This window comes from Sorangium sp. So ce375 (genome assembly GCF_051473855.1).
Classification (GTDB): domain Bacteria; phylum Myxococcota_A; class Polyangia; order Polyangiales; family Polyangiaceae; genus Sorangium.
The window spans coordinates 2,651,126-2,881,811 of the sequence record NZ_CP150335.1 but is presented as its reverse complement, the minus strand read 5'-3'; the positions used below and the strand labels follow the sequence as shown (position 1 = coordinate 2,881,811).

Here is a 230,686-nt window from a genome sequence, read left to right as displayed (position 1 = left end):
CGGCCCCCGTGCGCCTCGGCGATGCGCTTGCACAGCGCCAGGCCGAGGCCGAGCGAGCCGCGCTCGGCGCCGCTCTCGCCGCCCGGCGCCCGCTCGCGCCGGAAGAACGGCTCGAAGATGCGCGTCTCCTCCCCGTCCACGAACCCGGGCCCGCGATCCTCGACCTCGAAGACGACGCCGCGCGCGCCGCTGGGACGGACCCTCAGCCGCTCGGCCCCGCCCGCGTGCGCGCGCGCGTTCTCCAGCAGGTTGGCGAGGGCGCGCGCCAGCAGCGTCGCGTCCGCCTGGAACGCCGGCGTCCCCTCGACGACCTCCAGCAGCGTCGGGTCCAGCCCGGCGCGCTCCAGCGCGCGGATCCCGGCCTCGGCCGGGTCGATGCGGGCCACGGTGAGGGCCGCGAAATCGAGGCGCGAGCTGGCAAGGAGGTCGCCGACGAGCGCGTCGATCTCCATGACCTCGCGGTCGAGGTCGTCGAGCACGGAGGCGCTCGGTCCGCTGCCCTCGCGGGCCATCTCCGTGAGCAGGCGGATGCGGGCGAGCGGCGTGCGGAGCTCGTGCGACACGGCGGCGAGGAGCTCTCTCTGATCGGCGATCTGGCGCTCGATGCGCGCGGCCATGTCGTTGACCGCCTCGGCGACGATGCCGACCTCGCCCTGCTGCCCGCGGCAGTCGAGCCGGACGCGGCTCGACAGCTTGCCGACGCCGATCTCGTGGGCGACGTGGGCCAGATCGACGAGCGGGCGCGCCAGACGGCGCGCGATGAGGCCCGAGGCCCCCCACATGACGATGGCCACCGCGAGCAGCGGCAGGGCGAACCGGAGCGACGCGCCGGAGCGGCCGCGCGCGGGACAGAGGAGCACGGTGCCGAGCGGCCGCCCGTCGTAGCGGACCGGGGCGACCAGGGTCTGCGCCCGGCAGGGCTGGCCGTACCGCGCGAGCCGCCGCCCGGTCGCGTCGACGAGCTCCAGATCGATCTCGAGATCCTCGGCGAACGCGCGGGCGAGGGCGTCGCGCGCCGCGGGATCGTCCCATACCCGCTCGAACTCGTGGGCCACGAACGACTGGGCGCGGGCGTGCTCGCGCCGCCAGCCGGAGTTGCCGACGCGGTCGATGGCCCCGATCGTCGCGACCGCGGCGAGCGCGGTGATCAGGATGGTCGCGCCGAACCACATGAAGATCCGGCGGTGCAGCCGCGCGCTCAGGAAGCGGCCGATCGAGACCTTGCGCCCGTTCTCGTAGAGCCAGGAGCGGTACCTCCTCACGCGCGGTCCTTGGCGAGCACGTAGCCGACGCCGCGCACCGTCTTGATGAGCCTCGGCGACCTGGGGTCGTCGGCGAGCTTCTGCCGCAGGTGCGAGATGTGCACGTCGACCGTCCGCCCGCCGACGTTGACGTCGCCGCGGCCGGCCTCCTCGAGGAGCGCCTCGCGGGCGACGACGCGGCCGGCGCGCCGCGCGAGGGCGACGAGGATGTCGAACTCGATGCCGGTGAGATCCGTGGGCTTGCCCGAGACGGTGACGACGCGCCCGGGCACGTCGATGGCGATGTCGCCGGCCACGATCCGCTCGCCGGCGGCGTCGGGCGTCGCGCGCCGGAGCACCGCGCGGAGGCGCGCGAGCAGCTCGCGCGGGCTGAAGGGCTTCGCGATGTAGTCGTCGGCGCCGATCTCGAGGCCGACCACGCGATCGGCCTCGTCGCCGCGGGCGGTGAGCATGAGGATCGGCATCGAGCTCTTCTGCCGGATGCGGCGCACCACCTCGATGCCGTCCATGCCCGGCATCATCACGTCGAGCAGGACGGCGTCGAAGGTGCCCGCGGCGAGCGCCAGCAGGCCGCGCGCGCCGTCGCACGCGACGGTCACCGTGAACCCGTTCTGCTCGAGGTAGCTCGCGAGCAAGGCGTGGAGCCGTGTGTCGTCGTCGATGAGCAGGAGCCGCAGCGCCATGGAAGGATCCGGGAGCAAGGAGCGGCGGCGTCCGGCCGCCGCTCCCTCATGTATAGCTCAGGGGCCCGCGCCGGTGTCGGCGTCGGCCGCCGCGGGCGCGTGGACCGCGCGCGCGGCGCTCCGCGACCAGGAGCGCTCGGCCTCCCGCGCGGCGTCCACGCAGATGGACGCGACGTGGCGCTGGAAGGCGTCGCGGCGGGCCTCCGCCCGGCAGCGCAGCGAGGAGAAGCCGGAGGCGTAACCGGCGACGGTGCCGAGCGCGAGCAGCACGATGGTGATCTGGCGTCTCATCATGGTCTCATCGCCTCCTTCACGCCCACCGGCCGTGGGTCCTGTAGGGATCGTCGCCGCGCCACCCGGCCCTGCCGGACCACATGTCGCGGAACGCGGCCGGCCCGATCTCGATGAGGTCGGCGAGCTGCTCGCGCTGCCGGTCCTCGAGCACGGCGTGGACCTTCCCGAGCGCGCCGACCGCGGCCCTGCGCAGCGACTCGATGGCCGTGTCGTGCCGCGCGAAGAGCTCGCCGAGGCGCGTCTCGTCGAAGCTCGGGCTCCGCATCGCCGCCGCGACGTCCGCGCGCGTGCTGCGGATCTCGCTCCGCTGCGCCTCTGCGGCGGAGCGGAGCTCGTCGATGGCCGAGACGATGACCTTCTCCTGCGTCGGCGTGGTGCCGAGCCGGTCGAAGAGGAAGGACAGGAAGAAGCGACGGCGGAAGCCGTGCCCCCCGAAGCCGCGCCGCCCGAAGAAGCGCGGCCCGGCGCCCCAGTGCGCCCCGCAATCATACCGGCCGCCGCGTTTCAGCGTCATGACCAGGCCGATCAGGCAGGCCGTTCCAACCACGAATCCCAACATGATGAGTACCCTCCGTGAGCGTCTCCGCCGTCGATCCGTGCACGGGGCATGTGCGCGCGGCCTCGGTTCGTCCGAACGCGGGCGCGGCCCCGGGCCGCGAACACCGGAGCCGCAGACGCGCGGCTCCGGGACACCTCGAAGCTGCGCAGCGCGTGTGAAGGATGTTCAGGAGCGTCTGTAAAGAAACATGAAACCCGCCGCGGGCAGCGCGGCGCTGCGCCATGACGGAGCGGCGCGCCCACCTGGTGTGGAGCGGCGCGCCACCCGTTCGGGGACGGCGCTTCGCGCTCCGGCGGCTCTACCTCACCGACTCGACGTCACCGATGTCGTCCAGGTCGTCCTTGGGTTTCCCGTCGCCCGAGGTCGCCCACGGATTCGTGCGCTCGCTCTCGGGTACGCCGCCGCCTCCGTCGCCATCCTCCGCTTCTTCGAGGTCGTCGAGCGGCTCGACCTTGGCCCCGGCCGGCGAGGCGCCCGGCGCGGGCGGCGTCGACGCGCGCGGCGCCGGGGGCGCGGGCGGCGTCGATGCGCGCACCGCCGGAGGCGCGGGCGGCGTCGATGCGCGCACCGCCGGAGGGGGCGGCGTCGATGCGCGCGCCGACGAGGTGCCAGGGTCGCTCGGGAGCCTGCTGCGCGCCGGCTCACCCCCCTGCGGCGAGACAGCGGCCGCGACGGCGCCCGCCGGTGCGGGCGGCCTCGCGGCGATCGCGCTCGGCGGCGTGATGTTGCCGGCGGCCTTGGGCCCCGCGGGGGCGCCGGCCGGCGGGCTGCTCACCGACGCAGCGAGGCCTCCCGGCGGCGAGACGGCCGCCCCGGAGGGCGCGCCGCCGGACGCGCCGGAGGCCGGCGCGGACACGGGCCCGCCGCCGGACGACACAGGGGCCGGCGCCGAGACGGGTGCGCCCTGCGCCGAGGCCACCGGCTTCGACACGGGAGCACCGCCGGACGCGCCGGGAGCGGAGCCGCCCGGCGTCGAGGCGGGCGCCGCCACGCCGCCCGGCGGCGCGGCAGCGGGCGAACCGGCGCGGCCGGACGACAGCGCCACCGGCGCCGCCGCCTTCGGCGTGGCGGCCCGCGGCGCGTCGAAGCGCATCGCCTTCTGCGCGAGCTGCACCACGGGGAGGATGTCGCGCGGCGGGATGTTCGCGGCGATGACGTCCGGCCCGGCGATCGCGAGCTCGCCGTCGGCGTGGAACGGCACGCCCGGGCGCTCGCGCTCCTGCTTGAGCCGCGCGTTGTCGATGGCGACGCGGATCTCGAGCGGGATGCGGGTCTGCCACAGCCGACCGTCGATCGCCGTGCGCACGTCCCACGGCGTCAGGATCGGCGTCCTGCCGATGCCCTCGAACGGGCTCCGGTCCGCGAGCAGCGCCTTGAGCAGCCAGGCGACGATCTCCTGGTTCTGCGGCGTGTCCTGATCCCACGGCATCGACTCCCGGAAGAACTGCCAGTAGCCGCCGGCCGGGCCGTACACCGCGAGATCGCGCGGATCGAACGCGTCCTCGAACGCGCGCGGGGTGATGTCGCCCTCGTCGATGACGGAGTCGATGAGCGCGCCCTGGAAGTCCGGCGCCTTGCGGCGGGCGGCCTTCGGCGAGAGGCCGGTGAGGGACGTCGTGATCTGCTGGCGCACGTCGCTCCGCTCGCGGAACCAGCTCATCCGCTCCACCGCGCCGAACTGCTCGCGCAGCTTGGCCGGCGTCCACCACGGCAGATCGAGCTCGCGCAGCCGCGCGATCAGCTCGGCCACGAGCTGCAGCGCCGGCTCGCTCGCGAGGTGTACGCGCGCCTCTCTCCTCAGCGTCTCGTCGTCCTTGCTATCGGGATCCCGGTGCTGCAGCGATCGCTCCGCCATCGTTCCTCCGTGCTCCCCCGGCCGCCTTGCTCAATACCAGAACCGGATCCGCGGCGGCCAGCCGGCCCGCGCGCGACGCCGACGAGCGATCGGGTCGGCGCGGGCCGACGCGGTCCGCGCGCTCGACGCGACACGGCGCGCGCCTCCAGCGGACCGCCAGGATGTCGTTCTGCAACACCACGCGAACAGCACCGCCGCGTGGCCGAGGCCAGCGCCCGGGACCACCCGACCACGGCGCGCGCCGCCTTGGGCCTCGGCGCTGCGTCGATCCGGGCTAGGCTCTCGCGGCCATGGAAGACGGGGGAGTGAGCGCGCGCGAGCGCGCCGCGCGACGGGTTGAGCGGTGGGAGCGCGCCGGGCGCGGGCTCTCGCCGTGGGCGCGGCGCGTCGCGTGGGCCGCCGCCGAGGCGATGCTCTGCGACGAGGGCGAGCGCGGGGAGCTCGCCCCGCCGGGCGTCGAGGTGTGCGAGCGCGCCGTCGCGGCGCTGGATCTCTCGCTCGGGCAGGCCAGCCCCGAGACGCGGCGCGGCTTCACGCTGATGGCCCTCTGCCTCGAGCTCTTGCCGCCCTTCGTGATCGGCGCCTTCGGCCGGATGAGCCGGCTCTCGCTCGGCCGGCGGCTCGCGTACCTGGAGGCGCTCGAGTCGAGCCGCTCCGGGCTCCTCGCGATGCTGCTCCTCGCCTTCAAGGTGCCGATGTGCATCGCCGCGTTCGAGGAAGGCGCGGAGCTCGCGATGACGGGCTTCGACCGCGACAGCACCGCGGCGCGGCGCAGGCTGCCCGCGCTCGGCGAAAGGGGCGGCGCGTGAGCCGCGACATCACGTCGAGCGAGCCGATCGTCAGCGGGCGCGACCTGCCGGTGGGGTTCGACGAGCCGTGCGACGTCGTCGTGGTCGGCTCCGGCGCCGGCGGCGCGGTGGTCGCGGCGCTGCTCGCCGAGGCGGGCCGGCGCGTGATCGTGCTGGAGGAGGGGCCCCACTACCGCCCCGACGACTACCAGCGCTGGAGGCCCAGCGAGTCGGTGCGGCGGCTGTTCCGCGAGGCCGGCCTGTTCACGGCGTTCGGCGTGGGCCAGACGCCGATGATCTCGCTCACCCTCGGGCGCGCCGTCGGCGGATCGTCGGTGGTGACCGGCGGGGTCTGCTTCCGCATTCCAGGCAACGTCCACGCGCGGTGGACGCGCGACCTCGGCCTCGACGAGCTCTCGGAGCGCGACCTCGAGGCGGCGTACGAGAGCGTCGAGCAGCGGCTACAGGTCCGCGAGGTCCCCGAGGCCCTGCGCTCAGCCTCGACGGCGCGGCTCGTCGAGGGGGCGAGGCGGCTCGGCATCCCGATGCGCCCGCTCCGCCGCAACACCGGCGATGCGTGCGAGGGCAACGGCCGGTGCAACTTCACCTGCCCCGCCGGGGCGAAGCGCTCGGTCGACGTCGCCTACCTGCCGTCGGCCACCGCGCGCGGCGCGCGCGTGGTCGCCGACGCGCTGGTCGAGCGGATCACGGTGGAGCGCGGGCGCGCCGTCGGCGTCGAGGGGCGGCTGCTCGGCGGCGAGCCGGGGGCCCCACCGCGCCGGTTCCGGGTGCGCGCGAAGGTCGTGGTCGCCGCGTGCGGCACGCTGCACACGCCGCTGCTCCTCCGCACGGCGGGCGCGTTCGAGGCGAGCTCCGGGCTCGGCGACGGCGTGACGCTGCACCCCGCGGTGCGCGTGGTCGCGCGGTTCGACGACGCGCTGAACGGCTGGGACGGCGCGCTCCAGAGCGTCTACTCCGATCACTTCGACGCCGAGGGGATCAAGCTCGTCGGCGTCTACTCGGCGGTGAACGTGCTCGCGGCGGGCCTGCCCGGCGTCGGGCCCGCGCTGCGGCGGCGGGCCTCCGCGCTCTCGCGCTGCGCCGTCTTCGGCGCCATGATCCACGACGAGGGCGGCGGCCGCGTCCGCCCCGGCCCTGGCCGGGAGCCGCTCGTCTCGTACGCGATGGCGCCGCGGGACCTCGCGCGGCTCCGCCGGTCCATCACGATCCTCAGCGAGATGGCGCTCGCCGCCGGCGCGCGCGAGGTCTACACCGCGCTGCTCGGCGCTCCGCCGATCACGTCGATGGACGCGGCGCGGGCGGCCGAGCGCGCCCCCATCGACGCGCGGCGCATCGAGTGCATGGCGTTCCACCCGCTCGGGAGCGCGCGGGTGGCGAACGATCCGCGCCGCGGCATCGTCGATCAGAGCGGCGAGTGCTTCGCGCTGCCGGGGCTCTTCGTCGCCGACGGCTCCATCCTCCCCACGAGCATCGGCGTGAACTCGCAGGTGCCGATCATGGCGATGGCGACGCGCATCGCGTGGCGGATGGCCGAGCGCTTCCCGCGGCTCGCGGCGGCGAGCGCCACGTAGGCGGGCGCGGCGCGGTGCTACAACGTCGGCCGACGCCGACAGCCGAGGTTCCAGGATGCAAGCGACGATCGATCTCCGCTCCGACACCGTGACCCGACCGACCGCGGCCATGCGCGCCGCCATGGCGGCGGCCGAGGTCGGCGACGACGTGTACCGGGAGGACCCCACCGTGCGCGCGCTCGAGGAGCGGATCGCGGAGCTGACGGGCAAGGAGGCCGCGCTGTTCGTGCCGAGCGGGACGATGGGCAACCAGATCGCGCTCCTCTGCCACACGCAGCGCGGCGACGAGGTGATCGCGGGCGAGGGCGCGCACTGCGCGTTCTACGAGAGCGGCGCCGCGCCCGCCTGGAGCGGCGTGCAGTTCGTCTTCGCCGGGCGCGGCGGCCTGTTCAAGGCGGCCGACGTCGAGGACGCGATCAAGCCGCCGCAGTACTACCTCCCGCGCACGCGCGTCGTCGCGATCGAGAACACCCACAACCGCGCCGGCGGCCGCGTCTTCCCGCAGGAGGACGTGCTCGCGATCGCGTCGGTCGCGCGCGCGCACGGGCTCGCGCTGCACCTCGACGGGGCGCGCCTCTGGAACGCGGCGATCGCGGCCGGCCGGAGCCCCGCCGAGCTCGCCGCCCCGTTCGACACCGTGAGCGTCTGCTTCTCGAAGGGCCTCGGCGCGCCGGTCGGCTCCGCGCTCTGCGGCAGCGCCGACGTGGTGCGCGCGGCGCTGCGCTTCCGGAAGATGCTCGGCGGCGGCATGCGGCAGGCCGGCGTGCTCGCGGCCGCCGCCCTCTACGCGCTCGCGCACCACCAGGGCCGCATCGCCGAGGACCACGAGGCCGCGCGCGCCATCGCGCGGGCGATGCGCCGCGCGACGGCGCCGTCCGCGACGAGCGCGCCATCCACGACGAGCGCGACGATCGAGGAGCCCGAGACGAACATCCTCTACGTCGAGACGCCCGGCATCCCGGCCGAGCGGCTCGTCGAGGCCGCGCGGCGGCGCGGCGTGCTCGTGGGGGCGACGGGCCGGAGCGCCGTGCGCGCCGTGACCCACCTCGACCTCGCGCGGGAGCAGGTCGCCCACGCGGCGAGCGCCCTCGCCGAGGCGCTCGCCGAGGTGCTGGCGCTGCCGCGCGATCGCGGCGCCGAGGGCGCGCGCCCGTGAGCCGCCGCCCCGCGAACGCCTCCGCGCCGGCGCTCGCCCTCGCGATCGCGGCGCTGCTCGGCCCCGCGTGCGCGCCGGCGCGCGGCGACGCCTACCTCTCCGCGATGGCCGCCGGCGAGCGCGCCTACCACGCGGGGCGCTACCGCGAGGCGGCCGGCTCGTTCGACGACGCCGCGTCGCGCGCGCTGCGCGTGAAGGACCGCGACGAGGCGCGGCTCATGCAGGCGCGCTCCTTCGAGCGCGCCGAGTCGTGGGGCGAGGCGCGCGCGTCGTACGAGCGGCTGCTCGCCGACTCGCCGCGCGGGCCGCGCTCGGAGCGCGCGGAGTTCGAGCTCGCCGATCTCGCGATCGAGCACGGGGACGCGGAGGCGGGCTACGCGATGCTGCTCGCGGCGACGCGGCGTCACCCGTCGCACGGGCTCGCGCGCAACGCGCTGAAGCGGCTCATCCAGCGCGAAGAGGAGTGCGCCGGCGCGGCGGGCGCGCTCGCGTGGCTGCGGCAGCAAGGCCCCGCGCTCCGCGGGACGGAGCTCGATCAGGACGTCGCCTACCACACGGCGCTCCTCCTCGAGCGGACCGGCGATCGCGAGGGCGCGCTGCGCACGCTCGTCGCTACCGCGCGCGCGCACCCGTACCCGGTCGGCAGCCTGACCGACGACGCCCTGTTCCACGCGGCGGAGCTCGCGGCTTCCCTCGGGCGCCCCAAGGAGGCCATCGGCTACCTGAGGGAGCTGCTCGCGGCGCGCGAGCCGGCCGTCACCGGCAGCTACGACCGCGAGAAGTTCGACGACGCGCAGCTCGAGATCGCGCGCCTCTACCGCGACGCGCTGGGCGATCGCGCGGCGGCGCGCCGCGAGCTGCACAAGCTCTACACGGACTACCCCGCTTCGATCCTGCGCGACGACGCGCTCTGGGCAGAGGCGAAGCTGTGGCGCGAGGACGGCCGGAGCGAGGAGGCGTGCGCTACCGCGGCCCGGATCGTCCGGGAGCTCCCCGAGTCACGCTACGCGCGCTGCGCGCGCGCGATATGCCCTTCGCTCCCGGCGGCGCCGCGCCCGTGCGCGGACTACATCCTCCGCGAGCTCGACGGCGGGAAGGATCCCTGACGCGGGGGCACCGCGCGGCGCATCGCCGCGGCGGTGGGCCGACCGCGCTCAGTCGTCCTCGTCCTCGGGCTCCAGCTCGGCGTCGTCGTCGTCGTCGCCGTCCTCGTCCTCATCGAGGTCGCCGTCGTCCTCGTCGGCCTCGTCGAGCTCGTCGTCGTCCTCGCGCGGCTCGTACTTCAGATCGATGCCGATGTCGCCGAGCTGGGTCTCGAGGAGCTCGAAGAGCTCGTCTACGTCGTCGCCCCCCCACTCGTCGAGCACGTCGGTCAAGAACTCAAAAAAATCACCGCTGTCCAGACGACGCTCGATCTCTTCGACCTGCTCCTCCGAGAACGCCTCGAGGACGTCCTCGCGCAGCGCTTCGGTGTCGCCTTCCTCAACGGCATCCGCCGCAGAGAGGCGGATCTGCTTTACGGCACGCTTGTCGAGGTGAATCTCCATGAAGGTGGCTTCGTTTAGGCGACCCTCGCAGCTGCCGTCAAGCGGCGTATTGTGTCGAGCTTCAAGAGACCGCTCGCCTCCCCCTTCCGTCGCGTCTTTTCCTGGAGCGCGGCGGGGGGCGTGGAGGGTGCGCGGCGGGGCGCGCAGAGAAGCCGCGGCTGGACGCGGGGCACGGAGATGCCTCCCTCAGGCGGCCGCGCGCGCCCAGGTCGGCGCCGGCGCGCCCGCGCATCGCCGAGGAGCGTTGCCGGCGGCAGATCTCTCGCGTATCTCAATCAACTCGTGCGTTTGCGATCTCCGCCCGGCGCGCTCTCGGCCGCGACCATCACGGCCGGCGCACTGCTGTCCTTGACAGCGTCGGCCGCGCCTCCCCAGCGCCAGGCCGAGGGCACCGCCGCCGGCGGCCGGACGGCTGAAGCTCCGAGCGAAGGAGCCGAGGACGCCAGCGCCACGCCCGCCGGGGGCGCTCTGCTGGATGTGGCAGGGGACGAGGCCCGCGCGGATCCGCCGCCGGCTGCTGTCAAGCCGCGCGTCGAGCTCGCCGCGCGACCGCCGCCGCTGCACGTCGAGTACGTGCAGTACGGCGTCGGCCTCGTGGCGGAGATCAGCCTCGATCCCGGCGCTGTCTGCCCGCGCTCGGGGCCCATCTACGCGTGCATCCTGGGCAGCGGAGGCGGGCTCGCGATCCGCGGCGGCTACCGCTCGCCGGGCCCCTGGTACTTCGGCGGCGCCTACCAGTTCACAAAGATGGACTCGAGCAACCTCTACCGGCTTGGAATCTTCCAGCAGCTGCGGGCCGAGATGAGGTACCTGCCGGACATCGGCTACCGGGCGGCCCCGTACTTTTCCGCCGGGATCGGCGGCGTCGCCTATGGGAACGAGTGGGGCGTCGAGACGGGCGGCGCGCTCATCTTCGGCGGCGTCGGCGTCGAGCTGGAGGTCTCTCGCCGCGCGGTGCTCGGTGTGAGCTGCGTGTACCGGCCGGTGCTGCTCGCCGGCTGGCGGGACACGGCCAACTACGACCGGGCCACCGGCATCGCGCAGTTCGTCGGCATCGAGCTCCTGCTCGAGGTGCGGACCGAGGTCGGTCGGCGCTGAGCCGCCCCCTTGTCCGCTCGAGAGAACGCACCGGCTACTTGACTCGACCGTCGCTCCGCGGTCCCCTCGGCAGCGTGATCTGTGATGTGTGCGGCCGCGACAACGCTGGCGATCTGACGTTCTGTCAGGATTGCGGCCGACGGCTCAAGGCTCGAGAGGCGCGGGTAGCTCCGCCGACGCCGCCGAGCGGCTTGCCACAGGTGTCGCTCCCGGCCCTGCCGGTGCCCGCGCAAGCCGAGACGCCGCCGGCGAACGACGCCCGCACGGCCGCCCGCGCGCCGGGGGTTCGCGGCGCGCCGGGGCGCCTTCGCCCGGAGGCGCCCGTGTTCTCCTTCAGCCCGCTCGGCGGGGCGAGGACGGAACCCGCGATGCCGGCGGTGCACGGCCGCGCGGAGACCACGTCCCGCCCGGCGCGCGAGGGCGCCGCGACGCCGGCTGCTGGCGCGCTGGACAGCGCGATCCAGATGGTGCCAGCCCTGCAAGCGCCGAGGGGCGCGGAGCGGGCCGACGCGCCCGCGACGCCGTCGATCACCGACGCGCTCCTCGGGCTCTCCTGCGCGAACTGCAACGGCGAGAACCCTCCGGGCTACCGCTTCTGCGTGACCTGTGGCGCGCCGCTGAACAGGCGAGACAGCGCGGCGCCGGCGGGCGCTCCGCAGCCAGCGAGCCAGGTGTCGAGGCGCGCCGGGGGACAGCGCACCGAGCCGGGCGCCGCGCTGTCCCCCGGGGCGCCGTACATGGCGCCCCCGCCGCACGAGGAGACCGGAGCGACCGCGCGAGGCCTCCACGATGCCGCGCACCGGCACGCGCCGCAGGCGGAGGCCGCGCCCCCGCCTGCGACGCGCGACGAGCGCCCCGGAGCCGGAGATGCACAGCAACGGGGCTCCGGCGCGCCGGCCAGGCCTGCTGCGCCCCCGCTGCCGCCGGTCGCCTTGCCGCCGGCGCGGCTGCCTCCCCCCGCGGCCGGCGGGAGCAGCGCCGACAAGATCGTCGGCTCACCGGTGGTCGATATCGCCTCGTCGCAGAGGGCGCCCGTGCCGCCGGTCGAGTGCGCGCGCTGTCACGGCCAGTGCCTGGCGGGCACGAGGTTCTGCAAATATTGCGGCGCGCCGCTCGAGGGCGAGCGGCCCGTCTCCGAGCGGCCGCCCAGGGCCGCCGCCGACCGCCCGCAGCCAGGGCCCGCGCTCGCCCCGGACGCCGGGCGCGACCCGCAGCGGCCCCTGCAGGCAGAGCCCGCCGGGCCGATCTCGGCGGAGGCGGGCAGCGCTCCGCCGCCCTCCCAGCTGCCGCTCGCGCCGCTGCGCGCGTCCCTCTCGGCTCGCCCGCCGGCGTGGGTTCCGGCTGACACCCGGCCGACCCGGGCGCCCGAAGGCAAGCTCATCGTGATCGTCGAAGACGGCACCGAGGGGAAGAGCTTCCCCCTCTCGGGCCCGCAGATCGACATCGGCCGCAGCGAGGGGGATATCCTCCTCGAGGACGACCTGTACGTCTCGCCGCGGCACGCGCGGATCGTTCCGCAGGAGGGCTCCTGGGTTCTCCGTGACCTGGGCAGCGTCAACCGCATCTACCTGCGCATCAGGAAGACGCACGCCCTCAGAGATGGCGACTTGCTCCTCCTGGGCCTCGAGGTGTTACAGTTTCAGACCGTGAACGACGGGGAGCGAGGCCTCGGCCATGCCATCCAGCATGGAACGTTGCTGTTTGGCTCGCCCGCCATCCACCGCCGGGCGAGACTATGCCAGCGGACGGTGGAGGGCGTGACGCGGGACGTGTACCACCTCTACCGGGATGAGACGGTGATCGGACGGGAGACGGGAGACATCGTATTCACGGCCGATCCGTTCCTCTCGCGACGCCACGCCGCCATCCGGAGGAACCCGGCCACCGGGGAGTTCACGCTCAGCGACCTGGACTCGTCGAACGGGACCTACGTCGCCATCCGCGAGGACGTCAGCCTCCTCGATCGCGATTTCGTGCGCATCGGGCAGCACCTGTTCCGCGTGGATCTCTCCCGATGAGCGACCAGACCGTCCGCGAAACGCCGACCGAGGCGCTTGAAGTCGAGGGGCTCCCCAGCGCGGCGTCGGCAGGAACCGACTCGAGCCACCACGCGGGCAAGGCCCCTCATGATCCCCCGCACGGCGCCGCGTCGCTCGAGTCCGGCAAGGCGGGGTCTGTGGAAGCAGGCAAGCCCGTGAACTGGAAGCCCCCGCCGCCCAAGACGCGTCCGGCCACGAACGCCGCGCAGAAGGCTGGCATCGCCGTGAAGCCCGTGAAAGCTCCCAGCACGTCGCGCCCGGAGAAGGTCGGGAGGAAGCTCCCTCCGCCGCCGCGGGTGCGGCTCACCGCGGGCGGGTCTCGCGAGGAGGACTCGGATGGAAGCACGACGCGGTCGGACGACCCCGGGGACGCGATGACGCCCGATTCGCCGTCGGCCTCCACGCTGGTGCAGGTCTCCTTCGCGGCCGCGTCGTACGACGGAGCGTTCGACGAGACCCCGGCCGCGGAGGCCGCCCACGGCGACGGCGCGACCGGGCGCTTCGCGGGCGAGGCGCCGGGGGGCGGCGAGCCGGACGAGGGCGCGCAGCACCCGGACGGCATGGACGGCGCAGCGACGCCGCCGGACGAGCCGCGTCGCCCCGAGGTCGTGCTGCGGCTGTTCGGCCGGACCGACGTGGGCCAGGTCCGCGAACACAACGAGGACAACTTCATCGTCGCGGATCTCACGAATGCGAGCCGCGGCCTGATGGAGATGGACCGCTACCAGGTCGTCGGCGAGCGGGGCGCCCTGCTCGGCGTGTGCGACGGCATGGGCGGCGCCGCGGCCGGCGAGGTCGCGAGCCAGCTCGCGGTCGACATCATCTACCAGCGGATGAGCGCCGCCGGGCCCCCGCAGAACCACGACGAGCTCGCGGCGCGGCTGGTGCAGTCGATCGAGGCGGCGGGCCTCAGGATCTTCAGCGAAGCGAAGCTCGATCGGACCCGGCGGGGGATGGGGACCACCTCGACCATCGCCGCGCTCATGGACGATCACCTGTTCCTCGGCCAGGTCGGCGACAGCCGCGCGTACGTCCTTCGCGGCGATCGGCTCGTGCAGGTGACGCGCGATCAGTCGCTCGTGAACCAGCTCATCGAGGCGGGCCAGCTCACCGAGGAGGAGGCCGAGACCTTCGAGCACAACAACATCATCCTCCAGGCGCTCGGCACCGCGGACTCGGTGCAGGTCGACCTCACCTTCGTGGAGCTCAGGCGAGGCGACACGCTGATGCTCTGCTCGGACGGGCTCTCGGGCATGGTGCGGAACGAGGAGATCCGCGAGGTGCTGCGGACCGTCGACGATCCGATCGAGGCCTGCAAGGTGCTGACGGATCGGGCCAACCAGGCCGGCGGGCACGACAACATCACGGTGGTGGTCGCGAAGTTCGACGGCGACGGGCTCGCCCTGCCGGAGCTCGAGGACATCGAGGACCTCCGCTACCAGAAGTACGCGCTGCCCGAGCACCTCCTGGCCCAGAACGCCGCCGCGTCCGAGCCGGCGCGCAAGGTGAAGGAGCTCGACGAGAAGAAGATCTCGCAGCGCCCCCCCTCGCCGAAGTCGTGGCTCGGCAACGCCGACAGCGATCTGGACGACGACGGGGACGACTACGACCACGTCGCCTCGCCCCTGCCTGCCGACGACGCGCTGGACGAGCGCAACGCCCGCGCGCCCGTCCAGGGCGACGAGCCGATCATGATCCCGACCGATGGCGCGCCGCAGTGGCTGGTGATCTTGATGATCGTGAGCGCCGTCGCGTGCGTTACCATCGCCGGCTATTACCTGCTTCGTTAGGGTGCGCGCAGCGCACGTGCGCGCGCCCCCCACCGCGATGCTGCGCAGCAACGACAAGCGTGGACGGCAGACTCCGGCCACTCCGCAGGAAGAGTGGCCCCCCGGGCGCCCGGACGCGGACGGTCGCGTCGACGTCGAGACCGCGCAGCGCATCGTCCGAGATGCCGTCGTGCAGGCGATGCGGCGCGAGGAGAAGGCGGTCGCGCTCGTGCGCGCCAAGGCGGACGAGGCGAAGCGCAAGGTGTCGCGCCACAACCTGCTCCTCGGGCTGGGCGTCGCCGCCGCGCTCGTCGCCGTGGGGGTGGCTTTCGTGGTCGCGTACCGGTCCCGCCAGGCGGCCGACGCGCTGGCGCGCGAGGTCGGCCTCGGGATCGCGCCCGCGGCGGGCCCGTCGGGCGCGATCCCGGAGCAGGTGCTCTCGGGGCGCGCCATCTTCGAGCAGAACAGGCTGGCGCTCTACGTGATGGGCTACAAGGTGGACAACCGCATCGGCGGTTGCTGCTCGGCGTTCGCCATCGCGCCCGACCTGCTCGCGACGAACGCCCATTGCGTCCGCGACTGCCGCGCCCTCGGCGGCACCTCGATCGTCACGCAGAACGACTCGATGGGGAAGATCCGCTTCCCGATCGTCGCGATGTCGGCGCACCCGGCGTACAAGCCCGGGCAGGCGGGCGCCGGCTCACCCGACGTCGCCCTGCTCCGGATCGGCGGCAAGGCGCCGCACACGGTGAAGCTCGCGAACGACGCCGAGCTGCGGGCCATCGGGCCTGGCGACGACGCCTACGTCATCGGCTTCCCCGGCCGCCTGATGGACCCGCTGAGCCCCTCGGCGACGTTCCTGCAGGGCCGCATCGGGCGCGTGACCGGCATCGACGAGGAGGCGACGACGCCCGACCGAGCCGTCCTGATCCAGCACGACGCCGTCACGCGCGGGGGCAACAGCGGGAGCCCCATCTTCAACCAGTACGGGCACGTCATCGGCATCCACGCGGCGCACATCGACGACGAGGACGACGTCACGATCGACGGCCGCAAGGCGACGGTGACGCAGAGCTCGCCGTTCCGGATCGGGATGCGGATCGATCTGCTGCAGGGGGTCCCCGCGCCGTGATGCTGCGCGTCGTACACACCTTCGGGCGCCACGCCGGATCCGTGGAGCTCCATGACAGGCGCGCGGTGCGCTTCGGTCGAGCGCCCGACAACGACGTCGTCTTCGACCCGAACCACGATCGCGACGCGAGCAGCCACCACGCCGAGGCGCGCCTCGAGGCGGCGGGCTGGGTGCTCTACGATCTCGACAGCCGCAACGGGACCTACGCGGGCGGGCAGCGGATCAAGCGGCACCCGATCGCGTCGGGCGACGAGATCACGTTCGGCACGAAGGGCCCGCGGGTGCGGCTAGAGCTCGTGGAGCGCCGCGCGTCGGGCGCGCCGCCGGCGCACGCGGCGGCGCCTCCCCCCCCTACCGCCGCGGCTTATCCTGCGCCGGCGACGGGCCATCCCGCGCCCGCTGCGTACCCCGCGCCCACTGCGGGCTACGCCGCGCCCGCTGCGTATCCGGCGCCTGCCGCGTATCCGGCACCCGCCGCGTATCCGGCGCCCGCTGCGTACCCCGCGCCCGCCGCGTACCCCGCGCCTGCTGCGTACCCCGCGCCCGCCGCGTACCCCGCGCCTGCTGCGGCCCACCCCGGACACGTCGCGCTCGCGCCGCCGGCCGGAGCTCGGCGGGTCGGCGAGCGGACGATCGCCATGATGATCTCCTCGGCCGTCGCGGCTGCCACGGGGCGCGCGAAGCCTCGCGGCACCGTCGAGATCAACGCCATGCTCCACAAGGAGGTGCGCGCCGCGACGGCCGGCCAGCGTCGCACGACCTACGTCCTCGCCGCGCTCCTCGTGGTCGCGCTCGCCAGCCTCGCCGGGCTCATCGTCTACAACCGATCCTCCCACGACGAGATCACCCAGCTCCGGGAGGAGCTCGCGCGCCTCTCGCCGGAAGACCCGCGGCGCAAGGAGATCGAGCGTCGCCTCGGCACGCTTCACCCCTCGAACGCCAACTTCGGGCGTAACCTCCACGACCGTTCGAGGAAGGGCATCTTCATGCTCACCGCGGGGCGCGAGGGGATCTGCACGGCGTTCGCGGTGCGGCCCTCCGTCCTCGTGACGAACGCCCACTGCATCTCCGCGGCCAAGCGCCGCGGCGGCGCCATCGCGGCGCTCGAGAACGAGGGCCGGGGCCAGGTAAGCTTCGCCGTGACCAGCATGCGGACGCACCCGCAGTACCGCGACAGCGCGGATCAGCTCACCCCGGACATCGGCACCGTGTCGATCGCGGGGCGCGCAGCCGCCGTGCTGGAGCTCGCGACCCGGGAAGAGCTCGCCGCGGCCGGCGCGGGCGACGACGTCTACCTGATCGGCTTCCCGGAGCGGCTCACGGACACCGCGAACCCCGTCGCCACGTTCCTCGCCGCCAACATCGGCCGGATCACCGGCGCGAACGGGCGGCCCGCGGCCGCGGCGGAGTCCTGGCTCATCCAGCACGACGCCCGCAGCACGAGCGGCATGAACGGGAGCCCCATCTTCAACGGTCAGGGCAAGGTCATCGGCGTCGACGCCGGCGGCTACCTCGAGGGCAACGACGAGACGATCTCTGGCCAGAAGATGGAGGTGGTAAAGGCCTCCCCCTACAAGTTCGGGATGCGCATCGACCTGCTCGACGCCATCCTGCGCTGATTTCCGGCCGAGAGAGATGCTCCGCCACGCGCTCCGCAGGCTCCTCTGGACGCTGCCCACCCTCGTCGGCGTCTCGGTGCTGACCTTCTTCGTGCTCTCTTTCGTCCCGGATCCGACCGACGACCCGCTCCTCGCCAGCGCGCTCTCCAGCGCGGAGCTCGCGCGGCTCCGCCGGGAGCGCTTCCTCGATCTCCCGCGCTTCATCAACCTGGAGCCGCGCGACGTGCGCCTGCGCGCCCTCGCGGCGGCGCAGGCCATCGCGGCCGGAGGCGACGACGCGGGCGCCGCCGCCGACGAGCTGCGGCGCCTCGGCGGCGCCGCGCTGCCGCACATCCTGCCGCTCGACGCGCTCGCGCCCGAGCCGCGCACCCGCGTCGCGCTCGCGCTCGCGCCCGTCGCGGCGCGCATGGGCCTGCCGCGGGCCGACGACGCCGCGGACCCGGCGCACGCGGTCGCCTTCTGGACGCGCTTCTGGGACGACCGCGGCATCGAGTTCCGGGCCGCGTCGGTCCGGAGCGCGGTGCGGCGCCTGGTCCGCTACGGCTCCGTGTCGCGCGCCGCCGAGCTGCTGGAGCTCGACACGTTCGCCCTGCAGCCGGTGATCGCCGCGCTCCAGCCGCCGCGCGACGCGGCGACGCTCGATCAGGCGCGCGCCCTCGTCGACGTCGCGGCCCACATCGCGGAGATCGACGACCGGATCGGCCCGGGCGACGACCTCGCGGAGGCGCGCGCGTGCGTCACGCGGTGGAAGTCCTTCTGGAACGTGTACCGCAGCGACTTCGAGGTGTTCACCGGCCCTACGCGGCTCGCGGCGACGGTGCTCGAGACCCGCTACGGCAAGTGGGCGCTCGGCGCCGTCACCCACCGGCTCGGCGTCGCGGCGACCGGAGAGCCGGTGCTCGACGAGCTCGCGCGGCGCGCGCCCGTCACCCTCGCGCTCGTCTTCGGGGCGATCGCCCTGGCCTACGCGGTGTCGGTCCCGCTCGGCGCGCTGAGCGCGGCCTCGCGCGGCCGGCGGAGCGACTCCGTGATCGCGGCCGCCGTGCTCACCGCCGCCGTCCTCCCGACCGCCGTCGTGGCCGTGGCCGCCGTGCTCCTCTCGGGCGGCGCGCGGTCCTTGCTCCTGCCGACGTGCATCATCGCGCTCTCGCTCGTCGCCGCGCCGACGCGGCAGCAGCGCGCCGCGCTGGTCGCGGTGCTCACGCAGGATTTCATCCGGGCCGCGCGCGCCCGCGGCGCCGGCACCGCGCGCGCCATCGCCGTCCACGGGCTGCGCAACGCGGTGCTCCCGGTCGTGACGCTCGCCGTGCTGGAGCCGCCGATGGCGCTCGGCGGCGCCTTCGTCGTCGAGCGCGTCTTCGAGCTCCACGGGCTCGGCGAGCTCACGCTCCTCGCCGTGCAGGCGCGCGACGTGAGCTGGCTCATGGCCATCTCGATCGGCGCCGCGGCCATCGCCGCGCTCGGCGTGATCGCGACCGATCTCGCCTATGTGCTCGTCGATCCGCGGCTCGGCCCGGCGGTGCTCTCGCGGAGGAGCGAGGCGTGACCCACGCGGCCGCGTTCCTCCGCCGGATGGTGGGCAGCAAGCGCGTCGCCATCGGCGCCGTGCTGCTCGGCGTCCTCGCCCTGCTCGCCATCTTCGCCGAGCTCCTCGCCGCCCCCGCGCCCATCGCCTGCTTCGGGCCGGACGGCGCGGAGATCCTGCCCGCGGTCACCGAGGGCACCACGCTCGAGTCGCTCACCGAGGCCGAGCTCAGGGTGCGCTTCGAGGGCTTCGCCATCTGGCCGCCCATCCGCTACGGCCCGGAGCAGCGCACCGACGCCGGCCCGAACGCGTCGCCCTCCCTCGACCACCCGCTCGGCACGGACTTCGAGAGCCGCGATCTCGCCGCGCGGCTGATCTACGGCGCGCGCACGGCGCTCGGCCTGTCGCTGAGCGCCGTGCTCGTCGGCATGTTCCTCGGCGTCGTGCTCGGCGGGCTCGCGGGCACGCTGCGCGGCTTCTGGAACGACGGCCTCGTCCGCCTCGTCGAGACGGTCGACACCTTCCCGGCGATCCTCGTCGTGGCCATCGTGCGGGCGATCGAGCGCGAGCCCTCCGCGCTGTCGCTGGTGCTCGCCGTCGCCTTCGTCCGCTGGGCGGAGATCGCGCGCCTCGTGCGCGCCGAGGTGCTTCGCGCGTCGAGCGAGGAGTACGTGATGGCCGCGCACGCGCTCGGCAGCACCCGGCTGCGCGTCTTCTACCGGCACATCCTGCCGAACGCGCTCGGCCCCGCGATCGTGAGCTCCGTGCTCGGCGTGGCGTCCGTGGTCCTGCTCGAGGCGGCCATCTCGTTCCTCGGGATGGGCGCGCCCGCGCGCGTGGCCTCGTGGGGGGAGACGCTTGGCCAGGCGGCGCGACACCCGAGCGAGATCCGGCTGCTCCTGCTCCCTGGCGTGCTGCTCCTGGCGACGGTCGGCGGCTCTTACCTCATCGCCGACGCGCTGCGCGACGCGATCGACGCGCGCACCGTGCGCGCGCGCGTCCCGCGCTGAGGGCACGAGGCGCGGCGGCCGCGCGTCCGCGGTCAGCCGCCGGTCGCGCAGCGCCGTTGCGCGCCGAAATTGCGCTCAAATGGCCGTCATCTCCGCGATCTCGGCGGCGGGGGCTTCGCGCCGCTCGATCTCGCAGGGAAGGCCCGCTATGAATTCGCCCGCCATGGCCGTTCCCGAGATCAACGAGCAGGAGTTCGAGCGCGAGGTGCTCCGCAGCGAGTTGCCCGTGCTCATCGATTTCACCGCCACCTGGTGCGGGCCGTGCAAGACGGTCGCGCCGGAGGTCGACGCCCTCGCGCGCGAGCTCGAAGGCAAGGCCAAGGTGGTCAAGGTCGACATCGACCGGTCGAAGCGCATCGCAACGACGCTGCGCATCCAGGCCGTCCCGACGTTCATGGTTTTTCACCGAGGCCGTCCTGTGGCCGCCGAGCAGGGCGTCCTCAACCGAAAGCAGCTCCGCGAGCTGCTCGATCCGTTCCTCCCGCGCGCCGAGGGCGCCATCCGGGCGCCCGAGCTGGCGCAGCTGATCCGTGAGGGTCAAGTCGTCCCCGTGGACACGCGCGAGGCGCCCGCCTACGGCCGCGCGCACATCCCGGGCGCGGTGCACATCCCGATCGAGGAGATCGAGGGCCGGCTCGCCGAGCTCCACATGCTGGCGGGCGCGCCGGTGCTCTACTGCCGCTCCGGCGACAAGTCGAAGGACGTGGCCGCGAAGCTCGCCGAGGAGGGCGTCCCCGTCGCGTTCCTCGAGGGCGGCTTCCTCTCGTGGGAGGCCGAGGCGCTGCCGATCGAGCGCCCCGACTGACCGCTGCCGCAGGGTGACGCTGCGCCGCGCGGCGAGCGCGGCTCCTCGCGGCGCCGCCTGCACGGCGCCGCTTCATCCGCCGCGGCCAGCGGCGTCAGCCCTTGGCGGCCGCGAGCGCCGCCGAGACGACCTCGCGCACCGGCACGCCGTGCGTCCTCGCCGCCGCGGCGCAGTCGTCGAACTCCGGCTTGATCTGCGGCGGCCCGAACGGCCCCTCGCTGATCTTCACGCGGATGGCTCCGTACGCCGTCTTCACCGTGGTGATCCGGCGCGGCCGCTCGGTGCGCGCGACAGGGATCTTCCGGAGCCCGATGCTCGTCGTCTCGCGGAGCAGCGCCGTCGCGACCGCGTCGGCCTGGGGGGCGGCTGCGAGCGCCGCGATCGTCAGGGCGGGGCGCCCCTTCTTCATCGTGATCGGCACCGCCCAGGCGTCGAGCGCGCCCGCCGCGAACAGCGCCTCGATCGCGTGCCCTGCCACCTCGCCCGTCAGGTCGTCGACGTTCGCCTCGACGATCACGTGCGATGCGCTGCCGAGGCTCTCCTCGCCCCCGGCGCGCGTCCCGAGCACGACCCGCAGCAGGTTGGGGCGGTCCGGCAGCTCGCGCTGGCCGGCGCCGAAGCCGATCCGGTCGGGAGCGAACGTCGGCCAGCGCTCGAACCGGGTCGCCAGCGTGGCGATGATGGCCGCGCCGGTGGGCGTGACCAGCTCGGCGTCGAGCTCGACGCCGTAGGTCGGGACGCCGCGGAGGCACGCGACCGCGGCGGGCGGCGGCAGCGGGAGGATCCCGTGCCGCGCCTTCACGAACCCGCGCCCCATGGGCAGCGGCGATCCGACGACCTCCGCCCCGATGTGCACGATCGCCGCGGCGGCGCCCACGATGTCGACGATCGCGTCGACGGCGCCGACCTCGTGGAAGTGCACGTCTTCCAGGCGGATCCGGTGCACGGCGGCCTCCGCCTCGCCGAGGCGCCGGAAGATCCGGCGCGCCAGCGCGGCGATCGGCGGATCGAGCGGCGCTGCGGCGAGCATCGCGTCGATGGATCCGTAGGTGCGCTCCGGCTGCGGGGCCTCGACGTGAACATCGAACGAGGTGGCCACGATGCCGCTCCGGTGGGCGTGCCCGCGGTGCAGGTGGAATCCATCGAGCGGCAGCGCGGCGACGGCGCGCTCGATCACGAGGAGCGGCACCCCGAGATCGAGCAGCGCGGCGATGGTCATGTCGCCCGCGATCCCGCTGAACGCGTCGAAGAACAGCACCTTGCCCGCGCCCGCGCCTTCCTCCAGGAGCGGCGCGCGCGGATGGTCGTGCCCGTGCGCGTGTTCGCCGCCGTGCCCGTGGTGGTGCTCGTCACCGTGCCCGTGCCCGTCGTGGTGCTCGTCACCGTGCGCGTGATCGTGGTGGTGATGGCCTCCGTGCCCGTGGTGGTGCTCGTCACCGTGCCCGTGGTGGTGCTCGTCACCGTGCGCGTGATCGTGGTGGTGATGGCCTCCGTGCCCGTGGTGGTGCTCGTCACCGTGCCCGTGGTGATGGTCTCCGTGCGCATCCCCGTGCGCATGGTCGTGATCGTGCCCGTGTCCCATCTCTCGCCTTCTCCGTTCCCCCGGGCGCCTTCGCGTCGCGTCGCGTCGCGTCCGCCCCGCGCTACTCCTTCGGCAACATGCGATGCACCACCATCGCCGCGCCGAAGCCGCTGTCGATGTTCACCACGGCGACGCCGGAGGCACACGACGTGAGCATGCAGAAGAGCGCGGTGAAGCCGCTCAGGGCAGCCCCATAGCCGACCGACGTCGGGACCGCGACGACCGGCGCCGCCACCAGCCCGCCGACCACGCTCGGCAGCGCGCCCTCCATGCCCGCGACCACGATCACGGCGGACGCCTTGCGCAGCTCCTCGACGCGATGGAGGAAGCGGTGCAGCCCCGCGACCCCCACGTCGTACAGCCGCTTGGCTTCGAGGCCCACCGCCCGCAGCGTCTCGACGGCCTCCTCGGCGACCGGCAGATCGCTCGTGCCCGCGGTCACGACGGCGACCGGCCCAGCGGCGCGCCTGGGCGCCGGCGCGACCTCGATGCTGCCTGTCCGCGCGAGGGGCACATAGCGGAACGCAGGCAAGAGCGCCGAGACCGCCGCGCCCTTCGCGGCGTCGACCCGGGTCACGAGCACGTTCTGCCCTGCCCCCGAGATCTCCCCGGCGATCAGGGCGATCTGCTCGGGCGTCTTCCCTTCACCGAAGATCACCTCGGGGACGCCCTGCCTGAGCGCGCGGTGGTGATCGACGGTCGCGACGCCCAGGTCCCGGAAAGGCAGCCCTCGGAGGGCATCGAGCGCCTCCTCGACGGCAAGCTCGCCGGCCTGAACGCGCTCAAGCATCTCCCGGACGAGGCGCGGCTCCATGTGCGCAGCCGCTTAGCGCGACGGCGTCTCCAGAGCAAACGTTCCGCCCCGCCTGTCCTGCCGCACAGGGAATCGCCCTGGCGGGGCCGATCGAGCCGTCCTGGTCAGGAAATGGTCCAGGCACTTTGCGCAGGAGGGCCCGACAGGACTACTTTCGGCGCCGCGTGCCCGCCTTCGTCGCTCCCCTCGTCGGCTTTGCTCTCGGTGCGCTGCTCGCCTGGTTCAGCGCTGCAGCGCCTCACCGCCTGGGCGCGCTGCGCGCGGCGGAGCCTCGGCTCACGCCGGGCGCGCGCGATCGGCCGCTCGCGCTCGTCACGTTGTTCGCCTTCCTCGTCTTCGCGCCGGTCTGCGCCTACTTCCTCGTGTTCGCCCCCGACTGGAGCTTCGCGTACCTCGTCGACACCCGCCGCATCCCGTCCGCGGTCGACCTCGTGCTCATCCTCGTCGATGCCGCCTCGGTGCTCGCCGGCTTCGCCGCCGCGCATCGCTTCGCGGGGAGCGCTGGCGGCAGGTGGACCGCGCAGCGCTCGGTCCGCGCGCTCGCCGTCCTCGCCGGCGCGCCGCTGTCGATCGCCCTGCTCGCCCTGCTCGCCCTGTCGCGGCGCCTCGCGCTCGACGGCTCCTACCGGCAGGTCGAGGGCGACTTCGGCGTCCACCCGGTCGCCGGCGGTCCGCTCGGCTATGCGCTCCTCTGGATGCACAGCATGCTCGCCGCTGGCTTCGCGGCCACCGTGAGCGCCCTGCTCCGGCGCGAGCCGGCGAGCGGCGGGCCGAAGGCCGAGCCCTCGCCCCGCGCTCGCCCCCGTGCCGTCCCGAGCGAGCCAGCGCCGGAGGTCGTTCCGCCCCTGCCCGCCTCGACACGCCCTCAGCGGCGTCTCGGCGTGGGCAACGGCGGGCGCTCCAACCGGCCGGGCTGAGACGCGTCCCGTGCGCGCGGGTGCGCGCGGTGGAGGGAGGAGGAGGAGGACGAGGTGCCGTCACCGCGTTGACGGAGACAGCGCGCTCCACCACCCTGTCGCCCCATGTCCGAACGAGCCCGCGTGGAGCAGCAGGTCGAGGAACTGATGGCGCTCGCCGAGCAGGTGGTGACGCGCGCCAGGAAAGGCGGCGCCGACGTCGCGGAGGCGATCGCTCGCTCCGGCTCCGAGCTCACCACCAAGGTGCGCCTCGGCGAGCCCGAGCTCGTCGAGGAGGCGGTCCACAAGGGCCTCGGCATGCGGATCATCAAGAAGCAGCGCGTCGCGCTGACCTCGACGTCCGACCTCACGCCCCGCGGCATCGATCGCTTCGTGGCGGACGCGCTGGAGCTCGCCGACATCTCCCAGGAGGACGCGTTCGCCGGCCCCGCCGATCCGGAGCTCATCGCCAAGGGGCCCCTCCCCGCGCTCGATCTCTACGATCCCTCCGGCGGGGAGATCACGGCCGCACAGGCGATCGAGATCGCGCGCCGGGGCGAGCAGGCAGCGCGCGACGCCGACCCGCGGATCACGAACAGCGAGGGCGCCACGTTCTCGCGGAGCGCGGGCGCCTTCGCCCTCGTCCTGTCCGGCGGGTTCCGCGGCGGCTTCGCCGGCTCGTACGCGCAGCTCGTGGTCTCCCCGATCGCCGACGACAGCGGCGACAAGAAGCGCCGCGGCTTCTACTTCACCGGCCGGCGCCACCTCGCGGACCTGGACGCCCCGGACGCCGTGGGCCGCGAGGCGGCGCGCCGGACGCTGCGCAAGCTCGGCGCCCGCAAGGTGGCGACCTGCGAGGCGCCCGTCGTCTTCGACCCGGACGCCGCCCGCTCGATGATCGGGTTGCTCGGCTCCTGCATCATGGGCAGCTCGATCTGGCGCAAGTCGAGCTACCTCGTGGGCCGTGAGGGGACGCGCATCGCGAGCGATCTCATCACGATCGTCGACGACCCGCTGATCCCGCGCGCGCCCGGGTCGCGCCCGTTCGACGGCGAGGGCCTCCTCGCACGGCGCAACGTCGTGGTCGAGCAAGGCGTCCTGAAGACCTACCTCTGCGACAGCTACAGCGGCCGGAAGCTCAAGCGCCCGCCGACCGCCAGCGCCTCACGCGGCGCAGGCGGCGGCGTTGGTCCGTCCACATCAAATTTCATGCTCCGGCCCACCTCCACACCGGCGGCGGAGATCGTGCGTTCCACGTCGCGAGGGCTGTACGTCACCGAGATGATGGGCTTCGGCTTCAACGCCGTGACCGGCGACTTCTCCCGGGGTGCGTCGGGCTTCTGGATCGAGAACGGCGAGCTGGCTTATCCCGTGAGCGAGGTGACCATCTCCCTGAACCTCGACGAGCTCTTGCAGCGGATCGACGCCGTCGGCGACGACCTGGATCTCCGGACGTCGACGTCCTCTCCGACGTTCAGGGTCTCCTCCATGACCATCGCTGGAAGCTGAAGCGTCTCCCGAGGAGGCGTCGCTTCCTCGATCTCGTCATTTTCCGCGAGGCTCCGAAGCGGACTCAGCAGTGGGATTGCGAGCGACCCATCAACCGGCCCCGGGTTGTGCTGGGGAGGGGGTCTGACCTCAGCGGTTCGCTCTGCAGTGCTGCGGCTTCTGGCGGAGCTCTCCTTGGGCGTGCCCGGCCGCCCTAGCCTAGCCTCTTCTCTTGGGCGTAGGACGGCCGGGGCCCTGCTCAGCGCGAGGACCCGCCTGCTGCGAGGCTCCGCGGCGGCTCTTCCGATGCCGGGCCGCTCGCCGCCTGGAGCGGCGTCGCGGCCTGCGCGGCCGCTTCGGGCACGAGGAAGCCCTTCAGCTGCTGCGCGTCGTTGCGGCCGATACGGCCGACGAACGACGGCAGGCTGATCGGCTCATCCGACAAAGCGACGAACGTCCCCTGTGAGTTCGCTCGGTGGAGCGCCTCGAAGAGGGAGGTGACGTCCACGTCGCTGGACACCGCCCGCACGTCGACGATGTACACGTCCGCAGGGTCAGCCCCCGCGAAGATCAGCGCGTCATACGGGTGGCTGGCGTGCCGGATGGGCACGCCTTCCCCGAGGGCTCGCGCCACGTGGGCCATCGTATCCTTGGTACCGATGGCCATCATCGACTTGGAGGTCGCCTTGGCGAGCTCCCGGGGCACCGAATAGCCCCATGCACGGAGGAACTCGGCCACGTCCGCAGCCTTGAAGCGCAAGTGTCTCCCAGGCGTACGGAAATGGGCAATCCTCCCTCGATCTACCCAGTTATGGATTGTCTTCAAGTCGACCTCGCACAAGGCTGCGAGGTCCGATGCCGTCAACAGCTTTTCACGAACACCAGCCATCGCCGAACTCCACGCGAAAGGCACCTGCCGCACAGCTCGCGTTCACAGCGCGGCAGCGTCTCCTCAGGTGGCGGCCCCCCCACCCGTCTGTCTACTCGATTGAAACCTAGCTCTCACAGACGGGTCCGTCACCCGCTTTGCTCGAATTTTCTCGGCCCCATGGCGAGTTCGCCCCGCGCGGAGGCAAACTCCCCATCCTTCAGGGGATCTCCTGGTTCATTATGTTCACGCGACCGGGCGTCGGCCAGTTGCTAGCGAAGGAGCCAGCCGAGCCATCTGGAGCGTGCGGCGCGACGCGGGCCAGGCTCATCCCCGGCTTTGGCTCGGGCGCGGCGGGCGACCTGGACAAGACTACACCTCCTCGATCCTTCAATTTGAGCGGTTCTCCCGAGTTCGACAGCCCGTGGCTGCCAAGTTTTGGGACGCGAAGAAGAAGCGTTTCGGGAGGAGGCGGAGGGTCGAGCTCATCATCAACGACGTAGTCCTCGTTGACGACCAGAGCGTACGCGCCGGGCATGAGGGGAATGGAGGGCAATTCCGTCTCGCCACCCACATCGGCGAGCACAACCCCTGTGAGGTCAGCGGGGACGTCACCGTCGTTGTAGAGCTCGACCCACTCCTGCCCTGGCTCTGGCCCGAGGGGGTTCGCCATCACCTCGTTGATGATCACATGGGGCATGGGCGCGAGGGTCATGGCTGAGAACGTCCGGCGCTCCACGATCCCCGCGTTGTCGATGGTGGCAATGGCGAGCTCGACAGGGCTCAGGGGCGGCAGGGGAGCGAGGACGAACGGCTCGCCCGACGGCATCGCGAGGACCTCGTCGAGCCCCGCGCCTGCGATGGCCCAGAGCAGCGGCGCATCCGCCGAACGGACCTGGATCCGATCGTCGGCGACCCGAGCGCAGCCGGGCCCGAGCGCGAGCTCGTCCGGAGCGCACACAGCTGCAACGGCTGGGAGGGGCTCCGATTCCAGCACAAACGGACGTGGGTCGAGGCTCACGGCCGCCGGCTCGCCTGGGAGCGCGACAGGGGGCCCCACGAGCCGCACGCCGTCGGCTCCGCGCGGTGTGGCGGCAGCGGGCTCCCCTTCGAAGCGCAGGCAGCGTGCGCCGATGTCGTCGACGGCGCCGCGGCGCAGCTCGCCCGTCGGTCCGTCCGGCGCGAGCGTCGCCGCGGTGACCATCTCGGGAAAGGGGATGTCGCCGCACCACACACCCAGGCGGAGGGTCGCGCCGGCCTCGGGCGGCGGCCAGAGCCGGGGGAGCACGGGCGGCGAGCCCTCCGCCGCGATCTGGATGTGGTGCGCGAACACAGGGCTGCCGCTCGCGATGGCATAGGTCTCCCCGGGCGCGAGCGGGGCGAGCGGCGCCACGGTCAGCGAGAGGTCTTCGGGGGGCGTCCCGTTCAGCCAGGCGATCGAGGGGACGATGCGCTCCGAGAGCGCCGTCGACAGCTCGCCTTGCTCTATCTGACGGAGGTGTGCCGCGCCGATCTTGCCGCGGATGACGAGCGCACGCGCGGGATCGACGCTCCCGGCAGAGGCGCCCGGGAGGAGCACACGCAGCCGCAGCACTGGAGGCGCGGCGTGCAGCGGCGCGGCGGGTTCTATCTGGAGCTCGGGGCCCGCGTCGGTGGGGCCGGCGACCTCGGCGTGCTCTTCGTCATCGTCCTCATCGAGGTGCGGGGGGACGACGAGCTCGGGCGCGCAGGACAGGGGAGAGGCCGCGAGCGGCGCGAGCGCGAGGGGCAGGGCGCGGAGGGCACAGGGAGCCCACGAGGGGCGAGTCGGGCGACGATGGGTCATGACGCGGAGTTCGGCAGGAGCGCGCTGCCGGTTGCTCGACGTCGCTTTCTTTTTTCGAGGCCGCTACCCTCGCCTCGCATGGCCCCCGAGGACATCAAGAAGCTCCGGCAGGAGCTCGGCTGCACGGCCCGCGAGCTCGCCGGAGCGCTGGGCATCGAGCAGGAGACGGTGCTCGCATGGGAGCACGGAGAGCTCTTTCCCACGAAGCGCTTCGTCGGAATGATGGAGGAGCTGCGACGCAAAGGTCCGGAGGCGATCCCCCGCAAGAAGAAGAGGCAGGCGACTACCTCGCCGCTCCAGCTGCTCGCCGATCCCGATCTCTGGAGGCTCTTCCGCAAGCTCCTCGCCCACCCCGAGCTGAGGAGCGCCGCATCGAAGCTGGCCGAGGCCTATCCGGATCCGACGGACGCTCCACCGCCCTGAGCGACGGAGTGACGCGCTGGACGTTCAGACGAGAGAGAACGTTCAGTCCTCGTCGTCTTCGTCCTCATCGTCTTCGTCCTCGTCGTCGTCCTCGTCGTCCTCGTCGTCCTCGTCGTCCTCGTCGTCCTCGTCGTCCTCGTCGTCCTCGTCCTCGTCGTCTTCGTCCTCGTCTTCACTCTCTTCGTCGCCTTCGTCTTCGCCCTCTTCGTCCTCGTCCTCGTCCTCGTCGTCCTCGTCGTCCTCGTCTGCGTCCTCGTCGTCTTCGTCGCGCAGTTCATTGGCGACCTCGTTGTCGTGCCGGAAAGCGTCCTTCTCGCCAGACGCTGCATCCGCTCCCACAACAGAGCTCTCCTCAGGCACTTCGTCTTCCATTGCTTCCATCGCGACATCTCCCTCCCGCGGCGCACCAGGCGACGCGCTGACGTCTTCCGGTAGATTCTCGCCCGAGCTCGCGACACTCGTCCGGATCGATCCTTCCGCGCCGGCGAAGCTCTCCTGTCCTGAGGTTACCGCAACCGTCTCGGGCGGCTCCTCGCCGAGCTCGCGCTCGTAGGCACGGCGCGACTCCTCGGTCAGCTCGGTGAACTCGCGCAGGGTGGGCAGCTCGCCGAGCGCCTTCAGGCCGAAGAACTCGAGGAACTGCGCCGTCGTGCCGTACAGCATCGGGCGCCCGGGCTCGTCCTTCTTGCCCAGGATCCTCACGAGGTCGCGCTCCAGGAGCGACTTGAGCGCCGCGCCGGAATCCACGCCGCGGATCTCGTCGATCTCGGGCCGCGTGATCGGTTGCCGGTACGCAACGATCGCGAGCGTCTCGGTCTGGGCGCGGGACATCTTGACCGGCTTTTGCTCGGTCACCTCGCGAACGAAGGGCGCAAATGCGGGGCTCGTTCGAAAGACGTACCCTCCGGCGACCTCGTCCAGGCGGAACCCCCGCCCCTCGTACTCGCCGGCGAGCTCGGACAGCAACTCTCGCACGACGCGGTGCTCCGCGTTCGCCGAACGGGCGAGGTCGCGGGCTGGCACCGGTCGCTCCGCCACGAAGATGAGCGCCTCAAGAACCCCCTTCAGGTGCTTGCGCGCAACCGCGGAGAGCCCCGACGCAGGCGTGCCCGTCACGCTTCGGGCGGGAACCTGGGCGCGGCGCGCCGGGTGTCCTAGCTGAGCCCATGCGGCGGCGCGGAGCCGCGCGACCACGTCGTGCCGCGCTCCCTTGGGCGCGCGCGGCTCCTTCTTCGCTCCCCGCGGCCGCTTCGTTCCGCCGAGCCATGCGTGCGCCGCCGCCCTCAGCCGCGCCGGCGTCCCCTGACCGCCCGCCCTCGCCGGCGTGCCCTGCCCCGGCGTCCTCGGCGCGCGCGGCTCCTTCTTCGCTCCCCGCGGCCGCTTCGTTCCGCCGAGCCATGCGTGCGCCGCCGCCCTCAGCCGCGCCGGCGTGCCCTGACCGCCCGCCCTCGACGGCGTGCCCTGCCCCGGCGTCCTCGGCGCGCGCGGCTCCTTCTTCGCTCCCCGCGGCCGCTTCGTTGCGCCGAGCCATGCGTACGCCGCCGCCCTCAGCCGCGCCGGCGTCCCCTGACCGCCCGCCCTCGCCGGCGCTCCCTGCCCCGGCGTCCTCGGCGCGCGGGGCTCTTTCTTGGCTGCCCGCGGCCGCTTCGTTGCACCGAGCCATGCGTACGCCGCCGCCCTCAGCCGCGCGGAATCGCTCTGTCCCGTCGCCTTCGCCACGCGTCGCCGCTTCGCCGCGGCATCAGCCACCGTCACGGCCATTCCCTGCGTCCACCTCATCCACCTCAGTCGACGGCGCCGCGATATCCGCCGAGGCCGGCACGTCGCTCGGGCCCGCGGCCGCGTCGGGCGCCGCCTGGTCCAAGGCGGGGCCAGCGTCCGCTTCGAGCGCAGGCTCGGTCCCTGCGATGTCTTGCGTTCGGCCTGCTTCCTCTGCTGGCTCGGTCTCCGACGCTGCCGGTTCACCGATCATCGCCTCGGCTGGCTCGGCCACGTCCGGCGGCGGTTCGCTGCTCGACGCCTCCGCAGCGTCCGCGAGCTCCGGTTCCACCAGCTCGCTGCTCACCGCCTCCGCCGGCTCGATCGGCTCCGGGCTCGCCGCGTCGTCGCTCGAATCCTCCGCAACGTCCGCGAGCTCCGGTTCCACCGGCTCTCCGCTCACCGCCTCCGCCGGCTCGACCAGCTCCGGGCTCACCGCGTCGTCGCTCGAATCCTCCGCAGCGTCTGCGATCTCCGGTTCTCCCGGCTCTCCGCTTGCCGCCTCCGCCGGCTCGACCAGCTCCGGGCTCACCGCGTCGTCGCTCGATTCCTCCGCAACGTCCGCGAGCTCCGGTTCCACCAGCTCGCTGCTCACCGCCTCCGACGGCTCGACCAGCTCCGGGCTCGCCGCGTCATCGCTCGAATCCTCCGCAACGTCCGCGAGCTCCGGTTCCACCGGCTCTCCGCTCACCGCCTCCGCCGGCTCGACCAGCTCCGGGCTCGCCGCATCGTCGCTCGAATCCTCCGCAGCGTCTGCGATCTCCGGTTCTCCCGGCTCTCCGCTTGCCGCCTCCGCCGGCTCGACCAGCTCCGGGCTCGCTGCATCGTCGCTCGATTCCTCCGCAACGTCCGCGAGCTCCGATTCCACCGGCCCGCTGCTCTCCGCCTCCGCCGGCTCGATCGGCTCCGGGCTCACCGCGTCGTCGCTCGATTCCTCCGCAACGTCCGCGAGCTCCGGTTCCACCGGCCCGCTGCTCTCCGCCTCCGCCAGCTCGATCAGCTCCGGGCTCGCCGCGTCGCTGCTCGCGCTCTCCGCCTCCTCCACGAGCTCCGATTCCACCGGCCCGCTGCTCTCCGCCTCCGCCGGCTCGATCAGCTCCGGGCTCGCCGCGTCGCCGCTCGCGCTCTCCTCAACGTCCGCGAGCTCCGGCCACGCCGCCTCTCCGCCTCCCTCCTCAGCGGCCTCCGCAACCCTGCGCTCACCGGGAGCAGGCGAAGCTCCTGTCCGTTCGCTCCCGGCCGCCTCGAACGGCTCCGCCGCGGGCGCTCCGTCCCCGGGATCGAACGCCTCCGGCTGCACGCCGTCCGACACCGAGAGCTCGATGTGGATCGGCGCCAGCGGGTCCGTCTGGTGGACCCGGATGAGACGCAGCTTGCACATCTCGAGCACGGCCAAAAACGTGATGACGACCTCGAAGCGCGGGATCACACCCCCCTTCGAGACGCTGTCGAGCAGCAGATCCTCGAACCGCATCGCTCGCCGCACCGAGAGCTTCTCCGTGAGCTCTACGATGCGATCCGTGATGCTGATGCGATCGAAGACGACCTCGTGATCAATCTGGACGTTCGTCCGCTTCAGCACCCGCTCGAAGGCGTCCAGAAGGCTGAAGATGGCCGTCTGCGCGAACGGAGCCGGCCCCTTCGGCACCTCGCTCTCGCTCATGCCGCGCGTGAACACGTCGCGCCCGAGCGTCCCGCGGTCGGCCAGCTCGGCCGCGGCGACCTTGTACTTCTGGTACTCCAGGAGTCGCCGGACGAGCTCCGCCCGCGGATCCTCCTCCTCGCCCGGCATCCCGTCGTCGTCCTGCCCCGCAGGCACGCTCGGCAGCAGCATCTTCGACTTGATGTGCGTCAACGTCGCCGCCATCACGAGGTACTCGCTCGCGAGATCGATCGACAGCGAGCGCATGATCCTCAGGTACTCGAGGTACTTTTCCGTGACAAAGCTCACGGGGATGTCGAGGATGTCGAGCTCGTGCTGCTGAATGAGGTGCAGCAGCAGGTCGAGAGGCCCCTCGAACGTGGGAAGCGTGACGACGTACTCGCCCTCGCGCGGCCCTGCGTCGGCCGCATCCCGGGCCGGCGATGCGACCTCCCGGGCGGGCGAGGCCGCCTCCCGGGCGGGCGAGGCGGCGGCCTGGCGCGCGGCGGGCGCAGGGGCGGCGCCCGCGTTGCCGCGCCCTTTGCCGTTGCGCGCCCGTGCTGCACCCGCCTTGGAACCGCTCACGCCGCGACCGTAGTCGCAAGGCGCCGGTCGGTCCACGCCCGAGCGCCCCCGGCCGCCCCGACGCGCCGAAACGCCGCTCCGTCCGAGAATTTATGGCGAGAGCGGTGCTAGGATCAGCGCCGTCGATGGAGCCGTCCCCCGCGAAGAGCTGCCCCTCGTGCGGCGAGCGCTACGACGCGGGCGTGCTCTATTGCCCGCGCGACGGGACCCCGCTCGCGAGCTCGCGCAAGAGCCCGACGTTCGGCGCCGCCGAGCGCGACCCGTACGTGGGCATCACGCTCGGCGGGCAGATCCAGATCCGCCACCTCATCGGCATCGGCTCGATGGGCCGCGTTTACCGCGCTTTCCAGGCCGGGATCGAGCGCGACGTGGCCGTGAAGATCCTCCACCGCGAGCTCAGCAGCAACGCCGAGCTCGTGAGCCGCTTCCACCGCGAGGCCAAGATCGCGAGCCGGCTCGTCCACCCGAACGTCGTCCAGGTGCTCATGACCGGGAGCGTCCCCGCCGCGGCCGACCCCCGGATCGGCGGGGAGCTCTACCTCGTCATGGAGCACCTCGACGGCATCTCGCTGCTCTCCGCGCTCGCCGCTGCAGGGGCAGGCGGCGAGAGCGAGGCGCTGCCGCTCCCGAGGGCGCTCCACATCGCCCTCCAGGTGTGCGACGCGGTCGGCGAGGCGCACGCGCAGGGCATCGTTCACCGCGATCTCAAGCCCGAGAACATCATGCTCGTCCGCCGCGGCGAGGACCCGGATTACGTGAAGGTGCTCGACTTCGGCATCGCCCGCCTCGACTGGGCCGACAAAGCGATGACCACCCAGGCGGGGCTCATCTTCGGCACCGCCAAGTACATCTCCCCCGAGGGAGCCGAGGGGCAGCGGGTCGGTCCGCCGGCGGACGTCTACTCCATCGCGACGATGCTGTACCAGTGCCTCGCGGGGCGCGCCCCGTTCGAGGGCGACTCGCCCGTCGCGCTGCTGGTCCAGCACACGCACGCCCCGCCGACGGACCTGCGCAGCATCGCGCGCTCCAGCTACGTGCCCGCGCCCATCGCGCAGATCGTGATGCAGAACCTCGCCAAGAAGCCCTCGGAGCGCGCCCCGGACGCGCGCGCTCTCGGACGCGATCTCGCCCTCGCCGTGCGAGCGAGCGGCCTCGACCCCGATGAGATCGCCGCCCAGCCCGGGCTCCTGCGCGCCAGCGCGGTCATGAAGCTGGCCTCGAAGTCGCGCACGAAATCGCTCGATCTCTCCCCCGCGCTCGCCGCTCAGATCGGCGGCATCGCCGCGCCGACGCTCGAGAGCGCCCACATCGGCGACCTCGAACCGCGCCTCCCTGGGGGCGAGGCAGCACGCTACAGCGACCCCGCGTCGCACCGCCGCGAGGAGGAGCGCGCCTCCTCCAGCGGCGCGGAGCGCACCTCGTCGCCGAGATCGAGCGGCGTCGAGCGCTCTTCCTTCAGCGGCGTCGAGCGCTCCTCCGCCAGCTTCGGCGGCGTCGAGCGCTCTTCCTTCAGCGGCGTCGAGCGCCCTTCCTTCAGCGGCGTCGAGCGCTCCTCCGCCAGCTTCGGCGGCTCGGCGCCCTCCTGGACCACGCCGCTCGCCGCGCCGGCCCCGGCCGAGCGGCCTTCGAGCGGCGCGCACCTCGAGGATGCGGCGGACGGGCCGGCGAGCTCGTCGATCGGCCTCGACCCGCTGCGCGACGCTGCGCCCGTACCGTCGACCATGCAGGGCGTCGAGTCCGCGGCGCGGCCGCTCCCACGCCGCGCGATGATCGCCCGCGCGACCGCGCTCCTCGCGTGCGCGAGCGCGGTGGGGTTCGTCGTGTTCCTCGGCGGGCGGCACCTCGGCGCCTTCGGCGGGCCGGCCGAGCGCGACACCCTCGAGGGGCACATCGAGCGCGCGCGCGCCTGCATGGGCAGGCACGCCTGGGACACGCCGCCCCGCGAGAACGTCAAGGAGATCGTCTCGCAGGCGCTCGCGCGGTGGCCGGGAGACGCGCGGCTCGCCGAGCTCCGCCGCGAGTCGTCCGAGCGCATCGTCGCCGACGCGCTCGGGCGGAAGTACGCCGGCGACAAGACCGGCGCGATCCGGCTGGCGAAGCTCGCGCTCGAGCTGCACCCGGCGCTCACCACCGCCCAGCACCTCGTCGCCGAGCTCTCGGGCGGCCCGCAGACCACCGCCCCGACGCCGCCCCCCGAGGTCGCTCCGCAGAGCGCGGGGCCGACCGCAGGCCCCGACCGCCGGCCTGCGCCCCGCCGATCCACGCCGACCGAGGTCCGCGGCGCGCCCCCGGGTCAGCCGGCGGCCCCCGTCCCCCGGGGCGCGCCGGCCCCGCAGCCGACGCCGGGGGGCGCGGGCTCGCCCGAGAGCCCAGGCGCCGGCTCGCCGCCGGCCAGCGCCGCACCTGCGCCGGTCCTGCCCCCCTCGCCCCCGCCGCTGCCCACGGACGCCGCCTCGCCGCTCCCCGCGTCGACGGGTCCATGGCTATAATCCAGAGAAGGTGAGTCCAGGCGGCCGGTACCCGACGTTGCAAGCGCCCGCCAACGTCCGCGCCGGGCAGGGCGCTCGGGCAGCGCCGGCGCGCCATGACAGCGCGCGATCGGCGCGCGCGCGCGGCGCCGCGTGCGCCGCCGCGCTCGCCGCGCTCCTGCTCTCCGCCCCCGGCCGCGCCGACGAGAGCAGGGCGGCCCGCCGCGCCGTCGCCGCGCGCGAGCGCGGCTTCCCCTACACCATGGTGGAGGTGAGCAGCGGCGTGATGACGCTCCCAGGCGCCGACGTCTGCCCCGTCTCGCCGTCTCCGAGCGCCTGCGAGCAGGGCGAGACGAGCGTCTCCCTCGGCATCCACAACCTCTACCGCTGGCGCGACATCGGCTTCGGCGCAGGCATCTTCTGGGCGGCGACGCTGACCTCCGACGCCGCGCGCGGCGCGCGCAGCCTCGGGCGCGATCACGCGCGCAGCTACTTCATGCTCGATGGGCTGTTTCGCTATTACGCCTTCCGAATCCGCAAATCGGAGTGGTGGGCCGGCGCGACGATCGGCGGCGTCGTCGTCAACGACTCGTGGTCGGTCGATGCCGATCGCAACCCGTACTCGGACACGGCGTACGTCGGGCCCAGGGCGGCGACGATCGGCACCGAGGGGGTCGCCGCGGGGCTCGCGTTCGGCGGCGACTGGGCCTTCGCCGACAACTGGAGCGTCGGGAGCCACATCCGCTACTCGAGCTGGTTCCTCCCGGAGCAGCGCAAGGTCTCTCCCACCGGCGATCGCGCCTCGCTCTCCGAGCGCGTCGACATGTTCAACATCGGCGTCCTGATCGCGTACCGCCTGGCGCTCTGACGCCGCGTGAAGCGCCGCCAGCGGCGCCTCACGCTCTGACGCGGCGGTCGGGCTCAGCGGGCGGCAGTTGACGCGACATCGCCAGGTCGGTACGCCTGCCCAGCCGTTCTCATCCTGCGAGGAGCCCCCGATGCCGCTGAATCTCTCGAAGGTCGGCTACACGACCCAGCCCAGCGCGTTCACCTTCAACTGGAAGACCCTGGCCACCTACGCGCTCGGCATCGGCGCGAAGCGCGAGGAGCTCGAGTACCTCTACGAGGGCACGCCGGGGGGCATGAAGGTCTACCCCACGTTCGGCGTCATCCCGTCCCAGGGGAGCGTGTTCGAGGCGCTCGAGGTGGCCGGGGCCGAGCTGGCGCTCATCGTCCACGGCGGGCAGACGCTCCGGGTGCACCGCCCGCTCCCGACGAGCGGGACCCTGTACACGACCGCCACCCTGACGGCCATCTACGACCTCAAGAAATTCGCGCAGGTGATCGTCGAGACGAAGACGACGCTGAACGATGAGCCGCTCTTCGACACGGTGTGGTCGATCATCGTGCGCGGCGTCGGCGGCTTCGGCGGGCCGCGCCCGCCGCACGCCGAGTCGGAGGCCCCCGTGCCGAAGGATCGCGAGCCCGACTGGGTGGTCGAGCAAGCGACGACGCCCGAGCAGGCGCTGCTCTACCGGCTCTCGGGCGACGACAACCCGCTGCACGCCGATCCGGAAGTCGCGGCGAAGGCGAACTTCGCGCAAGGCCCCATCCTGCACGGCCTCTGCACGTACGGCTTCGCGGCGCGCGCGATCATTCAGAAGGCGGCGGGCGGCGACGCGAGCCGGCTGCGGGCGTACGGCGCGCAGTTCCGCAAGCCGGTGTGGCCGGGCGACACCCTCATCACGCGGGGCTACGCGCTGGAAGGCGGCAAGGTCGCGGTGGTCACCTCTGTCAAGGATCGCCCCGATCCGGTGCTCACGAGCGCGTGGGCGGAGATCGGCTAACGGCCGGCGTGGTCGCGTGCTAAGGGCCGAGGCCCGGATCAGGGAAGCGCTATGAGCAAGACGACTGCGAAGGACAGGGCCAAGGACGACGAGGACCTCGACGACGAGGGCGGGTCGACCGACGAAGGCAACGACGACGGCGAGGAGGAGGCGAAGGCCACGGCGGCCCACGGCCGCGGCCGAGGCCACGCGCACGACGACGACGACGCGGAGGACGACGGCTCCGAGCCGGAAGATCAGTACTGGTGGGCGCCGCACGCCGTGCTCAGCGCGCTCGTGCTGATCGGGCTCCTCGGCTTCTTCGGCATGTTCAACAAGACGCCGCTCGCCCGCCTCGCGGCCCCGGTCGCCCCGGAGCCCGACGAGCACGCGCACGCCACCGCCGCCGAGCCGACGCCCGCTCCGCCGCAGCCCCGCCCGGCGGCGCAGGCGCCCAGGGAGATGTTCGGCGCGAAGCACCTGCTCGTCATGTACAAGGGGAGCCGCCGCGCGCCCCCGACCATCGAGCGCACGAAGGAAGAGGCGAAGATCCGCGCGAGCGAGGCCCAGGAGAAGGCCAAGTCCGACCCGAGCAAGTTCGCGGACATCGTGAAGGAGTACTCGGACGAGCCGGGCGCGGACAAGCGCGGCGGCGACCTCGGCAAGTTCCCGAAGGGCGCGATGGTCCCGGAGTTCCAGGCGGGCCTCGAGAAGATCAAGGTCGGCGAGGTGAGCGGCCTCGTCGAGACGCCGTTCGGCTTCCACGTCATCCTCCGCACGCAGTGAGCGCACGGCGCCGCCCGGCCCGCGGCGCTGCAGCGTCGCGGGCCCCGCGGGCGGCTCGCCCCCCTCCCGCCGCGCTCAGCGCGCCGGCGCGGTGACGAGCTTCTTCAGCCGCGACGTCTTCTCTTCTTTGGTCAGCGTCAGCTTGGCGTGCTCGTCGGCGGTCATGCCGTTGCGGAGCACGCGGGCCTCGTCGCCGATGCCGTAGACGGTCTTGTCGGCGCGGGCGAACACCCACTCGGTCGCGGGGCCCTCGCCTTCCTTGTTCATGACGCGCACCGAGCCGTCGCCGATGCCCTTCTCCCTGGCCGCGCCAGGCAGCTTTGCCAGCGTCGACAGCACGTCCTTGGCCTGGTCGACGTCGTCGCGCACGAGCGCGACCACCCTGTAGCGCTTGTCGACCTCCTTGTAGTAGCCGAACGCGCCGGGCCCAGCGCCATCCACCCCGAGCACGTCCTTGGTCTCGTAGCGGATGCCGAGCTGGATCATGTTGTCCTTGGGCAGCGCCCCCGCTGCAGGCGGCAGCGACGGCTCGCCGGGCAGCTTCGCGCCCATCTCCTTCACGAGCCCAGGCAGGACCTTCTCGCTCGACGACTTGAGCGCCGCCTCGGCCAGCGCCTCGTCGTTGTACGTGATCTCCGCGAGGTACTGCCCGCGCCAGAGGTAGGCGTTCCCGACGCCCATCGCGGCCGCGCCGCCGCCCTCGATCTCGCGCGGCGTCGCCTCGTCGGCGGGGTCGCCGTCGCCCACGGTGCGCTTCGTGAACATCCCGTAAGCCCCCTCCGTGGATCCGAACTTCGAGAGGTGGACGTCGACGGTCGCGGAGCCGCCGGCGCCGCTCACGTACCGCGCCTCGACCACCCGCCGCACGCCGAATCCCTTGTAGATCTCGCACTCCCCGTCGAACATGTCGCAGATGCTGTCGAGCGGCAGGGGCGCCGATTCCCCGAACGTCTTCTCCGCGCCGTTCGGGTCGAGGCAGAACCCGGCCGTCGTGCGCGGGAAGAACGGCGCGCTCGCCGCGTCGCCGATCGTCCCCCCACCGCCAGCGCAGGCCGCCGGCTTCGCGGCCGGCGGAGGCGGCGGCGGCGCGCCGAGCGGCTCTTCCTTCTTGCTGCAGCCCGAAGACAGCGCGGCCGCGAGCGCGCCGGCGAGCAGCGCGCGGGAGCGCCAGGGCCTCCCGGAGCACGCGCTGTACGCGCGAGTCGCAGCAGACGCGCTGTGGTCAAACGGGACGCTCGGCGAACACCTTTCGGGCGGAAATCGCATGGCTCGTTCGCCTTGCACCTTTTTTCATAGCGCCGCAATCGTTAGCGCCCGCGGAGGATCGCTTTGAGAGATTCGCCATGAAGTTCGATGACTTAGCGATCCCCATCGAGGGCATGCGGCTTGCCTTTGCCGGGCCTTTGGTGCGTCCTCACTCCTGTTCGCGACCTCCTCCCCGTGATTCCGATCGACCGCGGGCCTGCGCTCCGGGACCGCGCGCGCCGCGCCGGCGACGTGGAGACGCGCGCGGCTTCACGCTCCTGGAGCTGCTCGCCGTGGTGATCCTCATCGGCATCCTGGCCGCCGCGGCGTCGCCGAGCTTCGTGAGCGGCATGCGCGATCGCCGCGTGAACCGGACCGCGATGGAGATCAGCGGCATCTACCGGCTCGCGCGTTACCAGGCGATCGGGCGCGGGACGGCGGTCCTCGTCCGGTGGACCGCCTCGACAGGCGAGCTCCAGGTGCGGCAGGCGCTCGTGCAGGACGCCGCCGGCTCGCTGATTTCGAGGAGCTGCCTCAGCGTCGCCGACTGGATGGATCCGGCCGAGACCGAGCCTGTCACGATGCTCCGCACCGCCGGCATCGAGCTGGCGGCGGTGGAGCTGCGCGATCCCACCGCGCCCGACGGCGTGGTGCGCGACAACGCCGACGTCTGCTTCACGCCGCGGGGGCGGACGTTCGTCCGCTACGACCCAGGCGCGGGGCTCGCGCCGCTGCTCGGCGCGCTCCGGGTGAACGTGACGAACACCAGGACCGGCCTCCTGCGCTCGGTCTTCGTCCCGCCGAACGGCGTCGCGAGGCTCGGGCTGTGAGCGCGGCGCGTGCGAAGAGGGCGGCGAGCCGCGGCTACACGCTCATCGAGGTCATGGCGGCGCTCGGCGTGCTCGCGATCGGCGCCACCGGGGTGCTCGCGCTTCAGAAGGCGACGCTCATCAGCAACACGAACGCGCGCAACCTCGCGATCGCCAACAGCATCGCCATGACCTGGGCAGAGCGGCTGCGGGTCGACGCGCTCCAGTGGAACGATCCCATGCGGGTGCCCGACATCGCCAGCGACACGGCTTGGCTCGCGCTCAGCACCACCGCCCCGTTCACGAGGGTAACCCCCACGCAAATCCCGGCGCTCGGTGCGCCGAGCGCCGACGTGGTCGGAGCCGACATCTACGCGGGCGACACGTCGGCGTCCGCGTTCTGCACGCACGTCCGCTTCAGCCAGTTCACCAACTCCGCGTCGGGCACGCTGCTCTGGGGCAGCCTGATCCGCGCCGAGATCCGCGTCATCTGGGAGCGCAACGGGAACCCGATCAACTGCGGGATCGCCCCGGCCACCGTCGACGCACAACCCGAGCGCTTCGGCGCGGTCTACCTGACGACAGGCCTGCTCCGGAACACAAGCGAGGACCGGCGATGACGACGAGCCGACGCACCACCCCTCCGCGAGCGCGCGCTTCAGGACAGCGAGGCTTCACGCTCGTGGAGCTGCTCATCGCGATGGCGGCCGGCCTCGTCGTGTCGCTGGCGGCCTTCATGCTCTCGAAGAACGCGACGCGCTTCTTCCAGAACGAGGCGAGGGCCTCCGCCTCGCACCTCGCCGCGACGATCGGGCTGAACCGGCTCGCCGCGGATCTGCAGCGCGCCGCCTATCTCTCGTCGCCCAACATCCTCCTGGACCCGCAGGTCTGCCAGGTCCCGGCCGCGCCGATCGGCCTGAGGCGCCTCGCCGGCATCTCGATCCTGCGCGCAGGGTCGGAGTTCCTCCATGGGACGGAGCTCAGCCAGAGCATGGCCAACGACCTGCACCCTGACTCCATCATCATCGGCGGCAGCTTGAACAGCACCGAGCTGTTCGAGTTCAGGAAGATCAGCGATGAGACGGGCGACTGGGTCGTCGAGCTCAACCCGAACAGCGCCGCCGTGCAGCGCACGCTCGCGCGCGCGCAGGGCGGCGGGCAGAGCCTGACCCAGATCTTCGCTCCCAGCCGGTTCCTGCGCATCATGGTCCGCGGTCAGGAGAAGTTCCTGTACGGCGTCATCGAGAGCGCCAATGTGATCGGCGCTCCGCCCACCACGATCGCCGTCACGCTGAAGGGTGTTCCCGGCCTGCCGAAGCTGGAGGGGCTCGCTGATTGCGGCGTGACCCCCGGCGGCGCCACCGGCGACGGAGGATGGGTGAGCGTCGTCTCCCGCGTCCGCTACGACATCCGGAGCCTCGTCGGCAAGGCGACGGCCTACGCCCCCCTCGTGAAGCCCGTCACGCCGGAGCTCACCGGCGACAACGGCCGCACCGAGCTCGTGCGGGTCGAGCTCGATGAGGAGGATCAAGAGATCGACGACACGCTCGAGGTCGTCGCGGAGTACGCCGTCGATCTGAAGTTCGGGATCTCCGTCGCGCAGGAGAGCGCCGTGCCTGGAGTGACCGATCCGCAGATCACACGGTTTCCGATCATGTTGACCGACAACGCGGCCGTGTACACGAACGCGGCCGCGAACGACCAATCAGGGGCCGTGCCGGAGCGCGTGCGGTCGGTCCAGGTGCGGCTCTCGACCCGCACCCGGGCTCCCGATCGCGACGTCCCCCTCCCCTTCCCCGTGGGCCCCGATGGCCGCAGGCTCAGGTTCCTGATCCCCGGCATCAACGCCAGCGCCAACACCTACGGAAACACGGCGCCTGCCGGAGCGCCGCCGGTCTATGCCCGGATGCGCACGCTCTACGCCGACATCGCGCTCCCCAACCAGGCCTACGTCAAATGGTGAACGCAAGCATCGCCCGGTCCCGCCGGCGCTCCCGCGAGCGGGGCGCCGCCGTCTTCATCGTCGTGCTGGTCATCACGATGCTCACCGCCATCGGCCTGTTCGCGGCGCACGCCGCCACGCTGTCGACCATCGCCAGCGGCCACGAGCGCCGGATGACGCAGACGCACTACCTCACCGAGTACGCGATGCAGCTCGCGATCGCCGAGATCGAGGAGAAGGGCGGCCTGGAGATGATCCCGAGATCGACGAGCTGCTCGGTCGCCACCAACGAGTGCTGGCCGCTCCTGCCGCACACGTTCGGCGCCGCAGAACCGCTCCTGGAGCCGCCAGTTCTTGGGACGCCGGAGACGCCCGGGAGCCTTGGTCGCACCAACGTCCAGTGGATCGCCAAGGTGGAGATCACTGATAAGATAAAGCCCGCAATAGGAAACCGCGCCGGCAGCGACATGGGCGGCCCGAACCCGGTGAGCGTCGATTACTGCACGGTCACCATGAGCGCGCGGCTCATCGCCTGGCCCGGCGGCTCGGCCATCGCCACGGCGGGAAGCCAGGAATCGATGTCGGTGGTCGCCGATATCCTCTGCTCGAAGTGACGAACCGGAGCGCACGATGCGAAACCTGACGAAGGTCCTTGTCACCATGGGCTCCGCAGCGGCGGTCGGCCTCATCGCGGCACGCGCGCGCGCGCAGGCCATGGATGTGGAGCCGCCGCTGCCCAACGTGCTCTTGCTGGTCGACACGTCGGGCTCGATGGAGAAGACGGTTGCGGGCGGGGAGCCGGACTGCAATCCCGGCACTCCCCCCGCCTCCGAGGACCTGAAGAGCCGCTGGACGAAGCTCGTCGAGTCGCTGACGGGCCCGATCCAGGACTTCAGCTGCGTCGCGCAGCCGCGCACAGGCGCGTTCGTCACCGAGTTCAGCGTCGGGGGAGTGCCGCCCTACGACAGGAACTACTACATCCCGTTCCATCGCATGATCTCCGGTCACTGCACGCACGGCCCGGGGGCGACCTACGATCAGGTGGGAAAGCATCGCTGGGACAGCGCGGCCCCTTGCACGACGGATTTTGCGCAGCTCGATACCGGCCTGCTCGACGTCTACATGGACCGGATCCGGTTCTCGCTCATGACGTTCGACACGCTGCCCGACGCGGGCACCGGGCTCCTCTCCGGCGTGCCCGATCCCTCGGGCGGCATGGCGGGGATGTGGAGCTACTTCCTCGGGTTCCAGAGCGGCGCAGGATACCCGGCGCGGGGCAACCCGCCGGCGTGCGCTGCCGCGGACATGGAGGTCGGCGCCAGGAACCCGGCCGCGCCGCTCTGGGAAGGGCCGCTCATCCCCTTCCCGTCGTACACGGCGGACATCACCGAGGTCCGCGGGGTGAACCTGGATATCCAGAAAGCGCTCCTCGCGACGCGCCCTTACGGTGCCACGCCGCTCGCCGGGATGCTGTCCGACGCGCGCGACTACATCTTCAACGAGATCTCGACGTGGGAGGGCAAGCCGCTCGGGCCGCGCGACGATCCGTACATCACCGGCGGCTGCCGCAAGACCTCGATCGTGCTCATCTCCGACGGCGAGCCGAACCTCGACCTGCGCCCGACCTGCGCGCAGGGCGCCGGCCCCGGCCCCGAAGGGACGGGCTGTCCCTACGAGGAGCCGCAGGTCATCGCCCACTCGCTCAACAGCCACCTCAACCCGAACCGGCGCGTGGAGACCTATACCGTCGGGTTCGGCCTCTCCGCGGAGGCGGGCATCGACTGCACGACGCTCTCCTCGGTCGACTTCCTGGCCGGGGGGCGCTGCGTCGGCGCGTCCGGCGCGCTCAAGGCGTGCTGCACGCTGTCGCGCATCGCCATCGAGGGCGGGACCGACCGCGGCTATTTCCCGAACGACGCCACCCAGCTCTCCGAGGTGATGTCGCGGATCTTCGCGCACATCGCCGCGAACTCGACGAGCCGCACCCTCCCCGTCTTCGCCAACGCGACCGCGACCCACACCGGCAGCACCGCCGAGGGGGTTGCGTACCAGTTCGCCTCGTCGTTCAGCCCGCCGCCGGACGGCTCGCTCTGGACCGGCAACCTCGAGCGCAAGCGCTTCGTCTGCGAGACCGTGAACGGCGTCATGACGACGCAGCTGAAGGACGTCGACCCGGAGAAGGGCGACGACTTCGCGGCCAACGTCAACTCCGGCGCCCTCACACGGGCGCGGCAGTTCTTCACGGTGATCGGCGATCTCGACACCACCGCGCAGCGCATCTGGTCGAGGCGGAGCATCCGCCCCGACGACGTCGCCACGGACGGGCTGGGCAACTACAAGGGCACGATGACCGCGCTCGCGGAGGGGTCGATCTTCGCGGGTGGGCTCGCCAGCGCGTCCCGCGCGCTCGACCTCGATCCCAGCGGGGCCGTCCCGCCGCAGTGCTCGGGCGGGCTGCAGACGACCGACGCCGCGACCTGCGCCCGGCGCCTCATCGAGTGGGAGGTCGGCGAGGCGATGCCCCCGGGCATCGCCTCCCGTAACGGCAACGAGCTCGGCAGCATCTATCACTCCACGCCGGTCGTCGTGGGACCGCCGAACGACTACATCCCCGACGAGTCCTACCGGGCCTTCGCGGAGGACCCCGATCAGGCGAGCCGGCCGCTCGTGCTCTACACGGCGACGACCGACGGGCAGCTGCACGCCTTCCAGGTGGCCGCGGCGAGCGCGACCGACGATCTCAAGGTCGACAAGGTCGAGAACAACGAGCTCTGGTCGTTCCTGCCGCCCCACGTGCTCCCCCGGCTGCTCGCGACGTTCAATCAGCAATCGCTGCTGCTCGACGGCGCGCCCGTCGTGAAGAACGTCGTCTTCGAGCGCACGTCGGCGCAGGTGAGCAACGCCAACGCGACCTGGAACACCGTGCTGCTCGCCGGCGGCGGCGCGGGCGGCAGCTTCTACTACGCGCTCGACGTGACGGACCCGCATCACCCGCAATTCCTCTGGCAGCTCTCCACGGACGACGCCGGCAATCCGCTGTTCGGTGACACGACGCCGACGCCGGCGATCGGCATGGTCGAGATGCTGGACGAAGGCGCGATCAAGGAGATCGCGGTCGCCATCCTGCCCGGCGGCTCTGCCCCGCTCGACACCAGTCAGAGCGCGTGCAACCGGCAGAACCCGACGCCCTCGCTCTTCCATCCGACGGGCACCCTGGCGGTCCGCGACTCGGTCCGGTGCTGGGGCAGCGCGGGCACCGGCGGCCCCGTCGGCCCGTCGCGCTCGCTCACGATCGTCCGGCTCGACACGGGAGAGATCATCCGCACGTTCCGGGGCCGCCTCGACGAGGCCCCGGGCGGGCTCGGCTCGCGGCGCAAGGTGGTCGACTTCGACTCTCCGATCACCGGCGTCCCCGTGCCGTTCCCGGCGGGGGTCGGCGAGGTCGCCGAGCGCATCTATGTCGGCGACGCCGACGGGACGCTCTGGCGCGTCAGCCTGTCGAGCACGAACCCGGACGAATGGACCGTGGACCTGGCCTGGGACGCGTACTCGTTCCAGAGCGACACGGCGGCGAGCAGCCAGCCGATCCAGACGACGCCGATCGTGAGCACCGATCCGCTCGGCAACAAGGTCATCCTGTTCTCCACCGGCGATCAGGAGACGTTCACGGCGGGCGGCACCATCGAGACGCGGGTCTGGTCGATCACCGAGCGCCCGTACAACAGCAGCCTCCGCTTCAGCGAGAACTGGGTCATCCCGTTCACGGGCGGCAAGCGCGTGACCGGGCCCATCTCCCTCTTCAACGGCTGCGCGTACTTCGCGACGTTCACGCCCGTCGCGCCCGGCACCTACACGTGCGCGGACGGGGCCGGCTCGATCTGGGGCGTCGACTACCTGATCGGCGCGGCGGGGACGCCGGCCGCGTACCCCCACGCCTGCCTCGTCGTCGATCCGCTCGCGGGTCCCCAGCACGAGGAGGAGCAGCCGCCGGGCACGATCGTCTTCGGCGTGGCGGTGACCCAGAAGCCGACCTGCACGGAGACGGATACCTTCGAGGATCAGTTCTTCGGCACGCAAACGATCGTCCGGCAGTCCAGCCCGCCGGAGTACCAGCTCGTGTTCCACACCGGCGCCGCGGGCCAGGCGGACGCCCAGGGGGCGACGACGCGAACGAGCACGAGGACGCTGCAGCGGCCGCGCAAGGTCGTTAAGATCGACTCGTGGGCCACCCTCATCGAATGACGCGAGCCGGCCTGTCGCGCGCGCTCGCCGCGCTCGTCGCGTGCGCTTCGGCCGCGCCCGCCTGCCGCGGCGACGCCGGCGCGCCGGCGCCGGCGCCGCCGCCGAGCGAGGCCGCGGCGCCGAAGCCGCCGGTCGACCAGGCGCTTCCGGGCGAGCTCGCCGAGGGGGTCGAGCAGGCGTTCGGCCTGCCCATCCCGCGGCGCATGAAGGTGCGCGCGCGATTCTCCGATGCCGTCTTCGCCGTCGGGGAAATCCCGGCCGAGCGGGTGGCGAACTACGTGCGCACGCGCGTCCTCGCCGGAAACGTCGAGACCGGGCCCGCGAAGACGATCTTCTCGCGCGCCACCGTGAAGAGCGCGCCAGAGCGGGTGATCCGGATCGAGGTCGTCTCGCGCGCGCACCTCTCGGAGCTCGTCGTCCGCGACGAGACCCGGCCGCCTCCGGAGCAGGGCCTGTCCGTCGAGGAACGCTGGCGTCGCAGCGGGCTCACGCCGGACGGCAAGGTGCTCGATCCCACCCACCTCGAGTGAGCGCGGCGGCGGCGGCGGCCTCGACCTCCCGCGCCGCGGAGGCCGCCGCGCCAGTCGACATCTCCGACCTTTCGAAGTAGATCGCGGCCGTGTCGACCAAGCCGCTCCCCACCGCTCCGCTCCGAAGGACGCCGCTCTACGACGAGCACATCAAGCTCGGCGGCCGCATGGTCCCGTTCGCCGGCTGGGAGATGCCGGTCCAGTACAGGGGCGTCACCGAAGAGCACAAGGCGGTGCGCTCCGCCGCCGGGCTTTTCGACGTCTCGCACATGGGCGAGATGATCCTCAGCGGCGAGCACTCCGGACAGGTGGTCGACTACCTCGTCACGAACGACGTGAAGAAGCTGGAGGACGGCCACGCGCTGTACACGTGCGCGTGCAACGACGCCGGCACGATCCTCGACGACCTCATCGTTTACCGGATCGACGCGCGGCAGTGGCTCATCGTCTGCAACGCGTCGAACCGCGACAAGATCGCCGCCCACGTCCGGGCCGCGGCGCAGGGCCACTGCAGCTTCGAGGACGCGTCGGATCGCACGGCGATGATGGCGCTCCAGGGGCCGAAGGCGCTCGACATCGTCGCGCTCGCGGGCGGCGACGGACCTGCGCTGCGCGAGCTCGCGCCGTTCCACTTCCGCGACGCGACGCTCGCCAACGTGCGCTGCACCGTGGCCCGCACCGGCTACACCGGCGAGGACGGCATCGAGATCTTCTGCTCGCCGTCCGACGCGCAGCGGCTCTGGCGCGCGCTCGTCGAGCTCGGCAGTCCGCTCGGCCTCGAGGCGACGGGCCTCGGCGCGCGCGACACGCTCCGCCTGGAGGCGCGCCTGTCGCTGTACGGCAACGACATCGACGAGAGCACGAACCCCATCGAGGCGGGCCTCGGCTGGGTGGTGAAGCTCGACAAGGGCGATTTCGTGGGGCGCGCCGCGCTCCAGCGCGTCAAGGCGGAGGGCCCCGCGCGCAAGCTGATCGGCTTCGAGATGGTGGGCCGCGGCATCGCGCGCCACGGCTACCCGCTGCTCGACCCGAGCGGCGCGAAGGTCGGCGTCTGCACGAGCGGCAGCCCCGGGCCGACCGTCGGCAAGAACATCGGGCTCGGCTACCTGCCGGCGCCGATGGCGGCGGTCGGGACCGCGTTCCAGGTCGACTGCCGCGGGCGCTCGGTCGAGGCGGTCGTGGTCAAGACCCCGTTCTACAAGCGGGCCTGACCCGCGCCGAGAGCGCCGCGGCGCCTCGATCCGAGCGGCCGCGCGCGGCGACCAGAGATCCAGGTTGGCAAAGGGAGAAGAAGTCACATGGCGAGCGACAATGTCCGAACGGACCGGCGGTACACGAAGGACCACGAGTGGGCCAAGCAGGAGAACGACCACGTCGTGATCGGGATCACCGCCTTCGCAGTCGATCAGCTCGGCGACATCACGCTGGTCAACCTCGACGTGAAGGCGGGCGACACGATCACCGCGGGCACGGCGTTCGGCACGATCGAGAGCGTCAAGACGCTGAGCGATCTGTTCGCGCCGGTGAGCGGCAAGGTCCAGCGCGTGAACGCCGATCTCGAGAACCGCCCCGAGCTCGTCAACGAGGACTGCTACGGCAAGGCGTGGATGATCGAGGTCGTGCCCTCGGATCAGGGCGAGCTCGGCACGCTCATGGATCCCGACGCGTACAGCGAGCTCCTGAAGACCGCGGCGCACTGACCGCCGCGCCCCTCCGCACTCCGCACCCCCCTTCCCGCTGCACAAGACAATGCGCTACCTGCCCCACACGCCCGAGGAAATCAGCGAGATGCTGCAGGCCGTAGGCCTGTCGTCGCTCGAGGAGCTCTACAGCGCGATCCCGGAGGAGGCGCGCCTCACGCGCCCGCTCTCGATGGAGCCTTCCCTCGACGAGAGCTCGCTCATGAGGCACCTCGAGGAGCTCGCCCAGAAGAACCGCGCCGGGCGCATGCTCTCGTTCCTGGGAGCCGGCGCCTACGAGCACCACTTCCCGCCGGCCGCCGATCAGCTCCTGCTCCGCAGCGAGTTCTACACGGCCTACACGCCGTACCAGCCCGAGGTCTCCCAGGGCACGCTCCAGGTCATCTTCGAGTTCCAGACGATCGTGAGCGAGATCCTCGGGCTGCCGATCGCCAACGCGTCGATGTACGACGGCGCGAGCGCGCTCGCGGAGGCCGTGCTGATGGCCCGCCGGCTGACGGGGCGCGAGCGCACGATCCTGTCCGGGGGCGTGCACCCCGACTACGTCGGCACGGTCGAGACGTACGTGCACGGCATCGGGACCGGCAAGGCGTCGCTGGTCGGGGTCGACGTCGGCCGAGACGGCACGGCGGACGTCGACGCGCTGACGCGGGCGATCGACGAGACGACCGCCTGCGTGGTCGTCGGCTATCCGAATTTCTTCGGCGTCGTGGGCGACATCCGGAAGGTCGCCGAGGCGTGCCACCAGAAGGGCGCGCTGCTGATCACGGTCACCCTGGATCCGTACGCGCTCGCGCTGCTCGAGTCGCCGGGGGCGCTCGGCGCCGACATCGCTGTGGCGGAGGGCCAGCCGCTCGGCCTGCCGCCGCAGTACGGCGGCCCCAACGTCGGGCTGTTCGCGTGCCGGAACGACCGCAAGTACCTCCAGCAGGTGCCCGGCCGGCTCGTCGGCGAGACGGTCGACAAACAGGGGACCCGCGGGTACGTGCTGACGCTCGCGACGCGCGAGCAGCACATCCGCCGCGAGCGCGCGACGAGCAACATCTGCACGAACAGCGGCCTCTGCGCGACGGCGGTCACGATGCGGATGTGCATGCTCGGCAAGCGCGGGTTCGTGGAGGCGGCGAAGCAGTGCCTCGCGAAGGCCGAGCACCTGAAGCGGGAGATCGCGCGGCTCGCCGGGTACTCGCTGCCGATGTCGGCGCCGACGTTCCACGAGTTCGTCGTGAAGGTCCGCGGCGGGGACGCGGGGAAGCTCACGCGGGCGCTGGCCGAGCAGGGGATCATCGCGGGGCTCGATCTCGGGCGGATCGACGCGCGGCGGCGGGACGAGCTGCTCATCGCCGTGACCGAGCGGCACAGCCGCGCGGACCTCGATCGGCTGGTCCACGGCCTCGCGGGCTTCACGCCCTGAAGCGGCGGTAGCGCGGAGGGGGCCGAGATGCCGGCCCCCTGGCGCTTCTCTGCGGCGGACGGGTCAGCGGGAGGCGACGTCCCGGCTTTGCTGCGCGGGGAGCGGGTTCGGCCACAGCGGCAGGAGCGACTGCCGGTAGACGGTGAGGCGCAGGAGGTCGATGCCCGCGATGGCGGCGAACGCCATGGCATCGTCCGTCCCGTAGCTCCCCTGGAACGAGAGGCTGATGCCGAGCGGCGCCCCGAGCGTGAGCGCGCCGGCGACGCCTGTGGAACCCGCACCCCAGAAGCGGCGATAGCCGCCCGCGTCGAGGGCAAAGCCCAGCTGGCCGGCCTGAAAGCCGCGCGTCGCGACCCGGGCGAGCAGCGCGAGATCGATGCCGCTGTCGAGGATCGGCGTCGCGCGCATCAGTCCGCCGACGATGACGGGCGCGTCGGGCGTGGTCCCGACGCCGACGTCGAGCGACAGCGCGCCGTCGAAGACGAAGTCGTCTTTCCCCTGCTTCCAGCCGACCGCGCCGGCGCCCACGAAGGTCCACGCGGAGGCGTCCGCGCGCGACGGCGATGACCAGGCGAGCGGGGCGATCAAGGCCCCGAGGGCGACGAGGCAGGCGATGGGCGAGCGCACGCGAGCGAGCTACCACGAAGCGCCGAGCGGCGATAGGTCAGCGCGCGCCGCCTCGCCGCTCGACGATGCGCCGCGCCACGAGCGCCGCCACCTCGGGGTCGAAGAGGAGCGTGTTGTGCCCCCGCCCCTCCATCACCCGCACCTCGCCGCCCGGCAGCGCGTGCGCGATGGGCGAGCGGACCAGCGTGTCGGCCCCGGCGACGATCGACAGGTGCGGGGTGCTCGACCGCGCCGTCCCGAGGAGGACGCGCCGGAGGAGCGGGCTCGACGCGTCGAGATCGCGCGCGCCCCCGAAGCCGAGCAGCGCGGCCCGCGGGATGCCGCCGAACGGGCTCGCCATGGAGATGGTCTGCACGATCCGCGGATCGCCGACCTCCTGCGCGAAGAAGCGGCACACGATGCCGCCCATGCTGTGGCCGACGAGGTGCAAGCGCACCCCGTCCGGCAACGCGGCGACGAGCGCCGCGAGGCGCGCCGACAGCGCCTCGACAGAAGGCCCCGGCGCGTAGGACATCGTCGCCGTGTGGACCGACCACGGCGGCGCGGCGCGCGCCGGGTCCGTCCGACCGAGCGCACGCGAGGCGCTCGACATGGCCGCGTGGCGCTCGATCGCCGTGCGCAACGGCCGGAGGACACCGGCAGACGCGAAGAGCCCGTGGAGGATGATCACGACCTCGTCGCCGTCGCGCGCCCCGTCCGGGATCACCGGCGCGAGGGTGTCGTACGGCAGGAGGACCGCCTGCCTCGCGAACGAGGCCACCTCCCTGCCAGCTGTCGCCGCGAAGGCCGACGCACGGAACCACCTCGCCACGTGGTGGCTCTTACCATGGATCCATCGCGCGACGTCCTCGTGGCGCGCGACGCGCTGTGTCGCGGGCGCGCCACGAGGACGCCGCGCGGGCGGCGAGGAGGCCGATCACGGCCGCAGCAGCCAGACATGGAAGCTGCGGAATGCCCCCCGGAGCGCGCGGATCCGGACCAGGTCCCCCGCCGCGACGTCGCGCAGCGGCACCCGGATCTCGGACCAGCGATCCAGAGGCCGCTCTGGCACCTCGACGCGGGCCTCGCCCGCGGCGCGCTCGACCGAAACGCCGATCGCGATCGGACCGCCCCCGTCGGTGCGCAGCGCGAGCTCGGCAGGCCCGCGGGCGATCGCGGCGGCGGAGCCGATCGCGAACGACTGCTCGCGCCCCTCGGGGATGATCCTGCCGGCGTCGAACCGCGGCGCCCCGCGGCCGTCGCTCCCGTCCCGCAGCACGGCGCCGACGACCCAGCCGCCGCGCGGCGACGGGAACACGTAGCCGTGCGCCCGCTCGTCGACGAGGTCGGCGACGTCCACCTCGTCGACGGCCCCGTCGCGGCGCTCCCCCGGCGGGGCGAGCGCCGACCAGTCCGCCTCGTAGATCACCTTCTCGTCCGCGGCGCACATCACGTTGTCCTCGATCTTCACCGCGTCGACGCGCCGGCCGAAGACGTCCGCGAGCCCGCCCCACCACGAGGGGTACAGGGCGAACACGTCAGGCCGGTCGGCGGCGTCGAGCCGCTCGATGAGCTCGACCACGGCGGGCACCCCGTGCACCGAGGCCCGCGCGAACGGCATCCCCCGGTAGCCGCCGAGCCCGAGCCCGTCGATAGCAGGGATCCCCGACAGGTACGGGATCGCGCCCGCGTCGCCGAGCAGCACCCGCCGCGGCGCTCGGTGTTGGCGCGCGCGCGCGGCGAGGCGCCGCGCGACCTCGACCTGCTGCCCGGCGATGTTGGCCGAGGAGCGGGCGAAGTTGTCGATCTGCCGCGCGAACCACGCGGAGGGCGCGGCGAGGGCCGCGAGCGCGAGCGCGGCGGCGACGCCCGCCGCGAGCCGCCCCCGCCGCGCGAGCGCCTCGGTCCCGAGGGCCGCCGCGACGAGCAGCATCGCGAGCGCGGGGGCGGCGTAGCGGAGGTTCTGGTAGCGCGCCGTCGCGTTGAGCGCGACGAGGAGCAGCGAGCCGTAGGCGCCGATCAAGAGCGGCACGGCGAGGCGCCGCGAGCGGCGGTCGAGCGCAGCGATCGCGCCGAGCAGCGGTAAGACGAAGGCGTAGGGCGGGCCGCCGAGCGCGCTCTCCAGCGCCTGCACCCGCAGCGCGGCGAGGTTCTTGACCACCTCCACCGCCTTCTCGATCGGCGTCGGGTACGGGTTCGACAGGATGAGCTTGCGCACGGCCCCGGCGGCGCTCCACTCCCCCGTGAGCGCGCGGTTCGCGGCGGCCTGCGCGCCGAGGAGCAGCGCCGTCGGCAGAGACGCGCGCGCGAGCGACGCCGCCGCGCCGAGCGAGCCCGCCGCGTGGGCCACGGCGACCGCGAGCGGCGCCGCGAGCGCGATGGCCTCGGGCCGCGTCGCGACGAGCAGCGCGGCGAGGAGCCCCGCCCGGAGCTGCTCGGCCGGACGCTGCGCCGGCGGGGCGAGCTCGGCGCGCCGCACCGCGACGAGCGCGCGGCCCATCACCGCGCCGAGCAGCGCGACCTCCATCCCGGAGAACCAGCTCCAGTCGAGCAGCGGCACGGCCACGACGAAGAGCGGCGCGACCCAGGCGACCCAGCGGGAGCAGCTAGCGCCGGGCCCGCCGCGCGGATCGAGGAGCCGCCGGAGCGACCGGCAGAGGTCGAGCAGCGCGGCGCACGCGAGGAGCGCGGCGAAGAGGCCGAGCCACGCGCCGCGGAAGCCGAGCAGGTACCCGGGCGCGAGGGCGAGCGGGTACGTCAGGCTCGTCCCGCCCGAGGAGTAGCCGTTGCCCGGGATCCACGAGAACGGGTGGCCCAGGGCCGCGGCGCGGGCGAACCCGAAGTGGATGTAGACGTCGTCGAGGGGCGCCGGCCAGACGCCGCCCGTCCTCGCGAGCGCGGGCCCGTAGAACGCCGCGGCGGCGCCGAGCACCGGGATCGCGGCGCTCGCGTGCCACAAGAGCAGCTGGATCCGCGGCGGGCGCCTCACGGCCCGGCGGGTACCACGAAGGAGCCCAGGACGGCGCGCCGATTCTGGCTAGACTGCGGGCCATGGTGCTCAGAGCCGTGGTGGACGAATCGATCGACGCCGCCTACTGGGAGGCCGTGGAAGAGGCGGCCGAGCTCCTGCAAGAGGAGCAGGTCCAGGAGGCGCTCGTCGCGCTGCGCGACGTGATCAAGGCCTCCCCGTCGAACCCGTACGCGTACAACCTCCTCGGGCACGCGCTCTACGAGCTCGGCCAGCTCGAGCCGGCGCGCGACGCCTACCGCGCCGCCGTGCGGCTCGCGCCGAGCTTCCTCGGGGCGCGGGTTGCCCTGTCGCACGCGCTCCGTCGCCTCGGCGACGCGGACGGCGCGATCGCGCAGGCGAAGGAGGCGCTCCGCCGGTTCCCGAAGGACGGTGAGGCGATGCACGCCATGGGGCTGGCGCACGCGGCCCGCGGCAACCGCGCGCTCGCGCGAAAGCACCTCCAGGGCTTCCTGGACGCGGGCCCCGAGGTCGAGGCGGCGATGGAGGTGCGGCAGATCCTCGAGATGCTCGGCGTCGGGAACGACGACGAGCCGCTCCAGTTCGAGTAGCCTTCCCCGGCGCACGCGCGCGGCGCGCCGGAGGAAGGAACTCGATGGTGACCACCCCGCACTTCGATCTCATCATCATCGGCACGGGGCCGGGCGGCGAAGGCGCCGCCATGACGGCCGCGAAGCACGGCAAGTCGGTCGCGGCGATCGAGCGCTACACGCGGGTCGGCGGGGGCTGCACCCACTGGGGGACGATCCCCAGCAAGGCGCTGCGCCGCGCGATCTACCACATGAACCTGATCAACCAGAGCCCCATCTACAAGCGGATGGATGTGGTTCCGGAGTACCCGTTCGCCGAGCTCCTCGCGACCGCGAACCACGTCATCGACGAGCAGGTCGACCTGCGCGAGAGCTTCTACGACCGGAACGGCGTCCCGCTCATCCCGGGGCAGGCCAGGTTCGTCGATCCGCACACGGTCGAGGTGGAGGGCGACGGGGGCCAGCGCCGGCGGTTCACGGCCGACAGCTTCATCATCGCGACCGGCTCGCGCCCGTACCGGCCGGCCGACATCGACTTCAGCCACCCGCGCATCTTCGACAGCGACACGCTGCTGCGGATGGATCACACCCCCCGGAGCATCACGATCTTCGGGGCGGGCGTCATCGGCTGCGAGTACGCGTCGATGCTGCGCAACATGCAGGTCGCCGTGAACCTCGTGAACACGCGCTCGAACCTCCTCGAGTTCCTCGACGACGAGATCACCGACGCGCTCGGGTACCACTTCTGCGACAAGGGGATCCGCGTCCTGAACGGCGAGGAGCACGAGAAGGTCGAGGCCACGAAGGAGGGCGTCGTGGTCTCCCTGAAGAGCGGGAAGAGGCTCCGGAGCGACGTCTTCCTATGGGCCAACGGGAGGTCGGGCAACACGGCCGATGTCGGCCTGGAGAGCGTCGGCATCACGCCGAACAAGCGCGGTCAGCTCGAGGTGAGCGAGACCTTCCAGACGAGCCAGCCGCACATCTACGCGGTCGGCGACGTGGTCGGCTTCCCGGCGCTCGCGAGCGCGAGCTACGACCAGGGCCGGTACGCGGCCAGCCACATCTGCGGCCAAGCCGACGACAAGCTGGTCCGGGACATCCCCACGGGCATCTACACGACGCCGGAGATCTCGTCGCTGGGCAAGAGCGAGCGGGAGCTCACGGCGGAGAAGGTGCCCTACGAGGTGGGGAAGTCGACGTTCAAGACGCTCGCGCGCGCGCAGATCACGGGCCAGCAGGTCGGGATGCTGAAGCTGATCTTCCACCGCGAGACGCTCGCGCTGCTCGGGATCCACTGCTTCGGCGAGAACGCCGCGGAGATCATCCACATCGGGCAGGCGATCATGTCGCAGCCTGCGCCGCACAACACGATCCGGTACTTCGTGAACACGACGTTCAACTACCCCACCATGGCCGAGGCCTACCGCGTCGCTGCGCTCGACGGGCTGGGGCGCGTGTTCTGAGGGCGCGGCTCTCGAGCGCACCCAGGCTCTCCCGTAGCGGCGCCCGGCGAGGCCGAGGCGCTCATCAGGACCGTCCAGCGGGGCGGCGCCGCGAGGGCGATCGGCGCGGCGGTTGCCAGCGCGCCGCGCGGCGGTGATACTCCCCGGAGGAGCACGCTGTCATGGCCGCCGCTGCACCCCTCCTCGCCCTCTCTGCCGGCGCCGCCGTCGCGGACGGCTCGGAAGACCAGCTCTTCGTCGTTCATGACGTCTCGTGGGAGGAGTACGAGGCCATCCTGGCCGCCCTCGGGGACCGGGCTGGCGTGCGGGTGACGTACTGCGAGGGAGTGCTGGAGCTGATGAGCCCGGGCGGACCGCACGAAGGGCGGAAGACAATCCTGGCCCGCCTCATCGAGGCCTACGCCGAGGAAGCGGAGCTGCCGCTCAGCGGGTACGGCAGCATGACCGTCCGCAAGCGGCTCGCCCAGCGGGGCGCAGAGCCGGATGAGTGCTACGTGCTCGGGACGGTCGAGGACGGGGGGATCCCGGAGCTCGCGATCGAGATCATCGAGAAGAGCGGGACGATCGACAAGCTCTCCGTCTACGCGGGGCTCGGCGTGCCCGAGGTCTGGTTCCTGAGGAAGGGGAAGCTCTCCATCCACCTCCTCGGCCCGGATGGCTACGCCGAGGGGAAGCGAAGTCAGTTCTTGCCGGGGCTCGACCTCGCGGCGCTGACGGAGTTCATGGTGCGCAAGGGGGACCAGACGACGGTGGTGCGCGCGTGGCGAGCGATGCTCCGGGAGCGGGGCAGACCGTGAGCGCGGCCCGCTGAACGGCGGCGCGCCGCCTCGTCCCCTACGCCCCGCCCCTCGCCCGCGCCGCGCACGCCGCCGCGATCGCCTCCGCCCCCGCCTCTCGCGCCGCGATCTCGCACGCGCGCCACGCCGCGAGCCGCTCCGGCGCCGCGGCGCCGCGCGGCGCGGCCGCGACCCGCGCCTCGACCGAGCGCGCGAAGGCGTCGAGCGCCGCCTCGTCCCCGCGCTCCGACAGGAGCACGCCCAGCGTGAGGGCCGCATGCGCGACCTGCCGCTCCGCCCCCGGGTACATCTCCTCCGCGAGCGCCTCGACGAGCGCCGGGAGATCGCGGCGCGCCGCGGCCTCGCGCGCCTTCACCTCGGGCGCCGCGGCCTCGGCCCCCGCGACGCCGAGGCGCCGCTCCAGGTAGCCGACCACCGAGCGGGCGAGGCGCTGGAACGAGGCGAGCCCGTCCGTCGGCACCTCGAGGACGCCGCCGCGGGCGCGCGCGCCCGCGACGTCGAGGTCGAGCACGATCACGAGATCCTCCCGCTCCCCGATGACGAGGAGGTCGTGCGCCCAGTCGAGCGAGCGCTCCTCCACGAGCCACGCCGTCGCCCGCGCGACGTCGCCGCGCGGCAGGATCAGCGTGCCGTCCGGAAGCGCGACGCCGTCCGCCGCCGCGTAGAGCGCAGCGAGATCCGGCGGCTCGGCCAGCGCGAGGGGCCACGCGCCCGCGCCGGCCGCCGGAGGCCGCGCCTCCACGCCGGCGCAGGCGAGCAGCGCGGCGACGCGCGACGCGAGAGGGCCAGCCGCGCTCACGGCGCCGGCACCCGCCCGCAGGGAGCGTCCGCGAGGTTCCGGAGGAAGCCGTGCGCCTGCGCGGCCGCCGCGGGCACGTCGAAGATCACGAAGTGACCGTCGCTCCCCTCGGGGACCGGCCACTGCGCGAGCACGCCCGAGGCGCGGCCGCCGGCGAGGTTGCCGGCGAGCCCGCCCGGCGGCACCTCGACCGGCGCAGGGCCGCCGAAGCCGTACTCCCGGATCGGACGCTGCGCAGGCAGCTGCAGCGGCAAGCCCATCGCCAGGGCGTGCATCTCGATGCCGCGAGGCGGCGCGTACGTGTCGCCGCTGCCATCCGGGTTGATGCCCTCGGTCATGTAGATGCTCTTCGGCGCGAAGCCGTCGCGGGGCGCGACGAGCAGGCGCGCAGCGTAGTGGATCGGATCGACAACGTCGACGATCGACTGCGCGAGCGAGATCGCTGGGTGGAACTCGTTCACCTCGCCCTCCTCCTCGCCCATCAGCCCGAGGAAGACCGACTTGACGAGCGCCGCGACGTTCGGCGGAGGGTTCGTTTTCTCGAGCAGGGTGACCGAGATGACGGCCGACGCCCCGGAGAGCACCCCGCCCCGCGCCGAGTCGTCCGCCGCGAGGTAGAGCGGGCCGTTGAGCCCGCCCTGGGAGTGCCCGAAGAACAAGATCTTCGACGGGTCGAGCCGGATCTCCTCCCCCGTGCTGGACACGGCGGCGGGCACCGCCATCCGTGACTCGGTGAAGAGGCGCGCCCGCTGTACCTCGTCGAGCGCCGACTGGCGCGCGTTGGTCCGCGCCGCGGCCACGTTCTGCACGTTGTAGAACAGGAGCGCGGCCTGCGCCGGATCCTGCGGCGCCTCCGGGCGCGTGCCGTGGAAGATCTGGTCGACGCCCATGACCGCGAGGCACCGTCGCGCGAGCTCCTGGCCGGTGCCGCTGCGAACGTAGGAGCGGTAGTCGCCGCCGGTGCCGTGGGCGAAGAGCACGATGGGGTAGCCGGCCTCGGGCATGGGACAGCGGCTCGCGGCGGGGATCGTGAGCGAGAAGCGCAGATCGAAAAAGCGGGAGATCACCGGCTCGCCGGCCTTGGTCTCGAAGCCGCCGCCGTCGTCGTGGCTCAGGTACGGCGCCCGGCCGATCTGGTAGCTCGGCGACGGGCCGTACACGCCGACGTACTCGTCCCACGTCTGCTGGTGGCCCAGGAGCCGCCACTGCTCGGGCCGCGCCTCCGGCGGCGGGACGCTCGCGAGCAGGTGGTCACGCAGCGCGAAGAGCTCCGCGGTCGGGTCGGAGGTGGTGAACACCGTGAGGTGGACGATGCGCTCCCGGTCGACGCCCGCGGCCTCGATCTCGTCCACCGCCGGAGCGAGCGCCTCCCGTTCGGCGTCGGCCGCGGCGCTGGCGCGCTCGATCCCGAGCGCCTGGCGCAGCTCCGGGCTCGCCTCCACCGTGCCGCCGCCCTCGCCGCGCACCGCGTCCGTGACGACGAGCGCGTACCGGGTCCGCGGCCGGAGCGGGAAGCCCATCACGGGCATGAAGGCGAGGGTGTTCGCGGGCCAGTAGACGCCAGCCTCACGCCGGAAATAGACCGAGATCGGGCGCCGCTCGCCGCGCGCCGGCGAGCCTGGATCCACGTCGATGAGCTGCACCGTCCCGAGGGGGCTCATGGCGATGGCGGGCGTCGACGGGAGCGAGGCGACGTCGATCGGGCCAGCGAACCGCAGGAACCCGGCCGCCGCCGGAGAGAAGCCGTCGAGGACCGCGTCCATGTCGCCGATGTACTCGTCGAGGATCCTGAGTCGGCGCGGGTTGGGGTAGCCGTCGAGCCGCGCCGCGCCGCCCTCGCGGCGCAGATCGCTCGGCCACGGCGCGTCGAAGAACCGCTCCTCACGGAGGTCGCCGTGCTGCGCAGGCGAGACCCAGATCGACGAGACGCTCGATCCCGCATCGCCGCACCCGAGCGCCGCGACGAGCGACGATGCGGCGGCCGTCACCACAGCGAAGGAGGGACGCATGAGGGGATGGTGGCGCACGCGCTCGTCGAGATCGACGGTCCGAGCGCGCGCAGAAGCAGACAAACCAGCGCGACGAGGCGCGATGTGCGCGGCGCTTCGTCGCGAACGCGCTCGCTTCGTCGCTGACACGCGCGAGGCGGAGCGCACGGCGCAGCGCGCCCGCTCTGGTCGTATTCCAAGTTCTCTGCGTCGTTACGTTCCAAACGACGAACAGCAGATGCCGCGCGCGGCGACGCGCGGCCAGCCGACGAACGCAAACGAGCGAGGCGAGCGAGGCGAGCGAGGAAACCGACGCCGAGCCGCGAGATGGCCGACGCCGACGCCCGCGAGCGGGCGCCGCGGCGCGCTCCGTCGAGGGTGACTTCGGGTTGTGCTTCATATATATATGATTTAGGTGCTCCGGATGTCCCTGGAAGGCAGGATCGCGCTCGTCACGGGTGGGGGTCGCGGCATAGGTCGGGCGATCGCCGAGCGGCTCGCGCAGGACGGAGCGCGCGTCGCCGTCGCAGGCCGCACGCAGGCCGAGATCGAGGAGACGGCTGCGGCCATCGGCGGCGTCGCCGTCCGGCTCGACGTCGGCGACCGCGAGGGGGCGCCGTCGGCGCTCGCCGAGCTCGAAGGCCGGCTCGGCCACATCGACGTGCTCGTCAACAACGCGGGGGTCGCCGAGAGCGCGCCGTTCGACAGGACCAGCGACGCGCTCTGGGACCGCATGCTCGCGGTCAACGTGACCGGCGCCTTCGTGCTCTGCCGCGCGCTGATCCCGAAGATGATCGCGCGCGGGTTCGGGCGCGTCGTCAACGTCGCCTCGACCGCCGGGCTCGCCGGGTGCGCCTACTCGACCGCGTACTGCGCGTCGAAGCACGCCATGGTCGGGATGAGCCGCGCCATCGCGCTCGAGATCGCCCGGACGCCGGTGACCATCAACTGCGTCTGCCCCGGGTGGGTGAACACGAGGATGGCGGACGAGGCGATCGCCCGCATCGCCGAGAAGACCGGGCGAGGCGAGGACGCCGCGCGGCGGTCGCTCGAGGCGATGTCGCCTCAGGGCCGGATGGTCGAGCCCGACGAGGTCGCGCTCGTCGTGTCGATGCTCTGCAGCGACGAGGCGCGCAGCATCCACGGCCAGGCGATCCCGGTCGACGGGGGGCAGGTGATGCGGTGAAGGGCCATCTCGAGATCGTGCAGCCCGCCGGGTGGCCGGCGCCCCGAGGCTACGCCAACGGCGTCGTCACGCGCGGCAGGACGCTGCACATCGCGGGGCAGATCGGGTGGGACGCCGCCTCGGGGCAGCTCCTTAGCGACGATCTGGCCGAGCAGTTCGCGCAGGCGCTCGACAACGTGCTCGCGGTCGTCGCGGCCGCCGGCGGGGAGCCGGCCGACGTCGCGCGCATGACCGTCTACGTGACCGATCTCGAGGCGTACCGGAGCTCGCTCCGCGCGATCGGCGCCGCGTGGCGAGCGCGGTTCGGAAAGCACTTCCCGGCGATGGCGCTCGTCGGCGTCGCGGGGCTCGTCGAGCGGCGCGCGCTCGTGGAGATCGAGGCGGTCGCGGCGCTCGACACGCCCGTCGGGAGCGAGGGCGGCCCGTGAGGCGCGGGGCGCCGGCGAGGCGGCCGCTCGCCGCAGTCCCCCCGCCGGAGAGCGCGCGCGGCGACCAGGCGGCCGTGCGCGCCTGGGTCCGCATCCTCGCGGTCCACAAGCGCGCGCTCGCGGCCATCCGCGAGGACCTGGAGCACGAGATGACCCTCCCGCGCTTCGACCTCCTCGCGAACCTCGTGCGCAGCGACGGGCAGACGCTCGCGTCGCTCTCCCGCAGCATGCTCGTCACGGCCGGCAACCTCACAGGGCTCGTCGACCGCGCGGCGCGCGACGGCATGGTCGAGCGGCGGGCCGACCCGGACGACCGCCGCGCGTGGCGGGTGCACCTGACCGCCAAGGGGCAGCGCGCGTTCCGCGACGCCGAGCGGCGCCACGCCGCGCGCGTCGCGAAGGTGTTCTCCGGGCTGAGCCCGGCCGAGCTCTCCACCCTCACGCGGCTGCTCGACAAGCTGCGCACAACGCTCCGCGAGCCGGACATGCCCGTCCCGTCGCGCCCCGGCAGCGCCCGCGCGCACGCCGAGCGCAGCGCGCGCAGCCCCCCGCGGCGCACGCGGACGAAGCCCTGACCGAGCGAGGCTCGCCTCCGACGCGCGCCGAACCCAGGAGATCCCCATGACCCTCACGCCCCGCTCCTTCCAGCTCGAGATCAGCCGCGGCGTCGCCGAGCTCACGCTGAGCCGCCCCGACCGGCTGAACGCGCTCACCTTCGAGGTCTACGGCGAGCTCACGGCCACGTTCCGCTCGCTCGAGCGCTCGGCCGCGCGCGCGGTCGTGCTCACCGGAGCGGGGCGCGGCTTCTGTTCGGGCGGCGACGTCGAGGGGATCATCGCCGAGCTCTTCGCGCGCGACGCGCGGGGGCTGCTCGAGTTCACCCGCGTCACCGGCGCGCTGATCCAGAGCATCTGCGAGCTCCGGCGCCCCGTCATCGCCGCCGTCAACGGGGTCGCCGTCGGCGCGGGCGCGGTGATCGCCGCCGCCTGCGACCTGCGCATCGCCGCGGCGAGCGCCCGCTTCGGGTTCATCTTCCCCAAGGTCGGCCTTTCCGGCGCCGACATGGGCGCCTCGTACCTCCTGCCGCGCCTCGTCGGCCACGGGCGCGCCGCCGAGCTGCTCTTCTTCGGCGATCTCATCGGCGCCGACGAGGCGCTCCGCATCGGCCTCGTGAACCGCGTCGTCCCCGACGGCGACGCGCTCGGCGTGGCGCGCGAGTGGGCCGAGCGCCTCGCGCGCGGGCCGGCGTTCGCGCACGCCATCACCAAGCAGATGCTCGAGAGCGAGCGCACGATGCCCCTCGCCGCCGCGATCGAGGCCGAGGCGCAGGCGCAGGCCCTCTGCATGGCGCACCCCGACTTCCGCGAGGCCCACGAGGCGAACAGGGCGAAGCGCCCGCCGCGCTTCGAGGGCGCCGATCTGGGCGACACGCCGGCGACGCCCGCCGACGCGGACGGGCCCCCCACCCCCCGGTCCGCCGGCCAGGAGACGCCCCGCGCATGAGCAGGCTCGCGCTCTCCTCGGACGAACTCCCGCTCTTCTTCGAGGAGCGCCACGCCGCGCTCGCCGCGCGGCTGACGCCCGAGGCGCTCGCGCAGCTCGCGCGGCTCGCTGAAGCGCGCGACGCCGCCGCCGTGGCGCGCTGCCTGGGCGAGCCGCTCGGGCTCTACGCGCACCTCGTCCCCGAGGCGCTCGGCGGCGCGCCGAGCGGCCGCGGCCTCCCCGCGGACGCGACCGCGATCGACGTGCGGTCGCTGGTCCTCATCCGCGAGGCGCTCGGCCAGGTCGCCCCGCTCGCCGACGCGATCTTCGCGGTGCAGGGGCTCGGCTCGTACCCGATCGTGCTGGCCGGCAGCGACGCGCAGCGCCGCGCGATCTTGCCCGGCGTGCTCTCTGGTCGGCGCATCGGGGCCTTCGCGCTGACCGAGCCCGAGGCAGGCAGCGACGTCGCCTCGCTGAGGACCGAGGCCCGCCGCGACGGCGACGGGTGGATCCTCGACGGCGAGAAGGTGCTGATCTCGAACGTGCCGCTCGCGCACCACCTCGTGGTCTTCGCCCGCACCGGCGCGCCGCCGCGCGACGGCGGGCGCGCCGAAATCACGGCGTTCCTCGTCGACAGCGGCGCGGAAGGCGTCGCCTCGGAGCCGCTCCCCATGTCGGTCCCGCACCCGATCGGCCGGCTCCGCTTCGAGGGCTGCCGCGTGCCGGACAGCGCGCGGCTCGGCGAGGTCGGCGGCGGCTTCAAGCTCGCGATGCGGACGCTCGACACCTTCCGGATCTCGGTCGGCGCGGCGGCGAACGGGATGGCGGCGCGCGCGCTCCGCGAGGCGATCGCGCACGTCACCCGCAGGAGGCAGTTCGGGGCGCCCCTGTCCGAGCAGCAGATGGTGCGCGCCTACCTCGCCGAGATGGCGACCGAGCTCGACGCGGCCCGCCTGCTCGTCGCCCGCGCGGCCCACAAGCGCGACACGGCGCCGGAGAAGGCGGCCGGCGCGCCGGCGCGCGTCTCGACCGAGGCGGCCATGGCGAAGATGTTCGCCACCGAGGCGGCGCAGCGGATCATCGACCGCGCGGTCCAGCTCCACGGCGGCATGGGGGTCATCGAGGGGACCGAGGTCGAGCGCCTGTACCGCGAGATCAGGCCGCTGCGCATCTACGAGGGGACGACGGAGATCCAGAAGCTCATCATCGCGAAGGGGATCCTCGAGCGCGCCGCCGCGGAGCTCCCGGCCGACGAGCCCGGTCGCGACGGGGCGCGGTAGCGATGTGGAAGCCGCCGGAGAGGATCCGCCACGCGCTCCCCCGCGAGGAGCCCCCGACAGCGGGCGAGGCGGCGCGCGCGCGCCTCTTCTCGCCGCTCCGCCTCGCCTCGGGCCTCGAGCTCGCCGAGCGCTCGTGGGTGCCGGCGATGGTCCCGTGGCGCGCCACGGAGGACGGCGTCGTCACGCAAGACGTGCTCGACTGGTACGGCCGCTTCGCCGACGGCCAGCCCGGCGCCCTCGTGGTCGAGGCGACCGGGATCCGCGACGTGCCGAGCGGGCCGCTGCTCCGCGTCGGACACGATCGGTTCGTCCCCGGGCTCCAAGAGCTCGTCCGGACGGTCCGCGCGCGGAGCGCCGGCCGGACGCGCATCTTCCTCCAGCTCATCGACTTCCTCCGCATCCGCAGGCGCCCGCCGAAGGACAGGTTCCTGCGGGAGTTTTTGGAGATCACCGTCGCGCACCGGCGCGCCCTCTCCGAGGCGCTCGGGGAGCCGCCGCTCCGGGACGCGCCGGAGCGCGAGGTGCGCGAGAGGCTGCTCGCGCTCGACGACGAGCGGCTCGAGGCCGTGCTCGCGCCCCGCGAGCTCGAGGCGCTGCGCTTCGGCGAGCGGGAGCGCGTCACCGACGTCGAGCTCCCGCACATCCGCGACCTTCCGAGCGCGCTGCCGGGCCTCTTCGCCGCGGCCGCCGTGAGGGCGCGCGAGGCGGGCTTCGACGGGGTCGAGCTCCACTACGCGCACGCCTACACGATGGCCTCGTTCCTGTCCGCGCTGAACACCCGCTCGGACGGCTACGGGGGCGACCGCGAGCGCCGCGCCCGCCTCCCGCTCGAGGTCTACGCGGCGGTGCGCGCCGCCGTGTCCTCCCGCTTCACCGTGGGCTGCCGCTTCCTCTGCGATGACGTCATCGCGGGGGGCAACCGGGTCGACGACGCGGCGTTCTTCGCGCTCGCGTTCGCGCGCGCCGGCATGGACTTCCTCTCGCTGTCGACCGGCGGCAAGTTCGAGGACGCGAAGCAGCCCAAGGTCGGCGAGGCCGCGTACCCCTACACCGGCCCGAGCGGGTACGAGTGCATGCCGACCGCGCTCTCGGACGCGGCGGGGCCGTTCGGGCGGCAGGTGCCGAAGCAGGCGCAGATCCGGCGCGCCTTGCGCGAGGCCGGCCTCGGCACGCCGGTCGTCGTGGCGGGGGGGATCTGCACGTTCGCCCAGGCCGAGGCGATCCTCGCGCGCGGCGAGGCCGATCTCATCGGCGCGGCGCGGCAGACGCTGGCGGATCCCGACTGGTTCCTGAAGGTGCGGCTCGGGCGCGGCGGCGAGGTCCGCCGCTGCATCTATTCCAATTACTGCGAGGCGCTCGATCAGCGCCACCGACCCGTGACGTGCCAGCTCTGGGATCGCGAGGGGCTCGACGAGCCGGGTGTCGCGACCACCGGGGGAGGGAAGCGGCGGCTCACGGCGCCGCGATGGAGGCGAGAGGAGGCGTGATGATGACCGCACCGACGTTCCCCGAAGAGTTCAACCTCGCCGATTACTTCCTGTTCGATCGGCTGCGCGAGGGCCTGGGCGACAAGGTCGCGCTGCTCTTCGGCGATCAGCGGCACACCTACGCCGGTGTCGCCGAGAAGGTCCGGATGCTCCGGGCGCACCTCGCCGTCGAGGGCGTCGCGCTCGAGCAGCGGGTGCTCATCGTCCTTCACGACTCGCCCGCGTACGTCTGGGCCTTCTTCGCAGCGCTGAGCCACGGCGCGGTCGTGGCGATGGGCAACCCCGAGGCGCCCGCGGCCGACCTCGCGCACCTCGTCGAGTACACGCGGGCCGCGGCGGTCGTCACGATCCCGCGCGTGGCCGAGGCGATCCAGGGCGCGCTCGCGGCCGCGGACGTGCGGACCCTCGTGCTGGTGCCCGAGGTCGAGACCGGCGGCGATCTCGAGGCCGAGCTCCCGGTCTCGCCGGCCCTCGAGGCGCTGAAGGGCACCTCGCTCTGCGGCGCCCTCGCGCAAGGACGCGCGGCGCTCGCGGCGAAGCGCACCCCGACGGGCCCCCGCCCCACCCGGCGCGACGACATCGCCATCTGGCTGTTCACGTCCGGCTCGACCGGCCGGAGCAAGGCGGCCATGCACACGCACCGCGACTTCGCGTTCAACACCGAGCGCTACGCCAAGGCGACCGTCGGCTACCGCCAGGACGACGTCACGGTCTCGGTGCCGCGCCTCTTCTTCGGCTACGCCACGGGCACCAACCTGTTGTTCCCCTTCGCCCTCGGGGCGACGTCCGGCCTCTTCGTCGAGCGCCCGACGCCCGAGTCGCTCGCCCGGTACATCGAGCGCTACCGCCCGACGGTCGTCACAAACGTCCCGACGATGATGGGCAAGCTGCTCGATCACGACGACGCCCGCGCGGCGCGCGGCGAGCCGCGCCTCGACCTCTCCAGCGTCCGCTTCCACCTGTCCGCGGGCGAGGCGCTGCCGCCGGCGCTCCTCGAGCGCTTCCGCGCGCGGTTCCACGCCGACGTCTATGACGGCATCGGCTCCGCGGAGATGTTCCACATCTACTGCACGAACCGCCCTGGCGACGTGCGCCCAGGGTCGCTCGGCCGCGTCGTGGAGGGGTACACGATCAAGATCCTCCCCTCGGACGCTGCCGGGCCGGGCGCGCCAGAGCTCCCGCCCGGCGAGACCGGCGTCATGTGGGTGAAGGGCGACTCGGTCGCGCTCGGCTACTTCCAGGATCGCGACAAGAGCTGGAGCACCTTCCACGGCCACTGGTGCCGCACCGGCGATCTCTTCCGCATCGATGCCGAGGGCTACCTCTGGTTCAGCGGGCGCGCCGACGAGCTGCTCAAGGTGGGCGGCGTCTGGGTCGCGCCGGTCGAGGTGGAGGAGTGCCTCACCGAGCACCCGGCCGTCAGCCTCGCCGCCGTGATCGGCGCCGAGGAAGCTGGCCTCGTGAAGCCGAAGGCGTTCATCGTGGTCCGCGACGACGCGCGCGGCCGCGTGGCCACCGACGAGGGGAGGGCCGAGCTCGCCCGGGAGCTCAAGGACTTCGTGAAGGACCGGCTGAGCAAGCACAAGTACCCGCGCTGGGTCGCCTTCGTCGATGACGTCCCCAGGAACGACCGCGGCAAGGTCGACCGCAAGGCGCTCCGGCAGCGCGAGGCCGCCGGGGAGAACCCGGCGGGCCTGTAGCCATGCGGGCCGCGCCGCGCCTCGCAGAGCTCACGACGGAGGAGCTCGCCGCGCTCCTGTCGGCCGGCGCGCCGTGCGTCGCGCTGGTGCCCGTCGGGTCGGTCGAGCCTCACGGCCCGCACCTGCCGCTCGGCACGGACACGCTCATCGGCGAGGCGGCGGCCGAGCAGGCCGGCCGCCGGCTGTGGGAGCGCGGCGTCGCGGCGCTCCTCGCCCCGCCCGTCGGCTACGGCGTGACCGACTTCGCGGCGGGCTTCGCCGGCGCGATCTCGATCCCGGCGCCCGCGCTCACCGCCTTTCTGCGCGCCGTGGCCGAGGCCTACCTGTCGGCCGGCCTCGCGCACGTCTGCTTCATCAACAACCACCTCGAGCCGGACCACGACCGCGCCGTGCGCGCCGCCATCAGCGATCTGCCGCCGGGCCGCGCCTCCGTCGCGTGTCCGCTCGCGCGCCGCTGGGCGCGGACGCTCTCCGCGGAGTTCCGGAGCGGCGCCTGCCATGCGGGCCGTTACGAGACATCGCTCGTCCTCGCCGCGGCCTCCGCGCTCGTCCGGAGCGACATCGCCCGCGCCCTGCCGGACCTCGGCCTGAGCCTGTCGGAGGGGATCAAGGCAGGGCTGAAGAGCTTCCGCGCGCTGGGCATGGACGCCGCCTACACGGGCTCTCCGCGCGAAGCGTCCGAGGACGAAGGCCGCGCGTTGCTCGAGCTCCTCGCGACGATGATCGTCACCGAGGTCGAAGAAGGCCTCTCCGGCGCTGCCAGCCACGAGCCCGCGCCAGGAAAGCGCGACGGGTAGGTCGACAGGAGCTCGGGTAGCCAAAGGCAGACCTCTCTGCTCCGGTGCCATCCGTTCATGCACGGCTGAACTGCAGAATCCGCCATCTACCGGGACGAGCGCAGCGAGCTGAGGCGGAACGCTGGGACGCGGCGACGCCTGGACGACGGGATGCGCGAGCGGATGCTCGAACGCGCGACGCGCGACGCGCAACGTAAAACGTGAGCTGCATCGCAAAGACGTCCCACGGCGCTCGACAATCACCAAGGACTCGAGTGATAATGTTTAGTTTTGTTCAGACACCATAAGCAACATCAACAGATTTTTGACAACAAACCTCGATTCGTAATTGACGTATTCAAATCCAAGCCGTAAAACGGTATCGTTTTCCTCGCGCGCTGTTTGACGCCAGAACGATCCGACGGCTGACCTGATAAAGGTGATGCTTGACGGCGCGCATGTAGATGGTGGTTTTGGCGGGGGCGCTCTCTGGCGTTCCTGCGCGACGGCATCACACGCGGCCTCGCGGGCGGAGCTGGCCCGACGACGCGGATCGGAGAGCATCATGAGGAATCGAACGTTCATGAGAGGGTCTCGGCATCTGCTCCTAGCCTCTTTGGCGGCCGCCTCCGGCGCGGCGCTCGCCGGGTGCGTCGGCGCACCGGACGAAGGTGGCGAGCTGCTCGGTGAGGCGCAGCAGGCCGCGACGGTCTGTGTGACTCTCCAGCGCACCGGGACGACGGGCGTGGTCAGGGATGCCGTCATCAATTCGCTCTACCCGAAGTACACGCCCACCGGGGCCGACATGTACGCCGGTGAGAGCTCCGGCGCCCTGCTGCGTGGGCTGATCGCGTTCGATCTCTCGTCGATCCCTGCCGACGCCACCATCGTCTCGGCGGATCTCTCCCTCAACATGGGCGCCTCGGTCCCCGAGGTGATGCGCGCGCACCTGGTCACGAAGGCCTGGGACGAGAACACCGTGACGTGGGAGTCGCACTCGAGCGCCTTTGATCCCACGGTCCTGGGGACCCTCACGGCGAGCACGGGATACACCTACGTTTACCACACGCTCAGCCTTACCAGCACCGTGCAGAGCTGGGTGAATGGCAGCGTCACGAACAACGGCGTGTTCTTCGAGCAAACCGCGAATCGCACTCACATCAGAACGAGCGAGGCCGCGGCGGAGCGACGGCCGTATCTCCGCGTCTGCTACGATAGCGCCACGGGGGGCTCGGTCGCGGCGTCGAGCAGCTCCAGCGCCTCGACGACCTCCAGCTCTTCGACGACCTCCAGCGCCTCGACGACCTCCAGCGCCTCGACGACCTCCAGCGCCTCGACGACCACGACCACGACGTCGAGCTCCGCCGGCACGGGTGGCGCAGGCGGTGCTGGCGGAGCCGGCGGCGCAGGTGGCGCGGGCGGAGCCGGCGGCGGGGGCGGCGGCGGCGTGCCTGGCCTGCCGATCAGCTGCAACAGCAACACGCCAGGCGCAGGCGCCAATTGCGGCGTCGAGGGGAACGACAGCTGCTGCTCGACCCTCCCGGTCGAGGGCGGCACGTTCAACCGGCTCAACAACTCGGGCCTGCCGGCGACGGTCAGCAGCTTCTACCTCGACAAGTACACGGTCACGGTGGGGCGCTTCCGGAAGTTCATCGAGCAGACCGGCGGCCCGACGCAGGCCAATCCGCCGGCCGCCGGCGCGGGCGCACACCCGAAGATCGCGAACAGCGGCTGGGACCCGTCGTGGAACGCTCAGCTCACGGCCGACACGAACGCGCTCAAGTCGGCGCTCATCTGCGATCCTTATGGCTGGCCGACCTGGACGCCCACCGCGGATGGCGGCAAAGAGAAGAAGCCGATCGTCTGCGCGACGTGGTACGAGCTGTTCGCGTTCTGCGCGTGGGACGGCGGCCGACTGCCGACCCAGGCGGAGATGAACTACGCCTCTGCCGGCGGCAGCGAGCAGCGCCTCTTCCCGTGGGGCGGCACGGGCGTCGACAGCATCATCGGCGTCAACGCGGACGGCTCCTCGGATGTCACACGGTATGCCTCCTGGTGCTGCCAGGGCGACGGCACGGTCGCGGGTGATGGGACGAACCGCTGCCTGGGTGAGCCGTACCCGAGCAACTATCCCTGCGCGCACTCGGATATCACGGACGTCGGCAAGTTCCCTGCCGGCGCCGGGCGCTGGGGGCAGCTCGATCTGGCCGGCAACGCGTACAAGGCCACCCGTGACGGTTCGGATGTCTATCAGCTGCTGACGCCCTGCAACGATTGCTCGCGGCTCGACAACAGCTCGAACGCGCGCTTCATGCACGGCGGCAGCTTCCTGGCCGCCGGGTACAAGCAGACGACGACCTTTCAGGTTTCCTACGGGGGCAACCAGCGACGCTACTACATCAGCGCCATGTGCGCGCGCGACCTCCCCACGCCGTGACGTCGACCCAACCGGAGGACCGGCGAGGCGACCGCGCGCCGCTCGGGTGAAGCCGGCTGGCGCGGGTCAGCCGCGCACCTCCGGCCGAGGCGCCCGCCGGCCCTGCCGGGCCTCCAGGCGGGCGCCTCCTGCCGGCGAGACGCTCGCTCTCGTGCCCCGCTGCACGCCTGAACCCTCTTGAACTTGGCCCTCGCCCGCGCCTCCTGATACGCGCGCTCCATGCGCGTGAGAGGCGTCCTCCTCCTGCCGGCGATGGCGCTCGCGACGCTGAGCGTCAGCTGCCCGCGCCCTGCCTCCGAGCCAGCCGCGACGTCCCCGGCCCCCGCGCCCGCCTCCGCCGTGACCGCGCCGCTCGCCGAAGCCGCGCCCGCCGTCGCTCCCCCGGCGCCCTCCGCCGCCAGCGCGGAGGACGCCGCGCCGCCCAGCGCGGGCGACGCGGTGGCGCCGGGCGCCCTCGCCGCGGCGCCGGGCGGCGACCCGCTCGCCTTGCCGGCGCTGCCGCCGGAGCTCGTCGATGACGGCTCCGACAAGCTGCCCGAGATCGATCCGCCCCCGGCCACCACACCGACGGTGGCCGAGGAGGAGGTCCACGAGCTCGCGAGCATCGCCAGGGAGACGTGGGTCTTCGCCGAGCCGCGCTGGACCAGCCGGCGCATCGGGTACCTGCGCGCCGGTGCCGTGGTCGCGCGCCGACCGGAGCCGTCCGGCAGGACGTCCTGCGCCGACGGCTGGTACCGCATCGAGCCGAACGGGTACGTCTGCATCGGCGCCAGCGCGACGCTCAACATTCACGACCTTGCGGTCGAGGCATCGTCTCGCCGCCCGGTCCGTCGGTTCGCTTCGCCTGCCTTGCCGGCCATTCGCGGCGAGGCCGCGTCTGCCACGGCGCAGCCGGGCGAGACCGCACTTGCCGCAACGCAGCCGGGCGAGACCGCACTTGCCGCAACGCAGCCGGGCGAGACCGCACTTGCCGCAACGCAGCCGGGCGAGACCGCGCTTGCCGCAACGCAGCCGGGCGAGACCGCGCTTGCCGCGGCGCAGCCAAGCGACGCGACATCGCTGCTCGGCGGCCTGCCCTACACGTACGTGATGTCTCGCTCTCCCACCCCGCCGCTCTACGCGCGCCTGCCCGACGAGAACGAGCAGCGCGGCGCCGAGCCCGACCTCGTCGCGCACCTGCTCCGCGCCGCGACCGCCGCGCGTGCGCCGGACTTCGTCGCGCCTCCACCTCCGGACGCGACCCCCTCGGTCCTGCTCTACGGGCGGCCGGCGCCCGGGCTCGCCGGCGATCGCCGCTCTCCCGACACGCTCGTCCTGGGCCGCGCCCGGACGCGCTCCGGCTTCGCCCTGCTCTCGACCTTCGATCACGACGGACGCCGCTTCGGCCTGACCACCGACCTCGCCGTCCTGCCGCTCGACCGCACCCGCGTCATCCGTCCGAGCGCCTTCGTCGGGCTGGCGCTCCCGGAGGGCGTCACCTTGCCCGTGGCCTTCGCCAAGCGCCGCCACGCTGCGCGCCTCGTCCCGGGCGAGCGCGGCGGCGTCACCCGCGCCCCGCTCCGCTTCCGCGAGGCGATCCCGCTGTCCGGCGCCTCGAAGCGCGTCGGCGGGATCGACCACCTCGTGGCGCGGGACGGCTCGCTCGTCCGCGCCGACGACGTCGTGCGCGTCGACCCGCTCCCCAGGACCCCCGCGTGGGCGGTGCGCGGACGGAAGTGGATCGACGTCTCCATCGACAAGCAGAGCCTCGTCGCCTACGAGGGCGCCCGCCCGGTCTACGTGACCCTCGTCTCGACAGGGGCCGACGGCCTCGGTGACCCCAAGACGACGCGCTCTACCATCCAGGGGCTGTTTCGGATCCACACAAAGCACGTCACGGTGACGATGGACGGCGACGAGGAGGACGAGGATCCGTTCGACTTCCGCGACGTGCCTTTCGTCCAGTACTTCACCGAGGGCTTCGCGTTCCACGCCGCCTACTGGCACGACGATTTCGGCACCGCGCGCAGCCACGGTTGCGTGAACCTCTCGCCGCTCGACGCCGCCTGGCTGTTCGAGTGGACGACCCCCGAGGTGCCGGCCGACTGGCACGGCGCGCTCTCGCTACGGAAGGGCACGCTCGTCTCCATCCGCCCGTGAGCCGGCGGCCCGCCGGCGCTGCCCCTTCCGCGCCGCGCGAAGGCACGCTACACGCTCGCTCCATGGCCACCCAGGAGCCCCTCTCGCTCGATCAGCTCATGGCGATCGATCCGCTGCTCTCCGAGGAAGAGCGCATGATCCGCGATGCCGTCCGCCGCTTCGTGCGCGAGCGGTACCTGCCGCGCGGCGCGGACCTGTTCGCGCGCGAGGAGTTCGCGACCGACCTGATCCCCGAGATCGCCGCGCTCGGCCTGCTCGGGGGCTCGCTGACCGGCTACGGCTGCGCCGGAATGAACTCGGTCGCATACGGCCTCGCGCTGCAGGAGCTCGAATATGGCGACAGCGGCCTGCGCAGCTTCGTGAGCGTCCAGGGCTCGCTGGCGATGTATCCGATCTGGAAGTACGGCTCCGAGGCGCAGAAGCAGCGCTGGCTGCCCAAGATGGCGGCCGCCGAGCTGATCGGGTGCTTCGGCCTGACGGAGCCCGACAGCGGGTCGGATCCGAGCTCGATGAAGACCCGCGCCCGGAAGGACGGGAGCTCATACGTGCTGACGGGCACGAAGATGTGGATCACGAGCGCTCCGATCGCGGACCTCTGCGTCGTGTGGGCCAAGGTCGATGACGGAGGTGCCGAGTCGATCCGCGGCTTCGTCGTGGAGCGCGGGATGAAGGGGCTGGAGACGCCGCTCATCCACGGCAAGATGAGCCTGCGCGCGAGCCCGACCGGGGAGATCGTGCTGAGCGAGGTGCGCGTGCCCGAGGAGAACGTGCTGCCGGGCGTGGTCGGCCTGAAGGGCCCGCTCGGCTGCCTGACGCAGGCGCGCTTCGGCATCGCGTGGGGCGCGCTGGGCGCCGCGCGCGCCTGCTACGAGACGGCGGTCTCCTACGCGCGCGAGCGCGTCCAGTTCGGCCAGCCGATCGCGTCGCGGCAGCTCATCCAGTCGGAGCTCGTCGAGATGGCGACGGAGATCGCGAAGGGGCAGCTCATGGCGCTGCACTTCGGGCGGCTGAAGGACGCGGGCGGGATCAGCCCGGTGCAGGTCTCGCTGTGCAAGCGGAACAACGTGGGCTGGGCCCTCAAGATCGCGCGCACCGCGCGCAGCGTGCTCGGCGCGAACGGGATCCTCCTCGATTACCCCGTCATCCGGCACATGCTCAACCTGGAGAGCGTGTACACGTACGAGGGCACCGACGAGGTGCATTGCTTGATCCTCGGGAACGCGATCACGGGGCACAACGCGTTCTGAGGGGACGTCGGCGGGGGGTCAAAGAGGACTGACGACCGAGCACGCCAGGAGAAGCGAGAAAAGAGAGCCGAGGACACCTCTCCTATTGGCTCTTCTCTTCCCCTGTTGGCGTGCGAGGCGCGTGACCGCTCGACTCCCTGTCTCTCTCCGGCAGTGACAGGCGCCTATCCCGTCTTCCCCGCCGCCTTCCGCTTCAGCCCCACAAGGAAGATCTCCACGCTGCTCGCCCGCGTCCCCTCGGGCCGGATGCTCCGGACCTCCTCGCAGAGGTTCCGCAGCGCGTCCCGCGCCTTCACGAAGTCCTCGCTCATGAAGATCTTGCCGACGAACGCGCCGCCCGGCGCGAGCAGCGCCTCGGCCACGGCCACGGCGCGCATGAACAGCTCGTAGCTCCGGGCCTGATCGGCGATCTTGCTGCCGCTCGTCGCGGGCGCCATGTCCGACAGCACCACGTCGTACGGCGCGAACTGCGCGAGCGCCTCGTTCGTGAGCGACAGCGCGTCGCCCTGCACCACCGTCGCCTGCGGGCCGAACGCCGCCGTGATCGGCGACAGATCCACCGCGAGCAGCTTGCCCCCCGCGCCGATCCGCTGCGCCGCGTACATCGACCACGAGCCGGGCGCGGCGCCCAGGTCGAGAACACGCTGGCCGGGGCGGAGCAGCCGCACCCGCCGGTCGATCTCCTCGAGCTTGAAGACGCTGCGCGCAGGATAGCCCTGCGCCTTGGCCGCCTTCGTGAAGGCGTCAGGGCGCTTGTACGGGTTCTTCGGCTTCTGCGACACGGAGGGACTACCGTCTGCCTCCACCGGCGGGGCGCTCGCTCACGGAGCGGCCCCGCCAGCGGCCGGGATCAGCCGCCCTTCTTCTTGCCGGTCGGCTGCTGCACCGGCACGATCCCCTTGCCGCCGCGCTTCTTCACGGCGCCGCGGATCGTCACAAGCTGGTTCTTCGGGCCGGGGACCGGACCCTCGATGAGGATCAGGTTGTCCTCGGGGAGCAGCTTCGCGATCTTGAGGTTGAGCGCGCTCACCGTCTCGTCGCCGTAGTGGCCGGGCATCTTCAGGCCGGGCAGCGTGCGGCCGGGGGTCATGTTCGTACCGATCGAGCCGCCGTGGCGGAAGTACTCGTGCGTGCCGTGCGAGCTGACCGCGCCGGCGAAGCTCCACCGGCGGATGACGCCGCTGAAGCCGCGGCCGCGCGAGCGGCCCTGCGCGTCCACCCGCTGGCCCACCTCGAAGATCTCGTCGACCTTGAGCGTGCTCCCGACCTCGTACTTCGCCGCGTGCTCCGGGCTGCAGCGCAGCTCGCGCACGATCCGCTTCGGCGTCTGCCCCGACTTCTTGAACGCGCCGGCGACCGGCTTCGTCGTGTGCTTCTCCGCCCGCTCGCCCAGGCCGAGGATGAGGGCGCTGTAGCCGTCCTTCTCGAGCGTGCGCTTGCCGATGACGACGCAGCCCGCCTGCACGACCGTGCAGCGCAGGACCTCGCCCGTCTCGCTGAAGATCTGCGTCATGCCGATCTTCTTGCCGATGATGCCGGGATGCTGATTCATGATGTGATCGCCTTACTCGCTCCGTCTGGGGTGGCTGGGACAGGCTCCGCGCGGCGTGCCGCGAGAGCGATCCCCTCGGCGCGCCTCGTCACGAGCCGGTTCGGAGCGAAGAACCGGGGCGGCTTCCCGCCGGGCACGTTGGGGGGCGCAGAGCTTACTCACGGGGACCTCGAAGGGAAGCGAAAAGCAGCACCGTTCTTGTAATTCATACCACATAACATCGCACAACAACGCGTCGCGTCAGGACACATCGGGTCGCGTCGGCTCGCGTCGGCTCGCGTCGGCTCACGTCGGCTCACGTCTGGTTGCGTGGGCTTGCGCCGGCTCGCGTCCGGTCGCGTCTGTCGCGATCACGCCACGTCGCGCCCGTCGAGGTTGCTCGGACATTGTCCTTCTGGGCTGACATTTCCTGTCTCTCCCCGGCATCGCGGTTCGGGACAGCGGGCCTCACATTGTGCTGCTGGAGGTCATGGATGACAGACATCATCGCTCACGGTGAGCCGCGCGGCGTCGAGCGCCTCATGGATCGTTACTGGCTTCTGCTTCAGGGCGGAGCGCTCGGCGCCGCTGAGGAGAGCGCGAGCGCGGCCCGGACCCAGGTCGTCCGCGATGGCGAGTTCGTCGTGGTGAGCCTCGAGGCGACGGCGCTCGGCTGGCCCGAGGGGACGCTGCTCTTCAGGTTCAGGTCGGAGGTGGCCCCCTGCGCCGAGTGCGTGGAGCGCGCGGCCGCGCTCGCGCGCCACCGGACGAACGGCATGCTCGGCACGAGCGACGTCCACGAGATGCTCCGCTTCGCCATCGCCCGCTGCGCCGCGTCGGGCATCGACCTCGCCCACGCCGGCGCGCCGGCGGTGCGCCCGGGCGACGAGCCGGACAGCGCCGGGGAGCCCTCCTCGGGGCGGCGCCGCGCGGCGCGGGACGCGGGCGGCGGCGCGAAGCGCTACGACGCCGAGCTCTGGCTCATGCTCTGACCGGGCGCGCGCCGCGCGTGCGCGGCGACGACGGGCGCGGCCGCGTCACGAGCCGACCACGTTGATTGTCGCCTTGACCATCGCCATCCAGCACTGAAGCACCATCTTCCCCTCCTTCTGCGGGGTGACGGCCACCTCGACCGGCGTGTTCAGCGGCAGGTCCTTCTCGATCTTCAGATCGGGAATCGCGATCGCCTTCAGACACTCGCTCTTCGTCGTCCGCGTGAACCGCAGCACCACGGGCTCTCCCTTCTTCAGCTCGATCGTCGACGGGGAGAAGCCGCTGTCGTTCACGGCGATGTCGACGCGCTTGACGTTCGCCGGCGCGGCGAGCTCGGCGGCCGCCACCGACGGCACCTCCTCGGCGGGCTTGCTGCAGGCGAGCGATGACAGGGAGAGGGCAAGCGCGGCGACGAGGAGCTGGAGACTCATGGTCAGCGCGTTCTTACCCGGCGCAAATGGCGCGTCAAGCCGCCCTCCTGCCGTCCGCCCCGGGCGAGGGGCCCGGGGACGGTCACGCGCAGAGGCGCGCGGCCGGTCGGCCCGTCAACCGGCGCGGCCCGAGAGGATGTGCAGAATCGAGGAGAAGAGGTTGATGAAGTTGAGGTAGAGGTCGAGCGCGCCGCCTACGGGGTCCTCTTCGCTCGAGCGGAGCAGGCGCGACGTGTTGTAGAGGACGTATCCCCCGAACACGAGCACGGACACGCTGGAGATCGCGAGGCCGAGGAGCGTGCTCCCGAGCAGGGCGTTGAGCAGCATCGCGCCGAGCACGACCATCGCGCCCATCACCAGCCCGCTGGCGAGGAACGACAGGTCCTCCTTCGAGAGGAAGACACCCAGCGTGAGGCTCCCGAACGTGAGGACCGTCAGGATGAAGGCGTCCCGCACCGGGGCCGACGACAGGGTGCCGCCGAGGCCCGCCGACGCGGAGGCCATGTAGAGCGCAGGCGCCGTGGTGACGCCGAGGACGGCCGCCATCCCGAAGAGCGCGATGACGTTGACCCCGGGGATGTTGCGCAGCGCGCGGGCGCCGAACATCACGCCGAACACGACGCCCATCGAGAGGATCGGGTGAGCCGCGAAGAGCTCGACGAGCGGCGGCATCGCGCTCACCCGAGCCCCCTCCTCCACGTCCGGCGCCCCGATGTACAGCGCGCACATGGCGCCCAGGGCGGAGACGACGAGGCTCGCCGTGAAGAGCCCGTAGACCTTCTTGAGAAAGTCGATCCGCAGCGCCATCGTCGGGCTGGCCGATACGCTCGCCCCGAGGGGACTCGCCTGGCGTGAGTTCATTTGCTGCGCTCCTCCTTCAGGGCGATTCGCCGCGGCTGCACGAGCCCCTAGTCGTGCACCATTCATCAGGGACGTGCAACACCGTCACGGCGAAGGCCGCGGGCGTCTGCTGCTCGCGAAAAATCACGCTCCAGCGGCACCGCGCGAGGCGAGGCGCGGCGCGGCCGGCGGGGCATGAACGGCCCGCCTCGGGCCCGAGAAGGACCTCGTCGCCCGAGGGGCCGCCGCGGGGGCGTCTGGCCCGGAACGCCTTCAGCAGTCGCATTGCTTTCGCGCCACGAGCGCCTCGGCGATGGCGTCTAGGAATGGATCAGCGACGGGCCCGCCGGTCGTCGAGGCGATGCGGCTCGCCATGGCGGTCGCCGCCCCCTGGGCGATGCGCGCGATGGCGCCATCGACCTCGCCTCCAGGCACGAGGTGCGGCCTTCCGGCGGCGAGGGGGCCCTTCGCCGCAGCGAGGACGCGATCCATCATGGCGATCGCCGCGGCCTGGGCGATGCGCGCGACGCTCCCCTCGAGGGCGGCCGTCCCGGCGGCCGGAGCGCCGGATGGCGTGCTTTCCCTCGCCGCCGCGAGGATGCGATCCGCCATGGCCGTGGCCGCGTCCTCCGCGAGGTGGACGAGCACGGTATCCATCTTGGCGCTCGCGAGGATCGACGGGGCGTCGGCGATGCGGCCGCTCGCGGCGGAGAGGATCTGGTCCTTCATGGCCAGGGCCGCTTCCTGGGCGACACGCGGGAGATCGCGCTCGCCTGACGACGTTGTCCCGGTCGCGCTGGTCCCAGGCCCGGGGTCCGCGCCGCTTGCCAGACGCGGCGCGCTCGTGGCTGGCAGCGGAGGAGGCCCCGCCGTCGTGTCCAGGTGAGCCGGCGCCGGAGGACCCGCGACGACCGCCGCCTGGCCAGGGCCCTCGCTCGGCACGGGCGACTCGGGCGCCTGTCCTTGCACCGGGGTGAACGAGCCATACGTGACGGCCGTGAAGAGGTCCTTCATGACCTCCTTCTTCACGACCATCGGGAAAGACCGGCCCCACGAGTAAACAGGCACCGTGTAGTGCGCGCCTGTCTCCGTGATCGGGCCGGTGATCACCACCTGATGCGCACCAGAGTCGCCGACTTGCTCCATCGGCGCCGCGTCCGAGGCGCGATCGCTCGACTTGCCTGCTTCGTACTTCTGCGCCTCGGCGTACAGCGCCTTCCAGTCCTGGACCGTGGCGAACGCGAACGGCGCGCCCTCGGCCCCGTTGAACACCTCGTTCACGCGGGTGATGTCGTAATCGCCATCACCCGTCATGATCGTCGGCGCCGCGCCGAACGCCCGGCGCAGGATCGTCGCCACCGAGTTGGCCGACGTCAGCAGATCGCCCTTTGTCTTGGCCACGCCCGCGGGCGCCTCGCCGTCTGCCTTCTTGTCGCGGTAGCTCGCGTGGTCCTCGGCGGCCTTCTGCACGTCGGCCGCGTACTGCGTGGGGGCGAGCTCCCGCAGCACCCGGCCGAGGCTCCGCGCGAGCACGTAATCGAGCGTGCGCGGGTCGCGCATCGCGCTGGAGGCGGCTGCGTCGCCGCGCCGGTTCACGATCTTCTTCACCGCGTTCGACAGCAGCTTCGTCGTGCCCTCCGGCGCCTTGCCGCTCACGTCGAGGACCGTGTCGCCCTGCTGGTCGAGCAGCTTGTCCGTGAACACGGCCTCCGCCATCCGCGTGAAGCCGGCGAAGTCGCTCTTCAGCAGCGCGTACACGATGCCGTGCAGCGCGCACGTCGCGAACTCGTGCTGCGACAGCGACTCGGGGTTGTCGATGAGCTCGCCCATCCTCTGGACCAGCGCGCCGTCCATGCCCCGCGACCGCATCAGCTCGCTCAGCAGGCTCGCCGCCTCTTGCCTGTCGTCGCCCGTGGCCGGACGCGACCAGCTCGCCCGCGCCGCCTTCAGCGCTTCGAGCACGACCTCCGTCGGCCGCGCGGGGCTGCCCGTCATCACCGGCGCGACCTTCACGAGCTCCGCGGTCGCGCTCTTCCCGCTGCTGACATCGCCCGTCGCGCCGGAGCTCTCGCCGGCGAGATCGCCTGTGCGGCCGGCGCGAGCGGGCCGCGGCATCGTGTTGCTGCCGCGCCTGCCGCCCTTGACGAACGAGGTGACGAGGTGCGCTCTCCCGTCGCGCCCCACCCGCACCACCGCCTTCGTCGACCGCTTCCAGAACACGAAGTTGACGGCGCCGCTCTCGTCCGTCGTGCGCTCGACAGCGTCGTGTTCAAGGATGGTGTCACGCGCCGACTGCAGATAGCGCTGCACGTCCTGCGCCGTCGCCCTGCCCTGCTGGCCGGACGGCGTGAAGTCGGCGACGTGCTTGGCCACGTGATACGCGGCCGCGCTCTCGGACGCAAAACCCAGCTTGTCGACCGTCTCCTTCTCCGACAGCGAGCCCACCACGCCTTTGGCCCGGTCGAGCATCGCATGGGACACCGCGCCGGCGCCCTTCACCACCTGCTGCACCCGCTCCCATTGCGCCTCCACGCGCCCAGGATCGTCGAGCCCGGTGGTCAGGTAGAACTCGAAGCGCTCCACGAACCCGTTGAAGTCCTCGGCGTCCTTCAGCGCGAACCGGGCCGCCGGGACGCGCCGCTCCATCGGCACGTCGCTGGCGGCCAGATCGTACACGCGGAGGAGCGCCTCGTGCTTGATCGCGCCCCTCCCATCGCTGAACAGCGGGTGAGACGCGGGGTTCTTGACGCCGGAGTCCTTCAGGAACTGCTCCACCTGGTCCAGCTGCGGCTTGAAACGGAGCCGCTGCTGGCCGCGGTGCGACCCTGAAAGATCCAGGATCGCCTGGTCCCTGGGCGACCAGGGCATCCCGTCCATCAGGTTCTTCACCAGCATGAGCAGCTTGTTGAACTGCCCTGCGTCGTGCAGCTCGCGAAGCCGCTCCGGGTGCAGCTTCACCTGTCCGCCGAGATCCCAGAGCTCCCCGGCCCTCGAGAGCGGGATGCCGGCCTCCTGGATGCTCTTGCTGGCGAGCTCCTGGAAGCGCCTGGGGCTGTCTGCGCTGTCGAGCCCCTCGTCGAACCGCCACGGCTGCGGCCCGGTGTACTCGCCGCCGTCGAGCTCCGGCAGGCCTGGCTGGCCCGTCTCCGAGAAGCCGTTCTTCTTCTTCACCCAGTCGGGTCGGCCGTCCTTCCTGGGTCGCCACCGGTACACGTGGTAGTGCGGCGCCGAGTGACCGATCATGTTGTGGTCGCTCAGGTCCACATCGATGATGACGCGCTCGTCCGCCTTGCCGGGTTCCTTGGCCGTCGCGTGGACTCGGTACTGGTAGATGCGCCCAGTGTCGATATCCACCTTCATCTCAGGCCCAGACGACGGATCCCACGACGCCTCGTCCCTCGGCGTCCGGCGCTGCCGCGGCAGGATATCCCGGCCAAACGCCTCGCCCCGATCATCGAAGCGCCCGGCCACGTCGTCCGGCAACAGCTGCCGGATCGCCTCGCGCGGGAAGCCGAGCACCTCCATCACCTCGATCAGATGCTCCGGCGACTCGACGCCGGTCTTGTGCAAGAACAGCGACTTCTCCGCCAGCGGCGCCGGGTGCTCCTTCATCGCCGACACGATCGACACCGCGTTCTCCCGCACCGCGTCGAGGATCTCCGGCTCCAGCTCGTAACCCCGCTGGTAGAACTTGAGCACGCGCCCCAGCACCCAAGGCTCGTCGCTCAGGTAATCCACCACCGCTTCCTGCCGCTCCTCGATCGACGCAGGCGGGCCCGGATCGGCCACGAAGCGCAGCCGGCCCGTCAAGAGGTCCTCGATGCCGCCGTCCAGCGGATCGAAGACATAGCCCTTTTCGTTCATGTAGAGCGCGTTCATGCGGAAATCCCGCTTCAGCGCGTCCGCCTCCACGTCGAGCGGCCCCGGCGCGGTCCCCTCCTCACCGGTGCTGATGTCCAGCACGTTCTCGTCGCCGCCGAACTTCAGCAGCCGCTGCTTTGGCACCGTATTGATGCCCAGCGCGCCGAACGCCGCCTCCTTGCGCAGCGCGCGCTCCAGCAGCGACAGCGGCATGTTCGTCTTCAGATCGACGTCCCGCTGCGTCTTGTCGAGCATCGGATCGCGCACCGCGCCCCCGACGATGTACACGTCGTAGCCGGACCTGCGAATGAACGCGATCACGTCGCGCACCCGGTGCTCGCCGCCGAGCCGCATATCGAGCAGCTCCGCGTCGGACGTGTCCCCGGGGTCGGGCGCATTCCGCTCCGCCGTGCCACGCGCGGGCGTCGGCGCGTTCTCGATCACGTGCGCTGCCAGCTCGCGCCCCACCAGCTTCGGGCTGAAATAGCCCTCGTCAGTGTTCGACTCCACGAGCTCGGAGAGGCTCATCCCGCCGCGGCCGTCGGGATTGATGCCCCCGAATCGCAGCAGCGGGCGCAAGATGCCCTGATCGTTCGTCGCGAAGTGCGGCACCGCGCTCGCCGTCCGCGCCGAGAAGAAGGCGTCCGCGAGCATGCTGCGATCCGCGCTGCCCTTCCCCTCGCCCACCGATCTCTGCTCGAGCTCCTCGAACCCCTTCTCGTAATCCCCCTTGCGACCCCGAGCGCCTCGGTCGAGCGGCACGCCGAGCCAGGGGATCGACTCCCCGTCCGACGTGACGAAATCTTTTCCGATGACGTCGTATTGATACGTCTCGCCGACGCCCACGTTCGCCAGGCGCAGATCCTTGATGTCGTGCTCTCGGATCAGCTCCTCGATCTGCGCGCGCGCCGTGCGTTTGTTGTGCGGCAGCTGGTCAGGCGGCTCGAGAAGCGCGTCGACAAGGTTGGAGTCGACAACCAGCGAGCTCGAGGTCAGCGGCGGAAACAGCGCCGGATTCTCCATCCGCCCCGCGTGCTCCACCAGCCGCTCGATCAACGCCCGGATCCCGCCGAGCTTGCCCTTGCTCATCGCCAGATCGAGCATCCCGGCGAACGCGTGCTCTCCGAGCGCGCCGCGCAGCGCCTCGGCCTCGGCGCCCGTCAGCCAGCGCCCCTTTCGCCCCCTCTCGATCACCTTGCGCGGCGACTCGTGGTCGCGCGGCGGCGGCGGAGGCGGCGGCAGCGGCGGATTGCGCAGCGCCGTCAGCGCCTCCCTGTTGCCCCGCAGCGAGTCGAGCGCGCCCAGCTCGGCCGCGGCGTCGAACGCGACCTCGCGCAGCTGCTTGTACGGCCTCAGCGCTCGCTCCAACGCTTGCACCAGCACCGCGCCCTTCAGCGTGCTCGCCGGAGGGAGCGCCGCCGTCAGCGTCTTCGCGTAGAGCTCCGCGTTCTTCGACTGGTTCGCGAGCACGCTCGTGAGCAGGCGCCCCACGTCCTCGTCGTCCGCGTTCTCGACCAGCGCGTCCGACAGCGCCCTGTAACCCGGGTCATCCCATATCCACGATGGAATGGCCATCTCCGCTTCGCTCGTGCGCTGGCGCGGCGGCGCTGCGCCCTCGCCGTCGCTGTCGCTGCTCAGCTCCATCCCGCCGAAGGCGTCCAGCAGGTGGTCCCCTCCGGCGTCGCCGCTCGTCGCCGTCCGCCCTGGGCTGGACCGCCCTCCCGGAGCGGCCTCTCCGTCGCTGCTCGCTGTCGTCGAGGAGTCGTCGCTGTCGCTCTCGGACCCGTCCGACGCCGTACGCTCCGCGCCCCGCTGCTCCGCCGACGGCGATCTCTGCCTCGATCCGAGGCTGCCCTCCGTGTCGGATGACGCCGAGGTGCCCTCCTCGCTCTCGCTGCTGCTCCCGTCGCCGCCGATCGTCCAGCGGCCTCGGTCGCGCTCGAACGCACCCAGCACCAGCGTGAAGTGCCCCTCGAGGTGAGGCGCCAGATCGACGCTCGGATCCTCCAGCAAGCTTGGATTGAACGTCAGCCACTTCTCGAGGATCTCATTGGCCAGCGCGGAGGCCGCATCACGCGACATCAGCGGCAGCGCCTCACGGATCTGCGCCGGGATCCCCGGGCCGCCCTCGTCGTCGAACAGCCGTCGGATCGCCGCCTGGTGCTCCTTGTGCGGGACGAGCCGCGCCACGATCTCGCGCAGCGCCGGGCGCGCCGTCCTCACCATGCCGGCGGGGAGGTTGGCCACGCCCGCGTCGGGCCCGAGCGGCGCGTCCGCCGGCTTGGTAAGGGCCTCCGCCGCGGGCGCTTGCGCCGGCACGTAGGTCCCCACCGTGAAGGCCGCAAACAGCTCCGGCATCACATCCTTCTTCACCTGGATGGAGAAGGACCGCCCCCACGACTGGATCGGCACGATGTACGAGTCGCCGTCCTCCGTGATCTCCCCGTCGATCGTGACCTGGTGCGGGCTCGTCCCGTCGACCTTGTCGATCACGCCGGCTCGCGCAGCGTCGTGAGGGCTCGTCGTGCCGGGCTCGTATTTCTGCGCCTCCTTCCACAGCGCATCGCCGTCGAGGACCGTGGCAAACGCGAACGGCGCGCGATCCGCCTGCCTCAGCACCTCATTGACCCGCGCCACGTGGTCGCCGTCCTCCCCGGCGACAAGCACCGTCGCGTCCGCGCCCAGGGGCTTGCTCACGATCGTCGCCGCCGAGTTCGCCGAGAGCAGCAGGTCGCCCTGCTTCTTGGCCGGGCCGCCTTGCCCGGACGACTCAGTAGCTCTGGCGTCGTCGCCCTTCGCGCGATATCCGGGCTTCGCCTGCTCGGTCGTCGCCTCGTCCTTCTTGTACTGCTCGAGGTCGTGCAGCCTCAAGAGCTTGCCCAGGCTCCGCCCCAGCAGGTGGTCCAGGATGTGTCGGTCGAGCGACGCCGTGGCGTCCTTGTCGCCGGCCAGCTGCGTGCGCTTGGCTCCGGCCGTCTTCAGGCCGTTGAACAGCAGCTTGTTGTGACCGGGGTCTCCCGCCTGCGGAAGCCCTCCTCTCATCACGCGCCGGGCCATGTCCTGCACCTCGGCCTTCGCCCCATCTGCCGCGCTCTTCGACGCGTCGCGCGTCAGGTCCACCGGCGCGCTCGCGAAGCGCCCAAGCTGCCTCCCCGTGAACACCGCCGCGACCAGGTGCGAGAACGTCTCGAGATCGCTCTTCAGCAGCGAGTACAGGATCCCCTGCGGCACACACGTGCTGAAGACGGATTGCGACACCGACGCGGGGTTCGTGATCATCTCCCCGAGCCGCTTCACGATGCTCGGGTTGACCCCCTGCGACCGCAGCACATCCTCCAGGAGCGATTTGGCCTCACTCCTGTTCTCCTCCGTCGCCGGGTGGCCCCACGTGCTGCTGCGCTCCCTCAGCTTGTCGATCAGGCCAGAGAGCGCGCTCTCATCGGCCAGCTGGCCGGCGTCGATTTCGGCAGCGTCCGAGGGCACCCCGGACTCCTCGATCGCGCCGAGAGCGCTCGATTCGAAGGCCGGAGGGCTGAACGCCATGGTGGCGTCCTTCACACCGGCCTTGGGCGCGGGCGCCCCGCGGGAGGCCTCGGGCGATCGGGACGCGTCGGAAGGCGCGCCGCCCCGCGGGATAGCGAACAATCGCTCGAGCAGCCCCTTCTCGATACCGATGTGGTCGGCCTTGTCGAGCACCTGGGACGGGGTGGCCCCCATCCCGTCGATCATGTAGGCGACCTCCTCGGGAGTCAGCTGGTCGCTGTCAAGGAGATCCCGGAGTACCTTGTTGATGATGCCGAGGTCGCCAGGATTGGCCGGCTCGAGATAGAACTCGCCCTCCCCCTCGACCTCGTATTTCTTCATCCTGAACTTGATCCACCGGCGGATCTGCGATGGATCGTGCCTGAGCTTCGCCTCCAGCGCCTCGTCGCTGACGCTCGTCCAGCGGAGCTTCCGGTCCTTCAGGTCGTCGAGGCCCTTGCCTGTGGGATCGACGACCTGCTTCGTCCTGGGATCGTAATAGAGGCTGTTGATCGTGAAATCGCGAGAGCTCAGGTCCTCCTTGAGATCGAACGACTGCTGGCCGGGCCCCGGCCCGTGCAGGCTCGCGACGTCGAGCCCAGAGTCCACCTGCCGCTCGATCTGCGCGAGGCCCCAGTACGGCAGCACGCTCGCCTGGGGCAGGCCGCCCTTGCGCGCGCTGTCGCCCAGCTTCTGGTGGTGCATCGCCGCGAAGACGTCCATGGCCGGCATGGTCGTCGACAGGTCGATGTCGGTCGGCTTCTTGAGCTTACCCACCACGTCGCGCACCGCGCCGCCCACGATGGTGGCGATGAAGCCCGACCGCTCGATCATGTCGACGTAACGGCGGACGGGGAAGTGCTTGATCTCGGTGATCTCGGGCGCAAGCCCGAAGTCGAGCAGCTCCTCGAGGCGCCCGCCGATGCCGTCGTCGGCGAACTTCTTTTGCACATCCGCCACCGGGACGCCGCCCATCGACGGCGGCGGGGGCTGTTTCTTGTCCAAGACGATGTCGTACCCGTCGAACGACAGCTCCTGCTCTGCGGGGCTCGTCTCGGGGCCGGTCCGCACCCTGAGCTGCCCGTCGTGGGTATAGCCCAGCACCGACGCCGGCTTGCGCTCGCCGCTGGAGCCGCGGGGCCGGTACGTCAGCGTCATGCCGGCGTAGAGCTTCTGCTCGCCCGGGGCCGTCTCCCGCGACTCGGCGAGGCGCATCAGCTCCGTCTCCGACAGCTGCCGCGGCAGCTTCACCGCCTCGACCGGCCTGACGTTCACCGTCCCCTGCCCCAGCGTGACGGTGAGGCCCTCCGGCCCGAAGAAGCTCGTGTAGCTCTGCTTGCGCTTGCGAGCCTCCATGTCCCGCCCAGCGTGCATGCCCAGCGCGTCCAGCAGCGCCGACGATCCCGTCGCGAGGACGGGCGTCGCCCCGGTCTTTTGCGCGGCGAAGAAGACGTCGGCGAGCTCCGCCAGGTCGCTGCGGCGCGCGTTCCTGATCCGGAGGTCGTACACGGCCTTCAGGACCTCGGCGTACGCGGGGCTCGCGCGGTCCTCCGCGGTCACCGGCAGGACCGGGACAGGGACGCTCTTCCCCGTCGATCCGTCGCCCACCGGCTGCGCCCCGTCCTGGTCGTGCTCGCCTGATGCGCGGGAGAGCTCCTCCTGCGAATCGAGGCCGAACAACAGATGCTCCTTGTCGGGGCCGTTGACGCGGCCGTAACCGAGCGTGCTCGCCAGCACTCTCCGCGGCTCGCCGCCACGGGGCCCGCGCAGCGCCTGCAGCTGGTCCGCCTGCGACTTCTCGCCAGGCCGGCGCGGGAAGCGCTTGAGCGCGGCGGCGCCCGGCTCACGGCCGGCCAGCGCGGTGCGGTTCATCGTCCGCGCCAGGTTGGCGTCGACGACGAGCACCCCGTCCACCGAGCCGGTGGCCCGCTGCTGCTCCTCGAGCTGCTCCCGGTTCGCGACGAGCCGCTCCACGAAGAGCTCGAGCCGGCCGGGGCTCGTCCGGTTCTCGAAGAGGGCGCCGGCAAAGGCGGCGGGGCCGACGAGCTCGACGGCTTGCTCCGCCCGCTCGGGCCCGATCCTATCGACCGCGTCGATGACGTTGCCGAGCGCTCCCTTGAAGGGACGGAGATCCTCGACAAGACCGGAGAACACAGGACCGCCGAGCAGCTCGTGGAGGTGCTCGACGCCGGTCGGGTTCTTTGTCTCCTGGCCGATCCGCTCGATATCCGCTCTCGACGGCTCGCCCGGGAGCTCGAGCGGCGTGTCGGCCAGGAGGGTGCGCTTCGACTCTTCCTTGACGAGGCCGTAGACCCACTTCGGGTCGGCCTTCAGCCGCTCTCTCAGCTCGGCGACCGAGAACGAGCTGCCCGCGAGGACGACCTCGCCGCCTGGGTCGGAGCGCTCGATCGAGGCGCGCGGCTGGCGCCGCCGGAGGTGGTCTATCACCTGCTCATCCGACCACCCGTCGATGAGCTTCGCCCGCTCGCGCTCGGCCTCGCCGATGGAGTCCCAGCTACGCAGCATCGTGCGCAGATCGTCGAGCTCTTGCAGGAGAAAGCCGTACGCCCCGAGCTGCTTCTGCATGTGAAGCTCGAGGTCGATTCGCACCTCGTCGGAGACAGGCCAGGCCCGGTGAGCGTCGCGAACCAACGTCACCAGGTCGAGCGCGGCCGTGAGCGCGCGGAGGTTGTCGTCGCGCGCCTCCGAGCCCGGACCATCCGGGTCATGATGGAAGGGGATGACGGGCTTGAGCTGCTTCTGCATCTCGATCGCCCGGGCGCGCGCGCGCGCGCTGCCGCTCCCGTCGTCGGTCTCGATCGGCTCGACCACGTCGCGTATCGCGGCGATCACGGCCTCGGTCTGCTCGAGCGACATCGGCGGCAGATCTCGGCCGTCGTCGTCGTCGAGCCAGCCGTCCAGCCAGTCGGTCAGCTCCTGGTGGAGCAGCCTGAGCAGCGCGCCGTGCTCCGTGTCCGCCTTGATCTCGATCTGGTTGAGGTTCGGCACCGCGCCGCCCGTGGGCCGGCCGCGGCCGCTCATCTTCATCCACCGCTGGGCCTTCTGCCGCATCGAGCTGAGCTCGAAGTACACCGTCGGCATCCCGAGCAACGCCGGCAGCTCGAGCGCTCCGCTGATCATGCCCGCGGCCATCGCCCGGTTGTGCTCGCGGAGCTGGTCCAGGAAATAGGCCTGCTCGACGAACGAGAGATTGAGGTCCTTCCAGTACTCGATCAGCTGACGGCCGCTCCGGATCCTGCGCTCGACCGACGGCCCCGGCGAGTCAGGCTGGTCACCGAGGATGACCGGCGTGCGTCCTTTGAAATCGTCCTCGACCATCACGACCATCTGGTCGAGCAGGTTGGGATTCGTATCGAGCCCGATGTTCTTGGGTCCGTGGATAAAGCCCGTCTTGCGGTTCCACAGCAGCATGATGGGGTCGTCGCCGAACTGCTTCTGCCGGTACGCTTCGATCTCCTTTTTGCGATCGGGCGAGATGGCGTCGAACATGGCGGTGAGCTGCTTCTTCGCCTTGTAGCGGTCCTCGCGGAACGCCTTCTGGACCACGCTCGTGGCGTGACCGGGGACCCGCAGCGTGGCGTCAGGCTCCGTCCCATCTTTCGGGAACGCGGCTTTGCGCACCTCAGCGTACGCGGCGCGCGCGCCTTTCTCTCTCGCATCCACCTGCTTGATGCGATCGGGCGCGATCCCGGCGGCGCGGTAGAACTGCTCGATGCGATCGGCGTTCTTCTTCATCCGAGCGCGCTCGATCGCCTCGGTCGTCCCGGAGCGCTCGTAGATCTCGTTCAACGAGCGGCCCTCGAGCTTCGCGTGCTCCTTGGACGTGTTGACGTAGTGGGAATCGTCCCAGAGGATCTCGACAGAGAGGTTCGGGTCGAGGCGAAGCGCCGCCGTGATGATGTACATGTCGCCGGTCATGTACGCGGCCTGGACGATCGTGCGAGGGCCGTTGTAGGCGTCGTCCTTATCGCTCGCCGGATCGTCTGGCTCGGAGCTGGTGTCTGACGTGTCGGACGCGGCGACACCTGTGACAGACGCCGGCATGCCGGCGGGGAGATCGGCCACGCCCGCGTCGGGCCCGAGCGGCGCGTCCGCCGGCTTGGTAAGGGCCTCCGCCGCGGGCGCTTGCGCCGGCACGTAGGTCCCCACCGTGAAGGCCGCAAACAGCTCCGGCATCACGTCCTTCTTCACCTGGATGGAGAAGGACCGCCCCCACGACTGGATCGGCACGATGTACGAGTCGCCGTCCTCGGTGATCTCCCCGTCGATCGTGACCTGGTGCGGGCTTGTCCCGTCGACCTTGTCGATCACGCCGGCTCGCGCAGCGTCGTGAGGGCTCGTCGTGCCGGGCTCGTATTTCTGCGCCTCCTTCCACAGCGCCTCTCCGTCGAGGACCGTGGCAAACGCGAACGGCGCGCGATCCGCCTGCCTCAGCACCTCATTGACCCGCGCCACGTGGTCGCCGTCCTCCCCGGCGACAAGCACCGTCGCGTCCGCGCCCAGGGGCTTGCTCACGATCGTCGCCACCGAGTTCGCCGAGAGCAGCAGGTCGCCCTGCTTCTTGACCGGGCCGCCTTGCCCGGACGACTCAGTAGCTCTGGCGCCGTCGCCCTTCGCGCGATATCCGGGCTTCGCCTGCTCGGTCGTCGCCTCGTCCTTCTTGTACTGCTCGAGGTCGTGCAGCCTCAAGAGCTTGCCCAGGCTCCGCCCCAGCAGGTGGTCCAGGACGTGTCGGTCGAGCGACGCCGTGGCGTCCTTGTCGCCGGCCAGCTGCGTGCGCTTGGCTCCGGCCGTCTTCAGGCCGTTGAACAGCAGCTTGTTGTGACCGGGGTCTCCCGCCTGCGGAAGCCCTCCTCTCATCACGCGCCGGGCCATGTCCTGCACCTCGGCCTTCGCCCCATCTGCCGCGCTCTTCGACGCGTCGCGCGTCAGGTCCACCGGCGCGCTCGCGAAGCGCCCAAGCTGCCTCCCCGTGAACACCGCCGCGACCAGGTGCGAGAACGTCTCGAGATCGCTCTTCAGCAGCGAGTACAGGATCCCCTGCGGCACACACGTGCTGAAGACGGATTGCGACACCGACGCGGGGTTCATGATCATCTCCCCGAGCCGCTTCACGATGCTCGGGTTGACCCCCTGCGACCGCAGCAGATCCTCCAGGAGCGATTTGGCCTCACTCCTGTTCTCCTCCGTCGCCGGGTGGCCCCACGTGCTGCTGCGCTCCCTCAGCTTGTCGATCAGGTCGGAGAGCGCGCCCTCATCGACCAGCTGGCCGGCGTCGACCTTGGCGGCGTCCGAGGGCGCACCGGCCGCGTCGAGCGCGCCGAGCGCGTCGAGCACGCTCGATTCGAAGGCCGGAGGGCTGAACGCCATGGTGGCGTCCTTCACACCGGCCTTGGGCGCGGGCGCCCCGCTGGAGGCCTCGGACGATCGGGACGCGTCGGAAGGCGCGCCGCCCCGCGGGATGGCGAACAATCGCTCGAGCAGCCCCTTCTCGATACCGATGTGCTCGGCCTTGTCGAGCACCTGGGATGGGCTGGCCCCCATCCCGTCGATCATGTAGGCGACGTCCTCGGGCGTCAGCTGGTCGCTGTCGAGGAGGTCCCGGAGCACATCGTTGATGGTCTTGAGATCGTCACGATTGGCCGGCTCGAGGTAACGCTCGCCCCCCTCCGCGTCCTTGTACTTCTTCATCCGGAACTTGATCCACCGCCGGATCTGCGGTGGATCGTGCCTGAGCTTCTTCTCCAGCGCCTCGCCGCTGCCGCTCGTCCAGCGGAGCTTGAAGTCCTTCAGATCGTCGAGGCCCTTGCCCGTGGGATCGAGGACCTGCTTCGTCTTGGGATCGTAATAGAGGCTGTTGATCGTGAAGTCGCGAGAGCTCAGGTCCTCCTTGAGATCGAACGACTGCTGGCCGGGCCCCGGTCCGTGCAGGCTCGCGACGTCGAGCCCGGAGTCCACTTGCCGCTCGATCTGCGCGAGGCCCCAGTACGGCAGCACGCTCGCCTGGGGCAGGCCGTCCTTGCGCGCGCTGTCGCCCAGCTTGTGCTGGTGCATCGCCGTGAAGACGTCCATGGCCGGCATGGTCGTCGACAGATCGATGTCGGTCGGGTCCTTGAGCTTGCCCACCACGTCGCGCACCGCGCCGCCCACGATGGTGGAGATGAAGCCCGACCGATCGATCATGTCGACGTAACGGCGGACAGGGATGTGCTCGATCCCGGGGATCTCGGGCGCAAGCTCGAAGTCGAGCAGCTTCTCCAGGCGGGCGCCGATCTCCGGGTCGCCAAACATCTCTTGCACATCCGCGACCGGGACGCCGTTCATCGACGGCGGCGGGGGCTGTTCCTTGTCCAAGACGATGTCGTAGCCGTCGAACGACAGCACCTGCTCCACAGGGCTCGTGGCAGGGCCGGTCCGCACCCTGATCTGCCCGTCGTGGGTATAGCCCAGCACCGACGCCGGCTCGGGCTCGTCGCCGGAGCCGTGGCGCCGGTAAGTCAGCGTCATACCGGCGTAGAGCTTCTGCTCGCCCGGGGCCGTCTTCCGCGTCTCGGCGAGGCGCATCATCTCCGTCTCCGGCAGCTCCCGCGGCAGCTTCACCGCCTCGACCGGCCTGACGTTCACCGTCCCCTGCCCCAGCGTGACGGTGAGGCCGTCCGGCCCGAAGAAGCTCGTGTAGCCCTGCCCGCGCTTGCGAGCCGCCATGTCCCGCCCAGCGTGCATGCCCAGCGCGTCCAGCAACGCCGGCGATCCCGTCGCGAAGACCGGCGTCGACCGGGTCTTCTGCGCGGCAAAGAAGACGTCGGCGAGCTCCGCCAGGTCGCTGCGGCGCGCGTTCCTGATCCGGAGGTCGTACACGGCCTTCAGGACCTCGGCGTACGCGGGGCTCGCGCGGTCCTCCGCGGTCACCGGCAGGACAGGGACAGGCACGCTCTTCCCCGTCTTGGAAGGGCCATCGCTCGTCTTCTGCTGCTTCTTCTGCTCCTGCGCCCCAAGCTTGCCGCCCGCGAGCTCGCCCGACGCGCTGGAGAGCTCGCTCTCCGCGTCGAGCCCGAACAACAGGTGTCTCCTGTCAGGACCGTTGACGCGGCTGTAACCGAGCGTGCTCGCCAGCACCTCCCGCGCGGGCCCGCCGCCGCGCGCGCGCAGCGTCTTCAGCTGGCCCGCCTGCGACTGCTCGCCAGGCCGGCGCGGGAAGCGCTGGAGCTCCTTGGCGCCCGGCTCACGGCCGGCCAGCGCGGCGCGATTCACCGTCCGCGCCAGGCGGGCGTCGACGATGAGCGCTCCGTCGAGCGATCGGGTGTTCCGCTGCTGCTCCTCGATCTGCTCCCGGTTCTCGACGAGCCGCTCCACGAAGAGCTCGAGCCGGCCGGGGCTCGTCCGGTTCTCGAAGAGGGCGCCGGCGAAAGCGGCGGGGCCGACGAGCTCGACGGCTTGCTTCGCCCGCTCGGGCCCGATCGCATCGACCGCGTCGATGACGCTGCCGAGCGCCCCGTCGAAGGGACGCAGATCCTCGACCAGACCGGAGAACACAGGACCGCCGAGCAGCTCGTGGAGGTGCTCCACGCCGGTCGGGTTCTTTGTCTCCTGGCCGATCCGCTCGATATCCGCTCTCGACGGCTCGCCCGGGAGCTGGAGCGGCTCGTCGGCCAGGAGGGTGCGCTCCGACTCTTGCTTGACCAGGCGATAGACCCACTTCGGGTCGGCCTTCAGCCGCTCTCTCAGCTCGGCGATCGGCATCGAACGGCCCGCCAGGGTGACGTCGCCGCCTGGGTCGGAGCGCACGATCGAGGCGCGCGGCTGGCGCCGCCGGAGGTGGTCTATCACCTGCTCATCCGACCACCCGTCGATGAGCTTCGCTCGCTCTTGCTCGGCCCCGCCGATGGAGTCCCAGGTACGCAGGAGCGTGCGCAGATCGTCGAGCTCTTGCTGGAGAAAGCCATAAGACCCCAGATGCTCGCGCCTGTGGCGCGCGAGGTCGCCCCGCACCTCCTTGGAGACGCTCCCGGCCCGGTAAACACGGCGCACCCTCGCCAGCCTCTCGAGCGCCTGGGCGAGCTCTTCGCGCTCCACCGCTGCATCGCTCGACGACGGATCATCCGGGTCGTGATAGAACGGAGCGACGGCCGTCTTCCGCGCCTTGACGATCGGATCGCTCAGGGGGATCGTGTCGTACGCTTCGCTGTCGACGTTGAACACGGTCGGCTGAGCCACGCCGCGTATCGCGTCGATCTCCTTCTCGGTTTCCTCGGGCGACATCGACTTCCGAGCTACGTCTTCGCCAGTGTCGTCCAGCCACTCTTCCAGCTCCTTGTAGGCCAACCTCAGCAGCGCGCCATGCTCCGTGTCGGCCTTGATCTCGATCTGGTTGAGGTTCGGTATCGCGCCGCCCGTGGGCCGGCCGAGGCCGCTCATCTTCGTCCACCGCTGGCCCTTCTGCCGCATCGAGCTGAGCTCGAAGTACACCGTCGGCATCCCGAGCAACGCCGGCAGCTCGAGCGCTCCGCTGATCATGCCCGCGGCCATCGCCCGGTTCTGCTCGCGGAGCTGGTCGAGGAAATAGGCCTGCTCCACGAGCGAGAGGCCGAGCTTGTTCCAGTACTCGATCAGCTGAGGCGCCTCGATGATGCGCTTGGCCGACGGCCCCGGATCTTGGGGTTGATCGCCGATGATGACCGGCAAGCGACCATTGAAATCTTCCTCGATCATCTCGATCATCTGATCGAGCAGGTTGGGATTCGTATCGAGGCCGATGTTCTTGCGACCGTGGGTCCAGCCTGTCGCGCGGTTCCACACCAGCATGATGTTGCTGTCGCCGAAGAAATCCTTCCGGTACCCGTCGATCTTCCCCCGGCGCTCTTCCGAGATCCCCTCGAACATGCCGGCGAGCTTCTGCCTGGCACCGTAGCGATCTTTGCGGAACTCCCTCTGGACCACGCTCGTGGCGTAACCGGGGACCCGCAGCACGGGGTCGGGCGCCGTCCCACCTTTCGGGAACGCGGCGTCGCGCACCTCAGCGTACGCGGCGCGCGCGCCTTTCTCGGTCACATCCACCAGCTCGATGCGATTGGGATCGATCCCGGCTTCGATGTAGAACGCCCTGATGCGATCGGCGTTCTTCTTCATGCGCGCCCGCTCGGCATCGGGTGTCGTCTTGGCGCGCTCGTAGATCTCGTCCACCGAGCGGCCCTCGGTCTCCGCGCGCTCCTCGATCGTGCGGAGGTAGTGTGAGTTATCCCAGAGGATGCGGATCGAGAGGTCCGGGTCGAGGCGCAGCGCCGCCGAGATGATGTACATGTCGCCGGTCATGTACGCGGCCTGGACGATCGTGCGAGGGCCGGTCGCGGCGTCGTCCTCGTCGCTCATCGGATCGTCCGGCTCGGAGCTGGTGTCTGACGTGTCGGATGCGGCGACTGCGGTGGCAGGCGCCGGCATGCCGGCGGGGAGATCGGCCACGCCCGCGTCGGGCTCGAGCGGCGCGTCACTCTGGTCGGCGAGGGCCTCCGCCGCGGGCGCTTGCGCCGGCACGTAGGTCCCCACCGTGAAGGCCACAAACAGCTCCGGCATCACGTCCTTCTTCACCTGGATGGAGAAGGACCGCCCCCACGACTGGATCGGCACGATGTACGAGTCGCCGTCCTCGGTGATCTCCCCGTCGATCGTGACCTGGTGCGGGCTCACCTCGCCGACCTTGTCGATCACGCCGGCTCGCGCAGGATCGTGAGGGCTCGTCGTACCGGGCTCGTATTTCTGCGCCTCCTTCCACAGCGCATCGCCGTCGAGGACCGTGGCAAACGCGAACGGCGCGCGATCCGTCTGCCTCAGCACCTCGTTGACCCGCGCCACGTGGTCGCCGTCCTCCCCGGCGACAAGCACCGTCGCGTCCGCGCCCAGGGGCTTGGTGACGATCGTCGCCACCGAGTTCGCCGAGAGCAGCAGGTCGCCCTGCTTCTTGGACGGGCCGCCTTGCCCGGACGACTCGCTGGCCGACTTGCCGTCGCCCTTCGCGCGATACCCGGGCTTTGCCTGCTCGGTCGTCGCCTCGTCCTTCTTGTACTGCTCGAGGTCGTGCAGCCTCAAGAGCTTGCCCAGGCTCCGCCCCAGCAGGTGGTCCAGGATGTGTCGGTCGAGCGACGCCGTGGCGTCCTTGTCGCCGGCCAGCTGCGTGCGCTTGGCTCCGGCCGTCTTCAGGCCGTTGAACAGCAGCTTGTTGTGACCGGGGTCTCCCGCCTGCGGAAGCCCTCCTGTCATCACGCGCCGGGCCATGTCCTGCACCTCGGCCCTCGCCCCATCTGCCGCGCTCTTCGACGCGTCGCGCGTCAGGTCCACCGGCGCGCTCGCGAAGCGCCCAAGCTGCCTCCCCGTGAACACCGCCGCGACCAGGTGCGAGAACGTCTCGAGATCGCTCTTCAGCAGCGAGTACAGGATTCCCTGCGGCACGCACGTGCTAAAGACGGATTGCGACACCGACGCGGGGTTCATGATCATCTCCCCGAGCCGCTTCACGATGCTCGGGTTGACCCCCTGCGACCGCAGCAGATCCTCCAGGAGCGATTTGGCCTCACTCCTGTTCTCCTCCGTCGCCGGGTGACCCCACGCGCTGCTGCGCTCCTTCAGCTTGTCGATCAGGTCGGAGAGCGCGCCCTCATCGGCCAGCTGGCCGGCATCGATTTCGGCAGCATCCGAGGGCGCGCCGGACGCATCGAGCACGCCGGACGCATCGAGCGCGCCCGGAGCGCTTGATTCGAAGGCCGGAGGGTTGAACGCCATGGTGGCGTCCTTCACACCGGCGTTGGGCGCGGGCGCCCCGCTGGAGGCCTCGGGCGATCGGGACGCGTCGGAAGGCGCGCCGCCCCGCGGGATGGCGAACAATCGCTCGAGCAGCCCCTTCTCGATACCGATGTGGTCGGCCTTGTCGAGCACCTGGGACGGGCTGGCCCCCATCCCGTCGATCATGTAGGCGACGTCCTCGGGCGTCAGCTGGTCGCTGTCGAGGAGGTCCCGGAGCACATCGTTGATGGTCTTGAGATCGTCACGATTGGCCGGCTCGAGGTAACGCTCGCGCCCCTCCGCGTCCTTGTACTTCTTCATCCGGAACTTGATCCACCGCCGGATCTGCGGTGGATCGTGCCTGAGCTTCTTCTCCAGCGCCTCGCCGCTGCCGCTCGTCCAGCGGAGCTTGAAGTCCTTCAGATCGTCGAGGCCCTTGCCCGTGGGATCGAGGACCTGCTTCGTCTTGGGATCGTAATAGAGGCTGTTGATCGTGAAGTCGCGAGAGCTCAGGTCCTCCGCGAGGTCAAAAGATTGCTGGCCGGGCCCCGGCCCGTGCAGGCTCGCGACGTCCAGCCCGGAGTCCACTTGCCGCTCGATCTGCGCGAGGCCCCAGTACGGCAGCACGCTCGCCTGGGGCAGGCCGTCCTTGCGCGCGCTGTCGCCCAGCTTCTGGTGGTGCATCGCCGTGAAGACGTCCATGGCCGGCATGGTCGTCGACAGATCGATGTCGGTCGGGTCCTTGAGCTTGCCCACCACGTCGCGCACCGCGCCGCCCACGATGGTGGAGACGAAGCCCGACCGATCGATCATGTCGACGTAACGGCGGACAGGGATGTGCTCGATCCCGGGGATCTCGGGCGCAAGCTCGAAGTCGAGCAGCTTCTCCAGGCGGGCGCCGATCTCCGGGTCGCCGAACATCGCCTGCACTTCTTCCATCGGAACGCCCTCGACCCGCGGCGGCGGGGGCTGTTCCTCGTCGAGGACGATGTCGAACTCGTCGGACGAGAGCACCTGCTCCACAGGGCTCGTGGCAGGGCCGGTCCGCACCCTGAGCCCCCCGGTGTTGTTGTAGCCCAGCACCGAGGCCGGCTTGGGCTCGCCGCTGGAGTTGCGGGGCCGGTACGTCAGCGTCATGCCGGCGTAGAGCTTCTGCTCGCCCGGGGCCGTCTGCCGCGTCTCGGCGAGGCGCATCATCTCCGTCTCCGGCAGCTCCCGCGGCAGCTTCACCGCCTCGACCGGCCTGACGTTGACCGTCCCCTGCCCCAGCGTGACGGTGAGGCCGTCCGGCCCGAAGAAGCTCGTGTAGCCCTGCCCGCGCCCGCGAGCCGCCATGTCCCGCCCAGCGTGCATGCCGAGGGCGTCCAGCAGCGCCGGCGATCCCGTCGCGAAGACCGGCGTCGACCCGGTCTTCTGCGCGGCGAAGAAGACGTCGGCGAGCTCGGCCAGGTCGCCGCGGCGCGCGTTCCTGATCCGGAGGTCGTACACGGCCTTCAGGACCTCGGCGTACGCGGGGCTCGCGCGGTCCTCCGCGGTCACCGGCAGGACGGGGACAGGCACGCTCTTCCCCGTCTTGGAAGGGCCGTCGCTCGTCTTCTGCTCCTGCGCCCCGGGCTTGCCGCCCGCGAGCTCGCCCGACGCGCCGGAGAGCTCGCTCTCCGCGTCGAGCCCGAACAACAGGTGTCTCTTGTCAGGACCGTTGACGCGGCCATAACCGAGCGTGCTCGCCAGCACCTCCCGCGCGGGCCCGCCGCCGCGCGCGCGCAGCGTCTTCAGCTGGCCCGCCTGCGATTGCTCGCCAGGCCGGCGCGGGAAGCGCTGGAGCTCCTTGGCGCCCGGCTCACGGCCGGCCAGCGCGGCGCGGTTCACCGTCCGCGCCAGGCGGGCGTCGACGATGAGCGCCCCGTCGAGCGATCGGGTGTTCCGCTGCTGCTCCTCGATCTGCTCCCGGTTCTCGACGAGCCGCTCCACGAAGAGCTCGAGCCGGCCGGGGCTCGTCCGGTTCTCGAAGAGGACGCCGGCGAAGGCGGCGGGGCCGACGAGCTCGACGGCTTGCTCCGCCCGCTCGAGCCCGATCGTAGCGACCGCGTCGATGACGTTGCCGAGCGCCCCGTCGAAGGGGCCCAGATCCTCGGCCAGACCGGAGAACACCGGACCGCCGAGCAGATCGTAAAGGCTCCTGAGGCCGGTCGGGTCGCCGGTCTCCTCGACGAGCCGCGTGATCTCCGCTCTCGACGGCTCGCGCGGGGGCTGGAGCGGCTCGTCGGCCAGGAGGGTGCGCTCCGACTCTTGCTTGACGAGGCGATAGACCCACTTGGGGTCGGCCTTCAGCCGCTCCCTCAGCTCGGCGATCGGCATCGAACGGCCCGCCAGGGTCACGTCGCCGTCTGGGCCGGAGCGCTCGATCGAGGCGCGCGGCTGGCGCCGCCGGAGGTGGTCTATCACCTGCTCATCCGACCACCCGTCGATGAGCTTCGCCCGCTCTTGCTCGGCCTCGCCGATGGAGTCCCAGGTATGCAGGAGCGTGCGTAGATCGTCCAGCTCTCGCGGGAGGAAGCCGTAAGCCCCCAGCAGCTCGCCGACGTGACGATCGAGGTCGGCTCGGACCTCGTCGGAGACAGGCCAGGCCCGGTGAGCGCCGCGCACCGACGCCAGCAGATCGAGCCCCTTCTTGAGCTCCTCGAGGTTGTCGTCGCGCAGCTTCGAGCCCGGCCCATCCGGGTCGTGATGGAACGGGACGACGGGCTTGTTACGGCGCTCGATGGCCAGCTCGGTCGCGCGGCCGTCGTCGCTCCCAGCGTCGATCTCGATCGGGCCGACCGCGTCGCGTATCGCGTCGATCACGGCCTGGGTGTCTTGGAGCGACATGGGCGGCTGATCTCCGCTGTCGTCGTCCAGCCAGCCGTCCAGCCAGTCGGTCAGCTCCTGGTAGAGCAGCCTGAGCAGCGCGCCGTGCTCCGTGTCGGCCTTGATCTCGATCTGGTTGAGGTTCGGCACCGCGCCGCCCGCCGGCCGGCCGCGGCCGCTCATCTTCATCCACCGCTGGCCCTTCTGCCGCATCGAGCTGAGCTCGAAGTACACGGTCGGCATCCCGAGCAGCGCCGGCAGCTCGAGCGCTCCGCTGATCATGCCCGCGGCCATCGCCCGGTTCTGCTCGCGGAGCTGGTCGAGGAAATAGGCCTGCTCCACGAACGAGAGGTTGAGCTCTTTCCAGTACTCGATCAGCTGACGGCCGCTCTGGGTCCTGCGCTCGACAGACGGCCCCGGCGAGTCGGGCGGGTCACCGATGATGACCGGCTGGCGCCCTCCGAAATCCTCCTCGACCATCACGACCATCTGGTCGAGCAGGTTGGGGTTCATATCGAGGCCGATGTTCTTGGGCCCGTGGATAAAGCCCGTCTTGCGGTTCCACAGCAGCATGATGGTGTCGTCGCCGAAGAGGCCCCGCCGATACGAATCGATCTGCGCTTTGCGCTCGGGCGAGATGGCGTCGAACATGCCGGTGAGCTGCTTCTTCGCCTTGTAGCGATCCTCGCGGAACGCCTTCTGGACCACGCTCGTGGCGTAACCGGGGACCCGCAGCACGGGGTCGGGCGCCGTCCCATCGTCCGGAAACGCGGCTTTGCGCACGTCAGCGTACGCGGCGCGCGCGCCCTTCTCTGTCGCATCCACCTGCTCGATGCGATGGGGCTCGATCCCGGCTTCGAGGTAGAATTGCTGGATGCGATCGGCGTTCTTCTTCATGCGCGCCCGCTCGATCGCCTCGGTCGTCTTGGCGCTCTCGTAGATCTCCGACAGCGAGCGGCCCTCGAGCTCCGCGCGCTCCTTGGACGTGCCGACGTAGTGGGAATCGTCCCAGAGGATGCGGACCGAGAGGTTCGGGTCGAGCCGCAGCGCCGCCGCGATGATGTACATGTCGCCGGTCATGTACGCGGCCTGGACGAGCGTGCGAGGGCCGGTCGTGGCGTCGTCGTCGTCGCTGTTCGGATCATCCGGCTCGGAGCTATCGTCCGACGCCTCGGAGGGGGCCTTCACCACGTTCCCGGAGCGCGGCAGCCCGCTGCCGGACGCCTCATTGGCCGGCGCTCCCGACGAGGTGGAGGTGCTCGACGGCTGCGCCGTCGCGCCGCCGCCGTTGCCGAATCCTGCGGTGAGGCTCGCCAGATCGACGGGCCTCCGCTTCCCCGCGGACTCGGCGGCTGCGGTGACAGCAGCGGTGGCGGGCGCGACCACCGCGGCGATGGCCGCGATCGCTGCCGGAGACGTCACCTCGGTGCCGCTGTGCTCGCCGAACAGCACAGTGTCGCCGATCTTCACCTCGAGCGGGCGACCCTCGCCTTCCTTCAGCACCGTGCCGCTGCTCACGGCGACGACGTGCCCCTCGTCCGGCTTCTCCGCGGCGTTGTCGGGGATGATGATGCCCCCCGTGGTCGTCGTCTCGCTCTCGGCCCGCTCGAGGATGATCCTATCCTCCAGCTGCCCGATTTTCTGGCCGGACTCTGCCTTGGCATCCTGGCCGGACGCTGCCTCGGTCTTGTTGCTGTCGGCCTCGTCGAGGAGCTGAGCGCCGTCCTCCGTGGCGGGCTCGGTCGATTCCGTGCCGTCGTCCTCCGCCAGCTCTCCCCGGGAACGCGGCGCATTGCTGCGGTCGCCGCTCTTGGCGGGCCGCGGCAGGCCGCCGTCCTTTGTCGGCTCGGCGCCGCGGTGCAGCTCCTCCGGTGTCTTGCTGAGGAGCTCGGGAGACTTGATGTCACCTCTCTTCGAGGGCGCCGTCTTGGCGGCCTCCGTGACGGGCGCGGTGGGCGGTGAGCCGGTTTTCTCCGAAGACGCTGACTCGATGGCTTTCTTGGCGAGATCGGGTGTTGCCTTCGCGATGTCCTCGATCGCGGTACCGCTTTGGTTGTTGGGCGCGAGCCCCGGGGAGACCGGCGAAGGCGCCGTAGTAGGCCGCGGTGATGACGCGACCGGCTTCGGCGACGACGCGACCGGCTTCGGCGACACCTCGCCCGGCTGCGGCGACGACGCGACCGGCTTCGGCGACACCTCGCCCGGCTGCGGCGACGACGCGACCGGCTTCGGCGACACTTCGCCCGGCTGCGGCGACGGCGCGACCGGCTTCGGCTGCGACACCACCGGCTCCAGCGGCGACGTGACCGGCTTCGGCGACACCTCGCCCGGCTGCGGCTGCGGCACCACCGGCTTCGGCTGCGACACCACCGGCTCCAGCGGCGACGCGATCGGCTGCTGCGGCGACGCGACCGGCTGCTGCGGCGGCGTTACCGGCCGCGGCGGCGACGCGACCGGCTTCGGCTGCGACACCACCGGCTCCAGCGGCGACGTGACCGGCCGCGGCGGCGACGTGACCGGCCGCGGCGGCGACGCGACCGGCTGCGGCAACGGCGTTACCGGCCGCAGCGGCGACGCGACCGGCTGCGGCGACGACGCGACCGGCTGCGGCGACGCCGTTACCGGCTGCGGCGACGACACGCTCGGCCGCGGCGGCGACGCAACCGGCCGCGGCGGCGACGCGCTCGGCTGCGGCGACGACGCGCTCGGCTGCGGCGACGGCGTTACTGGCCGCGGCGACGACACACTCGGCCGCGGCGACGGCGCCGGGCTCGCCGATCCTCCCCCATTGCCGGATGACGTGCTCCCGAATGCGCCGCCCACCTGGCGCGGCGGCGGCGACGGCTGCCGTGAACCGCCCCCCGACGTGACGGGCGGCGGCGCCGGCGCCTGCCCGGACGCGCCGCTCGAAGCCCTCGTGTTGATCGATGTCCTGCTGACCGGATCCCACGCGGGCTCCGCGCTCGCGGTCTGAGCAGGAGCCGGGCCCGCGGCGCTGGACGAAGCAGCGCCGCCGACCGGGCGCCCCGTGCTCTCGGTGGGATGTGAAAAATTACCAGAGCTCTTGTCAGAGGTCCGCGAGAACGACCGAACACGCCGCATCGCCAATGGTTGCCTCGAAAAACGTGCGTTGCCAAGCGTTGCCAAGCGCCGGCGCTCCCGCCGGGCAGAACCCGGTCAGAAACCGGAGCGACGCGGCGCCCCCGGGCCCAGCCGTTCGACGCCGCGCCACGCCGCGCTACCGAGGTGCGCGGCGCGACGCCGCAGGTTGTCTCGCGCGGCGCCCTCGTGTACGAAAGGACAGCGTCCGATCACCACGGCGCCCCGCAGGACCAGGAGGACGAGGTCTCATGAACGTCACGACGATCGCCGTTGCCGATGTCGAGCCCGCGACGGCGCCGTTGCCCGGATTCGATAGCGAGGCCGCGGTGCAGAGCCTGCTGGTCTCGCCGATCGAGGCCTCCTACCGCCACCGCTTGCCGCTCGTGGGGCGCACGGACCTCCACCCGCTCGTCCAGGCCGCCTATACCGCCTTCACCCAGCGCTATCCCCTCGTGCTCTCGCCCGACGTGGTCTGGCTCTGCCTGGCGCGCGGCTTCACGTTCCACCTCGCCGCGAACGACGAGCACCGGCGCCGCTTCCTCCCCGACGATCACGAGTTCGAGATCGTCGTCGATCGCCCGGACTTCACCCTCGGCGAGGTGAACCCGTGGCCAGCCTTGTTTCCGGACTTTTCCAGCCAGGTTTCGGCGCGGGTCGGCTCGCTGCGGGACCTCGTGACTTCCAATTTCTCCACCACGGGGCCGGTCGAGCGGGTGTCGTCGGAGCTCACGGTCGCGACCCCGCTCGCGCCGCACTACGAGTGGGAGCCGCCGTTCCCGGGCGATATGGTGTTCCCGCAGCGCGGGATCCCGCGCGTGTACCTGCTCGGCACGTCCGACGACTGGCGCTGGGTGCGCCAGCGCGTGGCGATGCTCGGCTCCGTCGGGCAAGATCGCTGGACCCGCGCGCTCCTGCCCGTGCTCGACCAGATCGCCGCCTCGGCCGAGGGGCGCGCCGACACGATGTTCTGGCGCGCGTTCTTCAGGTACGAGAACGCGGCCGACGAGCTGACCGGGTGGATCCACGTGCTGTTTCCCTACCTGCGCGCCTGGCCCAACGACTACTTCGCCCCGAATCCCTATCTCGATACCTGGCACGAGCGATGGCTAGCGGCGGAGGCCCGGAGCGACGCGCTCGGGGGCCTCGGGAACCCGCAGGGTCCCGGGCTCGCCGAGCTGCCGCCGGGCCTGACCAGCGCCCAGCTGCGCTTCATCGACGGGAGCAGGCAGGAGCACTCCATGGATTTCATCAGCGGCCTCATCGGCGTCTCGCAGGACCCGCACTCCCTCGCGCTCCTCCCGGAGTTCGTCTGGGCCATCGCGCGTCAAGCCCCCGAGTCGGCGGAGCAGCGCCCCGCCGAGGCCTCTTGAGCCACGCGGCCCCGTGAGCCGCGCGCTCCAGCGGGACGACCGCGGCGAGCGGTTCGGCGTGGACGGGCGGCTCCCCCTGACATAGGATTGTGACGTCCGCCGCACGGCGACGCCATGCGTCGTCCATCACGCTCGGAGGCTCCAGTGCCCGAAGGCAAGTTCGCTCTACTCGAAGTACCGGATCTGAACGGCGGACAGCCTTCCTATCTGCGCCTCGGGACCGCCGCGCCGCTCGGCGAGAGCGCGGGTGACGATCTCGCCGAGCGGATTCAGACGTTCACCGACGACGACCGCAAGCGGGACGGCTCGCCCGATTTCGTGCCTGTGGGCGAGCGAAAGGCCGAGACCGCGAAGCTGCACACGAAGGGCGGCTGGCGCGATCACTCGGACGGCAACCGGATCTCGACGACCAAGGGCGACAAGGTCGAGGTGATCGGGGGCAATTACCGCCTGCTCATCCTCGGCAACGGCGAGCACCAGGCGGGCTGGGACATCTCGGGAGGACACATCACCGAGGTCAGCGAGACCTTCGGCGGCAGCACCACCATCGAGTGGGTGCAGAACTACGGCGGGACGTGGAAGGTCGTCGAGACGACCGTCAAGGGCGAGGTGCACACCACCTACCACGGCGATGTCTACGACTTCTACTACGGCAAGCGCAAGGAGAGCCAGACCGGGACCGACACGTTCCCCACGCTGGTGGTCACCGACGACTGCATCGACGACTCGAACCCGCCCTCGCCCCAGTCGATCCCGACGGAGAACCCGACGATCGTCGACAGGACGTGGGCGAAGAGCATCGCGTCCTATACCGGCTCGGAGAAGCTGCCGATCCCCATCATCACGGACGAGACCTGGGCAGAGACGATGGTGTCGAAGACAAACGCCACGTCGATGACCGACGACACGATCGTGAAGGAGGCGTCGACCTCCACCATGAAGGCCGGGTCGATCTCGTCGTCCACCACGGTCAAGGGCACCATGGAGGACGCGACCGAGGCCGACATCATCAAGAGCAAGACGAAGGCGAGCAAGATCATCTCCGAGACCCGCGCCGACACAAAGGACGAGATGTACGGCGACGCCGACTCCTACACGAAGGGCGACAGCAAGACCGTTGTCGATGGGATCGAGACCACGATCAACTACGACCTGGTGACCGAGGTCGTCCTGGGGGCGATGGTCGAGGCGACGCTCGGCGGGGAGGCGACCTGCACGGTCGGGGGCACGGTCGAGCTGACCGTCGGCCCCAAGGTGGAGCTCAGCATGACCGCGAGCGTCTCGCTCTCCGTCGGCCCCAAGGTGGAGCTCGGGACGTCGAGCACCGAGATCCACACGAGCAAGACGGAGCTCGCGCTCACCGACACGAACGTCTCGCCGATGCACCTCTTCTTCTGAGGCCCGAGCGGGGAGCGCCACGCCCCGCTCCCCACCGGATACGGAGCCCCCATGGCCGGAGAAGGCAAATACGGTATCCTGCACGTGCCCGAGTTCGACGGCGGCATGTCGTCCTTCTTGCGCATCGGCGCGACCGCGGACGACGACCACACCTGGCGAGATCACACCGACGGCAACCGGATCACGACGACCCGAGGCGACAAGGTCGAGGTCATCGGGGGGACCTACAGCATGAAGGTCCTCGGCCGCCGGCAGTTCGAGGCCAGCACCGAGGTGGAGGACGGGCGGGTCAAGGAAGGCGGCATCACCTTCTACGGAAAGAGCGATATCGACTTCGTGCAGGGGCCCCGCGGCCAGAGGAGGATCCGCGAGGCGACCGTGAAGGGCGAGGTCCACACCACCTTCCACGGCGATGCTACCGAGTTCCATTATGGCAGCCGGCTCGAGAGCGTCACCGGGGACGAGAACGCGCCGTCCCCGATCAAGGACTACCCGGAGGTGATGACGGAGAACCCCACGGTCGTCGACAGGACATGGGCGAAGAGCATCGCGTCCTACACCGGCTCGGCGAAGCTGCCAGTGCCCTCGATCTCCAGGGAGACCTGGGCGAAAGAGATGGTATCGAAGACGCGCGTCAAGACGACGACGGACGAGACGACCGTCGAGGGAGCGTCGCGCTCCTCGATGAAGGCCGGGTCGATCTCGTCGTCCACCACGGTCGAGGGCACCATGGAGGACGCGACCGAGGCCGACATCATCAAGAACACCACGAAGGCGAGCAAGATCATCTCCGAGACCCGCGCCGACACAAAAGACGAGATGTACGGGGACGCCGACTCCTACACGAAGGGCAACAGCAAGACCGTGGTCGACGGGCTCGAGACCACGATCAACCTCGGCATGGTGAACGAGGTCGTCCTGGGGGCGATGGTCGAGGCGACGGTCGGCGCGGAGGCGACCCTCTCGGTCGGGGGCACGGCGACCGTGACGATCGGCCTGGAGGCGTCCGTCAGCGTCACGGCGACGCTCGAGGGCAGCGTGGGCCCCTCGCTCGAGATGGCGCCGGCCGTGCAGCAGTTGTTCCTGAACCTGACAAAGACCGCGCCCGTCCGCACGAACATCGCGGCGGTCCACCTCATGGTGTGACGCGCAAGCGCAGCGAACCCGACGGATGGCGAACAAGAACCTCACCCCTTTCCTCTTCGGCAGCAAGCTCACCTCGCGGAGGCCCCCGCAGCCGGAGGCGACCCTGATCGTCCGAGCGAAGTTCACGCTCAGGCCCGGAGCGCCGCTCTCCCTGCCCGAAGGCCACCCGGTGCTCGCGCAGGAGACGCTCCGGGGCGACCTGTTCCACGACGACGACCACGACCAGACGGGCGAGTGCCTGTATCCGAGCGATCTCGCGGACTACAAGCCCCACGCGGACGTCTTTTTGCTCGGCACGTGCCACACGCCGGGCAAGGCGCGCATGACCGAGTGCCCTGTGCGGTTCGGCGTCGGGTCCTGGTCCAAGATCCTCCGCGTGGTCGGCGATCGCGTGTGGATGGATGGCCTGCTCGGGCCCGCCATGAGCGATCCGGTCCCGTTCGACCGGATGCCCCTCGGCGATCGGCGCAGCTTCGGAGGGCCAGAGCACCCGCTGAACCCGGTGGGCAGGGGCCACGGGACGCGCGAGCTGCCCAACGTCGAGAACGCGGACGACCTCCTGCTGTCGCGCTCGGATCGGCCTGCCCCCGCGGGCTTCGGGCCCCTGTCGCCCAACCGGCCCGACCGGCGCGCCCGGCTCGGGAAGAAGTACGGCAAGTCGTACCGCGAGCAGCGGGCGCCGTATTACGCCGAAGATTTCGACTGGACCTACTTCAACGCGGCGCCGCCCGACCAGTGGCTCCCCTACCTGCGCGGCGACGAGGAGCTCCTGTTCCAGAACCTCCACCCGGACGCGGAGGTCTTCCGGTCGCGGCTGCCGGGGCTCCGGATCCGCGCCTTCGTGAACGACGCGGACCGCGGGTTCCGGGAGGTGCCGATGCACCTCGACACGCTGCTCGCGGACCTGGACAAGGAGGCCCTGTTCCTCACCTGGCGAGGCCTCACGGAGGTGACGGACGACGACGTCTCGATCGTCACCACGCTCATCGCCTCCGAGCCGCTCGACGGGCCGTCGCTGCCGGAGGCGCACTACCGGGAGATCCTCGCGCGGTTCGAGGCCGATCCGCTCGAGATCGAGGAGCGGCTCTCGCCCGAGCTCAAGGAGGAGTGGAAGGCGCTGCAGGCCTTGCAGCGGAAGGGCGACGACGCGGCGCCGCCCGACGCGTCGGGGCTCGACCCGCTGTCGGCGCTGCTCAAGGCGCGGCTCGGAGGCGCCGCCACGCCGCAGCAGGACAAGATCCGCCGGGCGATGGCGGGGCTCGCGGGCGTCGCGTTGCCGGGGGGGAAGGTCCTCGGCAGCGTCATCGCGGAGGCGCTGCGCAACCTGCCGAAGGCATCGCAGGCCCTGCCGCCGCCGATCGTCGGCGCGTCGCCCTCGGTGACGGATGCGACGCTCCGGACGGCGTTCCGGCGGGTCGCGCGGGCGGTCGAGGAGGCGAAGGCGCTCGCGACCGCCCGCGGGGCCCAGGTCCCGGCGCTCGCGGCGTGGGACAAGCTCGCCGCCGATCCGGCGCTCTCGTCGATGGGCCTCTCCACGGCCCCGCCCCGCGCGCCGGGGCAGCTCGGGCCGGGCAGCGACCTCTCCGACCAGGATCTCTCCGAGCAGGACCTGAGCGGCCGCGACCTGACCGGCGCGAACCTGAACGGCGCCCTGCTCACGGGAGCGAACCTCCGCGGGGCGAAGCTCGCGCGCGCGACGCTGAAGAAGGCCGTGCTGTTCGGCGCCGATCTGAGGGACGCGGACCTCACCGGGGCGGACCTGAGCCTCGCGACGCTGCAGAGCGCATGGGCGGAGCGCGCCGTCTTCCGCGGCGCGACGCTGGACGGCACCTCGTTCGACGGCGCGCGGCTCCAGGGGGCCGATCTCTCGGACTCCCAGGGGACGCAGCTCGTCCTCTCGCGGGCGGACATGACCGGCGCCGCCGCGAGGGGTGCCAGGTGGGCGACGGCGTACCTGGAGGGCGCCGTGCTCGAGCGCGCGGACCTGTCGAACGCCTCGCTCACGCGGTCGTTCGTGTCCAAGGCCAGCGCGGCCTCGGCCACGTTCGCCGGCGCCACCCTCACCGGCACGAGCTTCTCCGCCTCGGACCTGCAGAAGGCGGTCTTCACGGGCGTGCGCGGCGACGGGAGCATCTGGCTGGGAGCGAACCTCTCCGGCGCAGACCTGGGCCACGCCTTGCTGACGAGCGCCCACTTCACGGAGGCCACGGCCGAGGGGGCGAGCTTCTTCGGAGCCAACGCGCGCGGCGCCCGGTTCTACCGGACGAACCTCACGCGGGCCGATTTCACGCGGGCCAACCTCTTCGACGCGGACCTGCACAAGGCGCTCGTCCCGGAGGCGAAGTTCGTCGACGCGAACCTCTACGATGCAAAATTCTACCAGACCGCGGGCTCCGGCTGCGATTTCAGGGGGGCGAACCTGAAGCGGTCGACGCTGGAGCGGGATCGATGACCCCGGACGAGCTGAGGGCGCTTGTGCAGGCGGGCGAGCCGCTCGAAGGCAGGGCGCTCGGTGACATGGATCTGCGGGGGGCCGACCTCCGCAAGGCGCGGCTCCGCGGCGCGAAGCTCGGCCGGCTGGCGCTCGAGGGCGCGGATCTCTCGGGGGCCGACCTCCGCGGGGCCCAGATCGCGTGGTGCGGGCTCCGCGGGGCGGACCTGTCGGGCGCCGATCTGGAAGGGGCCGCCGTCGCCCAGAGCGATCTCTCCGGCGCGAACCTCTCGGGCGCGAACCTCACCGGGGTCCGCATGGTCCGGGGCCAGCTGGGCGGCGCCGTTCTGAGCGGCGCGCGGATCGAGGGGGCCAACCTGGCCGAGTCGAGGCTCGCGGGGGCGCAGCTGCCCGGGGCGACGCTGGCGAACGCGCGGCTGGACCTCGCCGATCTGTCGGGCGCCTCGCTCGACGGCGCGACGATCTCGCGCTGCTCGTTCACGAGGGCGGACCTGTCGGGCGCCTCGCTCGCGCAGGCGCGGATCGAGGGGTCGTCGTTCGCGGAGGCGAACCTCCGGCGGGCCGATCTGTCGGGCGCCGAGATCGACACGGTGGTGTTCCTGAAGGCCGATCTCCGGGAGGTGGTGCTCCCGAAGAAGCTGACGAAGGTGGTGTTCGACGGCGCGCGCCTCGGCCAGCCGGACCTCTCCGGGGCGGATCTCGCGGGCGCGGCGCTGGAGGGGATGGACTTCGCCGGGGTGAGCTTCGAGAACGCGAACCTCACGCTGTCGTCGCTCCAGGGCACGGACCTCCGGGGCGCGAGCTTCCGGGGCGCGACGCTCGACCAGACGTCGCTCGCGGGCTGCGATCTCACCGGCGCGGACTTCCGGGGCGCGGTGCTGAGGTCGTGCATGCTTCACAAGGCGCGGCTGCCGGGCGCGGACCTGTCGGGCAAGGACCTCGAGATGGTGGTCTTCACCGGGGCCGATCTCTCGGGCGCCAGGCTGTCCGGGTCGAGGCTCGTGCGGTGCATCCTGGAGGGGGCCGATCTGAGCGGCGCGGACCTGACCCGCGCGCTCGTGTCGCAGACCTCGCTGAGGAGCGCGCGCGTGGAGGGCATCACCTTCGAGAAGGCGATCTTCGATTGCGTCGATTTCTCGGGCGTGGATCTGACCCGCGCGTCGCTCTCCGGGCTGAGCATCTCCCGGTGCTTCTTCGCGCTCGGCGACCTCTCGGGGATGGACCTCTCGGGGTGCAACTTCTCGAACAGCGATTTCACGAAATGCAACCTGGAGCGCGTGCGGCTCGAGGGCGCCATCCTGACCAACGCGAACTTCAAGGAGGCGAACCTGCGGCACGCCACCCTGTCGGGCGCCAACGCGAAGGCCGCGTTCTTCGGCGAGAGCGTCCTCGCCGGCGCCGTGCTGAAGCAGGCGATGCTCCGCAACGCGATCTTCGTGAAGGCCGATCTGTCGGGGGCGAACCTCGCGGGGGCCGATCTGCGGGAGACGCTGTTCACCGAGGCCCGCGCGGCCGAGGCGCTGTTCGTGGGCGTCAAGTTGCACCACGCGGACCTCTCGCACGCGGACATCTCCGGCGCCGACTTCTCGGGCGCGGACCTGTTCTGGGCGAACCTGCACCATGTCCGCGACGAGAAGACGCGCTATCTCGACGCGAACCTCGCCACGGCGAGGCGCACGGACGTGGATCGGCTGGAGGCCGAGGCCTGGATGCCGCCGGAGCGGCGCTCGTAGAGGAGGAGCCATGTCGATGGGAGCCATGAAGGAGAGCGATCGCGCGGCGGCTTTGCTGGCGGCTGCGCCGGTGAGCCAGGGGCCCGCCGCGCGCGCGAGCGGCGCCGCGGACCTGCCCCGGATCGGCCTGGCGAGGGCCGACGGAGGGAGCCAGGGCAAGGCCGCGGCGCTGCCGGGGGAGTACCTGGGGCCGGGCCGTGTCACCGCGGCGGAGGGGGGCGCGATCACGGTGGAGCTGCCGGGCGGCCAGCCTGTCGCGGTCGAGATGGCGCTCGCGCTGCCTTACACGCCTGCCCTGGAGGACACGCTGCTCGTCATCGGGCGGGAGGAGCGCTACTACGCCATCGGCGTGCTCCACGGGCGGGGGCAGACGGTCCTGTCGCTCCAGGGGGACGTGGCGCTGCACGCCAGGGAGGGCGCGCTCTCGCTGTGCGGCGACAAGGGGGTCGAGATCCGGGGGCCGGAGCTCGAGGTGCAGGCCGGCAAGATCCGGATGGTGGCCGACGCCGTGGTCCAGAGGTTCACCTCGGTGGTCCAGCGGGTGAGCGCCCTGCTGAGCGTCCAGGCGAGCGAGTCGCACACGGTGGTGGAGAAGACGTCGTTCACCAAGGCGAAGAACGCCACGATCCTGACCGAGGAGACGGTCACGGTGAACGGCAAGCAGATCCTCTTGGGATAGGAGGCCGCCGCGATGTTCATTGCGAACAACAAGGGGGCCGGCCTGAGCTTCGGCCTTCCGGACGTGTGCCTGTCGCCCATGCTCGGGCCGTACCCCTTCCCCGATTTTCACCCGAACGCGACGATGTTCCCGTTCTCGTTCAACGTGTGGCTCTCGATGTTGCCGGCGCTGAACATGGCGTCCGTCTCGCCCATCACGCAGGGCGATCAGCTCGGCACGCTCCACCCGACGTTCATGGGGCAAGGGCGGCACACGATCGGGAGCCCCACGACGCGCATCAACGGCCTCCCCGGCACGTCGCTCCTGAGCCCGAGGATGGGCAACAACTGCAATTGCCCCCTCGGCGCGCAGGTGGTGCCGAGCTTGGACAACACTCTCTACGGGTACAACGGGGGAAGCGACGGCGGCGCCACGCGCGACGTGAGGAGCGCGGGCGGCGCGCGATCGGCCGGGGCCGCCGGCGCCTCGCCCCTGGCGGACCTGGGCGCGCTGGGCGCGTCGCTCCATCCGTGCGGGGGCGCGTCGCCCGTCGAGAGCGCCTGGCTCGGGCAGGGGGTCGGCTACCTGCGGATCCGCCGCTTCTCGCTGGACGTGCCGGCCCGGGTCCACACGGCGATCGGCGCGCTCGCGGCGGAAGGGCTGGCGACGCTCATGCTCGATCTGCGCGACAACCCCGGAGGAGAGCTCACGGCGTCCTTCGAGCTCGCGGGCGACTTCCTGGAGCCGGGGAGCGTCGTCGGGCGGGCGATCGACGCGGACGGCGACGAGATCGTGTACCGGTCGAGCCACCGGAACCCGTGCCGCGTGCCGCTCTGGATCCTTGTGGATCGCGGGACGGCGTCCGCGGCGGAGCTCTTCGCCGGCTGCCTCCAGTGGCACGGGAGGGCGGTCGTGGCGGGGGAACGCACGTACGGGAAGGGGACGGCGCTGAAGGTCGTGGCGGATCCAGAGGACCACGCTCCGGTGCTCGCGCCGGCGGCGATGATGGTCCTGCCGGGCGGAGAGCCGATCCACGCGACGGGGATCCGGCCGGATGTCGAGCTGGGGGGGAACGAAGGGACTGATCCAGGCGGGGAGCGGCGAGCGCTGATGGACTTGATCGCCGGCGCGAAGACCTGAGCGAAATCCGCCGCACGGCACAGGGCATACCCTGAAGCATCACCTCGAATCATTCGGAAAAATTCACAGGGAGGCGGGGAGACGGAGAGTGAGATTTCATCAATCTCCCTGTCTCACCGTTCCCTGTTCAATTCCCTGCTGACAATGCAATGAAGTGAGGCGATTCGTCAGGGGCGTACCGCGAGGTACACCGTGCTCCAGAGCTGCACGGCGTTCGACTCGTCGTGGTGCGCTCGCTCCGCGCCGAAGGGGACCAGCTTGTAACAGCCGCCCTCGAAGGCCCAGCTCCAGAGCTCCCGCGTGCTCGCCTCTCGCGTCGCCTCGATCACCTCCCAGAGCGCGCGCCGCGCCCGCTCCAGCGCGCCCCGCGCGCGGGGCGGGAGATCGCCGCGGCCGAGCTGCCGGTCGACGCCCGCGGCGAGCATCGCCTGCTGCCACGACCACGTGACCGTCCCGTGGTAATGGGCCGACGTGAAGTCCCTCCGCATCGCCGGGTCCGGCGCGAACGCGGGGTTCGCGACAAGGATCCCGACCGGCGTCCGCAGGCCGGCCGGGAACGGGCGGATCAGGCGGCCCGCGATCTCCTCCAGCGCCGCGGGCGACGGCTCGGTGAACAGGAGGACGAAGCTGTCGTCGGAATGCATGATGGGGATCGGCTTCCCCGCCCCGTCGAGCGCGACGGCGGGAAACGAGAGCATCCCCGAGAGCGACTCGAGCGCCGGCGCCGCGTCGATGCCCAGCGACTCCGCATAGGACGCCACGCGCCGCCTGGCCTCGTCCTCCGGCAGCTCCACCCGGAAGAACACGCCGGCGTCCTTCCACGCCCGCGCTAGCCGCTCCGCGCGGCCGGCGCGCTCCTCGTCCGCGCCGAGCAGCGGGCTCGCGAGCAGCCGCGCCGAAGCGCGGAGCGCGGCCGGCACCAGCGCGGCGTTCACGTCGTAGGGGATCCGGCCGCCCGCGAGCCCCTCGTGGCTGTCGCGCCACTCGCCCACCGACGCTCCGGCCTTGAGCGCGACGAGCGCCCTCGGATCCCCCGCCTCGGCGAACGGGGCGGCGAGGTGGAGCACGAGCGACACGTTCCGCGCGAGCGCCTCCGCATACGTGTCGCCGCCCGGCGTCCGGCGCGCCAGGAACTCCGCCGCGCGCTCCCGGCCGGGCGCGCTGTCGAGGAGATACGCGGCGGCCACCGGCGCGAGGAGGAAGTCGCCGTCGATCATCTTGTAATCGTAGATGGGCTCGCGCAGCCTCTCGGCCTGGCCCGCCGCGAGGTGCGAGAGCGCCGCGTACTCGCCGATCTCCTCCTCGTGCGCGACCTCTCCGTCCAGGCTCAGCCGATCGAGGACCGAGCCGATGCCCGCCTCGACCACCGCCGGCTTGAGGACGGGCAGGAGCATCCTTACCGCGAGCAAGGTGTCCCGGCCGAAGTACGTAAGGAAACGCCAGGACCCGGCCAGCAGCTTCTCGCGGTACGCGAGGAAGCCGAGCGCCTGCCGGTCGCGCGGGTCGTCGACGGCGCGATCCGTCACGAGCTCATCGAGGGGCACCGGGGTGAGCGGCGCCTCGTCCGAGAGCGCCGTCACCCGGACACGGAGGCCGCTCGGCCCCGCCGAGAGCTCGATCCGACCGTCGCCCCCGAGCGCGGCCGTGGTGCCGTCCTGCGGCTCGACGAGCAGCTCGAGGTGATGGCCGTCCAGCGTGGCGCGCCGCACCGCGATCGACGCCCCCTGCGGCGAGGCCACGGCCTCCACGTCATTGCCGAGCCAGGCCGGAACCTCGGCGTCGCGCCCCACGTCGCGGAGCGTACGGATGCTCCCGAGGAGGACCCGATGGACACGCAGCGCCGGGGCGGTGCTCGCGAGCAGCGCCGAGACGCCGCGCATGGCGCCGGGCCGCTCCACGCGCTCCACGCGCTCTACGCCGGAGACGTCCCCCTCCACCGAGAGCTCGACCGGCGCGGGCAACGCGTCGAACCACACCGCGATTCCCATGTTACCTGCTGGGAAAGCGACGATGAGCCGCGGCGACTCTCCCGACGTCGTCAAGACATGGGCGGCGATATGACCACGACGGAAGAAATGGTTGTCTATCTGGCCGTCTTGCAGATTGAAGGCCAAGAGCTCAGGCGGCGGCGCCGGGGGCGCCTCGCCGCGCGGCTCCCCGGAGACGCAGGAGACGGCAAGAAGCGTGGACAAGGTGATTCCCCTCAAAAATCGCGCGGTCTTCGTGGGCCTCGGAGGCACGGCGGGACCGTACCCAGCCGGGGCCCACATGCCAAGGACCAAGGGTCTTCTGGTGGCCGCCAGCTTACGTCTCCGACGCGCTGGCCGGATATCGCGGGTTTCCAGCGAATTTACGTCGGCCGCGTCGACCGCGTCGCCAACGTCGACCACTCGACAGAGAGCGGATTCAGCAGGACGCCGAGATGACGAAGCGACAAAAGAAAGAGTTCACGCCTTTGTTGCCCCGTGATAACGCATCCGAGAACTCGGTTGTCGATAGTGGGTTCGCAGCAGGCGAGTGGCCTGCCAGCCACCGTTGAGGAAGGGGGTTCGAGATGAACGAGAGCGTCTCCGGACAGGCCGCGGCCGGCAGCAATGGTTCCGATCGCGCGAAGCTCAGCATTCCGCAAGAGGGCCTGATCTACACCTGGGTTGACGGCGGCCTCGGCGTCGTCGAAGAGATCGTGCGCGCGGGGTTCGGCTTCCTCGAGGACGTGCGTGTCGAGACGCAAGAGCGGCTCGGCGCCACACTCGACCTGATCGAGGGGGTCGATCGCAGCGTGTTCCGGGTCGCGCGCAAGGCGCTGGCCCGCGTGGACGGAATCAGCGAGCGCGCCCTCACGAGCAGCCAGAATGGCTGGTTCGCGCTGCTCGGCACGATCCGCCGCACATCGCAGGGCGCGGCGGGGCTCGCCTCCGAGACGGCCGTCGCCATCGTCGGCGAGCGCAAGGCGACACAGCAGCTCGTCATGCAATCATCGTGAGCGCGACGAGCGCAAAACACCGCTCGCCCCGCCGGTGATAAGGAAGTCGGGCGGCGAAGCGAACCGCCATGGCGCCAAGAAACCAGGGGAATGGAATGCGGGAAAGAGAAAAACCGCAAGGACGCAAGGGGCGCAACAGATGACAGATGAGAGACAGATGAGAGATAGATGAGAGACAAAAGATGAGAGATAAGATAATTTTCTGTTTTCCCCTTGCGCCCCTCGCGCCCTTGCGGTTTTTCTTCTCTTCTGTTGATTTCCCCGACACTCTAATGTGACGGTGTTCCAGGCGAGGAGCGCCGCGTGCGCCCCGCTCTTCCCGCTCGCACCCCCATTGAATCACGCGCACACGGCCTCGCCGGTCACCGACGCTTGCCGGCGGGCGAGGGCCATCGACACACGCCCGTACGTCCCGCCGGTCAGCGCTCCCCGGCCCCTCGCCCTGGCTTCCTCCAGCGGTAGAGCCCGATGGCCAGCGCGAGCACGGCGGCGCCCAGCCCGGCGACGGCGAGGAGCCGCGCCGTCGCGCTCCACCGGTCGAGCGCCCATGGATTGGCCTGTCCCGCGCCGTCCGCCTCGCCTCGCGCACCCGGGAGCGGGACGAGCGCGCGGCGCGCCGCCGCCGCCTCGGCGAGCGCGCGGCGGACGCCGGCGGCGTCGAGCGAGGCGTCCGGCGGGATCAGGGCGCGCAGCGCGGAGCGCGCCCTGAAGAACGGGGCGCCGTCGCTGCTCCACGCGGCGGCCGCGCTGTCGAGCGCCTCGTCGAGGGCGGCCGGGATCACCTCCTTGACGATCGCGTCCACCGCGCCGGGCGACGCCGACCTCGCCAGCGCGATGTAGCCCGCGTCCTGGATCCCTCGGCGCAGGCTCTTCAGGCGCATCGAGGGGAAGACGCCGGGAAAGCCGGCGGATCGCGACGAGAACGCGCCCCGCTGCGTCCCGGGATAGAGCAGCATGCCGTCGCCGAGGCACGCGTCGCCGTCGCGGTTGTGGAAGTTCTCGGCGACCGTGAACGGGTCGACGGGCCCCCTGCCGCCGCGGTTGCCGTCGTGCCAGAACGCCGTCTCCCACAGGAACCAGCGATCTACCTGGTGCGAGGCCGCGATCCAGCCGTCGGCCATGAGCCCGGTGAGCGGCGCGTCGATCATGAACGTGCCGGTCCGCGGCAGCGCGCCGTTGTACACCCAGAGCCGCTGGCCGGCCTCGCGCGCGGCCTGCGCCCACGTGGAGTCGAAGCGGTTCGCGGGCGTGAGCACGAGATCGACGTCCTGCTCCACGGGGCGGACCTCGCCGCACGAGTGCCCCACGAGCACGCGCGACGACAGGCGCGAGCCGCGGATCAGCCGGCGCCACCCGGGCCCGCGGGGGCTCTCGCACTGCTCGTCGACCGCGTACAGCATCACGTCGTCCACCGCCGGCGGGAGGAGATCCGCGACCGCCTCGACGCGGCGGAGGGCCGTCTCCCCGGGATCGCCGAAGCCGCCGTAGGCGCCGAGCGCCACCGCCGAGGGCGGCACGCCCGCGCCGGGCCCCCGGTAGCCGCGCGCCTCCGTGAAGAGCGAGCCGTCGATCGCCGCGCGCAGCCGCTCCACCTCGGCGGGGCTCCGGACCGACGCGAAGCCGTCGACGTGGTGCTCGTGGAGCAGCTGCCAGAGCTGCTGCTCGACGGCGGGCCCGTCGCCGATCCGCGCGGCGACCTCATCGACATCGTAGAACCCGAGGAAGTCGACGGCGCGGTACGGCAGCGTCGCCGGGGCGACGTCGAGCCTCAGATCGAGCGACGCGAGCTCGCCGTGCGAGGCCGAGCGGACCACCACCCTGCCCTCGTGAGCGCCGGGGACGGCGCCCTCCGGGACGTGGAGATCGATCCAGACGGCCCGGGTCTCGCGAGCGCCGACCTCGAGCGGGTACGGCGCCCAGGGCGGCGCGAGCTCGACCGGGATGAGCGCGTCGGGGAGGAACCCGAGGTGCGCGTCGTCGGGCGGACGCGCCGCAGGGCTCCACCCGAGCGACTCCAGGGGTCGCTGTTCGTTGCGCGAGCGCCGCGTGATCTCGACGTAGTGCTCGACGAAGCGGCCGATCGAGATCGCCTGCGCGGGCGGCGCTCCCGCGGCCTGGGTGGGCTGCTGCGGCGCCGGCGGCGCCTTGGGGCCGGCCGCGGGGCCGAGCGGGGAGAGCTCGACCGTGACGCCGCGCACGGGATCCGCGCCCGCCTCGACGACGACCTGGAACGCGACGACCTCCGCGCGGAGCGCGCCGAGCCGGATCGGCTCGCCGGGCCGGAAGAGCGCGTTTCCTTCGCCGCGCGAGAGCGGCAGGCCGACGTCCTCCCGGCGGACCCGCGTGCCGTCGTCGGCCACCCAGACGCGCGCGCCCTCCGGCGCTCCCTCGCCGGCGGCGGCCGCCTGAGCGAGCGCGCCGCACGCCATGGCCGAGAGCAGCGCGGCGGGGAGGAGCGGGAAGGATCGCGGCATGGCGCTGGGCTTTCCGGGGAGGAGCGACCGCCGGGGTCGGCCGCCGCATCATCCTAGGAGCGCCGCGCCTGCCCCCTCAAGCGCGGCGTGGCCGGCGGTACGCGGGCCGCAGGCGGCGGCGCGGCGGTTGACAGGCCGGCGGAGCTCGGGCGATCTCGCGCCGTGGATCTGACGAGAGCGGCACTCCTGGCCGGCGGCGCCGCCGTGGCCGGCGCCATCAACGCGGTGGCCGGGGGCGGCACGCTGGTGTCGTTCCCCGCGGCCATCGCGGCGGGGCTGCCCCCGCTCGCCGCGAACGCGACGAACGCCGTGGCGCTCACGCCCGCGTCGCTCGCGTCGGCGTGGGCGTACCGCCGCGAGCTCTCCCGGGACTACCGCGTCCTCGGCGTCCTGTTCCTGCCGTCGCTGCTCGGCGGGATCGCGGGCTCGGCGCTCCTGCTCGTGACGCCGCAGCGCGTGTTCGACGCCGCCGTGCCCGGGCTCGTGCTCCTCGCGACGCTGCTCCTGCTCTGGCAGAACCTGCGCCCGGCGAGGCCCGCCGCGAAGGACGGCGCGGCGGACGACGGCGCGGCGGAGCGCTTCGCGCTGCCCTCTCGGCCGTGGCTCGTGTTCCTGCTCCAGTTCCTCGTGAGCGTCTACGGCGGCTACTTCGGCGCGGGCATCGGCATCATGATGCTGGCGCTCCTCTCCTCGTTCGCGGGCAACGTGGACATCCACAGGCTGAACGGGATCAAGACGGTGCTCGCGAGCCTGATCAACGGCGTGGCGGCGCTCGCGTTCCTGTTCGCGGGCGCGGTCGACGCCGTCGCCACGCCGATCATGATGGCGGCGGCGGTGATCGGCTCGCTCGCCGGCGCCGTTGTCGCCCGGCGCCTCGAGCCGAGGAAGGTGCGGTGGTTCGTTGTCGCGCTCGGCCTCGTGCTCACGGCCAAGCTCGCGTGGGACCGGTTCGGCGCGTAGGCGCGTAGGCCAGAGGCTACGCGACCCGCGGCGACTCGAGGATCATCATGAAATGGGAGGCGGGCATCCTGAGGGTGTCGCCCACGAAGCGCTCCTCGATCCGGCCGAAGGACTGGCTGGCGAGGCGCCGGAACGCCTGCGGGGGGCGGATGTAGTCGCCGCGATCGTTCTTCGCGATGAGCCGCGCCAGCGAGGACTGGCCCTCCCAGAGGGCGGTGTCGAGCGTGATCACGCGGCCCGAGGGGCGGAGCGAGCGCGCGACGAGCGAGAGCAGCGAGCTCGCCACCTCGTCGTCCACGTGGTGCAGGAGGCCCAGCATCAGGACCCTGTCGAAGGGGGCCAGCGCGCGCGCGTGCAGCTCGCCGAACGGCTCGTCGTAGAACCTGGCCCGATCCCCGTGGCGCGCGCGCGCCGCCGCGATGTGGCGGCGATCCGTGTCGAACCCGTGGTAGTCGACCGCCGGCAGGCGATCGAAGTAGTACGCCGGGCCGCAGCCGATATCGAGCACGCGATCGCCGGGGCGAAGATCGAGCGCCTCGAGGCACTCGCGCCGGGCCAGGTCGGCCCCGACGAGGCGCTGGGAGAGGACGTACAGGGCCGCGTGGCCGCGATCGAGCAGGTGGGAGGAGAGCGCCATGAAAGGGCGGCGAGCCTAGCTCGCGCCCGGCGGCGAGGGTAGCCCCTCCGGCCTCACGTCCTCGGCCGGATTTTCAGCGAAGGCCTGGCGGAGCGGCGCCCCCTCGACCGCGAGCGCGACGGCGCCGAGCAGCACCGCGAGGCCGATCTGCAGCGAGTAGGTCGAGAAGACGAGCGCCGAGCCGGGGCCCATCACGGCCTCCGGCGCGAAGTAGAGCGAGAGCGCCGCGTAGACCGCCATCTGGAACGTGCCGAAATACCCCGGGGCGTTGGGGAGGAGGACGCCGAGGTGGAGCACGCCGACGACGACGGCCGCGCGCGCAAAGTCGATGGGCAGCAGGCCGCACCCGAAGGCGAGGATCTGCATCGCCCACACGTTGAGGAGGAAGTACCCCGCCGTCGCCAGGAGGAACGGGACGGTGTACCGGAGCCGGGGCAGGAAGCCGAGGCCCGAGGCGACCCGCTCCACGGCGTCGGCCAGGCGGCCCGCGAGCTTTGTTGAGACGAGCCCGACCACGCGCTCGGTCGCTCGCCGCGCCCAGGCCCTGCGGAAATAGAAGACGCCGATCGCGACGAACGCCGCGCCGAAGACGGCGAGCGCCAGGTAGGCGGCGCGCGGGACGGCGGCGGCGGGGACCGCGAGATCGCCGATGCGATCGGGGAGCGGCTCGCGGGGGTGCGCGAGCGAGAGCCCGGCGAGGAGCAGCGCGCTGAGGAACAGGCCGTCGATGATCCGCTCGGCGGCCACCGTGCCCGCCGCCGCCCACGCGGACAGCCCGCGGCGGCGGATGAGCAACGGGCGCACCGCTTCCCCGGTGCGGAACGGCATCAGCACGAGCGCGCCGTAGCCGATGAAGGACACGGTCACGACGCGCCGGAGCGGCACGGGCTCGATGGGCTCGAGCAACCACGTCCAGCGGTGGGATCGCAGGTAGAGCGCGCCGACGTAGAGCACGCCGTGCAGCGCGACGGCCCACCACCGCACGCCCGCGAACGCGGCCCCGTCCGGCACGACCGGCAGCCCGCCGGCGCGCAGCACCCACGCGCAGCCGAGCGCGACGACGAGCGACGCCGCGATCGCGAGGCGGTGCCTCTGCAAGCTCCGGAACCGGAAGACGCCTCGCGGCGGCGCCGGCTTCGCCATGCTCATGCGGCCGCGTCTACCACGGCCCTGCTGCCCGAGGTAGCGAAGCCCGACGTGCCCACACCTCGCGCCGTGTAAGTTCCGTCGATCTGATCTATCCTCCCGCGCCCGATGGAACCCATGAAGGTCGTCCTGCTCGCCGGAGGCTTTGGAAGCCGGCTCTCAGAGCACACAGAGGCTCGCCCGAAGCCGATGATCGAGATCGGCCCGTATCCGATCCTCTGGCACATCATGCAGATCTACGCGGGCCACGGGTTCAACGATTTCGTCGTCGCCTGTGGTTACAAGGGCGAGGTCATCAAGGATTACTTCCACAACTTCTATGTTCGCAGCACGGACTACGTTGTGAACCTGCGCGACGGCGCACAGCGCTTCGTCCGCAGCGCCGCGCCCGACTGGACCGTGTCCCTCGTGGACACGGGGCTGAACACGATGACCGGCGGCCGGCTCCGGCGCCTCGACGGCTGGCTCGACGGCCCGCGCTTCATGTGCACCTACGGCGACGGCGTGGGCGACGTGGATATCCGCCGCGTCGTCGAGTTCCACAAGGCCCACGGGAAGCTCGCGACGGTCACGGCCGTCCGCCCGCCGGCGCGCTTCGGCGGGCTGTCGCTCGAGGGCAACCTCGTCCGCGAGTTCTCGGAGAAGCCCCAGTCCGGCGAGGGCTGGATCAACGGCGGGTTCTTCGTGTTCGAGCGGCGCGTGCTCGATTACATGACCGACGACGCCACCGTGCTCGAGCGCGAGCCGCTCGAGCGGCTCGCCGCGGAGGGCCAGCTCGCGGCGTACCGGCACGACGGCTTCTGGCAGCCGATGGACACGCTGCGGGAGAAGCGGCTGCTCGAGTCGCTGTGGGAGTCCGGCAAGGCGCCCTGGAAGACCTGGGCATGACCGGCGGCGGCGCCTCGTTCTTCGCCGGGCGCTCGGTGCTCGTCACAGGGCACACGGGCTTCAAGGGCAGCTGGCTCTCGCGCTGGCTGACGCTCATGGGCGCGCGCGTCGTGGGCTTCGCGCTGCCGCCGGAGCAGAAGCCGAGCCTGTTCGAGCTCGCGGGCATCGCGCGCGACATGGCGTCCGTGACCGGCGACGTGCGCGATCTCCCGGCGCTGCTCTCCGTGGTCGAGGAGCACCGGCCGGAGATCGTGCTGCACCTCGCGGCCCAGCCGCTCGTGCGGCGCTCGTACCGCGAGCCCGCCGAGACGTTCGCGACCAACGTGATGGGCACGGTGAACGTGCTCGAGGCGTGCCGCCGCGTGGGCTCCGCGCGCGCGATCGTCGTCGTGACCTCGGACAAGTGTTACGAGAACCGCGAGTGGGTCTGGGGCTACCGCGAGGACGAGCCCATGGGCGGGCACGACCCGTACAGCAGCAGCAAGGGCTGCGCCGAGCTCGTCACGGCGGCCTACCGGCGCTCGTTCTTCTCCGGCAGCGGCGCGGCCGTGGCGTCCGCGCGGGCCGGGAACGTGATCGGCGGGGGCGACTTCTCCGAGGATCGGCTGGTGCCCGACATCGTGCGCGGCGTCGCCGCGGGGGAGACGATCGTCATCCGCAACCCGCTGGCGACCCGACCCTGGCAGCACGTGCTCGATCCGCTCGGGGGCTACCTCCTGCTCGCGCGGCGGCTGTGCGAGGCGCCCGCGGCGCACGAAGGCGGCTGGAACTTCGGGCCGCGCGACGGCGACACGCGCCCGGTCGGCGGCGTCGCCGAGCGGCTCGTCCGGGAGCTCGGGCGCGGCGAGCTCCGGCTCGTGCCGCCCGAGCAGCGCTCCGGGCCGCACGAGGCGCAGCTGCTGCACCTCGACATCAGCAAGGCGCGCGCGCGGCTCGGCTGGGCGCCGCGGCTGACGCTCGACGAGGCCCTCGCGCTGACGGCGCGCTGGTACCGCGCATACCTCGACGACCCCGCCTCGAGCCGCGGCGAGCTCGACGCGCAGATCCGCGCCTACGGGGTCGACGTCGCATGAGCGCCGGGCTCGGCACGGTCCTCGTCACCGGCGCCACGGGGTTCATCGGCGCGGCGCTCGCGGCGCGGCTCGCTGCCGCGGGGGCGCGGACGGCGTGCATCGTCCGCGCGGACAGCCCTCGCCGGGGGCGGCTCGCGGGCGTCGCGGGGGTGGAGGTCACGCCCGTCTCGTCGTTCTCGACGCCGGAGCTCGCGCGGGCCGTCGCGGCGATCCGGCCCGAGGTGGTCTTTCACCTGGCCGCGTCCGGGGTGAACCCGAGCGAGCGGGATCCGGAGCTCGTTGTGGACGGGAACGTGGGCTTGACCACGCGCCTGCTCGCGGCGCTCGCGGCGACCGAGGCGCACCGGCCGGCGCGCTTCCTCCACGCGGGCTCGTGCTCCGAGTACGCCCCGGCCGAGGAGCCCGCGCGCCTCCGCGAGGACCACCCGCTCGAGTCGACCTGCGTCTACGGCGCGGCCAAGGCGGCCGCCTACCTCTGCGGCAAGGCCGTCGCGGCGCGGCTCCGGATCCCCTTCGTCGCGCTGAGGCTCTTCGGCGTCTACGGCCCGGGTGAGGGCCCCGCGCGCCTCATCCCGCACCTCATCGCGCGCTTCCGCGCGGGCGAGGCGCCGGCCCTGACGCCCGGCGCGCAGGCGCGCGACCTCACCTACGTCGACGACGTGATCGAGGCGCTGATCGCCGCCGCGACGTCGCCACGCCTCGAGCCTGGACAGGCGTACAACGTGTGCTCGGGCGTGCCGGTGCGCGTCCGGGAGGTGGCCGAGCGCGTCGCGCGCGCGGCGGGCTGGCCCGGAGACGACCTCGGCCTCGGGCGTCGCCCCTACCGGGACGACGAGCCGATGTGGATCGTCGGTGATCCATCGCGCTTCGCGGAGGCGACCGGGTGGCGGCCCCGCGTGCCGCTCGACGAAGGTGTGCGGCGCATGCTCGGGGCCGCCGATGCGGAGGGAGCGCCGTGAGCGACGCGGTGAGCGGGCGCAAGCTGATCTCGATCGTCGTGCCGGTCTACAACGAGGAGCGCAACGTGGCCCCGCTCTACGAGGCGGTCACCGCGGTGATGCGCCGTGTCGCGGATCGGTACGACCACGAGCTCGTCTTCACCGACAACCGCAGCACCGACGCGACCTTCGACGAGCTCGTGAAGCTGGCGGCGCGGGACGAGCGGGTGCGGGTCTTCCGCTTCTCTCGCAACTTCGGCTTCCAGCGCTCCATCTACACGGGATACATGAAGGCGCGCGGGGACGCGGCCGTGCAGATCGACTGCGATCTGCAGGATCCGCCGGAGCTCATCCTCGATTTCGTGAAGGAATGGGAGGCGGGCGCCAAGGTGGTTTACGGGATCCGCCGCAGCCGCAAGGAGGGCTACCGCATCACGCTGCTCCGCCGGGTGTTCTACCGCCTGATCGATTTCCTGAGCGAGGATCACCTCCCCCACGACGCGGGCGACTTCCGGCTCGTGGATCGCCGGGTGCTCGACGTGCTGCGGCAGGTCGACGACACGAAGCCCTACCTGCGGGGGATGCTGGCCACGCTCGGGTTCAAACAGACGGGCATCGCCTACGATCGGGCCGCGCGGGAGCGGGGCGAGAGCAAGTTCCGGATGAAGGATCTCGTCGGGCTGGCGCTCGACGGCATCCTCAGCCACTCGACCGTACCGCTCCGGGTCGCGACCTACACGGGGCTCGTGGTCTCGGCGCTGACGCTCCTCGCCATCGCGGGCTACGCCGTCGGCAAGATCGTCTACGGGGCGGACTGGCCTGCTGGCTTCGCGACGACCACGCTGCTCATCCTGCTCTCGCTGAGCATCAACGCCCTGTTCCTGGGGATCATCGGCGAGTACGTGGGCCGCATTTACCAGCAGGTGCGCAGGCGACCGCTCACGATCATCGACCAGAGCGTGGACCGGGCGCCGCCGCGCGAGGCGGGCGCGGCGCCCAGGGACGAGCACCGCTATTCGCGCACGTCCAGCACGGTGAACGCGCCGTTGGAATAAGCGGTCTTGTATTTGCGCAGCTCCTTCTCCTGGCCGCGGCGCACGACGACGTAATCCACGCCATAACGCTGCCGCAGGGCCTGGACGCGGGCCTCGTCGAGGCTGCTGTAGCCCTCCAGATCCCTGTGGCTGCGGAGCTTGCGCCCGATGACGTCCTCCAGCCGGCGGACCCACTCGAGCACCTCGCCGGGAACGATGGGGTTCGACTTCCAGTCGACGACGATCGGCCGCCGCCCGTGGTAACGCATCCTCTCGTTGTCCGGCGGCGTCAGGAAGATCGCGTCGACAGGGGTGCTGGCCTGCATCCAGGTGAACAGGGACTGCTCGTCGGCGCGCAGGCCCGAGAGCACATTGGAGCTCCGACCCACGTCCCCTAGCCTCGGCACGAGGAACGCGAGCAGGACGGCGAGCGCGCCGGCGAGCCCCACGAGGGCGCCGCCGCGCTGCCAGAGCGCGCGGGCGCGCGCCAGGCCGGGCTCCGGCGCGAAGCGCTGGGCGGACTCGTAAATGAGCCGGGACAGCGCGGCAGCGGCCACGACCGCGGTGGCCAGGGCCGGGACGCGCGCGGACTCCTGGACGCTGCCGTGCAGGGCGAGCGCCCCGAGGCCGCCGACGATCAGGGCCATCGCGGTGGTGTCATAGCGGCGCCCGGTCGAGGGCTCGAGGATGACGCGCGCCGCCGCCGCGCACGCCAGCGCCGTGAGGAGCAGCTCCACGTGCGGCGTGATGCGCCACGGGAAGAGCTGCGTGACCGGGCGCAGCCCTGCGAGGGCCGAGAGGCCGACGCCAGTCCAGATCACGAGGAGGAGCGCGAAGATCAGGGTGACGAGCCTCGCCGCGGAGCCCTTGCGGTTCCTGGTGAGCGGCACGGCCGCGCCCAGCCCGAGCAGGTGCCAGGCGATGAAGCCGAGGAAATCGCGCTCGCGGCCGTCGATGATGAAATGGTGAGGGGACCGGATGGTCGTGTAGATCTCCTGCGCGAGCCTCGCGTCCTTCGCGCCGGCGGTGGCCAGGATCATCGGCGCGAAGAGCGCCAGCACCGCGAGCGGCGGCAGGAGCTGCCGCGAGGCGCGGTGCCAGAGCTCCTTCGGATCGCGCGCGCCGAGCGCGAGGTGCGCGAGCGCGTACGCGCCGAAGAAGAGGATCAGGTAGTTCGCGTGGAAGAGGCCGCTCGCGGCGAGCGCAATGCCGGAGGCGAGCCACCGGCCCCGCACGAAGAACGGCACCGAGATGAAGAACGCCGCGGTGCCCAGCGAGGAGGGCTGGAGGATGTAATCGAAGGCGAAGATCGCGCAGGCGCCCCGGGTGCGCGTGAGCGTGGCGAACGCGACGAGCAGGAGAAAGCCGGGCAGCGCGTGGCGGCGCTCGACGATGGCCCGCAGCAGGAAGTAGAGCGCGGCCGTGCCGGCGCCGATGACCAGGGTCTGGGCGATGCCGACGGCCCACCCCTTCTCGTTGAGCGCGAGGAGCCCGGCAGCCAGGTACTTGAACGTGGGGTGGTAATGGGTCGTGCTGGTCGCGAACCAGTCTCGCGCGAGGATGTCGGGGTGCACGAGCCGCAGCGACCCGAGCATGTACACGACCTGATTGTCGATGCCGCAATTCCACCCGAACGAGGCGCCGAACAGCAGCGATACAACCGCCGCCAGCGCGACCTCAGCGCGATCCCTGATGCTTTCCAGCCGAGACATGGCGCGCGAGACTAGCGCGCGACCGAGCGTACAGCCAAGGGGCAGCTCGATCGATCGCGCGTGTCGGCCGGCGCCTTGTGAGCCTCGTCGGCTCCCTCGGCTCCTCCAGCCTGCTCCGCCTCCTGCGTCTCCTGCGTCTCCTGCGTCAGATTACCGGCGGCGACGTGACGACGGCCCGACCCGGCCTCGGGCCCACGAGCACCGGATAGAGGACCCCCGCGAGCACGCCGCCGGCGAGCGGGGCGAGCCAGAACAGCCAGAGCTGCGACAGCGCCCCTCCGCCGACGAACAGGGCGGGACCCGTGGAGCGCGCCGGGTTCACCGAGACGTTCGTGACCGGGATCCCGATGAGGTGAACCAGCGTGAGCGCGAACCCGATGGCGATCGGCGCGAACCCGCGCGGCGCGCCGTGATCGGTCGCGCCGAGGACCACCGTCACGAAGCCGAACGTGAGCACGATCTCGGCGAGGAGGCACGCGAAGAGCGAATAACCGCCGGGCGAGCGGCCGCCGTAGCCGTTCGAGGCGAAGCCTGCCTGCACGGCGAACGCGGCGGATCCGCTGGCGATCGCATAGAGGATCCCGGCGGCGACGATGGCGCCGGCGATCTGGGCGAGGACGTACGGCAAGAGGTCTCGCGAGGGGAAGCGCCCGCCGGCGACCAGGCCGAGCGTGACGGCGGGGTTGAAGTGCGCGCCCGAGATGTGGCCCACCGCGTAGGCCATGGTCATCATGGCGAGCCCGAACGCGAGCGCCACGCCCACGAACCCGATACCCAGCCTGGGATACGTGGCCGAGAGCACGGCGCTCCCGCAGCCGCCGAGCACGAGCCAGAACGTTCCGAGAAACTCTGCGGCCGTACGCCTGGACATCGACATCTCCATCTCTTCATCTCCTCTGCAGCAGCCCCCTCGGCGCGGCTCGTGGCGCGGCAGCGGCCGCGCCCGGCCGCTGAGCCATCCCGAGGGCTGACGCAGGCCGCACGGTCGACCGGCTGCAGCCCGCCGAGACGACGCGCCGCAGGCCCTTCGTCGACGTTGGATGAGCCCCGGCCCGCCGCGTTGCGGCCGAGCCGTTGGAGATCGGTTTGCCTGGTCGTGCTCGCCTCCCCGGCGGCGCCCGGACGGGCGCGCGGCCCCACACGACACGAGCTCCTGCCGGCGGCGCCGGAGGGCGCCTCGCTCTGCGGACCGTCGCCGCAGCGGCACCGCGAGATCGGCTCGCCTTACAGACCGACGAGCTGGGGCGGGCAGCTGTACGCGTTGCCCATGTGGGTGACGTCGGTCTGCTGGCCAGAGATGTTGTCTCGATCGCCGGAGATGGTGGTCCCTGCATTCGTGTTCTCCAGGACCACATAGTTGCCGCCCATGCCATGGGCCTTGTTCTTCATGTCGTTGACCGCGCCCTCCTGCAGGTTCGCATTGCTGGTGAACGCCCCGGAGAGCGAGCCGCCCTGCTCACCGATCAACGTCCCGAGGAACCGGCACCCCTGTGGGGCCGGCTGCTTGGTGACGATGACCCTCTCCGCGCCCGGGTTGAGCTCGACGGCGGCGCAGGCAGGCAGCGTCAGGCAGCACAGGAGGACAGCGAATGCACGGTGGATCGAGGTCTTCATGACAAGCACCTTTCGCCGATTGCTACGTGCGCGAGAGGGCGTTTCTTCCTCGCTGGACCGCCGGGACGGCAAGGTTCCGACACGCCCCGTCCTCGCGCGGCGGTGGGTCGAACTGCATCGTGACGTCGCGGCGCGGGCGCTCCTCTCCCGTTCACCGGTGCTCGATCCTCCGCAGCCGGTACGCTCGCCCGTCCCACAGCGAGAACGCCCGCTCGCCGCTCACGAGGACGTCGAACCCGTGGCGGGCCGCGAGCCGCGCGACGTCGGCCGCGTCGCGCGCGGGGTCGCCGCGGTACGAGTAGCCCAGGACGGCGAGCTCCCCGCCGGGCCGCAGCGCCCGGCGCGCCTCCGCGACGAGCCGATCGACGACCTCTGCGCCCGCGGCGACGAGGTACGGGAACGAGTCGACCGCGTACACGAGATCGAAGCGGGAGGGCGGCGCGTCGCCGAGATCGACGCCCGAAGAGACCGCGAGCACGACGTTCGAGCGCCCCGCGCAGCGGCGCCGCGCGGCCTCGATCATGCGCGGCGCGACGTCGAGCCCCCACGCCTCGCGCACCCTCGGCGCGAGCGCCGCCTCGAAGCGGCCTATCCCGCAGCCGATCTGCAGGATCGCGCGGTCCTCGCCGATCGCGCCCCACCGCTCGAGGAGCTCGACAACCTCCCGCGTCGCCCGCTCGAGGATCTCCGGATCGCCGAGCGAGTACGCCGCGACGCTCGCCTCCTCCGAGCGCGCGCAGAGCTCGTCGAACAGCCGCGCGGCGGTCTGGCACGCTCCACGCGCGTCCGCCCCGTCGACGCGCGCGTCCCGGTGCGCGCCCAGCATCGCCGCCACGGTCGCGCACGCGGCGCGCCGCTCGTCCAGGCAGCGGCGCATCGCATCGAGGCGCGCGGCGGGCTCCCCCTCCCCCGCCGCCGGCCGCGCGGCGTCGATCGCGCGGCCGGCGGCCGCGAGGTCCCCCGCGGCGCCGAGCAGCCGCACGAGGCCGACCTCGGGCGACGCCTCGCCGGACATCACGGCCTGCACCGCGCCCTCGCGGTCGCCTTGCCCGACCTCCCGCCCGGCCGCGCGCGCGCCCTGGTGCCTCAGCCGCCGGCGGTACGTCCAGCGGTCGACGGCGCCCCAGTCGTACTTGTACGGCTCGCGGCCGCGGAGGAAGTCCACGGTCCGCGCGCCCTCGCGCGCCGCGTGCTCGATCGCGCTGGCGAGCATCACGAGCCCCGGGCTGTACCAGGCGAGCTCCGGATCGAAGCCGGTGATGTACGACGCGAGCCCGCCTCGCTCGGCGAACCCGTAGAGCGACGCGATGATCCGCCCGTCGAGCCGCAGGCCGAACAGCCGCAGCGCGCCGCGCGCGCACAGCCCGCGCGCGGCCTCGCGATGGAACGGCCGGAGCGCCTCGTCGAGCACGCCGCCCTCGCCGCGCGAGCACCAGCGCGCCCGGTGGTTCGCGAACAGCGCGTCGAGCAGCTCGTCCACGCTCGCCGGGCCGGCCACGTCGACGCGCAGATCCCCGGCCCGCGCGAGCCGCTTCCGCGCGCGGGCGATGCGCGCGCGCATCGCCCGCGAAAACAGCGCGTCCGGCCCGGCGCCCTCCGGGATTGCCACCGCCGGACACGCCTCGTGCTTCTCGACCTCGTCCGACCAGCCGGCGGGCGCCTCGGCCAGGAGCAGCGGCGACGACCCGCGCAGGTCGTGGAGATCCGCGGCATCCCAGGCGTCCGCGCGCGCCTCGAGGCAGGCGAGCGTCGCGTCGGCGACCGCGCGCTCGTACCCGGACACGGCAAGGACATCGTTGTAATCGGTGATCCCGGCGCCGAGCAGGGCGACGACGCGCTCGTCGCCGATGCGGTGGACCGCGAGGGGCGCCAGGCCGACGAGCCCCTCGGCGGACCGGAACACAAGGGCGAGCACCTCCTCGGGCCCGAGCGCGCGGCACCACGGGATCAGCCACTCTGGCCGCTGGAACGCCGTCGCCGCCGGGCAGCGCTCCCACAGCGCGCTCCACGGCTCCCGCAGCGCCTCGAGCTCCTCGCGGCGGCTCAGCACCTCTACGTCGAGTCGTTCGCTCACCTGCCCTCCGAGCGGCGGGCCCTGCTCTCCTCGGCTCCTCGGTCCTCGACGAGCGCGCTCGTGCGCTCGCCGGGCTCCCCGGCGGCGTACTCTCCCAGAGGCGCGCGGCCGCGCAACCGGCGTGACTCATCTGGCTCTGGCGAGTCCGCGCCAGCCGACCCCTCGCCTGGGACCGCCGGTTGCGCCGAGCTTGTCAGCCCCCTGACCCGCGCCGTCCCCCTCGGACTGCTCAGGTGGATGCGGTGCCCGCCGGCGACGTACGACGGGTACGACCGGTCAGGCGAGGGTGAGGACGGCGCGTCCCGGTCGGTGTATCCTTCCGCAGGAGATCCTCAGACCATGCGAAATTTTGACCGGATCACCGCACACCCGGGCCGCATGAACGGGCAGCCGTGCATCAGGGACCTTCGCCTTACGGTGAAGCGGGTGCTCGAAGTGCTTGCGACCTATCCCGACCGCGAAGAGCTGCGACGCGATTACCCGGAGCTGGACGACGAGGACATCCGGCAAGCCCTGGCTTTCGCTGCCGCCATGATCGGGGATGAGGTCATCGACCTGCCTCGGAGCGCATGACGCCGACGATTCGATTGCTCCTGGATCAAGGGCTTCCGCGCTCGGCGGCAGAGCGATTGCGTGCGGCCGGTGTCGACGCGATCCATGTGGCCGAGATCGGGATGTGGGCCGTGCTCGATGACGAGATCCTCGAGCGAGCCAGGCAATCCAACCAGGTGGTCGTGACGCTCGATGCAGACTTTCACACGCTGCTCGCGCTTGCCGATGCAAACGCGCCCTCCGTGTTGAGGCTACGCGTAGAGCGACTGAACGGAGAGGCGTGTGCCAAGCTGATTCTGGATGTGCTCGCTGTGTGTGGCTCAGAGCTCCTCGCAGGCGCGGCAGCGACAGCGGATCTCAGCCGCGTCAGGGTCCGGCGATTGCCGCTGGTCGCTCCCGGAAGATAGACCAAGGCCAGAGCGCGCTCAGCTGTGGCCGAGCACCGGGTGCGGCCGGTACGGCTCGGCGAGCGCGCGCAGCTCCTCGGCGTCGAGCTTGAGCTCCACGGCCTTGGCCGCGTCGTTGACGTGCGACAGCTTGGTCGCCCCGACGATCGGCGCGGTCACCCCGGGCTGCTGGATCCGCCCCACGGCGCAACGGGTCAGCCGTCCGCGCGGGCCACGGCGAAGATCAGGTGACGTTCCAGCCGGATCCCCTCAGGCGCGCGGCGGCGCTCGAGCTCGGCCGCGAGCGCCGCCTTGACCCGCTCGGCGTCCTCCGGAGCCAGATTGGACAGGAAGTTGCCAAACGAGCTGGCGAGATAGAACGCGACCACGTCGTCGGTGGCCGGGAAGTAGTCCGTGAAGGAGCGGATCTGGAGCTCCGGATCCTGAAAACCGGCGAGCGCGAGCGTCCTGCTCAGATCGTCGGAGGTCACTTTGTACGTTGTGTTTCCGAACGTCTCCGCGGTGCCGGTCAGGCCGAGAGAGGACAGCACGCCGTCGAGCGTGGCCTCGAACTCGTGCGGCCGCTCCCTCGCGGCCGAGGTGATGCCGATGCGCCCCCCGCGCGTCCCCCCTTTGAGCACGCGGCGCGCCTCGCGCAGCGGACCGAGCTTCTCTGGCAGCCAGTGGAGCACGCTGTTCAGGAAGACGACATCGAAGCTGCCGTCGGCGAACTGCGAGAGATCCTCGGCCTGGCCGACGCTGGCACGGAAGCTCGGCGTGCGCTTCTTGTTCGCCAGCTCGACGCGGAGCGGCAGCGGATCGACGCCGACCACCTCGCCAGAGGGGCCGACAAGCTCGGCGACATGGGCCCCGAGCCGGCCGGTGCCACACCCGACGTCGAGGACGCTCTCTCCCGGAGAAATCCGGAGATCTTCGATGAGCAGCTTCCCATGGTTGAACTGCCGATCACTGACACGATCATACGTCTCGGCCAGAGCAGCCGAATCGAGCGCGAGGCTGACCATCATGGCTCCTTGTGAGAGGAGGTGGCGCTCGGCGAAGGCGGCTCCGAGGTGGGATCGCCCCCGAGCACCACATGTCTGTTATGGAGGACAATAGTCCGTCATAGCAGAGCGAGCAAGCGCGTTCGCGGCCGTTTCGCGCGATGGCGGCGGTGTGTCGAGGCGCCCGGAGAGCGCTGGAAGACAATAGGGAGAGGCTGAGGAGCGAGGCGGGCCAGGCGAGCCCGCGGGTCACCGGGCGGCGCGCCGCCGGCTGCCCTGTCGCGCCTGGCTCGCCGCCCTGGCCTCGACGAGCGGATTGCGTGCCTCTGCCGCGCGCAGCCGCTCGAAGCGCTCGATCCGCGCGCGGTGGCCGCTCTGCCGCAGCGTCCGCGCGAGCACCACGCTCTTGGCGAGCCGGATGAACCGCAGCCGGTGCGCCGAAGCCGCGTCCTCGACGTCCCTCCTGCCCGCCCCGGGCCCGAACTCGCGATCGTAGGCGGCCCGGAGCCGGTGCTCGCCGCGGAGGCCCAGCGCGTCCGAGAGCCCCTCGAGGGCGGCCCGCTCCGCCGGGGTCGACCACGAGAGGACCCTGGAATAGGGGGTCGCCATGGTCTCGTGATCGGGCTTGTTGACGAAGCGGCGCAGGAACACATCGGACGTCGCGACCGGCACATCACCCGTCGCCTGGTGGAGGAGCGCGTACGCGAACGCCTCGTTCATCCCCACGAGCTGGTTCTGGTCGTAATCGGCGCCGTCGACGCGCTTCCCGAGGCGATCGACGCCCGAGAGGGCGGCGAAGAAGAAGCTGCTGAAATCGGTGTAGTCCGCCTCGTCGATCTCGGGCGTGCAGCCCGACGCGGGGCGATCCCGGGTCGCCGCGAAGAACCCGACGATGTCGCGCTCGACGAGCTCGCCGTCCGGTCTGCCGCCCTCGAAGAGGAGGTTCGCGAACGAGCCGGAATAGCACTGGGCCATGACGAGGACGACGGGGGTGCCGTCCGGCAGCTCCTTCATGCGGGCGGCGAGGTCGCGCACGGACAGCCCCCCTCCGCCCCAGAGGTCGAACACGTTGTTGTCGAGGTCTTGTCCCGGATCCGGGCTCCCGTGACCGGCGAAATACAGCAGCAACGGGTCCGCGGGGCGCGCGTGGACGAACCTGCGCCAGATCGCGTCGAACCCGAGGCGTGTGGTCGCCCCGTCGATGCGCGGCAGCCTGGGCGCGCGGTAGCGCATGTGGAGGCCGTCGAGGAACTGCACGCTCCGCGTGCCCCGGCGCCCGTCGGCGAAGAGGACGCGCCGCTCCACCGTGGCCGGGAGCAGCGACTGGAAGTACCGGACGTGGCCTTCGATGGCCACCTGGTTCATGGGCGGCCTCGGGCCGCCGCCCACGACGAGCGCGCGCCAGGCCGCGGGCTTCGGCAAAGGCGCGGCGTCCGGGGCCGGCGGGGCGAGCGAAGCCGGTGGCGCCTGCGGGGCGGCCGGCGCGGGCGAGAGCGCCTGCGGGGCGGCCGGCGCAGGGCGCGCCGGGTGTGCCGGCACGGAGCGCGGCGGCCGCGCGGAGGAGCCGGCTGGCGCAGGGCGCGCCGGGTGTGCCGGCACGGGGCGCGGCGGCCGCGCGGAGGAGCCGGCTGGCGCAGGGCGCGCCGGGTGTGCCGGCGAGGCGGCTGGCGCAGGGCGCGGCGGCCGCGCGCCCGCGGTCGCGGCGGTCGCCGTGGCGACGGCGAGCACGGCGACCCGGAGGAGCAGATGGTGCGCGGCGATCACTTCCTCGGCCTCGGCAGCGCACGTCGCGGCGCTCGATTCTAGGTAGCACGACCGGCTCACCCGCGTCGACAGGCGCTCTCTCGATCTCTCGGCCGGCCACCCCGGGTAGGCCCAGTCGAGATGGCTGGCATCGAGCGCGAGCTACAATGGGGACGCGTGGTTCCGTGGCGAGCGTCACGCGATGCCCCTGCGACGAGCGCGTGTGCCTCCGTGAGGGCGCGCGCATCGCGCGTCAGTCTGTTGCAGTCAGCCAGGCAGCCTGTCTGTCAGCAATCGAGCAGCCTGTCTTCAGGCACGCTGTCTGCCTGCCTGCTCCACTCCGATCCAGGAGGGCGCGCTCGTCCTCGACGAGGGCCGCGCGAACCGGCCGCTTTTCGCCGCAGACGAGGCAGATTGCCTCGTCGAGCCCATCCTCGACCACAGCAGAGCTCCCCTTCCCCTCGCCACGGTCTCAGGCTGTCGACCGCCAGGCGTCGCATGCCCGACGGCACGGTTCGCCGGCAGGAGGGATCGGCGGCGCGCCGCGCTCGGCCCGGGGAGACCCCGAATGGCTGAGATCGGCCCTCCTCTGCCCGGATCTTCTCATCGTCCTCTGGCACGCAGGTTGCCGTTCCCCGCGCAATCGAAGCACGAACACAGGAGGAAAGACCATGTCGGCCAGCTCATCGAAGACGACCATCGATCATGACGAGATCCGCCAGTGGGTCGAATCGCGCGGAGGCCGCCCGGCGACGGTGAAGAGCACCGAGGAGGGCGGAGAGCCTGGCATCCTCCGCATCGATTTCCCGGGGTACAGCGGGGAAGACACCCTGGAGGAGATCTCGTGGGAGGACTTCTTCGGCAAGTTCGAGGAAACAAACCTCGCCTTCGTGTACCAGGAGAAGACAGCGGACGGGCAGCCGAGCCGCTTCTCCAAGCTGGTGAGCCGCCCGGACGACATGGTCCAGAAGGGCAAGTCGACCGCGCGCGTGTCAAAGGGCAGCGCGGCCAAGGCGAGCAGCGCCAGGGGCACGAGAGAGGAGAACGGGAAGGCCGAGCTCGACGTCGAGGTGGAGGTTCAGCTCGATCTCGACGAGGAGCCCGGCGGCGCCGAGAAGCACGCTCGCGGGAAGCACGCACGCTCGAAGGGCGCCGAGGGCGAACACGCGTCCCACGTGACCATCGACCATGACGAGATCCGCACCTGGGTCGAGGCGCGCGGCGGCCACCCGGCGACGGTGGAGCGGACCGAGAAGGAGGGGGAGCCCGGCGTCCTCCGGATCGATTTCCCCGGCTACAGCGGAGAGGAGTCCCTCAAGGAGATCTCGTGGGACGATTTCTTCGACAAGTTCGAGGCGTCAAACCTGGCCTTCGTGTACCAGGAGGCCAAGGCGAGCGGCGAGCCGAGCTATTTCTCGAAGCTGGTGAGCCGCCCGGAAGACATCGGCGGCAAGAAGGCGAAGCAGAGCAAGCAGAAGTCGAGAAAGGCGGCCTGAACCCGGAAGGCAGGACCCCGGAAGGCGGCGGGTCGGCAGGGGGCAGAGAGCGCTCGACGCAGCGCCTCAGCGCCGGCGCGCCGGCGTGGTCGGGGCGGCGCCGGGCGCGCTCGACGCGACGGACGCGCCCGCCTCGCCGGACGCGCGCGTCCTCTGCCACGCCGAGGCGTGCGCGAGCAGCGCATCCCGGAGCTCTGCGGTCGCGCCCTGGAGCTCGCCGCGCCGGCGGACGGCATAGAAGACCTTGCGCGGCAGCTCGGGCAGCGGGCGCGCGACGAGGCCGCGGGGGAGACGGCAGCAGGCGTTGACCACAGCGATGCCCACGCCGAGCTGGACGAAGTGGAGCATCAGCTCCCAGCCGTTCGCCTCGACCGCAGGCTCCCAGCGGACGCCCGCCGAGAGCAGCGCCTGCGCGAGCAGGGCCCGGTGGGGCCGCGAGGGGCCGGGGACGACGAGCCGCGCCCCCTCGAGATCGCGCAGCCGGATGTGGCGCTTCCGAACCAGCGGGTGGCCCTCGGGGACGACGAGGACCTGCGCCACCTCGGTGAGGCGGTCGGCGGCGAGCCCGTCCGGCGCCCCCTCGAGCGGCGCGACGCCGAGGTGCGCCTCGCCCGCCGCGACGGCCTCGAGCGTGCCCTCGCGGTCGCGCGTGAGCAGCCGGAGCGGGGCCGCGGCGCGCGCGGTGAAGGCGCGGATCCCCTCGCCGAGCAAGTAGAGGTACGAGCCCTCCCCGGCGCAGAGCACCACCGGCTCCCGGCTCTCGCCGTGGCGGAGCACGTCGAGGAACGAGCGCGTCCGCTCGCCGACCTCGCGCCCGAACGCGGCGACGCGCTTGCCGTCGGCCGTGAGCTCCAGCCGCTGCCCTCGCCGCTGGTAGAGCGTGACGCCGAGCGCCTCGCCGAGCTTGCCGATCTGGGCGTGGAGCGCCGGCTGCGAGACGTGGAGCGCCCGCGCCGCGCGCGTGAAGTTGAGGTGCTCGGTGAAGACCACGAAGGCGCCGAGCCAGTCGAGGTTGAGCATGGCGTGAAGCTATCGCGAAACGCGATAGCGACTCCAGAAATACTTCTTCCGGAGAATAGCCTGGCGTCTATGCTCTCTTCCAGTTCTTCCCAATCCCTGCACCGTTCCCTGCACCGTCCAGGGACGCTCCCGGAGCTCGCAGCCCGCGCGGATCGCGGACCTCGGCTCCGGCTCGCAAGAATGGAGCTCGACGATGGGCCGCGATCGACTGACCGACAACAGCAAGAAGCTCTCCTGGCTGCTCCGCCACGCGGCGCCCTCGCAGGGCGTCGCCATGGACGACGCCGGCTGGGTGGCCGTGGACGACGTCCTCAAGGCGCTCGGGATCCCGCGTTCGCTGCTCGACGAGGTGGTGGAGAACAACACGAAGAACCGCCTCGAGCTCCGCGGGGACCGGATACGCGCCTCGCAAGGGCACTCCCGCGAGGGGATGCCGGTGACGCTCGCAGGCCTGGAGGCGTCGTGGGAGGAGATCCACGGCGACGCGTCGATCTGGCACGGCACAAGCGTGGACGCCGTGAGGGGCATCGCGCGCGAGGGGATCCGGCCGGTGGCGCGGACGCACGTCCACTGCACCGACGCGCTGGGCAGCGCGGTCGGCAAGCGCTCGAAGGTCGACGTGATGCTCGAGATCAGCCCCGCGCGGCTCCGGGCGCGCGGCGTGCGCGTGTTCCGCAGCCAGAACGGCGTGATCCTGGTGCGGGAGGTGCCAGTCGACTGCCTCGTCGGGCTCCTGCCGATCGCCGCGCGCGCGAAGCGAGAGGACGAGGCGCTCCGGGCGCTGCTCTTCGGCGAGGGGTCGCGCGGGGCGGCGTGATGGCCTGGCACCGCAGGTCAGAGCTCCTGTCAGAAAAGCCGGTTGACAACCAAAGCCGGTCGTTCACCGGTCGCCGCCGGAAACAGCAGCGATTTTCCCGGCTTCCGCCTGAATCGCCGCCGAGGCCCGCCCCGGTTACCCCTCGCGCGCCACGCGGATCGCCTCGGCGACGCCGGCGGGGGTGAGCTCGGGTTCCCCCAGGAGCGCCGCCGCCCAGGCCGCGACCTCGGCTGCCGTCCGGAAGACGTTCGGCGCCCGCTTCGTGTACAGCCGCGTCATGATGGAGCGGACCGAGGCGGCGATGAACCCCTCCGACTCGACGAGCGTGGCCGTGCCCCTGAGGTGCCGAGAAGCGGAGCTCGCCGCCCGCTGCATCGCGGCCCGGCTCGCCTCGTCCGGCGGTCCGGTGTCCTGACGGGGGAGGACGACGACGAAGACCGCGCCGCCCGGGTGGCCCGCCGCCCAGCGACCGAAGAGCTCCCGCGACCGTTCGATCCCGGCCGCGGTGGCCTTGCCCCGCCAGACAAGCAGCATGATCCGCCGCCACACCGCCACCACGTACGCGTCGGTGCACTCGAGCACCTCGGTGGTCACCGGAACCGTACGAGGAGTGGCCACCATCATCTTCGATGATTGTTCTTCCGCCGGGGGGATAGTCGTCAAGCCCAAGCCGCGGATCCGACGCTCGCCGGACCCGGTGGACGCGGCCACGCGGCCACGCCAGCAGCCCGTCCCTCTCCAGCCGCTCGAGGGCCGCCCGGGCGTCACGCCACTCGGCCGCGGTCCCCCTCGGCGCCTCGTGCAGCGGGGAGCGCGTGCGCAGAGGAGACGTGCCCGAAAGTGAAGCGCTGAAGCAGATTTACGCGGCCTTCGCCGGCTTCGGGTTCAGCTCGAGGAAGCGGCGCTGGTAAGCGTACGAACGAAAGCGGATCTGCAGCGGCGGCTTGTTGGCGCTCTCGATCTCGAGCTTCGCGCCGTCGTCGTGCTCGGCGCAGTGCGGGATGCGCATCGTGTAGGTCGTGCCGCCGCCGGTGCGCACCGCGATGCTCCCGAGCGCGAGCCCGGCCGCGGCGACGGCCGCGTTGGTCCCGGTCTGGCCGTCGTGCGCCTTCGCCTCGATGCCGCGGGTCGCCGGCTTCGCGCACACGCAGCAGCCTTCCGGCCAGCGGATCGTCTCGCCCGTCACCGGCGCCGGAAAGCCCGGCTTCGGGTGGACGTAGTCGTCGGCGAGCACGGTGAGGACGCGCTTGTCGACGAGGTACGCTGCCTGACACTTGTTGCAGAACTCCGGATCGTCGGTGTGGTTGAGCTCGATCTCCTCGAGCGTCGCCTGGCAGCGCGGGCACGTCGCGGTGCCGGCCAGGTCCTTGGCGGCGAGGAGCGATCCGAGCGCGAACACCGCGAGCCCGATGCCGCCGACGAGACAGAGCAGCCACAGCAGACCGGAGCGGCCGATCATCGCGTAGAAACAGAGGAACGAGAGGCCGGCGAGCACCGCCGTGATGACGGCGTACTTGATGGTGGAGCCCGTATTGCGGGTCACGGTGGACGTCATGAGCGCGACGTTAGCGCCGGTCGACCCTCGAGCGTGCGCCGAACGCTGTCGCGGAGAGTGGGTAGGAGGGCAGCCCTGGTCTGGGCTTCGAGCTCGCAGCGCCGTCGGGGCGGCGGAGAGGCCAAGGTGCTCGACGTGTTCTACCCCTCACCTACATCGCCCCTGCCGGAACGAACCCCGGCTCAATCCTCGCCGCCCCCTCGAAGCACCCGAGCGCCGCCTCCACCTCCCCCGTGGCGTCGGCCACCGGCCTCGGCGCGGTGATCGAGACCAGGCGCTCGTGGAGCTGCCCGCCCTCGAACGAGAACGCGTCCTGCCGTATCCCGTCGAACCCGAAATTGACCACCACGACGAGCGTATCTTTGCACGCGCGAGGTGCGCTTTCATCATTCGCGGGCAGGGATCTCCGCGGAGAGGAGCGCACCTCTCGCGCTCGGGGTCAAGCTTCCGCGGGACTCGCTCGCTTGCTCGCCGAGATGCCGCGCTGATAGGCTGAAGCGCATGTCGCCAAGCTCGAGGTCACGCCCGCCGCATCCGGCCACGATCGTGCAGCCCAAGCCGGCGATCGGAGCGCCGGCGGCGAGGCCGCCGCATCCGGCCACGACGGTGCAGAAGAAGCCTGCGATCGGGGGCAACGCCACGAAGCCGCCCCATCCGGCCACGGCGGTGCAGAAGAAGCCTGCGATCGGGGGCAACGCCACGAAGCCGCCCCATCCGGCCACGCTGGCGACGCGTTTCGGGCGCTCCATGTCGGTCGCTCAGCGATCCGCGGAGTTGAAACACGACGCGAAAATCAAAGGCCTGGATCCTCGCGCCATCTCGAACCAAGACCTCCCTGTCGGCGACCGCCAAGGCATCGTACAGACGTTGAAGACGAAGGGGTATGTGAGCCCGACGATCGTGGCCAACGCCTTCCTCGACTACGGCGGCCGCGCAGTACACCTCGTGTATCACATCGATTTCACGGGCGCGACGCACGCGGGCGAGCGCACGCCCCACATCCAGATCATCATGATCCGTGAGGCCGGCAGCCTCTCGCCCGGCGGGGCCACGAGGCAGGGGCTCCCCGTCACCCGAGAGCTCACCCGGGGTGAGATCTTCGAGATCCTCGGCGCTCTGCCCGACTTCGACGCGAAGACAGCCGACGCGCCGGACAAGGAGCTTACGATGCCAGCCTCGGTGCGCCAGTGGTTCGCGCAGGTGAGCCACAACTACATGGCGGCGGTCGATGCAGGGCGCAAGATGCACGATATCTTCTGGAGAGATTACGTGGACGCGAAAGACCACGACAAGTGGTCGAAGACGATCGACAAACTCAAGAAGAGGTGAAGGACGGTGGCCCGCGCGCCCCGAGGAGCTCGCGCGAGGAGGAGGAGGCGTCGATAGGACGCCGTTCGAGCAGCACGGGCCATCGACGTTCTTGCAGGGACGTCACAAGAGCGCCTCGCTCGGCGCGGAGCCCTCCTCCGCAGGCCATCCCTGCTGGCGCTGTATCTCCGGGGGGAACAGGTGTCTCCTTCAGAGAGACAGGGGGCCCGGCAGCCCCATGCTCATCTCCGGAGATCGGGGGAGCGATGAGCCTCGTTTTCAGCGCGAACGCGTGGGCTCGCCGGGGGACACGCGGCTCGCTCGCCGTGGCATGACGATTGCGAAGCCCATCGCCGTACGCGTCGTTTCTCGGTGACAACGCCCCTTCGACGCCCCTTCGGCCACCGAGCCATGCACGTTGTGCGTGGTCGACGCGCAGGGGTCGCTCGTCGGCGCCGAGACGATCGTCCCTTCACACAACGGAGATGGCAATGAAGATCAGTCGAACGATCGAATCTGCTCGCGCAAAGGATCATGCGACCGGCAAATCGCTCCACGTTTCTCGGCGCACGATCTTGGGTTTGCCGCTATTGGCCGCGCCGGCGCTGCTCACAGGCTGCAGCGCCGAGACGCTCCTCAGCGCAGGGTTCAACCAAGACGCCGTATCTCAGCTGCCGGGCTCACAGCAAGCGGTCGGCACCGTCGCGGCGTCGCTCGGCAACGGCAACGTGATGGTGACCGCCTCTCCGGCTGGCGAGGCCGACGATCACTGGGTGCTCCTTGAGCACCCGAACTTCAACGATGTGACGTCGATCCAGGGTCGCTTCAGCGCCTTCCGCGGGGATGGTCAATACATGGCGACCGCCAGGCTCTACATTCCAAGCGATACCGGCGGAGTCCCGACGCTGCAGTTCGAGGGCTTCAACCAGCCGCTGAGCGACTTGAAGAGCTTCTTGCACCTCGACTTTCTCCCGAACGGAACGGTGCGCGTCAACGACGACAGCAACTTGGTCTTTGGAGCGTACCAGCGCGGGCAGGTGTTCAGCGTGCAGGTGACGTTCAACATCAGCGCGACCGCGGCGACGGCGACCATTTCCCTCCTCGGGGCAGCGTCGGGTAGCCTCGACGTCGCGATCCCGAGCTACTTTCTCAGCCAGGCGCGGAACTTCGGCGCGGTCAGAGCCTGGATGGGCGCGAACTTCACAGGCGCCTTCTACGTCGATGATATCTCGGTCATCTTCGCAATACCGTAGTCGCGTTGTGAGAGTGAGCGCAAGCATGGCTGGCTGAAGACGTCTCTGGACCTGCCGGCAGGCATCCCGAGCGCTGACACATTCCGCTCTGCCGAGAGCTCGAGCGGCAGCTTGGCCGGCCTCTGTCGATCGAGCACGAGGGCCCGAGGGCTGGGGATGTGCATCACTCGCTCGCCGATATTTCTCGGGCTTTCGAGCTCCTCGGGTACGAGCCCGGCGTGCGCTGGGAGGACGGGCTCGGTCGGACGGCGGACAACCCCTCGGACCTGCAAAAGAGCGGGCAAAAGAGCGGGCACGCGGAGGCGGCGAGGCGTGCCCGGGCGGGCTCGGGTGGAGCCTCGGGGTCTGTGATTGGTCGTCGACACGGCAAGCTCATCGGCTGAGCTCGGATGGGTTTTACACGGTCATCAACTGGCTCAGCGACACCCGGATCGAGCCTGGCGCGGCTGATTTCTGCTTGATGTCGCGCAAGGCGCGCAAGGTGCTCGCCCGTATGCCCGAGCAGCACCGGTTTGTCCGGGGCCTCGTCGCGTGGATGGGCTTTCGCCGCGCGTACATCCCGTACGTCGCGCCGCCTCGCGCTGCGGGGCATTCGAAGTATTCGTTGCGGAAGATGCTGCGGCTCGCGCTCGATGCCGTCTTCGCGTTCTCCGTCGCGCCGATCCGGCTCGCGACCCGGGTCGGGGTGGGGATCGCCGCGCTCGGGGCGCTCTACCTCGTGTACACCATTGGGCGTGCGTTATGGCTGCACGACACGGAGCCCGGCTGGAGCTCGCTGCTCAGCTCGCTGCTCATCCTGGGCGGGCTTCAGCTCGCGTTCACGGGGCTCATTGGTGAATATCTCGCGCGTGTATTCGAACAGGTGAAGGGCAGGCCCATTTACGTTTTCAAACAACCCCCCGAAGAGCGCCCGAGGCGCGCGACGCCCGCTGCGGCCAAGAAAAACGCACGGACGGAGGCGCCCCTCGAGCTCGCGAATGAGCAGGGATGACGATGTCAAGCCGCGTGCCCGATCAACGAGAATACTCCCACGACCGGCTCGGTGATCGCTTCGAGAGAGCGCTCTCCCACTACGATACGCGGCGCCGCGTCGAGGCGCTCGTCGACGAGTTTCTCACGGACGAGATGGTCCGCGGCAAACACGCGCTCGACGTCGGCTGCGGCCTCGGGTACTTCAGCGAGGCGCTCGCGAAGCGCGGGGCTATCGTCACGGCTTGTGATCTCGGCCCGAACCTCGTCGAGGCCACGCGCAAGAGGGTCGGCTGCGAGGCCGTCGTCGCCGACGCCCTCCGCCTCGTCGATCAATTCGGCCGCGATCGATTCGATCTCGTGCTCTCGTCCGAGTGCATCGAGCATACCCCGGATCCGCAGGCTTGCCTCCGGCAAATGGCGGGGGTGCTCAAGCCCGGCGGGTATCTCTCGCTCAGCACGCCGAACCTTTTGTGGCAGCCTGTCGTCCGCCTCGCGTCTCGCCTCAAGCTTCGGGCTTTTGACGGTCACGAGAATTTCAGCACGTGGGGGTCGCTCGCGCGTCCTCTCGGGGACGGGGGGGTCAAGATCATCCGGCGCAAGAGGTGCACCTCTTCCCGTTCCAGTTTGGCCTCCACGAGCTCTCTCGTTATTTCGACGCGCATTTGCAGGGCGTCTCCCGGCTCATGATCAACCTTTGCATCCTCGGTCGCAAGGACCCTGAGTTGGGCTTTGGCCCGTGGCGTCGAAGAATTCGAAGGATTCGCGGAGAAGGCTCCTCAGGCTCGGTATTCAGCTCGTGGGGCCGCTGCTCCTCGTGCTCGTTTTCCTTCGTATGCGCGACTCGCGCGTCGCGCTCGACGCCTTGCTCGCGGCCGACGTCACGCCTCTGCTCCTCGCCCTCGCCGTGAACCTCGGCGTTTTATGGTTCAAGGTGCTCCGCTGGGATGTGTTGCTCGCGGCGCGTGGGCTTCGCCTCCCTCGGGCGCGGGCTTGGACGTCGTTTCTCGCCACTGTCTACGTCGGCCTGATGACCCCGGGGCGCGTGGGCGATGTCTTACGGGTCCAGTACCTCCGGCACGACGTCGAGATGCCGTATGCCGAGGGAATGGCGCTCGTCGTGCTCGACAGGCTCTTTGATCTCTATGTCCTCCTCGCGTTCGTCGCGGTCGGCATTGCTCGTTTCTCCAGCATCATCGCCGGGGATCTCGCGAAGATCACCTGGCTCGGCGTGGGCCTCGTCGCGCTCGGGCCATTTGTCCTTTTCTATCGTCCGCTCGCTCGTCGCGCGGTCGGCGCTGTGTATCGGCGCCTGCCCGGTGATTTCTCGAACGAAGGGTTCGAGCGTTTCCTCACCGCGCTTCGGGCGCAGCGGGCGCATCACGTCGGGCTCGCGCTCTTGCTCTCGCTCTCCGCGCTGCTCTTGAATTTCCTCCAAGGTTACTGGCTGGCTGGCGCGCTCGGGGCTCCCATTGGTTTTTTCGATATCTGTTGCCTGCTCGCCGTCGCCAGCCTGCTCGGCTTGCTGCCGATCTCTGTCTCTGGCATCGGCGTGCGCGAGCGCTTTTTTTCGCTTGTTTTTCCGGTGCTCGGTTATGCCTCCGAAAAGGGCGTGGTCTTCGGGCTTGGCGTCTTCCTGGTCATTTACCTCGCCGTGGCGGTATTGGGGGTCCTGAGCTGGCACGTCGCTCCGCCGCCCTTCGGGGAGCCTCTCGCTCGTTTGCCGGCGCCGGAGCCGTTCCCCAAAGACGCGGCCAAGCCTTCCTGAGTCGGCATCGCGTCGCTGCTCGGGCCGGCGAAGAGGACCTATTTCCACCTGTACGTCATCCTCGACGTCTTCAGCCGCTACGTCGTCGGCTGGATGGTTGCCCCGCGCGAGTCCGCGACGCTCGCCGAGCGGCTCATCAGCGAGACGTGCACCCGCCAGGGCATCACGCGTGGCGAGCTCACGCTTCACACCGACTGAGGCACGTCGATGACGTCGAAGTCCGTCGCGCTCCTCTTGGCCGATCTCGGCGTCTCCAAGACGCACTCACGTCCACATGTCTCCAACGACAACCCGTTCTCCGAGGCCCACTTCAAGCCCCTCAAGCATCGCCCTGACTTCCCTGAGCGAGGTCGCGCGGGTCGTCGACTCAACACAATTGGCGCTCTGGCACTCGAGCCACGCCGACCAGAAGCGCAGACGGCGCCTGTCAATCGCAAGGAGACAGCGCTACTTGCGCAGCTCTTCGATGGCCGCGGCGAGCTCCGCGGGGGGCAGACTGTCGGCGGCGCGCCAGGGCGGCATGCGCAGCGGCGAGGTCGCGGGCTCCTGCAAGCGAAAGATGGCCTTGTCCTTCGTTTCTCGCGACATGCCGTCCAGGTTCTTCACGTTGAACGCGGAGCGCCTCAGCGCCGGGTTCGAGCGGCCGTCGTGGCAGCGCGAGCAGAGTTGTGTGAGCACGGCGCGCCCGCTCGCTCCCGGCGGCGGCACCAGGCCGAGCTTCACCTTCGCGTCTGCGGAGAAGAGGTCGCGCAAATCGAGCAGGGACTGTCGCGGGGCCGCGCCCGTCACCACGTCGAGGTAGGACCTCGTCCGCTCCGCACGGAGCGCGGGATCCGTCACGTCCACGAGCGGGTAAGGCACCGAAATCGAATCACCCGCCAGCGACACGGTGAACTGCTTCTCCCAGATCGGGCTCGACGGGCCGGCCTTGGCCTCGGCCTCGATGCGCGGGTCGAACGCGTTCGGCTGCGCCGCCTGGCCTTCGGCCACGAGCAACGCCTCGAGCTGCGCCCCGCTGCCCTCGTCGATCGCATTCTGGATGGTCGCGATGGGGATGCCGCCGTACTGCGCGTCGTGCGCGTGGGCTTCCAGGAACTGCGCCGTGAGCACCCGATCGGAGTCCGTGCGCTGCACGAAGCGCTGCGGGAACCAGTGCGTCCAGGGGAACTCCAGCTCCTGCATGCGCAAGATCTTCTTCGTGCCGTAGCCGTCGGGCTGGTGGCACGAGCGACAGTCGAACGAGGTATTTTCGACGTCTTCCTCGCCGTAAATGCTGAACGCGGTCCAGTCGTGCTCTATCTCTTCGGTGAGCAGGCTCGCGAGATCGCAGCCGCCGTCGTAGTCACACTGTCGCTCGAAGGTCAACAGGTAGAAGTTGTAGTCACCGGTCGAGAGGTCGCGGCTCACGATCTCGACGAAGGGCTCACCACGAACGAAGCCGAGCGCGGTCATCTCGGCCGGCTTTTCGCGCATCTCGCTCACGCGCGGAAAGACGATGAGGCGCGGATTGATGGAGGAGACGGCCCTCTTCACGAGCGAGGTGGAGTTGCCGGTGAGCGCGAAGGCGCAATTTTCGTCGAGCTTCGCGACTTTGAGCAAGCTGGCGACGTCGGTGATGCTCGGTCGCGGCGTGGCGCACACCGCCTGGAAGAAGCTGTCGCCGCGCGGCGTGGCGCAGAACGCGCTGTACTGCGCCTCGCGCGTGGGTAGGGCCAACAGCTCCGGGTCGGGAGCGCTCACGGGCGGCAGCGTGTCCCAATTGTTCGTCGCCTCGTCCGTGGCAATCACCTCACCGATGTCGCCGACGACGCATGCCGGTAGCAGCAGCGAAACCAGGCACAGGCTCGGAAGGTGCTTCATGACGGCCTCCTGCGGCGAGCGCCGAACGTCATCAAACTCGCCACGAGCGCGAAGGCCAGGAGCGGCGCGCGACGGTCCGAAGGCCCGCCCGTCACGCTGCAGCCTAAGCCTAAGAAGCCTCCGTCCTCGCTCGGCGCCTCCGCATCGTCCTCGCTCGGCGGCTCCGCGTCGACGGTGCCGTCCAGCTGCTGCACGTAGGCGATGAGCTGCCCGAGCTCGGCTTCGCTGAGCCCGCTGATGAAGGCGTGGCGATCTTCGGGGTTGGCCGTGACGAGGACGTCGCGCAGCGTCGGCGCGGAGCCATCGTGCAAGTACGGCGCCGTCTCCCAAACGCCGTTCAAGGTCGGCGTGTCGATGCCGAACAGCGGCTCACCGGCGCGCATGCCAGAGGACGCCTTCACGGTGCCGACATCGTGCAGCTTGCCGCCCGCGCTGTCGGTTCCGTCGGGACCCGTGTGGCAGAAGTCGCAACCCAGGCGCCTGAAGATGGCGCGACCCGCGACGCCGTCTGCGGTGAGCGAGCCGTCGGGGTTGCGGAAGGGGCTCGGGCGGTACGTGTCGAGCGAGCCGAGGAACGCCGCCAGCGCGTCGAGCTCGGGGCTCAGGCCGGCCTTCTTGTCGCCGCGCGGCGTGCCGACGGTTCCCACGGCGAGCTGCTCGGCGGTCAGGAAGCCCTTCCCGCCGAACAGGTTGCGGATGTTGTCGTCAGAGTCCTGGATCTCGTCGAAGCTGCCGCTCCAGTTGACGTTGCCGTGGCCCGTGCCGCGCCGTCCGAGCAGCGAGACGGTGTTGCGAAGCCCCTCCCCCACGCTGCCGAAGTCCCAGACTCGCCCGTCGTCCGCGCCGTCGAAGTGACACGACGCGCAGCTGATGTAGCCCTGGTCGCTCATGCGTATATCGGCTGAGTTGAAGAACAGCTGCTTTCCGCGCAAGACCTGCGCGTCGAGCTTCTCCGCGGCGACGGTCGGAATGTCGGCCAGCTTCTTGGTGATGAGGTCGTGCGAGCTGACGATGTCGGCGACGTCGTAGACCGCCACCGTACGGCTGAGCGACGCGTGCACGAACAGCTTGTCGGTCTCGGTCAGCGCCAGGCCGCGCGGAGAAAAGCCCGTCTCTTTCAGCGCGGTCACGAAGTCGCCCGTGTAAGCTTCGCGGACCTCCACCAGGGCCGAGCCGGCCACGCTGACGAACGCATAGTCGCCGAGCGGCGTGAACACGACCTGGTTGGGCAGATTGCGATCATCCAGATCGATGCGCCGCGCGACGTCCTCGACGCCCTCCGCGAGGTTCAGCAGCGCCAGGAGCGGCCGCACCGTGTTGTCGTCGGTGAGATCGAGCCCATCGCGAAAAGGACCACGATAGATGTTGTCCTTCTTGCCCGGCACCCACGCGAACGAGCCGTCGGGCGAGAGCGCCGCCGAGAACAGGTAGTTCGGCAAGCCACGCCCTTGTTGGTCCGTGTCCTCCGTCGTGGTGTCCGCCGCGAGCTGGAAGCGCGTGCTCACCTGGAAGGTCGCCGCGTCGATGCGCGCCACCTCCCCGTGGCTGTCCTCGGAGATGAAGCGCGTGACGTAGATCTGCGCGCCGTCGTGCGACACCGAGACGCCCCGCGGCGTGCCGCCGAGCACCAGCTCCGCCACGACGGCGCCGCTCGCCGCGTCCAGCTTCAGCACCTTGCCGACGGCCATCAGCGTCACGTACGCGGCGTCCCCGGTCGGGCTGATCGCGAGGCCCATCGGCTGCGACGCGTACGGCAGCACGACCTCGCGCTCCACCGCGAGCGACGCGGCGTCCATGATGGAGAGCGAGTGCGCGTCGCGGTGCAGCACCCACAGCTTGCCTTGCGCCGTGAGCGCGAGCCCGACCGGGCCGCGCGCCACCGGCACCTCCGCGAGCTTGATCAAGGCGTTCGCGTCGAGCACGGTCACGCTGTCGTTCTCGTAGTTCGCCGTGTAGACCTTCGCGTTCGGCTGGTCGTAGACGAGATCTGTCGAGCCCGCCGCGCTGCCCGGGACGAGCGGCAGGTGCGCCGTGTGCACGAACGAGACGCTGGTGAATCCGACATCGTCTTTGACCGTCGCCAGCACCGGGTAGTGGCCGGGGGCGGCGTAGGTGTGCACATGCTGCAGGTCGTCGACGGTGAACTCGGTGCGTGTCTCGTCTCCCATGTCCCAGCGCACCTGGACGGGGCCGACCGCGCCGCCGATCGTCAGGTCGAACGTGACGGCCTCGCCGGCGAGCGAGGGCGCGCGCTCGGCGATGCTGGCCGTGATGGCCAGCGCCTCGGCCGGCCAGGCCGCGACCGAGCAGATGCCTCCGAGCAGGCCGAGGACCTTCGGGAGCGAGCGCATGGCTCAGGGACCGGTCGTGAACGTTGACTTGAACTCGGCCGCGATGCCGTTGCCGACGAGATCTTTCACGCCGCCCTTCGGCAGGACGATCTCGTAGGTGGTGTTCGGCATCAGGTCCTCGTCCGGGTCGAAGTTGACGATGCCCATGTACAAGCCGAACGTGCCCTTCACCTGCTGTCCGCCCATCGGCCTCACGATGAAGCTGCCGTGGTGAACCGTGGTGATCTCGACGTTGTCGGTGAGGCTGAGGCCGATGCGCGACTTCCTGGGCAGACCCGTCGCCCCGCTCTTCGGCAACACCGTGTCGACCGCCGGCGGCGTGGTGTCCGGATCCGTGGAGTGCGCGGCGATGACCATGCCGCGGTACGGCAGCTCGTCGTCGGCCAGCACCACCAGGCTGCCGACCGGGATCGAGAACTGATCGTCGCCGTTCGTGAACTCGAGCCGGCCCCAGACGCGGCTCTCGATCGACATCCGGTTGATGTCGCGCACGTTGATCTTGGAGACGCCGGCGTCGGGCCGCAGGTGGCCCAGGAACATATAGCCGTCGGAGAAGCTCATGTACTCGGACCCAGCGGGGTACCCCTTGGCCCTGAACGCCGAGTCGGGCAGCGTCGCGATGGGTGAATTGGCCGAGCCGATGTCCGTGGGGTCGGTCAGCACGTCCCACACGCGCAGCGGCGACTGCACGTAGACGTGCTTGCCGTACAGACCACAGATGTAGCTCTTGCTCGGGGCGATGAAGTCGAGCGCGACCGGGTTCATCGGATCGCTGATGTCCATCGTCGCGATGCCGCCGTTGTCCTTGGGCGTGGTGATGACGAGCGTATTGCCGACCGCCCACAGCGGTCCGGCGCTCACGCCGCCAAACTGCGAGGTGGGGATCTTCTTGACGAATTTCACGTCCTCGGGATCCGCGGCGTCCAGGATGTGCAGGCCCGTGTTGGTGCCGCCGACGTAAATGACGCTCCCCTGCCAGTACATGCCCCAGACGGAGTCGGTGAAGTCCCCATAGTTGATGCCCTGGAGCCGGACGAGCCTCACGTGACGAGGCGCGCGGGCGTCGGTGACGTCCCAGATGTCAACGCCGGTGCCCGAGGTGGTGACCTGGTAGAACTTGTCGCCGTAGCGGGCGACCGAGGTCTGGTGCGACTCCGCCTCGCCGACGCCCTTGGGCCCTCCCTTGGGATCGAAGCCAGGGCTCTGGATGCGCGAGAGCATCTTCGGATTTGTCGGATCGGCGATGTCGTAGAAGACGATCTCGGCGTTGCCCGCGCCCTGAACGTAGCCGTTGATGACGATGGGCTGGTTCTGGTGATGGCCCGCCTCGAGGGTCGGCGACACCAGGCCGTCTCGCCAGTTGTTGCGCGGCAAGTTGATCTTGTTCGCCGGCATCGGCGTGTTCGGGATCTTGCCTTCCGGGGCGGTGATCATTTCCGAGTCGATGGGCTCGGAGCCGCCGCTGCCGGTCGTGGCGCCTCCGCCCGAGCCGCTCGTAGAGCTGGAGCTGCTGCTCGTGGAGCTGCTGCTCGTGGAGCTGCTGCTCGTGGCTCCTGTCACAGGCATCGGCGCCCCGCCGCCAGAGCCCGTCACCACGGATGTGGTAACGCCGGAGCTGCCGCCGTCGTTATCTTCCGGCGTCGGGCCGAGCTCGGCGCCGCCGGAACACGCCGCGAGCAGGGCGGCGAACGAAGGAAAGCCAACCCAACGCATCCTTATCGTCTTCGAACGCATCCCTATCCTCTTCTGTAGGCGGAAATCATGACGGATGGTCACCCCGCGGTAGCTTGGAGCCGACAGTGTCCGCCCGCTGCCGCGCTGACGCTCGAACGCATGAACGCTCGAACGCATGAACGCTCGAACGCTCGAACGCATGAACGCATGAACGCATGAACGCATGAACGCATGAACGCATGAACGCATGAACGCTCGAACGCTCGAACGCTCGAACGCTCGAACGCTCGAACGCTCGAACGCATGAACGCATGAACGCTCGAACGCATGAACGCTCGAACGCTCGAACGCTCGAACGCTCGAACGCTCGAACGCTCGAACGCTCGAACGCATGAACGCTCGAACGCTCGAACGCTCGAACGCTCGAACGCGCCGACTCGCCGACTCGCCGACTCGCGAGGCGACATGTTGAGGAGCGATTGTGAACGTTCACGTCTTGTTCGTCAAGCTCAATCACCGCTCGAGTTCTCGAGAATTTATGCCGTGTGAAGGCGGCGTGACCGTGCACAACAACGCGGGACAGCATGCCCTCGCCCCGAGGGGGATGACGTACCCCTCATCGCGTTCGCAATGCGTGCCTTCAGGCTGGCCAGCGCCGCTAGCAACGCAATGCAGCCGGCGTGTGCGCTGCCGAGCGACGAGAGGCCGCGCACGCGCGACGGATTGCCTGGATCGTCGGGGGGACGGAACCACGTGACCGGCCCTTGTCGGATCGATCTCCGTGATCAGGTTGATGCCGAAATCATTGGGATGGTCGAGGTCCCATTGCACAGGCCATTTTTGATGAGCATGTAGGTCTTGCAGCTGTCGGGATCGACGAAGACCTAGTTGTCGGAGCCGGTTCCTCGCTCGTACGACATGTCGCTGCCGGGCGGCGTGTAGCGGAAAACATCGACCTTCTTGGGCTCTGACCACGGGCCGTCGAGGCTCGGCGCCGAGGAGAAATGCTGGGTGGCGCCGATGGAGTAGTAGACCCGGTACGTCATCGGCCTTGACGATGACGCCGCACCAGGTGCCCTGACCGGGGCCCGTCTGCTCCTCCAGCGCGGCCGCAGTGGAGTGGACCACCCGGGTCACGCGCTCCCAGCGCACGAGATCCGTCGAGCGCAGGATCTCGAATGAGGGCATCCTATGGAAGTTCGACCCCACGAGGTAGAAGTCGTCCCCCTCCCGGTAGATGTTCATGTCCGGGTGATCGCCGGGCAGGACCGGGTTCAGATAGGTCGTCGGGTTGAACGCCTTGCCGAACGTGGCCGTCAGCGTCTTGCTCGCGCTCACGTCGACGGCGATCGGGTTGTCCAGCCAGGCGCTGGTCCCGCTCCATCCGAGGAAGTTATAGCCCGGGGCGGGCGCCGCGGTCACGGTGACCGAGCTGCGAAATTTTTATTCCAAGCCTTGCCAATTCGTAGAAAATATGTTCCAATAACAGAATGTTCACCGCATTTCGCAGCCCCCTGCACGAAATGGCCTCCACCACCCCCACGGAATTCTGGAGCGACTCGTGCGCGGTAGGCGACCTCAAGTATGCCATCGAGCACGGCGCGGTCGGCGCCACCAGCAATCCCACCATCGTCGCCAGCGTGCTCAAGACCGAGTTCGGCGACTGGAAGGCGTGCGTCGAGGAGCTGTTTCAAGCGCAGCCCACGTGGACGGAGGCGCAGATCGCCTGGAAGCTGATGGAACAGATGTCCGTGAAGGCTGCCGGCCTGCTCATGCCCGTGTTCGAGCGGACGGGAGGCAAGAAGGGCTGGTTGTCGATCCAGACCAATGCAGAATTTCACAAGAGCCCGGATGCGCTCGTGAGCCAGGCGCTCCATTTCGCGTCGCTCGCCCCCAACCTGCAGGTGAAGATTCCGGCGACCGCGGCCGGCATCCAGGCTATCGAGGAAGTGACGGCGCAGGGCGTCAACGTCAACGCCACCGTCTCGTTCACGGCGCCGCAGGCCGTCGCCGTCGCCGAAGCCGTCGAACGAGGGCTCAAGCGCCGTGAGGCAGCGGGTCATTCCACGGCCAACATGGTCCCGGTCTGCACCATCATGGTCGGCCGCCTCGACGACTGGCTCAAGATCGTGTGCGAACAACAAGGCAAGGTGCCGACCCCCGGCACGTTGGATTGGGCCGGCGTCGCGGTGTTCAAGAACGCGCTCAAGATCTTCAAGCAGTCCGGTTACCGCACGCGCCTGCTCGCCGCCGCCTACCGCCATCACCTGCACTGGTCGGAGCTGGTGGGCGGGGACGTCATCCTTACGATTCCTCCGGAGTGGCAGCGCAAGTTCAACGCCTCCACCGTCCCGGTCATCCCGCGCATCGACAACCCGGTTCCGCCGCAAGCCATGACCGAACTTTCCGAGCAGTTCGAGGACTTCCGGCGCGCCTACGATCCCAAGGGCATGAAGGTGGCCGAGTTCGACGGCTTCGCCGCCACCCGCCGCGCGCTGCGCACCTTCCTCGATGCGTATTACGGGCTGCTCAGCTTCATCCGCGACCTGCGTATTCCGAATCCAGACAAGTGAGCTGACCAGCGCCGGCCGGCGGCTGTGGCCCGGGGGGCTGCCGCGTCGCAGCCCGCCCCCGCGTTGTCGCACCTCTCCGCGACCGCTTGCCTGACGCCTGACCACGCCTGAAGCCTTCAGGACGATCATTTCGACTTTTTACCGTTACTGTGGCTGCGCTTGGCCTCCACGGCGCGGCCGACGCCGACGATGAGCGTGACGGCCAGCGTAACGGTGACTGCGAGCGAGCGGAACATGCCGACCGAGGCTTGCTGTACTTCCAGGCTGACGTCGGCGTGCTCGGCGAGCGGGCTGAGCGGGCTGTCGGTCATGGCGATGATCTTGACGCCACGCTGCTTGGCTTCACGCACGACCTGCGCCACGTCCGGCGAATACGCCTTGGAGCTGATGGCGAGGATGACGTCGCGATTCGTGGCGTGCCCGACCTGCTGCATGAACATACCGCCCACGCCGTCCACCAGCACGTTTCGCACGTTCATCTGGCTGAAGGCGTAGGCCAGGTAGCAGGCGATCGGGAAGGAGCGGCGGTGCGCCACCAGGTACACGATCTCCGAGTCCGTGATCAGCTGGTAGGCTCGCTCCAGCAGCGGCCCCATCCGCTTTTGCTGCTGCAGCCGGCGCAGGCCGACGATGTCCGCTTCGATGAACTGGTCGAGCAGCGCGCTGGCGTCGTCCTTGGCTTCTTCGCTCGAGGCGCCATCGGTGCCGTTGAGGGAGCGCAGGCGCTCTTTATAGTCCGGCATGGCGTCGGTCACCCGCGTGCGGAACACGCGCTGCATGTCGCTGTAACCGGAGAAGCCGAACTCCTTGGCGAAGCGGATGAGGCTGCTGGGTTGCACACCGGCGCGCTGCGAGACCTGCGCGATGGTATCGAGCGCGAGCTCACTGGGGTTGTCGAGAGCGTGGCTGGCGATCTGCTGGAGACGGTTGCTCAGGCTGGGAAATTGCTTGATGATCGCTTTTTCCAGCTGATCGTACGTCTCCGGATGCCGAGGTTCGCGCGGTCTCATTCATTTCACCGTCGGCATGGCGAAGCTCGCACCGACGCTGGCGCCTCGGGGCCAGCGCGACGTGACGGTCTTCATGCGCGTGAAGAAGCGGACGCCTTCCGGACCGTGCATGTAGTGATCGCCGAACAGCGAGGCCTTCCAGCCGCCGAAGCTGTGGAACGCCATCGGCACGGGGATGGGCACGTTCACGCCCACCATGCCGATCTGGATGCGCTTGGTGAACTGGTCCGCAGCGTCGCCGCTGCTCGTGAAGATGGCGCCGCCGTTGCCATAGCGGTGGGCGTTCACCAGCTGGATGGCGGCGTCGAGCGTCGGCACGCGGACGACGGCGAGCACCGGGCCGAAGATCTCTTCCTGGTAGATCGTCATGGCCGAGGTGACGTGGTCGAACAGGCAGCCACCCAGGAAAAAGCCGTTTTCAGATCCCGGAATCTTGAGGCCGCGCCCGTCGACCAGCAGCTTGGCGCCTTCCTTGACGCCGAGGTCCACGTAGCCGGAAACCTTCTCGAGGTGTTGCTTGGTGACCAGCGGCCCCATGTCCAACCCCGGCTGGTTGCCGGGCCCGATCTTGAGCGCCTTGACCTTGGGGATGAGCGCCTCGACCAGGCGGTCGCCCGTTTCCGGGCCGACCGCGACGGCCACCGAGATGGCCATGCAGCGCTCACCGGCCGAGCCGTAGGCGGCGCCCATCAGCGCGTCGACCGTGTGGCTCAGGTCGGCGTCGGGCATGACGATCATGTGGTTCTTGGCGCCGCCCAGAGCCTGCACCCGCTTACCGGCTCGCGTCGCGCGCTGGTAGACGTTCTCGGCCACGGGCGTGGAGCCGACCAGGCTGATCGCCGCGACGTCTGGATGCTCGATGAAGGCGTCGACGACTTCCTTGTCGCCGCTCACGACGTTGAACACGCCCGGCGGCAGCCCTGCCTGCGCCCACAGCTCCGCGAGGCGCAGCGACAGCGACGGCACCTTCTCCGACGGCTTCATGACGAAGGTGTTGCCGCAGGCGATGGCGATCGGCGCCATCCACAGCGGGATCATGGCCGGGAAGTTGAACGGCCCGATGCCGGCGCAAACGCCGAGCGGCTGGCGAAAGGACCAGCTGTCGACGCCGCGCGCCACGCCCTCCGAGTACTCACCCTTGAGCAGCTGCGGAATACCGGCGGCGAATTCCACGACCTCCATGCCGCGCGTCACGGAGCCGCGCGCGTCCTCCAGCACCTTGCCGTGCTCGGCGGTGACGAGCCCCGCCAGCTCGTCCATGTGCTGGTCCATCAGGCCCTTGAGCTCGAACATGACGCGCGCGCGCCGCACCGGTGGCGTCGCCGACCAGCTCTCGAACGCCTGCTTGGCGACGGCCACGGCGCTCGACACCTCGGCGGCCGTCGACATCGGCACCTTGCTCGTGACGGCGCCGAGCGCCGGGTTGAAGACGTCACCCCAGCGCTGAGTGGAGCTGTCCGTCATCTTGCCGCCCACGTAGTTCTGCAGTTTCTTGATCATGTCTTCGTTCCCTATCGAGGCTCGGGCCGCGCTACTGGCAGGCCGTCAGGCCTCCGTCGACGTACAGGATTTGCCCGGTCACGAAGTCGCTGCCTGGGCCGCAGAAGAACAGCGTCGGTCCGACGACGTCCTCCGGCTCCGCGGCGCGACCGAGCGGGATGCGCTCGAGCAGCTCGGCTCGTTGCTCGGGGTTCTTGAGGACGTGTTGCGCCATTTCGCTCTGCACGAAGGTCGGCGCCACGCCGTTCACGTTGATGCGATGCGGCGCGAGCTCCACCGCGTGCTGTCTGACGATCATGGCCAGGCCGCCCTTGCTCGACGTGTAGGCCGAATAGCCTTTACCCCGCAGGGCCAGCGAGGCGCGCACGGACAGGATCTGCACCTGGCGTCCGCCTTGCCCTTGCTGCACCTGACGCCGCGCGACGGCCTGCCCCAGGAACATGGCCGCCTTCAGGTTGAGGTCGAGCACGCTGTCGAAGCTCTCCTCGGTCGCCTCGAGCACGCTCTGCTCGCGATGAATGCCGACGGCGTTGACGAGGATGTCGCAGCGCCCGAAGTAGTCGCAGACCGCGTCGACCGAGCGCCCGATGTCCTTCACCGAGCGGGCGTCGAAGGCGACGGCCTTCGCTTCCGCCCCGATAGCGAGCACCGAGTCCGTCACCGCGCGCAGCTTGAGCTCGTCGGTGCCGCCCACCACCACCCTGGCGCCGGCTTGGCCCAGGCCGCGCGCGATCGCCGCGCCGAGCACTCCGGTGCCGCCCGGTACGTACGCGACCTTGTCGGGCAGGGTTCTTGAGATGCTGGGCGCGGTGGTCGTCATGATGGCCTCAATCCAGGTGCAAACCGCCGTTGATGTCGAGCAGCTCACCGGTGATGAAGCCGGCCAGGGGCGAGGACAGGAACACCACGGCGTGCGCGATCTCCTCCGGCTCGCAGAAGCGGCCGACGGGGATCTGCTTCAGCGTCTGCTGCCGCTGCTCCTCCGTGAGCTGCTCGGTGATCATCCTGGTCTTCACGTAGGCCGGCGCGATGGCGTTCACGGTCACGCCGTGCGGCGCCAGCTCTCGCGCCAGCGAGAACGTGAGCCCGCCGAGCGCGCCTTTGGACGCCGTGTAGGCGGTGCCGGCCGTGAGCCCGCCGGTCTTCATGGCCACCGAGCACATGTTGATGATGCGGCCCCACTTGCGCTCGCGCATAGAAGGCACCCACTCGCGGCTCAGGTGGTACGGTCCGTCCAGGTTGACGGCCATGATCTTGCGCCACTCCTCCGGAGTGGTCTCCGCCAGCTTGTGGTTGGAGAGCACGCCCGCGTTGTTGACCAGGATCTCCACCGCCCCGACGCGCTCGCGCACGTCGGCGCATGCGGCCTGGATCTGCGACGGGTCGCTCAGATCGAACAGGAGCGGGTAGGAGCCTTCGCCAAGGGAGGCCGTCACCGCGTCGAGCGCCGAGCGATCTGCGTCCGCCAGCACCACCCGGTGGCCTTCGGCGAGCAAGAAGCGCGCGATCGCCGCGCCCATGGCGCCGCCGGCGCCCGTCACCATCGCGACGCGGCTCGGGTTGTTGGTCTTGTTCTTCGTTTCGATTCTAGGCGGAGTCATTTTCGTTGCTCAGCAATCTGCGAGCGCGCCCAGGTAGTCGCGCACGCCCGTATGTTCCAGCAGCCCGCCGTACGTCGGCAGCTCCGCGACCTGACCACCGGCCACAAACAGGAAGCGCTCGCAGTGGTCACGCATGATGTCGATGTGGAACGGCTCGTAGGGGTGAACGCACAGCATGACCACGCGGCCGCTCGCGCGGAGCTGCTTGAAGAAGCTCAGCATGAAGCCGATGTAACCGTCTTGCGTGCTGAACTGCGGCTCGTCGAAGATGTGCACCAGCGGGTAGTCGGACCCCGCCGGCTGCAGCATGAAATTGGGCTTGGTCTTCTTGATCGAGCGCACCTGATACGACTGGTGATAGTGAATCACCATGCGGTCACGCTCGCGGTACTTCACTGATTGAATGTCGCGCCCGCCGCACAGGATCTGCCCGCTGGTCGGCACGTTGCTGCCCGACAGCATCTCGAACAAGGTCGTCTTGCCGGCGCCGTTCGGCCCCATCACGCCTATGATCTCCGGCCCTTCGATGGTGAACGAAGCGCTGAGGCTGAACGTCTGCTTCCTGGTGAACAGGCCGCGCGAGTACGTCTTCTTCAGGTTCCGCACCTCGAGGATCGGCGCCGTCATGACAGCTCTCCCAGCAGGTGTTCGTCCTGCAGCAACGCCCTGGCCGGCCCGTGGTGCACGACCCGGCCGCTGCGGATGACGTACGCGCGATCGCACACCGCCAGCACGCTGCGCACGTTCTGTTCCACCACCAGCACGCTGATGCCCTCATCACGCAGGCGTGCGATGGTCTTCATGACATCCTGCACCAGCTTGGGCGCGAGGCCTTGCGACGGCTCGTCCAGCAGCACCAGGCCGGGACCGCCCAGCAGCGCGCGGCCGATGGCGACCATCTGCATCTCGCCGCCGGAGAGGTTCTCGCTGTCGCGTTCGAGAAGGTACTCCAGCGCGGGGAACAGGCCGAACACGTCCTTCTCGCTCCAGCTGCGGAACGCCGTTTTCTTCTTGCCCAGCTGAAGGTTTGTCCTCACCTTGAGCGCGGGGAAGATGCGGCGGTCATCCGGCACCCAGCCGATGCCGGCGCAGGCGATGTCGCTCGTGGCCGCGCGCGTGATCTCGCTGCCGCGGAAGCGGATGGCCCCGCGGCGAGCCGGCGTGAGACCGAGGATGGAGCGCAAGACGGTCGTCTTGCCGGCTCCGTTCGGCCCCAGGAGTGCCACGGCCTCGCCCTTGCCGACGCTCAGATCGACGCCGAACAGCGCCTGCGTCTCGCCGTAGAAGGTCTCGATCCCCCGGATCTCAAGCATCGGCCGGCGCTCCCAGCTTCGCTCGGCGCACCCACGGATCCGAGCGCAGCTCGTCCGGCGGGCCCTGCGCGATCACCTGGCCCCAGTGGATCACCGACACGCGATCGGCCAGACGGAACAAGAAGTCCATGTCGTGCTCGATCATGACGATGGTGAAGCGGCGCTTGAGCGTGAGGATCAGCTCCAGCAGCCGGTCGCGCCCTTCGGCGCCCATGCCTTGCGTGGGCTCGTCCAAGAAGAGCACGCGCGGCTCCGCCGCGAGCGCCACGGCGATCTCGAGCGCGCGGCGCTGGCCGTAGGACAGGTTGATCGATCTGCTGTCCAGGTGCTGGCCGAGCCCCACCTGCTCGACGATGCGGATCGCCTTGTCCATGGAGGCGGAGTCGGCGGCGACGCTCTTGAACGGGTTCATGCCGGAGCGGCGCATCTCCGGCACGGCGAACAGCACGTTCTCCAGCACCGTGAACCCGTCGAACAAGCTCATGATCTGGAACGAGCGCGCCACCCCCCTCTGCGCGATCTGCCGCGGCGACAGGCCGGTGATGTCCTGTCCATCCAGCAGCACCTGCCCGCGATCCGGCGGAAAGTGACCGGTGAGCACGTTGAAGCAGGTCGACTTGCCGGCGCCGTTCGGGCCCATGATGCCCGACAGCTGGCCCTCTTCGAACGACAGCGTGATGTCCTCCAGGACCACCCGATCGCCGAAGCGCTTGCTCAGGTGGATGGCCTCAAACAGAGCCATTTTCAGCCTCCGTGGGCAGCGGCTCGGGTCCGGCCGCGCGAGATCGGCCCAGGAGCTTGGCGCGGTGATGTTGAAACGCGCCGGCGATGCCTTCGGGCTGGAACAGCACCACGGCCATGAAGAGCAGGCCGTACCAGAGCAGCCAGGTCTCGGTCGCGGCGCCGAGCAGGTCGCGCGCGACGATGAACACCAGCGCGCCCAGCACCGGCCCCCAGAAGCTCACGGTGCCGCCGCCGATCAGCACCGCCATGACGATGAAGCCGGAGCTGTGCACGCTCATCACGTCCGGATAGGCGCTCTCTTGCGACACGGCCAGGAGCCCGCCGGCCAGCCCAGCGAACACGCCGGACAGCGCTATCACAGCCCACTTCGTGAGCCACACGTTGTAACCGACGAAGCGCGCGCGAGACTCGTTCATGCGGATGGCTTGCAGCGCCTTGCCGAACGGCGAGTGCACCAGGCGCCACAGCGCCACGATCGCGAGCGCCAGGATGGCGAGCACCACGTAGTAGAGCGTGACGTTGTCCTGCAGATCGAGCCCAGCCAGCGCCGGCCGGCGAATGTTGAGCAAGCCGTCTTCCCCGCCCGTGATCGAGTGCGCCTTCATGGCCACGAACCAGAACACCTGCCCGCAGGCGATCGTGAGGAGGGCAAAGTAGATGCCGCGCCGGTGCGCCACGAGCGCCCCGACCAGCGCGGCGCCGACGCCGCCCGCGACCGCGCCGAGCGCCAGGCAAATCAGCGGATTTTGCGACCAGTTCAGGTAACACAGGCCGTAGACGTAAGCGCCGACGCCCAGGAACGCGCCCTGGCCGAACGCGGGCAGGCCCGTGTAGCCCATGAGCAAGTTGTAGCCGAGCGCGTACAGCGTCCAGATCGCGACCTCGATGCCGAGGTACTGATAGAGCCCGACGTGCTCGGCCCAGAGCGGGAAGCTCGCCATCAAGGCCAGCGTGATCAGCATGGGCCTCGTGACCCAGGCTTGGCCGCGAGCCTGACTGTCTCTGGCGGTGATGGGTGTGTAAAGCGACATCGATCAGGCCTCGAGCGCGCTCTTCTTACCCATCAGCCCGCGCGCGCGGACGCTGAGCACCAGGATGAGCAAGAGGTACATGGACATGACCGACCACTCGGCGGCGTATCCACCGGTGATGCCGACCGTGATGCCGACGAGCATCCCGGCGAGCACGGCGCCCCAGAAGCTGCCGACCCCGCCCAGCACGATGATGAGAAACGAAGGAATCACCGCATCGACGCCCACGTGCGGGCGCAGGCCCCAGATCGGCGTCAGGATGATGCCGGCCAGCGCCGCCAGGCCGGCGCCGATGGCGAACACGAACAGCCGCAGCCGACCGATGTTGATCCCGAGCGCGCGCACCATCTCGGCGTCGTGCGCGCCGGCCTTCACGCGGGCTCCGTAGGGCGTCTTCTCCAGGAAGAGCCACACTAGCGCCATCAGCACGATGCCCAGAAATGCGGCGAAGAACCGGTACTTGGAATACATGAGGTCACCGGCCATGAACGCGCCGTTCACGGCCTCCGGCACCGGCAGGTTCTTCTCGCCCGGGCCCCACGCGATGCGAATGCCTTCTTCGAGCACCAGGGAGGCGCCGAAGGTGAGCAGGAGGCCGTACTCGGCCTTCTTGCCGTAGGTGCGGCGGATGCAGCGCTCCAGGCCCATGCCCACGACCCCGAGCACCAGGGGCGCCACGATCAGCGCCAGCGCGTACCTGAGCGCCAGCGGCAGCTCCAGGTACGTGCTGGCCGCCTCACCCATGAACCCGGGATTGATGATCTCCACCGCCAGGTAGGCGCCGAGCGCGAACAGCGAGCCGTGCGCCAGGTTGATCACCTCCATAACGCCGACGATGAGCATGAAGCCGAGCGCCAGCAGCCCGAACAGAATGCCGAGCGAGATGCCGTTGATCAGGTGGGGCAGCACGACTCACGGCTCGTAGACGGGCGTCGACTCGAGCGGCTCCAGCTTGCATTTGGCGTCCGCGTCCCTGTCGACGACCTGGTTGGGGTCGGCGTGGCTGAGAATCTTGAACAGCTCGTCGGGGTTCTGCGACTCGAGGTCGGCGGTGGCCAGGTAGATGGTCTGCTGCAGCTGGTGCGTCGCCTGGTTCATGTAGGCGTCGTGGTGCTGCATGCGGTCTTTGGCCGGAATTTTCAGGCCTTCCAGCTCCTTGATCACCGCGTGGTTCTTGGTGGTCTTGGCGCGCTCGACCGCCTCCAGCAGCGAGCGGGTCGCCCAGTAGCCGTTGTAGAACACGTTGCCCGGCGTCTTGATCTTGGAGTCCGGGTTGGCCTTCGCGTACCTGGCGTTGAACTCCTTGACCCCGGGCAAGTCGAGCCCCTGGTACCAGGTCGTGCCGAACACGCCGAACAGGTCCGTGCGCGGCAAGCCGTAGATGTCCGGCCAGTCTTGCTGGTTGTTGATCCAGGCGTACTTGCCGCCCAGCTTCATCTGCGCGACCTGCGCGCGCAGGGCCTTCAAGTCGTCGCCGCCGACGGCGGCGGCGATGACGTTCGGTGCCTTCTGCTGCACTTTGAGCAGGATGGCGCCGAAGTCACGCGTGCCTTGCGGCACCAGGATCTCGTCGATGATCTCGCCGCCGTTGTCCATGACCACCTTCTTGGTAGCCTTGGCGGTGTCGTGACCCCACACGTAGTCGTTGGTGAGCAAGAGCCACTTCTTGCCGAACTTCTCGATCGCGCCCTTGGTGGAAGCCTGGGTGAAGTTGCTGCCGTTCGCGTCCCACACGAACTTCACGCGGTGGCAGTTCTCGCCGGCTTCCGTGGCGGAGCTGCTGTTGGTGTTGAGGTAGATGACACCGTATTTCTGCGCCACCTGGGAGATGGCGTTGGCCACACCGGAGCTGACGCCGCCGACGAGAAAGGCGACCTTGTCCTGCTTGATCATGCGCTCGGCGACGCGCGACCCCGTGGCGGGCGTCGTTTCGGTATCCATGTGGACCCACTTCACGGGCCGACCGAGCACGCCGCCCCTGGCGTTGGCCTCTTCGATGGCCATGATGATGCCGCGCTTGTCGGAGTCGCCGCTGTTCGCGTACTGGCCGCTGGCGTCCGCCGTAATGCCGATCAGGATCGGCGCCTTACCTGACTCCGCTTGCGAGGACGAAGCTCCCGCGGCGCCGGCCTTCTTGCCGCACGCTGCGGCGAGCGCGCACAGCACGCCCACCCCCACCAGGTTCAGGATGCGAGAGGTCATTTCCTGAGCTCGATGCCGTTTTGCTTGCAGTGGGAGGCGACCATGTGTCCGACCAGCCCGTCCGAGAAGCCGGAGTTGAGCGCGGACACGAGCGAGTTGAGCACCGCCGGCCCCATCGGCGCCGTGAGCGGCACGTCCGCCACCATGCGGTTGTAGTAGCGGAGATCTTTGGCGGCGTTGGCGAGCGTGAAGTTGAGCCCGCTGAAGTCTCCGCTCTCCAGGATCTTCGGCACGATCAGCTGGAAGATGCCGCTGTTGGCGCCGCCGCCGCCCACCACCTTGGCGAACTTGCCGAGGTCGACGCCGGTGGCCGCGCACGCGCACAGCGCCTCCGCGATCAGCGCCGCGTGCCCCATCGTGATGAGGTTGTAGATGAGCTTGGTGCGGGCACCGGCGCCGACGCCGCCCATGTAGAAGACGTTCTCACAGAACGCTTCCAGCACCGGCCGCACCTCACCGAACGTCTGCTCGTCGGCGCCGACCATGGTGTTCAGCTTCCCCGCCTCGGCGTCCTTGGGGCTGCGCGCCAGCGGTGCGTCGGCGTAGGACGCGCCGAGCGCCGCCAGGTCCTTCGCGACGCGCTCGCTCATGGCCGGCTCGCTCGTGGAGCAGTCGAGCAAGGTCATGCCTTTCTTGACGGCGCCCAGGATTCCGTTGTCTCCGTACACGACCTGCTCGATTTGCGGGGCGCCGGTCACGCACAGGATGACGACGTCGGAGGCTTCGGCGATGGCGCGCGGCGTCTTGGCTTCGCTCGCGCCTTGCGCGAGCAGGTCTTCGATCGGCTTGCGATTCCTGTGGGCCATCACGGTGACGGGGAAGCCTTTGGCCAGGAGGTTCTTGGCCATGCCGTGCCCCATCAAACCCACGCCGATGAACCCGATCTTCCTTGCCATGATGGACTCCTACCAGGGCGCCGATCGCAGGATCTTCGCCTCCACGCGCTCTGATTTGCTCTCGCCAGCAGCTCTGGCTCAGGAAACCCCTTCGTAGAATATTTGTTCCATTTTGTCAAATGATAGAATGCGGTTCCAGAGCGGCTCGCAGGCGAGCCTGGAACGCCCGAGCTCGCCCACAGAGCTCGTGACACAGGATGTGCTTTGGGTGGCGCGCAGGGCCCTACAGCCTCAGGACGAGCGCATCAGGACCTCTAACTATCCGACAATACTACTGATCTTTGTTGCAGATCACGCGGGTCAGACTGCAGTGATGCTGCATGTTTGCACGCCTTGATGCGCTCGCCCCGCCTATGGCCGCGACCTGCACCAGCGAATCGTCGAGGCTCACGCCGACGGCGAGGGGAGCCTCCGGGAGCTGGCCGAGCGCATCGCCGTCGCTCCGAGCACCGTGCGGTAGAATTGTTAGAATTTTTATTTCAAATATTTTTTTCTTGGACTATTCGTTCCGATCGCTGCGTGTGTCGCCGGCTTGCTGTCCAGGCCGGCCTTCGAGATCCAGGCAGAGGAGGTCGGCAAACGTGCTTCGTTCAAAGAGAGTCGTGCGAGCCCTCGTGGTCTGCGCGGGCGCCCTGGCCGCGCTGCTGTCCTCGTCGCCGGCGCGAGCCGAGATCTTCCTGCTCAAGAAGGAGAAGGTGGACGACTGGGAGGTCTCGACCAACGGCCGCGTCGACGCCTACCTCAACTGGATCGGTGGTGAGACGATCAACGCGGACAACCTGGGCAACAAGGTCGACCCCGATGACCCTGCCTCGACCGATCGGTACATCTTGGTAGGACCGCAGATCGCCATCCGCGGCAACCCGACGCCCGCTGGCGCCGTCGGCAACACCGTCACCGACACGGATCTGAATACGTTCCGCATCCGTGGCGGCTTCGCCAGCACGATCCTGGCGTTCAACGTCTACAAGCAAGTTTTGCCGGACGTGAAGCTCACCATCAAGCTGGCGTTGTGGGCCGGCATTCAGAACGCCCAGACCAACAACGTGCGCCAGTTCAACGATGCGGCCTCGGTGGACTTCCGCGAGCAGTATGTGGACCTGTCCGGCAGCTGGGGCGCAGCGTGGGGCGGCCGCCGCCTCGGCTTGTTCAATCGCGGCGGCATGAGGATGAACTGGGCTCTGATCCACCAGCACGGCGTGGGTCATCCGTGCAACGTGGACTCGTCAGGGGCGGCCACCTGCGGCTACACCGGCGTGGGCTCGATGTTTCCGTCGCGTCACGCGCAGCTCGGCTACGCCACGCCGGAGCTCGCCGGCGTGCAGCTCTCGTTGGCGGCGCTCGACCCGGCCATGATCGACAGCTCCTGGAATCGCACCGTCGCGCCGCGCTTCGAGGGCGAGCTCACCTTTCGCAAGGTGTTGGACGACAAGCCCGTCGTAAAGGACGAGGTCAACGCGTGGGTCAACGGCTTGACGCAGATGGTCGGCCGCACCACGGCGTCACCGTCCGACCCCGCCACGCAGGATCCCGGCATTCCGGCGGACGCGGTGCGCAACGTGTGGGGCGTCGGCGTCGGCGCTTGGGGTCGCTACGTCGGCTTCGGCATCGGCGCCACGGGTTGGCTCGGCCAGGGCCTCGGCACCGCGTGGGCGCTCGGCAACACGGCCATCGACAGCATCGGCGAGCTGCGCACGCACTACGGCTACCTGGCAGCCGCGAACTACCGCGCGGGTGATTTCGAGGTCGCAGTCTCCTATGGCTCCACCAACGTGACGGAGACGGATTGGGACAAGGCCGCATCGAACCCGGTCAAGATCAGCGTGATCAAGGAGGTGCGCGGCATCGGCGGCAAGATCGCCTACCATATGACCCCTGTGGTGTTCTCGATCGACGGCATGAATCTGAAGCACTCCTGGCATCGCGGTGAGACGCAGGACGCCAACGTCGTCAGCGCCGGCGTGCTCGCAGAGTGGTAGCTGGAAGCATTGCCGCGCCTCCGCACACCAGCGTGCGGGGCCTCATGAGGCGCTCGGCGTAGCGCATCAACCGGAAGCCAGCGCGGGGAGGATCTCGGCGAGGCGATCGAACGTCTCGCGCATGCCGGCCTCCATCCCGACTGCCGACGCCGAGCGCTTCGACCTGGTCGGAGCGTGGCCCATCCGCTGCCGGTGATCGTCATCGCCGAGCTGCTCGGCGTCCCCGTCGCGGACCGCGGCGCCTTCCGGACCTGGGCCGACACGCTGCTGCCAGGGCCCGGGCGCCATCGTGGCTGCCCACGCCGTGGACACCCGGGTTGCCGCGAGACAGGCTTGCGGTCGTCGCGCGCGTGATGAGCGCGCGGATGGCTTCCGCGGAGGCGCGAAATCCGAGGGCGCGGAGCGCCTCGGCGGGGTCATTCTCCGTCGTCATCGTAGCCTCCGAGATCGTGGGGGATGACGTCACGGTGGATGACGTGGGGCCCGAGCTCGATCGGCAGCACAGGGCGCGGGCGCGCGAGGCTCTGTTCGCACAAGATGGCCAGCGCGCCGTAGTCGTGGCTGCCCTTCTTGAGCAGTTGTTCGACCGCGGCCGCGAGCACGCGGGCGCCGTAGAGGTCGAGCAGCTTGGTCGTACGCGCCACCAGCGACCCGACGTTGCGCCCGTCGGCAAGCCAGAGGCGCATGAGCTCCTCGACTTGGGGCACCTCGGCTCGGAGGCGATCACGCCGCTTGCCGTCGCGCGCCCCCGCCTTGCTCACGAGCAGAATCGTCCGCGCGATCCGCCTGGTGGGTGGAACCAGGAGCCCGTGCAGCTCAGGCACCCGCTCGCGGGAGGAGCGCTCGTCCGGGTCGTGCTCCTATCCCTTGACCGTGACGAGCGGCCACAGTCGCGCCACGCGCCGCGCGATCCCTGCCTCCTCGACCGAGCGTACGACCGGCGTGATGGGTTTGTAGGCATAGGGCGCCTCCTCCTTCATCCGCTGGTGGTACTTCGCGAGGATGTCGCGCCGCCGCCGCACGTGGGGCGCGTCGGGGTCGAGCGGCGTCACGACATGCAGCTTCTCGACCGCGCGCCGGTAGAGGTCCTCGTCCGCGTGCGCGGAGCGGCCGCGCGTGAGGCTGCGGCCCGCGCCGTGGCACGCGCTCGCGAGCAGCGCCGCGTGCCCTGCGCCCGCGAGCACCCAGCTCGAGTCGCCCATCGAGCCGGGGATGATCACCGGGTCACCGGTGTACGAGAACGCTCCGCCCTCGCCATCCGGTCCCCCGGCCGGCGTCGCGCCCTTGCGGTGCAGGTAGCGCGGCTCGGCCCCGTCGGGCTCCCAGATGAGGTTGTGCGGCGCATCGTACACGAGCGTGCTCGCGACCTCGCGGCCAAGGACCTCCCGCATCGCGCGCACCACCATGAGGCCCAGGAAGAGGCGGTTCGCGAACGCGAAATTCGCCGCGTTCCGCATCGCATCGAGGTACACGGAGGCCTCGTGGGCGTGGGGGCCCACCGCCGGCAGCACATAGAAGCCGTGCGCCGGATGGGGCACCCCCGCGGGGTACAGCGCGCGGGCGCGCTCGTTGAAATAGCCACCGACCGCGTGTCCGAGCCCGACGGAGCCCGCATGCGCCATGATGGTGACAGCGTTCTTCGTCAGCCCGAACGAGCGCGCCGTCGCGCCGTCGACGAGCTCGTCGACGGCCTGGATCTCCACGAAATGGTTGCCGCCGCCGACCGTGCCGATCTGGATGTCGCGCCCGTCCATTCGACCCGAGGCCTGGATGTACGCGTCGAACGCGAACGTCCCACGCGCGTGCAGCCCGCCGTGGAAGTGTACGCGCTCGAGATCATCGCGCTCCGCGCGAGGATCGTAGTGGGCCCACAGGCCGGTGCGGGCGTTGTCCGCGGCCGTCTCCTGCAGTCCCGACAGGCCGTCACGGAGCATGGCCGCGCGTTGGCGCGGCGACATGGGGATATCGCGCTGCCCCTGGAAGAAGATCGCGCGGAGCCGCTGCTTCAAGGCGCCGATGTGCGGCGCCAGCTCGTCCCGGTCCACGTCCGTCGCGAGCAGGCGCATGCCGCAACAGACATCGTTGCCGACGGCCTGCGGCACCACGAACCCGCGCGCATCCACGACGGTGCCCACGGGGATGCCCGCGCCCTTGTGAAAGTCGGGCGTGAGCACGATGGACCGAATCTCGCCGGCCGTACCGCCCCAGAACGGGGCAATCCTGCCGGCCTTCTCCCACGCGTGAAGATCGCGGAGCGTGCCTTCAAGCGAGGCGAACTGGAGGAGCTCCTCGATGCCGTCGGCCTCGACGACGACATCCTCCCGCGCCACGAGGGTGATCGGGATCCCGAAACGATTGTCGATGCGGGCCGTCGCGCCATCCAGGCGACGCACCACCGCATCAAGGTGCAATTTGCCAACCATGCTGCTGTCCAATCCACGAAGACGCACGCGGCCGACGCGATCACGCGAAGGGGCCGCGGCTCACTCTCCCCCGATGTGGACCCGGTGTGCGCACGAGGGAGGCGCACACCGCAGCAGCGGGGCTCAAGATAGCCGCAGAACGCCGATCGTCAAGCGGCTCGCGCTGGCTCGGCCTGGAAGCGGGACACGCAGGGGGCGCGATCTCAGGAACGACATGTGGGGCAAATCACACATTCCTTGCGTTCCACGCTCGTCGCTGTGTCGCAACGATGTGTGTGGGTCGACGTGTCGCCGCGGAGCGAACCGCGAGGCGATCGGCTGGCCGATTCGACCAACTCCCTGGCCGGCGCGACCAAGCGGCCCCTGAGCCCGATCGCTACCTCTGCGTCATGTCCAGCCGCAGAGGCGCGCGTCGCGCCTCGCCGGACGCGTGGAGGCCCAAGCCATGATCGGTCGAATGGAACTCTCGCCAAATTCAAGGAAGGGCTCAATGGCCCTCGCGCTCGCAACCACCCTCGCGATCGCCGGGTGCTGCCCTATGTCGGATGGTGATGGTGCCGGCGGCGGCTCGACGAGCGCAGGGCACGGCGGCTCGTCGGCCTCCGGCGACGGCGGCTCGTCGAGCTCCGGCAATGGCGGCTCGTCGAGCTCCGGCAATGGCGGCTCGACAGGCTCTGGCGAGGGCGGCTCCTCGAGCTCCGGCGAGGGCGGCTCGGACCGTTGCGGCCCTGTCGCGACGCACAACGGGATCATCTCAATCCAGGATGTATCGATTCAAGGCGCGCCCCAGGCGGGTCACGGCCTCACGGTGCAGATCCTGTTCACCTCGTCCAGGCCGCCTGCCTACGAGGAGATGCCCGGGCAAGTCGAAGGGTGCAAGGCGTGGGTCTACGACACGGAGGACAGCCCGCCGCCGGTCCTCACGGATCAAGGCGTGATCACGATTGACGGCCTCGACGGCGGGCCCATCGCGTGCCGCTTCGCTGGCGCGGGTTATGTGTGCCCGACGTCGACAGGGGCCGGACAGGCGAGCGTCGCTCCGGGGCAGCCGGGGACCGCTGTCTATACGATCGAAGGCGCGACGTTCTCCGCGGCCGACATCGGCCGTTACCTGCGCGTCACCGGCGCGGCGAACGCGAAGAACCAGGGCGCGTTCCCCATCGTCGCCGTGGAGTCGAGCACGACGGCGGTCGTTGTCAACCAGGGCGCGACGGAGGAAGCCTTCGCCGCGGAGTACACCGTCCTCGCCGGGGCAGGGCCCGTTCCGAACAACCCCATCGACCCGATCGAGCGCGGCGACGAGGTCGTCGTGGGCGTCTCGCCCGGCGGCGAGATGGCCTTCGACTTCCCCGACAGCGCGCCGATCGTGGCCGGCGAAGCGTTCACCCCCGACACCGCGTCGGCGGCCGCCCTCGTCGCGCTGCCGCTCGACGGCAGCTCATTGACGCTCGGCTGCGGCGGCCCAGGCGGCAACTGCGGGTCAGCGCAGGCCACGATCGTGCGCCTCACCAGCACCGATGGCGACGTCGAGGGCGCGTCGCCGTTCGCGATGCCCCCGCCCGCGCGCAAGCAGGTCGAGATCCAGTGCGTCGCGGTGGGTGGCGATGGCACGCTGACCGTACCGGCAGAGGCGATGAAGCTGCTCCACGAGGCACACCTGGTCTCTCCGATCTCGCGCATCCGGACGGCGCTGATGCGCGAAGGATGGGCGCGCACCACGAACGCTGCCTCGCTGCCTCCGAACAGCGCGACCCTCCTCGTCGGCCACGGGCAGCTCGGGTTCACAAGCCCCTGACGCCCGCCGTCGCGGCGCCCTGATCGGGGTGTCAGATCGCGCTCGCCCCCACGATCTCGCGGCGCGGCGAACACCGGCGTGCGACAGCCGGTGCGGATCGTGCATGATATGATCAAGCGCGCATGCACCGCCCGCTGCCCACCGTCATGACGTCCGTGGCCAGGCTGGTCGTCGACCTCGGGCTCCGCGACGGCGTGCGGCTGGGCGCGATGGAGCGCGCCGCGCGCCTGCCGTCGCTCGCCTCCGATCCCGAGCGGCGCATCGAGATCGACCGGCTGCTCGATCTCTGGACCTATCTGGGCCAAACGCTGGACGACCCGTCGCTGCCGATCCGCGTCGCGCAGCGGGCGACGCTGGAGGACCTGCACGTCCTCGGCTTCGCGATGATGACCGCGCCCTCCGTCGGCCACGCGCTCGACACCGCGGCGCGCTACAGCGCGCTCCTGACCGACTCGGGCCGATGGGAGACGATCGAGACCGCGAAGCGCGTCCAGCTGCGGTGGCATCGCTTGCGGCCGCTCACGCTCGGACACCGCCTCTCCAACGAGACCGCGCTGGCGCAGAGCCTCGGCTGCTTGCGGCAGATGGCGGGCGACGACCTCACGCCGCTGGAGGTGAGCTTCCGCCATGCGGCGCCGCCGCGCCGGACTGCGCACCTGGAGTTCTTCCGTTGCCCCGTGCGGTTCGACGCGCCCTGGGACGGCCTGGTCTTCCGCCGCGAGCTCCTCGACATGGCGCCTGCGGGCGCGAACCAGAGGTTATGGGAGTACCTCTGCCGGAGCGCGAGCGCCCTCTGCGAGCAGCTCGCGCCGCCGTCGATCGTGGACGGCGTGCGGCACCAGCTCGCCCGCGCGCTCTCGAGCGCGGACGGCGAGATCCCGGCGCTGGGCGATGTGGCTCGCTCCCTCGGCACGACGGAGCGGACGCTGCGCCGGCGCCTGCAGGTCGAGCGGACGAGCTTCCGGAAGCTCGTCGAGGAGGTGCGCCGCGACCACGCCGCCGACCTCTTGGCGAGGAGCAGCGTGACCGAGACGGCGCTCCGGCTCGGCTTCTCGGACACGACCGCGTTCAGCCACGCGTTCCGGCGCTGGTTCGGCTGCCCTCCGCGCGAGCTCCGGATCCGGAGGGCGGCGGCGGGCAATCAAGGGACGTGATCGGGGGTCGGGCGGCGCGGTGTGACGACTCGAGATGGAGGCAAAGGAGCGCTATGAGCATTCTGGATTCCCCCGTCCCGCTGGGCTGATATACGGCGGGCTCGCGCGAAAGCTTCTGGGGAGGAGGGAACACCTACACGCTGATCCCCCACGCGCTGACCAAGCGAAGGCCGCTGACGAGCGCGCAGAGAGCATATCTCGGCGCGGCTCAACGTGCCCGGCGGCAATTCATGACATGACGCGGTTCCATGGGTCCACGGTTCTACGTCGCGCTTCTCGCTGGATGCACGACCTCTCGGCTCATTCGCCCCCGGCCTGGATGCGCCCGCTCTTCACCGCGGCCGCCAGCGCCTGGTGGTCGCGCTCCGTCTGATCGGCGTAGGCGATCGCGAACGCCGCGATCGCCTTGTCGAAGGTGTCCGCCTTCCCGAGGTAGGACGCGATCGCGATCCGATCGCCCGAGCGCGCGTGCGCGCGCGCGAGGGTCCAACCGCAGAGGCTGCCGTACATCGTCAACACGACCTGATCCAGCGCGGCGATGTCCACCGAGAACTTCCAGTCGCGCAGCTGGCGCACGTAGAAGTCGCGATCGATCCCGTCGACGCCCTTCACGCGCGTCCAGCCGAGGAAGATGTCGCTCGCGGCCTGCATCAGCCGCTGGCCCGCGACCACGCGCTCGCCGCCGTTGTGGTGCTCGCTCTTGCCGAGGAACGGCTCGAGGACCGACGCCTGCGCCTCCTTCGCTTGCAGGAAGAGCGGGTCCTTGTCGTCGCGGCCGAGGAGCAGGAGGATCCAGGCGCGCAGACCGACGCTCCCGACCCCGACGACCTTGTGGGCCATGTCCGCGAAGTTGTACCCCTCCAGCGCGTGCCGCCGATCGGCCTGGAGGGTGCGGCGGTAGCCGCGCAGCATCTCGCGCACCTGCTGCTCGAGCTGCTCGCGGGCCACGCCCTTCACGAACTCATCCATCGGGACGATCAGGGGAGGATCGCTGATGATCCGCGGCCGTCCCCCGACCTCGCGGGTCAGCTTCCCGTAGGCGTGAATGCTGTCCTTCGTCCGGGCCTTCGCGACGTTGCGCTCGGTGACGTTCAGACGATTGCGGCCCACCTGCGAGCGGAACCGGTCAACGATCTGCTGCACGTCGAGGCTGGCATACCAGACATCGAGGTTGCTGCGGGTCGCGAAGCTCCGCATCGCCTCGCGGTACTCGCGGACGGTCGCCTGGACGATGTCGGAGCGCGCCGACTTCGAGAAGCCGTTGTCGCGCCCGGCCAGCTCCATGCTGGCGGCCAGCCGCTTGATGTCCCAGTCCCACGGCCCCGGGAGCGTCTCGTCGAAGTCGTTGATGTCGAACACCATGCGCCGCTCGGGGGATCCGAACACGCCGAAGTTCGACAGGTGTGCGTCGCCGCAGAGCTGCACCCTCAGGCCCGATCGCGTGGTGGCGGCCAGATCGGCGGCCATCACGCAGGCGGCGCCGCGATAGAAGGTGAACGGGGAGACCAGCATCCTGCCGTAGCGGATCGGCACGAGGTCGGGCAGGCGGGTCTTCGCTTGCGCCTCCAGCAGCGCTATCGGATCGGGCCGCTGGGGCAGCGCCTCCCAGGTCCCGTGCGCGGCGCGCGGGATCTCCGCGCGCTCCGCCTTGCCGCGAGCCGAGCGCTCCTCCGCGGAGAGGTGGGGCATCTCCCACTCCCCCGCGAACGTTGATGCTCTGTCTACCGTGGCCATCTCTGCCCTCCGCCCCTCCCTCGGCGCTCATCGTCCCACGGCCGGACAGGACGCGCCGTTCGGATCCTCGCCAGTCCGCCGGACGGACGAGCGATGGTCAGTCGCCCATCCTGTGCCGCAGATCGATCAGCGCCTGCTGGCTCACCTGAAGAGCCCCCTCCTGCGGCCGGTCGAGGTCGGCGGTCAACATCAGCACGACGGCGAGGCTCATGACAAGCGTCGCGACCGTGGGGGACCGGCGCGTCGCGATCAAACCGGCGTGATAACCGACGGCCGCGAGGTTCAGGATCGCGACAACGAAGAGCGCCGCCCACAGGACCCCTGGAATACCGCTCCGCACGGACACCCTGACGCGCGTCGAGTGGAGCTCGATCGTGCGGTTCAGCGACTCGATGAAGAGCGCAATGACGGGCGAGCCGGGTTGGTCTCGTCCGGCGGCCTCGGCCTCTTTCCACAGCTCCCGGTGCAGCTCGTCCGAGCGCCGCAACGCCTGATCTACGTTGCCGAGCCTCACCGCGTCCAGGCGCAGATCCACGTATTGACGCAGCAGCTCGCGGACCTTCGCGCCGCGGTCGCCGGGCAGCAGGCCGGCGCGCAGGTAGGTCGTCTCCACGGCGTTGGCCTCGTCGACGACGACGTGTTTCCTGGCCTCGAAGCGGGTCGCCGCGAAGCCGAACGTGAACGCCAGGACGAGCGCCAGCAAGCCCATCGTGGTCGTGACCAGGGCGAGCACGTGGGCCCCGAACTCCTGCTCGGAGCGGCGCCGCCGGTACGCTCCCAGCCGGTAGCCGCCCTCGACGGCGAGCACCAAGACCACGATCGTGATCCCCAGCAGCAACCAGAGCGGAATTCGATCGAACGTTCCGGCCACGGGCATCGGCGCACCTCGCTTCAATCACTGCTCTTCCCCATCACCAAGACGGAGCATGTTGTCGCGGCGCCGGCGTGGACGGTCGCGTTCAGTCCGGCAGCCCGGCTGGCGCTGGCTTCATGGTCGCGACTCCAGGCGGAAGGTCAACCAAGCCATCCTCGATCTGTCAAGCGCTTTCAGCGCGAAACCGGTCCTGCAAGATCCGGAGTTTCTCCGATGGTGGTAGGGGCGGCCCGACCTTCGGCTGCGACCCGACGGATCAGGGCTCCTGATCGTGGCGGAGCTCCGCGAGCGCCTCGAGCAGCCCCCCGCTTCGCCCTCGGGCGAACCTACACCGCCCGCCACGAGGTCATCCGCTTTTCTGAATCGGGCGCTCGCGCAGACAGCGGAGCAGCGGATAGCGTGGAAGGATGAAAAACCATCTGCAATTCCCTCTCGTGATCGCGCTGATCCTCGCCGCCTGCGACTCCACGCAAAGCGCCGGCGGCGACGGCGGCTCAGGGGCGGACACGCCCTCGCCGCAGCCGGCCGGCGGCGGCGGATCGAGCCATGACGGCGGTGGCGGCGACGACACGCCGGCGCCGCCGACCGGCACGCTGAGCGAGCGCTACCCGGACGACGTGGGGATCGCCGGTGACCCGGCCGTGCTCTTCCACGACGACTTCGAGCAAGGCTGGGGGCGCTGGGACGGGCCCACCGCCGACACACGTTATCTTCATATCGAGGCCGACGCGACCACGGCCCATGGCGGACAGGGCTATCTCCGCTCGACGGTGACGACCGCCGATCTGGCGGAGGAGACGTACATCTCGTCGTCCACGTGGGTAACCCACGCGCGCGTCGACGAGATCTACTGGCGCTTCCACGTGCGCTTCCCCGAGCTCGCCCCGAACCCGCACCACTGGGTGCGCATGGCGGCGGGCACCGAGAGCTGGGACAGCAGCGGCCTCGCGAACACGGTGCCGCCCGGAGACGAGGGGTTCTGGTTCGATTTCGACACGAACACCGACGACGTGTTCAACTTCTATGTCTACTGGTACAAGATGCGCTCCGGCCGCTGTAACGATGGAACCGCCACGCCTGGCTGCGCGGGTGATCAAGGCACGACGTACCACTATGGAAACGGCTTCCAGCCGCCGGGGCAAGCGCCGTTCGCGCGCGACCGCTGGTTCTGCGTCGAGATGCACGCGCGCGCGAACACGGTCGGCCAGAGCGACGGCGCGCTCGCGTTCTGGATCGACGGCGTGGCGATCGGCGACTACCGCCCCGGCTACCCCGACGGCACCTGGCTCCGCGACCAGTTCCACACGGGAGGGTGCGATTTCAGCGCGTGCACGCCGCCCGAGCCGTTCGGCGGCTTCGACTTCCGCTCGAGCGATGACGTTCGCTTCAAGAGCTTCATGCTCGACGCCTACTACGAGCGCGACTCCGACGCTCGACGACGGGCGGAGATGGAGGAGCGCGGCATGACCGTCTCGGACGCGCACACGATCCTCTACGACGATGTGATCGTCGCGAAAGAGCGCATCGGCTGCCGCCGCTGAGGCGCGCATGCGCTCCCGCGCGCAGGCTCACGGCGGAGTCACAGATCTCCCTGACAGGCGCAGAGCGGCGCGTCGCTCGTCACAAGGCGGACGGAGCCCGCGCCTCCGGCGACGCGCCGGCCCAGGACCGGCCGCACCCTGCCCACTCCATGGTACGCTGCCGCGCATGGGTACCGCGAACGCCCCTGCCTCCCGACGGCGCTCGACCCTGCGCTGCGCCGCATGCGCGGCCCTCCTGCTGGCCGCGTGCGGCCCCGCGCCGATGCTGACGGAGCCGCGCGCGCCAGAGCCGCCGCCCTCCGCCGAGACGGTCTACATCGTCCTCCAAGATCCGCCCCCGGCAGCGGCGGCGACGGCGACCGACGGCTGGGTGCCGGACGAGGTCGCCGGCGACAACCCGTTCGAGCGGACGCGGACCTGGATCGGCGATTACGACTGCCCGCAGGGCACGACCGAGATGACGTTCCGGATCCTCCAGGTCGAGGGCGACAGGATCAAGGCCGTGTTCGACTTTCATCATGCCGAGTCCGGCGCCTCTGGAAAATACCTTATGAGCGGCCGCTACGACGCCGAGACGCGCACCGCGTCGTTCACGCCCGGCGCCTGGCTCGAGCGACCTCCCAACTACGTCACGGTGGGCATGAAGGGCGACCTCGCGTTTGACGGCTCGCTCTTCGCCGGGCGCATCGACTACCCCGACTGCGGCGCGTTCCGGCTCCGGCCGGCGGGGTAGCGCGGCTCGTCGCCGGGTCGCGCCGAGCGGCGAGCTGCGCTCCGTCATGGGGGTCGTCGCGCGAGCGAGGGGCGCGCGCGCCGCTCAGGGCGTGCTCGACGGATCTGCCGGGTCGCTTCCCTCGTCTTCTTCATCGCCGTCGCGGAAGCCATCGCCGTCGCGATCCAGCCCGATCCGCTCCCCCGAGCCGGGCGGCGCGCACGTATACGTCAGCTCGCCCCACTTGCGCGAGGCCCGGTGCCGCAGCGCCGCGTCGCCTATCGTCCCGTCGCAGAGCCGGTTGCGGACGAACAGGCCCGCGCCAACGTAGAGGAACCCCGCCGCCCCATCGTCGCTCGATCCCTTGACAACGAGATCGCACTCCCCGGCTTCAGCCCGCGCGCGCATGAGATCGATCCGCGGCCCCGCCACGGCCGCGTTATTGCGCGTGAGCGTCACCTGCTGCCCCACGATCGGCGCAAGGTTGCTGTCGAACGCGAGCAGGAACTGCTCCACCTCGCGCCGCATCACGTCGCCCTCCGGCCCCGGCGGGAACCCGCCCGGCGTGAGCGGCGACTGGTTGAACCCCATGTCCGGGGTCGCCGAGCTCACGAAGCGGAAGAGCGTCGGGACGCCCCCTTCGTTGTTGAAGCCGAAGCCGCGGACCTGGTCGCCCATGAACGCGTCGCTGCCCGGGAAGAGATCGTTGTTCGCCATCCCGAACATGCCGACCTTCTGGTACAGATTGCGGAAGTGCGGCGACTTGAAGGCCTCGGTCTCCAGGTCGAACGTGTACCGCCCATCCCCGCCGAAGAAGCCCGGCGCGGCGACGCCGAACTCCTCGTTCGCATGGCGGTCGAGCACATGGCACGAGACGCAGGTGCCCTCCTCGCTGAAGTCGGACACGTTGTTGAAGAAGAAGCTGCGCCCGGCCTGCTGCGCCGGGGTGAGCGAGTTGTCCAGCGCCCGGTTCGGGTTGGGCGGATAGGTGACCTGCAGGATGAAGTCCGCGAACGCCCGCATGTCGGCCTCGGGGATGAACTCGCCCCTCCCCACGAGATCCGTGAACCCGGCCTGGAACTCCATGAACGCCGCCACCTCGTCGAACGTCCCGCTGTCCGGGTGCGCGCTCGCCTCATCGTAGCCCCCGGAGCGATCGCCTCGCCAGTGCATGGGCCCGTGGTTCGCCATCCCACGGAGGCTCTGCGTCGTCATCGGCCCCTTCATCGGGTGGTGCGTGTCGGGTATCCCGAAATCCAGCGGGTGGGACTCGAACGGCCCCGGGATGTCCGTGACCACCCCGTCCGGGTTCCCGAGATCCCAGGCCAGGCTATCGAAATCGCCATAGACATGGCAGCTCGCACACGACGAGTCCCCGTGGCTCGACGCGAACGACGCATCATAGAGGAACCGGCGGCCGGCGACGACGCTCGGCGGCTCAGGGTTGTGCATCGGCACGTGCGCGATCTCGGCCTTGGTCGTCGTGCTGAGGATCGAGATCGCGTTGTCGAACCGCGTGATCGTGTAGAGGCGGCGCCTCGCCTCGTCGAGCAGCAGCCCCGTCGGGCCGCCGCCGGGCACCGGGATCTGCTTGGAGGTGCTCGGCGTGAAGGTGTTGTTCTCCAGCGCGGCGGTGCTGAACACCCCGATCTTGGACGACCCGATCGTCGCCACGTACAGCGTCTTGCCGTCGCTCGTGATCGCCATCTGCTGCGGGAGGGCAAGGCTCTTCTGGTTCTCGGCGTTCGGGACCGGGGCGCAGCACGCGTCGTAATCGATGTGCTTGTTGAGGTGCCTCGGCGTGACGCTGCCCGCCGGGCCGAGGACGGTGATCCTGCTCTCGTGCAGGTGGCCTCGTATCGTGTGACCGGCGAACGTCCCGGGCCCCTCGAACCGCTTCTCGTTCCCTGCCTCGGTGTTCGACACGTACACCTTCCCGCTGACCGGGTTGACGACCATGTTGTAGAGGATGGTGCCGACGCCGGCGTAGAACCCCGCGGCGCCGGGCAGCTGCGCCGGCGGGCTCGCGTTCGCGTCGATGACGAATACGTCCTTGTCCGGCAGGGAGAGCCGGATGGAGCTGTCCCAGACGCGGTTCAGCTCGTCGACCCAGTGGGCGCCGTTGAACTTGACGATGAGCCCCGTCTCCGGGTGCGGGATCCCCTCGGCGTTTGTGGCCGGCCCGGGCACGCCCCCCTCCGCCTGTCCGCCGTTCGGTATCAGGCCCTCGTGGAGCGAGGTGGTGCGGTTGCCGGAGTGGAAGGCCGCCGCATACACCTTGCTGCCGTCCGGCGTCACCGCCAGCGCCCGGGGGGTATCGCTGAACAGCGTGACGATGGTGAGCGGCGTGCCGGCGAGCGTGGCGCCGAGGTGATCGGCGTCGAAGACCCAGACGTCCGCCCGGCCCACGGAAGGGGTGGTGAGCTGGGGGTCGAAGGGGATGTTCTGGCCGCGGTGGGCCGTCGTGATGAACGCGCGGCCCTTTCCGTGACCTGCAAAGACGATATCGCGCGGCTCGTCGCCGACGAGCAGCGTCCGCACGACCCGGCCCGAGTGCGCGCCCTGGGAGAGCTCCACGACGCTCACGCTGTCGGACAGGTGGTTGACGACCCAGACCTCGGTGTCGCTCCGCGCCGCGACGGCCACCGGCTCGAGCCCGACGGGGATGGAGGCGCGGTGCTCGATACCATGGTCCTTGACCCGATACACCTCGAGGTGGTTGTCGGGCGTGTTCACGGCGAATAGCAGCTTTCCGTCAGGCGAGAGCGCGAGCGGACGCACATGGCCGCTCTCGAAGAGGGTGAAAGACGACGCCGCCTCGGCGGATCGGCCGGCCGCGAGGCTCGCGAGCAGCGCCGACGCCGCGACAAGACGGGAGAGCACATCACGTACGACAAAGTACGGGGCCATGAGTCACCTCCGGTAAGTGGGGGTCTCCTGCAATGATTTCGAATGATGGGCGGACGATAAGGCGTGAAGGTGAAAAGGTAGTCGCCGCCGGCTCGCATTGCAATATCGCAATGCGATTGCTTCAGCAATCGATGCCTTCGGTACACCTGCGCCGAGCTACCTACCGCGGAGTCACGGCGGTGCGCGGCGGTCCTCCCGGCCGGGCGGCGCCAGCGACCCGCGAGATGGCCCCGGGATCGTGGGGCTCCGGTCGCAGAGCGTCGCGGGGCCGAGGCGGTTCATGGTAGGCTGCGCAACATGCAGGGGGGCCTCGCAGTCGGGCCGTCGTCTCGGCGCCGCGAGCACGGCGAGCGGCGATCGGCCGTGCTCGCGCGCTATCGCGTCGCCGCGCGGGGCGAGCGCTGCCCGCACGACCCGCGCGCAGGCGAGAGCGGACTGCCGGCGGATCGCCGCCGCGCGCCCCCTCCAGCCTCCGCCTCGCTCGCCGGCCGGGCGCCGTCCGTTCGACACGCTTTCTCCACGACTTCGCGAAGGAGCCCCGAGAGATCATGAAGACAACGGCGGTGCGACGCACCCTCGGCTGGCTCGCCGTCACGGCGCTGTCCCTCCTCACCTCGGCGTGCCAGCCCGAGGCCGCAGGCGACGATCGAGGCAAGCAGGCGCGCCCGCCGCTCCGCTTCAGCCACGGCTACTGGCTCGGGTACTTCCCGCTGTCGATCGCCGAGGAGAAGGGCTTCTTCGACCAGCAGGGCGTCGACGTGGAGCTCGTCTTCAACCCGGATCTCTACGGCATGATCTCCGATTTCACCGCGGGCAAGGTCGACGGCTTGCCGTGGACCATGGAGGTCGTCGTGCGCATCCTCGCGAGGGAGCCCGACGCGCGGGTCATCCTTTACTCCGGCCAGACGGCGGGCGCCGACGTCATCATGGCGCGGCCGGAGATCCAGAAGATCTCCGATCTCAAGGGGAAGAAGATCGCAGCCAAGACCGGCGCCATGGGCGAGATGCTTGTCAGCGAGATGCTGGAGAGGAACGGCCTCGCCATCGACGACGTGACGCTCGTCAACACGAGCGAGACGGACGTCGCCCCGTTCCTGGCGAACAACACCATCCAGGCCGGACACACCTGGGAGCCCTATGTGACGCAAGCGGCAAAGTCCGGCGCCAAGGCGATTTTCTCGAGCAAGGAGACGCCCGGGCTGTTCGCCGACTTCACGATCTTCCATGGCGCGGTGCTGCGCGACCGGCCGGACGACGTCCGCGCCTTCATCCGGGCCTGGTTCCAGGCCGTCGAGTTCTGGAAGGCTTATCCGCAGGAAGGCACCGAGATCATCGCGAAGGCGCTGAAGATCCCGGCCTCGGATATCAGCACGGACGGCTACGAGCTCTTCTCGCTGGAGGAGGTCCGACAGAGGTTCGCCCCGAACAACGACCCCACGTCGCTGGCCCCGCTCGTCCGCAAACACATAGATTTTCTCGTCCAGGACGGGCAGCTGGGGCGCCGCCCGGACATCGACAACATCTTCGATTCGTCCTTCCTGCCCCCTGTCACGAAGCGCGAGTGATCGCAGCGGCGCGCGGAGCACCTGGAGAGCACCACCACGGAGGTTCGACGAACGCCATGAGTCGCGCAACGCAGCAGCAGGTCCCGCTCGTCACGCTCCGCATGAAGCTGATCGTGGCGCTCTTGACGGTCGCGCTCGCGCCGCTCTCGATCCTCACGCTCCTCAACAAGCGGACGAACGAGATGGTCCTGACCGAGAGCGCCAACCAGGCGCTCTCCGCGGCCGCGTCGCAGGCCGCGAACAGCGTCGAGGACTTCATCGAGAGCAACCTGGACGCGGTGCGCGTCGAGGCCCGCCTGCCCGGGCTGACCGCCTACCTGAGCCTCGACGACGAGGCTCGCAAGAGCGACAGCGAGGCGCACGCGTTCGCGTCGAGGACGCTGCACGGGCTCATCCGGAAGGACACGATCAACATCCTCTCCTATGCGCTGCTGGACCGGGGCGGGCACAACGTGCTCGACACGGTGCAGACGCCCGTGGAGAGGGACGAATCCAAGAGGGACTACTTCGGCCGCGCAATGGAGACGGGCCTGCCCTACGCGTCGTCGGTCGTGTTCGCCGGCGAGGTGCCGCAGCTCGTCTTCAGCAGCCCCGTCCGCGACGCGCTGAACAAGAAGAAGACGATCGGCGTGCTCCGGTGCACTTACAACCTCTCCGCCGTCCAGCGGATCATCCTCTCGCAGACGCGCCTCCTGGAGGCGTCGGACGCGTTCGCGATCCTCCTCGACGAGCACCACGTGCGCCTGGCGCACGGCCGCTCCCCGGAGCTCGTGTTCAAGTCGCTGGTGCCGCTCGCCCCGGACCTCATCGACCGGCTCAAGGCGGAGCGGCGGCTTCCGGACAAGCCGGCCGCGGAGCTGTCGACCGAGGTTCAGGCGTTCGACGAGGGGCTGCGCCGGTTCGAGCTCGAGAAGGACCCGGCCTCGGCGGCGAGCCGCTTCCTCCGGGCCCACATGGCCGCGAGGGACACGCCCATGAGCGCGGTGGCCCTCGCGCGCGTCAGCGCCTTCGACGGCATGAAGAAGCCGCCCTGGACCGTGGCGTTCGTGCGGCCCGAGGCGGCGTTCCTCGAGCCCATCGAGGCGAAGACGACGCGCGACGCGCTGCTCCTCGCCTCGCTCATCGCCGCGATCGTCACGGCCGCCGCCGTCCTGATGGCGCAGGTCCTGACGAGGCCCATCACCCGCCTCGCCCACGCGGCGTCCCAGCTGGCGAGCGGCAAGCTCGACACCGCCGTCGAGGTGCGGTCGCACGACGAGATGGGCACGCTGGCGGAGGCGTTCAACCGGATGGCGCGCCAGATCCAGGGGTCGTTCGAGGAGCTCGAGCAGCGCGTCGAGCAGCGCACGGCCGAGCTCAAGGAGGCGAAGGTCGCCGCGGACGCCGCCAACAAGGCGAAGAGCGACTTCCTCGCCAACATGAGCCACGAGCTCAGGACGCCGCTCAACGGCATCCTCGGCTACGCGCAGATCCTCCGGCGCTCGCGGGGGCTAGGCGAGCAGGACCTGCGCGGGGTCGACGTCATCCAGCGCTCCGGCGCCCACCTGCTCACGTTGATCAACGACGTCCTCGATCTGGCGAAGATCGAGGCGCAGGCGATGGAGGCCCACGCGAACGATTTCCACCTCCCCTCGTTCCTGCGATCGACGGCCGAGATCTGCCGCATCCGCGCCGAGGAGAAGGGCATCGCGCTCGTGTATACGCCCGATCCCGAGCTCCCCACGGACGTGGTCGCCGACGAGCGGCGGCTGCGGCAGGTGCTGATCAACCTGCTCGGCAACGCCGTGAAGTTCACCGAGAAGGGCCGCGTCTCCTTCACGGTCAAGCGGCTCGGCGACGGGCCGCGCCAGCCGCTCGGCTCCGCGCCCGACCCCGCGGCGCTCCAGAGCGCGCCGGGCAGGACGCACCGCGTGCGCTTCGAGATCGAGGACACCGGGACGGGCATCAGCCCGGATCAGCTCGACCAGATCTTCCTGCCGTTCAAGCAGGCCAGCGACGGCAAGCGCCGCGTCGACGGGACGGGGCTCGGGCTCGCGATCAGCCAGCGCATCATGAAGCTCCTCGGCAGCTCCATCGAGGTGAGGAGCGAGCCCGGCAAGGGGAGCACCTTCTGGATGGACGTGACGATCGCGGAGTCCTCCCGGCGAACCCAGCCCACGGCGCTCCGGCCCGCGGCCGCGATCGTCGACTACGAGGGCAGGCGGCGGCGGGTCCTCGTGGTCGACGACCAGCCCGAGAACCGCGCCGTGCTCGTGAAGATGCTGGAGTCCGTCGGGTTCGAGACGTCCGAGGCCACGAACGGCACCGAAGGCCTCGCGGCTGCGTCGGAGCGCGAGCTCGACCTGGTGATCACGGACCTGGCGATGCCGGAGCTCGACGGCTGGGAGATGATGCGGCTGCTCCGCAAGGTGCCAGACCGAGCAGGGTTGAAGATCTTCGCGTCGTCCGCGAGCGTGTTCCTGTCCGATCAGGACAAGAGCCTGGCCGCGGGCGCCGACGATTTCCTCCCGAAGCCGCTGGAGATGGAGGCGCTCTTCGACAAGATCCAGCGGCACCTCGGGCTCTCGTGGATCTACGAGCAGCACGGCGATCCGGGCGCGACGGGCGAGGAGGCGCCCTCCGGCGCCCACCGCGACCCGAGCTCACCCGAGTCCGCCGGCGGCGCAGCGCCGCAGGTGACCGCCCCCGCCGCCGAAGATCTGCGGCTCCTCTTCGATCTCGCGCGCAGGGGGCGCGTCAACCAGCTCCAGAAGCACCTCGACAAGCTCGATCGCGCCGATCCGAAGCTCGCGCCGTTTTGCAGGTACCTGCGCCGCCTGATGCAGGATTTCAAGATGCAAGCCGTGGAAGATTTCATCAAGACACACCTACGCGATTGACATTGCTTGGACGGCGCGCGCCTTGATTGTGGCGACGGGAGCGCGCGCTTCCTGGAGGGTAGAACGATGGATGCCAGTGAAGCCGGGACGATACTCATCGTGGACGACAACCCGAGGAACCTCGGTCTCTTGTCCGATACCCTGACGGACTCAGGCTTCGAGGTCGCGGTGGCGGTGGACGGCGCGCGCGCCCTCCGGCTCGCGAAGGAGGGGATGCCGGATCTCATCCTGCTCGACGTGAAGATGGATGGGATGGATGGATTCGAGACGTGCCGCCAGCTGAAGGGCGACCCGGCCACGGCCGCGATCCCCGTCATCTTCATGACGGCGAGCACGGACCTGTCTTCGGATCGGGTGAAGGGCCTGCACCTCGGGGCCGTGGACTACCTCGCCAAGCCGTTCCTGGACGAGGAGCTGCTCGCGCGCGTCCGGGTGCACACGACGATGAGGAAGCTGACGATGCGCCTCGCCGCGCAGGTGGACGAGCGGATCGCGGCGGAGTCGGCCTTGCAGCGGCTCACGCAGGAGCTGGAGAGGCGCGTGGCAGAGCGCACGGTCGCGCTGGAGAGCGCGCTGGCGGGGCTCACGCAGGCGCAGGCGCAGATGGCGACGGTCATCCGCGCTGCGCAGGCGGTCACCGGCGAGATCGTCCTCGACGACGTGCTCGACCGGCTGATGCGGCTCACGCTGGAGCACGCCGGCGCGCGCAAGTGCGTCCTCGTCCTCTCGCGCGAGTCCGGGCTGGAGATCGAGGCGTCGATCACGAGCGATCCGGACACGGTGGTGCTCGGGCTCTCGACGCCGGTGGGCCCGGGCGCCGATCTCGCGGCGTCGCTCGTGGAGGAGGTCGCGAGGGCCCGGCAATCGGTCTTCGTCTGGGACACGAGCCGCGAGGCTCGCCCCGCGGACGCGCGGTACCTCGCGGGGAAGGGGCCGAGGTCGATCCTCTGCCTGGCGATGATGTGCCAGGGAGAGCTGATCGGCGTGCTCTACATCGAGGGCGACGCGGCGCCGGAGCCGCTGCTCGCGGCGCAGCTGGAGACGCTCGGGCTCCTGGCCTCCCAGGCGGCGGTGGCGGTGAAGAACGCCCTGCTCTACGCGCACCTGGCGGAGATGACGTCCGAGCTCCGCCGCTCGAACGAGCGCCTGGAGACCGAGGTCGCGCGCCAGACGGAGGAGCTCCGCCGGGCGAACGAGCGGCTCCAGCTGGAGCTCGCGGAGCGCGCCCGGGCCGAGGAGGCGCGCGCCACGCTGCAGGCCGAGGTCATCGAGGCGCAGAACGCCCGGCTCGCCGAGCTCTCGACGCCGCTCATCCCGATCACCGATCACATCATGGTGATGCCGCTCATCGGGACGATCGACTCCGCGCGAGCGCAGCAGGCGCTCGAGGCGGCGCTGAGCGGCGTCCAGGCGAACCGGGCCAAGGTCGTCATCATCGACGTCACCGGCGTGACGGTGCTCGACTCGGCGGTCGCGAGCACGCTCATGAGCACGGCGGCGGCGCTGCGGCTGCTCGGGTCGAGGACGGTGATCACCGGCATCCGCGCCGAGCTGGCGCAGACGCTCATCGATCTCGGCGTCGATCTCGGCGCCGTCGTGACCAAGGGGACGCTCCAGAGCGGCATCGGCTATGCGCTGCAGCAGGCCGGCGATGGCGCGGTGGGCTTGCGCGTCAACGGCGAGCACGCCCGCAACGGCGAGCGCGCCCGCAACGGCGTCGTCGCTCCCGGGCGCAGGAACGGGCATTGAAGGGCGGCGGGCGGGCCGCGCGCCTGGCCGCGCGTGCTCTCCCGCAGCGCCCGGCGGGCCGGCGGCGGTGCGGGCCGCGCCTGGCCTCCCTCAGCGCCCGGCGGACAGCTGCCCTTCCCTCCCCGCGGAAGGGAGCGCCGCCCGGTATCCAAGGTAGCGCCCGAACGCGCGCATCGCCTGGTTCCAGTGCTTGGGGTCCCTCACCAGCATCTCCTGGACGCCGACGTCGGCCAGCGCGTCGCCCACCTCGATCCACCGCGGCTCGCGCGTCAGCGCGTAGGCAGCGCCGAACACGGGCACGATAAGCAGGTTGAGGTCGGCGCTCCCGCTGTCGTCGTACGCGTCGGTCTCGCAGCCCCACAGGTACCGGAACGCGCGCCGGTCCGAGGTGATCGCGCGCTCGGCGAGCCAGCCTGCCGTGCGCGCGACAACGTCGCGGACCCGCGGGTCGCCGGTGAGCGCGTGGTAGTCCATGAGCGCGTCGACGAGCAGCGCGGTCATGAACGGAGAGCCGCCGCGCGGGCCGCGCTCGCACTCCTCCGGGTCGGCGCGGCTCAGGTCGTGCTCGAACGCGCCCGACGCGCCCTGCTGCTGCCACGCGACCGTGCGATCCGCGAGCCCGCGCAGCATCGACAGGAGCTCCGGCCGCGGGTCGAGCGCGTAGTAGCTCGACAGGGTCATCATGGCCCAGCCCATGTTGCGCTCGGTCACGCGCAGCACGTCTTCTTTTCCGCCCGTGAGCGCGGCCAGGTTCTGCCGGAGGGCCTCGCCCATGGCGAGGACCGCCTCCTTGGCCGCCGGATCGCCGGTGAGCAGGTAGTCGTCGAGCATGCCCTGGGCGAGCATGCGCCGGAGGACTTGCCAGGAGAGGGGCGCCGCCGGCGTCCAGTCCTCCCGCTCGCAGACGTGGACAGCGAGGCGGCGATCGGGCGAGAACCTGAGCTCATGCTGCCGGTACCAGACGGCCTCGGCGCGCGCGCGCCGGTAGCGGGCGGCGTCGCCGTTGCGGAGGAAGCGCTGGTAGAGCGCGTGCGGGCCGTCGTAGTACGTGCGGGACGCGCCCGAGCAGCTGACGCCGTACGCGTCGTAGGTGGGCGTCATGCGGAGGAGCGCGCCCTCGATGCCGGCCTCGAACCCGGGAAAGCGGCGATCGTCGAGGGCGGGCACCTGCGGCCCGGACACGAGGCTCGCCGCGTACCATGACGACGGCAGTACCGCCGCGATCGGCCCGTCCGGGTTTGGCAGGAGCGCCTCGTCGAGCACGGCGCCCTGTGCCGTCTCCGCGGCCTGGGTGGCCGGCGCGTCGGCGCGCTGCGGCAAGCCTCCCGGCGGAGGGGCGCCGTAATCGAGGATGTAGCTCGCCGGCCCTCCTGTCGGGGGCGCGGCGCGGAAGGCGACGAGCGCGCTGCGGATCGAGCGGTCCTGGGGCCAGACCGCGAGCGGCTTCACGCGGATGGGGACCGCAGCGCCGCGGTCGTCGCGCAAGCGGAGGAGCCGGACGTCGCGCAGCGCGGCCGGCGCGAACGGAACGGCCGCCGACACGGCGACCTCGGCCGGCGGCGCCGCCGCTCCCGGCAGGCCCTTCTCGGGCGCGGGCGCGATCCCCGCGACGTCGGCCACGAGCAGCAACGGGATCTTGCGCGGGGGCGCCGGACGCGCGGCGACGATGTGGGCCTGCAGGACGGCGCGGACCCGCGGCTCCACCCGGCCGACGGCGGGCGCCCGAGCGGACGGACGGCCGCAGCTCGTCCAGAGGAGCGGCGCTGCGACGAGCAGCGCCGCGAGCTGGCGACGGGCGGTGGGCCTCGACTTTGCGCGCTGCGCATCCATGCCGCATCCGATGCTCTGCGCCCGCCGCACATCGCGGCAGAGCCATCGAGCGCGCGGCCGCAACGAGGCGGGCTGTTCGTCACGGCACGCTCGCCGGGTCGCACTGGCCGTCGCCGCGGGAACGAGGGTAAACAGCGCGCCGAGCCCGCTCGGCAGGCCGTATTCTCGAAAGCCTCGCGCCCTCGCCGGCATCGAACGGGAACCTGCTGCGATGCTGTGGGCTGTCCTGAGCGTGTTCGTCGGAGCGCTGCTGGCGCCGGCCATCTATCGCAGGCTCGGACGCCCGGCCGGCTGGCTCTTCGCGGCGCTCCCGCTCGGGGTGCTCGTGCTCGCGGTGCAGCTCGTCCCGAGGCCCTTCGCCGAGGGGGAGGCCCATCACGCGTCGCTGCCGTGGATCCCGTCGCTCGGCGTGGAGCTCGCGGTGAGGCTGGATGGGCTCTCGCTCGTGTTCCTCGGGCTCATCTGCGGCATCGGGGCGCTGATCTTCGTGTACGCGAGCGAATACCTGCGCTCGCACCCGCGGCTCGGGCGGTTTTACGCCTACCTGCTCCTGTTCACCGGATCCATGGCCGGCCTCGTGCTCGCCGACGACGTCATCTTCCTCTTCGTCTGCTGGGAGCTCACGAGCGTGAGCTCGTATCTCCTCATCGGGTGGGACCACGAGCGGCCGGAGGCGCGCAAAGCCGCCTTGACTGCGCTCCTCGTGACGGGCGGCGGCGGGCTCGCCATGCTCGCGGGCCTCGTCCTCCTCGTCGTGGCCACGGGAGAGACGCAGATCTCGCGATTCTCGGGGGACGTCGTCCGCGAAGGCCCCCTCTACGTGCCGATCCTGCTCCTCGTCCTCGCGGGAGCTTTCACGAAATCAGCGCAGGTGCCCTTTCATTTCTGGCTCCCTCGGGCGATGGAGGCGCCCACGCCGGTCAGCGCCTACCTGCATTCGGCCACGATGGTGAAGGCCGGCGTCTATCTGCTCGCGCGCCTGCACCCCACGCTGGGCGGGACGCGCGAATGGTACCTCGTCGTGACGGGCTTCGGGGCCGCCACGATGGTGGCGGGCGCGGCGCTCGCGATCACGCAGGAGGATCTCAAGCGGATCCTCGCCTATTCGACCGTGAGCGTGCTCGGCCTCCTCACGATGCTCCTCGGCATCGGGACCCGGGCGGCCGTCTCCGCGGCGGTGGTCTATCTGGTCGCGCATTCGCTGTACAAGGGCGCGCTCTTCATGACCGCGGGGACCCTGGACCACGAGACCGGAACCCGCGACGTCACCCGTTTGCGGGGCCTCGCGCGGCGGATGCCGATCACCGCGACGGCGGCCGTGCTGGCAGCGATATCGAGCGCGGGGGCGCCGCCCCTCCTCGGCTTCCTCTCGAAAGAGCTCTTCTACGAGGCCGTCCTCGCGCTGCCGTCGATTACGGCGGTCCTCGCCGGGGCCGCGGTCCTATCGAGCGCCCTCCTGGTCGTGGTGAGCCTAATCGTCGCCCATCGCCCCTTCTTCGGGGGTTCCCCGGCGGCGCCCACGCTCCCGCACGAAGCGCCGCTGTCCTTGTGGCTCGGGCCTGCCACGCTCGCGGCGGCGAGCCTCGTCCTCGGGCTGGCGCCGCGGCTCCTCGGCGACCTCCCGAGCGCGGCGGCGACCGCGATCCTCGGCCGGCCCGCGCCGCTCGAATTGCACCTGTGGCACGGCCTGACCGCCGCGCTCGGGCTCAGCGTCGCGACCCTCCTCGCCGGCCTCGGGCTCTTCCGCGTCCTCTCCGGCCGCGAAGGGCGCCTCCTCGACGCCGCCACGCGCCTCGGAGCCTGGGGCCCTGCGCGCGTGTACGACGCTGCCTTCGCGGGGCTCCTCCGGTTCGCGGAGTGGCTGACCAGGCGGCTCCAGACGGGGCACTTGCGCCGCTATCTGCTCGTCACGGTCCTGACGACGGTCGTGCTCGTCGGGACGCCTCTGCTCCGGAGCCTCCCTTTTACGATCCCTTCGCTCACGGTGGAGCTCCCGGAGCTCGTCCTCGCGGCCGTGATCCTCGCGTCCGCGGCGATGGCGACGCGCACGCCATCGCGCCTCGCCGTCGTCGCCGCGCTCGGCGCGATCGGCCTCTGCGTCATGCTCGTCTACGTGATCTTCAGCGCGCTCGATCTCGCGCTGACGCAGATCATGGTCGAGGTGCTGACGGTCGTCATCTTCGTCCTCGTCCTGCACCACCTGCCGCGCTTCGTGCCCCGATCCCCCGCGCGCGTGTGGATCCCGGACGCGATCGTCTCCGTGATCTTCGGGGGCACGGTCACCCTGTTGATCCTCATGTCGTCGACGCTCTCCCCGGAGCCGATCCTGCGAGAGTTCTTCGTGGCGAAGGGATACCCGGAGGCCCACGGGCGGGACATCGTCAACGTGATCCTCGTGGATTTCCGGGCGATGGACACGCTCGGGGAGTCCACGGTCCTCTGCGCGGCCGGGATCGGGGTCTACGCGCTGCTCGCGACCCGTACGCGGAAGGGAGCCTGAGCCGTGCCCTCCTTCATCCTGCGCGCCGCCACACCGGTCCTGATGGTGCTCCTGATCATCGTCTCGATCTACGCGCTCCTCCGCGGTCACCACGAGCCCGGGGGCGGGTTCCTCGGCGGGCTCATCATTGCATCTGCGTTCTCGCTCCATGTCCTCGCGTACGACGTCCCCTCGACGCGGCAGCTGCTCCGCGTCACGCCCCAGACGCTCATGGGGCTCGGGCTCTCGACGATCCTGCTCTCGGGCGTCGCCGGGCTCGTGGCCGGCGGCTCCTTCCTGCAAGGCGTGTGGGCGACCGTCCCCGTGCCGGGGCTCGGCGACGTCGCGGTGGGGACGCCTGTGCTGTTCGACGTCGGCGTGTATGCCGCCGTGATGGGCATGGTGCTCATGATCCTCCTCATGGCCGCGGAGATGAGCTCATGACGGTCCTCCTCGCGATCGTCGCCGGCGGGCTCTATGCGTCGGGGCTGTTCCTCATGCTCCGGCGCAGCATCGTGAAGCTCGCCTTCGGCCTCGTGCTGCTCGGGCACGGGACGAACCTCCTCATTCTCACGGCAGGCGGCGTCGTCCGCGGCCGCCCCCCGCTGATCCCCAAGGGGGAAGGGGCGTTCCACGCGCCGCCGGCCGACCCCGTGGCCCAGGCGCTGATCCTGACGGCGATCGTCATCAGCTTCGCGGTCGTCGCGTTCGCCGTCGTCCTCCTTCACCGCGTTCATCGGACGATGGGCAGCGACGATATCGACTCTCTCGAATCGACCCCCCCATGAAGGTGCTCCTCGTCCTACCCGTCCTCGTCCCCCTGACCACGGCGGCCCTCTCGCTCCTCTCCTTCCAGCGCGCGGGGAGGCAGCGCGCGCTCGGGCTCGCCGGGAGCGTCCTTCAGCTCGCCGTCGGTATCGCCTTGCTCCGCGCCGTGCACCGGGGAGGCATTCAATCGACCCAGCTCGGAGGCTGGCCCGCGCCGTACGGCATCACCTTCGTTGTCGACCTCTTCTCCGCGCTGATGGTCCTTCTCTCGGGCATCATCGCGGTCGTCACGTCGATCTACTCCCTCTCGGACATCGACGGCGAGCGGCGCGCGCACGGGTTCTACCCGCTCATGCACGTGCTCCTCATGGGGACGAACGGGGTGTTCGTCACCGGCGACCTCTTCAATCTGTACGTCTGGTTCGAGGTGACGCTGATCGCGTCCTTCGTCCTCCTGGTGCTCGGCAACGAGCGGCCGCAGATGCAGGGCGCGATCAAGTACGTCGCGATGAACCTGATCTCGAGCGCCCTCTTCCTCACCGGCCTCGGCATCCTTTACGGATCCGTGCACGCCCTCAACATGGCCGACCTCTCGCTCAAGCTGCCGAGCCTGGCGCCGCCGATCCGGTTCACCCTCGCGATGATCTTCCTCGTCGCGTTCGGCATCAAGGCCGCCGTCTTCCCCCTCTTCTTCTGGCTGCCGGACTCGTATCACACGCCTCCCGTGACGGTCACCGCGCTGTTCGCTGGGCTCCTGACGAAGGTGGGAGTCTACGCCCTCGTGCGTATCTTCACCCTCGTCTTCGTGGGCGACGGGGAAGCCACCCACGCGCTCCTCCTCGGGATCGCGGCCTTCACCATGGCCGTCGGCGTGCTCGGCGCGGTGTCCCACCGGGAGGTACGGCGGATCCTCGCGTTCCACAGCGTGAGCCAGGTCGGCTACATGGTCATGGGCCTCGGCCTGTTCACGCTGTCGTCCCTCTCGGGGGCGATCTTCTTCGTCTTGCACCACGCCATCATCAAGTCGAACCTCTTCCTCATCAGCGGGATCCTGCGATCCGACGGGAAAGACGTCCCCCTCGACCTCCAGGGCGGGCTCCTCGCGCGGAGCCCCGGGCTCTCCGCCTGCTTCCTCGTCACGGCCCTCTCCCTCGCCGGCATGCCGCCCTTGTCGGGGTTCTGGGCCAAGCTCATCTTGGTGCGATCGGGGCTCGAGATCGGCTCGCGAGGGGCCGCGGCCGTCGTCGCCACGAGCCTCGCCGTCGGCCTCGTCACCCTCATTTCGATGACGAAGATATGGAACGAGGCCTTCTGGAAGCCCGCTCCCGCCGAGGCCGACCTCGCCCCATGCGAGCGCGGGGCGCGGCGTCGCGCGCCCCTGTACGTGCCCGTCGTCCTTATGACCGCGCTGGGCGTCACGCTCGGGATGGCGCCCGAGCCGCTCCTCGCCGTCGTCCGGCGGGCCGCCGCGCAGCTCGCCGATCCGACAGAATACGTGCGCGCCGTGCTGGGGGAACATCACCCATGAGAGCCCTCGTTCTCAATCTGTTCCTGGCGATCGTCTGGGTGGGCCTGACCGGCCGCGCCACCGCAGGGGGCCTCGTCTTCGGCTTCCTCCTCGGGTACTTCTTGCTCCTCTGGCTCCGGCGCCTGCTCGGCCCCACGACCTATTTCGAGAAGCTGCCAGGGGTGCTGTCGTTCATGCTGTTCTATGCGGGAGAGATGGTGCGAGCGAACCTCAGGGTCGCCCGCGACGTCATTTCGTTCAGGCGAAAGAGCCGCCCCGGCATCGTCGCGGTCCCCCTGGATCTGACGACCGATCTCGAGATCACCGTGCTGACGATGCTCCTCGCCCTGACGCCCGGCACCTTTGGCCTCGACGTCTCGGGCGACCGCACGGTGCTCTTCGTCCATGCGATGTTCGTGGACAGCGCCGACGCGCTGCGCGCGACCATCAAGAGCGACCTCGAGCGCCGCGTGAAGGAGCTCTTCCGATGACCCCGCTCTTGCTCGTCGCGATCGCCGTCGTCACGGCGGCCTTCGTCGTCGCGTTCATCCGCCTCCTGCTCGGGCCGAGCCTCCCCGACCGCGTGGTCGCGATGGACCTCATGGCGACGGTCGGCAGCGGTGGAATCGCCCTCTACGCGATGGTGACCGACCATGGCGTCCTCCTCGATGCGGTGATGGTGCTGTCGCTCATCTTTTTCCTCGGCACCATCGCGTTCGCGTACTACCTCGAGCGACAGGGGGAGGCGTCGTGATCCTCGAACTCGTCGAGGGCGCGCTCCTCGTCGTCGGGAGCATCTTCATGCTGCTCGCGGCCGTGGGCATCCTGCGCATGCCGGACCTGTTCACGCGCCTCCAGGTGACATCGAAGGCCTCGGTGCTCGGGATGACGTGCATCATCTCGGCCTCCGCCCTTCATTTCGGCGACCCGGCCGTCACCACCCGGGCCATCGTCATCATCGCATTCGTGGCGCTGACGATGCCCGTGGCGACGCACCTGCTCGCTCGCGCCGGTTACACGACGAGCACGCCCCTCTCGCCCGAGACCGTGGTGAACGAGCTCGCGGCGCATTACGATCCGACGACCCACACCCTCGCCGGCACAGCGCCGAGGACCCGCACGTTCGAGCTCGCGCCCGGGGCCGCCGTCGTCGGCAAGCGTATCGCCGAGCTCGGCCTGCCTGCCGGCGTGCTCATTCGCGCCATTCACCGGGAGGGCGGGACCGTCGTGCCCCGGGGCCAGACGATCCTCGAGGTTGGCGACAGGCTCGACGTGCTCGTGGAGCCGTCGGAGCTCGGCCTCGTGCGCGAAATCTTCGAGGCCTAGCACCGCAGCGCACCTCGGAGGCGCCGCCGCTCGACAACCCCGACCCGCCGGGGACGCTCCGGCGCCCGGCGGGCAGGCGCGTTTGCCGGGCTCGTCATCCTCTCCTATCCTATGCGGTTCGTCCGCTTGCGCCGCTTCCATGCGGCGAGCCGGGACGAAGGGGGGTTCGTAATGAACAGAAAGATTCTGGTCGCCGGGTCGATCCTCGCTCTCACGGGGTGCGCTGGGAACGTGGACGATCCCGGCGCAGGCGGAACCGACGGCCCGGACGACTTCGAGGAATCGCCAGGTCGGCTCCGCGCGGGTGACGTCATCGCGTATACGGCCGAGACGCCCCACCCGTACGTGGAGGGCTGGAAGCAAGAGATCACGTCGCCGGGCGCCACCTTCGTGCGCGTGCACTTCAAAGGCTTCTCTCTCGCGAAGGGCGACTATGTCACCGTCTCGAGCCCCGATGGCACGCAGTCATCTCGGTATGAAGGGCGCGGCCCGAACGAGGACGGCGACGTCTGGGCGTTCTCCATCGACGGCGAGACGGCCGTCGTCGAGCTGCACAGCAGCGCCGGCGGGGGCCACGGGTTCTCGATCGCAGACATCGGCCACGGGACGATCGCGCTCGCCCAGGGCGCCGTGAGCTCCGTCGAGGCGACACCGAGCAGCGTCCCCCTCGCGAGGAGACCCGGCGGAGGCACGCCGGACGTGGTGTGTGCCTCGGAGGGGCGCGAGAACATCGCGTGTCACAGCGAGCTCTACGACCAGCAGAAGTCTGTGGCCCGGCTGCTCTTCTCGAGCGGTGGTGGCATGTACCTGTGCACGGGCTGGCTGATCGACGGCGGGAGTGAGCACCCCAACACGCTCATCACCAACAACCATTGCATAAGCACCCAGACCGAAGCGGACTCCCTCGAGACCCTCTTTGGTTACCAGCATACGAACTGCGACGGCACGGGGATGGCCTCCTACGAGCGTGTCAGGACCGGCTCCCTCCTCAAGACGAACAGCCGAACCCGCTCCGGCTCCAGAGGCGGCCTCGATTACACGCTGATCGCGCTGCCGGGGCGCGACCTCGCAGCGACCTGGGGCAAGCTCATCCCGACGACGCTTGCGCCCGTCGTCAACAACCACATCAACTTCATTCAGCACCCGGGCGGGAGGCCGAAGGAGATCGGCTACTGGAGGGATGCGGCGCATTCCCTCCGCTGCCAGATCGACGCGATCGATCAGACCTACTCCGGAACGGTCTCGGGATCGCAGATCGGTTACTCGTGCGACAGCGAAGGGGGCTCGAGCGGGTCGCCGATCATCGATGCCGTCACGGGCCTGGTGGTCGGCCTCCACCACCTCGCCAACGTCAGTTGGTTCACCTGCAGGAACGGGGGAACAGAGATGTCCGCGATCTGCGCGGACGCCGGGGCGTTCCTAAACTGCGTCAGCGGCCCCCCTTGAGTCTGACGCGATCATCTGGCGTCCCCGCCGTTCCAGGCCAGGGGCGCCGGTGTCGACCGCCTTGAGGCCGCCCGCCCCTCGCGCCGCGGTCGAGCGACGGCGGCGATCGTGCGCGCCAGGCGTCGTGATAAGCGTCGCCGCACCATGCAGGCGCCCGACACCGACCCCTCCGCCCCCTCGGAGCCGCTCCAGGACAGCGCCGCCCCGGCCCCCGAATCCCCCACGCTCGCCAGCCGCGGCGCTGCCTCCACGCCCCCGCCCGCGCGCCGCTGGGCCGTCGCGCTGCTCAGCGCCGTGCACGCCCCCGTCTTCGCCTGGGCCGCCCTCTCCCTGCCCTTCCGGCCGTGGACGCTCTTCGCCGTGGTCACCGCCGCGCTCGCGCTGCTCCACGCCGCGACCGCCGTCCTCACGCTCCTCCCCCACCCGCTCGCGCCGCGCGCCTTCCGCGCGACGTCCGTCGTCTCGCTCGGCTACCTGGCCTTCCTGAGCTTCGAGCTCCTCTCCTCCGCCGTCTACGTCGCCTCGCTGAACCGCGGCCTCGGCACCGGCATCGCGGCGGCGCTGCTCGCGGTCTGGGCGGTCGTCGCGCTCCTCACGCTGCCGTTCGCGTGCTGGGGCGTCGCCTCGACCGGCGGCCTCCGCCTGCTCCGCCGGGCGCGCCGGCCCTCGCCCGCGCTCGCCGCGCTCGCCGCGCTCGCGGTCCTGGCGGCGCTCTCGCTGCTCTTCCGCCACCGCGTCGCCAAGGCCGACGTCGTGCCCGTGCCGGGCGGCGCGCCGTCGCGCACCGGGGCTGCGCTGCGCGAGGCGCTCCCGTCCTTCGACGCGCTCCCCGCGCCGCCGGGCAAGGCGCCCTCGCTCATGACCACGGCGCCGGCCGCGTGCGCCGCGCCCCCGGAGCCCGGCCGCCCCACCCTCGTCGTCACCCACCTCGCCCGCGGCCCCGAGCGCGCCGCCGTCGCCACGCGCTGCCTCCAGCCTGCGCCGGGCGAGGACGCCGCGGCGGCGCTGCGCGGCGCGCTCGCCGACGCCCTGCGCGGCCCGCTCAAGATCGACGTTGTCTCGGCCACGCAGCCGCTCGCCTCTCCCGGGCCGGGCCTCGACGGGCTGTCGCTGCGCCCCGGGCTCGACGGCCTCTGCCTCGCGGAGCGGTGCCTCATGCCGTGGCAGCTCATCGCGCTCGACGCGTTCAACACGAACGCGCCGCTGGCCGGCGTCCCCGACTTCCGCTTCGGCGTGGACCTTGCGGTCCTGCGCCGCGCCCTTGGCGAGCCCGAGCCGCCCGGCGGCAACGGAGGCATTGCGCCGCGGGACGGCCTCGTGCGGATCGAGACGCTCAGCTACGCCGTCGACGGCGAGGGCGCGCTCCACCTCCTGTCGCGCCTGGGAGAGCCGACGGTCCCGCTCACCGAGGCGACCGCGCAGCAGGCGGCGGCCGCTGCCCAGCGCTACATCCTCGGCGCGCAGCGGAGGGACGGCATGTTCCGCTACATCGTCGACCCGTTCACCGGGCGCGCCTCGTTCGACGGGTTCTCGATCGCGCGGCAGGCCGGCACGACGCTCGCCCTGTGCGAGCTCGGGGGCGGCGCCGAGGGCGCGCCGGCGCCGCCGGAGCTCGGGAAGGCGGTGCAGCGCTCGTTCGGGCTGCTCGCGAAGCTGGAGCGCAAGGGCGGCGAGGGCGGCGCCGTCGGCGCGCTCTTCTACCCCGCGGACAGCCCCGGGACGATCGCGAACCTCAACCCCACGGCGCTGAGCCTTGTCGCGCTCCTCTCGTGCCGCGACCTCGTCCGCGATGCGCGCGCGCACGACGCGCTCATCGGGCGGCTCGCCCGCACGGTGCTCGCGACGCAGCGGGACGACGGCGGCTTCGCGCCGCAGCTCGATCTCGCGCGCGTCGCGCCCGTCCTCGGCCCGACGCAGCTCTACGAGGGAGGCCAGTCGGTGCTCGCCCTGACGCTGCTCGAGGCGCTCGCCGCCCGCGAGCCGAGCCCCGAGCTCCCGCCCGCGGCCGCCGTGCGCGCGGCCGTCGATCGCGCCATGGACTACTACGCGAACCGCTACTGGGACCATTTCGCCAGCGATTTCGTGTACATGGAGGAGAACTGGCACTGCCTGGCGGCGCGCGCGGCGCTCGGCCACCACCGCCGCGACGACTACGAGCGGTTCTGCCTCGACTACGTGGCGTTCAAGTCGCGGCTCGTGCTCGACGAGGACAGCGGGGTCACGCCCGATATGGTGGGCGGGTACGGGTTCGGCAACGTGCTGCCGCCGCACAACACGGCGACCGCGGGGTTCGGCGAGGCGCTGGCCGCGGCGATGGCGGTCAAGGCGGCGCGCGGCGAGGATCTCGAACGGGACCGGGGGCTGATGCGGCGGGTGCTCGAGTTCCTCGTGCGGCAGCAGTGGTCGCCCGCGACCTGCTTCGCGTGCAGCCGCGACGTGATCATCGAGGGGGGCTTCAGCGAGAGCATGGCGTCTCCAAGGATCCGCATCGACTACGTGCAGCACGCCTGGGCCGCGCTCGGCCATGGAGGCCGGGCGCTGGGGCTCGTGCCGGGGCAGAGCGCGCCGGCGGCGGGGCCGCTGTGAGCGCGGGGCGCGACGACGGGGCGGCCGTGGCCGCGGGCGCCGGCGGTGGACCGGGCCCGCAGCGCGGCGACGTGACCGCGGGCGCCGGCGGTGGACCGAGCCCGCGCCGGACCGCTCGCCTCGGCGAGCGCCGGGCGTATGCGTACGGCGTGACCGCCGTGTTCCTGCTCCTCATGCTCGCGCCGCTGTTCCGCCGCCCTCCGGTGGACAGCTTTCCGCTATCGACCTACCCGATGTTCTCGTGGGGCCGCCACGACGCGCAAACCGCCGTGGAGCGCGCCGTCGGCGTGGACTCCCGGGGCGGGCGGCGGCCGATCCCGCCGCACCTCGTGGGCAGCGAGGAGGTGCTGCAGGCCAAGGCCACGCTGGCGCAGAGCATCCGGCAGGGCGCCCGCGCGGTCCGCGCGCTCTGCCGCGGCATCGCAACGCGCGTCGCGGCGCAGGACGGCCACGCGGATATCGTCGCGGTCGAGATCCGGACCGACACCTTCGATGCCGTCGCGTTCTTCGAGGGGCAGGAGGCTCCGATCGACTCGAAGCTCCACGCGACCTGCAAGGTGGGCGCGCGATGAGGCGGCTCCTTGCTCGATTCGACCGCGCCTTCTTCGCGGAGGCGCCCCCCGAGCGGCTCGCGCTGCTGCGGCTGCTCGTCGGCGCCTTCGCCCTCGTGTACCTCTGCGCCCGCGCGGTGCACCTCCAGCGGGTGGGCCACCTGCCTCCGGGGAGCTTCAAGCCGATCGGGGTGGTCTCGGTGCTGTCCGCGCCGCTGCCTCTCTGGGCGGTGCGCGGCCTCACCGGCGCGGCGATCGCGGCCGGGGCTGCCTTCGTCGCCGGCTACCGGTTCCGCGTCGCCGGTCCGCTCTTCAGCGCGCTCCTTCTCTGGGTGCTGAGCTACAGGAACTCGTGGGGCATGGTGTTCCACACCGAGAACCTCCTCGTGCTCCACGTCATCGCGCTGAGCCTCGGGGCCGCGGCCGACGTGTACTCGCTCGACGCGCGGGCCGCGCGCGTGTCGTGGGAGCGCGGCGCCGCGCCGGCGCCGGACGGCCGCTATGGCTGGCCGATCCGGCTGTTCTGCGCGATCACGGTGACCTCCTACTTCATCGCGGGGGTCACCAAGCTCCGGAACAGCGGCCTCGACTGGGCCACGAGCGACATCCTCCGCAACTACATCGCTTACGACAACGTCCGGAAGGTCGCGCTCGGCGACACGCACTCTCCGCTCGGCGGCGCGCTCGTCCGCTACCGGTTCCTGTTCCCGCCGCTCGCGCTCGGGAGCCTGGCCATGGAGCTCGGCGCGCCGCTCGCCCTGTTCAGCCGGCGCATCGCCGTCGTCTTCTGCGGCGCCGCCTGGCTCTTCCACCTCGGCGTGCTGCTCACGATGGCGATCCTGTTCCCGTACCCGCTCCTCGGCGTGGCGTTCGCGGGCTTCTTCGAGCTGGAGAAGGTGCGCGATCTGAGGCGCCCGCGCCGCGCGGGCGCGATCATCGAGGACAGGAGGGCTTGAGCGGCTCTCCCGGACGCCGGGTAGTACCGATCGTCGCGCGACGTCGCCGAACCGAACGAACCGAGCGCTCTTCCGGCGATCGGTCGGGCTGAGTCGCTTGGCCAAGCGCGCGGATTGGCGCGCGCCGCTATGGACGCTCGGCCGGCGCCTCGTCGAACGGCTCGCACACGACATAGACCTTCTTCCCGCTCGGATGGAGCGCGAGCGTCGCGTAACGACTGCAGGCGAAGCACTCCCGGGCGTCCACCATCGCCAACCGCCGCGGGCAGCGCACCCGCCGTGGCTCGCCGCCGTCCCCTTCGATCTCGAGCCATGCCAGCCTGTCCGATTCCTCGAGATGTAGATGACAGGTCATCGTGACCTCCTCCCGCGGCCATCTGCCGATGAAGGGCCTTTTGCAATCATCGAGCCGCGAGCCGTCGAACCGCGGCGCCGCCCCGGCGAGCCGCCCGGACTGTATCCCGATCGCACCTAGGGTGGCCGATTCCTCCTCTTCACGGCTCCTCACTTCATCGGCGCGAAAGCGGCGGAGCGGGCTGCGGCTCCTCGCCCCGGGTTCCGGAGCGCACGCCCTGCGCCGCCGGGCGCGCGGAATGCACGTACGATGAAACGATGAACAGGGCCCGCCGCGAGGGCTGGGTCCACGCCTCGGCAAGCGCGTGGCGCACCCCTTGCTGCGTCGTACGTGCTGCGGTGGGCACCGCAGCTGTCTTCGGAGGGGTCGCGATGGCAGACTGGCTCATCGTGCTGCTGGCGGCTGCGGGCGGGGTCGGGGCGTTGTTCGTCGGGACGAGACGCCTGCTCGCCCGTCGGCATTACCTCACCTCGGAGGTCACCCTGATCTGTCCGCGGACAGGGACCCCGGTGCGGTGTAGGCTCCTTGTCGACGGGCGCTCCGACGAGCCCGTCGAAGTCGCACGCTGCTCGCGGGTCCCCGGCGGGAGGCCGACGTGCGAGCAGGACTGTGTGAAGCTCCTGAACCTGGGCATCCGGCTCGCGCCCGCCGAGCAAGCCCGTCCACCACGAACACTCGAGCGCCCCGACGCAGGCGAATCCCGCGCCGGCGACGAGCCCGGCCCGCCCTCCCCCTGACGCGACAGGGGTTCGTGGCGCAAGGCGTGCGCCGCCCCGCAATCCATGCATCGCGCCGCACGCCGGGCGGCCAATCGTCCCCGGGAGCCGTGATGGCACATCGCGTGCTGTCCTCGCCGGAAGCATGGCTTTCCTGACAGAGCACCAAACAGAGAAGAGGACGACCCGCACCTCGGCCAATCTGCCGATCGCGCTCGTCCTCCTTGGGACGGGCTCCCTGCTATGCCTCCGCGCCGCGCTGCGCGGGCCGGGCGCGCTGGACATGCTCCCTTGGGTCGACGGCTGCCTGACCGTGGGGATCGTCGGCGTGCTGCTCGCGTTGCTGCACGGCATCACCTACCCGACAGCGCTCCTGTCGGTCGCGGTCCCGCTCGCCCTCGTGCAGTTCCTTGTCGCCGGGCTTTCGGGGTTCGCTTTGCCCGTGCTCGGGATCGAGCTCACCGCCCTCGGCCTCCTGGGCTTGCCGCTCTCCCGGCTGCCTCGCCGCCGCCCTGCGGCGACGGCGCCGACCCACGCGCTGAGCGCTGCGCACCCGTCGCCCTCGTGACTCGAGGGCAGCCCGCCGCGCGTCGATCGACGCGGCGCGGTGTCACGATGGTGGGGTGAGCAGGGCCGCGACGCTGCCAGAGCGCCGTGCGACGCCTCTGGACAGGCGTGGCTCCGGCCCCGCCCGTGCGGGCAGGGCCGTTCGGGTCGCTCGGATCAGAACTCGAACTTGTCGAACGAGTTCAGGTCCTTGCAGGCGTCGACGAGGCGCGCCGCCACGCTCTTCTCGCCGAGGTGGAGCCAGCCGCGCGGGTCGATGTACTTCTTGTTGGGCTTGTCCTCGCCCTCGGGGTTGCCGAGCTGCGACTTCAGGTACGCGCCCTTGTCGTCCATGTACTTCTTGATGGGCTGCGTGAAGGCCCACTGCGTGTCCGTGTCGATGTTCATCTTGATGACGCCGTAGGACACCGCCTCGCGGATCTCCTCGCGCGACGAGCCGGAGCCGCCGTGGAACACGAAGTCGACCGGCTTCGCGCCCGTCTTGCGCTCCTTCTGGATCGCATCCTGGGAGTTCTTCAGGATGGGCGGCCGGAGCTGCACGTTGCCCGGCTTGTAGACGCCGTGCGTGTTGCCGAAGGACGCGGCGACCGTGAAGTTGCCGATCGGCTTCAGCGCGTCGTAAGCGGCGAGCACCTCCGACGGCTGGGTGTACAGCTTGGAGTTATCGATGCCGCTGTTGTCGACGCCGTCCTCCTCACCGCCGGTGACGCCGAGCTCGATCTCGAGCGTCATCTTGAGGGCCGCCATCTGCCGCAGGTACTTCTGGCAGATCTCGAGGTTCTCGTGGAGCGGCTCCTCGGACAGATCGAGCATGTGAGAGGAGAACAGGGGCTCTCCGTTCTTCTCGAAGAACTTCTTGCCGTACTCCAGCAAGCCATCGATCCACGGCAGCAGCTTCTTCGCCGCGTGGTCGGTGTGCAGGACGACCGGCACGCCGTAGGCCTCGGCCAGGTTCCGCACGTAGTGCGCGCCCGCGATGGCGCCGGCGATGGCGGCCTTCTCACCCTTGTTGTCCAGGAACTTGCCGGCGAAGAAGTGGGCGCCGCCGTTCGAGAACTGGATGATGATCGGGCACTTGGCTTCGCGTGCCGCCTGGAGCGCGGCGGTCGTGCTGTGCGAGCCGATCACGTTGACCGCCGGCAGCGCGCACTCGACGCTCTTCATGTACTCGAACAGCTCCTGAAGAGCGGAACCAGTGATCACGCCGGGCTTGAGCTTCATCTTGGACATGGCACCTTGAATCCTTGTTCCTTGCTCGGGTTTCGCCCGAGCATGCAACGCGGCGACGGAAAGCGAAAGGGTGGATCGGACCCCCTGGGCGGGCGCGGTCCGGGTACCATCGCCAAAGCTCCGGGAGCAAGCGGATTCTCCCGTGTGGCAGCGGCGAACGGGAAGCGTCGCGTCAGCGTCGATCACGGCCCCGGGAGAAGCCGTCCCGAAACCTTCCTGTGATGATCATCCCACGGTAAGCTCGCCCTCGCCGCGCAACCCGCCCGGAGATCCGCATGCAGACCTCATCCGTATCGCCCGAAGAGCTGCTCGCGTCCCTCGCGGAGGCCGCGCAGGGGCTGCTGTTTCCCAGCGAGTCCGATCACCCGCTGCGCCCGTTCCGGTCGCGCGGGGACGCGTCCTCGCCGACCGCGCTGCTCACGGCCGAGGGCCTCAGCGCGGAGCTGCCGGTCGAGGTCACGACGGTGGGCGAGCTCTTCGCGCCCATGCTCGACCTGGAGGAGAACGCCGACGAGGCGGCGCTGGCCGAGGCGGCGCGCTACCGGCGGCTCGTGGACCTGCTGGAGCGCCACCTGACCGACATTCGCGTCTACCGCGTCGGGCGCGTCGCGATCGACGTCTACGTCGTCGGCCGCCATCCGTCGGGCGCGTGGCTCGGTCTCGTGACGAAGGTCGTCGAGACCTGAGGGCGCCGCTCAGCGGCCAGAGGCGGGCCCGTCGTCGACGCGCGCTTCCAGCGTCCGCTGCGCGGCCTCGGGCAGGGCGGTCAGGAAGTCGTAGCCGGCGCGCCGCTCGATCTCGTCCACCGTCGTCCGGTACTGCCCCCAGCCCTGATCGAGGATGCCCGTCTCGTTCGGCATCACCACCGCGATGACCCGCGTCGCCGGGCCGATGTCCTCCGGCCCCTGCCCCGGCTCGAGGACCACGGCGATCTTGAAGAACGCGTCCGGCACCCAGACGCCCTTGCCGATGGTGGCCGGGCGCTCGCGCTCGTCGAAGAGGCCGCCGGCGACCAGGAACAGCACCCGCCGCTCCTTCTGCGCGAGCTCCTGGCACGCCTCCTCGAGCCTCAGCCATGGACCGGCGTTGAGCTCGTGCCGCTGCGGCAGGATGTTCGTGAGCAGGAACGTCGCCTTGTTGTCGTCGGGCGTGCGCGTCCGCTCCTCGGAGCGGACCATGTGGCCGCGATCGAAGCCGGAGCCCGTGTAGTCGTCGTGCTGCACGCGGTACCAGCCCTCCGGCAGCGCGCCGTCGGCCAGGAACTTGCCCCGATGGCGGGGCGCGTCGCCGAACGACGCGGCGTCGAGCCTCCAGCTGACCCAGTTCGCCACGTTCCTCGAGCGGTTGTAGGAGAGCGCGTACTGGGGCTTGATCATCAGGTGATCGTCGGACGCCGCCGCCTCGGCCCGCGCGGAGCGCGCTGCCGTGCGGACCGGGACGCCGAGCTCGAGATGGGGGCTCGGCGCGGGCGGGCGCGACGAGGCCGTGCCCTTCGGCGGAGCGCTCTTCGGCGGAGCGGCCTTCGGCGGCGAGGCGCTGCCGGATTGGCCGGACGACGGCGATGGCCTGGGGCGGTCGCCGCCGAGGTCCAGACCGAGCTCCTTGAGCCCGCGCTCGAGGCCGCACTTGGCCCCGGCCGCGCTGAGCCCGGTCACGAGGAGCGCGATGAACGCCCGCGAGACCCAGGACTTCTGCTGTCGCTTCTTGTTCGAGCCCACGTCAGCGCCGCCAGCTATCTACGGCAGGGACGGCACAGTCGTCCAGCTCGACCTCTGCGAGGCGCGCGGCGCGCAGCCCCCCGAGGAACGGGGGCGCGCAGCCGGCGAGGCGCGCGGTACGCGGCCCGTGCGGGCGCGGAGCGGAGCCCACGAGGAGCGCGGCGCGTCCGAACGTTTCGCTTGAGCGTACTGCCTCGACTCTCCATGGTTTCCGGAGAGCCGATGGAGAAGCCGGAGCACAGGGGTCAGCAACGCCGGAGGGCGCGCGGATCCGCGGCCGTCGAGGCGCCCCGCCCCCGCCCCGCAGTGCGGCGCCGCGCCTCGCTCGACGGGCGCCGGGCGGTCGCGGCGGCCGCGGCGACCGGCGCGCTCGTGGCCTTCTCCGACGGCGAAGCAGCGGCGGATCCTGCACATGAGCAGGCCCCTGCGGCGGCCTCGCAAGCGCCCGGCGCGGCCTCGCAAGCGCCCGGCGCGGCCACGCAAGCACGCGCGGCCGCCACGCAGGGCTCCCAGGTCACGATGCCTTCGCCGCTCGGTCCCACGGACCCGCCCTACCCGCCCGGCGCCGTCGGTGATGCGACCGTGGTGGCCCGCATCACGGTGAACGCCGACGGCACGGTGGGCGCAGTCGAGGTGGACGGCGAGGAGCCGTTCGCGAGCGCGGCCGCGCGTGCGGCGCCGTCCTGGAGGTTCGAGCCCGCCCGACGCGACGGGCGGCCCGTCGGCGCGCGCATCCTGTTCCGCGTGACGTTCCGCGATCCTCGCGCCGCCGCACCGGCCGCTCCGGCCTCAGCGGCCGCACCGACGGCGCCGACCGCGACGGCCGCGCCTCCTGAAGCGCACGCAGGACCGGCTCCGCCCCGCGGGAGCGTCGCGCCGGCGCCGCCCTCGCCGCCCGCTGCCGCGCAGGCCATCGACGTGGTGGTGGTTGGAGAGCGCGCGGCGCCGATGACGACCTCGATGACCCGCGAGGAGGTTCGCCAGGTGCCCGGGGCGTTCGGCGATCCTTTCCGCGCGATCGAGGCGCTGCCCGGCGTGACGCCCATCGCGTCCGGCGTGCCGTACTTCTTCGTGCGCGGCGCGCCGCCGGGCAACGTCGGCTACTTCGTCGACGGCGTGCGCGTCCCGCTGCTCTATCACGTGGCGCTCGGCCCCAGCGTGATCCATCCGGCGCTCGTCGAGCGGGTCGATCTCTACCCCGGCGGCTTCCCGGCGCGCTTCGGGCGCTACACCGGCGGCATTGTCGCCGGCGAGACGAGGGAGCCGGCGCGCCTGTTCCACGGCGAGGCCAACCTTCGGCTCTTCGACGCGGGCGCGCTCGTCGAGGCGCCCTGGGCCGATGGCCGCGGCGCCGCGCTCGTCGGCGGGCGCTACGCGTACCCGGGCGCGCTCCTCGCGCTCTTCTCGCCCGGCGTCGAGCTCGGCTACTGGGACTACCAGGCGCGCGTCACCTACGACGCCTCGCCGTACGACCGGGTCGGGGTCTTCGCCTTCGGGTCGCACGACTACCTCGCCCAGATCGAGGACGACGGCGAGACGGACGTGGTGCTCGCCGGCGACTTCCACCGGATCGACCTCCGTTACGACAGGTTCTTCGCGCGCGGCGGCCGCCTGCGGCACGCGATCACGCTCGGCCACGAGGAGAGCGAGAACCAGGACGGGGAGCGGGCCGGGCGCGCGCGCCTCCTCGGCGCGCGCGTGGAGCTGTCCGCGCCGGTCTCGGACCGGCTGACGGCGCGCGCCGGCGCCGACGCGCAGCTGGAGCGGTTCGACATCGACGTCCGCGAGAACGACGGCGACTTCCCGAGCCGGAGCGACAGGGCGTTCGCGCGCCTGTTCACGAGCCGGGAGGACCTGGCCGCGGGGCTCTGGGCCGACATCGTCATCCGCGCCGCCCCTCGGCTCGAGGTCGTCCCGGGGCTGCGCGGCGATCTCTTCGCGTCCGGCGGCGCGGCCAGGGTGACGGTGGATCCGCGGCTCGCGACGCGGCTGCAGGCCACCCCGCGCATCGCCCTGCTGAGCGCCTTCGGCGTGACCCACCAGCCGCCGAGCTTCCTCGGCGCGGTGCCCGGCCTCCAGGTGGGCGGCCTGCGCGGCGGCGTGCAGACGGGGCTGCTGGCGAGCGCCGGCGTCGAGCTCCGCCTCCCCTGGGAGATCGAGGCCACGATCACCGGGTTCCGGAGCGGGTTCTTCGATCTGAGCGACGCCCTCGGCAACCGGCCTCCCGGCACCGACGTCGGCCTCGCGCAGCGGGCGGAGCTGCGGGGCACCGGCAGCTCCCATGGGCTGGAAATCCACGCGCGCCGCAGCCTGTCGAAGCGCATCGGAGGGTTCGTGTCCTACACCCTCTCCCGCTCCACGCGCCATGTCGGCCGGGAGAGCTTCGACTCGGCCTTCGACCGCCGCCACGCGCTCAACATGGCCGCCGCGGTCGACGTGGGCCGCGGCTGGAAGCTCGGCGGCCGGGCGGTGTTCTACAGCGGCGTTCCCATGACGCTCGATTACGACCTCTGGGACAACGACGGCGCGGACGGGCAGCGCCCGGACGACGACCGCCCCGACACGGAGAGCGACATCCGGCGCCGCGAGCAGCAGCGCGAGCGGATCGACCACTATGTACGCCAGCTGAGCCTGCCAGAGCGGCTGCCGGCGTTCTTCCGGCTGGACCTGCGGCTCGAGAAGCGGTGGGTCCTCAGGGAGGGACGGGGCATCTCGCTCACGGTCGAGGTGCTCAACGCGACCGCCGGAAAAGAGACGCTGCAATACGAGTGCTCGCTCCTGCGCGGCTGCGAGCCGGAGACCCTCGGACCCATCGTCCTACCGAGCATCGGCGCCGAGGCGACGTTCTGAGCGGCGTTGACGTCGACTCGCCGCGAGCAGCGCGCGCGACGCACCCACGAAGCGCCGAGCCTCGCCCGGCGTCGCCCGCCGGGGTGCGTTCCGCCGTGGACCCCCGAGCACAGTGCAGCAAAATCGCAAAAAATCACATACACTACATCGAAGGATGTCTGTGTGGCGACGGCGACTCCTGGCCATGACGCCCGGCAAGGGACCGTGAAGCACGGCGATAATTTATCACCAGCACAGCAGCCATCGTGAGGCGGTTTGCCCCATCACACACGCGGGGACCTGCCCCTGCGTCATCCACGCATGCAATTCATTGCGGCATCACGCAAAGACTCGTGCAGCGTCACTCCTCACGACGCGCCGCGAGGGTCCGCAGGATTCCCACGGACGACGCGATGGAGGCCCGAAGCGCATCAAAATCCCGGCAGACAGCGGCGCGAGCGGCGATCGTGAGCTATCTTGCTGACCCAGATGCGTTCTGGTCCAATGTTTGCGAACTTTGCGTGATGGCGCTGGAGCTGAGAGACCACGGAGTATCGCACCGCGATAGACGTTGCCTCACCTCCAATTACCTACCGCAACCATGAGGGTCAACTAATGAATTCTTATCGTCGCGCACTCAGCACAGTCCTCTTCTCCGCGGCGCTCGCGGCCAGCGCGCTCTCTTCAGGCAACGCCGAGGCCTCGTCGTCGAGGCAGCCCACCAAGGTCGAGCGTCTGGTGTTCCCGGTGACCCTCTCCGACGGCAACACGTACGACGTCGTCGGTTACCTCTACTATCAGGGTCACACAAAGTACCGTCCCCTTCAGGTGCTCGTCCACGGCCTGACCTACACGCACGAGTACTGGGACCTCCCGTCGTTCGGCCGGCGCGATTACTCCTATGCCCGGCACATGGCGAAAGAGGGATACGCCGTCCTGGCGCTCGACATGCTCGGAGCCGGGGAGAGCAGCCGGCCCGACGGCGATTTCCTCGACCTGGCCGAGACCGCCGACAGCGTGCACCAGGTCATCAACGAGATGCGCACGCCGGGCGGCGTCTACAAGACGCCGTTCACGCGCGTCGCGCTCGTCGGTCACTCGAACGGCGCCATCATCAGCACCTTCGTTCAGAGCGCTTACAATGACGCGGACGTCCTCGTCAACACCGGCCTGGCCTTCACGCCGCACCCGATCCCGGTCCCCCCCGAGGCGATCTCCGCGCTGCTGCAGACGCCCTATATCGCGATCCCGCCGGAGATGCGCACCGCCATCTTCTACGACACATCCAACGCGAATCCGGCGCTGATCGATTTCGACAACACCACCGTCGCCGACACGTACACGCGCGGGCAGTTCCTGAGCCTCCTCGCCGTCTCCGAGGACCCTTCGCTCTCCGGGATCGGGGACGTGACGAGCCCGGTGCTGATCCAGTTCGGAGAGACGGACGCGCTGCAGCCGGCGTCGTACGCGGACTCCGACGCGGCGCTCTATACAAGCGCCGAGAGCGTCACGACCGCGATCGTCCCCGACACGGGCCATATCCTGAACGGCCATTTCAACGCGCGGGCCGGCTGGGAGCAGATCGACTGCTGGGTCCACCACAACATGGGCTGGTAGGGCTCGATCGGAGCCCAGGGGAGCGCCGCCCGCCCGGACCGCCGCGGCGGGCGGCCGCCGCCCTCCGCCCCACCAGGGCTGCGCTCGCAGGCTTGGCGGCCGCTGCCCCGGGTCTATGCTGCCCCCATGCGCGAACAGCTCGCCAAGACGCTCGGGGAGGTCTTCTGGACCGATCTCCGCGCCCATACAGCGCGCGATGCGGTCATCCTCGTCGCCGCCGATCTCGATCTCCTGGACGTCGGCGAGGCCATGGCCGCGAACGACGCGGCCGCGGTGGAGGCCTGGATCGCGGCCGGCAAGCTGACAAAGCCCACGGCCGCCGATCTCGTGCGCTGGCCGCAGCAGCACGATCTGCGCTTCCTGTCGCTCGTGGTCGCGCCGTTCGTGCTGGTGCGCCAGCCGGCCTCGCCGCCGCCGTCCTGAGGCGCGCGGCCAGCGCGTCGTGATATCGTCGCCCGCATGCGCCGGTTCGAGTTCGTGCAGGGGACGAGCGCCAAGTTCTGGATGGCCGACGTGGACGACAAGGTCTTCATCGTCGTCTACGGGCGGCTGGGGACCTCGGGACAACGCAAGGAGAAGGCGTTCCCCACCGCGGAGGCCGCGCAGCGCGAGTGCGATAAGAAGATCGCGGAGAAGGTCAGAGAGGGCTACCAGGAGGTCGCCGCCTCCGCCGGGGGCAGCGCGCCCGCTGGCGGCGCCCCCGCTGGCGGCGCCCCCCCGACCAGCGACGCAGCGGCCGCGCCGCCGAAGCTCGATCTGCCGCCGCGCGTGCGACCCGGCGAGGCCACCGAGGCGCGGCGCAAGGCCGCCGTCCACGCGCTCGCCGCGGTCTCGGCCGCGCGCGGCCGGCGGAGCTGGGTCCTGGGGCGCGCCGTCCGCCGCGCCCGCCGCGCGCTCGAGTCGCTCGGCGGGCTCGATCCCGCGTCCGACGCGGCGCTGTCCGCCGCGGTGGACGCGCTCATGGCCCGCGTCGTCGCGCCGAGCGCGCGCGATCGCCTGCCGCTCGTGCGCGCCATAGAGCTGCTCTCGGAGCTCGACGCCGCGGCGTTCGCGCGCGCGGTGCGCGACACCTGGAAGGCCCCGCCCGCGGCCTCCCCGGCCGCCGGAGCGCTCGCCCTCCTGAAGCGGCAGCTCGAGGAGCTCGACGACCCGGAGCTCGGCCTCCGGCTCGGCGCTCTGCTCGTCGATCGGCCGCACCACGGCTCGATGAGCGCCGAGGCCGGGTGGGCGCGGCGCTGGAAGGCGCTGTCGCCGCAGCTCGAGGCGCAGCTCGCCTACCGCGGTCGCTCGCTGAAGGACCTCCTCGCGAGCATCGACACGGGCGGCGACCCGCACGTCGCCGAGCGCGTCGCGCGGATGCTCGCGGCGTGAGCTGCGCGCCCGGCCCCCACCTCGAGGACGATGCGCCGACGGCTCTGGGCCCCGCACGGGGCTCGGCGCGCGCATCGGGGCGACGCGCCGAGCGGCTGCGGCCTCCGCAGGGCCCCCCGGCGGGGCGAACGTGCCCACAGGCGCACACCGAGGGGAAGCGACGATGCTTCCGTCGCCGTCGGAGCGACTCTGCTTGACCTGCTCCGCGGGGCTCGCGATTCTCCCAGGCCATCCCGCCGCGGGAGGGCGCCTTGACGAGCTCACCGAATCCGATCGACATCGCGAACGTCAAGCAGCTCGCCGTGAGCGGCTCGCCCACCCTGGCCGAGACGCTCGAGGCGTACCTAGAGCAGCCGGATCCCAAGCCGGACGCGCCGCCTCGCGAGGGCGCGCTCACCTTCGCGGCGTTCCTGCAGCTGCTCTCGCGCGCGCAGGGCATGCGCACCCCCGAGCAGCGGCGGGAGCAGTCGACCGACGCGTGGAAGCGCTTCCTCGCGCAGGTCGACGCCGCGCCGCCGCCGCGGCTCGAGCTCGCCGACCTGCTCGTGCGCATCTACGAGGAGGGCACGGACGCAGGGCGCAGCGCGCTGTGCGACATCGCCAAGAGCGCGCCGCTGGTCTTCGGCGCGTGGGGCGGGCTCAAGCGCATCTACAAGCTGGCCGAGGCGCGCCTCGACGCCGAGCTGTTCGGCGCCCTCGCCTTCCGCTTCGACGTCGAGCTCTCGCGTGGCCGGAAGCGCGAGGTCTCCAAGGGGACGTTGATTTACATGCGCCGCCGCGCGTGGCGCTTCCTGCGCGAGCTCGGCCGGAGCACGCCGGAGCTCTACCCGCAGTTCGCGGTCGAGGTCCTCCGCCACTACACGCCGGGCACGAGCTTCGGCGACCTCTGGGTCGCGAACCACATCTGGGCCCACAGCACGGGCAAGTACGACGGGCGCTCGTTCCACGGGAACATCCCGCCGAACGACATGGTGAAGCACCGCGCCTTCGATGAGGCGTGGAAGCGATCGCCCGACGCGCTGATGCTCCTCCTCTCGACCTGCCAGGCCGATCCGCCGGCCAAGTTCGCGATCCAGGGGCTCAAGAAGGACTTCGCCGAGGCCCTGCGGAGCGTCACGCCCGCGTGGCTCGCGCGGCTCGCCTACCGGCCGCTCGGGAGCGCGCACGACTTCCTGATCGAGACGCTGCTCGGCTCGCCGGAGCTCCACCAGAGCAAGCTGCGCGGCCTCGGGCTGCACGACGCGGCGCTCGCGCTGCTCAGCTCGCCGAGCGCGAAGGCGCGCACGTTCGCGATCGAGTACGCCCGCGCGCACGCGACGGACCTCGACCCGGAGCGCCTCGCCGCGCTGCTCGACTCCGAGCACAAGGACACGCGCGCCTTCGCGGCGTCGGCCCTCCAGGGCAAGAGCCCGCGCGCGCTCGGCCACGCGTTCCTGGGGCGGCTGCTCACGCACGGCGAGACCGAGGCGTGGGCCGGCAAGGCGCTGAGCGAGAGCTTCGACCGCGCCGAGCTGCCCGAGGGCTTCCTGGTCGACATGCTCTACGGCGAGTCCGAGCAGAAGAAGTGGGCCGCCGCGTACTTCAAGGCCAAGTACCGGCCCGGCGAGCCCGGGGCGGGCTTCTGGGTGCGCGTGCTCGACGACCCGCGCCACGAGGACGACTATCAGGCGACGAGGTCCGCGCTCGACGCGCTCGGCAAGTACCCGATCGCCGCGATCGGGACGCCGTGGCTGCTCGGCGCGCTGACGCGCAAGCGCATCGGGGCCACGGTCGCGAGCTGGCTCCAGAAGGCCGACGCGCTGCCCGATCTGACCGCCGAGGGCGTCGAGCGCCTGAAGGGGCTCGTCTTCAGCGCCGAGACGCGCGCGGTCGCGCTGGAGGTGCTCGGCAACCCGAAGATCGTCTCGCCGCGGCAGCTCACGCTGCCCTGGCTGCTCGCGCTCGCGCGGCGCGCCGATCCGACGCTGAACGGCTTCGCGCGGCGCTACCTGCTCTCGCACATGAAGCCGCAGGACTTCGACGCGGGGCAGGACGCGAGCGGCCGCGGCGACCGCGAGGCGGGCACGGCGAGGCTGTTCGCGCTCGCGCTCGGCGAGAAGGAGCCCGAGCCGATGCGCGCGTTCGCGCAGACGTACCTGCGCTGCCACCACCCCGTCCTCGGGCCCGAGCAGAGCGAGGCCAAGGAGCTCGAGCTGAAGCCGGCGCTCAAGCGAGGCGCGTTCACCGCCGAGCGGATCTGGCCCGCGCTCTCCGACAAGCGGGACGACGTCCGCCGCTTCGCCGCGCTCGTCACGCGCGCCGAGCTCCGGTCGTGGGGCTACCAGACCCGCGTCTACGAGCTCGCGCACAGCGACGCGAAGGAGGTGCGCAACATCGCCTTCGACGCGCTCCGCAAGGTCGGCGATCCATCGGCCGATCCGGCGATAACGCTGACGCCGGAGGAGCTCGATCCGGCGCAGGTCTTCGCGCTCACGGAGAGCCTGAAGAAGAGCGCGCGCGAGCTCGGCCTGTCGCTCATCCTGAAGCACTACGCGCGGCTCGGCGGCCCGGAGCGCCTCGGCTGGCTGATGCAGAGCGCCGACCGCGAGGTGCGCCTCTTCGCCGTGCGCATGCTCTGGGAGAAGCACCGGCCGCGCGATCTGCCGCCGGGCTGGCAGCCGCGCAGGGCGCGCGGCGACGACGCGCGCCCCGCGGCGGAGCCGCCGGAGGACGCCGGGCGGTTCGCGGACGTCGAGGCGCTGCGGCGCTTCCTGCGGTACGTGCTGTCCGGGATCCCCGCTGGGAGATCGCCGGAGCCCGGCGACGACGCGGGCTCGCGCAGGCGCCTCTCGGCCAGCGAGGCCAAGCGGCACGTGATCGAGGTCGTGCGCGATCTCGCGGTGGAGGACGCGGCGTTCGCGGCGCTGGTCGCCCCCGTCATCGCCGAGTTCACCGGGTCGATCGCGAAGGGCGAGTGGCAGGCGTGCCTGGCGGCGCTCCTGCGGCTCAAGCACGCGCACCCGGGGCTCGAGATCGAAGGCCTCGGAGCGGCCGCCGAAGGCCGGGCCCTTCCCCGCATCGGACAGGAGAGCGCATGAGCCACGCGATCGGGCATTACGAGAAGGTCCGAGCGCTGGCGATCGGCCCGCGGCTCCTCGCGGTCGGCGGCGTGCGCGCGCCGGCGCCGAGCGAGGCGCGCGGGACGCGCGAGGCGCAGGCCACGCGATCCCCCGCCGGCGCGAGCCAGGTGACGCTGTTCGATCACGTGGCGAACAAGCCGGTGCGCTCGATCGACGTGCCCGCGCACGTGCTGGGCCTCGCGTTCGCGGGCGACCTGCTCGCGGCGGCGTGCTCCGACGGCGCGCTGCGCCTCGTCGCGGGCGGCGGGGCCGACGGGCGGGCGATCGACGCGCACCCGGGCGGCGCCACGGCGATCGCCGCGAGCGTGTCGCAGAGCGCCGGCGGGCGCCTCGCGACAGTGGGGGCCGACGGCGCGCTGCGGGTGTGGCGCGTCGGCGAGGCCGCTGGATCTCCTGCCGCGCAGCCCGGCTCCGCTGTCGAGATCTCGTCGTTCGCGCTCTCGGCGGCGCCGCTCCGCGCCGTCGCGTTCGATCCTGCCGGAGAGCTGGTCGCCGCCTCGGGCGACGACGGCGTCGTCCGCGTGGTGACGCTGTCGACGGGCGCCGTCCGCGCCATGCCCGGCCACGACGGGCCGGTCACGGCGCTCGCGTTCACGCCGCGCGACGGGCGGCTCGCGTCGGGCGGCGACGACGGCACCGTGCGCCTCTGGTACCTCGTCGGCGACGTCGAGTGCGAGGTGCGCGGCGCGGACGGGAGCGGGCACGCGGGCGGCGTCCGCGCGCTCCTGTGCCTGCCCACCCCGCCGCCGCAGGACGACGGCAAGGAGAGCGGCGACCGCCTGCTCTCCGCAGGCGCAGACGGCGCGATCCGCATCCACCGGCTCGAGGACAGGCGGAAGCCGCGCACGCTCGAGACGAGCGCGGCGCCGCTCCACGCGCTCGCGCTCGCGCCGGCCGCCTCCGCGCGCAAGGGCGCGCGCGGGCAGGCGGCCCGCGGCGGGGCGGACGCGAAGGACGGGCTCGGCGCCGTCTTTGCCGCAGGGGACCGGCGCACGGTGTGGCGCTTCCCGATCGACGCGGCCGGCGCGCCCGCGGACGGGGCCGCCGAGCTCGCGCACGGCTTCGACGTCCTCGCCCAGGCGCTCTCCGGCGCGCGACCGGCCCGCGAGACCGCCGTCAAGACGCTCGCCTCGCTCGACGAGCCCGAGGCGCTCGAGGCCGCCCTGCCCGTGCTCCGATCGGACCGCGACGCCGAGGTGCGCGCGCTCGCCGCCCGCGAGCTCGGCGAGAACGGGCGCCGCGACGCGCGCGCGAAGCTGCGCGAGGCGCTCGACGACGAGAGCCCGAACGTCCGCATGGCCGCGCTCGAGGCGCTCCGCGCGATCGAGCGCGACGCGCCGCTCGCCCCGCTCCGGGCAGCGCTCGGCGCCCGCGCCGCGGACGTCCAGCGCCGGGCGCTCCTCGAGCTCGGAAAGCTCTACGGCAGCTCGCCGCTCATCCCGGGGCTCATCGCCGAGAAGCTCGCCGGCCGCGACGCGTCGGTGCGGCTGACGGCGCTCGACCAGCTCCAGCAGATCTACCCGGACGGCCCGCAGCCGCTCCGCGCCGCCTTCGAGCGCGGCCCGGCCGACCTCCGGGTCGAGGCGCTCATCCGGGCCGCGCTCGCCGGCTGGCTCTCGGCGCCGGAGTTCGCGCCGATCGCGGCGCGCGCGCTCGACGACGAGGACGCCGAGGTGCGCCGCATCGCGTTCGCGGCGAAGGTGATCGAGCGGCGCGCGCTCGCCCATGTGCTCGAGGCGCGCGACGAGGATCTCCGCCGCGCTGCGATCGACATCGCGCGGCGCGCGGCCGAGGTGCTGCGGCGCTCCCGCGCTGGCGGCGCGGAGAAGCCCGCGCCGGACGCGAAGAGCGCGGAGAAGGACGCGGCGAAGGCGGCCGACGAGGCCGCCATCCAGGCGGCGCGCGCCCAGATCCCCGGCGTGGGCAGCCCGGGGGCCGAGCCCGCAGAGGCCGACCTCGAGCCGCTGCTCACCGCGATGGCGTGCCGCACGCCGGACACGGCGGTGCGGGGCGCGCGCGGCCTCGCGCAGCTCGGCGACACGCGCGCCCTCGGCGCGCTGCTGCAGCTCACGCGCGAGCAGGATCCGTCGCTGCGGAGGCAGGCGGCGGCCGCGCTCGCCGAGCTCCGGGACACCCGCGCCGAGAAGCGCCTCATCTGGATGCTCGACGACGCGGACGGGGCGGTGCGCGCCGCGGCGCTCGACGCCTACGCGCGGCTGGAGTCGTCGGCCCCGCTCGCCGTGGCCGAGGCGTCGCTCCGCTCGTCGCAGGAGGACATCCGCGTCCGCGGCCTCGACCGGCTCGTGGCGCTCGCCGGCGAGGGCAAAGGGCCGAAGCCCCCCGAGGCCGAGGCGCTGCTCGCCGACGCGATCGAGGACGAGTCGCCCAAGGTCCGCCGCGAGGCGTTCCGGACGCTCTGGTCGTGGCACGCCTCGGATCCGCAGACGGCGCTCGACCGCGCGCAGCTCGCGCGCTTCCCCGACCTGCGCCTGCGCGCCGTCGAGGAGCTCAAGGCGCACGGCGAGCAGCCGTGGGCCGCGGAGCGGCTGCACGCGGCCATCGGCGACCGCGACGCGAGCGTGGCCCAGGCCGCGTACGACGCTGTCGTCAAGCTGCGCGGCAAGGAGGCCGCGGAGCCGCACCTCGCCGCCATGGCGTCGATCCACCCCTCGGTCCGGGAGAGCGGCGCGCGCGGGGCCGCGCGCGCGCCGGCGGGCGACGACACCCGCAACGCCCTGCTCCGGCTGCTCGCCACACGGCTGCCGGTGGGCGACGACGCGCGCAGTGCCCTGATCAAGCTGCTCGAGGACGAGCACGCGGGGCCGCGCATCGCCGCGATCGAGGCGCTCGACAAGCTCCTGCCAGGCGAGGCGGGGCCGCTCCACATCGGCCTCCAGTCGAGCCACCTCGACCTCCGGGTGCGCGCGGCCGAGCTCTGCGCCGTCCGGCGCGACGAGCAGCTGATCAACCCGATGCGGGCGCTCCTCGCCGATCAGTCCCTCTTCAAGCAGCTGCCGATCCAGGTCCTCGGACCGCTGCGCGCCCGGGCCGCGACCGCGCTGGCGACGCTCGGCTCTCCGCGCCTCGTGAAGTATTTCGCCACCGAGCTGCTCAAGGACGAGTACCCCGACGTGCGCGAGCAGGCCGCGCGCGGGCTCGCGATGGCCGCCCGCCGCGGCGAGGAGGGCTACCTGCTCGACGCCATGGGCCACGCCGACGTCGCGGTGCGGTCGTGGGCCGCCGACGGCCTCGCGCGGCTCGGCGACGTGCGCGCGCTGCCGGTGCTCACAGGCACGCTGCGCCACGATCACCCGCCCATCCGCGTCGCGACGATCATGTCGTTCGCGGCGCTCGGGCCCGAGGGCTACGGCGGCATGCTGCAGGGCCTCGAGGACAGCTCGCGCGAGGTCCAGGAGATCGTCTTCGCGATCGTGCTCGCGCGCGACCTCCGGGCCTTCCGCCGCGGCGACCCGCCGGACCTCCTGACGAGCGCGCTCTCGTCGCAGCGCTCCGACGTGCGCTTCGCCGCGGCCCGCGCGCTGGAGCTAAGGACCGATCCGGAGACGTACCTCGCCCACCTCATCGAGGCGCTGATGCCGGCGCGCCCCGACGCCGCGGCGCAGGCGGAGGAGGGTCGCGCGACCGACGGCGAGAAGCCCGGCGGCATGAAGGACTGGCCGCCCGAGGTCGCGCGCGGGCGCATCCTCGTCGGCCTCGCCGAGGCGATCGCCAGCGACGACCCGCAGCAGCGCTACGCGGCCGCGCAGGTGCTCCGCATCCGGCGCAAGCCGGTCGATTACTTCCGCGAGGCGAAGCGCGTGGCCGCGCTGCGCCCCGCGGGCGCCCACGTCGTGGCCGACACGACCCCGCGCGCCGCGGAGGAGAGCGACACGAAGCCCGCGAAGGGGTGGCTCCGCCGGCTCTTCGCGCAGCCGGTGCTGAGCGAGCAGAAGCCGAGCGACGAGCCGGCCGGCGCCGCGGTCCCGGAGGGCGAGCAGCGGCGGCTGCGCTGGCTCGCGTTCGGCGCGTACATGGGCCTGCTCCGGCAGGTCTCGCCTGGCGACGACGAGGCTCACCGCACGCGCCGCGACGCCATCGATCGCATCGTCGACGTCTGCGCCAAGGGGCACGTCAGCAGCACGGCGGCGGTCCCGCCGCTCGTCCGGGCGCTCGACGACCCGCACCACCTCGTGCGCAAGGCGGCGTTCGCCGGGCTCAAGGCGCTCTTCCCGGCGGGGGCGGGCGAGCCGCTCGCGCTCGGGCTCGCGTCCGCCTCGGCCGACGTGGCGCGGACCGCGCTCGACGAGATCGCCGCGCGGGGCAGCGACGCCCGCCCCGAGATCGTGCGCGCGCTGAGCTCCGCGCTGCCCGACGTGCGCCGCTACGCCTTCGAGCTCCTGGAGCGGCTCTCTCCGAAGGGCAGCCTCGATCCGCTCCTCGCGGCGCTCGGCAGCGAGCACGCCGATCTGCGCCTCGGCGTGCTCGAGCGCCTCGCGTCGTCGAGCGATCCGCGCATCGTGCCGGCCCTGTGCCGCGCGATGGAGAGCGATCACGACGACCTGCGCCTTCGCGCCGCGGAGCTCCTCGCCCGCACGCGCGACGATCGCGCGGTCGACGTGCTCGCGGCGTTCCTGCGCGAGGGCGCGGCCGCCTCGGCGACGCGCGCGCGCAAGGCGCTCGTCGCGCTCGCGAGCGACGCGGCGGTGCGGGCGCTCGCGGCGCGCATGGACGAGGCCGCCGCGCCGGCGGACCGGGCCGCGCTGGCCGGCGCGCTCGGGAACACGCGGAACCACGCGGCCACCGGGCCGCTCGCGGCGCGCTTCGACGACGAGGCGGCCGAGGTGCGGAGCGCCGCGCTCAAGGCGTGCCTCGAGATCGTCGACAAGGGGCGCGAGCGCGAGAAGCGCGACGCGGCGCTCGCGCTCGCGTTCCTCGCCGCCGCCTCGCGCGCGAAGGACCCGGCGCTCCGCCTCGCCGCGGCGCGCGAGCTCGATCTAGGCGACGATCCCGCGCAGAACGACCTCCTGGTCGCGCTCTTCGCGGATCGCGATCTCCCCACCCGCGTCGCGGCCGTGACGTCGTACGCGAAGCGCGTCAAGGGCGATCGACAGGAGCGCGCGCCCACGGGGCCGCTCGAGGCCGTGCTGCGCGCGGGCACGCGCGAGCTCGTGCTGCCCGCCGCGGAGGGGGTGGCCGAGCGGGGCCTCGCGGCGGCGCTCCGGCCGCTCCTTCTCGTCGTGCGCGCGGGCGAGCCCGGGGAGCGGGAGCGCGCGCTGCTCGCGCTCGGCACGCTCGGCGACGCCCGCGCGCTGGAAGAGCTCGAGGCGGTGGCCGCCGGCGGCACCAAGGAAGCGCCCATCGAGCCGACCATGCAGGCCGCCGCCACGGAGGCGCTCGGCCGCATCGCGCCGAAGCTCGGGAGCGCCGAGCTCCGCAAGCGCGCCTCGGAGCGCGTCGAGCAGGCGCTCCACGGGGACTCCGTCGACCTCCGCGAGTCGGCGGCGAGGGGCGTGCGCTGGATCGGCGGCGAGCGCGCCCGCGTGCTGCTCGAGGAGCTCGTGCGCGCCGGCGACACGCCCGACAGGCTCCGCGTCGTCGCGGTGAGCGAGCTCGGCCTGCTCGGCGATCGCGCGGCCGAGCCCGCGCTCGCCCGCGCGCTCGACGCGCGGAGCGGCGAGGTCCGCAAGGGCGCGCGCAAGGCGCTGGAGAAGCTCTTCCCGAGCGAGCGGACGCGCATCGAGCTCCTCGCGGTCGGGAGCGAGCACGACGACATCGCGGGCCCGGCGGCGAGCTACCTCGCCGCGGAGGCCGATCCGGCCGAGCTCTTGCCCCGGCTCGCGGCGCTCAAGGACGAGGACCTGCGGCAGCGCCTCGCCATGGGCCTGCTCCGCCGCGGCGCGCTGCCGGTGGCCGCGCTCCTGCGCATGCTCGAGGACGAGCGCGCCCCGGCGCGGCAGCAGGCCGCGCGGCTCATCGCCGCCGGCACCGTGGCCGGCGATCGCGGGGCCCTCGCCGGCGCGCTCGCCGCCGCGGCGCAGCGCACCGCGGAGCGCTGGTCGGCCGCGCACGGCGACGAGCGCGACGCCGAGGCCGCCGCGTGGCGCGAGCTCCTGTGGGCCGCGGCGCGCGCGGGCGCCATCGCGATGGCGCCCGCGCTGCGCGCGCTCCTCGCGGACGGCGGCGCTCCGGGCGAGGTCCGCCGCGAGGCCGCGCGCACCCTCGGCGCGCTCGAGTCGGCCGCGAGGTCCACGGGCGCCACGCAGCCCGCGGGCGCCGTGGAGGCGCTCACGGCTGCCCTCAAGGACATGGACGCCGGCGTCCGGTCCGCGGCGGCGGCCGCGCTCGCCGCGCTCGCGCCGGACGGCTCGGCCGCGATCGCGGCGGCGGTCAGGCCGTTCGACCCGGTCGCGTTCGGGGTGACCGCGCGCGCCGCCGCGACAGAGGCGCTCTCGGGGCTCGCCGCGACCGAGCCGGGCCGGCGCCTCGCGCTGCCGGCGATGCTCGCGCGCCACGACGTCGCCACGCTCGCCCCGCTGATCGCGCTCGCGAAGGGCAACGGCGGCGACGCCGCCGCGCGCCTCGACGCGATCGCGGCGCTCGGCCGCGCCGGCGGCGAGCGCGCGCTCGAGGCGCTGTCCGCGCTCGCGTTCGGCAAGAAGGAGACGCCCGACGTCGCCGTCCGCAAGGCCGCGTACCGGGCGTACCGCCGCGCGAAGCGCAAGGCGGCGGATCCTCGCGCGGCGCGGCTCGCGGCCGCGCGCTCCCCCAGAGAGCCCGAGACCCCCGAAGGAGTCAACGCATGACGGCCGCACTCGCCCGCCCGATCCTCCTCCGGTACGCCGCGCCGAGCGAGCTCGCCGCCGCCCCGCTCCACTCGAGCGTGCGCCTCTCCCTCGACGGCGCCCGCGGCCCGGTCGGCGTGCGCGGCACCGTCCGCGACGCGGCGCTCTTCCGCGACGCGATGGCCGCGCTGGCGACCATCCTGGAGAGCGATCTCCGGTACAAGGGCAGGGATCGGACCGCGTACCTCGCCTACCTGATGAAGCAGGGCAAGAAGGCGACGGCGGCCATCTGGGAGGCGCAGAAGGCGTTCCTGGAGGGCGCCTTCCCCGACGACGTCGCGGGCCAGGGCGACGGCTCCGCCGCGAAGACGAGGGTCTCCGGCGGGCTCGATCCGGTGCTCACGGTGCACCCGGACGAGGTCTCGATCGAGGTCTTCTCGCGCGACGAGAGCGCGTACGCCCGGCTCGCCTTCTCCAGCGATCTCTTCGAGGGCCGCGAGGCGGCCCACGGCACCGCCTTCGTCGATCTCTCGCCGCGCATCGTCGAGCAGATCGATCGCCTGCGCGTCTACGCGAAGGTGGAGCTCGACGCCGGCGCGGCGCGCGGCGACGGCGCGGCGGCGGGCGACGCGCCGATCGAGCGCTCGCTCCAGGTCCCCACGACCTGGCTCCGCGGCTTCCTCCAGGTGCAGTCGGCGGCGACGCTCCCCGCGGTCTCCTGCGAGCTCGCGCCGATCGATCTCTACAACGCGCTGTTCGTGCTCCGCACCCGCAAGGCGAAGAAGCCGCCCCGCGGCCTGCGCTTCGAGCTCGTCCCCGGCAAGCCGCCGCGCCTCATCCTGGAGCCCTGGGAGATCCAGATCGAGTGCCACGGCGCGCCGTACGAGGGCCCGCCGCGCGTGGTCCGGACCTTCGGCCGGCAGCGCCTGCTCGCGCTGTCTCGCCTCCTGCCGCACGTGCGGAGCGCGCGCGCCGAGCTCCGGGGCCCCGGGCTGCCGGTCTTCTGGGTGCTCGATCTCGGCCGCGCGACGCTGACGATCGCGCTCACCGGCTGGAGCGACAGCAGCTGGGCCAGCGCCGCCTCGTTCGACGCGCTGATGCCCCCCGACGGGAAAGGCGGCGACAAGGCGCGCGCGGCGCTCGACGCGCTCGCGGGGAGGCAGCTCGCCCTGCTCCGCGAGCGGGGGCCGCTCCCGCTCGCGGCGCTCGCGGCCGGCGGCGGCGCCGAGGACGCCCGCGCGGCGCTCCAGCTCGAGTGCCTGCGCGGCCGGGTGCTCTACGACGTCGCGCGCCGCGTCTACCGCCCGCGCGAGCTGTTCGCCGATCCGGTGGACGAGCGCGACATCCGCTACAGCTCGCCCCGCGAGGCCGCGGCGCACCGCCTGCTCGGCGCGCCCGGCGCGGTGAGGCCGACCAAGGTGCACGAGATCGCCGGCGAGGGCACCGAGATCCACGGAGAGGTCGCCGACCGGGAGGCGCACCGCGACTTCTCTCCGCGGTTCACGATGGATCTCGAGGGCCGCGTGTCCGACGCGTGGTGCAGCTGCCCCACGTTCCGCCGGAGCGGCCTCCGCGAAGGGCCGTGTGAGCACATGATCGCGCTCCGCGTCGCCTACGCCCGCGAGCGCGCCGAGCGGGACGCCTTGCGCCAGACGGCCGAGGGGCGATCGCTCATCCGCGCCGAGACGCGCACGTACGTGCGCCGCGAGGCCTCGGGCGCGGAGGTCGTCTACCGTGTCTCCCTGGACGACCGCGTAGTACACCTGTCGTGGGGCGCGCGCACCGAAGCGCCTCGTCACCAGCGCATTTGGTTTGACACGGACGGCGAAGCGCGCGACGCGTATTTCAAGAGACTCGATACGTTGACGTCCTCCGGGTTCGTGGACGCCGACGCGTCGTCAGCATGAGAAGCGAAAGGAGGGCAAGAAAAAGACACTCATCGTGTTGCCAGGAGAGGTTCTGAACGCACCAGCCTCCGCGCCTCGAGCGTAGGAGCGGCGCCGCGCCGCTCTGGAGGAACCGCCAGTCACTCTCCGCAAGGTAGCCTGTTCTTGGTTCTCTTCGGCTAGACGAGCCCTACGGCGTCGGGAGAACTGAGACAACCTCGCGACCGCCGTTTCTCCCGACGCCGTAGGGCTCGTCTAGCCGGAGAACCGGTGAGGCTACCGTGCACCAAGCGACGAAGGTGATGCGCTTGGAGCCTCTCTTGGCGACATGAGACAGCGATCGACGGTCCGGCGTCCTCAGGACACGTCGCTCCTAATCGTGATTCACTACCTCGCTCCCACCGAGACATGACCGCGAAGATCGACGCGACCGTTCAAGCCCGAGCCCCCGTCGTTCTCCCCATCACGACGCCGCCCGCAGCCGGCGGCGCGGCGGCGCGCGGCGGCGTGGAAGCGCGCCGGCTCGCCCACGACGAGCGCGTCGCCCGCTGGAAGGCGATCGACGAGGCGGGCGGGATCGACGCGTGGGTGAGCGCGGAGCTCACGGCCAAGGGCGCCCTCGCGACCGGCGATCCCAAGGCGATGTCCGACCGCGAGCGCGCGCAGTGGAAGGAGCGCAAGAAGGTCGAGGCCAGGGAGCGCCGCTCGCTGCGCCGCCTGGCCTGGGAAGCCTACGTCGCCACGCACGTCAACCACCTTGGCGCGGGCGTGTACTGGAGCGACCGCGTCGGGCCGGACAGGCTCGATGCGCCTGGCCTGAGCGAGCGCGCTCGGGCGCACGGCCTCCCCGAGCTGCCGGGCGCGGCCGAGCTCGCGAGCGCGCTCGGGCTGTCGATCCCGCGGCTCCGCTGGCTCGCGTACCACCGCGAGGTCGACACGGGCACCCATTACCGGCGGTGGCACATCCCGAAGCGCGACGGCAGCGCGCGCACCATCTCGTCGCCGAAGCGGGATCTGAAGCGCGCGCAGCGCTGGGCGCTCCGCAACCTGTTCGAGAAGCTGCCGGTCCACGCCGCCGCGCACGGCTTCCTTTCGAGCCGATCCATCGTCACGAACGCCGCCGCGCACGCCGGCGCCGACACGATCGTCAAGGTGGATATCAAGGACTTCTTCCCGACGATCACGTGGCGTCGGGTGCGCGGCCTGCTCCGCAAGGCGGGCGTCGCCGAGGGGCCGGCGACGCTCCTGGCGCTCCTCTCGACGGAGGCGCCGCGCGACGTCGTGCAGTTCCGCGGGCAGACGCTCTACGTGGCCACCGGCCCGCGCGTGCTCCCGCAGGGCGCGCCCACCTCCCCGGCGATCACGAACGCGATCTGCCTGCGGCTCGATCGGCGCGCCTCCGGCCTCGCGCGCAAGCTGGGGCTTCGCTACACGCGGTATGCCGACGATCTCACGTTCTCCTTCCGCGTGCCCGCGGCGCCCGCCGGCGCCGCGGGGCCGCGCGCGCCGGTGGGCGCCCTGCTCCGCGGGCTCCGGGAGATCCTGAGCTCGGAGGGCTTCCGGCTGCATCCGAGCAAGACCGTGGTGATGCGCAAGGGCAGCCGGCAGAAGGTGACGGGCCTCGTCGTCAACCAGGCGGGTGATGCGGCCCCGGCGGCGCGCGTCCCGCGCGAGCGGGTGCGCGCGCTGCGCGCGGCGATCCGCAACCGGGAGCTCGGGAGGCCTGGAAAGGGCGAGACGCTCGCGCAGCTCAAGGGGCTCGCGGCCTTCGTGTACATGACGGATCCGGTCAAGGGGCGCGCGTTCCTCGGGCGCATCGAGGCGCTGGAGCGCAATCAGCCGGCGCCCGCCGACGAGGCGGGCCCCCACGCTGCGCGCCCCGAGCTCACGTAGGGCGGGCTACTCCGTGGCTGGCGAGCACCGGGCCCGCGACGCCGCGTCGCCCATCCGCCCGCTTCGCGCGCGCGCGCCGTCGATCGCCGCGCGCCGGTAGGCCGCAGGCGTCGTGGCGAAGTGGCCCCGGAACAGGCGCGTGAAGTGGCTCGCGTCGCGGAAGCCCCAGCGCGCGGCGACCTCGGACACCGCCGCGAGCGGGCGGATCGCGAGCTCGCTCGCCGCCCGCTCGAGGCGGCGCCGCCGGATGTGCGCGGCCAGCGAGCAGCCCAGCTGCTCTGCCATCACGCCGTCGAGGTAACGGCGGCTCACCCCCTGCGCCTGCGCGATATCCGTCGGCTGGAGCGCCGGGTCGCCGAGGCGCAGCTCGATATCGGCCAGCGCCCGCTCGACCCTTGCCTGCGGCAGCTCGGGCGCGCGGCCGCACATTCCGAGCGCCTCGATCACCACGCCGACAGCCGCTGTGCAGTCGCGCTCTGACAGCGACGAGCTCTCGCACAGGATCTGGCGCAGGAGCCCCGCCACCACCCGCTCGCCCGCGTGCTCTTCGCCGCGCGTGACGGCCGTCCGGAGGTCGACCCCGGGGTGCCGCTGCTGCACCGCCGACAGCGGCAACCGCAGCAGCAGCCGCCGACCCCGGCTCATCGTCATCTCGAAGGGGGCGTCCGACTGAAACCAGGCGAACGTCCCTTCGCGCAGGATCGCCCGGCGGCCCCCCTGCGCGATCACCCCCTCGCCCTCGGCCACGGCGACGATCTTGAGCAGCCCCATCGCCCGTCGGGGCTCGCAGCGGATCTCGAAGGGCTCTCTGCCGAGCCAGAGCAGCTCGCCCGGACCGGTCCGCACCGCGCGCTCGAGCACCGACTCCGGAGGTGTCGCCACGTGGATCAGTTCCATCGTGGACCAACCGCCGCGTCGAATCGGGCCAGGCGGACGCCGCCCCGGCGCGCCACGTTGGGCCCAGACGTTCGGCCCCGGAGGAACATCATGTCTGCCGCCCAGATCATTCGCGTGCCCATTCTACCTTTTCGGATGCTCAACGCCCACCTGCTCGTCGGCGCCGCGGGTTGCGTGCTCGTCGATACCGGCGTGGCGGGCGCGGCGCCCTCGGTGGGCGAGGCGCTGGCGCGCGCGGGCCGTGGCTGGTCCGACCTGAAGGCGATCGTGGTCACCCATGCCCACGTCGACCACGCCGGGAGCGCCGCCGAGCTGCGCGAGCGCTCCGGAGCGCGCGTGATCGCCCATGAGGCCGAGATCGAGCACCTCAATGGACGTGCCCCCATGACACTCTGCCCGACCGGTTGGTTCGGTCGATTGTTCGTCCGGACCCCTCTCCCGCACGAGCGTTACACCCCCGTCGCCCCTGACATCGTGCTGTCCGGCGACGAGACGCTCGACCTGGCTCCCTACGGGGTCGCGGGTCGCGTGCGCCCCACGCCCGGCCACACCCAGGGCTCGCTCTCGGTCGTCCTCGAGGAGTCGCGCGAAGCGCTGGTTGGAGATCTGGTCGCCTCCGGCCTGATGCTGGGCGGGCTCGCGCGGCTCGGCCACGCGATCCGGCCCCCCTTCGAGCTCGACCCGCGCGCCGTCGGCGTCGAGCTCGGGCGGCTGGCCGACGAGGGGATACAGACCTTCCACCTGGGCCACGGCGGGCCGCTCGGCGCCGACGAGGTGCGGCGGCACGCCCGCGTGCTCGCCGGCTCCGTCGCCGGCGTGCCCCACCTGCAGCGGATGCCTCCGCTGCGGTGAGCGCGCCCCCACGCCCGCTCCCGCTCCGGATCGCTCGAGTCGAGCTCGAGCCCTGCCTCGACGCCGAGCGAAGGAAGGATTCGGAGGCCGTCGACGTATACGCTCCATGGCCCGATCCCAACGAGGGAGTGGCGCATCGACCTATCGCGGCCGTCGCACGGTGAGACAACATTGCTCCCACGCTGCACGATGCCACTCCCCGACAGCATCGAGAAGCATCGAGAAGTATCGAGAAGCATCGAGAGACATCGAGAAGCAACGAGCGGCCGAGCTCTGACGCGCGCCCGCGCCAGACTCACGTGAAGCCCTGCTGTTGTAAAGCTGCTCTCTCCGCGACACGCCTGGACATCCGAGCTGCAGAATGGATAGGATGATCGGCTATGCGAAAACCATCCGCTCGTCTACTTGCGCTTCCGGCCGTCCTGCTCTTCGGCGCCCTGCTCTCGGGCTGCCCCAACCCGAACTCCTACGGGACCCCGCGGACCGTGGCGCCCGGCAAGATCGCGCACTCGGTGTCGCTCGAAAGCTACGGGTACATCGGCGAGACCACCGAGCTCCAGGAGAACCCGGACACCGGCCAGATGGAGCCGAAGACGAGGACGACCAGCGGGTTCCTGCCGACGCTGCCCTCGTATCAGCTCCGGGCCGGCTTGACGGACAACCTCGACATCGGCGCCCACGTCCATAACCTCAGCTCGTTCGGCGTCGACCTCAAGGTGAACCCGCTCCGCGGCGTCTTCGATCTCGCCGTCGACCCCGGGGTGCAGTACTTCTTCCTGTCGTCCGACGATGCCTCGGTGCACATCGTCTATCTGAACGCGCCGCTGATGCTCGGCGTGAACCCCGCGGACTGGTTCTCGATCGTGGTGACCCCCGGAGTCACTTACGCCCTCGCCTCGGGCGATATCGCGAACGACGATGACGCCGCGGCGACCGGAGACGGCCTCCTCCTCCGCGGCAGCCTCGGGTTCCAGTTCCGGACCTCCGACAGCTTCGCGATCCACCCGGAGCTCACGATGATGAAGAGCCTCGAGGGGCCGGGGATGATCTACAACTTCGGCATCGGGTTCAACTTCGGCGCGCTGCCGAGCTACAAGGACCTTCAAGAGCCGATGTGACGCGCCCGCCGGGCCTTCGGGCTCAGACGTTCGTCGCGAAGAGACGGATCGCGTCCTTCGGCGTCCGCATCGTGACCATGCTCGAGAGATCGATGCCGAGCGAGGTCATCGTGTGCGCGACCGCTGGCTGGATCCCCGTGATCGCGGCGCGCGCGCCGAGCAGGCCTATCGCGCGGACGATGCCCACCAGCCGGTCGGCGGTGCGCGTGTCGATCGTCTCGAGCGCCGAGAGATCGAGCACGACGCTGCGCACCTGCCGCATCGAGATGACGTTGAGCAGGCGCTCGGTGAGCATGGCCGTCCGCTCCTCATCCATGGCGCCGATGAGCGGCACGCCGACGATGCCGTCGGCGACCTCCAGGATGGGCGCGGAGAGCTCCAGGATCTGCCGGTGCTGCGCCTGGATGACGGCGAGCCTCCGGTCGAGCTCCGCGGCGAGCGCCGATTTCTCGTCCGCCTCGCGCCGGGCCGCGGCGGCCATGGACTCGAGCTCGCGCGCCGAGCGCTGGAGCGCGTCCTGTGCCCGCTGACGCTCGGTGACATCCACGCAGAAGCAGGCGACCTGCACCTCACCGCTCCTGCGGACGATCGGCTTCTTGACCGTCTCGTACCAGTGGACTTCGCCGTTCGGCCGCGTCTCCTTCTCCTCGATGACCACAGGCTGCCTCGTGTCGATGACCTGCCGGTCGACGCTGGCGAAGCCTGCGGCCTCGTCCGCGCTCGTGGTGAGCTCGTGCTGGGACGCGTGGACGACCTGCTCCGGGGTCATCCCGTAGCAGCTCGCCAGGGCGTTGTTCGCCAGGACGTAGCGGCTGCGCCGGTCCTTGATGAACAGGAGGTTGGGCGCAAGGTCGATGAAGTCGCGCAGGAGCGCCACCTCCTCGGCGAGCTCCTCCTCGCGGCGGCGCCGCGCGACATCGTCGGCCGCGCGAGCGTGGATGAAGACGAGCGGCTCCCCCTCGGATCTCGCGGCGCGCAGGAGCGTCCAGCGCTGCGGCCTCGCGCCGTTGCCCGCGGAGGCGTCGATCTCCATCTCCATCCGGCTTCGCGCCCCGCCGAGCACCACGCGCGCTGCCTCCTCGGCCTCGGGCGCGAGCAGCGCCGCCTCTCCGAACGCGTTGCGCCAGGCGCGGTTGGCCTCCCGCAACCGGAGGCTCGCGTCGAGCACCGCGAGCGGTTCAGGAAATGCGTCCAGGTCTGAGTGCATCCATACCTCCCCAGCGGCCCATGCGGCGCAGCAGACGCACCAAGCCGTTATCGACGAAGATGCCTTTGCTCCTGCGCCTTGTCCACGGCGCGCGCCGGTGCCCGCGACGAAAGCCACCGTCTCTCCCATCGGATGTTCCGCGAGTGACGGACAGGCGAGCAGCGCTGGACGGACTTATCCTGTGTCGAGGCGGGGGCGACCCACCTTCAAGGCGCACCGCTCCGTCCGTCCGCGGCGTCGCTATCGGCAGTCGGGAAAGTACGTCGTGAGCGTCAGCGCACTCTCACCTGCGCGATCCAGCGGGAAAGCGTGCGCGTCGGAGTTGCGCTTACCGACTACAACGGTCTCACGTCGAGCGCATCGTCGTTGGCGGTCACACGCGATTCGGGCGCTGCCCAGCGGAGGACGCGGGCGGGGTCCGCCCGACCGCGTGCCCGTGATCTCTCATGCAGAAGAGCAGCCCTTCGCGCAGGTTCCCGAGCGTCATGAACGACGACAGGTCGACGCCGATGGACACGACGGTGCGCGCCACCTCGGGCCGGATCCCCACCACGATGCCCTTCGATCCGACGAGCTGGACCGCGCGGATGAGCTTGATGATGTGGTCGGCCGTGCTCGTGTCGACCTTATCGACGCCTGTCAGATCGATGATGACATAGCGGCAGGACGTGCGGACGACGGCATTGAGGAGGATATCCATCATCTGCTCGGCGCGGTGCGTGTCGATCGAGCCGAAGACAGGCATCGTCAGCACGCCCTCCCACACCTCGATGATGGGCGTCGAAAGCTGCTGAATGGCGGCCTGCTGGTCCTGGATGATGGCCAGCTTCTCCGCCAGCGTCGCCTCGGTCTCTTTGCGGTCCGTGACGTCGAAGAGGAATCCGCCGAGCGCAATCTTGCCGTCCTCGCCCGCCGTCGAGCTCACGACGTTGTGCAACCACACGACCCGCCCGTCCGCCGCTCGCAAGCGGAACTCGAAATCGTCATCAGCGCGGACCGCGTCCCGCTGGAGGAAACGAGGAAGGACCCGCTCGCGATCCTCCGGATGTACGTGCTTGCCCAGGAAGCCGGCGTCATACCACGCCTCCTGTGGGTACCCGAACATCTTCACGACCTGCGGACCGACGTAGGTGAGCCGCGCGGTCGTGCGATCGGCCTCCCAGGGGACGACGCTCGCCGTCTCGACAAGCCTCCGGAGGCGATCCTCGCTTTGCCGCAGCGTCGCCTGGGCCAGCTTTCGATCTGCGTTCTCCTGGGCGAACTCCGCGTAGAGCGTCGCGTTCTCGATCGACACCGACGCCATGAACTCGAGCAACACGAGCCGTCGAGGCGTGAACACCCCCGCGGCGAGCCTGTTCTCCAGGTAGAGGAGGCCCGCCAGCGCGCCCCGCCGGAAGATCGGCATGCAGAGCAGCGAGCGCGGCCGCGCGCGGACGATGTACTCATCGGACGAGAAGGCGCCGTCCTTCGCCGCGTCGTCCAGGGTGACCTTCTCCCGGCTGCGCTTCACGTAGTTGAGCACCGACGCCGGGAAATCGGACACGCTGACGCTCGCGCTCTCGTCGCGCCCGACCACCCGGACGGTGGTCTCTCGATGATCCACGCGGGCCTCTGCCACGAGCGCGAGGCCCTCTCCCTCGGGTGTGAACAGGCACGCCTTCTGCGCGGCCGCGTGCTCGATGACGATGCGCATGAGCGTCTCAAGGAGCTTGTCGGGCCCCAGCTCGCTCGAGAGCGCCTGGGACACCTTCACCGCCGCGAGCGTGTCGAGCTGCTCCGAGCTCGTGTCCGCGCTGCTATGGGCCGGTGGGGTGCTCGGCGTGGCCTTCGGCGCGACATGCTGGGCGTACAGCCGGCCGAGCTGGAGCACCTTGCCCTGGGCGCCCCAGCGCGTGAAGCAGGCCTCGGCCCCCGCGAGGTACATGGACGGGAGCACATCGAACTCTCGATCGATATAGTACCGCGCCGCGAGCTCGGAGCTCACGCCTTCGTTCTGCACGAAGCCGCCCTCGCGGAAGGCGCGGATGGACTTGTCATAGAGCTTCGCGGCGTCCCCGTCTCTGCCCTCGATACGCGCGATCTCTGCGGAGACCAGGGCGTGCGTGCCGAGGAAGTTCGCGGGGCAGCTCTCCGCCCACACACGCAGCCTCGCCTCGCTCACGGCGAGGCGGTCGCGGAGCTCCTTCTGCTTCTCGGCCGTGGCGTGTTTGTAGAGGGCCGCCGCGCAGAGGGCCGCATAGTAATAATACTCGTGGACCAGGATGGTCTCCGCGGTGGCCGTCCAGAGGAGCCCCTTCGCCGCCTCGCCCGCGGCCTCCGCCTCCTCGTACTCGCCCGCGATGAACCGCGCCTGGAGCTTGTTTACCTGGTAGAAGAAATGGATGAGCGGGATGTTCTCGGTGGCGAGGTGCTTCTCGTAATCTTCCTCGACGAAATCGCCGCCGCTGAACGTCCCGAGGCGGTCCGTCAGCCCGCGCATGGCCAGCGTCAACCGCTGGATGTTCGTCATGACGTCGGCCGCGAAGGTCATCTTCGCGTTGATGATGAAATCGGCGCTGCTCAAGGCCGCGGCGTGCACGGACTCCAGCGAGTCTCCGCGGACGAGCATTCCAAGGACGTATTGCAGGAGGTTGAAGCAGGCGTACGTCGAGTTCCCGAGCTCGCGGCCCGTCACGAAGCCGATATGCGCGTATTCGACCTGCATACGCACGTGCTGGGTCCAGATGCAGATAAGACACGCGTGCGTCTGGAAGACCTCCGGCTTGAACGCGATGAACCCGTGCCTCTCCGTGAGGTCGCACGCGAGCTTGCCGAACTCGTAGCCCTCCTGGTACGCGGCGAACTTTGCGCAGAGCGCCGCCCCGAACGACGCGTACCCCATGGTCGACGCCGGAGCGTTGCCGTGGAGAACGCTGAGCCTCACCATCGTGCCCACCACGAGATCCGTGAAGCTCGGATCGACGTAGAACGCCGACGGGTAGATCCACGCCAGCGTGCTCATCGTGGAGGCCATCTCTGGATCCGTCATCACGGGCAGATCGAGCAGCTCCTCGATACGGCGGCCCTTGACGAGGTCGCGCACCTTCTGGAGCTCTGCGAGCACCACCTCCTTCTCAGGCTTCGTGCGGAGCTCGATGCCGAAGAGCCCCACGCACTCGATGCAGAGGGCGATGCCCTTGTCGTTCTCGCCCCGCGCGAGGCAGAGCTGCATTCGAAGCCGATAGAAGGCCGCCTTGTCGAGCTTGGTCCGGGCACGATCGACGTTTGCGCACTCCCGCTCCGCGTCGTCCAGGCTGCCGCTCAGGAACAAGCACTCCGCGAGCTCCGTGTGGACCTCGCGCGTGAGCGCGTAGTGGGTGTCCCAGCTCTCCTCCGAGAGGAGCTCGGCCGCGGCGGACAGGTAGCTCACCGCCGAGCGGTACGCCGAGGACGCCTTGGCCCGCTTTCCCGCCGCCAAATTGAGCTCGGCGAAGCGGGTCTTCTCCTCGACGTCGCCGATGAGCGAGGCGCCGAGGTTTATCTGGTTGGCGATGTCGAAGATCTTCTCCGCGAGCTCCTCCTCCTTCTTTGTCCTCTCGACGAGCAGCCGCCCGATCTTGAGGTGCACCTCGCCGCGCGTCTCCTCGGGGATGAGCGTATAAGCGGCCTGTTGAACGCGGTCGTGCAGGAACTTGTAGCCGTCCCGCCTGCTCAGCAGGAACCCTTCGCTGACGGCGGGCTCGAGGTCGGCGCGCGTCTCCTCCAGCGCCTTGCCGCAGACCATCGCGAGGACGTCGTCGCTGAGCTCGTTGCCGATGCACGCCGCGAGCTTCATCGAGGCCTGCGTCTGCTCGGGCAGGCGCAGGAGCTTGCTCACGAGGAGCTCGACGACGTTGTCCGTGTAGTTCTTCGCGCTGATCGCGTCGAGATCCCAGCTCCACCCGACCTTCGCGCCCCGGAAGCCGATGAGCCCCTCCCGGTAGAGCTCGCCCAGGAACTGGGTCGCGAAGAAGGGATTGCCGGCGGTCTTCCGGTTCAGGAGCTCCGCGAGCTCCGCGGCGCGCGCGGGAGAGCAGCGGAAGGTGTCGGCGACGAGCTCGGTCAAGCTCGCGAGCGACAGGGGCCCGAGCGAGAGCTCCGTGACGCGCGCCTTCGCGCTCCGGATCGCGTCCACCGTCGTCGTGAGGGCATGGGACGGGCTGACCTCGTTATCGCGGTATGCCCCGATGACAAGGAGGTGCCGCGTCTCCGGGTGGGTGATGACGTGCTCGAGGAGCTTGAGGCTCGCGAAGTCCGCCCATTGAAGATCATCGAGGAAGAGCGCCAGCGGGTGCTCGCGCTGGGCGAAGACGCCGATGAAGCTGCGGAACACCGCGTGAAAGCGGTTCTGCGCCTCCGTGCTCGGGAGCGGCGCGACGTCGGGCTGCTGGCCGAGGAGCAGCTCCACCTGCGGGATGATATCGATGACAAGCTTCGCGTTCGCGCCGAGCGCATCGAGGAGCTGCCGCTTCCACGCGTCGAGCTGCGCCTCGTTCGCGCTCAGGATCTGGCGCATCAGCTCCCGGAACGCCTGGCTGATCGTGAAATAGGGGACGTCCCGCTTGTACTGGTCGAATTTGCCCTCGAGGAAGAAGCCCCGCTCGCGGACGATAGGCCGATGAACCTCGTGGACCAGCGACGATTTCCCGATCCCCGAGTACCCGGAGACGAGCGCGAGCTCGGCCACGCCGTCCGCGACCACGCGCTCGAAGGCCGCCAAGAGCCGCGCACAATCCGCCTCTCGGCCATACAGCTTCGCCGGGAAGCGCAGCTCGTCCCACACATCCTTCGCCCCGAGGGGAAAGGGCTCGACGGTCGCCTTGGCGTCGAGCTCGGCGAGGCAGTGCTCGAGATCGAGCGCGAGCCCCAGCGCGCTCTGGTAGCGATCATCCGCCTCCTTGGCGAGGAGCTTCATCACGATGGCGGCGATCGCCGGCGGCACGCCCGGCGCCACCTCGGTGAGGGGGCGCGGAGCCCTGGCGACGTGGCAATGAACCCACTCGAGGGCGTCCATGGCGACGAACGGAAGCTCGCCGGACAGCATCTCGTAGAAGGTGACGCCGATGGAGTAGAGGTCCGCGCGGTGGTCGATAGGCCGGTTCATGCGCCCCGTCTGCTCGGGCGCCATATACGGGAACATCTCGGCAGAGACGCTGAGATCGTCGCTTCGGCCTCGAAGGCCCTTGGGGCGCGCGCCAGACGTCGGCTCGCGCAGCTTCACCGCTCCGCCGTCGCTGCCTCGGACGATGTTCTGAGGGCGGACGTTCTGGTGAATGATGTTTCTCTTGTGGAGCTCTGCGAGCGCTGACGCAAGCTGAATACCGGCATTGATGAATTGCTTGGAGTCCACTTGTCCTCACCGGCACAGAGCGATGGTCGACCTGTGCACCCGCAAATCACATCTATGGCTCGATATAGAATGTTAGGCGAACCACGAAGCCACTGTCAACAGAGGTTCGCAGCTGTGACGTTTTTGTGCGCCCAAGGTGGTTTCTCAGCGATGTCAGCTGCCCGACCGGGGAGCCAATAGGCCTCCACAGTGGCCCCCCCTCGGCATCTCACGTCCGGCGCGCCTCATCGAGGCAGGCCATCAGCCGCTTCGCGAGGGACGCGACGTGCGGCGCAAAGTGCATGGTGATGTGGTTTCCTTCCGCATCGTGGAGGTCCACCCCCCCGGAGGCGAGGCCGCTCCACGCGAGCTCCGGGGTGTCGGGGGTCACCGAGTCGCGCTCGCGAGCGCGGAAAAATGTGATGCGACCAGAATACGGCCTCGGAGCGTAGGCCCTCATCGCCTTCACGTTCATCTTGAAGAGCTCCAAGAACGGTCGAAGCTCGTCGACGCCGAAATCCGCCGGCAATCGCACAGCCTGACGGCCGTGCTCGAGGAAGTAACGCATGCGCTCGTCCGGCTGGAGCCGCCTGAGGTCGTCCGGCGAGATCGTGAGCTTCGCACCTGCGCCAAGGAAGTAGGATAGAATGGCCACTTCATCCTCTTCCATGTCTGGGGATGGCCACTGGCCTGGCCCGCCCGCGTCGAGGAGAGCAAGGAGCGCCACATCGCGGCCCAGGCCGCGGAGCACCTGGGCCATTTCGAACGCCACCACGCCGCCGAACGACGAGCCACCCAGGTAATACGGCCCGTCGGGCTCGAGCGCGCGGACCGCGTCGACATAGCGCGCCGCCATCTCCTCCACGCTGAAGAGGGCGGCCGACGCCCCGTCGAGGCCCGACGCCTGAACGGCGTAGACAGGCTGATCCGGCGGGAGGTGCAGAGCCAGCTCACGGTAGATATAGACGTGCCCGCCGGCGGGGTGCACGAGGAAGAGCGGGGGCTTCGCGCCGCCGCGCCTGAGCTCGATGATGTTTTTGGGGAGCTCGCGCGTCGCGAGGAAGGTCGACCCGGCCGGCGTGCTCGCGTCCTCGAGCGACGCGGAGAGCGACGCGATGGTGGGCGCCTTCAGCAAGCTGTGTTGGTCGAGCGGCTTCTGGAGAGATTGGCGCAGCCTCGAGATGACCTGGATCGCGATGAGCGAATCCCCGCCGAGCTCGAAGAAGTTGTCGTGAACCCCTGCACGATCGATGCCCAGCGTATGCTGCCAGACCTCGGCGATCGCGCGCTCCATCTCGGTTCGGGGCGCGACATACGCCGTCTGCAGCGAGCGCCGAGCGAAGAGGGCCCCCCCGCCGCCCTGGCCGCTCGGGGTCTCCCCTCGCGCCTCCGCCGGCGCGCCCGCGAGCGCCGCGTCCGCGGGCTTCTGCGCGACGATCAAGGAATAGTCCGAGGCGCTCCTCCCCTCGCCGCTCCTGGGAAAGGCGTGGACGCC

166 protein-coding genes and 2 pseudogenes (2 of these 168 cut by a window edge) are annotated in these 230,686 nt (G+C 71.1%); 100 read left to right on the top strand and 68 right to left on the bottom strand.

The window, feature by feature from the left end; translation table 11 throughout:
• The 5 genes from WME90_RS10990 to WME90_RS10970 form a co-directional block, all read right to left on the bottom strand.
• On the bottom strand, window positions 1-1,262 hold the 5' portion of the coding sequence (locus WME90_RS10990; protein WP_437281045.1) for a HAMP domain-containing sensor histidine kinase. The gene continues 145 nt to the left of window position 1, outside the view; 1,262 of the gene's 1,407 nt are visible here — the first part of the coding sequence; the start codon lies at window positions 1,260-1,262; its stop codon lies off the left edge, out of view.
• On the bottom strand, window positions 1,259-1,945 hold the full coding sequence (locus tag WME90_RS10985) for a response regulator (protein ID WP_437281044.1): 687 nt from the start codon (window positions 1,943-1,945) through the stop codon (window positions 1,259-1,261). Before WME90_RS10985 ends, WME90_RS10990 begins: the two co-directional genes overlap by 4 nt.
• 57 nt (window positions 1,946-2,002) lie before the next feature.
• Entirely contained in the window at window positions 2,003-2,239 is a 237-nt protein-coding gene (locus WME90_RS10980; RefSeq protein WP_437281043.1) for a hypothetical protein, read from the bottom strand.
• A 16-nt stretch (window positions 2,240-2,255) separates the two neighbouring features.
• On the bottom strand, window positions 2,256-2,798 hold the full coding sequence (locus WME90_RS10975) for a Spy/CpxP family protein refolding chaperone (protein WP_437281042.1): 543 nt from the start codon (window positions 2,796-2,798) through the stop codon (window positions 2,256-2,258).
• Window positions 2,799-3,096: 298 nt separating this feature from the next.
• The gene (locus tag WME90_RS10970) at window positions 3,097-4,653 is read right to left on the bottom strand and encodes a hypothetical protein (protein WP_437281041.1); all 1,557 of its coding nucleotides are present in this window, start codon (window positions 4,651-4,653) and stop codon (window positions 3,097-3,099) included.
• Between the two features lie 290 nt (window positions 4,654-4,943).
• On the opposite strand from WME90_RS10970, the gene WME90_RS10965 reads away from it, so the two are divergent.
• From WME90_RS10965 to WME90_RS10950, 4 genes are read left to right on the top strand one after another with little or no spacing between them, the layout of a single operon-like run.
• Window positions 4,944-5,462: a hypothetical protein gene (locus WME90_RS10965; protein WP_437281040.1), complete on the top strand. Its 519-nt coding sequence runs from the start codon at window positions 4,944-4,946 to the stop codon at window positions 5,460-5,462.
• Complete coding sequence (locus WME90_RS10960; RefSeq protein WP_437281039.1) at window positions 5,459-7,033, top strand: GMC family oxidoreductase N-terminal domain-containing protein; 1,575 nt, start codon at window positions 5,459-5,461, stop codon at window positions 7,031-7,033. The genes WME90_RS10965 and WME90_RS10960 overlap by 4 nt, the downstream gene beginning before the upstream one ends.
• 55 nt (window positions 7,034-7,088) lie before the next feature.
• Complete coding sequence (gene ltaE / locus WME90_RS10955) at window positions 7,089-8,189, top strand: low-specificity L-threonine aldolase (protein ID WP_437281038.1); 1,101 nt, start codon at window positions 7,089-7,091, stop codon at window positions 8,187-8,189.
• Window positions 8,186-9,295 carry a tetratricopeptide repeat protein gene (locus WME90_RS10950; protein ID WP_437281037.1) on the top strand — a complete coding sequence of 370 codons (1,110 nt, stop codon included), beginning with the start codon at window positions 8,186-8,188 and terminating at the stop codon, window positions 9,293-9,295. The genes ltaE and WME90_RS10950 overlap by 4 nt, the downstream gene beginning before the upstream one ends.
• Window positions 9,296-9,343: 48 nt before the next feature.
• Here WME90_RS10950 and WME90_RS10945 read toward each other — a convergent pair whose 3' ends face one another.
• Window positions 9,344-9,736, bottom strand: coding sequence for a hypothetical protein (locus tag WME90_RS10945; RefSeq protein WP_437281036.1), 393 nt, complete (start codon window positions 9,734-9,736; stop codon window positions 9,344-9,346).
• Window positions 9,737-10,018: 282 nt separating this feature from the next.
• Between WME90_RS10945 and WME90_RS10940 the strand changes: the two genes are divergently transcribed.
• From WME90_RS10940 to trxA, 8 genes are all read left to right on the top strand, one after another.
• Window positions 10,019-10,834, top strand: a complete 816-nt coding sequence (locus tag WME90_RS10940) for a hypothetical protein (protein WP_437281035.1) — start codon at window positions 10,019-10,021, stop codon at window positions 10,832-10,834.
• A gap of 200 nt (window positions 10,835-11,034) precedes the next feature.
• Window positions 11,035-12,852 carry an FHA domain-containing protein gene (locus WME90_RS10935; RefSeq protein WP_437281034.1) on the top strand — a complete coding sequence of 606 codons (1,818 nt, stop codon included), beginning with the start codon at window positions 11,035-11,037 and terminating at the stop codon, window positions 12,850-12,852.
• Window positions 12,849-14,663 carry a Stp1/IreP family PP2C-type Ser/Thr phosphatase gene (locus WME90_RS10930; RefSeq protein WP_437281033.1) on the top strand — a complete coding sequence of 605 codons (1,815 nt, stop codon included), beginning with the start codon at window positions 12,849-12,851 and terminating at the stop codon, window positions 14,661-14,663. Before WME90_RS10935 ends, WME90_RS10930 begins: the two co-directional genes overlap by 4 nt.
• 16 nt (window positions 14,664-14,679) lie before the next feature.
• Complete coding sequence (locus WME90_RS10925) at window positions 14,680-15,774, top strand: S1 family peptidase (protein ID WP_437281032.1); 1,095 nt, start codon at window positions 14,680-14,682, stop codon at window positions 15,772-15,774.
• Window positions 15,774-17,393: a trypsin-like peptidase domain-containing protein gene (locus WME90_RS10920; RefSeq protein ID WP_437283593.1), complete on the top strand. Its 1,620-nt coding sequence runs from the start codon at window positions 15,774-15,776 to the stop codon at window positions 17,391-17,393. Before WME90_RS10925 ends, WME90_RS10920 begins: the two co-directional genes overlap by 1 nt.
• Before the next feature lie 16 nt (window positions 17,394-17,409).
• A complete protein-coding gene (locus WME90_RS10915; protein WP_437281031.1) occupies window positions 17,410-18,939 on the top strand; it encodes an ABC transporter permease subunit in 1,530 nt (509 codons plus the stop codon).
• On the top strand, window positions 18,936-19,928 hold the full coding sequence (locus WME90_RS10910; RefSeq protein WP_437281030.1) for an ABC transporter permease: 993 nt from the start codon (window positions 18,936-18,938) through the stop codon (window positions 19,926-19,928). The genes WME90_RS10915 and WME90_RS10910 overlap by 4 nt, the downstream gene beginning before the upstream one ends.
• A gap of 163 nt (window positions 19,929-20,091) precedes the next feature.
• Window positions 20,092-20,733, top strand: coding sequence for a thioredoxin (gene trxA, locus WME90_RS10905; protein WP_437281029.1), 642 nt, complete (start codon window positions 20,092-20,094; stop codon window positions 20,731-20,733).
• Window positions 20,734-20,827: 94 nt separating this feature from the next.
• Here trxA and larC read toward each other — a convergent pair whose 3' ends face one another.
• Together larC and larB are read right to left on the bottom strand one after the other, a co-directional pair.
• The gene (gene larC / locus WME90_RS10900) at window positions 20,828-22,315 is read right to left on the bottom strand and encodes a nickel pincer cofactor biosynthesis protein LarC (protein ID WP_437281028.1); all 1,488 of its coding nucleotides are present in this window, start codon (window positions 22,313-22,315) and stop codon (window positions 20,828-20,830) included.
• A 61-nt stretch (window positions 22,316-22,376) separates the two neighbouring features.
• Window positions 22,377-23,129, bottom strand: a complete 753-nt coding sequence (larB, locus tag WME90_RS10895; RefSeq protein WP_437281027.1) for a nickel pincer cofactor biosynthesis protein LarB — start codon at window positions 23,127-23,129, stop codon at window positions 22,377-22,379.
• A 164-nt stretch (window positions 23,130-23,293) separates the two neighbouring features.
• Here larB and WME90_RS10890 point away from each other — a divergent pair, with 164 nt between their 5' ends.
• Window positions 23,294-24,046 (top strand): hypothetical protein, encoded by a 753-nt coding sequence (locus tag WME90_RS10890; protein WP_437281026.1) that lies wholly within the window; start codon window positions 23,294-23,296, stop codon window positions 24,044-24,046.
• A 105-nt stretch (window positions 24,047-24,151) separates the two neighbouring features.
• Complete coding sequence (locus WME90_RS10885) at window positions 24,152-25,534, top strand: TldD/PmbA family protein (protein WP_437281025.1); 1,383 nt, start codon at window positions 24,152-24,154, stop codon at window positions 25,532-25,534.
• A gap of 238 nt (window positions 25,535-25,772) precedes the next feature.
• Here WME90_RS10885 and WME90_RS10880 read toward each other — a convergent pair whose 3' ends face one another.
• Both WME90_RS10880 and WME90_RS10875 read right to left on the bottom strand, forming a co-directional pair.
• Entirely contained in the window at window positions 25,773-26,402 is a 630-nt protein-coding gene (locus tag WME90_RS10880) for a helix-turn-helix domain-containing protein (RefSeq protein WP_437281024.1), read from the bottom strand.
• Window positions 26,403-26,601: 199 nt separating this feature from the next.
• A complete protein-coding gene (locus WME90_RS10875) occupies window positions 26,602-28,206 on the bottom strand; it encodes a lamin tail domain-containing protein (RefSeq protein ID WP_437281023.1) in 1,605 nt (534 codons plus the stop codon).
• A gap of 78 nt (window positions 28,207-28,284) precedes the next feature.
• On the opposite strand from WME90_RS10875, the gene WME90_RS10870 reads away from it, so the two are divergent.
• Entirely contained in the window at window positions 28,285-28,629 is a 345-nt protein-coding gene (locus tag WME90_RS10870) for a helix-turn-helix domain-containing protein (protein WP_437281022.1), read from the top strand.
• Window positions 28,630-28,671: 42 nt separating this feature from the next.
• Here the strand turns inward: WME90_RS10870 and scpB are convergent, their stop codons facing one another.
• Window positions 28,672-30,390, bottom strand: coding sequence for an SMC-Scp complex subunit ScpB (scpB, locus tag WME90_RS10865; RefSeq protein ID WP_437281021.1), 1,719 nt, complete (start codon window positions 30,388-30,390; stop codon window positions 28,672-28,674).
• Window positions 30,371-32,614 (bottom strand): segregation/condensation protein A, encoded by a 2,244-nt coding sequence (locus tag WME90_RS10860; protein WP_437281020.1) that lies wholly within the window; start codon window positions 32,612-32,614, stop codon window positions 30,371-30,373. The genes scpB and WME90_RS10860 overlap by 20 nt, the downstream gene beginning before the upstream one ends.
• Before the next feature lie 125 nt (window positions 32,615-32,739).
• On the opposite strand from WME90_RS10860, the gene WME90_RS10855 reads away from it, so the two are divergent.
• From WME90_RS10855 to WME90_RS10840, 4 genes are all read left to right on the top strand, one after another.
• Window positions 32,740-35,103 (top strand): protein kinase domain-containing protein, encoded by a 2,364-nt coding sequence (locus tag WME90_RS10855; RefSeq protein WP_437281019.1) that lies wholly within the window; start codon window positions 32,740-32,742, stop codon window positions 35,101-35,103.
• A gap of 10 nt (window positions 35,104-35,113) precedes the next feature.
• Window positions 35,114-35,950 (top strand): hypothetical protein, encoded by an 837-nt coding sequence (locus WME90_RS10850; protein ID WP_437281018.1) that lies wholly within the window; start codon window positions 35,114-35,116, stop codon window positions 35,948-35,950.
• A 130-nt stretch (window positions 35,951-36,080) separates the two neighbouring features.
• The gene (locus WME90_RS10845; protein ID WP_437281017.1) at window positions 36,081-36,929 is read left to right on the top strand and encodes a MaoC/PaaZ C-terminal domain-containing protein; all 849 of its coding nucleotides are present in this window, start codon (window positions 36,081-36,083) and stop codon (window positions 36,927-36,929) included.
• Window positions 36,930-36,980: 51 nt separating this feature from the next.
• The gene (locus WME90_RS10840) at window positions 36,981-37,694 is read left to right on the top strand and encodes a peptidylprolyl isomerase (protein WP_437281016.1); all 714 of its coding nucleotides are present in this window, start codon (window positions 36,981-36,983) and stop codon (window positions 37,692-37,694) included.
• 75 nt (window positions 37,695-37,769) lie between these two features.
• Here the strand turns inward: WME90_RS10840 and WME90_RS10835 are convergent, their stop codons facing one another.
• Window positions 37,770-38,960: a DUF6599 family protein gene (locus WME90_RS10835; RefSeq protein ID WP_437281015.1), complete on the bottom strand. Its 1,191-nt coding sequence runs from the start codon at window positions 38,958-38,960 to the stop codon at window positions 37,770-37,772.
• Between the two features lie 77 nt (window positions 38,961-39,037).
• On the opposite strand from WME90_RS10835, the gene WME90_RS10830 reads away from it, so the two are divergent.
• The 9 genes from WME90_RS10830 (at window position 39,038) to gcvPA (ending at window position 49,576) form a co-directional block, all read left to right on the top strand.
• Window positions 39,038-39,769 carry a pilus assembly FimT family protein gene (locus tag WME90_RS10830; protein ID WP_437281014.1) on the top strand — a complete coding sequence of 244 codons (732 nt, stop codon included), beginning with the start codon at window positions 39,038-39,040 and terminating at the stop codon, window positions 39,767-39,769.
• Window positions 39,766-40,368: a type IV pilus modification PilV family protein gene (locus WME90_RS10825; protein ID WP_437281013.1), complete on the top strand. Its 603-nt coding sequence runs from the start codon at window positions 39,766-39,768 to the stop codon at window positions 40,366-40,368. Before WME90_RS10830 ends, WME90_RS10825 begins: the two co-directional genes overlap by 4 nt.
• Window positions 40,365-41,711 carry a PilW family protein gene (locus WME90_RS10820; protein ID WP_437281012.1) on the top strand — a complete coding sequence of 449 codons (1,347 nt, stop codon included), beginning with the start codon at window positions 40,365-40,367 and terminating at the stop codon, window positions 41,709-41,711. Before WME90_RS10825 ends, WME90_RS10820 begins: the two co-directional genes overlap by 4 nt.
• Window positions 41,705-42,304 (top strand): hypothetical protein, encoded by a 600-nt coding sequence (locus WME90_RS10815; protein ID WP_437281011.1) that lies wholly within the window; start codon window positions 41,705-41,707, stop codon window positions 42,302-42,304. The genes WME90_RS10820 and WME90_RS10815 overlap by 7 nt, the downstream gene beginning before the upstream one ends.
• Before the next feature lie 16 nt (window positions 42,305-42,320).
• Entirely contained in the window at window positions 42,321-45,932 is a 3,612-nt protein-coding gene (locus tag WME90_RS10810) for a hypothetical protein (protein WP_437281010.1), read from the top strand.
• The gene (locus WME90_RS10805) at window positions 45,929-46,462 is read left to right on the top strand and encodes a hypothetical protein (protein WP_437281009.1); all 534 of its coding nucleotides are present in this window, start codon (window positions 45,929-45,931) and stop codon (window positions 46,460-46,462) included. Before WME90_RS10810 ends, WME90_RS10805 begins: the two co-directional genes overlap by 4 nt.
• Before the next feature lie 89 nt (window positions 46,463-46,551).
• Window positions 46,552-47,673, top strand: a complete 1,122-nt coding sequence (gene gcvT, locus WME90_RS10800; RefSeq protein WP_437281008.1) for a glycine cleavage system aminomethyltransferase GcvT — start codon at window positions 46,552-46,554, stop codon at window positions 47,671-47,673.
• Between the two features lie 87 nt (window positions 47,674-47,760).
• Complete coding sequence (gene gcvH, locus WME90_RS10795; protein WP_437281007.1) at window positions 47,761-48,162, top strand: glycine cleavage system protein GcvH; 402 nt, start codon at window positions 47,761-47,763, stop codon at window positions 48,160-48,162.
• A 49-nt stretch (window positions 48,163-48,211) separates the two neighbouring features.
• The gene (gene gcvPA / locus WME90_RS10790; protein ID WP_437281006.1) at window positions 48,212-49,576 is read left to right on the top strand and encodes an aminomethyl-transferring glycine dehydrogenase subunit GcvPA; all 1,365 of its coding nucleotides are present in this window, start codon (window positions 48,212-48,214) and stop codon (window positions 49,574-49,576) included.
• 63 nt (window positions 49,577-49,639) lie between these two features.
• Here gcvPA and WME90_RS10785 read toward each other — a convergent pair whose 3' ends face one another.
• From WME90_RS10785 to WME90_RS10775, 3 genes are all read right to left on the bottom strand, one after another.
• Complete coding sequence (locus WME90_RS10785) at window positions 49,640-50,203, bottom strand: hypothetical protein (protein ID WP_437281005.1); 564 nt, start codon at window positions 50,201-50,203, stop codon at window positions 49,640-49,642.
• 37 nt (window positions 50,204-50,240) lie between these two features.
• A complete protein-coding gene (locus WME90_RS10780; RefSeq protein WP_437281004.1) occupies window positions 50,241-51,014 on the bottom strand; it encodes a hypothetical protein in 774 nt (257 codons plus the stop codon).
• A 105-nt stretch (window positions 51,015-51,119) separates the two neighbouring features.
• Window positions 51,120-53,171 carry a hypothetical protein gene (locus tag WME90_RS10775; protein WP_437281003.1) on the bottom strand — a complete coding sequence of 684 codons (2,052 nt, stop codon included), beginning with the start codon at window positions 53,169-53,171 and terminating at the stop codon, window positions 51,120-51,122.
• Window positions 53,172-53,233: 62 nt separating this feature from the next.
• On the opposite strand from WME90_RS10775, the gene WME90_RS10770 reads away from it, so the two are divergent.
• From WME90_RS10770 to WME90_RS10760, 3 genes are all read left to right on the top strand, one after another.
• Complete coding sequence (locus WME90_RS10770; RefSeq protein WP_437281002.1) at window positions 53,234-53,761, top strand: tetratricopeptide repeat protein; 528 nt, start codon at window positions 53,234-53,236, stop codon at window positions 53,759-53,761.
• A 44-nt stretch (window positions 53,762-53,805) separates the two neighbouring features.
• Entirely contained in the window at window positions 53,806-55,203 is a 1,398-nt protein-coding gene (gene sthA / locus WME90_RS10765) for a Si-specific NAD(P)(+) transhydrogenase (RefSeq protein WP_437281001.1), read from the top strand.
• Between the two features lie 161 nt (window positions 55,204-55,364).
• The gene (locus WME90_RS10760; protein WP_437281000.1) at window positions 55,365-56,000 is read left to right on the top strand and encodes a Uma2 family endonuclease; all 636 of its coding nucleotides are present in this window, start codon (window positions 55,365-55,367) and stop codon (window positions 55,998-56,000) included.
• Between the two features lie 37 nt (window positions 56,001-56,037).
• Here WME90_RS10760 and WME90_RS10755 read toward each other — a convergent pair whose 3' ends face one another.
• A complete protein-coding gene (locus WME90_RS10755) occupies window positions 56,038-56,799 on the bottom strand; it encodes a hypothetical protein (protein WP_437280999.1) in 762 nt (253 codons plus the stop codon).
• Entirely contained in the window at window positions 56,796-58,808 is a 2,013-nt protein-coding gene (locus WME90_RS10750) for a hypothetical protein (RefSeq protein ID WP_437280998.1), read from the bottom strand. The genes WME90_RS10755 and WME90_RS10750 overlap by 4 nt, the downstream gene beginning before the upstream one ends.
• Before the next feature lie 403 nt (window positions 58,809-59,211).
• On the opposite strand from WME90_RS10750, the gene WME90_RS10745 reads away from it, so the two are divergent.
• The 11 genes from WME90_RS10745 (at window position 59,212) to WME90_RS10695 (ending at window position 72,949) form a co-directional block, all read left to right on the top strand.
• Complete coding sequence (locus WME90_RS10745) at window positions 59,212-59,973, top strand: SDR family NAD(P)-dependent oxidoreductase (protein ID WP_437280997.1); 762 nt, start codon at window positions 59,212-59,214, stop codon at window positions 59,971-59,973.
• Entirely contained in the window at window positions 59,970-60,401 is a 432-nt protein-coding gene (locus WME90_RS10740) for a RidA family protein (RefSeq protein WP_437280996.1), read from the top strand. The genes WME90_RS10745 and WME90_RS10740 overlap by 4 nt, the downstream gene beginning before the upstream one ends.
• Window positions 60,402-60,475: 74 nt before the next feature.
• Window positions 60,476-60,976, top strand: a complete 501-nt coding sequence (locus WME90_RS10735; protein ID WP_437280995.1) for a MarR family winged helix-turn-helix transcriptional regulator — start codon at window positions 60,476-60,478, stop codon at window positions 60,974-60,976.
• A gap of 40 nt (window positions 60,977-61,016) precedes the next feature.
• Complete coding sequence (locus WME90_RS10730; protein ID WP_437283592.1) at window positions 61,017-61,904, top strand: enoyl-CoA hydratase family protein; 888 nt, start codon at window positions 61,017-61,019, stop codon at window positions 61,902-61,904.
• A complete protein-coding gene (locus tag WME90_RS10725) occupies window positions 61,901-63,163 on the top strand; it encodes an acyl-CoA dehydrogenase family protein (RefSeq protein ID WP_437280994.1) in 1,263 nt (420 codons plus the stop codon). The genes WME90_RS10730 and WME90_RS10725 overlap by 4 nt, the downstream gene beginning before the upstream one ends.
• 2 nt (window positions 63,164-63,165) lie before the next feature.
• Window positions 63,166-64,650, top strand: coding sequence for an NADH:flavin oxidoreductase (locus tag WME90_RS10720; protein ID WP_437280993.1), 1,485 nt, complete (start codon window positions 63,166-63,168; stop codon window positions 64,648-64,650).
• Window positions 64,650-66,350 carry a benzoate-CoA ligase family protein gene (locus tag WME90_RS10715; RefSeq protein WP_437280992.1) on the top strand — a complete coding sequence of 567 codons (1,701 nt, stop codon included), beginning with the start codon at window positions 64,650-64,652 and terminating at the stop codon, window positions 66,348-66,350. Before WME90_RS10720 ends, WME90_RS10715 begins: the two co-directional genes overlap by 1 nt.
• Window positions 66,351-66,352: 2 nt before the next feature.
• Complete coding sequence (locus tag WME90_RS10710; protein WP_437280991.1) at window positions 66,353-67,147, top strand: creatininase family protein; 795 nt, start codon at window positions 66,353-66,355, stop codon at window positions 67,145-67,147.
• A 595-nt stretch (window positions 67,148-67,742) separates the two neighbouring features.
• Window positions 67,743-69,563 carry an SUMF1/EgtB/PvdO family nonheme iron enzyme gene (locus WME90_RS10705; protein WP_437280990.1) on the top strand — a complete coding sequence of 607 codons (1,821 nt, stop codon included), beginning with the start codon at window positions 67,743-67,745 and terminating at the stop codon, window positions 69,561-69,563.
• A gap of 219 nt (window positions 69,564-69,782) precedes the next feature.
• On the top strand, window positions 69,783-71,702 hold the full coding sequence (locus WME90_RS10700) for a L,D-transpeptidase (RefSeq protein WP_437280989.1): 1,920 nt from the start codon (window positions 69,783-69,785) through the stop codon (window positions 71,700-71,702).
• Window positions 71,703-71,764: 62 nt separating this feature from the next.
• Window positions 71,765-72,949: an acyl-CoA dehydrogenase family protein gene (locus WME90_RS10695; protein WP_437280988.1), complete on the top strand. Its 1,185-nt coding sequence runs from the start codon at window positions 71,765-71,767 to the stop codon at window positions 72,947-72,949.
• A gap of 164 nt (window positions 72,950-73,113) precedes the next feature.
• Here WME90_RS10695 and WME90_RS10690 read toward each other — a convergent pair whose 3' ends face one another.
• On the bottom strand, window positions 73,114-73,731 hold the full coding sequence (locus WME90_RS10690) for an SAM-dependent methyltransferase (protein WP_044968202.1): 618 nt from the start codon (window positions 73,729-73,731) through the stop codon (window positions 73,114-73,116).
• Window positions 73,732-73,799: 68 nt separating this feature from the next.
• Window positions 73,800-74,501: a 50S ribosomal protein L3 gene (gene rplC, locus WME90_RS10685; protein WP_437280987.1), complete on the bottom strand. Its 702-nt coding sequence runs from the start codon at window positions 74,499-74,501 to the stop codon at window positions 73,800-73,802.
• 473 nt (window positions 74,502-74,974) lie between these two features.
• Here rplC and WME90_RS10680 point away from each other — a divergent pair, with 473 nt between their 5' ends.
• The gene (locus WME90_RS10680) at window positions 74,975-75,472 is read left to right on the top strand and encodes a hypothetical protein (protein ID WP_437280986.1); all 498 of its coding nucleotides are present in this window, start codon (window positions 74,975-74,977) and stop codon (window positions 75,470-75,472) included.
• Between the two features lie 45 nt (window positions 75,473-75,517).
• On the opposite strand, the gene WME90_RS10675 is transcribed toward WME90_RS10680, so the two are convergent.
• The 3 genes from WME90_RS10675 to WME90_RS10665 form a co-directional block, all read right to left on the bottom strand.
• Entirely contained in the window at window positions 75,518-75,904 is a 387-nt protein-coding gene (locus WME90_RS10675) for a cupredoxin domain-containing protein (RefSeq protein WP_437280985.1), read from the bottom strand.
• Window positions 75,905-76,018: 114 nt separating this feature from the next.
• Window positions 76,019-76,765: a Bax inhibitor-1/YccA family protein gene (locus WME90_RS10670; protein ID WP_437280984.1), complete on the bottom strand. Its 747-nt coding sequence runs from the start codon at window positions 76,763-76,765 to the stop codon at window positions 76,019-76,021.
• Window positions 76,766-77,017: 252 nt separating this feature from the next.
• Complete coding sequence (locus WME90_RS10665; protein ID WP_437280983.1) at window positions 77,018-100,132, bottom strand: hypothetical protein; 23,115 nt, start codon at window positions 100,130-100,132, stop codon at window positions 77,018-77,020.
• Here WME90_RS10665 and WME90_RS10660 point away from each other — a divergent pair.
• From WME90_RS10660 to WME90_RS10625, 8 genes are all read left to right on the top strand, one after another.
• Window positions 100,068-100,739 (top strand): hypothetical protein, encoded by a 672-nt coding sequence (locus tag WME90_RS10660; RefSeq protein WP_437280982.1) that lies wholly within the window; start codon window positions 100,068-100,070, stop codon window positions 100,737-100,739. The genes WME90_RS10665 and WME90_RS10660 overlap by 65 nt on opposite strands.
• Window positions 100,740-101,115: 376 nt before the next feature.
• The gene (locus tag WME90_RS10655) at window positions 101,116-102,237 is read left to right on the top strand and encodes a DUF4419 domain-containing protein (protein ID WP_437280981.1); all 1,122 of its coding nucleotides are present in this window, start codon (window positions 101,116-101,118) and stop codon (window positions 102,235-102,237) included.
• A 144-nt stretch (window positions 102,238-102,381) separates the two neighbouring features.
• Window positions 102,382-103,635, top strand: a complete 1,254-nt coding sequence (locus WME90_RS10650) for a hypothetical protein (protein WP_437280980.1) — start codon at window positions 102,382-102,384, stop codon at window positions 103,633-103,635.
• A gap of 51 nt (window positions 103,636-103,686) precedes the next feature.
• Window positions 103,687-104,781 (top strand): hypothetical protein, encoded by a 1,095-nt coding sequence (locus WME90_RS10645; RefSeq protein WP_437280979.1) that lies wholly within the window; start codon window positions 103,687-103,689, stop codon window positions 104,779-104,781.
• Window positions 104,782-104,806: 25 nt separating this feature from the next.
• Window positions 104,807-107,233 carry a DUF2169 domain-containing protein gene (locus WME90_RS10640; RefSeq protein ID WP_437280978.1) on the top strand — a complete coding sequence of 809 codons (2,427 nt, stop codon included), beginning with the start codon at window positions 104,807-104,809 and terminating at the stop codon, window positions 107,231-107,233.
• Complete coding sequence (locus WME90_RS10635) at window positions 107,230-108,966, top strand: pentapeptide repeat-containing protein (protein ID WP_437280977.1); 1,737 nt, start codon at window positions 107,230-107,232, stop codon at window positions 108,964-108,966. The genes WME90_RS10640 and WME90_RS10635 overlap by 4 nt, the downstream gene beginning before the upstream one ends.
• A 10-nt stretch (window positions 108,967-108,976) precedes the next feature.
• Window positions 108,977-109,645: a DUF3540 domain-containing protein gene (locus WME90_RS10630; protein ID WP_437280976.1), complete on the top strand. Its 669-nt coding sequence runs from the start codon at window positions 108,977-108,979 to the stop codon at window positions 109,643-109,645.
• A gap of 12 nt (window positions 109,646-109,657) precedes the next feature.
• The gene (locus WME90_RS10625; RefSeq protein ID WP_437280975.1) at window positions 109,658-110,764 is read left to right on the top strand and encodes a S41 family peptidase; all 1,107 of its coding nucleotides are present in this window, start codon (window positions 109,658-109,660) and stop codon (window positions 110,762-110,764) included.
• 167 nt (window positions 110,765-110,931) lie between these two features.
• Here the strand turns inward: WME90_RS10625 and WME90_RS10620 are convergent, their stop codons facing one another.
• Complete coding sequence (locus WME90_RS10620; RefSeq protein ID WP_437280974.1) at window positions 110,932-112,956, bottom strand: hypothetical protein; 2,025 nt, start codon at window positions 112,954-112,956, stop codon at window positions 110,932-110,934.
• A 362-nt stretch (window positions 112,957-113,318) separates the two neighbouring features.
• On the opposite strand from WME90_RS10620, the gene WME90_RS10615 reads away from it, so the two are divergent.
• Window positions 113,319-113,747 carry a hypothetical protein gene (locus tag WME90_RS10615; protein WP_437280973.1) on the top strand — a complete coding sequence of 143 codons (429 nt, stop codon included), beginning with the start codon at window positions 113,319-113,321 and terminating at the stop codon, window positions 113,745-113,747.
• 419 nt (window positions 113,748-114,166) lie between these two features.
• Here the strand turns inward: WME90_RS10615 and WME90_RS10610 are convergent, their stop codons facing one another.
• Window positions 114,167-116,221, bottom strand: coding sequence for a hypothetical protein (locus WME90_RS10610; RefSeq protein WP_437280972.1), 2,055 nt, complete (start codon window positions 116,219-116,221; stop codon window positions 114,167-114,169).
• A gap of 162 nt (window positions 116,222-116,383) precedes the next feature.
• Between WME90_RS10610 and WME90_RS10605 the strand changes: the two genes are divergently transcribed.
• Window positions 116,384-117,181 (top strand): sulfite exporter TauE/SafE family protein, encoded by a 798-nt coding sequence (locus WME90_RS10605; protein WP_437280971.1) that lies wholly within the window; start codon window positions 116,384-116,386, stop codon window positions 117,179-117,181.
• 16 nt (window positions 117,182-117,197) lie between these two features.
• Here the strand turns inward: WME90_RS10605 and WME90_RS10600 are convergent, their stop codons facing one another.
• Together WME90_RS10600 and WME90_RS10595 are read right to left on the bottom strand one after the other, a co-directional pair.
• On the bottom strand, window positions 117,198-117,818 hold the full coding sequence (locus tag WME90_RS10600) for an SAM-dependent methyltransferase (RefSeq protein WP_437280970.1): 621 nt from the start codon (window positions 117,816-117,818) through the stop codon (window positions 117,198-117,200).
• Window positions 117,819-117,833: 15 nt separating this feature from the next.
• Complete coding sequence (locus tag WME90_RS10595) at window positions 117,834-118,967, bottom strand: lysylphosphatidylglycerol synthase domain-containing protein (RefSeq protein WP_437280969.1); 1,134 nt, start codon at window positions 118,965-118,967, stop codon at window positions 117,834-117,836.
• A gap of 114 nt (window positions 118,968-119,081) precedes the next feature.
• Here WME90_RS10595 and rfbF point away from each other — a divergent pair, with 114 nt between their 5' ends.
• Genes rfbF through WME90_RS10575 form a run of 4 tightly spaced genes read left to right on the top strand, consistent with a single transcriptional unit; the run spans window position 119,082 to window position 122,918 of the window.
• Complete coding sequence (rfbF, locus tag WME90_RS10590; protein WP_437280968.1) at window positions 119,082-119,852, top strand: glucose-1-phosphate cytidylyltransferase; 771 nt, start codon at window positions 119,082-119,084, stop codon at window positions 119,850-119,852.
• Window positions 119,813-120,925, top strand: a complete 1,113-nt coding sequence (rfbG, locus tag WME90_RS10585; protein ID WP_437280967.1) for a CDP-glucose 4,6-dehydratase — start codon at window positions 119,813-119,815, stop codon at window positions 120,923-120,925. Before rfbF ends, rfbG begins: the two co-directional genes overlap by 40 nt.
• Window positions 120,922-121,884, top strand: coding sequence for an NAD-dependent epimerase/dehydratase family protein (locus WME90_RS10580; protein ID WP_437280966.1), 963 nt, complete (start codon window positions 120,922-120,924; stop codon window positions 121,882-121,884). The genes rfbG and WME90_RS10580 overlap by 4 nt, the downstream gene beginning before the upstream one ends.
• The gene (locus tag WME90_RS10575; protein ID WP_437280965.1) at window positions 121,881-122,918 is read left to right on the top strand and encodes a glycosyltransferase family 2 protein; all 1,038 of its coding nucleotides are present in this window, start codon (window positions 121,881-121,883) and stop codon (window positions 122,916-122,918) included. The genes WME90_RS10580 and WME90_RS10575 overlap by 4 nt, the downstream gene beginning before the upstream one ends.
• On the opposite strand, the gene WME90_RS10570 is transcribed toward WME90_RS10575, so the two are convergent.
• The 4 genes from WME90_RS10570 to WME90_RS10555 form a co-directional block, all read right to left on the bottom strand.
• A complete protein-coding gene (locus WME90_RS10570; protein ID WP_437280964.1) occupies window positions 122,876-124,609 on the bottom strand; it encodes a DUF6798 domain-containing protein in 1,734 nt (577 codons plus the stop codon). The genes WME90_RS10575 and WME90_RS10570 overlap by 43 nt on opposite strands.
• Before the next feature lie 145 nt (window positions 124,610-124,754).
• On the bottom strand, window positions 124,755-125,486 hold the full coding sequence (aqpZ, locus tag WME90_RS10565) for an aquaporin Z (protein WP_437280963.1): 732 nt from the start codon (window positions 125,484-125,486) through the stop codon (window positions 124,755-124,757).
• 347 nt (window positions 125,487-125,833) lie between these two features.
• Complete coding sequence (locus WME90_RS10560) at window positions 125,834-126,223, bottom strand: DUF4156 domain-containing protein (RefSeq protein WP_437280962.1); 390 nt, start codon at window positions 126,221-126,223, stop codon at window positions 125,834-125,836.
• A gap of 151 nt (window positions 126,224-126,374) precedes the next feature.
• Window positions 126,375-128,297 carry a GNAT family N-acetyltransferase gene (locus WME90_RS10555; protein WP_437280961.1) on the bottom strand — a complete coding sequence of 641 codons (1,923 nt, stop codon included), beginning with the start codon at window positions 128,295-128,297 and terminating at the stop codon, window positions 126,375-126,377.
• 339 nt (window positions 128,298-128,636) lie between these two features.
• On the opposite strand from WME90_RS10555, the gene WME90_RS10550 reads away from it, so the two are divergent.
• Complete coding sequence (locus WME90_RS10550) at window positions 128,637-128,870, top strand: DUF433 domain-containing protein (protein ID WP_272101652.1); 234 nt, start codon at window positions 128,637-128,639, stop codon at window positions 128,868-128,870.
• Window positions 128,867-129,256: a DUF5615 family PIN-like protein gene (locus WME90_RS10545; RefSeq protein WP_437280960.1), complete on the top strand. Its 390-nt coding sequence runs from the start codon at window positions 128,867-128,869 to the stop codon at window positions 129,254-129,256. Before WME90_RS10550 ends, WME90_RS10545 begins: the two co-directional genes overlap by 4 nt.
• Before the next feature lie 18 nt (window positions 129,257-129,274).
• On the opposite strand, the gene WME90_RS10540 is transcribed toward WME90_RS10545, so the two are convergent.
• From WME90_RS10540 to WME90_RS10530, 3 genes are all read right to left on the bottom strand, one after another.
• Complete coding sequence (locus WME90_RS10540; protein ID WP_437280959.1) at window positions 129,275-129,415, bottom strand: hypothetical protein; 141 nt, start codon at window positions 129,413-129,415, stop codon at window positions 129,275-129,277.
• Window positions 129,416-129,450: 35 nt separating this feature from the next.
• The gene (locus WME90_RS10535; RefSeq protein ID WP_437280958.1) at window positions 129,451-130,263 is read right to left on the bottom strand and encodes a class I SAM-dependent methyltransferase; all 813 of its coding nucleotides are present in this window, start codon (window positions 130,261-130,263) and stop codon (window positions 129,451-129,453) included.
• Window positions 130,264-130,488: 225 nt separating this feature from the next.
• Window positions 130,489-131,604 (bottom strand): hypothetical protein, encoded by a 1,116-nt coding sequence (locus WME90_RS10530; protein WP_437280957.1) that lies wholly within the window; start codon window positions 131,602-131,604, stop codon window positions 130,489-130,491.
• Here WME90_RS10530 and WME90_RS10525 point away from each other — a divergent pair.
• Complete coding sequence (locus WME90_RS10525) at window positions 131,588-132,049, top strand: hypothetical protein (protein ID WP_437280956.1); 462 nt, start codon at window positions 131,588-131,590, stop codon at window positions 132,047-132,049. The genes WME90_RS10530 and WME90_RS10525 overlap by 17 nt on opposite strands.
• Before the next feature lie 604 nt (window positions 132,050-132,653).
• A complete protein-coding gene (locus tag WME90_RS10520; protein ID WP_437280955.1) occupies window positions 132,654-133,478 on the top strand; it encodes a lipocalin/fatty-acid binding family protein in 825 nt (274 codons plus the stop codon).
• 66 nt (window positions 133,479-133,544) lie between these two features.
• Here the strand turns inward: WME90_RS10520 and WME90_RS10515 are convergent, their stop codons facing one another.
• The gene (locus WME90_RS10515; RefSeq protein ID WP_437280954.1) at window positions 133,545-134,498 is read right to left on the bottom strand and encodes a LysR family transcriptional regulator; all 954 of its coding nucleotides are present in this window, start codon (window positions 134,496-134,498) and stop codon (window positions 133,545-133,547) included.
• A 193-nt stretch (window positions 134,499-134,691) separates the two neighbouring features.
• Here WME90_RS10515 and WME90_RS10510 point away from each other — a divergent pair, with 193 nt between their 5' ends.
• Window positions 134,692-135,315, top strand: coding sequence for an RNA 2'-phosphotransferase (locus tag WME90_RS10510; RefSeq protein ID WP_437280953.1), 624 nt, complete (start codon window positions 134,692-134,694; stop codon window positions 135,313-135,315).
• Between the two features lie 135 nt (window positions 135,316-135,450).
• Here WME90_RS10510 and WME90_RS10505 read toward each other — a convergent pair whose 3' ends face one another.
• The 3 genes from WME90_RS10505 to WME90_RS10495 all read right to left on the bottom strand — a co-directional run bounded on the left by WME90_RS10505 (window position 135,451) and on the right by WME90_RS10495 (window position 137,219).
• Window positions 135,451-135,939 carry a hypothetical protein gene (locus WME90_RS10505; RefSeq protein WP_437280952.1) on the bottom strand — a complete coding sequence of 163 codons (489 nt, stop codon included), beginning with the start codon at window positions 135,937-135,939 and terminating at the stop codon, window positions 135,451-135,453.
• Window positions 135,940-136,174: 235 nt separating this feature from the next.
• Complete coding sequence (locus WME90_RS10500) at window positions 136,175-136,870, bottom strand: hypothetical protein (protein ID WP_437280951.1); 696 nt, start codon at window positions 136,868-136,870, stop codon at window positions 136,175-136,177.
• Between the two features lie 151 nt (window positions 136,871-137,021).
• Window positions 137,022-137,219, bottom strand: coding sequence for a hypothetical protein (locus WME90_RS10495; RefSeq protein ID WP_437280950.1), 198 nt, complete (start codon window positions 137,217-137,219; stop codon window positions 137,022-137,024).
• A 152-nt stretch (window positions 137,220-137,371) separates the two neighbouring features.
• Between WME90_RS10495 and WME90_RS10490 the strand changes: the two genes are divergently transcribed.
• From WME90_RS10490 to WME90_RS10465, 6 genes and pseudogenes are all read left to right on the top strand, one after another.
• Complete coding sequence (locus tag WME90_RS10490; protein ID WP_437280949.1) at window positions 137,372-138,199, top strand: hypothetical protein; 828 nt, start codon at window positions 137,372-137,374, stop codon at window positions 138,197-138,199.
• Window positions 138,200-138,663: 464 nt separating this feature from the next.
• Window positions 138,664-139,431 carry a hypothetical protein gene (locus tag WME90_RS10485; RefSeq protein ID WP_437280948.1) on the top strand — a complete coding sequence of 256 codons (768 nt, stop codon included), beginning with the start codon at window positions 138,664-138,666 and terminating at the stop codon, window positions 139,429-139,431.
• Window positions 139,432-140,044: 613 nt separating this feature from the next.
• Window positions 140,045-140,422: a hypothetical protein gene (locus WME90_RS10480; protein WP_437280947.1), complete on the top strand. Its 378-nt coding sequence runs from the start codon at window positions 140,045-140,047 to the stop codon at window positions 140,420-140,422.
• Window positions 140,419-141,090: a class I SAM-dependent methyltransferase gene (locus tag WME90_RS10475; RefSeq protein WP_437280946.1), complete on the top strand. Its 672-nt coding sequence runs from the start codon at window positions 140,419-140,421 to the stop codon at window positions 141,088-141,090. The genes WME90_RS10480 and WME90_RS10475 overlap by 4 nt, the downstream gene beginning before the upstream one ends.
• 49 nt (window positions 141,091-141,139) lie before the next feature.
• Window positions 141,140-142,168 carry a lysylphosphatidylglycerol synthase transmembrane domain-containing protein gene (locus tag WME90_RS10470; RefSeq protein ID WP_437280945.1) on the top strand — a complete coding sequence of 343 codons (1,029 nt, stop codon included), beginning with the start codon at window positions 141,140-141,142 and terminating at the stop codon, window positions 142,166-142,168.
• Between the two features lie 6 nt (window positions 142,169-142,174).
• Window positions 142,175-142,516 (top strand): annotated as a pseudogene (locus WME90_RS10465) (DDE-type integrase/transposase/recombinase); the annotation flags it as partial.
• A gap of 99 nt (window positions 142,517-142,615) precedes the next feature.
• Here the strand turns inward: WME90_RS10465 and WME90_RS10460 are convergent.
• From WME90_RS10460 to WME90_RS10440, 5 genes and pseudogenes are all read right to left on the bottom strand, one after another.
• Window positions 142,616-144,028 carry a c-type cytochrome gene (locus WME90_RS10460; RefSeq protein ID WP_437280944.1) on the bottom strand — a complete coding sequence of 471 codons (1,413 nt, stop codon included), beginning with the start codon at window positions 144,026-144,028 and terminating at the stop codon, window positions 142,616-142,618.
• On the bottom strand, window positions 144,025-146,379 hold the full coding sequence (locus WME90_RS10455; RefSeq protein ID WP_437280943.1) for a PKD domain-containing protein: 2,355 nt from the start codon (window positions 146,377-146,379) through the stop codon (window positions 144,025-144,027). Before WME90_RS10455 ends, WME90_RS10460 begins: the two co-directional genes overlap by 4 nt.
• Window positions 146,380-146,382: 3 nt before the next feature.
• Complete coding sequence (locus tag WME90_RS10450; protein WP_437280942.1) at window positions 146,383-148,092, bottom strand: Ig-like domain-containing protein; 1,710 nt, start codon at window positions 148,090-148,092, stop codon at window positions 146,383-146,385.
• Window positions 148,093-148,937: 845 nt separating this feature from the next.
• On the bottom strand, window positions 148,938-149,099 hold the full coding sequence (locus WME90_RS10445) for a hypothetical protein (RefSeq protein ID WP_437283774.1): 162 nt from the start codon (window positions 149,097-149,099) through the stop codon (window positions 148,938-148,940).
• Between the two features lie 76 nt (window positions 149,100-149,175).
• Window positions 149,176-149,475: pseudogene (locus WME90_RS10440) on the bottom strand (family 43 glycosylhydrolase); the annotation flags it as partial.
• Between the two features lie 68 nt (window positions 149,476-149,543).
• Between WME90_RS10440 and WME90_RS10435 the strand changes: the two are divergent.
• The gene (locus WME90_RS10435; RefSeq protein WP_437280941.1) at window positions 149,544-150,626 is read left to right on the top strand and encodes a transaldolase family protein; all 1,083 of its coding nucleotides are present in this window, start codon (window positions 149,544-149,546) and stop codon (window positions 150,624-150,626) included.
• 125 nt (window positions 150,627-150,751) lie between these two features.
• On the opposite strand, the gene WME90_RS10430 is transcribed toward WME90_RS10435, so the two are convergent.
• The 11 genes from WME90_RS10430 to WME90_RS10380 form a co-directional block, all read right to left on the bottom strand.
• Complete coding sequence (locus WME90_RS10430; RefSeq protein WP_437280940.1) at window positions 150,752-151,636, bottom strand: MurR/RpiR family transcriptional regulator; 885 nt, start codon at window positions 151,634-151,636, stop codon at window positions 150,752-150,754.
• Window positions 151,637-153,136, bottom strand: a complete 1,500-nt coding sequence (locus tag WME90_RS10425; RefSeq protein WP_437280939.1) for a CoA-acylating methylmalonate-semialdehyde dehydrogenase — start codon at window positions 153,134-153,136, stop codon at window positions 151,637-151,639.
• A gap of 31 nt (window positions 153,137-153,167) precedes the next feature.
• On the bottom strand, window positions 153,168-153,956 hold the full coding sequence (locus WME90_RS10420; RefSeq protein ID WP_437280938.1) for an SDR family NAD(P)-dependent oxidoreductase: 789 nt from the start codon (window positions 153,954-153,956) through the stop codon (window positions 153,168-153,170).
• Between the two features lie 7 nt (window positions 153,957-153,963).
• Complete coding sequence (locus tag WME90_RS10415; RefSeq protein ID WP_437280937.1) at window positions 153,964-154,737, bottom strand: SDR family NAD(P)-dependent oxidoreductase; 774 nt, start codon at window positions 154,735-154,737, stop codon at window positions 153,964-153,966.
• A 9-nt stretch (window positions 154,738-154,746) separates the two neighbouring features.
• Window positions 154,747-155,364, bottom strand: a complete 618-nt coding sequence (locus tag WME90_RS10410) for an ATP-binding cassette domain-containing protein (protein WP_437280936.1) — start codon at window positions 155,362-155,364, stop codon at window positions 154,747-154,749.
• Window positions 155,361-156,050, bottom strand: a complete 690-nt coding sequence (locus WME90_RS10405) for an ABC transporter ATP-binding protein (protein ID WP_437280935.1) — start codon at window positions 156,048-156,050, stop codon at window positions 155,361-155,363. The genes WME90_RS10410 and WME90_RS10405 overlap by 4 nt, the downstream gene beginning before the upstream one ends.
• Entirely contained in the window at window positions 156,043-156,792 is a 750-nt protein-coding gene (locus WME90_RS10400) for an ABC transporter ATP-binding protein (RefSeq protein ID WP_437280934.1), read from the bottom strand. Before WME90_RS10400 ends, WME90_RS10405 begins: the two co-directional genes overlap by 8 nt.
• Window positions 156,779-157,756 (bottom strand): branched-chain amino acid ABC transporter permease, encoded by a 978-nt coding sequence (locus WME90_RS10395; protein ID WP_437280933.1) that lies wholly within the window; start codon window positions 157,754-157,756, stop codon window positions 156,779-156,781. Before WME90_RS10395 ends, WME90_RS10400 begins: the two co-directional genes overlap by 14 nt.
• A 72-nt stretch (window positions 157,757-157,828) precedes the next feature.
• Entirely contained in the window at window positions 157,829-158,734 is a 906-nt protein-coding gene (locus WME90_RS10390) for a branched-chain amino acid ABC transporter permease (protein ID WP_437280932.1), read from the bottom strand.
• Window positions 158,735-158,737: 3 nt separating this feature from the next.
• Window positions 158,738-160,027: an ABC transporter substrate-binding protein gene (locus WME90_RS10385; protein WP_437280931.1), complete on the bottom strand. Its 1,290-nt coding sequence runs from the start codon at window positions 160,025-160,027 to the stop codon at window positions 158,738-158,740.
• Window positions 160,024-160,923, bottom strand: a complete 900-nt coding sequence (locus WME90_RS10380; RefSeq protein WP_437280930.1) for an NAD(P)-dependent oxidoreductase — start codon at window positions 160,921-160,923, stop codon at window positions 160,024-160,026. The genes WME90_RS10385 and WME90_RS10380 overlap by 4 nt, the downstream gene beginning before the upstream one ends.
• A gap of 602 nt (window positions 160,924-161,525) precedes the next feature.
• On the opposite strand from WME90_RS10380, the gene WME90_RS10375 reads away from it, so the two are divergent.
• The gene (locus tag WME90_RS10375; protein WP_437280929.1) at window positions 161,526-162,902 is read left to right on the top strand and encodes a porin; all 1,377 of its coding nucleotides are present in this window, start codon (window positions 161,526-161,528) and stop codon (window positions 162,900-162,902) included.
• 66 nt (window positions 162,903-162,968) lie between these two features.
• Here WME90_RS10375 and WME90_RS10370 read toward each other — a convergent pair whose 3' ends face one another.
• From WME90_RS10370 to WME90_RS10360, 3 genes are all read right to left on the bottom strand, one after another.
• On the bottom strand, window positions 162,969-163,190 hold the full coding sequence (locus WME90_RS10370) for a hypothetical protein (protein ID WP_437280928.1): 222 nt from the start codon (window positions 163,188-163,190) through the stop codon (window positions 162,969-162,971).
• Window positions 163,191-163,318: 128 nt separating this feature from the next.
• Window positions 163,319-163,663: a hypothetical protein gene (locus WME90_RS10365; protein WP_437280927.1), complete on the bottom strand. Its 345-nt coding sequence runs from the start codon at window positions 163,661-163,663 to the stop codon at window positions 163,319-163,321.
• A 99-nt stretch (window positions 163,664-163,762) separates the two neighbouring features.
• Window positions 163,763-165,325 carry an RtcB family protein gene (locus WME90_RS10360; protein ID WP_437280926.1) on the bottom strand — a complete coding sequence of 521 codons (1,563 nt, stop codon included), beginning with the start codon at window positions 165,323-165,325 and terminating at the stop codon, window positions 163,763-163,765.
• Between the two features lie 490 nt (window positions 165,326-165,815).
• Here WME90_RS10360 and WME90_RS10355 point away from each other — a divergent pair, with 490 nt between their 5' ends.
• Window positions 165,816-167,120: a hypothetical protein gene (locus WME90_RS10355; protein WP_437280925.1), complete on the top strand. Its 1,305-nt coding sequence runs from the start codon at window positions 165,816-165,818 to the stop codon at window positions 167,118-167,120.
• 122 nt (window positions 167,121-167,242) lie between these two features.
• Window positions 167,243-168,274 (top strand): AraC family transcriptional regulator, encoded by a 1,032-nt coding sequence (locus tag WME90_RS10350; RefSeq protein ID WP_437280924.1) that lies wholly within the window; start codon window positions 167,243-167,245, stop codon window positions 168,272-168,274.
• Window positions 168,275-168,574: 300 nt separating this feature from the next.
• On the opposite strand, the gene WME90_RS10345 is transcribed toward WME90_RS10350, so the two are convergent.
• Window positions 168,575-170,008, bottom strand: a complete 1,434-nt coding sequence (locus tag WME90_RS10345) for a DUF2252 domain-containing protein (protein WP_437280923.1) — start codon at window positions 170,006-170,008, stop codon at window positions 168,575-168,577.
• 97 nt (window positions 170,009-170,105) lie between these two features.
• The gene (locus tag WME90_RS10340; RefSeq protein WP_437280922.1) at window positions 170,106-170,885 is read right to left on the bottom strand and encodes a hypothetical protein; all 780 of its coding nucleotides are present in this window, start codon (window positions 170,883-170,885) and stop codon (window positions 170,106-170,108) included.
• A 404-nt stretch (window positions 170,886-171,289) separates the two neighbouring features.
• On the opposite strand from WME90_RS10340, the gene WME90_RS10335 reads away from it, so the two are divergent.
• Both WME90_RS10335 and WME90_RS10330 read left to right on the top strand, forming a co-directional pair.
• On the top strand, window positions 171,290-172,423 hold the full coding sequence (locus tag WME90_RS10335) for a hypothetical protein (RefSeq protein ID WP_437280921.1): 1,134 nt from the start codon (window positions 171,290-171,292) through the stop codon (window positions 172,421-172,423).
• Between the two features lie 166 nt (window positions 172,424-172,589).
• Window positions 172,590-173,156 (top strand): hypothetical protein, encoded by a 567-nt coding sequence (locus WME90_RS10330; RefSeq protein WP_437280920.1) that lies wholly within the window; start codon window positions 172,590-172,592, stop codon window positions 173,154-173,156.
• A gap of 84 nt (window positions 173,157-173,240) precedes the next feature.
• On the opposite strand, the gene WME90_RS10325 is transcribed toward WME90_RS10330, so the two are convergent.
• A complete protein-coding gene (locus WME90_RS10325) occupies window positions 173,241-176,045 on the bottom strand; it encodes a hypothetical protein (protein ID WP_437280919.1) in 2,805 nt (934 codons plus the stop codon).
• Between the two features lie 548 nt (window positions 176,046-176,593).
• Between WME90_RS10325 and WME90_RS10320 the strand changes: the two genes are divergently transcribed.
• The 3 genes from WME90_RS10320 (at window position 176,594) to WME90_RS10310 (ending at window position 182,238) form a co-directional block, all read left to right on the top strand.
• Window positions 176,594-177,610 (top strand): ABC transporter substrate-binding protein, encoded by a 1,017-nt coding sequence (locus tag WME90_RS10320; protein WP_437280918.1) that lies wholly within the window; start codon window positions 176,594-176,596, stop codon window positions 177,608-177,610.
• Between the two features lie 56 nt (window positions 177,611-177,666).
• Window positions 177,667-180,489 carry an ATP-binding protein gene (locus WME90_RS10315; protein ID WP_437280917.1) on the top strand — a complete coding sequence of 941 codons (2,823 nt, stop codon included), beginning with the start codon at window positions 177,667-177,669 and terminating at the stop codon, window positions 180,487-180,489.
• Window positions 180,490-180,555: 66 nt separating this feature from the next.
• Window positions 180,556-182,238, top strand: a complete 1,683-nt coding sequence (locus tag WME90_RS10310) for a response regulator (RefSeq protein WP_437280916.1) — start codon at window positions 180,556-180,558, stop codon at window positions 182,236-182,238.
• Window positions 182,239-182,328: 90 nt separating this feature from the next.
• Here WME90_RS10310 and WME90_RS10305 read toward each other — a convergent pair whose 3' ends face one another.
• Window positions 182,329-184,068, bottom strand: a complete 1,740-nt coding sequence (locus WME90_RS10305; protein ID WP_437280915.1) for a hypothetical protein — start codon at window positions 184,066-184,068, stop codon at window positions 182,329-182,331.
• A 211-nt stretch (window positions 184,069-184,279) separates the two neighbouring features.
• On the opposite strand from WME90_RS10305, the gene WME90_RS10300 reads away from it, so the two are divergent.
• From WME90_RS10300 to WME90_RS10250, 11 genes are all read left to right on the top strand, one after another.
• Entirely contained in the window at window positions 184,280-186,568 is a 2,289-nt protein-coding gene (locus tag WME90_RS10300) for a putative monovalent cation/H+ antiporter subunit A (RefSeq protein WP_437280914.1), read from the top strand.
• A gap of 3 nt (window positions 186,569-186,571) precedes the next feature.
• Complete coding sequence (locus WME90_RS10295; protein WP_437280913.1) at window positions 186,572-186,991, top strand: MnhB domain-containing protein; 420 nt, start codon at window positions 186,572-186,574, stop codon at window positions 186,989-186,991.
• Window positions 186,988-187,335 carry a Na+/H+ antiporter subunit C gene (locus WME90_RS10290; protein WP_437280912.1) on the top strand — a complete coding sequence of 116 codons (348 nt, stop codon included), beginning with the start codon at window positions 186,988-186,990 and terminating at the stop codon, window positions 187,333-187,335. Before WME90_RS10295 ends, WME90_RS10290 begins: the two co-directional genes overlap by 4 nt.
• Window positions 187,332-188,843 carry a proton-conducting transporter transmembrane domain-containing protein gene (locus tag WME90_RS10285; protein WP_437280911.1) on the top strand — a complete coding sequence of 504 codons (1,512 nt, stop codon included), beginning with the start codon at window positions 187,332-187,334 and terminating at the stop codon, window positions 188,841-188,843. The genes WME90_RS10290 and WME90_RS10285 overlap by 4 nt, the downstream gene beginning before the upstream one ends.
• Window positions 188,840-189,313, top strand: coding sequence for a Na+/H+ antiporter subunit E (locus WME90_RS10280; RefSeq protein ID WP_437280910.1), 474 nt, complete (start codon window positions 188,840-188,842; stop codon window positions 189,311-189,313). Before WME90_RS10285 ends, WME90_RS10280 begins: the two co-directional genes overlap by 4 nt.
• Window positions 189,310-189,576 (top strand): monovalent cation/H+ antiporter complex subunit F, encoded by a 267-nt coding sequence (locus WME90_RS10275; RefSeq protein ID WP_437280909.1) that lies wholly within the window; start codon window positions 189,310-189,312, stop codon window positions 189,574-189,576. The genes WME90_RS10280 and WME90_RS10275 overlap by 4 nt, the downstream gene beginning before the upstream one ends.
• Entirely contained in the window at window positions 189,573-190,148 is a 576-nt protein-coding gene (gene mnhG, locus WME90_RS10270; RefSeq protein WP_437280908.1) for a monovalent cation/H(+) antiporter subunit G, read from the top strand. The genes WME90_RS10275 and mnhG overlap by 4 nt, the downstream gene beginning before the upstream one ends.
• 171 nt (window positions 190,149-190,319) lie before the next feature.
• Window positions 190,320-191,594, top strand: a complete 1,275-nt coding sequence (locus tag WME90_RS10265; RefSeq protein ID WP_437280907.1) for a trypsin-like serine peptidase — start codon at window positions 190,320-190,322, stop codon at window positions 191,592-191,594.
• Between the two features lie 144 nt (window positions 191,595-191,738).
• Window positions 191,739-194,180 (top strand): hypothetical protein, encoded by a 2,442-nt coding sequence (locus WME90_RS10260; RefSeq protein ID WP_437280906.1) that lies wholly within the window; start codon window positions 191,739-191,741, stop codon window positions 194,178-194,180.
• Window positions 194,177-194,752 carry a hypothetical protein gene (locus WME90_RS10255; RefSeq protein ID WP_437280905.1) on the top strand — a complete coding sequence of 192 codons (576 nt, stop codon included), beginning with the start codon at window positions 194,177-194,179 and terminating at the stop codon, window positions 194,750-194,752. The genes WME90_RS10260 and WME90_RS10255 overlap by 4 nt, the downstream gene beginning before the upstream one ends.
• Window positions 194,749-195,687, top strand: coding sequence for an HTTM domain-containing protein (locus tag WME90_RS10250; RefSeq protein WP_437280904.1), 939 nt, complete (start codon window positions 194,749-194,751; stop codon window positions 195,685-195,687). The genes WME90_RS10255 and WME90_RS10250 overlap by 4 nt, the downstream gene beginning before the upstream one ends.
• A 127-nt stretch (window positions 195,688-195,814) precedes the next feature.
• Here WME90_RS10250 and WME90_RS10245 read toward each other — a convergent pair whose 3' ends face one another.
• Entirely contained in the window at window positions 195,815-196,042 is a 228-nt protein-coding gene (locus WME90_RS10245; RefSeq protein ID WP_437280903.1) for a hypothetical protein, read from the bottom strand.
• Window positions 196,043-196,903: 861 nt separating this feature from the next.
• On the opposite strand from WME90_RS10245, the gene WME90_RS10240 reads away from it, so the two are divergent.
• Window positions 196,904-197,326 (top strand): hypothetical protein, encoded by a 423-nt coding sequence (locus tag WME90_RS10240; protein ID WP_437280902.1) that lies wholly within the window; start codon window positions 196,904-196,906, stop codon window positions 197,324-197,326.
• A gap of 155 nt (window positions 197,327-197,481) precedes the next feature.
• On the opposite strand, the gene fbaA is transcribed toward WME90_RS10240, so the two are convergent.
• The gene (gene fbaA / locus WME90_RS10235; protein ID WP_437280901.1) at window positions 197,482-198,555 is read right to left on the bottom strand and encodes a class II fructose-bisphosphate aldolase; all 1,074 of its coding nucleotides are present in this window, start codon (window positions 198,553-198,555) and stop codon (window positions 197,482-197,484) included.
• A 275-nt stretch (window positions 198,556-198,830) separates the two neighbouring features.
• Between fbaA and WME90_RS10230 the strand changes: the two genes are divergently transcribed.
• Window positions 198,831-199,241, top strand: coding sequence for a nuclease A inhibitor family protein (locus WME90_RS10230; RefSeq protein ID WP_437280900.1), 411 nt, complete (start codon window positions 198,831-198,833; stop codon window positions 199,239-199,241).
• Window positions 199,242-199,250: 9 nt separating this feature from the next.
• Here the strand turns inward: WME90_RS10230 and WME90_RS10225 are convergent, their stop codons facing one another.
• Window positions 199,251-200,273: a DNA/RNA non-specific endonuclease gene (locus WME90_RS10225; RefSeq protein ID WP_437280899.1), complete on the bottom strand. Its 1,023-nt coding sequence runs from the start codon at window positions 200,271-200,273 to the stop codon at window positions 199,251-199,253.
• A 222-nt stretch (window positions 200,274-200,495) separates the two neighbouring features.
• On the opposite strand from WME90_RS10225, the gene WME90_RS10220 reads away from it, so the two are divergent.
• From WME90_RS10220 to WME90_RS10185, 8 genes are all read left to right on the top strand, one after another.
• Window positions 200,496-203,123 (top strand): TonB-dependent receptor plug domain-containing protein, encoded by a 2,628-nt coding sequence (locus WME90_RS10220; RefSeq protein WP_437280898.1) that lies wholly within the window; start codon window positions 200,496-200,498, stop codon window positions 203,121-203,123.
• A gap of 594 nt (window positions 203,124-203,717) precedes the next feature.
• Window positions 203,718-204,719 carry an alpha/beta hydrolase gene (locus tag WME90_RS10215; RefSeq protein ID WP_437280897.1) on the top strand — a complete coding sequence of 334 codons (1,002 nt, stop codon included), beginning with the start codon at window positions 203,718-203,720 and terminating at the stop codon, window positions 204,717-204,719.
• Window positions 204,720-204,845: 126 nt separating this feature from the next.
• On the top strand, window positions 204,846-205,142 hold the full coding sequence (locus tag WME90_RS10210) for a DUF2288 family protein (RefSeq protein ID WP_437280896.1): 297 nt from the start codon (window positions 204,846-204,848) through the stop codon (window positions 205,140-205,142).
• A gap of 36 nt (window positions 205,143-205,178) precedes the next feature.
• Window positions 205,179-206,090, top strand: coding sequence for a WGR domain-containing protein (locus WME90_RS10205; RefSeq protein ID WP_437280895.1), 912 nt, complete (start codon window positions 205,179-205,181; stop codon window positions 206,088-206,090).
• A 251-nt stretch (window positions 206,091-206,341) separates the two neighbouring features.
• Window positions 206,342-209,167: a hypothetical protein gene (locus WME90_RS10200; RefSeq protein ID WP_437280894.1), complete on the top strand. Its 2,826-nt coding sequence runs from the start codon at window positions 206,342-206,344 to the stop codon at window positions 209,165-209,167.
• Window positions 209,164-216,012, top strand: coding sequence for a HEAT repeat domain-containing protein (locus tag WME90_RS10195; RefSeq protein ID WP_437280893.1), 6,849 nt, complete (start codon window positions 209,164-209,166; stop codon window positions 216,010-216,012). Before WME90_RS10200 ends, WME90_RS10195 begins: the two co-directional genes overlap by 4 nt.
• Window positions 216,009-217,898 carry an SWIM zinc finger family protein gene (locus WME90_RS10190; protein WP_437280892.1) on the top strand — a complete coding sequence of 630 codons (1,890 nt, stop codon included), beginning with the start codon at window positions 216,009-216,011 and terminating at the stop codon, window positions 217,896-217,898. The genes WME90_RS10195 and WME90_RS10190 overlap by 4 nt, the downstream gene beginning before the upstream one ends.
• A gap of 387 nt (window positions 217,899-218,285) precedes the next feature.
• Entirely contained in the window at window positions 218,286-219,770 is a 1,485-nt protein-coding gene (locus tag WME90_RS10185) for a reverse transcriptase family protein (RefSeq protein ID WP_437280891.1), read from the top strand.
• Window positions 219,771-219,776: 6 nt separating this feature from the next.
• Here the strand turns inward: WME90_RS10185 and WME90_RS10180 are convergent, their stop codons facing one another.
• Window positions 219,777-220,667, bottom strand: coding sequence for a helix-turn-helix transcriptional regulator (locus WME90_RS10180; protein ID WP_437280890.1), 891 nt, complete (start codon window positions 220,665-220,667; stop codon window positions 219,777-219,779).
• A gap of 135 nt (window positions 220,668-220,802) precedes the next feature.
• Between WME90_RS10180 and WME90_RS10175 the strand changes: the two genes are divergently transcribed.
• Together WME90_RS10175 and WME90_RS10170 are read left to right on the top strand one after the other, a co-directional pair.
• Window positions 220,803-221,519, top strand: coding sequence for an MBL fold metallo-hydrolase (locus WME90_RS10175; RefSeq protein WP_437280889.1), 717 nt, complete (start codon window positions 220,803-220,805; stop codon window positions 221,517-221,519).
• A gap of 380 nt (window positions 221,520-221,899) precedes the next feature.
• Window positions 221,900-222,637 (top strand): hypothetical protein, encoded by a 738-nt coding sequence (locus WME90_RS10170; protein ID WP_437280888.1) that lies wholly within the window; start codon window positions 221,900-221,902, stop codon window positions 222,635-222,637.
• Between the two features lie 22 nt (window positions 222,638-222,659).
• Here WME90_RS10170 and WME90_RS10165 read toward each other — a convergent pair whose 3' ends face one another.
• The 3 genes from WME90_RS10165 to WME90_RS10155 all read right to left on the bottom strand — a co-directional run.
• Window positions 222,660-223,844 carry a PAS domain-containing protein gene (locus WME90_RS10165; protein ID WP_437280887.1) on the bottom strand — a complete coding sequence of 395 codons (1,185 nt, stop codon included), beginning with the start codon at window positions 223,842-223,844 and terminating at the stop codon, window positions 222,660-222,662.
• A gap of 373 nt (window positions 223,845-224,217) precedes the next feature.
• Window positions 224,218-229,212 carry an AAA family ATPase gene (locus tag WME90_RS10160; RefSeq protein WP_437280886.1) on the bottom strand — a complete coding sequence of 1,665 codons (4,995 nt, stop codon included), beginning with the start codon at window positions 229,210-229,212 and terminating at the stop codon, window positions 224,218-224,220.
• A gap of 208 nt (window positions 229,213-229,420) precedes the next feature.
• Window positions 229,421-230,686, bottom strand: partial view of a beta-ketoacyl synthase N-terminal-like domain-containing protein gene (locus WME90_RS10155; RefSeq protein ID WP_437280885.1) — the 3' portion only. The gene runs 3,783 nt beyond the window's last position; 1,266 of the gene's 5,049 nt are visible here — the last part of the coding sequence; its start codon lies off the right edge, out of view; its stop codon occupies window positions 229,421-229,423.

Bases quoted from the DNA above. Each gene is read 5' to 3' on its own strand.
- WME90_RS10500 (WP_437280951.1), bottom strand. From the start codon at position 136,870: ATGACGTCCACCGTGACCCGCAATACGGGCTCCACCATCAAGTACGCC.
- WME90_RS10770 (WP_437281002.1), top strand. From the start codon at position 53,234: ATGGTGCTCAGAGCCGTGGTGGACGAATCGATCGACGCCGCCTACTGG.
- WME90_RS10750 (WP_437280998.1), bottom strand. From the start codon at position 58,808: ATGCGTCCCTCCTTCGCTGTGGTGACGGCCGCCGCATCGTCGCTCGTC.
- WME90_RS10370 (WP_437280928.1), bottom strand. From the start codon at position 163,190: ATGGCGCCCGGGCCCTGGCAGCAGCGTGTCGGCCCAGGTCCGGAAGGC.
- WME90_RS10335 (WP_437280921.1), top strand. From the start codon at position 171,290: ATGAAAAACCATCTGCAATTCCCTCTCGTGATCGCGCTGATCCTCGCC.
- WME90_RS10625 (WP_437280975.1), top strand. From the start codon at position 109,658: ATGTTCATTGCGAACAACAAGGGGGCCGGCCTGAGCTTCGGCCTTCCG.
- WME90_RS10810 (WP_437281010.1), top strand. From the start codon at position 42,321: ATGCGAAACCTGACGAAGGTCCTTGTCACCATGGGCTCCGCAGCGGCG.
- WME90_RS10720 (WP_437280993.1), top strand. From the start codon at position 63,166: ATGTGGAAGCCGCCGGAGAGGATCCGCCACGCGCTCCCCCGCGAGGAG.
- WME90_RS10885 (WP_437281025.1), top strand. From the start codon at position 24,152: ATGTCCGAACGAGCCCGCGTGGAGCAGCAGGTCGAGGAACTGATGGCG.
- WME90_RS10195 (WP_437280893.1), top strand. From the start codon at position 209,164: ATGAGCCACGCGATCGGGCATTACGAGAAGGTCCGAGCGCTGGCGATC.
- larB (WP_437281027.1), bottom strand. From the start codon at position 23,129: ATGGAGCCGCGCCTCGTCCGGGAGATGCTTGAGCGCGTTCAGGCCGGC.
- WME90_RS10420 (WP_437280938.1), bottom strand. From the start codon at position 153,956: ATGACGACCACCGCGCCCAGCATCTCAAGAACCCTGCCCGACAAGGTC.
- gcvH (WP_437281007.1), top strand. From the start codon at position 47,761: ATGGCGAGCGACAATGTCCGAACGGACCGGCGGTACACGAAGGACCAC.
- WME90_RS10290 (WP_437280912.1), top strand. From the start codon at position 186,988: ATGACGGTCCTCCTCGCGATCGTCGCCGGCGGGCTCTATGCGTCGGGG.
- WME90_RS10410 (WP_437280936.1), bottom strand. From the start codon at position 155,364: ATGACGGCGCCGATCCTCGAGGTGCGGAACCTGAAGAAGACGTACTCG.
- WME90_RS10340 (WP_437280922.1), bottom strand. From the start codon at position 170,885: ATGCCCGTGGCCGGAACGTTCGATCGAATTCCGCTCTGGTTGCTGCTG.
- WME90_RS10170 (WP_437280888.1), top strand. From the start codon at position 221,900: ATGCGAAAACCATCCGCTCGTCTACTTGCGCTTCCGGCCGTCCTGCTC.
- WME90_RS10490 (WP_437280949.1), top strand. From the start codon at position 137,372: ATGTCGCCAAGCTCGAGGTCACGCCCGCCGCATCCGGCCACGATCGTG.
- rplC (WP_437280987.1), bottom strand. From the start codon at position 74,501: ATGAATCAGCATCCCGGCATCATCGGCAAGAAGATCGGCATGACGCAG.
- WME90_RS10600 (WP_437280970.1), bottom strand. From the start codon at position 117,818: ATGGCGCTCTCCTCCCACCTGCTCGATCGCGGCCACGCGGCCCTGTAC.
- WME90_RS10395 (WP_437280933.1), bottom strand. From the start codon at position 157,756: ATGCTGATCACGCTGGCCTTGATGGCGAGCTTCCCGCTCTGGGCCGAG.
- WME90_RS10840 (WP_437281016.1), top strand. From the start codon at position 36,981: ATGAGCAAGACGACTGCGAAGGACAGGGCCAAGGACGACGAGGACCTC.
- WME90_RS10505 (WP_437280952.1), bottom strand. From the start codon at position 135,939: ATGATGGTGGCCACTCCTCGTACGGTTCCGGTGACCACCGAGGTGCTC.
- WME90_RS10610 (WP_437280972.1), bottom strand. From the start codon at position 116,221: ATGCCGCGATCCTTCCCGCTCCTCCCCGCCGCGCTGCTCTCGGCCATG.
- WME90_RS10725 (WP_437280994.1), top strand. From the start codon at position 61,901: ATGAGCAGGCTCGCGCTCTCCTCGGACGAACTCCCGCTCTTCTTCGAG.
- WME90_RS10400 (WP_437280934.1), bottom strand. From the start codon at position 156,792: ATGGCTCTGTTTGAGGCCATCCACCTGAGCAAGCGCTTCGGCGATCGG.
- WME90_RS10915 (WP_437281031.1), top strand. From the start codon at position 17,410: ATGCTCCGCCACGCGCTCCGCAGGCTCCTCTGGACGCTGCCCACCCTC.
- WME90_RS10855 (WP_437281019.1), top strand. From the start codon at position 32,740: ATGGAGCCGTCCCCCGCGAAGAGCTGCCCCTCGTGCGGCGAGCGCTAC.
- WME90_RS10965 (WP_437281040.1), top strand. From the start codon at position 4,944: ATGGAAGACGGGGGAGTGAGCGCGCGCGAGCGCGCCGCGCGACGGGTT.
- WME90_RS10760 (WP_437281000.1), top strand. From the start codon at position 55,365: ATGGCCGCCGCTGCACCCCTCCTCGCCCTCTCTGCCGGCGCCGCCGTC.
- sthA (WP_437281001.1), top strand. From the start codon at position 53,806: ATGGTGACCACCCCGCACTTCGATCTCATCATCATCGGCACGGGGCCG.
- WME90_RS10485 (WP_437280948.1), top strand. From the start codon at position 138,664: ATGGCAATGAAGATCAGTCGAACGATCGAATCTGCTCGCGCAAAGGAT.
- WME90_RS10215 (WP_437280897.1), top strand. From the start codon at position 203,718: ATGAATTCTTATCGTCGCGCACTCAGCACAGTCCTCTTCTCCGCGGCG.
- WME90_RS10220 (WP_437280898.1), top strand. From the start codon at position 200,496: ATGGAGAAGCCGGAGCACAGGGGTCAGCAACGCCGGAGGGCGCGCGGA.
- WME90_RS10265 (WP_437280907.1), top strand. From the start codon at position 190,320: ATGAACAGAAAGATTCTGGTCGCCGGGTCGATCCTCGCTCTCACGGGG.
- rfbF (WP_437280968.1), top strand. From the start codon at position 119,082: ATGAAGGTCGTCCTGCTCGCCGGAGGCTTTGGAAGCCGGCTCTCAGAG.
- WME90_RS10455 (WP_437280943.1), bottom strand. From the start codon at position 146,379: ATGCGCTCGCTCCCGAAGGTCCTCGGCCTGCTCGGAGGCATCTGCTCG.
- WME90_RS10475 (WP_437280946.1), top strand. From the start codon at position 140,419: ATGACGATGTCAAGCCGCGTGCCCGATCAACGAGAATACTCCCACGAC.
- WME90_RS10920 (WP_437283593.1), top strand. From the start codon at position 15,774: ATGCTGCGCGTCGTACACACCTTCGGGCGCCACGCCGGATCCGTGGAG.
- WME90_RS10845 (WP_437281017.1), top strand. From the start codon at position 36,081: ATGCCGCTGAATCTCTCGAAGGTCGGCTACACGACCCAGCCCAGCGCG.
- WME90_RS10325 (WP_437280919.1), bottom strand. From the start codon at position 176,045: ATGGCCCCGTACTTTGTCGTACGTGATGTGCTCTCCCGTCTTGTCGCG.
- WME90_RS10185 (WP_437280891.1), top strand. From the start codon at position 218,286: ATGACCGCGAAGATCGACGCGACCGTTCAAGCCCGAGCCCCCGTCGTT.
- WME90_RS10230 (WP_437280900.1), top strand. From the start codon at position 198,831: ATGCAGACCTCATCCGTATCGCCCGAAGAGCTGCTCGCGTCCCTCGCG.
- WME90_RS10210 (WP_437280896.1), top strand. From the start codon at position 204,846: ATGCGCGAACAGCTCGCCAAGACGCTCGGGGAGGTCTTCTGGACCGAT.
- WME90_RS10880 (WP_437281024.1), bottom strand. From the start codon at position 26,402: ATGGCTGGTGTTCGTGAAAAGCTGTTGACGGCATCGGACCTCGCAGCC.
- WME90_RS10300 (WP_437280914.1), top strand. From the start codon at position 184,280: ATGCTGTGGGCTGTCCTGAGCGTGTTCGTCGGAGCGCTGCTGGCGCCG.
- larC (WP_437281028.1), bottom strand. From the start codon at position 22,315: ATGGGACACGGGCACGATCACGACCATGCGCACGGGGATGCGCACGGA.
- WME90_RS10980 (WP_437281043.1), bottom strand. From the start codon at position 2,239: ATGATGAGACGCCAGATCACCATCGTGCTGCTCGCGCTCGGCACCGTC.
- WME90_RS10970 (WP_437281041.1), bottom strand. From the start codon at position 4,653: ATGGCGGAGCGATCGCTGCAGCACCGGGATCCCGATAGCAAGGACGAC.
- WME90_RS10645 (WP_437280979.1), top strand. From the start codon at position 103,687: ATGGCCGGAGAAGGCAAATACGGTATCCTGCACGTGCCCGAGTTCGAC.
- WME90_RS10515 (WP_437280954.1), bottom strand. From the start codon at position 134,498: ATGCTCAACCTCGACTGGCTCGGCGCCTTCGTGGTCTTCACCGAGCAC.
- WME90_RS10875 (WP_437281023.1), bottom strand. From the start codon at position 28,206: ATGACCCATCGTCGCCCGACTCGCCCCTCGTGGGCTCCCTGTGCCCTC.
- ltaE (WP_437281038.1), top strand. From the start codon at position 7,089: ATGCAAGCGACGATCGATCTCCGCTCCGACACCGTGACCCGACCGACC.
- WME90_RS10415 (WP_437280937.1), bottom strand. From the start codon at position 154,737: ATGACTCCGCCTAGAATCGAAACGAAGAACAAGACCAACAACCCGAGC.
- WME90_RS10520 (WP_437280955.1), top strand. From the start codon at position 132,654: ATGTCGGCCAGCTCATCGAAGACGACCATCGATCATGACGAGATCCGC.
- WME90_RS10635 (WP_437280977.1), top strand. From the start codon at position 107,230: ATGACCCCGGACGAGCTGAGGGCGCTTGTGCAGGCGGGCGAGCCGCTC.
- WME90_RS10820 (WP_437281012.1), top strand. From the start codon at position 40,365: ATGACGACGAGCCGACGCACCACCCCTCCGCGAGCGCGCGCTTCAGGA.
- WME90_RS10310 (WP_437280916.1), top strand. From the start codon at position 180,556: ATGGATGCCAGTGAAGCCGGGACGATACTCATCGTGGACGACAACCCG.
- WME90_RS10480 (WP_437280947.1), top strand. From the start codon at position 140,045: ATGCTGCGGCTCGCGCTCGATGCCGTCTTCGCGTTCTCCGTCGCGCCG.
- WME90_RS10545 (WP_437280960.1), top strand. From the start codon at position 128,867: ATGACGCCGACGATTCGATTGCTCCTGGATCAAGGGCTTCCGCGCTCG.
- WME90_RS10695 (WP_437280988.1), top strand. From the start codon at position 71,765: ATGGCCACCCAGGAGCCCCTCTCGCTCGATCAGCTCATGGCGATCGAT.
- WME90_RS10240 (WP_437280902.1), top strand. From the start codon at position 196,904: ATGGCTTTCCTGACAGAGCACCAAACAGAGAAGAGGACGACCCGCACC.
- WME90_RS10945 (WP_437281036.1), bottom strand. From the start codon at position 9,736: ATGGAGATTCACCTCGACAAGCGTGCCGTAAAGCAGATCCGCCTCTCT.
- WME90_RS10460 (WP_437280944.1), bottom strand. From the start codon at position 144,028: ATGAAGCACCTTCCGAGCCTGTGCCTGGTTTCGCTGCTGCTACCGGCA.
- WME90_RS10245 (WP_437280903.1), bottom strand. From the start codon at position 196,042: ATGACCTGTCATCTACATCTCGAGGAATCGGACAGGCTGGCATGGCTC.
- WME90_RS10450 (WP_437280942.1), bottom strand. From the start codon at position 148,092: ATGCGTTGGGTTGGCTTTCCTTCGTTCGCCGCCCTGCTCGCGGCGTGT.
- WME90_RS10595 (WP_437280969.1), bottom strand. From the start codon at position 118,967: ATGAGCATGGCGAAGCCGGCGCCGCCGCGAGGCGTCTTCCGGTTCCGG.
- WME90_RS10630 (WP_437280976.1), top strand. From the start codon at position 108,977: ATGTCGATGGGAGCCATGAAGGAGAGCGATCGCGCGGCGGCTTTGCTG.
- WME90_RS10670 (WP_437280984.1), bottom strand. From the start codon at position 76,765: ATGAACTCACGCCAGGCGAGTCCCCTCGGGGCGAGCGTATCGGCCAGC.
- WME90_RS10930 (WP_437281033.1), top strand. From the start codon at position 12,849: ATGAGCGACCAGACCGTCCGCGAAACGCCGACCGAGGCGCTTGAAGTC.
- WME90_RS10560 (WP_437280962.1), bottom strand. From the start codon at position 126,223: ATGAAGACCTCGATCCACCGTGCATTCGCTGTCCTCCTGTGCTGCCTG.
- WME90_RS10165 (WP_437280887.1), bottom strand. From the start codon at position 223,844: ATGCACTCAGACCTGGACGCATTTCCTGAACCGCTCGCGGTGCTCGAC.
- WME90_RS10580 (WP_437280966.1), top strand. From the start codon at position 120,922: ATGAGCGCCGGGCTCGGCACGGTCCTCGTCACCGGCGCCACGGGGTTC.
- WME90_RS10190 (WP_437280892.1), top strand. From the start codon at position 216,009: ATGACGGCCGCACTCGCCCGCCCGATCCTCCTCCGGTACGCCGCGCCG.
- fbaA (WP_437280901.1), bottom strand. From the start codon at position 198,555: ATGTCCAAGATGAAGCTCAAGCCCGGCGTGATCACTGGTTCCGCTCTT.
- WME90_RS10275 (WP_437280909.1), top strand. From the start codon at position 189,310: ATGACCCCGCTCTTGCTCGTCGCGATCGCCGTCGTCACGGCGGCCTTC.
- WME90_RS10680 (WP_437280986.1), top strand. From the start codon at position 74,975: ATGACAGACATCATCGCTCACGGTGAGCCGCGCGGCGTCGAGCGCCTC.
- WME90_RS10430 (WP_437280940.1), bottom strand. From the start codon at position 151,636: ATGAGACCGCGCGAACCTCGGCATCCGGAGACGTACGATCAGCTGGAA.
- WME90_RS10250 (WP_437280904.1), top strand. From the start codon at position 194,749: ATGAGGCGGCTCCTTGCTCGATTCGACCGCGCCTTCTTCGCGGAGGCG.
- WME90_RS10805 (WP_437281009.1), top strand. From the start codon at position 45,929: ATGACGCGAGCCGGCCTGTCGCGCGCGCTCGCCGCGCTCGTCGCGTGC.
- WME90_RS10525 (WP_437280956.1), top strand. From the start codon at position 131,588: ATGGCCACCTGGTTCATGGGCGGCCTCGGGCCGCCGCCCACGACGAGC.
- WME90_RS10510 (WP_437280953.1), top strand. From the start codon at position 134,692: ATGGGCCGCGATCGACTGACCGACAACAGCAAGAAGCTCTCCTGGCTG.
- WME90_RS10380 (WP_437280930.1), bottom strand. From the start codon at position 160,923: ATGGCAAGGAAGATCGGGTTCATCGGCGTGGGTTTGATGGGGCACGGC.
- WME90_RS10205 (WP_437280895.1), top strand. From the start codon at position 205,179: ATGCGCCGGTTCGAGTTCGTGCAGGGGACGAGCGCCAAGTTCTGGATG.
- WME90_RS10985 (WP_437281044.1), bottom strand. From the start codon at position 1,945: ATGGCGCTGCGGCTCCTGCTCATCGACGACGACACACGGCTCCACGCC.
- WME90_RS10260 (WP_437280906.1), top strand. From the start codon at position 191,739: ATGCAGGCGCCCGACACCGACCCCTCCGCCCCCTCGGAGCCGCTCCAG.
- WME90_RS10550 (WP_272101652.1), top strand. From the start codon at position 128,637: ATGCGAAATTTTGACCGGATCACCGCACACCCGGGCCGCATGAACGGG.
- trxA (WP_437281029.1), top strand. From the start codon at position 20,092: ATGGCCGTTCCCGAGATCAACGAGCAGGAGTTCGAGCGCGAGGTGCTC.
- WME90_RS10530 (WP_437280957.1), bottom strand. From the start codon at position 131,604: ATGAACCAGGTGGCCATCGAAGGCCACGTCCGGTACTTCCAGTCGCTG.
- WME90_RS10360 (WP_437280926.1), bottom strand. From the start codon at position 165,325: ATGGTTGGCAAATTGCACCTTGATGCGGTGGTGCGTCGCCTGGATGGC.
- WME90_RS10570 (WP_437280964.1), bottom strand. From the start codon at position 124,609: ATGTCTCGGCTGGAAAGCATCAGGGATCGCGCTGAGGTCGCGCTGGCG.
- scpB (WP_437281021.1), bottom strand. From the start codon at position 30,390: ATGGCCGTGACGGTGGCTGATGCCGCGGCGAAGCGGCGACGCGTGGCG.
- WME90_RS10330 (WP_437280920.1), top strand. From the start codon at position 172,590: ATGGGTACCGCGAACGCCCCTGCCTCCCGACGGCGCTCGACCCTGCGC.
- WME90_RS10320 (WP_437280918.1), top strand. From the start codon at position 176,594: ATGAAGACAACGGCGGTGCGACGCACCCTCGGCTGGCTCGCCGTCACG.
- WME90_RS10710 (WP_437280991.1), top strand. From the start codon at position 66,353: ATGCGGGCCGCGCCGCGCCTCGCAGAGCTCACGACGGAGGAGCTCGCC.
- WME90_RS10870 (WP_437281022.1), top strand. From the start codon at position 28,285: ATGGCCCCCGAGGACATCAAGAAGCTCCGGCAGGAGCTCGGCTGCACG.
- WME90_RS10815 (WP_437281011.1), top strand. From the start codon at position 41,705: ATGGTGAACGCAAGCATCGCCCGGTCCCGCCGGCGCTCCCGCGAGCGG.
- WME90_RS10285 (WP_437280911.1), top strand. From the start codon at position 187,332: ATGAAGGTGCTCCTCGTCCTACCCGTCCTCGTCCCCCTGACCACGGCG.
- WME90_RS10615 (WP_437280973.1), top strand. From the start codon at position 113,319: ATGAACGAGAGCGTCTCCGGACAGGCCGCGGCCGGCAGCAATGGTTCC.
- WME90_RS10280 (WP_437280910.1), top strand. From the start codon at position 188,840: ATGAGAGCCCTCGTTCTCAATCTGTTCCTGGCGATCGTCTGGGTGGGC.
- WME90_RS10655 (WP_437280981.1), top strand. From the start codon at position 101,116: ATGAACGTCACGACGATCGCCGTTGCCGATGTCGAGCCCGCGACGGCG.
- WME90_RS10425 (WP_437280939.1), bottom strand. From the start codon at position 153,136: ATGATCAAGAAACTGCAGAACTACGTGGGCGGCAAGATGACGGACAGC.
- WME90_RS10745 (WP_437280997.1), top strand. From the start codon at position 59,212: ATGTCCCTGGAAGGCAGGATCGCGCTCGTCACGGGTGGGGGTCGCGGC.
- WME90_RS10435 (WP_437280941.1), top strand. From the start codon at position 149,544: ATGTTCACCGCATTTCGCAGCCCCCTGCACGAAATGGCCTCCACCACC.
- WME90_RS10975 (WP_437281042.1), bottom strand. From the start codon at position 2,798: ATGTTGGGATTCGTGGTTGGAACGGCCTGCCTGATCGGCCTGGTCATG.
- WME90_RS10640 (WP_437280978.1), top strand. From the start codon at position 104,807: ATGGCGAACAAGAACCTCACCCCTTTCCTCTTCGGCAGCAAGCTCACC.
- WME90_RS10675 (WP_437280985.1), bottom strand. From the start codon at position 75,904: ATGAGTCTCCAGCTCCTCGTCGCCGCGCTTGCCCTCTCCCTGTCATCG.
- WME90_RS10350 (WP_437280924.1), top strand. From the start codon at position 167,243: ATGCACCGCCCGCTGCCCACCGTCATGACGTCCGTGGCCAGGCTGGTC.
- WME90_RS10355 (WP_437280925.1), top strand. From the start codon at position 165,816: ATGGCCCTCGCGCTCGCAACCACCCTCGCGATCGCCGGGTGCTGCCCT.
- WME90_RS10175 (WP_437280889.1), top strand. From the start codon at position 220,803: ATGCTCAACGCCCACCTGCTCGTCGGCGCCGCGGGTTGCGTGCTCGTC.
- WME90_RS10830 (WP_437281014.1), top strand. From the start codon at position 39,038: ATGAAGTTCGATGACTTAGCGATCCCCATCGAGGGCATGCGGCTTGCC.
- WME90_RS10835 (WP_437281015.1), bottom strand. From the start codon at position 38,960: ATGCGATTTCCGCCCGAAAGGTGTTCGCCGAGCGTCCCGTTTGACCAC.
- WME90_RS10385 (WP_437280931.1), bottom strand. From the start codon at position 160,027: ATGACCTCTCGCATCCTGAACCTGGTGGGGGTGGGCGTGCTGTGCGCG.
- WME90_RS10405 (WP_437280935.1), bottom strand. From the start codon at position 156,050: ATGCTTGAGATCCGGGGGATCGAGACCTTCTACGGCGAGACGCAGGCG.
- WME90_RS10180 (WP_437280890.1), bottom strand. From the start codon at position 220,667: ATGGAACTGATCCACGTGGCGACACCTCCGGAGTCGGTGCTCGAGCGC.
- WME90_RS10305 (WP_437280915.1), bottom strand. From the start codon at position 184,068: ATGGATGCGCAGCGCGCAAAGTCGAGGCCCACCGCCCGTCGCCAGCTC.
- aqpZ (WP_437280963.1), bottom strand. From the start codon at position 125,486: ATGTCGATGTCCAGGCGTACGGCCGCAGAGTTTCTCGGAACGTTCTGG.
- WME90_RS10715 (WP_437280992.1), top strand. From the start codon at position 64,650: ATGATGACCGCACCGACGTTCCCCGAAGAGTTCAACCTCGCCGATTAC.
- WME90_RS10345 (WP_437280923.1), bottom strand. From the start codon at position 170,008: ATGGCCACGGTAGACAGAGCATCAACGTTCGCGGGGGAGTGGGAGATG.
- WME90_RS10700 (WP_437280989.1), top strand. From the start codon at position 69,783: ATGCGCGTGAGAGGCGTCCTCCTCCTGCCGGCGATGGCGCTCGCGACG.
- WME90_RS10445 (WP_437283774.1), bottom strand. From the start codon at position 149,099: ATGACGTACCGGGTCTACTACTCCATCGGCGCCACCCAGCATTTCTCC.
- WME90_RS10535 (WP_437280958.1), bottom strand. From the start codon at position 130,263: ATGATGGTCAGCCTCGCGCTCGATTCGGCTGCTCTGGCCGAGACGTAT.
- WME90_RS10315 (WP_437280917.1), top strand. From the start codon at position 177,667: ATGAGTCGCGCAACGCAGCAGCAGGTCCCGCTCGTCACGCTCCGCATG.
- gcvPA (WP_437281006.1), top strand. From the start codon at position 48,212: ATGCGCTACCTGCCCCACACGCCCGAGGAAATCAGCGAGATGCTGCAG.